A 230,686-nucleotide genomic window follows, 5' to 3' on the forward strand; every position below is an offset into this window, starting at 1 on the left:
AAAGATACCAGTTCATTGCCCATCAATTCATAAGTGATGTCTGCAATGTTGTTCTTAAAATCCAGCGATTTGCGGCTCTTATAATCGATGTTGAAGTGCTGGATAATGCGCTTTTTGATGTTGATGCTCTTGCCCACATAGATTACTTCACCTTTTTCGTTGTGGAAGTAGTACACGCCCGGCACCATAGGCAGGTTATCTACCTGTTCTTTTGTAATGTGAGGCGGCAGCAAAGAAGTTTTGATCTCCTGCTTAAGCACCTGCGACGTATGCTCGGCAGCCATGTTCATGTTGCCGTCTACTATGGGGCGGTTAATTTTGATAAGCTTGTCAAACAGCTTGGCCGTTGCCTCGGCATCGCCTATGGCACGGTGGCGCTGTTTCAGCGGAATGTCTATACTTTTGCAAAGCTTGCCCAAACTATAAGAGGGTAACCCCGGGATAAGGCTGCGGCTAAGGCGCACGGTGCACAGTGTTTTGCGCTGAAAAGTATAGCCCAGGTCGGCAAACTCTTTTTTGATAAAAGAATAGTCGAAGCGTACGTTATGTGCCACAAACACCTTCCCGTTTGTAAACTCTACAATCTCCTTGGCTACCTCATAAAACTTAGGGGCATCCTTTACCATTTCGTCGGTAATGCCCGTTAGCTGCGAAATAAAGTATGGAATTGGTCGCTGCGGATTGATGAGGGTGTTATACTTGTCAACAACCTGATGTCCGTCGTGGATGAATATGGCAATCTCTGTAATCTTGTCTTGAGAAGGCTGTCCGCCAGTGGTCTCAATGTCTATTATCGCGTACAAATGGTTAGGATTTAAGTCCGTCTCTTCCAGTGCACCAGTCTTTGCTAATGCCTCATCTCCTAAACCAATTTTTTTAGCAATCCGTTTCAAATCCTGCTGCTGTTTTTATATGCGATATAGACTCTTAATTACCTGTCTTCTTTCTTCTTGCCGTGCCAAATGCCGTTCCAGATCTCGCTAAACCAGTTGCCGACCCTGCCACGCTTTTTATGGTTCACTTCGTCTATGTCAGCCAATAAGAATCCAAACGGTGTTAAAGGCGGGTACACATCAAACACTACCTTTAGCATGGCAATAAACGGAATAGACAGGATCATGCCGGGTGCTCCCCAGATCTCGCCACCAATAAGCAAGCCCACTATGGCTGCGAAAGGATTTATACTTACCCTCGAACCCACTACATAAGGTGTGATAAAATTGCCCTCCAGGAACTGCACAAACATAAAGACTGCAACTACCAATACTGCATCAAAAAGGTGACCAGTAGTGGCAAGCGTGAGCAAGGCTGGTAACGTAGCCCCGATCAGGATTCCGATGTAAGGTATGATGGTAAGTATGGAGGCAAAGATCCCAAAGAAAATAGCATACTTAACACCCAGTAACAACAAACCCGCAGAGTTTAGCAGAGCCACTATAAAGATCACGATCATTAGGGCTGAGATGTAACTCTGCACCACCTGCTGTATATTCATAACTGTCTGTATCAGGCTGCTGCGTCTGTCTTTGGCAACAAACTTAAAGAGGAACTGCTCCAGGTGATCGCGGTAGTATAAAAAACAGAACACGAAAATGGGCATCAATACCAACATGGACAGGGCACCCGTTGTCATAGAGATTGTGCTACCCAGGAAGGTGGTAGTGATATCCTGCAGACCGCCAATGGCGTTCCGAACCAAATCTGTTCGGTTCGAAGGTTCTAGGCCTACTTTTTCGTACAGGAATAACTGTACCCTGTCTATCAAATCTCCAATATTCTCACCGATAGTATCTAACTCTGAGGTTAGGCTAATGAGCTGCATTGTCAGAAACCATACTATACCACCCAGCACAGTCACAATCAAAATGATGCAAATGAGTATAGCAATTGGCCTAGGTATGCGAAAACGCTCCAGGTCGTTTACCAACGGTAGCAGGAGCAGTGCAAAGAGCAGGGCAAAAGCAAGCGGTACCAACACCGATTTGAATGTTTGCAATATTCCCACCAGTAGGGCGATGCCAAGCAGGATAAGTATAAACTGAAGGTACTTAGGTAGTTTTAATTCCATATATCGCTAAGCCTAAAAAAGCAGGCATGCATTGTGCTCTAAAGTAACTAAATGTTGAGCGTAATCTATACATTTTTTCATATATTAATTTGCTAAAAACAATAGCTAAAGTAACTGGTAAATAACTTGATTTTGATGAACCAGCGCTTTAATTTTATGGTTCTATAGAAGTAGAAAGGTAGTAGCGCATAGAACCACACAATGATTTTGCTAAAAAATTTAGCTAATTATTTTAGTTATTTGCTAATTGTTTGACGGCTGGAACTAATTGTTGCAGCTGGTCGCTTTTATTTTTCTATATTTCCGATTGAATTTACCTAAACAACTACACTTACGCTTATAGAATGGCAGAGTTAGAACACAATTACAACGAAGACAGTATCCGCTCCCTCGAACCACGCGAGCACATTAGGCTGCGTCCTGGTATGTACATCGGTAAACTTGGCGACGGTTCGGCTGCTGACGACGGTATCTACATTTTGGTGAAAGAGGTAATCGACAACTCCATCGACGAGCACGTGATGGGTTTCGGTAAAACCATCGACATTAAAATATCTGACCACAAGGTGCAGGTGCGCGACTATGGTCGTGGTATTCCGCTGGGCAAGGTGATCGACTGTGTGAGCAAGATCAACACCGGTGGTAAGTACGACAGCAAAGCTTTCCAGAAGTCAGTAGGTCTGAACGGTGTGGGTACGAAGGCAGTGAACGCGCTTTCCAGCCATTTCCGCATTCAGTCTGTTCGTGACGGGCAGATGAAGGTGGCTGAGTTTGAGAAAGGCGTGCTTACAAACGACGTGGCGCTGGAGGCAACATCGCAGCGTAACGGTACGCTTACTGTTTTTACGCCAGACGATACGATCTTCAAAAACTTCCAGTTCAACCCAGAGTACCTGGAGAACCAGATCTGGAACTATGTGTACCTTAACGCCGGCCTTACCATCAACTTCAACGGTAAGAAATTCTATTCTGAGAATGGACTTCTGGACCTGCTCAGAAACAAAGCCGATGAGGAAGCTATGCGTTATCCGATCATCCACCTGAAAGGTGCGGATATTGAGTTGGCAGTTACCCACGGCAATGACTACGGCGAAGAATATTATTCGTTTGTGAACGGTCAGTACACAACAATGGGGGGTACACACCTGGCAGCTTTCCGTGAAGCCATCGTGAAGACAGTTCGCGAGCACTTCAAGAAAGATTACGATGCCGCTGATATCCGTGGCTCTATAGTTGGTGCCATCTCGCTGCGTGTGCAGGAACCAGTGTTCGAATCGCAGACGAAGACTAAGTTAGGCTCAATTGATATGGGACCAGATGGACCTGCTGTTCGAGCTTATATCAACGACTTTATCAAGGAGAACCTTGATAACTACCTGCATAAGAACCCGACAACAGCCGAGGCGCTGAAGAAGCGAATTGAGCAGAGTGAGCGTGAGCGCAAGGACATGGCCGGTGTGAAGAAACTGGCTAACCAGCGTGCCAAGAAAGCTAACCTGCACAACCGCAAACTGCGCGATTGCCGACTGCACTTCAACGAAGATAAGCACGAGAATTCAATGCTGTCTACGCTGTTCATTACCGAGGGTGACTCTGCAAGTGGTTCTATCACTAAGTCCAGAAACGTGGATACAGAAGCGGTGTTCAGCTTAAGAGGTAAGCCTTTGAACTGCTATGGCCTTAAGAAGAAGGTAGTATACGAGAACGAGGAGTTTAACCTGCTGCAGCACGCCCTTAACATTGAGGAGGGCTTGGAAAACCTGCGTTACAACCGCGTGGTAATCGCTACCGATGCCGACGTGGATGGTATGCACATTCGCTTGCTGCTATTAACGTTCTTCCTGCAGTTCTTCCCGGATCTTGTGCGTAACGGCCACGTGTTTATATTGGAGACGCCGCTGTTCCGTGTGCGCAACAAGAAAGAGACGATCTACTGCTACAACGAAACGGAGAAGCAGGAAGCGATACAGAAATTGGGCAAGCGCCCTGAGATTACCCGATTCAAAGGTTTGGGAGAGATCTCACCGGACGAGTTTGGCAAGTTTATCGGCGACAACATTAAGCTGAAGCCGGTGATCCTGCAAAAGGATACCACGATACAGAAGATTTTGAGCTACTACATGGGCAAGAACACGCCGGAGCGCCAGAACTTTATTATCGATAATTTGAAGATTGAAAAAGACATAGTTGAAGAAGTATATGCATAACGACGAGTTGAATAACGAGATAGAAAAAGAGGACGAATTAGAGGTTGCGTTTACAGATGGCGATGAAGAAGTTATCCATAACGTAACCCCTGTTGCCGGCCTCTACGAAGGCTGGTTCTTAGACTATGCTTCTTATGTAATTCTGGAGCGTGCAGTACCAGCTATTGAAGACGGTTTAAAGCCGGTGCAGCGCCGTATCCTGCACGCCATGAAAGAGATGGACGATGGTCGCTTTAACAAGGTGGCCAACGTTATCGGTCAGACCATGCAGTATCACCCGCATGGCGATGCTTCTATCGGCGATGCAATGGTAAACCTGGGCCAGAAAGACCTTCTGATCGAGACACAGGGTAACTGGGGTGATGTGCGTACCGGCGACAGTGCGGCTGCGCCACGTTACATTGAGGCTCGTTTGTCTAAGTTTGCCCTGGATGTGGTGTTCAATCCACAGACAACGCTGTGGCAGCTGAGCTACGATGGTCGTAAAAACGAGCCGGTTACACTGCCGGTAAAATTCCCGCTGTTACTTGCGCAGGGTGTGGAAGGTATTGCCGTAGGTCTGTCTACGAAGATCATGCCGCACAACTTTAAGGAGCTGATCAAAGGTTCTATTGATGTGCTGAAAGGCCGTAGCACCACCTTGCTGCCAGACTTCCCGAACGGCGGTCAGGTAGACGTTACCAACTATAACGGTGGAGCAAGAGGCGGTAAGATACGTGTGCGCGCTACCATTGAGAAGGTGGATAAGACCATGCTCATCATCCGTGATGTGCCATATGGTATAACCACTACCGGTCTGATGGAATCGATCGTAAAAGCGAGCGAGAACAACAAGATCAAAATCAAAAAGGTGATCGACAACACGGCAGCTGACGTGGAGATACAGGTACAGTTGCCTCCGGGTGTTTCACCTGACTTAACGATGGATGCACTGTATGCCTTCACGGACTGCGAAGTTTCTATCTCTCCGAACACCTGTGTGATCATTGATGATAAGCCACACTTCCTGAACGTGGATGAGTTGCTGCGCATTTCTACTTTTAAAACAGTAGACCTGCTGAAGCGTGAGCTGGAGATCCGCAAAGGAGAACTGGAAGACAAATGGCACTACTCCTCATTGGAGAAGATCTTCATCGAGAACCGCATTTACCGCGACATCGAAGAGTGTGAGACTTGGGAAGCTGTATTAGAAGCTATCGATAAAGGACTTGATCCGTTCAAGAAGCTGCTGCGCCGCGAGGTAACGCAGGATGATATTATCCGTCTGACAGAGATCAAGATCAAGCGTATCTCCAAGTATGACTCTTTCAAAGCAGATGAATACATCAACAAGCTGGAAGAAGAGATGGCTGAGGTGGATGATAATCTGGCTAATCTGATCCGTTATGCGATTGCATACTTTGAAGGCCTTCTGAAGAAGTATGGCCAGGGCCGTGACCGCAAAACGCAGGTGAAAACTTTCGACGTGATCACCGCGCAGAAAGTGGCCATTGCGAACCAAAAGCTATACATGAATGCCAAAGACGGCTTTATCGGTACCAGCTTGCGTAAAGACGAATTTGTGTGCGACTGCTCTGATATGGACGACATCATTGTGTTCCGTAAGGATGGTAAGTTTACTGTAACCAAAGTAGCTGACAAGACATTCGTTGGTAAGGACATCATCATGGCTGGCGTTTACAACAAGAACGATGAGCACATGGTGTACAACATGATCTATGTGGATGGTAAGACGGGTGTATCGTTTGCGAAACGCTTCGCTGTGAAATCCATCACCAGAGATAAGGAGTATGACCTGACCAAAGGCAGCAAAGGCTCTAAAGTGCATTACCTGACGGCCAACCCTAACTCAGAGTCTGAGGTGGTAAGTATAACTTTATCACCGCAATCTACAGCCCGCAACAAGCAGTTCGACTATGACTTTGCGGAGCTGATGATCAAAGGCAAAGGCTCCAATGGTAACATCGTAACCAAGTACCCGATCAAGAAAGTGCTTCAGAAGAGCTTAGGCGATTCTACTCTGGGAGGGCGTGAGATTTACTACGATGAAGTGATCGGTAGACTGAACACCGAAGGGCGTGGCCGTTACTTAGGTTCTTTCAATACCGACGATACCATACTTGTGATCTATGAGGATGGTACTTACGAGCAGACAACGTTTGACCTGAGCAACCACTACACAGTAGAGAAGATTAAGGTGCTGCAGAAGTTCGAACCTGAGTTGGTGATTTCGGCGATCTACTACGACGGAGATAACAAGACTTACTATGTGAAGCGCTTTAAAATAGAGACAAGTACAGTAGGCAAGAAGTTTACCTTCATCTCCGAAAGCAAGAACTCCAGACTGGAAGCTGTTTCTACGCATTCGCAGCCATTAGCAACTATCAAGTTCAAGCTGAGTCTGCGCGGTGAGAAAGCGACTGAGAAACTGTTACTGAGCGACTTTATCGACGTGAAAGGCTGGAAAGCGATGGGTAACAAACTCAACTACTTCAAGATATTTGACGTGGAAGTGCCGAAGATGGATACCGTAGAGCAGCCACAGGACGAGAAGGGGAAAGCAAAGAAAGCTGCTCCTAGAAAGGCGCCTGTAACACTGCCTTCTGAGCTGAAGGAATTAGCAGAAGAAGCAGCAAAAATTAGCGGTACCCAACTCTCTGATGCTGAAACCGTAGAAGAGGAGACACACGGTAACAAGGAAATCAAAGCCCTTAAAGAGAAAAAACAGCTGGATCTTTTCTGATCCGGCTGCTCTTTCCTTGCAAAAGTCTTTGATATTCCGTAGTTTGTATTGTGTAGTATAGTATATGAGAAGACTTTGTAAAGCATTTCCTGTAATTCTGTTGTTCCTTTGCACTGCGTTTGCCAGCCTGGCAGACGGTGGAGTGTCGGAGCATGAAAAGCTGTTGCAGCGTGCCGAGCAGTTGCTGGATAAGTATAAAGATAGCGAAGCACTTGCTGTTTACGAGCAGATACTTGGTGTAGCATCAGAGAACTATGTAGCCTTATGCAAAGCGAGTTACCTGCACTGCCGCATCAGCGAGAGATACACTGATGAAACAAAACGGCTGGAGCACATTGCCAAAGCAAGGGAATATGCTAACAAGGCATATGAGCTAAATCCACTTGATGCAGAGTCTAATTATGTCATGGCGCTTTCACTTGGCAGCCAGGCCTTGGTATCTGGTCCTAAAGAGCGACTTGTAAACATAAATGAGCTTAAATCTTTTGTAGATGCGGCTTTAGCTGCTGATGCAAAACACGCAGGTTCTTGGCATTTGCTTGGCAGGTGGTACTTTAAAATGGCAAACCTGAATTTTGCTGAAAAGGCCGCCTCTAAATTCTTATTCGGAGGAGTGTGCGGACTTGCTACAAACAAAGATGCAGCCGATGCCCTGGAAAAAGCCATTGCTTACAACCCGAAGAACATCAGATACTATTACGACCTTGCCTTGATCTATGACGAAATGAAAGATAAGGAAGCTTGCATTACCACGCTTACGAAAGCACTAACGCTAACCCTGGATACCAAGGAAGAGTTAGAGTTAAGCAGGCGCTGTAAGATTATGCTGCAAGAGAAAACGAACGTTTAAGCATATTCAAGATATCTTCAGAAAGCCTGCTTACCATTGGTGAGCAGGCTTTCTGCTTTGTATACCTGTTGTTAAGAGATAATGTGTTATTCTATTTAGGTAATTTGTCTTAATTTAGCGCACTTAAGGAGTCTTTAGGCTGCTGCTTGTAATATGCCGGTGAAAAGAATTTTATACTTGTGGGGATTGGTTGTGCTGCTGTTGGCAAGTGCCTGCGCTGGCGAAGAGGCGAACCGGGAGCGAATGGTAAACCTGTCGGAAGTAAAGGACGATGAGGAGGCCCAGCTAAAAAACCTGGACGCCGCTATTCTGCAGTCCAAGCGCGACGGGAGTTTATATGCCAGACGCGCCGTGGTGCTGCTTCGGAAGGGGGAGTTGGAGAAAGCCCTGGATGATGCAAACAATGCGGTACGGCTAACCAAGAATGAGCCTTATACTTTATTTGTAAAGGCTCAGGTGTTAAGGGCGCTAAACCGGCAGGAAGAAGCCTTGCCGCTTGCATTGCAGGCAGAGCGTAATTCGTACCAGAGTAGCTCACTGTATGTGTTGCTCGGCGAGTTATACTTGCAGCGCAATGACTATAAGCAAGCTAAATTATACCTGGACAAAGCTCAGGATCTGTCGCCGAAGGATGCCTACGCTTTTTATTACAGAGGCAGGGTGCAGGAGGCAACAGGAGACACGGCAAGAGCTGTAAGAAATTATAAGCTCGCCCTGGAGCAGCAGCCAAACTTTATGCAGCCACACCGCGAACTGGTAGGTATCCTTGTTAATAGGGGAGAGTATGCAGCAGCACTACCATACTTAAAAGCTGCCGAAAAACTGGATCCGGAAGAGGGCAGGCTGTGGTATTACAAAGGCTTGCTTTATCAGGGGGAGCAAAGGCAGGACAGTGCCCTGTATAGTTTTAACAAAGCTGTTGCTTTAAACGATACCCTTAGCGGTGCCCATTACAGGCTGGGCATGGCGGCTTATACTCAAGGCAACAATTCTCTGGCATTAGAACACCTGGAGAAAGTTTACAGGAAGTATAAAAGAGAGCCGAAGTACTTAAGCACCATAGCCGGAGCTTATGAGCGAAACGGACAATATATAAAGGCTTTGCAGACATACCAGGACTTGGTAGATGTAGAGCCACGCTATACGTATGGTTACCAGGCTATAAGCCGCTTAAAGTATAAATTAACAAGACCAGTACCCGATAGCATAGCTGTCTATCGGACTAACATAGAACAATAGATTTTAGATACATGATCAACATCACACTGCCAGACGGCTCCATGCGCCAGTACAACCAGGGCGTAACCAGCCACGAGATTGCACTAAGTATAAGCGAAGGCTTAGCTAGAAATGTGCTTGCTGCCAAAGTAAACGGTCTTATTTGGGACATCACGCGCCCTATAAACGAAGATGCAACGGTGCAGCTGCTCACCTGGAATGATGACGAAGGAAAGAACACTTTCTGGCACTCTTCTGCTCACCTGATGGCAGAGGCGCTGGAAGAGCTGTATCCCGGCATAAAGTTCGGTATCGGACCTCCGGTAGAGAACGGTTTCTACTACGATGTGGATCTAGGGGAGCAGTCTTTCTCTCAGGATGATTTTGCAAAAGTAGAGCAGAAGATGCTGGAGCTGGCTCGTAACAAAAACGACTTTGAGCGCCGCGAAGTATCTAAAGCTGAAGCAGTAGACTACTTCACTAAAAAGGGTGACGAGTATAAGCTGGATCTGATCAAAGACCTGGAGGACGGTAGCATTACGTTCTACACACAAGGTAACTTTGTTGACCTTTGCCGCGGACCGCACCTGCCAAATACAAGCCCTATAAAAGCTGTTAAGCTGATGAACGTGGCAGGAGCCTACTGGCGCGGCGATGAGAACAGCAAGCAGCTGACGCGTATCTATGGCGTTACTTTCCCGAAGCAGAAGGAGCTAACAGAATACCTGGAGCGCCTGGAGGAGGCTAAGAAACGCGACCACCGCAAGTTAGGTAAGGAGCTGGAGCTATTTGCTTTCTCTGAAAAAGTAGGGATGGGCTTACCGCTTTGGTTGCCAAAAGGCACGCTGCTGCGCGAGCGCTTGGAGATGTTCATGCGTAAAGCGCAGGTACGTGCAGGCTATCAGCCGGTAGTTACACCGCATATCGGTAGCAAAGAGCTGTATGTGACTTCAGGCCACTACGAGAAGTATGGCGCGGATTCTTTCCAGCCAATTAAAACGCCAAGCGAAGGGGAGGAGTTCTTCCTGAAGCCGATGAACTGCCCGCACCATTGCGAGATATATAAAACACGTCCGCGTTCTTACAAAGAGCTACCGGTGCGTTTGGCAGAGTTTGGTACCGTGTATCGCTACGAGCAAAGTGGAGAACTGCACGGCTTAACCCGTGTGCGCGGCTTTACGCAAGACGATGCGCACATCTTCTGCCGTCCTGATCAGGTGAAGGAAGAGTTTACGAAAGTAATTGACCTGGTGCTTTATGTTTTCAAGGCTCTAGGCTTCGAAGATTATACTGCCCAGATCTCTTTGCGCGACCCGAATAATAAGGCGAAATACATCGGAAGCGACGAAGCCTGGGAGAAAGCAGAGAATGCTATTATAGAGGCTGCCACAGAGAAAGGGCTGCGCACTGTAACCGAATTGGGTGAGGCTGCGTTCTACGGACCTAAGCTTGACTTTATGGTGAAGGATGCCCTTGGCCGTAAATGGCAGCTCGGAACTATTCAGGTTGATTATAACTTACCAGAAAGATTCCAGTTGGAGTACATCGGAGCAGACAATGCCAAGCACCGCCCTGTCATGATACACAGAGCACCGTTTGGTTCATTGGAGCGTTTCGTTGCCGTACTTATCGAGCACTGCGGAGGAAACTTCCCGCTTTGGTTAAGCCCGGAGCAGTTTGCCATACTTCCTATTTCTGAAAAGTATCATGACTTTGCACAGGAAATATTTGACAAGCTGCAGCAGGAGGATATCAGAGGCTTCGTGGATAACCGCGACGAGAAAATTGGCCGTAAGATACGCGATGCGGAAGTTCGCAAAGTGCCTTATATGCTGATTGTAGGAGAGAAGGAGCAGGAAAGCGGCGCAGTATCGGTACGTAAGCATGGCGAAGGCGATATTGGAACACTGACAGTTGATGAATACATCGAAATGTTCAGGAGCAAAATCGCTGAAATGCTTAACAATTAAGAAAATATTTTCATTTTGATAGAAAAATTGCGATATTCGCAGCCTAATTGTATAAACTAAACTAAGGAGGAACAACCATAGCTACTCAAAACAGGCGCTTTGTCCCACGCGGAAAAGTGGAAGAGCCATACAAAGTCAATGAACATATAACTGCCCGAGAAGTAAGGCTAGTTGGTGACAATGTAGAGCAAGGAATTTTCCAGACCAGAGATGCTCAGAAAATAGCAAATGAGCAGAATCTTGACCTGGTTGAGATTTCACCGACTGCTAATCCGCCAGTTTGCAGAATTATCGACTACTCGAAATTTAAGTACGAGCAGAAGAAAAAGACGCGCGAGATGAAGGCGAAGGCGCAGAAAGTGGTGATCAAAGAGATTCGTTTCGGTCCTAACACGGATGATCACGATTTTGAGTTTAAGCTGAAGCACGCCAAAGGATTCCTGGAAAGTGGTTTTAAAGTGAAGTCTTATGTTCACTTCGTTGGTAGAACCATTGTGTTTAAGGAGCGCGGCGAGATCTTATTGCTTAAATTTGCACAAGCCCTGGAAGATGTAGCTAAAGTTGAGCAGTTGCCTAAGTTGGAAGGAAAAAGAATGTTCCTTATCCTTTCGCCAAAGGTTGCTCCTGCAGTTAAAAAGTAATTTTATCAATCAATTTTATAAACATGCCAAAAGTAAAAACTAAATCTGGTGCAAAGAAGCGTTTTTCTTTGACAGGTACTGGCAAAATCAAGCGTAAGCACGCGTTCAAAAGCCATATCCTGACCAAGAAAACGACGAAGCAGAAGCGTAACCTTACTCATGCAGGCCTTGTTAGCTCAGCTGACATGGACAGAGTAAAAGCAATGCTTAACATTTAATTATTTCAGGTTAACTATTAGTACGAACCCGGCGCCTGGTCTTTTTGAAGATTATACTTAATCACCAGCCGCTAAAACTTTAAAAAAATGCCAAGATCAGTCAATGTCGTAGCAGCACGACACAGAAGAAAAAAAGTAATGAAGATGGCCAAAGGTTACTTTGGTCGTCGCAAGAACGTTTGGACAGTTGCGAAAAACGCAGTTGAAAAAGGTTTAGTTTACGCTTACCGCGATAGAAAAGCAAAGAAGAGAGACTTCAGAGCTTTATGGATTCAGCGTATCAACGCTGGCGCGCGTGAGCACGGCATGTCTTACTCTCAGTTGATGGGCGCTCTTAAGAAAGCCAGCATCGACTTAAACCGTAAAGTACTTGCTGACCTTGCTATGAACCACCCTGAGGCGTTCAAAAGCATCGTTGATAAAGTAAAGTAATTTACTAGCAATATATAACAGGAGGGGCTTAGCACATGCTAAGCCCTTTTTGTTTTAAGCAAGCATACCGAGCACTGCCCATAGGAGATTTTCTCGCGAGCTTAACTAAGTAGCCTGTAAAGTTTCAACTAACATACTATTTATCTAAACCGAAACGTATCTCTACTGTTAAGCATAATCAATTTAAAAACATCTGTCATAAACAGAAGGATAAGTATATAGAACCGAATTAACTATGAACAACTTCACATTTATTAACCCTGTAAAAATTATTTTTGGAAAAGGCCAGATTGCAGCCATAGCCGATGAAATACCAGCGGATGCCCGCGTGATGATTACCTATGGCGGTGGAAGTATAAAAGAAAACGGGGTTTATGATCAGGTAATAGCCGCACTTGGCAACAGAAGTATAGTTGAGTTTAAAGGCATAGAACCTAACCCGCATTACGAAACATTGATGCAGGCAGTAAACCTAGCCAAGCGCCATCGTATTGACTTTATACTTGCCGTAGGTGGCGGCTCCGTAATAGACGGAACAAAGTTTATTGTGGCTGCAATGGAGTATGAGGGAGAAGATGCCTGGGATATACTTGCTAAGAAAGTGCCTGTTACCAAAGCAGTTCCGTTTGGTACTGTGCTTACCTTGCCTGCCACAGGCTCAGAAATGAACTCCGGATCCGTTATCACCAGGGCAGAGACAAAAGAAAAGCTTGCCTTTGGTAGTCCGTTCACTTTTCCGAAATTCTCTGTGCTGGATCCGGAGACAACTTATACTTTGCCACTACGCCAGATCAGTAACGGAATTGTAGATGCCTTTACTCATGTGCTGGAGCAATATCTTACATATCCGGTAAACGCGCCACTGCAGGATAGAATGGCAGAATCCATACTACTGACGCTAAAGGAAGAGGGGCCAAAAGCGATCTTGAATCCACAGGATTATGATACAATGTCAAATTTTATGTGGTGCGCAACCATGGCTCTGAACGGTATCATTCGTGTTGGCGTGCCAACAGATTGGGCCACACACTATATTGCACATGAGTTAACTGCTTTACATGGCATCGACCATGCCCGCACCCTGGCCATAGTGTTGCCATCGCTGCTGCGCTATAAGCAGGAGACAAAAAAAGAAAAACTGCTACAGTATGGTGAGCGCGTGTGGGGAGTAAGCTCCGGTACAGAAGATGAACGTTTAGAAGCCACGATACAGGCCACTATCGCCTTCTTTGAGACACTTGACATCAAAACGAAACTTAAGGACTATGAAGTGGGAGAGGACACCATCAGAGAGATTGTTAGGCGCTTTGAAGAAAGAGGGGTTAAAAACTTAGGCGAACGAGCCGACATTCAGGTAAAGGATGTAGAAGAGATACTAACCATGAGTTTATAGAAAAAAGCAGAGGCTACTTGTATGGGTAGCCTCTGCTTTTTTTAATGTTCCTTCCCGTTTAGAATTCCTTCAAAAATGATAGTTACGATACCATCGAAAATGGCTTCTGGAGAATACGGCAAATCGTTAGTTAGCTGTGCCGGAATCTGGCGCATAAACGAGGGGTTAACGATGGTGTCCAGAGCACTGGCGTACAGCATAACGGCTAGAGGGCGGTTGATGTCGTCTCGGATATAGCCCAGCTTAGCACCTTCTTTTAACAAAGAGTTAAATCTTAAATATGCTGCATCAGCTTTATAATCCTGAACCAGTTTCCAGCTTTTAGGTGAATTTTGCTTGATGTCTTCTATAAACTGTGGGTTTATACCATTCAATCTGGTTGCCACATACTTAAAGATTTGGCTTGCTTTGTCTGGAAATGAGATGCTAGTATCTTTTATAAGTTGCTCTACTGTAGTTTGCATCTCGTTTTGAAATGCTCTGATTACTTCAAGTACCAGTTCTTCTTTCCCTGAAAAATGTTGGTAGAGAGTTTTCTTGCTCATTCCCATTTCTTTGGCAATGTCTGACATTAAAACACCAACATATCCTTTCTTAAAAAAGAGTTGACCGGCTTTCTTTATAATCTGCTCTTTTACGTGCATAGCTTGTTTTCGTGTAATCTGCTTACATATAGTAACAGCAGGTGGAGCTTAGTATCACATTTGTCTTATGAGCTGGTTAGTAGCCTAAAATATAATGTTGCATGAATATACAATACAGACAGTAGGTATACAACCTTAATTTAGGGTGAGCACAAACTTGACATTGATAATCAATATGTTGCCGGGATAACAAAGTTTAGCTTCATATTTTTATATCATTAGATTGAATTATTGCTGCCCCTTTTGAGTTACAGCTACACTCAAAGCCAAATTACCGTGCGTTGATAAATGGTATAATATTTAGCTGTAGCGTGAGGCTTCAGATAGTAAAGCATAATCTATACTTGATATTTGTGGCTGCTGTGTCTCGTAAATGCACAAAAGTGCATTTCTAGCAGTAGCTAAGCCTAGCATGGATAAGATAATCAGATAGTTATATAGAAAGAGTTTAATATAAATTGTTGATAAGTATTTGATAAAATTGTAGTCAGAAAATTTGATAATTTGTTAACTGTAATTTAAATTGCATTAAGCACTACCAAAAAAAGGACTTATCTAAGAGCTTTAAATACTGGTAAAGCATATTAAATTCGCTCTGGCATACTTGTTGGTATTGTAGACTTTAAAAACTTTTAGCCAATGATTGACATCATTAACTTTGTAGCACTTTCAGGGATTTTCAATGTTTTATTTTTCTGGTATGCCTCCACGAAAATGCGTTCTAAGCCTGATCCGATCAAAACTCTAATTGTCTCTTTTGTATTTTCTATTCCGCTAAGTTTTCTGCTGATCGGGGTGTATACAACGATGCTGGTCTATGCTGCTAAGACAGGCTCTAGTGAGGATGCTATGTGGGAGTATATGGAGCAGGAAGAGCTTCAGTAATGTTTAACCTCACGAGATTCAGAAAAAGCCACCTTTAAGGTGGCTTTCTGCTTTTTATTAATTAAGTATACCCACATCACTACGCTTTATTAGCGGTGTCGCGGCAAACCGGTTTTCTCTTGGGCCGTTCTCAAGCTTTAATACACCTCTTGGGCACACATGCGCACAAATTCCGCAGCCCACACAGGATGCTCTTATAATCGGTTCTCCCTGCTGCGCATAATGCCGCACATCAATGCCCATTTCGCAGTAAGTAGAACAGTTGCCACAGGATATGCATTGACCTCCGTTAGTAGTAATCCTAAACCTGGAGAAGTGTTTTTGTAACAGGCCTAAGTATGCCGCCATTGGACACCCAAACCTGCACCACACCCTGTTGCCCATAATCGGGTAAAAGCCTACTCCCACTACACCCGAAAACATGGCCCCGATAAAGAAGCCGTAGGTGCTGGAAAAGCCACTAGATAAATTACCTAAAAGCCTGCCTTCGCTCCAGGAGTTTATCCAAAGTACAAGCGTGGTAATGATGATGAACCCAAGTATAGGATAGATAATGGCAACTTCCCATTGCCATGCTTTTTTGCTTTTATCAGAAAGGTGACGGTAAGGATCTCCGGCTGTTTCGGCAAGTCCGCCGCAGCCGCACACCCAGGAGCAGTACCAGCGTTTGCCAAAGTAGTAGGTAAGAATGGGCGTAGCAATAAACGAAAGCACTGCTCCCCAAAACACCATAAACACTCCCAGCGCAGCACCATTGTCTATTAAGTAGCTAACTGTGCCCGGAAACAAATAGTCATACTTTAATGGCCAGAAATAGCTAAAGTAAAATTCGGGCTGGTTAAGCGCTAGCAGGAGTGCCGGTAGCAGGAACGCAAAACCCAACTGGAAGAACATGACCGAGATGGTTCGGATGATATGGTAATTGCTGTTCCTATACTTGAGCAAGGCATGTACGCCCATCACTAGTATAGCTAAAGTATAAAATGTGCCATACAAAAACCAATGGTCGGCGGGGCGGTTGCGTAGCCATTGGCTTAATGGTTCTACGGCCAGCACTAAGCCATGTAATGTAGTCGGAAACCAATAGAGCAGTATGTAAAAGCCTGTAAGTACCACACCCGTCACCCATGCGCTTGCACCGCGGGTGGTCATGTCGTTTTGCCATGCACCGTTGTTCTGCTCTGCAACCGACTTTTGCCTGCGTACCTGCCATATATACATAAGCCCACCTGCTGTAACAGCGGCAATGCCAGTGAGGCCTGTAGAGACCGGAGATGCTGCTTCGCCACCAAATGCAGCTACCATCATACCGAGTATGCCCAAAGCTATCAGCAGCAGGCCTATTAGCTTTATAAAGCCGCCTGCGGTAATAGAAGATAGAGGGGCACTATAGGTGGAGGAGGAGGTGCTCATGTCAGGTTTTATACTTAACAACTTTCTGAAGTGGAAAATAATGAAAATCTATTGCGCAGGTCCCACCAATTGCTTTTACGCGCCGGTGTAGCCTGCTCAGGAAACTTCTGTGCGTACTGCCTGTAAAGTTCCTGTTCGTAACGCTGAAAAAACTCAGGATCGAAATTCACTGCAGGCAATTCCTGCATCACATTGTGTATCGTGTAGTGCTGTTGCAGCCAGTGGTGGCACAGATCGTGGCGGTACCTAATACCAAGTAAATTAATGCCGGCTAATAAACCTGATTTCTGCTCATACAAAAAGCGAATTGCTTTATGACCGCTTGTATGTTCCCAATAAAGAGACTCATATTCTTCATTCCAGGAGGCAGGTACATAACCATATGTTTGGTACTCCACATCCAGAAACTTGGCAGAGTTGAACCAGGGGCCACGGTTATAGACAGTTCTTTCACTGGTTAAGGTCTGGGCTAAAGCTTCGCCGTGCTTTCGTGCCGTATACCATAACTGTTCAACTGCAGGTGCTAAAGGAGCTGGCTTTTGAAACTGGGAGCAGTCACCAATAGCGTACACGTTTGGCAGGTTTGTTTCAAAGTACTCATTTACAAGTATACCCTTGTCGGTTTCGAGGGCGGAGTTGCGTAAGAAATTTATACTTGGTTTAACGCCTGTCGCGATTCCAACAAACTGACATGGCAGTAGTTTACCGCTTTTGGTGGTTATACTTGCTACCCTGTCTTGTGCATCGGGATTTATACTTGCCAACTCCTCCTGAAAAAGCAGCTCTATTCCGTGCTCTTTTATATACTTGGATATCAATTTTGCTTCCTGCTGTGGCAGTGTGTTTTGCCAGTAGAGTTGGTCCCGCACTAGCATAGTAACACCAATACCACGGCTGCGCAGCATTTCGGCCATCTCTATGCCTATTAATCCGCCGCCTACTACAACTGCCTCTTTGATGCCCTTGGTGTTGCCTTCCATGCTTTGCAGGTCCTGAAGCGTAACCAGCCCTTGCACACCCTCCAAGTCCTGCCCAGGCCAATTATAGAAAGCAGGGCAGGAGCCGGTGGCCAATACCAGCACATCATAAGAAAGCGGGTCATGGTTTTGAAGTATAAGTTGTCGCTTTTCAAAGTTAACTTCTGTTACCAGATCGTGTAACTGCGTTAGGTTGTGTTTGGTCCAGTACCAGTCTGGGTAGGGCAGAATGTCTTTGTAGCGCATGTGGCCCATGTACACATACATAAGGGCAGGCCTTGAGAGGTGGGTAGCAGACTCTGACGAAACCAGCGTAATGCGACAGTCACTCTTTTCCCGGACATGCTGTGCCAGCGTAACCCCTGCTATGCCATTGCCTATAATTACTAAATGTAGGGATGCCTGCATATTATTGATCATTTAAATTCCAGTCATATTCCATGTAGTCAATATTTGCATCGGCCTTTACTTTTATGTCTGCATAGCGGTTTACGTAATTTCTCAAATTTCCTTGTTTCTCAAAGTCAGCGCCAAACCAGCTAAATATCTTAGATAGCTTTGGATTAGAGGGCAAAAGCTTATTTTTAGAAGGATCGTTTATAAAAGTTTCAGCTTGATCTTCAAGTTGTTGGTTCAATTTGGAGGCAATATATGCTTCATTACGTAGCTTCGGACAGGAAACGGAGGCGCAGTTTATGGCAAAATGTATGCGCGGCTCCTGAAATTTTTCACGAAGTATATTGTGTTCGATATTATTTAAGCTGTACTTCTTTCCACCCAAGTTTATAAACTTCTTATCCCAGATACTGTTCAGAAATGGCACCGAGATTGGGCTGTTAAGGTCTTTTATACTTTTTAGTGGGTAATTTTCAAGTATAAGTTTTACTGTAAAGGCGTTATAGGCATTTATCCAGTAAGCCAGCTGTTCTTCCCGCGTCCAGTTTTGAGAGTCGGGTATACCAGCACTTAATGCTTGCAGGTAGCTATCTAGTTCAACGTTGTCTTTTAAAAAGTTGCCATAATCTACAAAGCCGGCTGAGTTTACATGTTTCTGTAGCAGGTTGGTCCAGAGCTGATGGTCTGGTTTTGCAGAGGTTGTAGCTCCTGCTGGCAATTTAGAGCTGTTGCATTTAATTAGCAGGAGCAGCACACAACTAATAAGAAGAAAACTAATCCATTTAGATATGCCAGGGCGATGCAGATTCATTCAGTGCGTGATCAAGACAGATTGTTACATTTGCTCCAACCAAAGGTATCAAACAAACCTGTAACATTTATGAAATGTTTAGAGAGTTAAATGATAAAGGCCGGATAAAACCGGCCTTTACTAATGAAGTAATTTTTATTAATGGCTACCTGCACTGCTGCCAATGTCAGTGCCACCATCCTGCACGTCGGCGCTGCCTCTGCTGCCGCTTTTCTGCGACGGAGCACCTCCAACTTTGCCTTTCATTATTTTTTCGTTGTCAACCTGCTGCTCTTGGCCGGTAGGGTTAATATTGGGCACTTTGTTGCCCTTGTTCAGGGTTTTGTTTGTGTCCTCGTTTTTAAGTTTATCTTTATCTCTTTTGTCGTTATTCATGATATTTTGTTTAAAGTTTAAAATCCAAGCGCTTTGATAGGCGCTATTAGAACTGCTAACTAATAACGTTTCCTGTTATCATCACCAGATCTGTTTCTGTCGCCTCGTTCACCTCTATTACCTTTATATGACTCCTGATGGCGGCTAGTGTAGTGGCCATGGTAGCTCTGTCTGTCTCCGGTTAATGGATTATAAGATCTGTTCCAATCTGGGTCATAAGTGCTCATGCCATCGTATCCGTAACTTAACGAGCCAGCCATGTTGCCATAGTTATCGCCGCCTCCGTGCCCGTAGCTGTCGGGGCCATAGTCGCCGTCAAAGATGCTACGGTTCTGGTCTCTATCGTCAATCCGGCTTCTCACGCTGCGGTGGCTATGCTGGCCGCGGTCTCTGTTGCTGTAGGAGTCGTTGTCTCGCCTGTTCCAGTTGCTGGTGTTGCCTGTTCTGTATGAACGGTCCTGGCTTCTGTAGCGGCTGTCTGTATTGTAGTTGTCGTGGTCATAGCCACGGTCGTTGTGGTAAGATCCGCTCCAGTCACGCTCATAGTCACGTCTGTTAGCAAGTTCACCTGCGCGGCGGTTGCCTGTATTGTAGTTGCGGTTATAATCTTGGTTATAGTTCCTGTTGTAATCGCGGTTGTAGTCGTTTCTGTCGCGGCGTCCTTCCCGGTTCCGGTTCCAGTCCCAGGTACTTACGTTTCTGTGGTCGCTGTCTGTGTCAAAGCGATATGCGCCACGGTATACATCCTCATCTATCGGACGGTCATCGCCACGATAATGGTTTCTATAGTCAGTATAGCCTGTTCTGTTATACCAATCTGTTCCTTCCATAGTCTTGTTTGCTTTATAGTTATACCTTTTTTAACGCACGAACCGGACTTGGGTTTAGCCGTGGCTTTTATAGGTAATTAATCAAAGTGCTGCATCCTACCGTAATAAGGTATGTAAATTAGTTTAACACTTACAAAACCTAAGCTATGAGAGACAACAGAAGAGCCGATCGATATGAGGATCGTGAGAATAGAAACAGAGACACTGAGGCACGCTGGCTGCACGAGCAAGATCATGGGCAGAACTCAGACCGTGGCAACTATACGATAGATACACATTTTAACCGGGGCTATGGCAGAAATGAGTATAGCCAGTACGGAGACACCTCCAGCTTTAATGATAATGCCGACTACAGGCAAACGTCTTCAGAAGGCAGATTCGGACCAGGCGGGGCCCGTTACACCGGCGAGGACTACTCAAGAAACCAGAACTCAAATAATCCTTATGGCATGAGCTACATTCCAAGTGGCAGGTATAACTCAGGCCGCCACTACGATGCCCGCGCTGACTACAGCGATCAAGACTATGATGACTTAAGAAGAAACCGTGCGCCACAGTCCAGCTCCAGAATGCCTGATGAACGCTTTGGCCATGACGTACGCTCTGGTAGTGACAATGAAAACTGGTCAAGAGGCTCAGTAGGTGACTATGAATCTTATAGACGCTATGAAATGGGCAACCGCAGCTACGACAACGACTACAGCGGTGGCTTTGCAGGGCGTAACTACACACCGGGCGCTACGCATTACGGCGAAGGCAGCTACTACAGTGAGCTGGATCGTTGGCAGCACGAATCGCAGCCTAGAGGAAAAAGAAATAGACGATAGGTATAGAGTGCCCATTTTAAAGCACATCAAAATAAAAAGACAATGGATTTCAGAGACGAAAGCAAAATGAACTACGGCAGGTATAGCCGGCAATATGACCAGGGAAATTCTGAGCGCGGGCCTTTTGGTGGCAGGCGCCATGCATACCTTGGCGATACACAGCATGAGCTAGGACAACAATACCGCAGGCAGCATAGCCGGGAGTATGGCCGGCAAGGAGGTGAAGTAGGCATGCGCGATGAACGTTATGAGCAGATGTATGACATTAGCAACTATACGGCGCAGCCTCGCTCAGAAGAGTATGGCTTACATGGAGCTGCTGAAAACGATCTGGACACGATTGGTTACTATCCACGAGCCGGAGAAGGGCCTTATGCAGGGCAGCAGCGCCATTACCGCTATAACATGGGCTATAATCCGAATTACGATAACCCTGAAGAGGGCGATATGTACCGTAACTTCGACAGCAGGGGCAACCATGGCTACCGCCACGACGCCTCTTATGGCAACGAAGACGCGTTCCGTGACTTTGGAGATGACCGGTATGGTATAGCCGACAAGGTAGGAAACCGCGTGTATGGGCATTTTTGGAGGATGTAATATAAAGTGCACATTTTCTGAAACATGAACGTATAACACGCAGTACACTAGTATTAAATTTCCATCTGAGAAAAGGCCGTGGCGGAAGCTGCGGCTTTTTTTATTTGTGTTACAACGAATGTTGCATAAGCATCTAACAATTGCTATGTTTAACTGTTCAACCTAACACTAACCTCATGAAAGTATTGAAAAAGATTGGTCTCAGCCTGCTGGGCTTAACGGCCGTGCTCCTGATTGTCTCTTTTTTCCTGCCCTCTAAAGTAACAGTAGTACGTTCTGCTGTAGTTAAGGCACCAGTTTCAGTTGTATTTGAGCAGGTAAATATGCTGCAGAAGTGGGAGCTTTGGTCGCCGTGGCATAAGATAGACCCACAAATGCTGCTTTCTTACGAAGGCCCGGATGGAGGAAAGGATGCCAAGTATAACTGGTTCAGCAACCACCCGGATGTAGGCAATGGCTCCCTTACAATTTTAGAAAGTATACCAAACAAGCGCATAGACACCAGAATGCAGTTTGAAGGGCAGGGCGAAGGTTTGGCTTTCTACCAGTTTGAAGAGACGCCTGAGGGTACTAAAATTACCTGGACAATGGAAACTGACATGGGCAGTAACCCAATTGGTAAATACTTTGGTTTGATGTTAGACGGCATGGTTGGACCTGACTTTGAGCGAGGACTGGAAAACCTGAGAGCAGTGGTAGAGCAGCCAACTGCAGCTGTGAGATAGATTATACTTTATAAGACATAAACAAAGAAGCCTCCTTATACTTGGGAGGCTTCTTTGTTTATAGCTGTACCTTTTTCAACACGAACAATGTGCTCAGGTTACCATTCAGGCCGTTATAGGCTTCTTCAGGTTCAGTGTTTCCGGTTCAGCCTCTTCTCTTCCAAACTTCTGTGCCGCCCATTTCGGGAACACGATAGCACCTATTATCAGGTATACATAATAGGTAAGCACGCGGTACAGCAACACCACGATGGTTGTAAAGCCTCCCAGAAAGGCACCGAAAAAGGCAGGGAAGGATATCTCTGCGACACCAGCACCGCCCGGCGTTACAGACAGAAACAAAACTACTTTATAAACTAAGTTCCTCGAAAACACTACCAGGTGGTCTTGGAAAGATAACTGAGTAAATGCCGCGATCAAACAACCAATGATAACGTATCTGGCAGTCCAGACAAAAATTGTGGAGATGCTGGCATGAAGCCAGAATGCTGTATCCTTTGTGCGCAGGTGCTTGGAAGCTATTAACAGTTCGTTTGCATGCTGATAAAGGGAAGTACGCCAGCGCCTGAAAATCTTAACCTGTCCAATGCGAATTAGAAGCTTCTTTACACCTTTGGGGTTTACAAACAAGGCATAGAACATGGTGCTGGCATAAAGCGCGATCATCAGGTAACTCACAAAAAAAGCTATGCCGATGCTCTCCCGTAGCGTCTGGTTAAGCCCCACCATCTCCGGAAAAACCTGGCTGCCTGCAAACAGCAATATCAGGGGTAGCGTAATCACAAAGTATAAATTGTCGAGCATGGCTGTTACCATAACCTGAGCTATAGATTTACCCAGTGATATTTTCTCTTTAAACAGAATATAGGCCGCGATTGTAGAACCGCCGACAACAGAAGGCAAAGCGCAGGATGCAAACTCCCAGATCATGATCACATTAAAGCTTTGCTTCCAGTTAAGAGCTTTATCTGTAAGAAAGCGAATACGATACATGTAGCCGAAATCCCGAACAACTAGCACCAGAAGTGTCATGGATATCCAGAAGAGACTGGCATTTAGCAGTATGTCTAACTGCCCAGGCTCGTAATTTTTGTAAAGCATATACCCGACCACACCCAAACCTAAGAGTACAGGCAGAATGATGCGGGAAGCTGAAAAGTGCTTTTTGAGATATTGTTGCGTTATCGCCATACCGGGTGAGTAGTCAAAAGTCAGACCACAGCTTATGTTATAACCAATTATTTAGTGAAAAGGCTGCTGTAGCCTGTAAGCTGCTTTAGCTGCAGTAGAAATACAGGCAAAGTGCACCTTGCACAGAAGCAAAAAAGTATAAGTGCTGGTACTTACTAAATGCCGGAAGTACGGTTTTAGTGCAAAAAGTGACTGCTATTCCGTAAACGTCCCCACATTACGGATGAATGGGGTTAGCAGGTAAGTTTACCTTGTCAGGCTAAATGTATAAAGTAAGGTGTTATTGACTAGCAGCCAACTGTTTCAAACAAGGCTACTTTTTCATAAAGTTTACCCTTTTCGGCAAAAGAGGAGAGAAACAAAACAATAGAGGAAACATTGTAGTGGTTCGATACATCGATCAGCAGGTCTGGTGTCCCGTCACGGTCTATGTCGCCGGCCCACAGCAGAGTGTAAATTGAGTCGTCGAAGTATTCATCTTGGGCTAGAACCTGCTCAACATACTTTCCTTTCTTCGTGCCAGATACTTTCCAACCATAGTTCTGGTATGCATACTCATGCTCGCTTAGTTTGGTGCTGTCGCCAAAGGCTTTAATGCTGTAGGATTTGCCTTTAAAAGTATAACTAAGGCTTTTATTGGCCGGAAGTATGTTCCTGGATAATGCTACTGTGTCTATTGTGCCTGCTTTGTAGTTTTTTAGCCCGGTCAGGAAGAAAACCGCATTTGAATCCTGGCTTGTAACTTCTCTGCCCGATATAATTCTTTTTCCGTTTACCTCCATATCCGAGTCAGCTACGGGGTCATAAGCTGGTTTGATTTGAATAGTTGTCGGGCGCAGGTAATAGGTGCCATTCTCGTAGAAAACTGCCAGCCAGGACTTCTTTTCTGCATGCTGCCATACTTCTTCTTTATGAAAGCTGCCCTCCAGTAATAGTTTAAGCGGAGTAGAAGGTTCTGCAGAAAGACCAGTAGTATCGGCCTCGTATGTCACGTATACTTTATCCTCTATACTCTCCTTTGGCTCTTCTTCAACCAATGTAATGCTGTGGTCTGTTGGAGGACTTGATACAGCATTGTCGGCAGCTTGTTTGCAACCAAAAAACAGGGCGACCGGGAGAAGCAATAGTTTACGCATGAGGGTAAATTTATCGGAGCACAAATTAAATAAAATAAACGGAGAGTTTAACCTGCAGCTTATTTGCTATGCATGCTTTATTTAAGAAAGGAGATGTAAAGGTGTATGTTTATTGTAAGTATAAAGCTCAATAAATCAGAAAATAACGTAACTTGTGTTAAATGAAAACTGCTGAAAAGGGGCTTGTTATTATGTGCTAATTGCATGAAGAAATACGATAGTCTTATAAAGGGTTTATGGCCGCCTCTCGGTGTTGTACTGGTTATGCTGGTCTTCGTCAGCGCAGCTAACCTGCGTGGTTTGCCAAGTGTGGATGATGCTACGAAAGGAGTTACCGCCGAAAGCAAGTTCAGGGGTGTAAATTGGGTAGCCGGCGACTCTGTTTCACTGGAGCAGCTTGCCCAATTAAAGCAGTATAACGTCACCTGGATTGCGCAGACACCTTTTGGATGGCAAACTGCCTATAACCAGCCTGAGATCGCTCTTATCCGTGGTAACAAGGTTTACTGGGGAGAGCGCGACAAGGGGCTGGTGCAAACTACGCTGTTTGCCAAACAGCTTGGCCTGAAAACACTGCTAAAGCCACACATCTGGCTCATGGACCGCAACAGCGGCAAATGGCTCGGTGACATAGAGATGCAGACGGAGGAGGAGTGGAGGCAGTGGTTTGCCAACTACAGCAATTTTATACTTCATTATGCCCGCCTGGCCGAGGCGCAGAAAATAGAAGCCCTTTGCATCGGTACCGAGCTATACTTGCCTGCTGTTAAGCGTGAAAAGGACTGGCGCAAATTAATAAAGGAAATCAGGAAAGTATACAAGGGCCAGCTGACGTATGCTGCCAATTGGTACAAAGAGTATGAAGAGATCAGGTTTTGGGATGAACTGGATTTTATTGGAATACAGGCCTATTTCCCGCTGACAGATAAAAACGAGCCCAACGTAGACGAGCTTAGGGCAGGCTGGGCTGTACATCAGGCAGCAATCACTAAACTACAGGCAAAGTATAAAAAGCCGGTGGTGTTTACCGAAGTAGGGTATAAGAGCACACCCGATGCCGCTGTAGAGCCCTGGAAGTGGCCTGACCGGAACTGGCAGCAGATGCAGCTGTCGGAGCAAACGCAGGCCAATGCCTATGAAGCCATGTTTCAGCAGTTTTGGCAGCAGCCCTGGTTCGGAGGCACCTTTATCTGGAAATGGTACCCTCGGCTGCGCGAAAACCGCCGCGACCATCTTGATTTTACTCCTCAGAACAAACCAGCCGGGGAAGTAATGGCCAGATGGTATGGCAATGAAAAAGGCCAGCGGTAAGCTGGCCTTCAATTCAAGTATAAATAACTGCTGTTACAGCAGTTTGTACAGTCTGTCTTTTAAACCGGCCGATGCCTCAACTAACGGCAGCCTTACATAAGGGCTGCAAACTCCAAAACGCTCCAGCACCGCTTTCACGCCTACCGGGTTGCCCTCTTCGTACATCAGTGGGTTAATGTCCACGAAATCGTGCATCAATGCTGTAGCCTCTTTAAATTTATAATCCAGTGCCAGCGAAATCATGTTGGAGAACTTCTCCGGGAAAGCATTTGCAAGTACAGAGATCACACCTTCCGCTCCGAAGGCAGCCATAGGAACCGTAAGTAGGTCGTCTCCGCTGATCAGCATAAAGTCCTGTGGCTTGTGCTTGGCAATTACCATACACTGCTCCAGGTTTCCAGATGCTTCTTTTATCCCGATAATGTTATCATGCAGGGCCAGTTTCAGGGTTGTTTCTGCAGAAACGTTGCTGCCTGTGCGGCCAGGCACGTTATAAAGTATAACCGGAACAGGGGAGGCGTTGGCTATAAGCGTGTAATGCTGGAAAATACCCTGCTGCGAAGGCTTATTATAGTATGGGCTAACAGAAAGTATAGCCGAGATACCCTCCAGATCAGTGGTTTGCAGCAGATCGAGTACATGCTGTGTGTTATTTCCGCCAATGCCATATACCAACGGTACACGCCCGTTCACATGCTGCTTTATGGTGCGCAATATCTCTGCTTTCTCCTGTGTTGTCGTCGTAACCGATTCTGCAGTTGTGCCATTTACAACCAGGTAATTAACGCCACCATCCAGCACAAAGTCAAGTAGCTTCTTTAGTGCATCGTAATCAACTGATAAGTCTTCTTTGAAAGGAGTTACCAGCGCTACGCCTGTCCCTCTTAATTTCTCTCTAATCATCAATAAAAAATTATGAATTGCGAATTACGAATTATGAATTGGAATCTGCAAACGATGTTATGAGGATAATAGCAATTCTTTTAACCTCTGCCATAATCGGCAAAATTCATAATTACTAATTCAGAACTCCAGATAGCTATTGTATGTTGTTTTCGTCTACCCACTTCAGGAACTGCTCCTTGTATACTTCGCCAATCGGAATCTCTTTGTTGCCTATCTTGATGCGGCTCTTCTCTATGCTGTCTATCTTTTGCAGCGACACAATAAAGGACCGGTGCACCCGCAGAAACTTGGTCTCAGGCAGTTTCTCCATCATCTTGTTCATAGAGAGAAGGGTAATGATCTTCTGGTCCTTAGTCTGGATGATGATGTAATCTTTGAGGCCTTCTATCCAAAGGATGTCTCTGAAATCTACCCGGATGGTTTTATAGTCTGCCTTCACAAACATGAAATCCTGCTCCTGCTGGGGTGCAGGATGTGCCGCGGCTGCTGTTTCTGTGGGTTTTCCGTTGCGCTGCAGCCTTTCCTGTGCTTTAGTTACCGCTTTCAGAAACCTATCGAACGGGATCGGCTTGAGCAGGTAATCTACTGCATCCTGGTTAAAACCCTCCAAGGCATAATGCGGATAAGCCGTGGTAAAGATGATAAGCGGCTGGTGCTTGAGGATGTTCAGAAACTGAATACCCGTAAGCTCGGGCATTTCTATATCCAGAAACATTAGGTCTACCTGCTCTTCCTGCAACACCTGCATGGCCTCTGTGGCGCTGGAGCAGGTTTTTACCAACTCCAGAAAAGGCAGCTTACTGATATAGCTTTCTATAATATCAAGGGCCAGGGGTTCGTCATCAACGGCGATGCAGCGAATGGTCATAGTTTTAAGGTTTTTGTTGGAAGAATATTTTTAGAGTTGCGTAAAAGGTACCGTCTTTCTCCTCAAAAGTAAGTTTGTGCCGTTCCGGGTAAAGCAGGTTTAACCTGCGTTTCAGGTTTTCGAGGCCAATGCCTCCAAACTCACGCTTTTTGTGTGTGCTGGTGTTATTTACAGTGCTAAATACAAGCCTGTCGTGCTCTACAGTGAGGTTAAGTATAATTCCGATCTCGTTTTTGCTTACCAGGCCGTGCTTAAAGGCGTTTTCTACCAGGGTCATTAGCAGCATCGGCGCTATTTGTTTTCCTGCCAGGTCGCCTTCTATGTTAAACTTTATACTTGTCTGCTCACGCAGGCGCAGCTTCTGTAAGTCGATAAAGTTTTTGATGTGGTCCACTTCTTTGTCCAGGCTCACCAGTGTATCGTTGCTCTCGTACAGCATGTAGCGCATTAGCAGCGACAGTTTCATGATGGCGTCTGGTGTATCAGGCGACTGTTTGTAAGCCAGGGAATAGATGTTGTTTAGCGTGTTAAACAGGAAATGCGGATTTACCTGCGATTTTAAGTACGCCAGTTCTGCCGTAAGCTTCTGCGTTTCCAGTTCTTTATTCAGCCGTTCGTTGCGAATATAGTTGCCGGTAACCTTTAATGCTGAACTAATGAACACTACCACCAGCCCACTTACCATATACTGTATAATCCGGTCAGTGCTATAAAGCGCTTCCATACTTGGGTTATACTTCCTGAAGATGTAATAGTCGATAGGGGCCTGTATAAGCGCCAGGGCAAACAGCGTGGCAACTACAGCTGATATGTACAGGAATATCTTGTTGCGGGCAAGATACTTGGATATAAGCACATACCAGTTAAAGTAAAAGATGCCCACCGGGAACAGCAGCCCCACCAGTACATCCAGGGCTTTGCCAAGGGTAATGGTTTGCTTAGATGAGGCAAGGTAAAAGATCCAGATCCCAAAAATCAGCCAAACGGCCACATGTATGGCAACGGTATAGCGTTTCTTTAGCGATAAAACAGGAATCGGAATAGACATGCTGCTCACAGGCGCTTTAAATATAGTGATGAACCCTCTGTGTTATAAACAAGGCTGTTTTAGAACATAAAGTTAACCAAAGTAGCAAATTTTCTTCATACAGTATAACTGGCAGCACGCTAATTCTTTGCTCTTGCTCAACTTCAGCTCGAATCTAGTGCAAAAGTCAGGCGGATAGCCAGCTTCGTCTATACTTTGGCGGTGTTGGTATAGTATATTTTTTTAAGCAGATTATTTCAATTGCTTTGTATACAAGTCAGAATAAAACTATGAAAAATATAGTTTAGCTGTACCTGCACTCGCAGGGGGAGGAGACTACTACCTAACTTACCTCTTCTGAAGAGTGCAAAGCTGATTCTAATTCATGTTTGTTTGTTTAAGATGAGTGACGCCAGGCTGTTTTGCAGCCTGGCGTCTTCTTTTTAAGTATGCGGAAGTATAAATTTACCTGATCATCTGCAGGAATTCATCTTCTGACAGAATTCTGATGCCAAGCTTGTTTGCCTTCTCCAGTTTAGCAGGTCCCATTTTATCTCCGGCTACCAAGTAGTTCAGTTTTGCTGAGATAGAAGAGACTACTTTTCCGCCGTGGCTGGCTATCAGTTGCTGCAGCTCTTCACGGCTTATACTTTCAAATACACCAGAGATCACAAATGTTTGCCCGGACAACCTGTCGCTTTCCATTTCCAGTGGCGTTGTCTCTGATTTAAATTTCAAACCTGCTGCCTGCAGGCGATCCACAAGCTGCACATGCTCCGGGTCCTGGAAGTACTCCAGTATCGAGTTGGCAATGCGGTCGCCTATTTCGTTTATGGCTACCAGATCTTCGTAGCTGGCGCCTCGCAGGGCAACGATATCGGGCAGGTGCTCTGCCAGTTTTTTAGCCACGGTGCTGCCAACAAAACGAATGCCTAGGGCAAACAGCACACGATCATAAGCCACCTCTTTCGATTTTTCCAGGCTTTTAAGTATGTTGCTGGCAGATTTCTCGCCCATACGTTCCAGGCCAGCCAACTGATCCAGCGTCAGGTCGTATAGATCGGCTGCGTTTTGTACATAACCGGCTTTGTATAGCTGCTCAATGGTTTTAGGGCCCAGTTCATCAATGTTCATGGCCTTGCGGCTGATAAAGTGCTCGAGTTTTGCCTGAATCTGAGGTGCACAGCCTTTTTCGTTCGGACAGTAGAAATTTGCCTCACCTTCAGAGCGCACCAGCTCCGTCCCACAGGCAGGGCAATTAGTAGGGTAAAGTATAGGCTGGCTGTCGGCAGGGCGTTTGCTAAAGTCTACTTCTGTAATCTTAGGTATTATTTCACCGCCTTTCTCTACAAATACAGTGTCGCCCAGGCGCAGGTCCAGACGCTGGATCTCGTTTGCGTTGTGTACTGATGCTCTTTTTACTACAGTGCCAGCTAGCAGCACAGGCTCCAGCAGTGCCACAGGCGTAACGGCGCCGGTTCTGCCCACCTGGTATTGTATGCCCTGTAATTTGGTAGCGGCGCTCATGGCAGGGTATTTATAGGCAATGGCCCAGCGTGGACTTTTGGCCGTGAAGCCAAGCTCCTCCTGCAGGCCGTAGCTGTTTACTTTTACTACCACACCATCGGTGGCGATAGGTAACTCAAATCGGCGGGTTTCCCATTCATTTATGTAAGCCAGTACATCTTCAATAGAGTCGCACTTGCGCCAGGTATCCGATACTTTAAAACCCCACTTGCCAATAGCCTGCAAGCTTTCGGAGTGCGTCTGGAAAGGGCTCTTGTCGCAATGGAAGCTATAAGAAAAGCAGCCAAGCTTACGGCTTGCCACCACCGATGAATCCTGCAGCTTTAGTGTGCCGGATGCCGCGTTGCGCGGATTAGCCAATAATTGCTCTCCGGCTTCTTCACGTTCAGCGTTCAGCTCCTCAAACACCTGTAAGGGTAAAAACACTTCGCCGCGCACTTCAAAGAGGCCCGGATAATCCTTGCCATGTACTTGTAGCGGAATGTCGCGGATGGTTCTTACGTTGGCAGAGATATCGTCGCCGCGGGTGCCGTCGCCACGGGTGGCGCCCTGCACAAACTGGCCATTTTCGTAGGTAAGGCTGATGGCAACCCCATCAAACTTCTGCTCGCACACATACTCTACATTATCGCCAACAGCTTTGCGTACACGCTTGTCGAACTCGCGTAGGTCTTCTTCGGAGTAAGTATTGCTCAAAGAGAGCATCGGGTAGCGGTGATGTACTGTTTTAAAGCTTTTGGTGATAGTACCACCCACGCGCTGGGTAGGGGAGTTGGGCTCGCGCAGCTCTGGGTGCTGGTCCTCCAGGTCCTGAAGCCGCTTTAACATGCCATCGAACTCAAAGTCAGATATCTCAGAAACGCTGTTCTGGTAATATTGGTAATTAAGGTAATTTATGCGGTGTGTAAGCTCTTTTATCTCCTGAGCAGGTTCTTTCTCTAGGGCCATTATTAGTCAGTTTATTCTTTGGTAAAAATAGGAAAGAGATTTATAAAATCAGACTTGATTTTTACCTCAGTCAAGTATAATAGCAGCAAACAAAACAGGCTCCACAAGGGAGCCTGCCAGAGTATGGTTCACTTTATACTTTATTTTAGAATCACACCATCCGCAACAAACCGAAGCTCTTCTTTAGGCTGCGTAATGGCTGCGATCTCTTCTTTCGATTTACCTGCATCCTGGGCGTAGTGGCGCTGGTCATCCACTGAAATAACTTCGCGTTTGGCCGTGCCTTTAAAAATTACGGTGCGGCCTTTCAGGTCCTCAACAGGTAAGAAAAATCCATAGTCTCGGAAAGTAACTTTCATGGTGCTGTTATCAGCCAGTTTCACATCCATCCAGCATCCTTTTGACTGGCAGCTCTCCACAATCTCGGTGCTGACAACAGCCTCCACAGAGTCTTTGCCTTGTACCTGTGTCTGTAACTCTGCCGGGCTTACCACATTCTCTGCGGCAAAAGAGGCCCCATAGGTGTTGCCTGTTTCTGCCGATGCTGTAGAGGCAGTTGGCTCAGTGGTTTCGGTTGGTTTAGTTTGGTTGCAGGCTACAAGTGCTACTATAGCAAATGCGCCAAAGATGGTTTTTTTCATGGTTGCTTTTTCGGCTTTTTACAAGGATAAATATACATAAATAGATTGAAGTAACATGGTTAAGTATCTGAGAAGAGGATTACACATGTTTTATAGAGGCGTTTATTAGGACAGGAAGAGGTGAATTTATACTTAGGAGAAACTGATAGGAGATGATAAATGATTTAAGTATTCATTTAAGTTAAGAATATAAGTATATGTTCAATAGTTTGTTATAATAAAATTAAGGATGAGTTATAAGTTCTTTGCCTGAAGAAGCTATAGAGGGCAGCCTGTTGAGAACTATTTTGGGTAAGCTTAAACTTTGTTTGAGTGTAACAAGTGTGTAATAAATGTTGTGCTACAGCTTGTGTGTGAAGGTTTTTACAAATTGTATACGCGGTTCAGGCGTTCAAAAGGTGACCCTGTATGGTTAACGTTGCTTTTATGATTATGATATGTATAGTGTGCTTTATATCAAAGTATTATGTATATACTGTTAAAGTATAAATAATGCTGGGTTTTCTTACTTATACACCTAGTCTAAGGCTCTGTTCTGGAAGATGATGTAACCGATGTGGAAGAGCAGTCCCCATTCTTTAGCTGTTTTGCCATAGTAATTCAGACTGATAGCGGCCGGGCCGATAATGCTATGGTATACCATACTGGTGCTGCCAATAAAAGAAGTGCCCTGCAACAGATCTCCATAGTATGCTTGCTGCTCCTGGTTCTGAAGTATAGGCTTGTACGGTTGGAAGGCGTAACCTTCAAATCTGCCCTCTAATCGTTGGCTGAACAGGTAGATGTACTTAACTCCGCCTGCCAGGTATTGGTGGCTCCGGTACCTGTCCAGAAAAAGCGTTTTGCTGTCTGGGAGAGGCGTAAATGCTGCGGCCGATGTCAGTGTGGACCGGTAGTTTTGAAAGAAGGGTTGGTTAGAGGCGACTGCCTCAAGTAGATAACCGATCCGGTGCTTCTGCTCTCCAAAATATCTTTCGTAAGTAGCCTTCAACTTGTACCATTCCCGTTCGCTGCTCTGTTTGTTTTCGATGGTACTGGTAGAGCCTGGACGCAGTGTTTCGCGGCCGTTGTAGTAGTTGACAGTAGCGGTAAGCATACTTCCTGATGAGGCAAACTGCTTCCGGTTTAGATGCCCTTTTTTAAACGTGATGCCCGTCGTAAAGGCATTAAAGTTCGTTTTGTCCAGGGTGTCTGTACTGAGGATTTCCAGACGGTTGCTGTAGCGGTCAATGGTTTGGATGTAGCCGGCATGCAGCACCAGTTTTCCTTTATAAGTATTTGTAAAGCCAAGGCTCAGGTTATAGTTTCTGTCCGATTGTTCTATAAACGGAAGTTTATCCCGGTCTAACAGGAAGCCTTTTGTAGAGAGGTAGCTCCAGTTGTTGTACATGAAAGATGGCTCCAGGTAGTATGGGAAACGCGCAGGAACATCTACCCGGATGCGAGCCTTGGCGGCCTGGTAGAATCGTCCGGTGTTAAAGCTGCTAGAGAAAGTATAGAGCTTCTTGCGCAGCAGGCTATAGTCAAACCCGGCATAAATGTTATCGATCGGCCTGGAGGCCAAAACACCCCCAATTGATAGTTTCAAGGCTTCATCGTGTTCCATGTCCAGGTTAAACTCATAGTTCTTAGATTCCGGGTTGTATACTATAGAAGGATAGATGCTGCGGAAGCTCTCCACAGCTGCTAGTCTGAAGTAACCCTGCTTTATCTCTTGCATGGTAAACACATCACCCTCTTTCCTGAAAAACTTACGAACATACGCACTCTGTGCCTCTGTGATGCCTGAAACGTTGATGTCTTCAAAGGTTAAAACAGTGAAGTCTTTTCTGAAATCTTCCCGTTTAGCTGCAATCTGCTCTGGTGTTACACGCCGTCCAATCTTCCTTTTAATCTCATCCATTTTCTCTATGGCAGCATTGTAGCCGGCATCGAAGAGCGTTTTTACCTCACCAAAATCTAAAGCCGTCAGATTGCCGGTGTTTGGCTGCAGGTATATATCTTTCCGGCCAAGGGCAGTAGAGTCGCTGTTCGAGAGCATGGCATAGTATAATGTTTGGGGCAGGTCAAAATCGTCTTTGCCGTAGGGGTATTCATTGTAAGTTTTAGGCGAAACGTTTACTCCAATCACCACATCCGGTTTAAATTCGCTTCTAGCCACATCTACCGGAAAGTTGTTATACAAGCCACCATCATACAGCTTTCTCCGCTCAATCCTGATGGGCCTGAATACCAAGGGAACAGTCATAGTAGCGCGTACGGCATCTGCTAACTGGCCTTTGCTAAGCACTACCTGCTGTTGCGTGTATATATCGGATGCCATACTACGGAAGGGTACCATCAGTTTGTCGAAATAATACTTGGCTTTGGCAGAAGGCTGTGCCAGAAGTTGGGCAAAAGCAAAGTTCAGCGATGCACCGTTAGCTAAGCTGGAGTTGAGGTGCATCTGGAAAGTAGAATCCAGGGACAAGTTCAGGTGCAGGAACGAAGGGCTGATCTCTGGTGAGGCATAATTGTAAGTATAGGTATCCTCTGTGCGGCCACGGGCCCAGTCCTGAAATTCTTTGGTATTAAAGAGGTACTCAATTTCGGTGGGAGAGTAGCCGGCTGCATAAAGTCCGCTCACTACGCCTCCCATGGAGGTGCCTACTACATAGTCTACCGGGATATTATGTTCTTCCAGAGCCTTTAAGACACCGACATGGGCTATACCTTTGGCGCCTCCGCCGCTAAAAACAAGTGCTACCTTTTGTGCATAAACATGGGGTGTACCCAAATACAACGCTACAAGCAACGCTAGTAGTTGCAGGTAAGTAAAAGGTGAGTGGGTTTTAGGTGGCATGGTAGGCAAGTAAGGGTGTTCGGATATCAGCATCTTTATTTATCGTATATCAAAACCTACCCATTTAGCATTGTTTATGGTAATTAATACCCGCCCCGTAAGCAGGCTGAAATATTGCACAGGCACACTCGCTGAAAAATTGTCGAGCCACAAATCGAAGCTGGAATTAAATACGATGGCATTCCTGTCTGCTGCCAGTGCCAGTGGTATTCTGGTTTGGTTAGCTACTCCCTGCAGGTTAATTGTAGTTGTCTTATTTATGTTACCAGGGAATAAATTGCTGCCGTTTATCTTCTCTACAGGAGCATCAATGTACATGAGCAGGTCGGGATACTTAGCGCCAAAAAATACATCGTAGGCCATAGTAGGCGGTGTAGAGTCGTTGGCGGGAAGCAGGGTAGCTATATTTATAATGCACTCTAGTTTCTGGGTAGTGTTATTATAGCGCACCAACATCTCATCTGAGGTGAATGTATAAGGTTGGGTAACGCCATAGAGTGTAACAGTTACTCTGTTATCGCTGGTGTAGTTTGCTCTGGTCTGTGCTTGGCTTTTGGAAAATGAAAACGTGAACAAGAGGAGCAGTAGGATGTTATAAAGTATAGTTGTTGGCATATAATGATCGCTATCGTGTAATCTTATAACGAATTCTGTCACAGAAAGGTAATCGTGCCGACGACATTCAGTATGTAAAGGCTGCCACCAGCGCAGATTTTGCTCAATGAAAAAGGAGATGGAGAAGAAAGAGCTCTGATTATACGATAGGTATTAAATTAATTGATATAAATACAAAACTATACTTCATGAGGTGCGGTATAAAGTACTAACCATGATTACATAATTTTTCCCCTGGCATAGTAGCTTGCCAAAGCAGTAGTTGGAAGTATCAAATGGATCCTGATAAAAAAAATAAAGTAAACCCGAAGCAACTCTCCGCTTTCAGAAAAATGGAGAAAATGCACCCCATTCGGGTGTTGTTGTTCCTGAGTATGATCGGGATAGGGGTTTTGTTCTTTATTTTGGTAGTAGCGTTCGCTAGGACAGGAGGCTTCCAGAATCAGAACTTTGAATTACCGAGGTTTTTCAGCATCAGTACACTATTGCTCTTGTTTAGTAGCTACACGATCAGCAAAGTACCCAAAATTTACCGCAAGGATAAACTAAACCGCATGACGCGCTACTTGGGTATCACGCTAGGCTTAGGTGTACTTTTTATTGTGGCGCAACTTTTAGGCTGGAATGAGATGACGCGATCTGGCGTTTATTTTACAGGTAAAGCCTCCGGCACTTATTTATACTTAATTTCAGCCCTGCATATCCTTCATTTGCTTGGCGGCCTTATATTTCTTTCGTTTCTGTTCTTTAAGACGGCACATGTTGCAGCAGACGGTGTCCGTAGCCTAATTTTTATACGTGATCCTTACCGCAGCCTGCAGCTGTCCATGCTGCGCAGCTACTGGAACTTTATGGACTTTTTATGGATAGGACTTTACATCGTGTTTCTTTTCATGGCTTAATATAAATGTAGAATAAACTTTTACATAAGATATATAAAGAGAGCGGCCATACTTGATTTAAAGTATGGCCGCTCTCTTTATAGTTAGCATGTAATACCTTTAGCGTACCAACGTAACAGATCCTTTATAAGTGGTGGTTTTATAGTCGATCACATAGAAGTATACACCATCGTTAACGCCTTTGCCGTCCCACTTAAAAGTGTTGCTGGTGCTGACGTATACTTCCTTGCCCCAACGGTTAAATATTTTGATGCTGGCAAATTGTGCTGTACAAAAATCTGTTGGTAGGGCAGGTATCTCGAAGAAATCGTTTAAGCCGTCGCCGTTTGGTGTAAAAATGTTGGCTGGCACATAATCCGAAATAACCGGCACTTTTACGCGGAACTCCATGGTTATCTGCTGGTCCGGAGCCGGCTGGCAGGCCTGCTCGTTTAGGTTAAATGTTACCCGAACTACGCCTTTCTCCGCGCCAAGGCAATTTGCTGTCCAAGTGAAGGTGCCGTCAGCTGTTCCATTCCCGTTTGTAGCCTTAAAGGCCATGCCCAGTTCTTCTAAGGTAAAGCCTTCTCCACTGGCATTCATTGTCAGAGAGTTCAGGTCTATGTCGCGGCCAAAAAGCTTCGCTTCAAAGGGTTCGTTCAGCCCTAGGTCAAACACAAGAACATTTTTGTCTGTTGTGAAAGTAGGCGCATTGTTTGGTGCTGTTATCCTGAACTCAAAAACCATTTGTTGATCCGGAGAAGGAGCACAGGCTGTTTCTTTCAAGGTAAAAGTTACCCTTCTGATGCTTTCCGGCTCTTTTGTGCAGTTGGCTACCCATTTAAAGGTGCCTTCTGCTGTGCCCTGACCGCCTGTGCTGCTAAACGTCATTCCTAGGTCTGCCAAATTAAATCCCTGGCCTGCTGCCTGTAAGGCTAATCCATTCATGTCAATGTCATTGCCAAACAGCTTTGCTTCAAAAGGTTCTCCTGCCACCAGGTTAAACACCCTTACCTGCTTGTCGGTGGTAAGAGTAGGCACATTGTTAATGTTGTCAGGGCGTACCTCTATAGTTTCTGTGCGACTAACGGTTTTTCCGCAGACGGTGGTATTTACAGTAAAGTCAATTTTGTAAGACTCCTGCAACGCTTTACAATCTATAGCCCACCTGAATGGGGAACTTACCTGGCCTGCTGCTGTCTTCTGCTGAAAGGTTATGTTCTGGGTGTTCAGGTTAAAATTCTGGCCGGCAGCTGTAATGGTAATATTGTCGTTGTCTGCATCAAAACCAAGTGCGTCGAACGTAAGTATATCTCCGTTCTTTACATTGAATACCCGCTGTGTTGTTGAAAGCGAAACAGTAGGAGGTACGTTAGGTATTGGCTCAATCACAAAGCTTAGCCTTACTGTGTCCTGCCTTGGCAGGCTGCAACCATCATCGCGCACGATCAGGTCCATCTGGTATACTTTGCCTTCTGTATCAAAACACTCGTCAAAACAAAGAGTAGCCTTTAAAGTCTGGTTGGTTGTGGTGCCCTGGTTAATGGTACCGCTAGTTACACCCTGTAGGGTAAAGTTTTGGTTCGAGAAGTTTACCGGGCGTGCACGCAGCTCCACAAACTCCTGTATATCCGGATCAGTGAAAAGCACATCAATGCATCGGTTACCATTGGCTCCGATACGCAAAACCTCGCCTTGGTTATAATTTGTTGTTTTGCCCTGTTCGCGGGCCGTTACTACAGGTGTCTGGTTTTTAGGGCAGTCGAGTACAAGTACCTGGAAATCGCGGCGCACCTCACCAATTTTCTGTCCATTCCTAAACTCCTGCGCCCTGATGCCGAAAACGAAAAGCCCTTTCTGAGAAGGTCGCATGGTTAACTGCCCAGTCTGCCGATTGATGTTCATAGGCGGTGAGCCCTGCACCTGTACGGTTGTACTATAGCCGGGTAGCCAGTTTACAGGTGGGTAAGGCTCTGGTTTGGGTGTAGTAGTATACACAGGCATACCAGGTGTGGTGTAGCCGTTTAGTGGCGTTACCATGTCATAAACAATGGAGTCGCCATCAGGGTCGGTGCCGTTAAAATCGAAATAGAAAAGCTCGTTTACGCAGGCATAATCGCTTAGCGGCGGGAAAAGTATAGGAGAGGAGTTTCGGAAAGCTACTCCGTTCTTTACTACCGGCGGAAACTCCATGTAAAATGTCTGTGCAGCGTTTTCTGGTTGGAGTATATTGTTTATCGTGCGGTTTCGGCAGCAACGCTCCCAAGTTACGTAGTAGCCTGCAGGGCTGTTAAACCGGTTCGGATCAAGAAAGATATTTTCGAAGTATACAATTTTGCTGGTTTTAAGGCTGGCAACGGTACACTCAATATTGGTATAATTAACAGGGGTTCTGGAGCGGAAGGGCATTACCTGGGTGAGCATGAGACGATTGGTGCCCTTTTCGAAAAAGTTAACTGTAACCGTTTGGTCAAGAGCACCGGGGCTACCGTTCACATCATCAAAGTATAAGTTAAGGGTAAGCCTGTAGTTATAATTGATAATATGCTTTAACTCAAACTCACCTCCAACTATGTGGGTGGCATAGGTGTTGGCGCAGATTAAAAAAGCAAACGCAAGCAGCAGCAAACGTAGTTTCATGTGCACAACATTATAGGTAGATCATATATTATATTACTAAATGTATTTAAAAGAAATGACATTTAAAAAAGACTACCTGATATTAAACTGTGAATAAAAGGTGCCTGGTATATGGTTTAATTACTGGCTTTTCCGGTGTATTCTTCAGGTTGCAGCACTACTTTAATCAACTCCATGAATGGGAGGGGCTTGCTAAAGTATGTATCGGTATACGTGTTGGCAACAAATCGGATATAGCCCGGTAGCTTGTTTACGAATACGCTGTCGATGTGGATGATGCCGTAAAGCTGATTGCATAGATCAGTTCCGGGCACATCAGAGGCGGGTGGTATTAGAACATGGCGCTCAATTTGTTCTTTATAGCGTACGTGGCACACCTTTCTGATGTCTGAGCTATGTTGTTTATACCCAATTTGCTGTACCCGCTCATTAATCAGCTCAAAGAGGAAGGAGAAATCTTGAGGGCTGATGTTAGGGTCATAAAATAGAATGGCACCTTGTACGTTTGACTCTTCAATTAACTGTACTCGGAAAGGAGAAGGCTTAATATGAGACTTCTGGTAGTGATAAGCATCGAAAAAAAGTTTAGTTAGGGTATGGTATGCGTTAGATGCAGCCCACTTTTTGTAGGCTGACCAAAAGCTTTCGGAGCGATGTAAATTGCTGCACGAATGCGTTGCTTTTCCGAAACTAAACAAACGGTGAAAAAACTCGTTAAACGGCATTTGATAATTTACTCATAAACATAATTTCCATTAAATAGTTTTATGAGCGTTGATTCCTTTTTAAGATTTCTCCTTACCACAAAGTACAACTAAATAAAGTTTAAAACCGGCATGAAGCCGGCAGAGAAATAAAATTTTCCTATTAAGGCAGACTAGACTATGGAAATGCTTACACATGAACTAGAAACAAAGAAGCGCCTGCTCCACGAGAGTATTCAGATGCTGAACATGCAGATAAATGCTGCTAAAGAGGCCATGGACGATGCACAAAACAGTGCGAACGAACACGATGGAGCCATGGAAGACAAATTTGAGTCATTTAGAGAAAATTGCCAGATACAGCGGGACATGTATGCGCGGCAGCTGGACGAGTTAATTTCTACAATGGCTGTGCTGCGCCGCATAAATGCTACCAAGTCAAACCATGATGTGTCCTTGGGAGCTGTGGTGCATACGGAGCTACAAAATTACTTTATTGGGGTAAGTCTGGGCGAGATTAAGGTTGACGGAGAATCTTTCTTTGCTATCTCTGGAATGTCGCCTATTTTCAAGGCTATGTCTGGTAAAACAGCCGGCGAAACTTTCAGTTTTCGGGACAAAGAGTATAAAATACTACAGATAAGCTAACTTAAGTATAACCTTTATAATACCTTGTCAGTTATAGGTATGGTAAAGGGTTGAAAAAGACAAAGGGTAGCAGATCTGCTACCCTTTGTCTTTTCGTAAATGCTGTGATTTTATTTTGTAGAAGCCGATCCGTCTACTCTAGTCCAGGTCTGTGCTCTACCAATCAAAGAAATGCCGATATAGCCTTTCACCTCTAATTTATCTTTACCTACCATCTTCATATAGCAGGAATAAGTCTTGCCGCTTTCTGGGTCATAGATCGTGCCATCGTCCCACTTATTGTCTCCTTCATACTCAAACCCTTTTAAGAACTCTAGTCCTAGTAAAGGTCTGTTACGCAGTGATTTAGTAGGATTGTTGTCGTCCATTTTAGGTTTGCCATTGCGGTTTGGCTCACGGAGCGAAATAATTTTTCCGCAAAGCTTGTCGCCGCTGCATTTGTAAATCTCGAATTTGGCTTTGCCGTCCTCATTCGTCCAAACGCCCACAGGTGACATTTTTTGGGCCCACGCGCATGTTCCAAATAACATGAGCACTACAAGAGTGAGAAGATGCTTTTTCATTTCTGCTAATAAGGTTAAGGTGTATTATCCAACGAAATATAAGTAAAATAAAGCAAACAAGCGCAATGGTATGATAAATAATGCCGGCACAGCAGTTTAGCTTATACTTCAATTGGCAGACAAATTATTTTCAGAAATGGTTTAGAATACTGTTAAATAGTGTGAAAACGAGTACAATCTAAATTTTCTTTTAGCAGCCCATAAATGTAATTTATTGGTTAAAAGTGTATTAGCAGCTGTGAGGAGAATAGTGCAAAAAAATGGCTAAAACCTTGTGAACTTTTAAGCGTTCTTTTATCTTTAAAGTATAGTAGCGAGTGCTACAGTCCTGTAACAGGGGCCGGTATTAGCCGGCAAACGGCAGGATCTATGTTTGACTAAAGAGAAAGGAGGTGCTATGTCTAATCCATCGGTCGTCTTAGTAAGCCTAGGTAATATTGTTCACTCTAAAGGTGAGCAGGCTTAGTAAGCAGTATAGCTACTGCTTGCGCAGCTAGCGACGTTACCTCTGATTCTTTTTAGGATGGTGATACTGAAAAACAGTACATCGCTTACTCTGAAGTTGAGGGATTCTGAAACACCTGGTGCATCTTGACGGGCTGCACCAGGTGTTTCTATTTTATACCTTACAGGTCGTCTTTATAAATAGTATTGTTACGAAGACGTCTCTCCCGCACAAAAGTAGCTACATAGAAGGCTACGGCAACAAAGCAACTCAACCCCATCAGCATCAGCATCGTGTTGCGCAAGTTCCAATCAAACGATTCGGGGTCTATGCGTGCAAATACAACCACACTAACCAGAAGCGTAAGTGCCGTAACCGTATGGAAAACAAAACGGTTGTGCTTACGGAGGTGATAGGTACAGGCGAGTAAAAGAATACCCAGAAATGGCACAATGAGTGCGGCATTAGGCCTTATCGGATTTGCAAAGTATACAATCAAACCCAGAACAATAAGTATAACCGCATTCAGCGTATTAATGACGTAAGGATGTACCATAATATATATAAGACAAAACAGTTTTATCTTATGTACGGTAAAAGCGACAAGTGTTATACTTGTCGCTTTAAAAGAGCCACTTAAAGTACTCTTCTTACTTCAAGGAAACGGATGTCGTAGCGTGTGCCTTGTACTTTGCTTATCTTAACACCGCCATTAGAGGAAGAGTGAACGAATTCAATGGTATCGCCGGGTGCAGATAGCACGATTCCAACATGCCCAGGCTCACGCACTTCAGGGTTAGTGCCCGTAAAAATAACCAAGTCTCCGGTTTGGGCTTCATGCTTTGCAACCTGCACGCCCTCATCAGCCTGCATTTTAGAAGAGTGCGGCAGATTAACATTATACCTATCGAAAACATAAGTTATAAAACCTGAACAGTCGAAGCCGTCTGGGCTCATACCAGCATACACATAAGGGCTACCCAACAGAGAAAGTGCGAAATCAGTGATTTGCTTGCCTGTTCCAAGGGTTGATTTATTAGTTACAGAAGTAGTATTATAATCTGTGGCCGAAGCTTTTGCATTATTCACCGTCATTACCCCATCAACAACAGGTATTCTTTCTTCAGTGGTTTTATGCTCAGTCTCTGGTATCAAAGTATAAAAGGCGCTCGTCCAGAAAAGTACGACCAAAACAACCACAGGTATTAATATTGCTATTAAGTTCTTTTTCATAAGTATAGGTTTGTTTTCTCGTGTTGTAGTAAAAATATCGTGCCACAATTGTTTTATATTTAATTGTCTATAAGCCGATACTTTATTTCACCTAGTATAAACAACAGTTATGATGCTATAATTAGTTTACCTTATGTTAAAGCTAGTTTACCACCAGAATCTTGCTGCTTACACAAATAGTTATCTTAAATGGACTTATATAGTCATTAAAATTATAGTTAATATTATTTAAGTTATAATTTTGTGACGTTAATAGGTGAGAATATGTTTATTTATTTTTCAGACTCAATGCAGGTGAGCTGCGATCGTGGCAAAGGGCTTTTAGTTTTGACTTGCTTAAAGCGGCTTCGGGCAGATGAGTTTAAAGAGGGGATGGTAAGAGCGCTATGGTACGCCGAAAAGTATAACATCAAGCGTTGGCTTTTTGATATAAAACTAATCGGTGCTTTAAATGAGGAAGAGGAGGCGTGGCTACAGAATTGCCTGTATCCTAAGATGATGAGCAGCTTGGGTGCGGATAATTATATTGCCTTTTTGCTGTCTGAGAGTTGCTATAAGCAGCTTTTATTTGAGGCAGGAGAGACTGGATTGAAAACTTACAACTCTTTTATTATTTTGAGTATGTTTGATACTACCGCTAAAGCTTTAGAGTGGTTGGCAATGGACTCAGTTGCTACGGCTAATATATAGTGTTGTAACATCAAAATAGGTTAAGGATTTGGAGAAGCACGGTTTTTGTTGTAAAATGCCGTAGCTTTAACTAATCTATAATCCTACCCTATGCTCAAAAACAAGCAATTCAAATTTCTATTTTTATTACTATCTCTTTTTATACTTTGCAGCGGAAACGCTGTTTATGCAGCTGATATAAAGTATACGCTCTCAATGCCTGAGCCACATACGCACTACTTTAAAGTAGAAGCAGAGTTATCGGGAGTTCAAAAAAAATATGTAGACTTTACCATGCCGGTGTGGGCACCGGGCTCTTACCTGGTGCGGGAGTTCGCCAAAAACGTGGAGAATTTTAACGCAACGGATAAAAATGGCAAGGCGCTGCGCACTGAGAAAATCGACAAGAACACCTGGCGTGTTTACGCCGACAAAGCGAACCTGATCAAGGCGTCCTATGATGTGTATGCTTTTGAAATGAGTGTACGAACCAGCTTCCTGGATGCCTCTCATGGTTACGTAAACGGAACCAGTGTATTTATGTACCCCGAGGGCTATCAGAATTTAGCCGGCAGCCTGGTGGTTAAACCATACGCCAACTGGGACAAAGTATCTACCGGCCTGAAGAGTACAGATAAGTTTACCTATTCCTTTCCCAACTATGATATCCTAGCCGATTCGCCGCTAGAAATAGGAAATCACGAAGTATATACTTTTACAGCAGCTGGTGTGCCGCATGAGGTGGCCATGTATGGTGAAGGTAACTATAACCCAGAAACGCTGATGCAGGACATGAAGCGCGTTGTGGAAGAATCTATCTCTATTATGGGAGAGTTGCCTGTAGACCGCTACGTATTTATAGTGCATAACCTGCAGCGCGGCGGCGGCGGATTGGAACACCTGAACTCTACTACCCTGCAAACTTCCCGCTGGAACTACGGAACAGAAAGTGGCTATAATGGCTTTATGAGCTTGGTTGCACATGAATACTTTCACTTATGGAACGTAAAGCGCCTGCGTCCGCAGCCGCTTGGCCCATTTGATTACAACCAGGAAAATTACACCAGTCTCTTGTGGGTTTCAGAGGGTATCACAAGCTACTATGATGACCTAATTGTCCGCCGCGCTGGCTTTACCTCTCCGCAGCGTTACCTGGACATTGTAGCCGGAACTATCAACTCAGTAGAAAACACACCTGGCAATAAAGTACAGACAGTGGCAGAGTCTAGCTATGATGCTTGGATCAAATACTATCGCCGTAACGAAAACTCCAGTAACGCAGAAGTTTCTTACTATACAAAAGGCGGCGTGATGGGCCATTTATTAAACATGGAGATCATGAAGAAGACCGGCGGAAAGAAGAGCTTGGACGATGTAATGCGTTATATGTATGATCGTTACTACAAAAAGCTGAACAGGGGCTACACAGAGAATGAATTTAAAGAAGCTGTAGAAAAAATTGCAGGAACTAACATGGACGCTTTTTTCAGAGACTATATTAACGGCACTAAAAGTCCTGACTACAACGAATATTTTAAAGCGGCTGGTCTTGAACTGATTAATCTGAACAAAGGTTCGGAAAATGCTAGTTGGGGAGCCACCACGGCTATGTCAGACGGCAAAGTAATGGTTCGCTCTATAACGCGTGGCACCAGCGCTTATGAGGCTGGTTTAAATGTGAATGACGAGATAATTGCAGTAGATGGTTTCCGTGTGGGTGAAGACGTTAACCAGTACGTGAATGGCCGTGAGGTAGGAGATAAGCTGGAGCTGATGATCACAAGAGATGGCAAACTGATGATGCTGGAAATACCTATGTTGAAGGATAATAATGTGCGCTACCGTTTAGAGCAGATTGATAACCCAACTAAGGAGCAGCAACAGATTTACGCCAAGTGGTTAGAAATAGGCAGATCTTAACATACATTATACTTCTAAAATTTAAAGCAAAACAGCCAGCAATATTGCTGGCTGTTTTGCTTTAAATGCTTCATCAAACAAGTCAAGTCTATCTAATGCTTTTCAACAGAAACTTTACTATATATATTAAATCATATTTAGATTAAAATAAGAAATTAATAGGATCAATAGGATAGGTTTTGTTATAAAAATATCCAATTCCAATGTAGAATATAAGCTTTTAAGTGAAGTAATAATACTCCTTTTTAGGTATTTGTTTTATTTAACTATACTAAGTACCTTTCGTGTCAGAAACATTGAAAACCTGAAGCCACATGGTGATAAAGGATACACCTTACGTTTTCATCACGCATAACGTAACAACTGACATTCTGCTGATTAACTGGAGAAGGAGCCCATCAATAAAACAGCTTAAGGATGCATATTCAGCTGCTTTGCAGTACGTGCAGGATGTTTGCCTGGTAACCTCTTTTTGTACTGATCTTACTGCCATTGGGCCATTAAACAGAGAGCAGGAGGCATGGCTAATGCAGGAGTATTATCCAAATGTTTTTACTATCATCAACACAAGTATAATTGCAGCAGTTGTGTTTTCTGATGAACACTTTAAAGCAATCGTTACAAATTATCAGCAGCCAGAGTTTACCTTAGGACAAGACTTTATTCAATTTAATTACTTCACAAGCTTTCAGGAGGCAATGCACTGGCTGGTATATACTAAAAAAGGCCAGGAAATACTTCGTTCCTGACCTCTATTCTTTTCGGCTTTGCTCTATATCAAGGGAAGATACCTAACGACTCATAGCTTACGCCTATTTTCTCTATTGCTGTCAAAAACGCTGCAGTTCGCAGGTCTGGGATGTTCTGTTTCTTCATCACATCCCGTATTTCATGATACGCGTTGATCATCGTATCCTCCAAGCCAGATCTTACCAAGTTAATTTCATCAGAGCCTTGTATGAGCAGTGCCCGTTCAGTAGCCGTCATGGTTTTACCGGACGATGTCTCGATAGCGTTCACCAGTTTTCGATAGCTTGCCTCTTCTGCTCGTTTTCCCATGCGTCCAAAACGAACATTTGAGAGGTTTTTAAGCCACTCAAAATAAGAGACAGTTACCCCACCTGCGTTCAGGTACAGGTCCGGAAGTATAACGATCCTGTTCTTTAACAAGATTTCTTCTGCCTCGCGTGTAACTGGTCCGTTGGCACCTTCTGCAATAATCTTGGCTTTTATGTTAGCAGCATTGCCTTCGTGTATCTGGTTCTCCAAAGCGGCAGGCAACAGAACATCGCACTCACGCTCCAGCAGTTCAACAGAATTTTCTATGTTTTCGCAGTCCTTGAAATTTAATATAGAACCTGTTTCGCTTCTGTGCTTAAATGCCTCCTGTATGTCAATTCCCTTCGCGTTATATATGCCTCCTTCGCGCTCAGCGATACCCGTTATAATGGCACCGTCCTGCTGACAAAAGTATGCTGCATGGTAGCCCACGTTGCCAAGTCCCTGCACAATTATACTTTTCCCTTCCATGGTGGTGCCCTCCAAGCCTCTGCCTTCAAGCAATTCTATATCCTGCAAAGCCTCGCGCAGACCAAAGTATATGCCTAAACCGGTTGCCTCGGCTCGGCCTCTGATGCCGCCCTGCCCAACAGGCTTACCTGTAACACAACCCAAGGCGCTTATTTCACCATACTTAAATGCCTGATACGTGTCTGCTATCCATGCCATCTCACGGCTACCTGTACCATAATCCGGGGCTGGAACATCAATGCCAGGACCTATCAGGTTTTTCTTGATAAGCTCCGAAGCGTAACGTCGGGTTACTTTCTCCAGTGTTTTAACAGAGCTGGTGCGTGGGTTTATCTTTACGCCCCCCTTTGCACCGCCAAATGGCACGTCTACTACTGCACATTTGAAGGTCATCAGTGAAGCTAGTGCTTTTACCTCATCTTCATCCACCTGCATACTAAATCTGATTCCACCCTTAGAAGGGAGTTTGTGATGACTGTGCTGAACTCGGATTCCCTCAATAACCTCAATTTTACCATCTATCTCAACCGGGAATGAGACTTTATAAACACTGTTGCATGCTTTTATCTGCGCTAAAATACCGGGGTCAAGGCGGGAGTACTTTGCAGCATGATCAAAATATTGATGTACACTGTCTAAGAACTTCTTGCCTTCGTTGTGGTTTTCTGACATAGTTAACGTTGTTTAGTATGAGCTATAACAGGTTTAAGAACGATTCGTGCAATGTTTTGTTCAGATATTTAACTTATAAGATATTTTGTCATGATTTGGTCTAAAATAATATCTTAATATTCACGTTTTTAGGTTTCAAATCAATAGTGATTATTGCTAAAATTAAGGTATTATTTAAATTAATCTTGTTTAGAAGCAATTTATTGTCAATATTTGCAGCCCGCTAAGGAGGCGGTAAGCAATCTGATACTTTCGATTTTGCAGTAGTAGCATCTTAGTGAGTTACGTTTTACGTTACACTTGAATCTTTACATATGGTGAGACATGACAATTACGAGTTGAGTGCTTTAAAAGCATATACCTTGCTAGATAGAGGTACATTGCTTAACAGTAAGTTGTTTGTTACCTATAATGAGCAAACAGAAACTCTTGAAATTAAATGGGAGGGATCTGTTAGCTCAAATGAAGTGAGGCAGGGGTATTCTTTGATAATGGAATATGTGCAGCGATATAAGCCTGTAAAATGGCTATTGGATTTTCATAACCGTGATAAGATAAAGCGTACCGATCAGCGTTGGGTTTTTAAGAACTTCTTTCCGGAGGCGCTGCGTATTGTTTCAAATGATGTTTTTGTTGCTGTTATACTTCCAATTGGCTCTTCGCATGAGTTGGTGCAGGAACTTGATGGCGATGAACTGATACAGGAAGATAACTTTATGATCATAAATCACTTTTTGTACCGTGAGGCAGCACAACGTTGGCTGGAGCTTGATAAGAGTGTAAAGGCGGGTGCTTAAAAGTATAAATTGCTATAAACAAAAAGAGCAATGCTGTCCAGGCACTGCTCTTTTTGTTTATAGTTGGGTTTACTACTTTACTGAAAGCAGCTCCACGTCAAAAATCAAAGTTGAGTTTGGTCCTATAACATCGCCTGCACCCTGTGCACCATAAGCCAGACCAGACGGAATGAAAAGTCTCCACTTCGCGCCTTCTTTCATCATCTGCAATGCCTCTGTCCAGCCGGCGATCACACCGTTAACCGGGAAAGTGGCAGGCTGTCCACGCTCATAAGACGAGTCGAAGGTGGTACCGTCGATCAGTGTGCCATGGTAATGCGTGGTTACGGTGTCAGAAGCAGAAGGAGATTTGCCTGTACCTTCTTTCAGCACCATGTACTGCAGGCCGCTTGGTAGTGTTTTTACACCCTCTTTATCTTTGTTTTCAGCCAAAAACGCTTCTCCGGCCTTCTTGTTTTCGCCACCGGCTGCATTTTGCTTCTCAGCCATTTCCTGCTGAAGCGCCATCATTGCCTGCTGCACATCGTTCTGAGTTAAAGAAGATGGTTTTCCTTCCTGTGCTTCTTTAAAACCCATTAAAAATGACTCTGCTTCTACCTCGATGCCTTGCTTCTTAAGGTTAGCTGCCATGTCGCGGCCAATGATGTAGCTGATTTTTTCTTTTAAATCCATAGTTAAGTTTTGGCACATGGACTGTGCCGTCTTTATATAATAAGTATGACAATTAATGCTCAGCTCAAATTTAAGCATTTTGAGCTGAACCACCTGTATTTAATACGAATGTGTGGAAGCTAAGCTATACTTAGATCTGAGAAAGTTAAATAAAGGAAGTAATGCCATAGGAGATGACAGGCTTTAGATCGCATCAAAGCCACACTATATATTTGTGCATAGCCTAAAGTACCCGAACACAAACCTCAGGCATTGTAGCAATACAAATTCTTTACTCCACTGGCTTATAAAGTATGAGCCCTAAAGGTGTAAATCCGGCTTATAAGTATAACTGGTAACCTCTTTCAGCACTGTCTGGTGCAGTACGGTGATTTACTGACCATTTTTTTAATAAAAGGCTAACAGTTGTGCCTAATAGCAGCAGCGACGAAATAGTGGAAATATGCTTCATAACAGCTTGTTTTAAGGAGGTGAGGTTTTGCATTTAAACGGGTTTATTTGGCTAAGGTTATAGGATGCTATATAGTTATCTATATACTTTTTAATGTAGATATGTAATTACGAATTTTCAAAGCGATAGCCTGTTTTTCGGCTACTGATGATGCTGGTAGGTGGATGTGATGGGGCTGGGGTGCAATTGAGAATTATTATACAAAAGGAATGGCAAATGTGTACAAGTTTGTCCTACCTTTGCACAAACATTGACTATGAAGCCATTTAGTTATACTTGTTTGTCATTGTTAGCACCAGCAAGGTCAGGCCTGGTTGCTGCTTCTCATCATGTATCCTTGTGTGATAAGCTAAATGGCTATTGTCTGCACTTCTACACAACTCCGAAGGCCTTTAACGGCTAAACCGGAATTACCTAAAGTATAATCCACGGTAATTCCGGAAAAGCTGGGCAAAGGATCTTTATAATTTTTTCAAATAACTTTATTCATGGCAACAAAAATCAGCGTGAGGCAAACGTTTGTATACGTTTTTGCGACGCTTTATCTGCTGACTTTACTTTTCTCTATTTTTGAGAGACAAACACTGTGGCTATTGTTAGCAATTATACCGTTGCACCTGGTGTACCTGAGCAACATTCGCCAGAACCGCCACACTATTTTGCGCAACTACCCACTGCTGGGTTACCTGCGTTACTTCTTCGAAAGTATACGCCCCGAACTGCGCCAGTACTTCTTTGAGTCGGACCTGGATGGGAAGCCATTCAGCCGCAGACAGCGTTCCATTGTGTACCAGCGCGCCAAAAACGTGCGCCAGACGGTGCCATTCGGGATGCAGGCAAACAGCCAGGAGATCGGCTTTGAGTGGATTGCCCACACTATGTTTCCGGTGCATGTAAAGGAAGAGGACCTGCGTGTAATGGTGGGCAGCAGCAGCTGTAAGCAGCCATACAGTGCCAGTATTTACAACATCTCTGCTATGAGCTATGGCTCGCTCAGCAAAACGGCAGTTACTGCCCTTAGTGCCGGTGCAAAACTTGGCGACTTTGCCCATAATACAGGAGAGGGTGGTGTAAGTCCGTTTCATATTGCAGGGGGCGGAGATCTTATCTGGCAAATTGGCACGGGTTACTTTGGCTGCCGCGATAAAAGCGGTAATTTTTCCGAAAGGCTTTTCCAGGAACAGGTAGCACATCCGCATATAAAGATGGTGGAGATAAAACTGTCGCAGGGAGCTAAGCCGGGTCACGGTGGTATTCTTCCGGCCGCAAAAAACACTCCTGAGATTGCTGCTATACGCAAAGTAGAGCCTTATACTACAGTAGCCTCACCTCCGGCACACTCCGCTTTCAGCGATCAGTTCACATTGCTGCTGTTCATCCAAAAACTGCGTGTGCTGTCAGAAGGTAAGCCAATTGGTATAAAACTGTGTATCGGTAACAAAGAAGAGTTTGAGCAGCTCTGCCGCCAGATGAAGCACAATCAGATCTTCCCGGATTTTATTACAATTGATGGGGCCGAAGGCGGTACAGGAGCCGCGCCGCTGGAGTTCACTGATAGTCTGGGTATGCCGCTTTACGATGCTTTGGCTTATGTGCAGAACATGCTTATAAAGTATGGCCTACGTAACGAGATTAAACTGATAGCAGCCGGAAAGATCATTACGGGTGTCGATATACTTAAAGCGGTATCGCTGGGAGCCGATATCTGCTATAGCGCCAGGGGTATGATGTTCGCCTTAGGTTGTATTCAGGCATTGCAGTGTGATTCGGGTCGTTGCCCGGCAGGTATTGCCACACAGGATAAAAACCTGTATAGCGGTTTGGATGTAGCTGATAAGCGGGTGCGGGTAGCTAATTTCCACGGCATTACAATCAAGTCTACAGTAGAGGTAATGGAGGCCTGCGGCTTTATCTCGCTGCATGATGTGACTCCAGACAAGATATTCAGGAGGGTAGAGCAGGGGCACACGTTAAGCTTTAAGGATATTTATTTTGCTAAGAATAGTGCAGCTAGTGAGATTAGCAAGAATTATATTCTGAACTAGTTATAAGAAAGATTTATTCTCTACGATTCTGAGAAATAAGCGAAGCCCTCTGTTTTACTACGGAGGGCTTTGCTTATTCTTTGTTTCTGATTTTATACTTTAATCTAATAGTATATCTCAGAATCTTCGTCATACAAATCAAAATCTACGTCTTCCTCCTCCAAGTGAGTAGACATGTAGAGGTATGCAACGGCTCCTGCCAATAATAAGGTAGTCCCTATCAAGAATAGTGGAAGCGTATTTTTCTGTTTCTTTTTCATGGCTGTTGGTTCAGGTCTTCCTTATACGTTTTTGCCCCCCTTAGTTGTTATACAGGAACAGGCTAAAATAAAAAGGCCGAGTTGATTAACCCGGCCTTTTTTGTGAAACGCCTTCAAAAGGCATTTTGGTATATATATTACTTACATGTTTCTGCGGTACTGACCGCCTACTTCAAATAAGGCATTGGTGATCTGGCCCAGTGAGCAATACTTCACAGTCTCCATCATCTCCTCGAATATGTTGCCGTTATTAATTGCCACTTGCTGTATGCGCTTCAGCATTTCCGCTGACTTATCTTCATTGCGCTGGTGCAGCGACTGTAGCATAGAGATCTGGTACTGCTTTTCTTCTTCAGTGGCACGGATAACTTCTTGTGGAATTACCGTAGGAGAGCCCTGCGAAGAAAGGAAAGTGTTCACGCCAATGATCGGGTACTCGCCTGTATGCTTCAGGGTCTCGTAGTATAAACTCTCTTCCTGAATCTTACCGCGCTGGTACATAGTTTCCATGGCACCCAACACGCCGCCACGCTCTGTAATGCGGTCAAATTCTACCAGTACAGCTTCTTCCACCAGGTCGGTTAGTTCTTCGATGATGAACGAGCCTTGTAACGGGTTCTCATTTTTCGCCAGACCCAGCTCACGGTTAATAATCAGCTGGATTGCCATCGCACGACGCACAGAAGCTTCTGTAGGTGTGGTAATAGCCTCATCGTAAGCGTTGGTGTGTAGTGAATTACAGTTGTCGTAGATCGCGTAAAGTGCCTGCAACGTAGTACGGATGTCGTTGAAGTCGATCTCCTGCGCATGCAGCGACCGGCCCGATGTCTGGATGTGGTATTTCAACATCTGCGAACGGGCATCCGCGTTATACTTGTGCTTCATGGCCTTCGCCCAGATTCTGCGCGCCACACGACCGATCACGGCATACTCCGGATCGATACCGTTCGAGAAGAAGAAGCTCAGGTTTGGCGCAAACTTGTTAATGTCCATACCGCGGCTCACGTAATACTCTACAAACGTAAAGCCGTTTGCAAGTGTAAAGGCGAGCTGCGAAATCGGGTTGGCGCCGGCTTCAGCAATGTGGTAACCAGAAATAGATACTGAGTAGAAGTTACGTACGTTCTTGTCGATAAAGTATGCCTGCACGTCACCCATCAGACGAAGCGAGAACTCCGTGGAGAAGATACAAGTGTTCTGTGCCTGATCTTCTTTCAGGATGTCCGCCTGCACGGTACCACGAACTGCAGCTAACGTGCGGGTCTTGATAGGCTCGTATACTTCAGCAGGCAGTACCTGGTCGCCGGTTACGCCTAAAAGCATCAAGCCTAAGCCATCGTTGCCTTTTGGCAATTCGCCTTGATAGCGTGGACGCTCTGTGCCTTTCTCTTTATAGATAGCCTCGATCTTCTTATTAATCTCATCTTCCAGGCCATGCTCTTTAATATATAGTTCGCATTGCTGGTCAATGGCCGCATTCATGAAGAAGCCGGTAAGTATAGCCGCCGGTCCGTTGATGGTCATCGAAACCGAGGTCATCGGGTCGGCCAGGTTAAAGCCGGAGTATAATTTCTTGGCATCATCCAGGCAGCAAATGCTTACGCCGGAGTTACCGATCTTACCATAAATATCAGGTCTGAAATCAGGGTCTTCGCCGTAAAGTGTTACCGAGTCAAATGCTGTAGACAAACGCTTAGCTGGCATGCCTAAACTCACGTAGTGGAAACGACGGTTGGTACGCTCCGGTCCACCTTCGCCGGCAAACATACGGGTAGGGTCTTCGCCTTCGCGCTTGAAAGGGAAAACACCTGCTGTGTAAGGGAATTCACCCGGCACATTTTCCTGCAGGTTCCACTTCAATAAGTCACCCCATGCTTCGTAGCGTGGCGTAGAAACTTTGGGTATCTGCAGATGAGAAAGGGACTCCGTATGTGTTTTAATCTTTAGCTCTTTGTCGCGTACTTTAAATACGTAGAACTCATTCTTGTAAGCCTGTACTTTGTCTTTCCAGTTCTCGAGTATCTTCTTGTTTTGTCCATCCAGGTTCAGTTCTACTTCCGCGTAAGCTTCCTCCAATTGCTTCACCAAACGGTCCTTATCAGCAATCTCTATATTTTGAACTGCCTCTATAGACTTCTTAATACCATACAGCTTCTGCGCTACTTCAGCCTGGTCTTTGCTCCATTTGTCGTAGTTGCGGATAGTTTCAGATATCTCAGAAAGATAGCGGGTTCGGGCAGGAGGGATGATGAATACTTTCTCCGACATCTCTTTAGAGGTCTTCAGGTTAGAGTCAAACTCTACGCCTGTTTTTTCAGAGATCTTCGCCATGATAGCGCGGTAAAGGCGGTTCATGCCCGGATCGTTGAACTGCGATGCTATAGTTCCGAAAACCGGAATCTCGTCATCGTTCACGTCCCACAACTGGTGGTTGCGCTTGTATTGTTTCTTCACATCACGAATCGCATCCAGGGCGCCACGCTTGTCGAACTTGTTCAGAGCGATTACATCGGCAAAGTCCAGCATGTCGATCTTCTCGAGCTGCGTGGCGGCACCGTACTCCGGCGTCATCACGTACAGGCTCATATCAGAATGCTCGATGATCTCGGTGTCAGACTGTCCAATACCGGAAGTCTCTAGTATGATCAGGTCGAAATCGGCAGCTTTTACAATGTCTACGGCACCCTGTACATACTTGCTCAGGGCCAGGTTGCTTTGGCGGGTTGCCAGCGAGCGCATGTAAACTCTCTCGTTAGAGATGGAGTTCATACGGATACGGTCACCAAGCAAAGCACCACCGGTTTTGCGCTTCGATGGGTCTACGGAGATGATAGCTATTTTCTTTTCAGGAAAGTCCAGCAGGAAACGGCGCACCAGTTCATCCACTAAAGACGACTTACCGGCACCACCTGTACCTGTTATACCCAACACAGGCGTTTTTACTTCTTTGGCCTGCTCTTTTACTTCATTAAGTATGCTACGCGCCTCCTCCGGAAAATTCTCGGCAGCAGAAATAAGCCTGGCTATCGATTTAGGGTCTTTGTCGCGCAGGTGCTTTGCTTCACCGTTCAGGTCTTTGCCTGTCGGGAAGTCGCACTTCTGCAGCATGTCGTTTATCATACCCTGCAAGCCCATAGCACGTCCATCATCCGGAGAATAAATACGGGCAATACCGTATCCATGCAGTTCTTCGATCTCAGACGGAAGTATAACACCGCCACCGCCACCGAAGATGCAGATATGTCCGCAGCCGCGCTCGTTCAGCAAGTCGTACATATACTTGAAGTACTCCAGGTGCCCACCCTGGTAAGAAGTAATGGCAATAGCTTGCGCATCTTCCTGAATCGCGCAGTCCACTATCTCCTGCACAGAGCGGTTATGGCCCAAATGTATGACTTCTGCTCCGGAGGCCTGAATGATACGACGCATGATGTTTATCGAAGCATCGTGGCCATCGAAAAGAGAAGCGGCTGTCACGATACGGATATGGTTGACAGGCTTATATGGTTCTACTGTAGTAAGTTGCATAGTTTACTAACAAGATTTTTCAAAAATTGATGCGAATATAGGCATTTTTAGCGAGGATTGACAGGGCGTATGAAGCGACTAAAGCCTGAAAACAATCACATTGGTTTAAGTTATGCCCACTAGATTAATCATAAAGGCAACGGTATAACTAACAATTTAGCTGGAAGTTGCTAGTCCAGATGATATAATTAATGTGCTATACTTTGTTTTAGATAAAGTATAAATTTGTGCTGTATTAATGATTCTATTTATGCCAAGTCTTAAAACCTGTACACGGGTTATTTTAAAGTATAGTGCTTCACTGCTTCTAGCTCTATGTTTAGTTAAATCTTCTTTTGCTCAGGAATCTGATACTGTGAAGATAGCAACTGATACGCTGGAGTATAATGATCCCTGGGGGTTCAATTCCAGTATTTTTAACATTAAACCTGAAAGCAAGCCAGTGGAAGGAGACATCAGGAAAAAGAATAATGGTAACGGTACTATAACTTACACTGCTCACCTGCAAAGTGTAACAGAAGATTATCTTATCATAAGTAAGGTGAAGCTTAATAAAATTATGGGTAACGACATGCAAAATATGCAAATACCAGAAAGAAAGGTGAAGGTTAAGCGATATGTAAATAAGGTTGCTTCCATTGACCCTTTAATGGAAATGGATATTCTAAGTGTTACTGCTGATAGTTCGTTAGGTGATCTTGAAATTGATTTAACATATTCTTACAGTCTTATAACTAATGAAGAAAAGGAGGTTGATATACCCAAAAATGGGAGAGACTATGCCTTATACTCCGAAGTAGACACTGTTAAAAAGACAATTACTTATTACCTAAAAAACTTCTCCAGCAAAACGGTAATTTTAAAAAGTGTCACAGAATCACAGGACGTTAGTTACATATTTTTGAGAGATGGAGTTTATGGAACAGGTGAGAATAGCTTTTTCAAGTACAGGATCAAGAAAAGGGATCCCAGGAAGTCTGTTGCTCTCAAGCCTGGTGCGAATCTTATAATCCGTAAAGAAACCTATGCGTACCTAAATTTTTATGAATATGCGGATCTTTCTCTGGAGGTACTATTTAAAAAATAAATTCATAAGGCCAATCAAGATAGATTAATATTAATCGAACATATTGAATTATAGTTAGGGAAGACCAAAGTAAGTTTTAGAGAACCTGATCTGAATGTAACTCAAATTCATTCACTAAATACTTCGTAACATATGTTGTATTATCAGCATCTGTTAAATATCATTGTAAAAATTTCTGATTTCTATTAATGTGCAATCGTGTAAAAACCATTGCATTAGAAAAGAAGTACCGTTTGAATTTCCAACCTTTAAAAATTATACATATGAGATTGAGTGTTTACATTCTTGGAGCCTTCACCGCGATGGTCGTTATTCTGGGCTTTTTGTTTAAAACGATGCACTGGGCTGGTGCAGATATGATGATCGTGCTTGGATGTGCTATAGCAGCCACACTTTATGTGCCTCTGTTTTCAATTTACAAGTACAGAAAAGGCAGAACGGCTTAAATAAATCAACTGCAGCAAAAGCCATCATTTAGTATCTGATTAGATGCTTTATGATGGCTTTTTATTTATTACAGCTTTCATTCCTGTTACCCCTTAATAGGGTGTTTTACTCTGGTCCTATATTAGATTTTTACCACAAAAGGAGTATTGGTGGTAAGTAACCTGTCATTTACCTTTGCGCCTTCAATTTTTCGAAGACAACTTATACTTTTCCTAATAGCTTTTATTCACCCTAATTAATATTTATGAAGAGAATTTTTTACGCATTATTATTCTTTTTGCTGTACACGTATACTTCAGCTAATGCACAGGAATTGTGGTCGGCTAATAGTTCCGGCAGTGTTCTGCAGAAGGATATTAACATTGATGGCAACATACTCATCCTTAAGAGTGGTAGCCTGCATTGCTTGTCTAAGAGCACAGGTAATGAAGTGTGGAGTACTAAAATTGACAAGGCTAAATCTTTCGTCAGGATCAGCAAGTCTACATTGATACAAGTACTAAGCGAAACAGATACTTTCATTATCAATATCACAGACGGTAAAATATTATATAATTCCATCGAGGCAAAACATGCATCTCCTAGGATAAGGTACTCCTCTAATAGACTATTAGTGTGGGCAAGTGGCAGCAATTTGACCGAAGCAATTCTGCTGGATAAAGTTTCTGGCGAGGTGTTGTCGAAAACTAAGATTGCAGACGGTGTTGCAAAGGAATTAGATACTTTTTTACAGCCAAACGGTGATTTTATTGTTTTTTCAACTTTTGGTGTGTCATATATAACTGCTTCTGGTAAGCTAAACTACAACACGCCACTTAAAATAGCTGAAAGTGCAAAGCAGTTAGCAGCATATTATACTCCTACTCTCAAGATGTTCCCTACAGCTAACCCAGATCATAAAGCCGTTATTAAAGATGGGTATTTGCTAAACTTGAATATAAAAACAGGTCAGGTTAATGCCGAGACGGAATTAGCTTCAGCCTTGGTAACTTTTGATAACCTGGACGAACAGCAGGTAATTATTGGCGGTCAGATTAAAAAAGACCTTCAATTAGCAGTATATGATAAAAGCACCTGTAAAGAAATAAGAAAAGGAGCTATAAAAGTTGCAAATACAGGCAGTATACTACGCCATCAAAATGATCTTTTTGTAATAAGCACCAGTACAGTTGGAGGTTCTACCATTAAGTTGGTTGATTTTAATACCCTGGCCCTGAAAGCTGACAAAACATACAAAACAGGCGGTCAGTACTTGGGTACTTTATTTAACAGCGAAAAAGGAATTGGTGTAACAAGTGCTTATAGTATAAACTACTTTAACCCCACAAGCTTCGAGTCTACAGGCGGCACAAAACACTACATACATTCCGGTAAAACAAATCTCGAAGCTGGAGACGATGTATACTTCTTTTCTAATGGATACCTTGGTAAGGTAAACAAAACAAAAGGGGAGGAGACGCTACTTTATAAAGATAAGCTGTCTGTTAAGCTGATGGAGGAAGAGCAGCCGCAACTACAGTTAACAGAAGATGGTATTATTGTGGTTGCTTCGCAGTCTGTTGCCAAAGTTGATTTAAATGGCAATTTGGTTTACAATGAACACTTTGCGCCTCCGGGACCTTCTGCTGGAAGTGTGCTAGGTAATGCACTTTTACTGGCAGCCTCTTCTTACCTGGCTGTAGATGCGCAGGAGAAATCAAACGCTTCAACCAGTGTAAGCAGTAAACAGTATTGGACCAATGAGCAAAAAACTTTTGAGGCTATAGGAGGTGAGTTCGGAAGCAAAATCAGAGAAAGATTTTCCAAATCAGCTAATGCCATGCATTATCAGGTTATACTTACGAAAGGAGATGCAGGCAACTTCAAGCTAATAAAGTTTAATAAACAAACAGGTAAGGTAGACGGCGAACTGCTAGTAGATAGCAGAACACCTGATTACGTATTCGATCCTGTTGAAAGCACTATATACCTATTTACAGCTGATTCTATAAAAGCAAAAAAGATATAAGCTATTAATATTTTCTAACAAGAAGGGGCTGTAAATTCTACAGCCCCTTCTTGTTTTACAGAGAAAGCTCTGCCAGTATATCACTTCTTTATAGCCCCATACAGCACCGGTGTAAAAAAGCTCAGGTTCTCCAGCACGCAGGTCATACTATAAAACTTCTCCAGATCAACATCAGGACTATCGGCTAAAACCTGTAGAAGCTCGTCCAGCGCCTCTCTGAATTTATCGTTAAACTCTTCTTGTGTCATTTAAATAGCTTGTTTTAAGTAGCACAATATAAACCAACTTTCCTGGATTTTAATTTCCATGTAAACCACTGTTGTAGCTGATCCATAGTTATAAGCATGCTGTAAAGTGTAAAAAGTGGTGGAATACGGCATATTTATACTTTAGCAAGCTTAAAATCTTCTGACATGAATAGAAGATTTCTTAACTTTGTTTCTCGTATAGATATTTATGAAGAACATTCGCAATTTCTGCATCATTGCCCACATCGACCACGGTAAGAGCACCCTGGCCGACCGCTTGCTGGAATTTACCCAAACAGTGGCGGAGCGTGAGATGCAAAACCAGCTGCTGGATAATATGGATCTGGAGCGTGAGCGCGGCATTACTATTAAGAGCCATGCCATCCAGATGAACTATAATTACAAAGGAGAAGACTATGTACTAAACCTGATCGACACACCAGGCCACGTAGACTTTTCTTATGAAGTATCCCGCTCTATTGCTGCCTGCGAGGGCGCACTATTGATCGTGGACTCATCGCAGGGTATTGAAGCGCAGACGATTTCTAACTTATACTTAGCCATCGGCAACGACCTAGAGATCATCCCGGTCCTGAACAAGATAGACCTTCCGCATGCCATGCCTGAGGAGGTGTCTGACCAGATCATTGACCTGATTGGTTGCGACAGAGAAGACATCATACATGCCTCAGGTAAAGCAGGTATTGGTATAGAAGACATTCTGAATGCCATCTGCGAGCGTATTCCAGCACCTAAAGGCGATCCTGCTGCCCCATTACAGGCACTTATCTTCGACTCTGTATTTAACTCTTACAGAGGCATCGAAGTATACTTCCGAATCTTTAACGGAACCCTTAAAAAAGGAGAGAAGGTTAAGTTTATTAACACGAGCAAAACCTACGAGGCTGACGAAATTGGTGTGCTGAAGCTAAACCAGGAGCCTCGCCAGGAGATGGCTGCCGGAAACGTGGGCTACCTGATCTCAGGTATTAAAAATGCCAAAGAGGTGAAAGTAGGTGATACCATTACGCACGTAGAACGCCCAGCTGCTGGCATTCAAGGTTTTGAAGATGTGAAGCCGATGGTATTTGCCGGTATTTACCCGGTAGAGACCAGCGAATACGAAGAGTTGCGTGCCTCCATGGAGAAGTTGCAGCTTAACGATGCCTCGTTGGTGTGGGAGCCAGAAACATCTGCTGCCCTTGGGTTCGGTTTCCGTTGCGGTTTCTTAGGTATGCTGCACATGGAGATTGTGCAGGAACGTTTGGAGCGTGAATTCGACATGACCGTTATCACGACGGTGCCATCGGTTCAGTTCCATGTGCATACTACTAAAGGAGCTTTGTTAAAGGTAAGTGCACCATCTGAGATGCCGGAGCCGAATTATATTGACCATGTAGAGGAGCCGTTCATTAAAGCACAGATCATTTCCAAGTCTGAATTTGTCGGCCCGATCATTACGCTTTGTATGGATAAGCGCGGTATTCTGAAGAACCAGACTTATCTTACCAGCGATCGCGTAGAGCTAACTTTTGAAATGCCTCTTGCCGAGATCGTTTTCGACTTTTTCGATAAATTAAAGACTATTTCTCGCGGTTACGCTTCCCTGGATTACGAACTGATAGGTTTCAAGCAGTCGAACATGGTGAAGCTGGACGTGATGCTGAACGGAGAGCCTGTGGATGCCCTGAGCGCTATCGTGCACCGCGATAAGGCTTACGATTGGGGCAAGCGCCTGTGCGAAAAGCTGCGTGAGTTGCTGCCTCGCCAGATGTTCGAGATCGCGATTCAGGCGGCCATTGGCCAGAAGATCATCGCCCGCGAAACCGTTAAAGCCTTACGTAAGAACGTATTGGCCAAGTGCTACGGCGGTGACATCTCGCGTAAACGTAAACTACTCGAGAAGCAGAAAAAAGGAAAGAAACGCATGCGCCAGGTAGGTAACGTGGAAATTCCGCAAGAAGCTTTCTTAGCCGTGCTTAAACTCGACTAAAGTATAACAAGCCCCAACGCGCCGCTGCGCGTTGGGGCTTGTCGCTTATATACATTCTGACAATAGAGCTTTTGACAAAGGAGAAAAGATTTTACGCTTGTTTTGATTGCCTTTTGTCAAATAATCAAGAAAAGAAACATTGTACGCCGATATTACCATAAAAGCCCGTTGCGATAATCCTGCTGAAGTAGAAAGTATACTTCTTGGGTTGAATGCCACCTACCAGGGGCAGGACGTGCAGACAGATACCTACTATGAATCAGAGTATGGCAAGCTGAAGCACCGTCAGGGCAATATCGAGAACGTGCTGATACATTATAACAGAACCCGGCTGGAAGAGGCGCACCAAACAGAAGTGCTGTTGTACCTGAAAAATCCGAGTGCAGCAACTGTTGCAGCGGTGTGCCAGGGCAAGCGAATCCTGGGACAGGTAAAAAAGAGAAGGAAGATATTTTTTATCGATAACGTAAAATTTCACCTGGACCAAATACAAGACTTGGGCACTTTTGTTGAGATAGAAGCCATCGATCTGGAAGGGTCTGTGGGAACAGAAGTGCTGCAGCAGCAATGCGATTATTACAAAGAGATGCTTCAGATACAAGACGAAGATATCATTACCAGTGCCTATACCGATTTACTTCAAATTCAAAAACCCGTAATACCTAATGCTTAACGATACTAAAACTATGACCCTACTAGACGGCAAACAAACATCAGAAACCATTCAGGAGGAAATTGCCCGTGAGGTAGAAGCCATTAGAGCCAAAGGCGGTAAAGTGCCTCACCTTGCAGCAGTGCTGGTGGGCAATGATGGCGGCTCTGTAACTTATGTAAACAACAAGGTACTGGCCTGCGAGCGCATCGGTTTTGGCTCCACTTTGATCCGTTACGAAGACACCATTACCGAAGAGGAACTGCTGGCCAAAATTGATGAACTGAACAACGACGACATGGTTGACGGTTTTATTGTCCAGCTGCCTTTACCGAAACATATCAATACTGAGAGAGTGATCGAGTCAATTGATCCGAAAAAGGATGTGGATGGTTTCCACCCAACAAACGTGGGCCGTATGGTAGCTGGGTTAAATGCTTATCTACCAGCCACACCAGCCGGTATTCTGCAATTGCTGAAGCGCTACGAGATCGACACCGATGGAAAGCACTGTGTAGTAATAGGCCGTAGTAATATAGTTGGTTCTCCGATGAGTATCCTGATGGCAAAGGCTGCTTACCCTGGAAATTCCACCGTTACACTCTGCCACCGCAATACCGTTGATCTGCCATACTATACCCGCCAGGCCGATATCATCATTACCGCAGTAGGAAGGCCAGGTTTGATTACAGAAGATATGGTAAAAGAAGGCGCCGTAGTGATAGACGTTGGTACTACGCGTGTTCCGGACGCTAGCCGCAAATCCGGGTACCGCTTACGTGGCGACGTGGACTTTGACGCAGTAGCCCCCAAATGTAGCTACATTACACCCGTGCCAGGAGGGGTAGGTCCGCTTACAATTGCCATGCTGATGACCAATACCTTGAGAGCAGCTAAAAAGGAAGTATACGGTTAAGTTTTTAAAGCTCTTCACATAGTAAAGCCCTGCCAATCAAATGGCGGGGCTTTCGTTTTATAAGTATAAGTATAAGTATAAGTATAAGTATAAGTATAAGTATAAGTATAAGTATAAGTATAAGTATAGCAGGTTTCGGGTATAATAATTACAGGAACAGAACAGCCTCTAAAATATGTTTATAGAGTAGTATTACTAGCTTTATAGGTTTAGCAGTCTACTTTAGTTGATAGGCTTTGATGATATTGTATTTCAGGCTGTTATAGCCTGTATATACAGTGCCTGTTCAGGCAAACGCTGATGCCGGCAATTGTACTTTTGCAGATGAACTAAAAGTGATTATCTTTAGCTAGCGTGAAGTAGTACGTGTGGTATTTAGCCTGTAAAGTAGGATAGCAAGTAATATCCTGTAGTATAGGTTAATATGATGCGAACTAAATTACCTCACTTTTAGTAAAATGAGTCGAAGCTAACTCAAAATAACAGGTGCGTATACAGGCTCACCCATTGTAGGACATCCAACATACTGTATGTATAAATTACTAATAGTCGCTTTCCTCTTTTTGTCTTCAGCTGCAACTGTGTTAGCGCAGGGGCAAAATTTAAGTACTACCAACTCCAAAGCTGAGAAGCTATACTTTAAAGCAGATGAGTATGCTCGGGCACGTAATTTCAACCGCGCACTCGAAACCTTAGAAGAAGCAACAGAGAAGGATCCCAAGTTTATTGAGGCATACATCAAGGCCGCCAATTTGCATAAGATGATGGGCAACAAGGCAGCAAGTTTTAAGAACCTGCAAAAAGGACTTTCTATAGCTCCTTTCAACCCGGCTTATGCTAACTTCTACTTCGACCTGGCCGATCTGTATATGGAGCAGGGGATGTATGAGGAGGCAAAGCAGAACTTCGGAACGTTTTTGAAGGCAAGTCCTAAAAATCCGAAGCTGGTGGCATGGGCAAGAGAGCAGGTGAAGGTAGCCGACTATGCCATGGAGGCTATGAAAAACCCGGTACCGTTCGATCCTGTACAGATGTCAGGAAGCGTAAATAAATTCGGTCTGCAGTATTTTCCTTATACAACCGCGGATCAGCGCTTCTTCATTTATACTGCGCGTGCCAGTGCAAGGCCCGATCACGACGAGAACATCTTTATTACGGAGCGTGTAAACGGTGAGTGGCAGGTACCGGTATCTATCTCGGAGAATATCAATACAAATGCGAATGAAGGAGCAGCCACCATTTCAGGTGATGGCAAAACGCTTGTGTTTACCTCCTGCAGCCGCCCCGATGGCTTTGGCGACTGCGACCTATACATTTCCTTCCGGACGGGCAGTGAGTGGAGCAAGCCAAAAAACATGGGTATGACCGTAAACTCAAAAGCCTGGGATTCACAGCCTAGCCTTTCAGCAGATGGCCGTACGTTATACTTCACATCTACGCGTGGCGGTGGAGTAGGCAAAGAAGACATCTGGGTTACTTACCTGATCGATGACGGCTCCTGGGTTAAACCAAAGAACATGGGCAAATCGATCAATACAACCGGCCGCGACATGGCGCCTTCCGTGCACATGAGCGGCTCTACATTATACTTTGTAAGCGACGGGCATCTTGGAATGGGCGGCTTGGATGTGTTCAAAGCTAACCTGGATGCCCAGAAGCAATGGAGCGAACCTAAGAATTTAGGATATCCGCTTAACACGCATGCCGACGAAGGTTCACTGTTTATCACACCCGATAACAAAGTAGGCTATTACTCCAGACAGGTAACCACCGATGCAGGCGTGCCTGCTGTACAGCTGTTCCGGTTTGATGTGCCTACAGAGTGGCGCAGCAGTGAGAACAGTACTTATGCGCAGGGAAGAGTGTTTGATGCGACAACTAAAAAACCATTGGCTGCACAAGTGCAACTGTATGATGTAAAAGCTGACTCGCTACTGCAACAAGTTGGGTCTGATAAAGTGTCTGGCGAGTATACAGTAGTGTTAACCGAAGGCAAACAATACGCCCTGTATGTATCGGCACCAAATTACCTGATGAATAGCGTCAGCTTTGATTATACTTCACCTAAAAGCTTGTCGCCGGTAGCCCTTGATGTGTACCTGGAGCCGATAAAGGCAGGTGCAGCCGTGGTTCTGAATAACCTGTTCTTCGATACGGGCAAGTATGACCTGGAGAAAGAGTCAAAAACAGAGCTAAACAAGCTTATCAAATTCATGCAGCTGAACGGCACCGTTAAAATAGAGATTGAAGGCCACACTGACGATGTTGGGGCAGATAAAGACAACCAGGTGCTGTCGGAGAAAAGGGCAAAGTCGGTTGCGGAATACATTACCAGCAACGGCATCAGCAAAGATCGAATCCGCTTCAAAGGATATGGTGAAACGAAACCTGTTAGGCCAAACACATCCGAAGAAAACCGAAAACTGAACCGCCGCATTGAGATGCGGGTGCTGTAGTATAAAGACTCAATAGTAAAAGGGTTGGCAATTTTCTTTGTCAACCCTTTCTATTTATTAGCTTTTAGTTAGCTCGGCATTACCGGGTCCAACTACCCCTTTATCCCCTCCTTATCTAAGGCGGAGAATTTATACTCATATCTTCTCCTGCCATCATAATAGCTAAAGTTGTTCATTATTGTCATTTGGAATATCACATCACTGAAATATTTCACAAATATTGATAGATAAGGATAGTTAACCTTTAGCTACAGTGCATATACTTGAGTTAACAGTAAGGGGCAGGGGTAATTGGAACCGGTAATATAAAAACAACAAAGGCTGACCCGAAGATCAGCCTTTGTTGTTTTCTATAAGCTAATTAGAACTAACGCTGCTCGATTGGAACATAGTTACGTTCTGTTTCGCCAATGTATATCTGGCGTGGACGGCCGATAGGCTCTTTGTTCTCACGCATTTCTTTCCACTGTGCGATCCAGCCTGGCAGACGGCCAAGGGCAAACATCACTGTGAACATATCCGTTGGAATACCTAGCGCACGGTAAATGATACCAGAGTAGAAGTCCACGTTAGGGTACAGCTTACGCTCTACGAAGTATGGATCATTCAGTGCAGCTTCTTCCAGTTCTTTTGCGATCGTCAGGATAGGGTCGTTGATGCCAAGGGCAGACAACACGTCATCCGCAGTTTTCTTGATGATCTTTGCACGAGGGTCAAAGTTCTTGTATACTCTGTGTCCGAAGCCCATCAAACGGAAAGGATCGTCTTTATCTTTTGCTTTTGCAATGTATTTCTTAGAGTCGCCGCCGTCAGATTTAATTGCCTCCAGCATCTCGATTACAGCCTGGTTTGCACCACCATGCAGCGGGCCCCACAGCGCGCTTATACCAGCAGATACAGAAGAGTACAGGCTTGCATTAGCTGAACCTACGAGACGTACCGTAGAAGTAGAGCAGTTCTGCTCGTGATCGGCGTGCAGGATAAGCAGCTTGTTAAGCGCATCTACAACAACTGGGTTTGTCTCATAATCTTCCGTTGGGAAGGCAAACATCATCTGCAGGAAGTTAGAGCAATAGTCTAAGTTGTTCTTAGGGTAGTTAACCGGATGCCCAACTGAGTTTTTATAAGACCAGGCAGCGATAGTTGGCATCTTGGCCATCAGACGGATGATAGAAAGATCCATCTGCTCTTGAGACTGGTTCGGGTTAAGCGACTCAGGGTAAAATGCAGTAAGTGAGCTGATCAGGGCAGAAAGAATGCCCATCGGGTGCGCTGCAGATGGGAAACCATCCAGAATTTTGCGCATATCCTCGTTCACCAGCGTGTGCATTTTAATTTTATTGCTGAAATCTTCAAGCTCCTGTGCGGTAGGCAGAGAACCGTAGATAAGCAGGTAAGCAACCTCTATGAAGTTTGATTTCTCGGCAAGCTGCTCAATAGGATAGCCTCTGTAGCTAAGGATACCTTTCTCACCGTCCAGGAACGTGATAGCACTTGTAGTAGCGCCTGTGTTCTTGTAACCGGAGTCTAATGTGATGTAGCCTGACTGCGCACGAAGTGCGTTGATATCAATAGCCTTCTCATTTTCAGTACCTTCTACAACCGGCAGCTTGTAGGATTGTCCGTCTAAAATTATTTCAGCAATTTCTGACATGTGTATTTTTTGTTTATGTCCGTTGTTGTGTCTCTTAGGAAGCGAAATTATATAATTTTGTTCTAAAAAGAAATTCGTTGTAGGTACAATATTTCAATTTCCCGATGTATTGTAACCATGCGTTTGGCAAATCTCCTTAATAAACGTTAATCACCAAAAAAGTTTTTCCCTATAACGCGATTTTATTCAAATGCGCCTATAAATCAATTTATAACTGTTACTTATTCAATACTATGATCTTTTTGAAAGTATCTGGTAAAAAGTATAACTATTTTAAAAATAGCTTGTAAACTTATATTAGCAGCAGTTCCGCTGCTCGACCCTAACTGTTTAGCTGTTACAGCTAATCGGATGTTTTGAGAGCCCCTTTTTTAGTTGTATATGCACCCCTATCCTTAACTCTTTAACCTATAGCTATGAAAACTTTTACCAGATCTACCCTTTGCCTGTTATGTGCTACAGCTCCTGTCAATGTAGGTAGGCAGTCGTTGGCATTAACTTTTTTACTTTCCATTGTATTAACCTCGGTAGGTACAGACAGCTTTGCTCAATTGTCCCGGCACTGGATGACGAATGAGCTTAAAGCAGGAAGCAGTAACGTAGAAGCATACGTGGCACATGCCCTGGATCGTCAGAACAATCTTATTATACTTGGCATAAACGGAACAACTACCTACCCCGGTGGCGTGCCAGTTTCAGATACGCGCATAACATATTACGTGCTTGCTTCATCAGGCACCATACTTACAGCAAAAGTGATAAATCTTGGCAATAATAGTCTGTGGGACACACCTGTTGAGTTGCTCACTGATAAGATAGGTAATAGCTATATTCTTGGTAAAAGTACGTTTTCGGATAAGAGTTCAGAAAGTTTTATTGCAAAAATTACAGAGCGCGGAGAAGTTGGTTGGATAGTAAGCAAGACTGGAGAGCAAAGCATCAAAGACTTTACGTTAGGCCAAGACGGTAACCTCTATTATGTAGGAACAGCTACAGAAGGAGGTAAAACATATGTTCGGACAGTTAAGCTATCCTCTGACGGCAGCGAAGTATGGGATGCTGAGTACTTTGGTAGAGATAATAATGGTGCCACAGCCCAAACGCTTGAAGTAGATAATAATGGCGGTGTTTTTATTGCAACCTATTCTGAAAAATTTATACCGACAGTAGGGTATGAGACCGATGTTATACTTGCCAAATACAACGCTATGGATGGTCGCGAAATATTTGTGGAAAGTTACAAGTCGGGTAAGATTAGCAGCCTATATGATTTTGAGACGCCGGTTAAAATTCTGCCATGTCCGTCAAGCGATGTTTATCTTATAAGCCAGCAGTCGGACCACTACCTGAGCACGCAGATCCTCATCTACAGAATATCAAATAACGGTGAACTGACGTGGCTGAAAGGAGGCGGACAGTTTATAGATTTTAGCCTGAATTCACCAGTTGCTGTCTTTAAAGATATTCTTTTGTCTGAGGACGAAAGCCTGGTGTTGCATGGTATGAATGCGAGGTACAGAAATTTTCCTGAGCATTTCCTGACTAAGTTCAGCAGCTCGGGAGACAGGATGTGGTATCGCAGCTATAATGAATATGACCGATCACTACTCCGGCAGATGACGCCTCACAGCTTAGCTGTTGGTGAAAGCGGTGATATAGCTATAACAGGTAGTACAAGATTCATAAACGTGTTTAATCCATTTCCTCCTATTTATGATGATCTGGAGACAGATGTGATACAAACGATCCTGTATAATAAGGATGGAGAAATACTTTGGAAAGAAAAAGGAGAAAGCCTAACTGGAGGGTTTAGTTTTGGGTATGGTGTTTCGTTTTTAGCCGATGCCGATTTATACCTGGTTCAGTTAGAGAGTGATGCCTCTCAAGGTCCTCCTTCTTATTCTCACATGCTTGCTATGCGATACAGCGCAGGCTGTGTTTCTACTTTACCTGCTACTGCCGGAGAAGACAAGTACATTTGCAATGGAGAGGGAGTTGTGCTCGCAGCGGGTGGCGGTGTAAAGTATAGCTGGTCGCCAGCAGAAGGCCTGAGCAGACCTGACTTATCAAACACCACTGCAAACCCATCAAAGACTACAACATACACCGTAACAGTAACCGACGAGTGCGGCAACGTTGACACAGATGAGGTAACTGTTTTTGTTGGAGAGCAGCCTGTGAACGTGAAATTATACTTGCCGCCAATGGCCAAGCGTGTGGGCTGGCAGGTACGAACCACTGCAGACTTTGGCAGCTTCACGAACTTACAGGGAGCAAACGTACGCTGGACCTGGGGGGATGGCAGTAACAGCACAATTGCTTATACTTTGCCTGATCACAATCGGATTACAGGCGAGCATACGTATCAAAAAGCAGGTATATATACCATAGGACTTGATTTGAGTAAAAGTTGCCTGCGACCGACGTCAGACGATTATACGCAACAAATGATTATATATGACCCAGAGGCGGGATATGTAACAGGAGAGGGAAATATAAAAAACGCCAATGCAGCTCTGCGTTTTATGGACCGTAACAGGATATCAAGCTATACCTTTTCTATCGGTTACGCAGGAGCTTATAGTATACAGCCACAAGGTTACATGAAGGTAATGCTTAATAACAAGGTTGAGTTTAGCAGCACCTCAATAGACTGGCTGGTAATCGATGGTAACAGGGCAGCCTGGCAGGGCTGGGGAACCATTAATGGCATGAGCTACAAATTTGTCTCTACGATAGAAGATGGTGGCCGCCAAGGCAAAAATGACCCTTTTGACAAGCTTCGTTTTCAGATTTGGAGTGCCGGAGGTACCCTTGTATTCGACAACTACTCAGAAGGGGAAGAAGGGCTTAGCCTTACTCAACCTCTTCCAAAGATTATTGTTGGCCAGGTAATGATAAATGGTAATTCTCCGGCTATACTTGCCCAGGAGCAACAAAAGGCATCTGTCGCTTTATCCGAAGAGCCAGTTGCGTATCCAAATCCATTTAGTTCTGAAGTTAGGCTTACTTTTGCTCCTCAAGAAGAAGGAAAGTATGAGGTGGTGCTCTTTGATGCAAGAGGTAGCTTAATAGGTAAGATAGCAACAGGAGAAGCTAGAGTCGGTAAGGCAGTAACTATAGAGATAGACGGTACTCATTTAGCGGAGGGAATTTATTTTGCCCGTTTGTCAGTTGCTGGCTCTGCTAAAACAATCAAACTCCTGCTACAACGTTAGGCGTTGACCCTGAATTAATATAGAAAGGTACAGACTATTCAGCCTGTACCTTTTTTATTATCTGTATAGGTATCTGCAACACAAAATCTCGCTATCTAAAGCGTAATGAATCCTGGTTTCTACATAAAGAGTGTATACTATCGACTGCTCCAATTGTACGAATCCGTACGTAGTATTGTCCGATTTCATACAACAGGCTTTCATAGTATTTTATTTTCATATGTATAAGTTGCTGATTATAAGAATGTTGATTATTGGCATATAAGTTGGTAATGCGGTTTTAGCATAAATCTACTAAAGCAATAATTACCAATTACAATACAGCAACAAAATAAAACTATGAAAAACCTATTTCTACTTTTATCGCTTTTCGTGTTTACTACCGCACAGGCACAACAAAGCAGCATTTCAGGTAAAGTGATTGACGGAGAGAATAAAGCCGTTGGCTATGCAAACGTGCTGCTTCTGAAAGCCGCCGACTCTTCTCTTGTGAAAGGGGCCCTAAGTGAGGATGCCGGTACTTTCCTTTTCGAAGGCATTGCCGCTGGCAAGTATAAAGTGGTGGCCAGTATGGTAGGGCAGGGCAAAGCCAGCAGCGCTGTGTTTACCGTGAATGGTACTGCAGAGACTATCAAACTCGAGCCTATACTTCTGAAGCAAGCCGCTACTAACCTGAAAGAGGTGGTAGTGGAAGGGCAGCGTCCTTTAATTGAGCAGCAGTTTGATAAGACTGTGATGAATGTAGAAAACAGCATTGTGGCTGCCGGCAACACAGCTTTGGATGTACTGGAGAAAGCCCCAGGCATTGTAGTAGACCAGAACGACAACATCAGCATGCGCGGCCGCCAGGGTGTGATGGTGATGATAGACGGAAAGCAGGTACCCATGTCAGGCACTGAACTGGCTAATTACTTAAAAGGTCTTTCTGCCAACTCACTCGATAAGATCGAACTGATCACCAACCCATCCTCCAAGTATGACGCAGCCGGTAACGCCGGTATCATCAACATAAAACTAAAGCGCGACAAGAGCCTGGGCACCAACGGCACATTTTCTACCTCATTTGGACAGGGCCGCTACAGCAAAGGAGACGCAAGCCTGCAGCTGAACCACCGTGCTAAAAAACTAAACGTATTTGGCGGACTTAACTATGCTAACCGCAAAAACTTTAGCGAGCTGGACTTTGTGCGTAACTTCATCAACAGTGGTGAGAAAACCGGTGGTTACGAACAGCAAAACGTGTTTGATTTTACTGTCAAGAACTATAGTGGCCGCTTTGGAGTAGACTATTTCGCATCGCCTAAAACAGTAATGGGTGTAGTGGCAACTGGCTCCATCTTCAGCATAGACCGAAGCAATACCAACAAATCACTCTTCTTTGATGCACAGCGAAATCCATTGCGCAGAGCACTGACAGATGCAGACGTGCTGCACGAACGTGATAATCAGAGTATAAATTTTAACTTAAAGCACACGCTGGATAGCCTGGGCCGTGAAGTTACAGCAGACTTAGACTACATCACATTCCAGAACGGTGATCTACAAGACTTCACGATCCGTAGCCTAACCGTTAGCTCTGAGCCAGTTGGTAACCCCGTACTGTTGCACAGCAACCTGGATGGCAACCTAACCATTAAATCGGCCAAGGTAGATTACGTGCAGCCTTTGCCAGCATTAGATGCTAAGCTGGAGGCCGGTATCAAGAGTAGCCTGGTAAACTCTGACAATGACCAGAAGTTCTACGACCGCACAGATGGCAGAAACGACCTGCTAAATGATAGAAGCAATCGTTTCTTGTACGAAGAGAACATTAACGCCGCTTACCTGAACACAAATAAGAAGTGGGAGAAAGTAAGTCTGCAGTTAGGGCTGCGCCTGGAGAACACTATTGCCAAAGGCGAGCAGCTGGCTGAGGTGGTGAACGAGGATGACCGCGAATTCGACAGAAACTACACGCAATTTTTCCCGAGTGCCTTTGTAGGCTATAACCTGAGCAAGAAACATGAGCTTGGTGTATCGTTAAGCCGCCGTATAAACCGTCCGTCTTACAACCAGCTGAACCCTTTTAAAAATCTGATTGATGCCTTTACTGTGTCGGCAGGTAACCCATACTTAAAGCCGGAACTGTCTTACTCTTTTGAGGTGACGCATACATTCGATAAACGCTTTACAACCAAACTAAGCTATAGCCATACTTCCGATGTAATGGTGCAGGTGCTGTCGCGTGAGAGCGAGGACGACAATGTAGTGATCCAGACTTTCCGTAACCTGGCTAAACTAGATTACTTCGGTCTGACTGCAACAATGCCTTTCTCAGTGGGCAACTGGTTAAATAGTATGAACAATGCCACCGTGTATTACGGCAAGTATAGTGGCCAACTGGGCACCACAACGCTGAATGCCGGTATGCCAACCTTCAACTTCAATTCTAACAACACCGTTAGCCTGAGCAACACCTGGAAAGCGGAGGTGATAGGCACTTACAGAACAAGTGAAGTATATGGTTTCCTAGAGATCGACCCGGTTTGGTCTATGGCAGTGGGTGTGCAGAAGCAGCTGTGGGATAAAAAAGCAACCCTGAAACTAAACGTGTCTGATATATTCTATACAAACAAAATTCATGGTGTTACCCAAATGGCCGATTACACTGAAACATTTGACCAGCGCCGCGACTCACGTGTAGCTACTATCAGCTTCAACTACCGCTTTGGCGGCTCACAGGTAGCGCCGGCACGTCGCCGCACAAGCGGTGCCGAAGAAGAGAAGAATAGGGCGAACTAAGTATAGCCTATACTTTAAAGTGCAACCGCCAAGCAAATTAAAAGGTGGCTGCTTATGTAAATAGAACAAGAGATAGATTTCATACCTGTAAAAAGAGGCGCTCTGCTAGCGCCTCTTTTTATTTACCAGGTGGTGTCGTCGTCGGGGTTTACAAAGCCCTCACCGGGCTTAAAGCGGGTACCTTTGCCATGCAGGTGGTCCCACATATCTTTTTGCATCTTAAGCTGGTCCAGCTCCAGAAATTCCTGCCAGCGTTCCTGATCGTCCTCGCTAAAATAAGCAACTAAGTCGTGTAGGTGCAATTTGCTGCTTTGCTGTAGCTGCTCCTGCAGTTCCGTGTTAGTGCGCAGCATCTGCTCTATCTTTATCCGGAAGTAGGTGTTCAGCTCCTTATAGCGTTCTTCGTCCCAGTTTTCCAGGTTTTTCATGTCCATAGTATTTATACTATACCTAACCAGAAACTGTTCTTGCATGCACTTCAGCTTTCAATCAACCAGTCTTATACAATCGATAGGTAATTGTGTTCCCAAATTTTCAAAGCTGCCTCTTACCTCACCACAATAGTCTGTGAAGAAATTGCATACATATTAGTCCCCCTTTGAAGGGGACAGGGGGATGGCAACCATTACCGATCTACTATCTTTATTTAGCTCAGCCTTTTCTAAACCTGAAGCCAGCACCTAAACTAAAAGAAAAACTGTTGAAAGACGTTTCTCTAAAATCTATACTTTTACTTACCGTATTGCCCTCAACAGTCGTTCCTGAGAAGGTATACTTGCCCATGTCTTCTTTGCCTACATAAAAGTACTGCAGCTGCAGGTCCACGTAAAATCGTTTATTTGCTGGCGAGCTAAAACCGCTCTCCAGCACAAAGCCCGGTTTGCTAAAGCTTCTTTTTGTCTGCTCTGCCTCTGCATAGGCAACATTAGCCTTACCTAAATGAAAGGCAGGGCCTGCACCTGCTCTGAACTGTTTTAATTTTAAAGGAATGTACCCTAAGGCAGCAATCGTGTTAACAGATGTGTTCATGCTGAGCGGCTCAAAGGGATAGGCACTGCCTCGCACGTTGGTATCTCTGTAGTTATATAGGCCCTTAACAACATACTTGCTCATAACAGGTACTTTTATAGCTAACTGAGCTGAGGCTTCCTCTCTTCTAGGACTTTTTTTTAACCCCAGGCTAAAAAAAGAATCAGGACCTCCACTTTCTCCAAAACCACTGTTCTTAATCTCTTTGCGAACAGAGTGGCCTGAACCAAAGAATACGATCCCATTATGAAATGTTATTTCCGGGCTAAATGAGAGCGTATCCTGGCTTGCAAAAGCCGGTGCGCTTAGTACAAACAGCAAGAGGTAGAGTATACTTTTTTTCATAGAGGCCTTTATGAGATTTGCATGTATTGTATACGTTTATTAAAAAATTGTATAATACTTAAAGATAACTTCCCTGTTAACTGAAACACAAAGTATTGCTTACAAACACAAAAGCAGCAAAATCAATTTGCTGCTTTTGTGTTTTAGATATACGTAGCTGCCACATTGCAGCGGCATAGAAACGGTTATTTCTTAGTCGTAGCTGTTCTTTTTCTTTTCCAGTTTGGCTGCTTTCTTTTCCTTATCGGTTTTAGCAGGCTTTTTCTTTACGTCCTTTTTTGCGTCTTGTGACTTTGCCATGATTATAGGGTTAATGGTTTAGCTAAAGGTACATTATTTTTTGATCTTACCAGAAATGAATTCCGTATCTGATAAAACAATTTAAACATTAGTATAAGTCGCTGGTTCATACTTACAACCATCAAAAAAAAAGATTATGAAAAAATTAAGCATCTTCATCTGCGCATCATTCCTGTTATTCGGATGCAACAACACAGAACCAGCTTCGGAAAGCTCAGAGGTAGTAACCGAAGAAACTGAAACCATGGCCACAGAGGAAACCATGGAAACGACTAATCCGGATATTGTAGCGCTTGCTTCCAACAATCCATCTTTGTCAACATTAGTGCAGGCCATACAAGCAGCTGACCTGGCTGGTACCCTACAGGGTGGTGGCCCATACACCGTTTTTGCGCCAACCAATGAGGCCTTTGCAGCCCTGCCAGCCGGTACGCTAGATAACCTGCTGAAGCCAGAGAACAAGCAGCAGCTCGTTGACATCCTGACCTACCACGTAACGGAAGGAAGCGTGATGGCCTCTGACCTGTCGAATGGGATGATGGTGAAAACGCTGAATGGAAAAGACCTGAAAGTAATGCTGAACGGTGACCAGGTGATGATCAACAATGCAACAGTTACATCGCCAAATGTACAGGCATCGAACGGAGTAGTACATGTGGTGGATAAAGTAATTTTGCCTCCAGGCATGTAATTTTACAGCACTTTACATTTTAGACCAGCCGGACAGTTAATGTCTGGCTGGTTTTTTTGTGCCCGGTATACTTATACTTTACCGTTTGCATCATATTCACGCAGGTAGCGGCTCATTTCTTCCCCAATCTTAAGCAGCGCGTTGCTTTCTTCTTCTGTAAAATCGTAGGGCACGGGCTTGGCAATGCCAATTACACCATACAAGTTGCCCTGTAGCAGCATCGGAACAGCAATAGAGCCCTCTACTTTTGTTTCTTTGGCGGCTGGGCGCGCTACACCAGAGCTGTCTGTTTGCAGGTTGCACATTTCAACAGGCTGCCTGCGCTCAGCGGCAATGCCAGCCATGCCTTTGCCAATTGGTATCGCTGCCATCTTTGGAAGCAGAAACTCCGGGATGCCCTGCTGTGCCTGCAGTTTTAGCAGCTCGGTCTCGTTGTCGTAAAAATGGATGGTTCCGGTGGAGCAGTCAAAGGTGAAGATCACCTCTGAAAGAAACTGTTGCCAGTTAACAGGTTTGTCGTGGTTTTGAAGTATGGCAAGTATAGATGATATAGCCGGCATAAGGTAAGGGTAAAATAGTTTACCTACACACTACGGAGAAAGTGGTTAATTGTACTAAAATCTCTCAAACCTGTATCCTTAATTTCGCTTCGGCATACTTGGTTACATGAACTCGCAAGCACAGAAGTTCTGAAGATTAAAGGCAGGGGAGATAATATGTGTATCTAGCAGTTATTCCTGATCAGTTAATACCAGAACGCTGGTGCGCATTCACTTCTTCAAAGTATAAAGCTGGTGAATCAATTTGTCAGGAGTAATGCACCTCGAGTTCGTCAGCCTCCAGGCCGGTAGCAATGCCGTATAGCAAAATCCGGTAGCTGGGGTGTGTAGGGTCGCTTAGCTCTTTTTCCAGTTCGCTGATGGTGGTGCGCAGCGTGTCGCCCTCAAAAAAGCGGAACCACACGGTTTTACCCGCTTCCTCATCTTCATCATCCGACTGCACCTGCAGTTCTATGTACCGCAGCCGCTCAATTAACTCATCCAGATTTATCCGGTTATCCAGAAAATTATTGAAAGCCTCGCTGGCAATAGGAGTGTAGTGGGGTAGCTTCGACATAGGGTGCTGGTAAAGTATAAGCTGCAAGATAGGAAGTATAAACCAATGCTCTCTGTAACGCCCACTTTTAATGATGTTTTTCTTCGTTTACCACCTTAGCAACCATGTGTACTTCACTCCTCATGTAAGTTCATGTATTGTCCACCCCTTCGCTTCAAACATACATGGACGTTTGGTTAAGGTTTACCAAATAGGCTGCTTTTGATAGCTGATAATGAGTAGTATAATCGTATGCTATAAAGGATTGGCACATGCCGGAAGTTATGATCATTTAAAGTATAAAGCTCGAGTAAACTATGGAAAAGAAAGTATCAATAAAGGCTGACGAAGGTGATAAATTTGATTTCGGGGGATTTGGCGTACAGTGGAAGATAGACGGACCTGACACAGGTGAACGTTTTTCCGTTGTGCACCATCCGCTTGCACCGCACGCACTTGCTGCCCCGCTTCATTACCACCACAATGAGGACGAGTATTCTTATGTGATACAGGGAAAACTTGGAGCCATGCTCGGCGACGATGTGGTGATTGCAGAACCAGGCACCTGGGTATTGAAGCCGCGCGGCCAATGGCATACATTCTGGAACGCGGGAGACTCACCGTGCCAGATCATCGAAGTAATATCGCCGGCTGGCTTCGAGAACTTCTTCAGGGAGGTGGCAGCAGCATGGGGAGATATGGAGCGTTTTGTAGCGATCAATAAAAAATACTCCCTGGATATGGACTTTGATAGCGTGCCCCGCTTGTGCGAACGCTTCGGCCTTACCTTTCCGAAGCTGGAGCCAAAGAGCTAGAGAACTAACGCACCGCTCTGCAGTCAGTGTGCTGAAGTATGCAGACCACTGCCTTATGAGCTGGTAGATTGCATCCAGCGCACCTGTTTAAAGAATAAGATATCTTTCTTTCAGCCAGTCAAAAATGATCTGATCAACAGGGGAGGTGAGGTGCTTGTCTTTGTAGCTCAGCCACACCACTTCCTCAATCTCGTTGGCCGCAAGTATGGTACCGGTATAGGCGCTTTGGTAGCAGGTCATTTTTACCTGCACACCTTCCGGGTGGCTGTCGGCCTGTGCCTGGAAAATACCCGTAAACTTCACGCTTTCCTCGATCAGGTTTATACTTAGTTCTTCCTGTATCTCGCGTTGCAGCGTCTGAAAATCTGTTTCGCCGGCTTCGCGTTTGCCGCCTGGTAAGTAGTATTTGGTTCTGCCTTTGCTGCGGGTGCTGAGTATCTTACCGTTTTGGATCTCGATCCAGGCAAGTTTGTCGATAAGGGTCATAGGTAAGTTAACTTCTGTAGCCGCCATTGAACACCTCGTTTACATGCCAGGTGGTAAATTCGGGGTTAGGATAATAGGCTTTCTTTTGCGGTGGTTTGATAGATTGTCCATTGTGCCGGATAAGCCAATCCTGCGCACCGATGCCATTCACCTCATCTGACACCAACATTTTGAGTTCTTCCGTAATTGTAAAGGCTCCCATGTCAAACAGCTTGTGGTGTGTAGCACAAAGAGCCAAACCATTCACCTCTACATCCGGTCCTCCAGCCTGATGCCACTTAGTATGCGCTGCTTCCAATGCTAAAAGTTGATGCCGCAGCCTTACACTGAAACCACAAACTGCACATTGGTACTCATATGCCTTCAATATACTTTCCCGGAAGAGCGGGTCACGTTTGCGAACCTTTCTGATAATATAATTAGGTATTGGTTCAAGGGTTAAGTCTAAGCCAACAGCATCCATTATGTCCTGGTGTAGCGTATCAGGGAAGTTCTGCTCTAGTATAACTTCGGCTAATTGATTTTAGTAGATAAGGATTTTGTCTAAGTTGTTTTGTAATTTCATTTGTGAATTTACCTCTAACATTACTTTCCCTTAATTCTGTTAAGCGTGCATCACCGGATGCATTTATTTTTATTGACTTATCTAATACCCATATGCCATCATTAACTAATCTGGCAAATGGATAATGTGGAGTTGCCTTACTTTTTGGTCTTCCAAAATCTAAAAGTAACTCTTTAAGCTTAGGTTCTATAGTTTTATAAGGTATAAATTCGCATTTTCCACGCTGAATTTCCCCAACACAAGTAACATCAATAGGGGCTTGTGAGGCGCACGTTCGCCGTTACTTTTCCATGTATTTATATTCTGGAAAAGATCAACTAGTTGTTCTTGAGTCACAGTTTAAAATTAATTCAACTGTTGAGATTTTTTCCAGTTCTTAGTTAGAATAGGCTTTTTGAAGCTAGTTGCACCATTAGATGGCTCACCTGAATAGTGGCAGTAATTTTCTGCAAAGTTTTCATTTCTATACTTACTCCAGCTCTGGTAAGCCGGTTTGCTTAATGGACTTTTAGTATTAAAAGGGATTTTTTCGCCTGTTCGGATACAATAACCAGGTTCAAACTGCTTTTGAATAGTATGTTTGGTATTATTATAAATTGGTCCTGCGGAATTTTCTACTTCTTCACGTGTTGGCCTCCCGTTATTTAATTCCTTAAAGTCTATCTCATATGGGAATTCATCTAGCCTTTCTTTACTTTTTGTTAAAGCCTTACCACTGTATAGCTCCTCGGTTCTGTCAAAAAGTACTTTTGAACCTTTAAAGTTATCACTAGACAAAAAATTATACTCATAAATTGGTCTCTTAACATAGGCTACAGCATTTAAATCAGCTATTTCCATGCATTGATTCCATACTTCAGCATCTGGGCTTTTTGAGAATACACTTAATAATTTTGGCTCATATAATACTCCAAACTCTATATTATTTTTAAATGAATAGTCATAAAGGTTAATAGAGGTTAATACTCCCATATACTCATTTGCATAATATTTTGCATGCAGGTTTGAAACATATACGATGCTGATATTAGGGAATTGTTTGAAAAAATCTAAATCAGCTTTATTAAAACTCTTATCTACCCGCCCTTCATTCTTTCCAAATATGAGTGTAATTTGAATTTTAGGATTATCAAGATGCTTTTCGAATAGTTTTTTGAAGTAAGCATCTAGCTTTATATATGGAGAAACTATCATAATTTGACTTTCAGCTTCCCAAATAATGTTATAAACAGCTTCTTCTAGTTCTTTACCTGTAATGAATTTAGACATAATAATTTATTGATTTCTATAATGAAGACTTAAACTTACATATTTGAAAAACAGCAATGTTTTCAGTTAAATTTATAAGTGTCTTAATATCAGATTTTAATAGTAATATTGTTCAAACAACTATTTTAAAGATATAGAATTGCAATTAATATTTCATATTTTTAATACTTTAAATTAATATTACTCGATTACCCTTTCAAAAAAAGCTAAATGCTATTCAATATAAATTATCTAGAGGCGGAGATTATAGACCAATATTTACATGACGAAAATCCTGATCGTCCGTGGATAATTGGTTTTAGTGGTGGAAAAGATTCTACTATGTTATTGCAGGTAGTATGGAATGCAATAAAAAAAATTGAGGAAGTAAGCTGGACCAGAGATATCTACATAGTTTGTAATGATACACTTGTAGAAAATCCCAAAATTGTTCTTTTCATCGAGAAGACCCTTAAGAAAATTGAAGAGGCTTCTGTTAGAACAGGTATGCCATTCAAAGTGATAAGAACTATACCTAGACTTGAAGATACTTTTTGGGTTAATTTGATTGGTAAAGGCTACCCAGCACCAAGTAATACCTTCAGGTGGTGTACTGAACGCTTAAAAATTAATCCTACTACTCGTTTTATTCTTGATAAAGTAAGTGAAAAGGGGGAAGCTATTATTTTATTAGGTACGAGAATAGATGAAAGTTCTTCTAGAGCTAGGTCTATTAAAAAGCATGCAATAAAGGGTAACAGACTCAGAAAGCATATGCTACCTAATGCATTCGTGTATGCCCCAATAAAAGATATTACGACAAGTGAGTTGTGGCAATATCTAAATCAGGTGCCACCTCCATGGGGTGGCACTAATAAAGAGCTTGTTACTCTTTACCGTAATGCCAATAGCGGTGACTGTCCTCTAGTTATAGATGAAACTAGTCCAAGCTGTGGTAATAGTAGATTTGGTTGCTGGGTTTGTACTGTTGTTAAAAGAGACAAATCAATGGAGGGGCTAATCGACAATGGAGAAGATTGGATGGAGCCTCTCATGGATTTTAGAGACTACCTAGTAGAGACTCGAGAAAACGGCGAAAAGTATAGAGAAAAGTTTGGGCGTGACGGTAGAGAAAAACCAGAAGGGTATTACGGGCCATACAAAAGCTGGGTAAGAGCAGATTTCCTTGAGAAACTTCTAATTGCACAGAAAGAGATTCAGGAAACGGAAGGTGGCGTGGAGCTAATTTCTCATCAGGAGTTAATAGCTATACAAGTAACTTGGTATCGTGATGGAATCTTCAACCATAAAGTAGCAAACATTTACAACCGCATCTACAATAAAGACCTTGATATGAGCAAACAAGAAGAAAAGTTTAGAGTTGAAGAAGAACTTCTTAAAAAGTCTTGTAAACAAGACCTTGAAGAGCTACAGTTGATTCAAGACTTAGTTGGTATTCAAAAAAAGAAAGCCTTACTGCTTCGTAAAAGGGGTCTTCAAAATGATATTGAGGTAAGGTTGGAAGAGTATTTAGAAGTAAAGAAAGAGGTAGCAGGAAATGATAATTAAGGAGATAGAGCTCTACAATTTTAGGATTTATAACGGGCTTAATAAGATTGACTTCACTTCTGAAGACGATAAAAACATATTTATTGTAAGCGGCAGAAATGGTTTTGGAAAGACTACTTTTCTAATGTCATTAGTATGGTGCCTTTACGGTAAGCAGATGCAGGATGTAGATGATCTATATAATAAGGAAATATCTGATCAAGGAGGTTATAGTAAGTATATTGTTAACTCTTTGAACCGCCTTGCGAAAGCTGAAGGAGATACAAAGTTTTCAGTTTCTATCACATTTAATAATGTTAACATTGCTGATATTCCTTGTAAAGAAATTAAGGTTACCAGAAGCTTTGATACAATAACCAGCACAACTGATGAGGTAGAAATTTTAGTAGATGGATATGCAAATGAGCTATCAAAAGAAGTAGGACCTGAGATTTTCATTAGAGATTTTATACTGCCTAAAGAGATAGCTAAGTTCTTCTTTTTTGACGCAGAAAAGATCGTAACTCTTGCTGAAATAAATACAGCTGAACAAAGAAGGAAGCTTAGTCAAGCTTATTCGGAAGTGTTGGGTATAAAGAAGTATGAGGATCTAAAAAATGAACTGGAAACTTTACAGCTTAGATTAAGGCAAGAGTCGGCAAGCAGCAAAGAAAGGATTGATCTTATAAACCTGAAAAGAGATGTAGAATCCTTTGAGGTTAAGATCGAAGATAATCAAAATCGCATTTTAGAACTAAAAGAAAATCGCAGCGAAAAAAATAAAGAATCAAGGGATATTCAAGAGAAGTTAATCCGTGCTGGTAGCAAAATCACCATGGAAGAACTTGCTGAGTTACGTATCGACGAGGAAAAGTTGTCATTACGTCTTAAAGAGCTGCAAAATGAGCTCAAAGAAAGTTATGAGTTGATTCCGTTCGCAATTTCTGGTGGAAAGCTTCTTGAAGTTTCAAAGCAAATTAGCAATGAAGCAGACTTTAAAGCAGCGAAATATCAAGTCGATAATGTAAAAGAGGCTACTAATAAAATTCTTACTGAACTAGCTAATATTCAACGACCAGATGATTTAGTAATTGACCATCGTATTAGAACGTTCTATCAGAATACTTTTCACGAGTTAATTAAGAAACACTTTTACCCTAATACCCCAGAATTGCCGGATGACTTTCCGACGCTGCATGAGTTTTCAAGCACTCAAGTAAATGAGATAAACTCTCTAATTAATAATATCAAACTATCTTTTAAAGAATCATTCAAGAGAATTAATGGTGATTATTTAGAAGCTAAAAATGATCTTAATTCAATAAGAAGAAAAATAAAAGATGCTGAAGCTAATCAGGAAGATCCGGTAATAGCCATTTATAGGACTAAGAAAGATGCACTTGATAATGAAGTAATCCATATTGATCAGACTATTGATTCACTTAACCGTGAGATAGGTGAGTACTCCAATGAGAAAACTCAGAAGCTGAAGAACATTGAAGCAATTTCCAGAAAATTAGATGTAGCTGCAGCAAACAAAGATAAAGATGAGTTGGCTTCACGTCTGGTGAATAATCTCAAAGAATTTATAGCTGACTTTAAAGAACAGAAGAAAAAGTCACTTGAAGAGCAAATACTTAAAGGCCTGTCAACTCTAATGCATAAGAAAGGATTTATCAAAAAAGTAAGAGTTGATATTATAGGGGAGGACATTGACATTGTTTTACTCAACAATAGAGGAGATGAGATCAAAAAAGAATCTCTGTCTAAAGGTGAGCAGCAGATGTATGCTACTGCACTTCTTCGAGGACTAGTTGAAGAATCTGATATCCAGTTTCCTGTATTTATAGATTCACCAATGCAGAAGTTTGATGAGCACCATGCGGAGAACATAGTTAGATATTTCTACCCTAATGTATCTGATCAAGTTGTGTTGTTCCCTTTGATCAATAAGGAACTGACCTCAAAAGAGTTTGACATTCTATTCCCAAGTATAGCGGGTACCTTCTTGATTAATAATATACATGAAGATAAGTCCGAATTTAAGTCTATTGCCCCTAGTGAATTTTTAAATACATACAACAGTCTGTATAATGCAATTTAATATAAAGACTTCTGAGGCCAACAAGGTAGTTGTACAGGAGCTTACAAGGAGAATAAATTTACCTTCTGAAAACCATATATCAAGAATTGCTTTTAGCTATTCACTTGCAAAAGGTGAGAAGCTCAATCTTGAAACAGATTTAAAAGACAGTAAGGGGAAAGAGTACAAAGATGATATCCTGTTTGGTAGCTACCGTGATTATTATATCGCTCTGACCTGCCAGCACTATGGTTTGTACAAAACTGATGCAAGCATTGGTAAGTACATTAAAATGCATATTGATCATGGTCTTGAATTAATCAATAAGCTTTTCGAAAACAACAAAAGCTATTCTGGCCTTGACTTCCTCTTAGAAAATGTAGCTAAAGGTATTGAAGCGTTGGAAGATGCTGAAATTAGCTTAGATGCGGTTAAGAACTTTAACCAGACGATAAAGAAAAGCTATTATGCTGATGCTATTAGGATTTTGGTTGGGAAAGAGATTGATTCTGAGGAGGAGATCTTTTTTAATCTAAATGACACTTCTATCCATAATAATGCACACGTAGCTGTTGCAGGTAATTCAGGCACAGGTAAAACTTATTTTGCTAATAACTTCCTGAAACAAGTAGTAGAGTCTTCGAAAGGTGAAGTAAATTTCATATATCTTGACTTTAAAGGTTTAAAGAAGGAAGATGAGCAAAGCCTTAAACCATTCTTTGATCAAACCAAAGCAGTCTATATCGATGCCCCTCATACTCCATTTCCGCTTAATCCACTCTCATTTATTGACAATGTAAATGAGAAAAATAAAATCATGGGCATCAACAAGTTTGTTGATATAATCGAAGCCTACTCTGGAATCGGTAAAAATCAAGTACAAACATTAAGAGATGCTACCCGTGATGCATTTGCTGCGAAAAAGAATGGAGAGTACCCATCTTTTACTGACATATATAATTTTGTCTTAGATGCTGAAGGTGATAAAGCTAGCAAGCTAAGAGAAGTGCTGCAGAGTTTAAGTGAATTAGAGCTATTTGAATCTAAAGTTGATCTAAAAAATAGCTTCTTGAATAAGAACCACTATTTAAGTCTTTCAGGTGACTTACCTAAGGCTGTACGGTTTACAGCTGTTTTTTTAATAATTAACTATATCTATAACATATTCATGAACATGGAGAATGCCCCAATTGAGGGTAAGTACCAAGGTATGCGATATGTTCTTCTTATAGATGAAGCTCATGTTATTTTTAAAGAGAAGAAATCTCAAGACTTGCTTGAAAAGATTCTCAGAGAGATTCGCTCTAAAGGTGTCTCAGTTGTTCTACTTTCTCAGGGCATAGAGGAATTCAACCAGCCTTCTTTTGATTTCTCAAGCATGTGTGAAACAGCTTTCTTGTTTGATATCAAAGACAAAACAAATCTTAAGATGATGAGCAAGTTTTTAGGCATAGGAGAGAAGGAAGCAAATAAACTTAAGAGTAGTATGGAGAAGATTCAGAAATATCAGGTTGTTTCTAATCTTAAAGAGTTCAAGGCTGGAGAATTATTTAAGACAACTTAGTTAAGACATATGAGTGGCTTTAGCCTTTACACTAATAAAAGAATTAAAAAAGAAAAAAGCACAAGATGGTTGAAGTTCTTTATTGACTTTGACTTTAGTAAGAAGAACCATACTAAGCTCCGAAAATACATTTCGAGTTGGGCACCTCCATTGTTGTTCAATAAAGCTAATAGAAAGCTTGTTCCTAATCAGCCGGGGATCTATTTGTTCTTTGTTAAACCAGATAAACAACTCTTTAATGAACAATCATATATATTATACATTGGTTATTCAATGAACCTTTGGAAAAGATATGGTGACTACATTAATAAGTACAAACCTTCTGAGGAGCCTAATTATTTTCATAGAAGATTGATGTTAAATGCTTGGGAAGACAGCCTCTATTATACGTTTCTTGAACTTAAAAACCATACACAGGCGGAAGTAATGGAAATAGAAGATATGCTAATAGATTCCATGGTTCCTCCAATTAATAGAGATTTTACTCACGCATTTATAAAAGAACAAGTTAGAATTAATAGAATGCAATAATGCAGAATAGACTTATTTTACCATGCCTCACGGGTAAGTTTGGCACATGGAGGTACTTCAATGTCATCATGAAAGTCAAAGATGTTGTAAATGAAGACACTGGTGTGAAGTCTGTCCCTGAGTCGAAGAAGATTTATACTTCAAAAAATTTGAATGAAATTCTTCAGAGACTAGAGGATCCTAAAAGGATTGAGCCCCTTAAAAAATACCTCCTGATGCAGAAGGATCGATACTTTAATAGTCTTACTGTTGCTATTACTGATGGTGACCCTCAATGGCACCCAATTGCTATTCAACAAGATGAGAAGTTTTCAGAAGATAATATTGAATATCTTAATCTTAAATACGGAATATTAGAGTTAACAGGTAAAGAAGATCTTTTCATTTTAGACGGTCAGCACAGATTGCTAGGCTTAAGGGAAGCCATGAAAGATAGCCCTAAAATTGGTGAAGAAGAAGTGTCTGTAATGCTTGTAATACACGAAGATACAAATGAAGGTAAAAAGAAATTGAGACGCATTTTTGTGGCTCTTAATAGAAACTCTAAGCCGGTATCAGAAGGTGAAAATATAGTATTAGAAGAAGATGATGTATCTGCAATTATTGCAAGACAATTAGTTGAAAGTTACAAGCCCTTCCAAAAAAATAGCGTCATTGCCTTTAACAAGAATTTAAATTTGAAGCAAGGCGCGAAGGATCTGCATAAATTTACTTCACTACTAGCATTATATAATATTAATGAAGTTATTTTTGATAACGAGAGGTTTTACGATAAAAAGATCCAAGGCAAATTCGTTAGAATAAGACCAAGTGATGAACTTATTAAAGCAGCTTATAAGGATGCAGAGGATTTCTGGAATATGTACTTTGATACCTTTCCTAAGGCTAAAGCTTTCATAAACAAACCATTAGATTATGAAGGTTATAAACTAGATGATGGAGGGTTGTTCTACCTGCGACCTATTGGACAAGAACTAGTTGCCTTATATTATGAATATCTGAGGCTTGAAAATAACCTGAAATTTTTTAAACCTAGTTTAAAAAAAGTTGAAGAAAGATTAGACAGCGATTTTTGGAAATATATCTTGTTTAATCCTCATACTGGAAAAATTCTTATGAATAAAGGCATTGCTCTTTCATACTTACAGTATAATTTAGGGCTTGCTATTCCAGCCAACAAGCTTAGTGTACTCCGTTCGAATTACAAAAAGAATTCTGGAGAACTAGAACTTAATTTACCTAAGCCAAAATATATTTAATTGAGATTTTATAGCCCATTTAAAGCACGTAATTGGCAAATCAGATTTTTCAACTTAGATATAACAAATAATATTTCTTCAATTGTATTAGTCTTCCCAATGCTGAATCGAATACTTGAAAAAGCGTCTTCTTCACTATAGCCAAGTTCTATCAAAACATGACTAGGTTCTATTGAAGCTGATGTACAAGCACTTCCATTACTGACAGCGATTCCATCTAAGCCCATAATGATGGCGTCGCTGTCAACACCTTTAAACAGGATGTTTGATGTGCTAAAAATTCTTTGATTTTGGTTACCGTTAACTATAGTGTCATCTATCTTTAAGAGCTCCGCCTCAAGATAATCTCTAAGTTCCTTAATTTTGTCTTGATTTTCAGACATTTCATTTTTAGCTATTTCGCAGGCCTTTCCAAGAGCAATTATACCTGGAACATTAAGCGTTCCACTTCTCAGACTTCTCTCATGGCCACCACCATGTATAAGTGCCTCCAATTTTACTCGTCTTGGTCTGCGCTGACGAACAAATAGAGCGCCAATACCTTTGGGAGCATACATTTTGTGTCCTGAAAAGCACATTAAATCTATACCTAATTCGTCAACATCAACTTTGATTTTACCTACAGCTTGCGTAGCATCAGTCATAAATAAAGCACCTGTTTCATGAGCTATCTCAGCAATTTCTTTTATTGGCTGGATCACACCAATTTCATTGTTTACTAGCATAACGGAAACAAGGATTGTATCAGGCCTAATAGCTTGTTTAAGAACCTGTAAATCAAGCAGACCATCTGACTGAACAGGTAAGTAGGTAACTTCAAAGCCTTTAGTATCTAAAAATTCACAAGTATCAAGTATGGCTTTATGCTCTGTGCTAACAGTTATAATGTGCTTACCTTTTTTGCTATAGTTTTCTGCCACTCCTTTTATTGCAAGGTTTATAGCTTCTGTAGCACCTGAAGTGAAGATTATTTCATTTGTTTCACTTCCAATTAAATCTGCCACCTGTTGCCTCGCATTTTTAACTGCCTCATATGCACCCAAGCCAAATGGGTGTGTGCTAGCTGCATTTGCAAAGTTATCAGTTAGGTAAGGCATCATTGCCTCCAACACTCTTGGGTCTACTTTGGTTGTAGCGTTATTATCGAGGTAAATCATATCTATCTTAAAAGAATAAATATACTACTCATTTTGGAGTTTCTACTTATTTCACATACTCCCTCCACCAATCCGCCTTCGGCGCTTTCTCTCCTAAAATCACTGGCTGCCCAATACGAGGCGTAGCAATATTCACTTGCAGCTCTTTTGCTTTTGCAGTTACACGCTCTATTGGATCAGTCCAGGGGTGAAGGGCAAGGGCGAAGGTGCCCCAGTGGATGGGCAGCAGTAGTTTGCCCTTCAGGTCGAGGTGCGCCTGTACGGTTTGCTCGGGCATCATGTGTATGTTGGACCATAGCTCGTTATACTGGCCATTCTCCAGCAGCGTAATATCGAAGGGGCCATACTTGTTCCCGATCTCCTTAAAGCCGTCGAAATAGCCGCTGTCGCCGCTAAAGAAGATCTTGTCTGTTTTGCCCTGTATTACCCAGGAGGCCCAGAGGGTTTGCATCCTGTCGGAGAGGCTGCGGCCCGAAAAATGCCGCGAAGGGGTAGCCGCAAATGTAAGTCCCTGGAAACGCGCTTCCTGCCACCAGTCCAGCTCTGTTATCTTACCTGCCGGCACGCCCCAACGTTCTAGGTGCGCCCCCACGCCAAGCGGTACAAAAAAGTGCGTGGTTTTCTCATTCAGCTCTTTAATTGAGCCATAGTCCAGGTGGTCGTAATGGTCATGCGAAATCAGGACGGCGTCTATCTGGGGCAGCTGCTCCAGCGTTATAGGCAGCTCCGAAAAGCGCTTAGGTCCCATAAAGCTGAAAGGGGAGGCCCTGTCGCCCAACATGGGGTCCAGCAGCAGGCGTTTGCCATCCAGCTCCACCATAAAAGCCGAGTGCCCGAGCCAGGTTATCACAGTGGCCGTGTCCTTTGTATTCGCAATTTTACCGGAGTCCAGCTTTACAGCAGGCAACATATGGTCTGGCTCCAGGTTGTCGTCTTTACCAAACAGCCTGGAGGTAATTGCCTTTACAGTGCCCTTAAAGCCTAAGTCCATGTTGGTCTCCACCGGGTTCTGAAACTCCCCGTGCCTGTAGTTTGGCGACTGGCGAATTTTCTCCATGCGCTGCCCTTCTGCCTCGGCACCGAACTGCGGCGATAGACTTGTAAGCGAGCAGCCGGCTATTATCGCCAAAAGCACGGTTATACCCAGCACATAAAGTATAATTTTAAAAGATAGCTTCATAAGGATCTGGCGTGCATACGTGGTAGCAACATAAGAAGGCAGGCTGAGGTTTTAAAAGCCTGGGTAGTAATTAAAGTCATCGTGTGTGTAAAGGTTTGCAAGCGCTGCAATCCATCTTTTTGAAATATGTGTGACAGTACACAGCCACAACTGCCATCCTAAAAGTATGAGAGGATGTAAACATTCTGTAAATCAGGTAGTTTGCTTTAGTAAAAGCAAATAAGCTTGGTTTCTTTGTTTAACGACTTAATATATTCTGCCTATGACACCTAACATGGCTCTTGCCTTACTTTTAGTCGGTTCGCTGGCATACTTTGCCGTTGAGCTGGCCATAGATCAAAATTAGCCTTTCTGGTTATTGATCTTCTCAGGTCTTGTTAATGTACTTGCTTTGGTTCTTTTAACCAGAGAGCAATGAATATAAAGTATGTGTGCTCAGACGCGGCTGATCTTGCTACCCATCCTGGCATCGAAATCTGCCTCCGATGTAGTGCCTGTCAGTTCGATGGCCCTTAAGGAAAGCGCGGCACAGGCCTGTGCATCTGAGGCAGCGCGGTGGTGCTGGAAGTCGATGCGGTGCAGGTTGCAAAGCGTTTTCAGGTCATACTTGCTCATACCTTTCCAGATGATCTTGGAGAACTTCAGGCTGCAGGAGTAGCGTGCCTCCGGTAGTGGCAATTGATATGTTGCCAGAGTCTTTCGCAGCACGCTCATATCAAAGCTGGCATTGTGGGCTATGAGTAACTGCCCCTCCAGGTAGGGCTTCAGCACAGGCCACAGCTCCCTGAAATCAGGTTGATCTTTAACGTCTGAAGGCTGAATGCCATGCACTGCTACATTAAAATGATTGAAGTGCGGGTAGTACAAAGGCTTTATCAGCCAGGAGCGTGTCTCTACAATTTGCCTGTCCCGAACCACTGTTAAACCAATCTCACAGGGGCTGTCGCGTTGCGGCGTAGCTGTCTCGAAATCTATCGCTATAAAATCCATCACTCAAAGGTAAGGATTTAGGCAGACACACTTCCTTCAAAATTATAAGTATAGAAGCTTCTCCAGCTTAGCCAACTGTTATATTCAAAATCATTTATACTTGTAGCGATAAAATCGTAAATTGGGTAAGGTGTACCATGCTCATTCTCCTGGCTTATGCTCAATTATGTAGATGTTTTGTTGCTTCTGATGATAGTGGGTGGCGCTATAGCCGGTGCGAAACGCGGTTTTATACTTGGCATGTTCGACTTGCTCAGGTGGGTAGGTTGCCTGGTGGCGGGCCTGCGGTTTTACCCTGCCATGGCCAGTCTGCTGGGCACCTTTATCAGCCTGGAAGATACGTTTCTGCTGCCGATATCTTTTTTCATCGTGGTGCTGCTAACGGGTATACTGCTTTCGTTCCTGGAGTCGCTGCTGCTCGATAAACTACACCCCGATACACACGTCCGGACACTGAACCGGGTGATGGGGCTGTTGCCAGGGGCGCTAAACGGTACCATTACCGTAGCGATAGTAGCCGTGCTGCTCCTGGCTTTTCCGCTGCCTGATGGTTTGGAGATGCGGGTGCAGCAGAGTTCGGTTGCCAACCGCTTTGCAGCATATGCCTATAGGGCAGAGGTGGAGCTGAAACCTGTGTTTGAAGGTGCAGTACAGCGCAGCCTGAACAATTTAACTATCAGTCCGGAGTCGGGGGCTACGGTAGAGTTGCCTTATACTATCGAACGTGCAGAGCCACAGCCCAAACTGGAGGCAAGAATGCTGGAGCTGATTAACCAGGAACGCAAAACTCATGGCCTCAGACCGCTGCAACCTGACACCGCCCTTCGCACTGTAGCCCGCCAACACAGCGCCGACATGTTCAGGCGAGGTTACTTCTCCCATTACTCCCCCGAGGGTGACGATGCAGCCGAAAGAATACGTGAAGCAGGCATCCGTTTCTGGGTTTCCGGTGAGAATTTGGCACTGGCCCCCTCACTCTCGATCGCCCACCAGGGCCTTATGAACTCCCCCGGCCACCGCGCTAACATCCTGCAGGAACGCTACGGCAGGGTAGGGATTGGCGTGCTGAAAGGCGGCCCGGGCAAGCTGATGATTACACAGAATTTCAGGAATTGAGTAGGTTCTGGAGTTTGAGTTGTAGCTGCAGTGGCCTATCCTAAAAAGTCCTGTTTTTGTAATAGTAAAGGGAGCGTAGCTATACCGACAGAATATTTTCAGCTAATCATAATGGTGCTTATGCGCACAGTCCCCCTTTGAAGGGGGTAGGGGGATGACATTCGTTCTCTGATCAAGTTAGCCTATACTTTGTTTTCCGCAGTTCCGGGTCAAACCACCCCTTTATCCCCTCCTTATCCAAGGCGGGGAACTCTGGCATTACTCCTGCAAATGTAAAAAGTACTATAGCTGGTGCCTAACCATTAATCAATTAATGCCTATCGGTACAAGGATTGGCACTTCGAGTTATAGGACGATGAAGAATGAAAGCTTGAACTACTTAGGTGGCAGAAGAAGTGGTAAGTATAAATTCCCCGCCTTAGATAAGGAGGGGTTAGGGGTGGTTGGACCCGGTGCTACAGCTAAATCCTGCCCATATTTCTAATCCTGAAAATCCTGATTCAGACAATTTTGCCGCTTTCCCCGTATAGAAAGTATAATCTACTTTTTCGCTTAAATAGTACCATCAAACATGATCATTTTTTGGACGTTTGTAATAGGAGCCGTGCTGGGGTATGTGTTTGGGCACTACATAAAGCCAAATTACCGCCTGCAGAAGGTGTTAAAAGAACTCAGAGCTAAAAGTATAGCCGCCCTCGAAGAAGGCAACAAAGGCGTTTACAAGACCATTGTGACGGAGCATGAGCAGTCGTCGGAGCTGGTGGTGGAGGTGCAGGAGCTTGCCGTTACCCAGTCCGGGCTGGTGAAAGTACAGTACCTGAGCGCATACTATAAGAACCCGGGTTTCCGTACTAAAAAAGGCGAGGCGCTGCTGCGCGAAGTACGCGACCTGTTGGGCGAATACCTGCCCCTGGAGGAGATTGAGTGGTACGAGACCACCGAACGGCACGAGAACATTAAAAAGTACCTGCATACCTTAGATACCTATCCTAAAAAACAATTTGGAACCTGAAACTATGGCTGAAAAAGACCTGACGATTGCCGAGAACAAAGAGCTGATACAGCAAAAGGCACTGGCAATCTCCAAAACCATCGACCCTGGTAACCCTGAAACCCTTAGCAACTTTGGCGTAGAGACGCAACGCAAGCTCGGCCACTACTCAAACGAATTGCTCAGCAAAGTAAGAGCGAAAGACTCAGGAGAGGCCGGCACGGCCATTAACGAGCTGCTGTCCCAGATCAACATGATCAAGATTGACGACCCGGACGAGAAGCGGGGCTTTTTTTCGCGCCTGCCTTTCGGTAAAAAGCTTCAGGACCGGGCAAAGCGCATTGCCAGCCAGTACAACTCTATCTCTGACAACGTAGATGATGTGGTGGTAAAGCTGGAGAAAACCCGCCAAAGTATACTGAAGGATACTACCAGCCTGGAGGTAATGTTTAACCAGGCCGTGGAGTACATTCACGAGATACGTGCGGTGATTGCTGCCGGTAAAATGAAGATCGAGGAACTGGATAACGAAACCATTCCGCAACTGCAGGCAGAGGTAGAAAACAGCAACCAGGACGAGCTGGCGGTACAACGATTAAGCGATATGGTAGCCTTTAAAGAGCGGCTGGAGAAGAAAGTGCACGACTTCACGCTCTCCCATACCATTGCCACCCAGTCGATGCCGCAGATACGCATGATACAGACGGCTAACGATGTGCTGGCCCAGAAGATACAGAACTCCATAGTTACCGTGATACCGGTGTGGCGCCAGCAGGTGGCCATTGCCCTGGGGCTGGAGAAACAGCGCAAGGCCCTCGAGATCCAGAAGAAAATCACGGATACCACCAACGAAATGCTTCGCAAGAACTCAGAGCTGCTGAAGAAGAATGTGGTAATAACCGCCCAGGAAAACGAACGCGGCATTGTAGACGTGGACACGCTCAAAAAAGTAAACCGCGACATGGTGGAAACCCTGGACCAGGTGATAAAAATATCGGAAGAAGGAAGCAAAAAGCGCGAAGAGGCCGTGAAAGAATTGGCCGCCGTACAGGAAGAGCTGAACAGCAAGATCATTGGCACCTTCGGTAAATCAAAGCAGATAGAAGTGGAGTAAGCCATGGCAGTGTACAGAAGCGGAAATACGGGAAATGAGCCTGTTATCACAGAGCGTGTCCTGACAGCTGAGCAGGAGGAATTGTTGGACCTGTACATTCAGCAGCTGGACAACTATTTTGACGAATTGAAGCAGGCAGAGACAACAGAGATAGCCATCGAAACCATGCACCTCAGGCGTATTCTTTCTGGTAAGCGGAAGTGAAGTAGGGATGCCTTGGTTTTGTAGATGATCTGATCTACTGGGGCACTTTCTGGATATGGATTACTCATGCCTTACCTTAGATGCCATTAACTTAGTTTAAGCATCCTCAAGTTGTCATCTCGAACACCGTGAGAGATCTATTTAAAACTAGTACAAGAGTATTCTATAAAGATCTCTCATGATGTTCGAGATGCCAAGGGGGATATATACTTCCGAAAATTCAATGCATTGGTCAGGAGCACGCAAATCACTTTAATGGAAAGTATATAGTAAATGCTCTAAATTAATAGCATTCTATTTGCTTTATTCGACTTCCCGTGCATATTCAAAATAGAGCTTAACTTTTCTTTCTTATCCTGAGTTATAGGAGTATAAGACTATTAACTGCATACTTGTTTTCCCCATGATCAGCTTCTTTCGTAGACTTTTCGGTTACGGTGGCTCCTCAAGCTATAGAACAGTGGCAGGTGCACCTGCTGCACCCTTTGCGAATGAGGCGGAGTATCTTCGGAGTTCAAATAAAAGGCTGAGCACGCTGCACGAGTTATACCTGAAGTATAAAAACACTCCCCATGGCCCGAAACTGCAGACAGTGCTGGAGCAGACAAAAAAGATCCATAGCTACCTGGTCACTAAAAAACGGTTGCACGAACTGGAGCTTTTCCATTTGCAGCACACGGATCATTTTATAAATACTTTCTCGGTTATCATAGAAGTATACCTGCGGCATGCTGCGCCTGTTGTGGTAACCACGTCTCCCGTTCCACAAAAAGCAGCTGCTCCTTCGGCGCCTGCGCCCCAGCCGTCACCTTCGCAACCAAGGCCAAAGGTGCAGCGGCATGTGTCTCAGCGTCCGTTCGAGGAAAAAGTAGAAGACGTGCTCCGGAAGATAGAGTCGGAAACAATACGGGGCATCAACACTGCGCATAAGGTAACCGAGATGGTCAGGAGAGTGGCAGGCCAGGCTCCTACCTTTATGCCGCCTTCGCCGGCACCTGCTTTTGGCAAGGCTTCTTCTTTGTCTGTGCCGGTTATCGCCATCGACACTTTTTCAAGGATCTACTATGTAAGAGAACTGGAGGGTGAGGGAACAGTAAGGGGAGAGATCGGCTATACTTCTACTGATGAAGAAAAAGAGAATTTCCTGCTGCACATTTCTTCGCGGCTGGGCATCGATCGAAGTTTGCTAACCTACCGAGGCAATACCATACTTGCTATTCCCGGAGGACCTACAGCTTACATGCCGGTAGTACACTGGAATGATTGCGCCTATGTGATTACCATGCACGATTACCGCCTTTTTCCAGTCAAAACTCAACAGCGTGGCAAGTAGCTATACTTTAAATTTTATCATATTTATTAATTCCTGAAAACAGCCAAAGTATAAAATGCTAATGGTTGCGATTTATCTAATTTAACAGGCAACAGCAGAATCCAGTATACAGGTTAATACTTAAGATAACGTAGCCCATGATCGAACGCCAGGTGTACCGCATGCTCAAAGCAGGATCAATAAACGATTTGAGACTGCAAACAGAAGCACTTGAAGATCCCAATGCAGATGAAGTGTGTGTGAGGGTGAAAGCTATCGGCCTCAACTTTGCTGACATTTTTGCCCTGCAAGGGCTCTACAGCGCTACTCCCAAGGGGCCTTTTATACCTGGCTTAGAGTTCTCCGGTGAAGTATTAGCCATAGGAGAAAGTGTAACGGAATGGAAGTTAGGCGATAGGGTGATGGGAGTTACAAAGTTCGGAGGTTATACTTCACACATCAACATCGATCATCGCTACATTATTCCGCTGCCCGATAACTGGACTTACGAAGAGGGGGCAGGCTTTCTGGTGCAGGGGCTTACGGCGTATTATGCGCTAACCACACTAGGCAACCTGCAGCCCAACATGGCGGTGCTCATACACAGTGCGGCCGGCGGCGTGGGTATATTGGCTAACCGCATTTGCAAAAAGTTTGGTGCCTATACTATTGGTACAGTGGGCCGTGCCGGTAAAGTAGATTTTCTGCGTAAAGAGGAGGCTTATGATGCCATTATTTTACGGGACGGTGACTTTTATGAAAAACTGATAGACAAGCTGCATGGCCGTCCGTTGTGCCTGATCATGGAGTGTATTGGTGGCAAGATACTGAAGCAGGGCTGGAAAGCACTGGCCCCGATGGGGCGCATGGTGGTATACGGCAACGCCAGCTTTACCAGCCACGGCGCAAAGCCAAACTACCCAAAACTGATCTGGAAGTGGCTGAAACGCCCGAAAATAGACCCACTACGTTTACCGACAGAGAACAAGTCGCTGATGGGATTTAACCTCATCTACCTCTACGAGCAAACCGAGATGATGCACCGCCTCCTGGCTGGATTAATGCAGCTTCAGTTAAGGCCGCAGCACGTGGGGCATGTCTTTCCATTTGAACAAATGCACGAGGCCATCCGCCTGTTTCAGCAAGGTAAAACAGTGGGCAAGGTGGTAGTAACGGTAAGGGAGTAGTTAGAAAAAAAATCAGTGAATAAGTGTATCAATCAATTTAGCAGACAGTTTTTCTTCTAGGTATACTTAAATAATCTAAAAGAGGAGTAACTTGACTAGCAAAACCAGAAGCAGACAGGAATGGCTCAATTTAAAATATTTGTTGTAGAGGATGATCCTTGGAGCGGGGAGCTTATTAACTACCATCTTTCGCAAAACCCAGACTATGAGGTAACAGTTTTTACAACTGCTAAGGAATGTCTGGAAAACTTGTATAGTCAGCCGGATGTGATCTGCATCGATTATGGCCTCCCGGACATGACGGGCAATAAACTCCTGGAGAAGATCCAGGCATTTAATAAAGACATTCCGGTTGTTGTAATCAGTGGGCAGAGTGATATATCAGTAGCGGTAAACCTGCTTAAATCAGGAGCAAGTGATTACCTGATCAAAGACGATAACATGAGTGTGTTGTTGTGGAATGCAATTGCTAAGATCAGGGAGAAAGCATCGCTCAAACAGCAGGTGGATGGCCTAAAGGCACAGCTTGAGCAGAAGTATGATTTTGAGAAATCAATAATCGGCCAAAGTGCAGCAGTCCGGAAAACTTTTGCTTTAATTGAGAAAGCAATTAAATCGAACATAAACGTTTCTATTACAGGCGAAACCGGTACAGGAAAAGAGGTAGTGGCAAAGGCGATTCACTATAACAGTGAGCGTAAGAAAAAGCCTTTTGTAGCTGTAAATATGGCTGCCATACCCAACGAGCTGATGGAAAGCGAGCTTTTCGGCCATGAAAAGGGAGCGTTTACAGGGGCAGCCGGAAGAAAAATCGGCAAGTTTGAAGAGGCGCAGGGCGGCACTATTTTTCTGGATGAGATAGCTGAACTGGACCTGAACCTGCAAAGCAAGATTCTGCGTGTACTGCAGGAGCGTGAAGTAACCCGTGTGGGAGGTAATGAAAAGGTAAAACTGGACTTTCGTCTGATCACCGCAACGCATAAAGACCTGGCAAACGAAGTACAAAAAGGAAACTTCAGAGAAGACTTATACTTCCGTATTATCGGCCTGCCTATTGTGCTGCCGCCGCTTAGAGAAAGAGAGAACGATGTGCTTATACTTGCCAAACATTTTATCGGTGAGTATGCCAGGGAAAACAACACAAAGCCACTACCGCTATCAGCTGAGGCGAAAGATAAGCTGTTGCAATATAGTTTCCCGGGCAACATCAGGGAGCTAAAAGCCATTATCGACCTGGCTTGCGTGCTCAGCGATGGGGAGGAGATTTCGGCCGAAGACATTACTTATACTTCTGTAAAGTCAGAGGAACCATTTAAGGCAGTAGAAAAAACCTTGCATGAGTATAACTGCGAAATTATCCAGTATTATCTAAACAAGTATAATAAAAACGTTGTCTTGGTAGCGAATAAGCTTGGTATTGGTAAGAGCACCATCTATAACCTCATTAAAAATAAAGAGGTTGTTGTTTAGCCTGCTGTATGTCTCCTCTAAATATCTCTTCTATGCCACATAATGCCCCTGTTCCGGAAAATGAAAGCGAGCGCCTGGATGCTCTTCTCCATTACGATATTCTGGACACTACACCAGAGGAAGAGCTAGACGCCATAACTAAACTTGCTTCTCATATTTGCCAGACACCTATTGCGCTGATTAGTATACTAGATGGCAAAAGACAGTGGTTTAAGTCTAAAATAGGTTTGGACATTAGTGAAACCGGCAGAGAGATTTCTTTTTGCCGCTACGCTATCATGAATAAGGAGGGATTGGAAGTACCCAATGCGCTGAAAGACGAACGTTTCAAAGATAACCCTTTGGTTACCGGCAAACCTGATATTCGCTTTTATGCTGGCGTGCCGCTGGAGAACCCGGAGGGGCTAAACATGGGTACGCTCTGCGTGATCGACAGTGTGCCACGTACCTTAACACCAGAACAGAGAGAGGCGCTTAAGGTACTGTCGAAGCAGGTAATGATGCATTTTGAACTACGAAAACAAAACCAGCTCTTAAAAAGAGAGCAGGAATCGCTGAAGAAAAAACGCGAAATGCTCCAGGCCATTTCAGAAGCTACCGACGAACTTCTCTCTAACAGCGATTACCTGGAGGCAGTGCACAATTGCCTGCCCATGCTTGGCAGTGCAGCAGGAATAGACTGTGCTTACTTATTCCGGGTTAAAAGCACAGATAAAATTAAGGGGCAGGTAAGCGAGCAATTAGCTAGTTGGAGTGCTGTCAGCGAAAGCAAAGAGGTTGTTCTGTTTCAGAAAGAAGTTGCGCTTTCATTAAGCGAGAAACACCTTGACAAGCTTAAGAAGTATGAAAACATCGACCTTAATGAAAGCGACACAAGTGAAAAGGATGACTTAAGCAGTTATCTCAAAGCAAAGCACATTAATTCCTCTCTCATACTACCTGTTATAATTGGAGGCGAATTGTGGGGCTTTATAGGGTTTGGCACACTCGCAGAGGGGCATGTATGGAGTGAGTCAGAACTGTCTCTGTTTAAGAGCTTTGCCAACAGTGTGGCAAATGCCGTAGACCGCGCAGCAGTAGCAAAACAGGCAGAAGATATGGCCCTCTTCTCTCTGGAGAATCCCTTTCCGGTAGTTCGAGTTGACTTAAATGGTAAGGTGCTTCTCAGGAACGCACCTGCAGAGCATATTTCCAAAATTGAGTTGAATGGAAAAGTTTATTCTGATCTTGAGTTCTTTTCACTTATTGCGCAGCAGCTTACACCAGTTAAGCCAATTAAAACTTGGGAGGTAACGCATAAACAAAGGCATTATAATGTAATTGCCCGGTTATCTGAGCTAAAGAAGCATATTAACATTTACGCCACTGATGTTACGCACCAAAAAAGGGCAGAGGAGTTGCTGATTGCTTCAGAAGCCAGAATGGCAGCTATTATACAGAACCTGCAGGCCGGTATACTTTTGAAAGATGAAAACCGAAAGGTTATTCATGTAAATAAGAAGTTTCATCAGCTATTTAACTTGCCCGATTCAGCTATTTCGCCAGGTGAGGACTATGCTAATGTAACTGACAAGATCAAAACACTTTTTAAAGACCCCAAAGCATACAAAAACAGGATTGACCAAGTAGTGCAAGAGGATAAGCCTTGTTTAGGTGAAGAGCTTGAGCTGGCAGACGGCAGGTGCTTTGAACGAGACTTTATTCCTATCATCATTAACAACACCTACAAAGGACATCTGTGGAAATACATGGATGTAACCGAGAGGAAAAAATACGAAACTAACCTTAAGACACAGGAGGAGAAATACCGCAGCATTATCACCAACATGAACCTCGGCTTGCTAGAGGTGAATAATGATAATGTAATTCTGAGCGCTAACAATACGTTCAGTAATATCTCGGGGTATAGTTCGGAAGAATTGGTTGGGAACAATGCATTAAAACTGCTGGGTATAACAGAGGATCGGAAAAATACGATTGACCTGCAGGGGGTATTTGATATTGCCAGACTGCCCGTGCAGAATAAACGCGGTGAACTGCGCTGGTGGCTGCTGAGCGGCACTCCAAACTATAATGATATGGGCCAAAAGACTGGTGCTATCATCATTATTCTGGATATAACCAGGCACAGAAAGCTCGAAGAAGAGCTGCTGGTAATGCGCCAAAAGGCAGAAGAGTCGGCTAAGGCTAAGGAGCAGTTTTTTGCCAACATGAGCCATGAAATCCGGACCCCTCTAAATGCTATCATTGGTATGGTCTCTGAGTTATCTCGAGAGGACCTTACAAACCGTCAGAAACTGTTTGTGACCCACGCAACTTCTGCAAGCCAGCACCTGCTCTCATTGGTAAACGACATACTGGATATTTCTAAAATAGAAGCAGGAAAGCTGGAGTTGGATAGCAGCCCATTTAGTTTGCGTGAGGTGCTCCGGGAAGCAGAAATCATAATGAAACCCGCTGCCAATGAAAAGCTGCTGAATTTCAATGTATCTGTCTCAGAAAAGGTTTCTCCTGCTTTTTTAGGCGATCCGATTAGAATCCGACAGGTGCTGATCAACCTTATCGGCAACGCGATCAAGTTCACGGAAAAGGGAAGTGTTTCCGTTTTATGTGAACTGATGGAGAGGAACAGCTATTCGCAGAAAGTAAAGCTCACTATCGCAGACACGGGCATTGGTATGGATGAAGCGTATCTGAAGGATTTGTTCAAGAAGTTTACACAGGAAGACATCTCTACCTCCAGGAAGTATGGAGGGACAGGCCTTGGCATGAGTATCACGTATGAGCTGGTACAGCTGATGAATGGCAGCATTGACGTTAAAAGCGAAAAGGGTAGCGGAACCCGGATAGAACTGGTCCTTAACTTTACTGTCGCAAACGAAAATAATGTTCCGGCATCCGCTGTTGCCGGTAGTACCGAGAGCCTGGACGGTAAGCGGGTGCTACTGGTGGAGGATAACGAAATGAACCGTATGGTAGCGGCGAACACGTTGCAGAGGTATAAACTGATTGTAACGGAGGCTACCAATGGAGCAGAAGCTATAGAAAGAGTAAAGGAAACAGAATTCGATTTGATCTTGATGGACCTACAAATGCCGGTAATGGATGGTATTGAGGCAACAAAAATTATTCGAACCCAACTTCATTTAACTACTCCGATTATTGCTTTTACAGCCAATGCCTTCAAAAGCGAGATAGAGCAGCACCTGGCTACAGGTATGAATGGTTATGTTACCAAGCCCTTTGAAGAAAGGGTGCTTTTAAGTACCATACAACAGATGCTATATCAGACAGCAGGAGTTGTTAATGAGACGGAAGAGCTGCAGCATACTAAACTATACGACCTGAGTAAACTGATTGCAGTCAGCCATGGCGATATGGCTTTTGTCCGTAAAATGGTTGATTTATTTAAAGTGCATACCCTCTCCTCAGTGGAGGAAATCAAGGAAGCCTTTAATGAAAAGGATTACGACAAGATCAGGAAGGTGACTCATCGGATTAAACCAGGCATCGAAAAACTTGGAATTACCACCCTTAAAGCGGACATCCTTGCCCTTGAAGAGTTTGATACATCAGCTTTTACACCAACTGAGCTGCATGAGGCTATTACACGGCTAGAAAGTACATTAGCTAAAGTTATATCCGCCCTCGCCAATGAGGAGCTGTAAACCTCATCTACCATTAAACTAAAACTCCTGCGCAGTGCGCCGCTCTTAGAGCAGAAAGGCATAGTTAGTATTCATTATCTATGTCTCAAACGTCTTTTCATGCGTTATTGCACCTTTGTTTAGCTATGGAAAGTTATTCCATTTGTTGGAAATATAATCCTTAAGTATGAGGTTAACTTACTGATTGTTAGGTAAATAAATTTGTGGCACAGCCTTAGCTCATGGGATGTAAAATTTACCGCATGAGAGATGATTCAACCATGAAGATATTTATAGTGAACGATGATATCTTTAGTCTGGGGCTCTATGAGGAGCAGATCAAAAGTTTAGGGTACTATAATATCAGTACATTTAAAAGCTGTGCCGCTACCTTAGAAGAACTGTCGAATGCACCTACCATTGTCTTATTGGATTACAATACTGCCGACATGAACGGTTTTGAAGCCTTGAATCAAATTAAAAAGCAGAACCCCTTAATTTATGTGATTATGTTTATGATGGAGGACAGACTGGATTTGGCAGCAATGGCGCTACAAATGGGAGCCTTTGACTCTATATTTAAAGATGGGCAGGAACTCCAGAAGATTAAAGAAGTGCTTTTCCAAATAAGTGAAATCCAACAGGTTTTATACTTCAAGAAGCCTCAAAACCAAAGTATAACCTAACAGCTGGCTTTTTTACAGGGGATGCTATCCCTGTATGTCATTTGACGTTTTTAAATGGTATACATTAGGACCCACTCATATACTCTTTGCTGATCTCTTAAGACTCGGACATATTTCAAGCTGAGCAAGACAGAATGATGTAAAACTAATTGAAAAGAAGAGAACCGCTGCTTTATAGCTACAGCTTCTTTTAGGTTATCTCTTAAGTTTTACATAAACGCTACTTTCCGATGCAGAACTTTGTAAAAATATTATCCAGCAAATCATCTGTTGTGATCTCACCCGTGATCTCACCTAAACTATAAAGTGCCCTGCGAATATCGGCAGCAACAAGGTCGCCGCTTAAGCCCAGGCCAATGCCATTGAGCACATCGTCCAAGGCAGCGTTTGTTTTGTTCAGGCTGTCTACGTGGCGGAGGTTTGTTACAATTGTCTGGCTTTGTGTGTTGAGTTTCCCCAGATTTACTTTGTTAACCAAGGCCTGCTTTAAATCTTCTAAGTTGGCGCCTTCAGCGGCTGAGATTTGCACCAGGTTATCTATACTTTCAAAAGCTACCAATTTCTCAGGTGCTGCCTGGTCAATTTTGTTGGCTACGGCTACTATAGGAAGCTTTTTTGGATTCAGCCTGTCCAGTTCGACTTGTACTTCTTCGGCTGTTACCTCGGTAATATCGAACAGGTAAATAATCAGGGAAGACTGGCTTAGCTTCTGCATGGTACGCTCAACGCCGATGGCTTCTACCTTGTCGGTTGTTTCCCGAAGGCCGGCAGTATCAATAAAGCGGAAAGTGATACCATCGATGTTGATTTCATCTTCAATAAAATCACGGGTAGTACCCGGCACATCCGATACAATGGCTTTTTCTTCGTTCAGCAGCTTATTGAGCAGGGTAGACTTGCCGGCATTTGGTTTGCCCACAATTACCGTAGGCACGCCGTTCTTGATTACATTACCCAGCTCGAAAGATTTAAGTAGTTCGCGAATGATGAGCTGTATATTACCAATAAGCGTGCGCAACTGGTCCCGGTCGGCAAATTCTACATCCTCTTCACCAAAGTCCAGTTCCAGTTCTATCATAGAGGCAAAATGTACCAGTTCAGCACGCAATCTTTTGATCTCCTGAGAAAAGCCACCGCGCATTTGCTTCATAGCCACCTCATGGGAAAGCGCAGAGTCGGAGGTGATAAGGTCAGCCACCGCTTCGGCCTGGGCTAGGTCGAACTGTCCGTTCAGGAAAGCGCGTTTGGTAAACTCTCCGGCATTTGCCAGGCGTGCGCCATGCTTCAGCAACAGCTTTACAATTTGCTGCACAATATAATCGGAACCATGGCAGGAAATCTCCACCACATTTTCTTTCGTGTAGGAGTGAGGAGCCACAAACAGTGAAACCAGCACCTCATCCACAATCTTACCCTCATCTCTTAAGGTACCAAAGTGGATTGTGTGGCTGGCTTGTTTGGTCAGGTCTTTCCCTTTAAATATATCGTTGGTAATGCTGATAGCCTCAGGCCCTGAAAGCCTGATGACAGCAATTGCACCTGTGCCTGGAGCAGTAGCTACAGCTACGATGGTATCGGTGTTGTGCAGTGGATTGATCAAATCAAGTATAAATTATGCGCGGTGCAAATTTACACATTAATTGGCAGAAACAGGATTATCGGGATTGTTAAAGAGGCTAAGCAGGACTTTACCAACTGCAGTTACAGGGACTTCTCGTACTCTTTAAAGTTCATCTGCTTGTGATGATTCTCCCCGAAGTAGCGCAGAATCCTGGAAAAATTTTTTGCATCCAGGTAGCCGGGAACAGGAGCCAGCATATTCATTTTCTCGTCGAGGTACACTGTAGTTGGGTAACTCATTTGCCCTTGCAGCAACGCTACTGCCAGCTCATGCGATCTGTATTCCGGCTTGTAAGTATACGTATGGCCGTTGAGGGTAATAGGCTGTTTTCCTTCAGCATCTAACTTTACGGCATAGAAGTGCTCGTTTACCAATGCTGCTACCTCAGGATTTGTAAAAGTGTCCTTGTCCATTTTCTTGCACCAGCCGCACCAGTCGGTGTAAACATCAATAAACACCTTGCGCGGTTCCTGCTTCATGCGTTCAGCCGCCTGCTCTATGGTAAGCCACTTGATTTTTTCTGTGGGTTTGGCAGCTGTTTTTGTGGCTGTTGTAGTGCCCTCTGCTGTTTCAGCCGTTGCTGCAGTTGTTGCCGTGGTACTGTTTGCTGTGGTTGTTGGAGGCGTGCCTTTAGCGCATGATGCAAGTATAACCAAGGCAAGTATAGGCAGTACGGATAGTTTCTTTAGCATAGTGGATGTTTTATCTTTTGCTCTTAACAACGAACAGCGGGTGTAGGTTCTTTTATACTTGTTGCTGCACTGGCTCTACCAACTTTTTACTAATTAGTATACCACGCGACGGGGAGAATAGAAACGCAAGTATAAACTCGAAGCCAGTAACGGTGGCAATGGCCCCGGCAATAGACCCGTCTATCCAAACGGCCAGGTAGTAACCGGCAAATGCAGCCACTATTCCAAGTATAACCGACAGTACCAGCATGGTCTTGAAGTTGTCAGTAAGCAGGTAAGCAGTGGCAGGAGGTGCAACCAACAGCGCCACCACAAGTATGGCGCCCACTGATTCGAAGGAGGCAACAGTGGTAAGCGAAACAGCCGTCATGAGCAGGTAATACCACAGCGAAGTAGATACACCAATAGCTGCAGCATAACCAGGGTCAAAGGCTGTCAGGAACAGTTCTTTGTAGCCAATGATAATAAAAAGCAGAATAAGTATTGTTACTGCGCCAATTGTCCAGACGGTGCGTGGTCCCATACTTAAGCCACCTTCCGTGATCCAGAGATCCAATGGTACATAAGCTATTTCCCCGTATAGCACGCAGTCCTGGTCCAGGTCTACCTGCCCGGCAAATACAGAGATAAGTATAATGCCAATAGCAAAAAGCCAGGTAAAGGTTACGCCAATGGCCGCATCAGACTGTACACGGGCATACCGATGAAAAAACTCTATCAAAAAGGTGGTGAGTACTCCCAGTAAGCCTGCGCCAATAAGCATGGGTACTGAATCGCGCGAGCCGGTAAGCAGAAAGGCGATCACGATGCCCGGTAGTACTGCATGTGAGATCGCGTCGCCTACCATGGCCATGCGCCGCAGGATCAGGTAGCAGCCCAGTAAGCTACAGCAGGTGGCTACAAGCGATCCGGTAAGTATGATCCAAAATGCATTCACGGCTTAATTATTAAATCCTTGATTGTTAACTATTGTTCACTCATTCAAAACTCTTTATCTCTCTACCTCAGGGAATTTGCGCACTGTGCGGGTCCAGCGCAGGGTAGTTTAGCTCCTCCAGAAGGCGCTGCTCCAGTTCCGGTGTAATAATGTGTTCTATGGTTTCTGCGTCTTCGTGCACGTGGTCCGAAGCCAGGTGCAGGTACTGTGTTAGGTATAATTCCCAAAGCCGGTGAAGCCTTACCACACGTCTTCCCCTCGTAATTCCTTCGTGTGTTAAAGCCCATCCGTTTTTGGTCTTCTCCAGGTAACCCTGCGCCTTTAGTTTGCCCAGCCCATACTTTGCTTCCTTGGCTGGTATGGCACGTTTTTGAAGCAGCTCCTGCAACGGCCTGTTAGTCGAGAAATCCTGCTTTGCCTCGCCGAGCTGGTACAAAAGCTTAAGCAGGTTTTCTTCCAGTATAAGTTTTTTATTGCGCTGCCTGCGGATGATGCGCGCGATCCAGCCTTTTCCGGGTGCCAGGGCAAATGAAAGTATGGCGATCATAGAGATGATCAGCACGATCCAGGGGCCTGTTGGCATGGCCGGAGCTGTATATGAAACATAGGCGCCTGCCACTCCGGAGAAAGCTCCCATCAGGGCGGCCAGCACCAGCATAACACCTAGCCTGTCAGTCCAGAAACGTGCGGCGGCAGCCGGGGTAATCAGCATGGCAGCCATCAACACAACACCCACCGCCTGTATGCCTACTACTACAGCAAGCACGGTAAGGGTGGTAAGTAGCAACTCGAGCCCTCTTACCGGAAAGCCGATTGTTTTTGCATAGGTTTCGTCGAAACAAAGCAGCTTAAGTTCTTTGTAGAAAATCAATGTAGCTGCCAGCAACAGCACAGCAACTATACTGAAAGCGATCAGGTCTTCGCCAACCAGTGATGCTGCTTTACCAAACAGGAATTTGTCCAGGCCGCTTTGCGCAGCGTTGCCGGAATGCTGAATTGCTGTGAGTAAAAGTATACCAATGCCAAAGAATACCGACAGCACCAGGCCAATGGCTGTATCTTCTTTAATACGTGAGCGTGAGGTAATAAAATCTATGGCGACAAGTGAAATCCAGCCGGTGATAAATGCTCCAATCAGCAGTATAAATGGATTCTTTGTGCCCGAAAGTATAAATGCAAGACAAACACCCGGTAGCACAGCATGTGCCACAGCATCGCCTACCAGGGCTCTTTTGCGCAATAAGGTAAAACACCCTACCACAGCAGAGCTACCTGCCAACAGCATAGAGCCAAGCGTTACGTAGCGCACGTTGGCATCTGCAAAGGACAGGAATTCAAAAAACTCTTTCATGGTGTAACGGATGGTTGCTATTTGCTTAGATCAGGATTTGCAGATTTTAAGAAGATAAACAGGATTGAATTTTATACTTATTAGCTCTCCGCACCTGGCTCTCTTAACTTTTGACTCTTTTAACTTTTGTTTCTCTGGACGGAAACTCCTGTTTGCGAAGCAGGTCGCCGACTTTGCTCAGCACGGTTAGCTTACCGCCATAGGTTTGCTCCAGCAGTTCCTGTGTCAGTACTTTTTCGGTAGGGCCGGAGGCAACAAGGCGCATGTTCAGTAGTACCACCCAGTCAAAGTAATCGGCTGCTGACTGCAAGTCGTGATGCACGACTATAACTGTTTTACCCTGGTCGCGCATGGTGCGCAGCAGTTCTATAATGGCTGTTTCAGTGGCAATGTCTACACCGGCGAAGGGCTCATCCATAAAGTATAAATCAGCGTTCTGCGCCAGCGCTCTTGCCAGGAACACCCGCTGCTGCTGGCCCCCTGAAAGCTGCGATATCTGGCGGTCTGCGTAGGCTTGCATGCCCACTTTTGTTAATGCCTGCATGGCAGCGTCTTTGTCGGCCTGCCGTGGTCTTTTGAAAAGACCCATGTTGCCGTAGCGGCCCATCAGCACCACATCAAACACAGAGGCCGGGAAATCCCAGTCCACGGACTCGCGCTGTGGCACATAGCTGATGCGTTTGCGCACATCCTTAATCTGCTTATCGAATAGGCGCACATAGCCACTGCCGGATGGCAGCAAATCCATCATCGCTTTTATTAATGTGGACTTTCCCGCTCCGTTTGGCCCGATTACACCTACCAGTGCCCCGGCAGGTATGGTTAGGTCTACTCCCCACAGCACAGGCTTCCGGTCATAACTTACCGTCAGGTCGTGCACTTCTACTACCGGGTTTTCTACTTGCAGTATCATAAGCTACTTTAAAGAAGATACAATTGTGTTCACGTTGTGGCGCACCATGCCGGCATAGGTTCCTTCCGGTGTCCCATCCTCGCCTAAGGCGTCAGAATACAGGGTGCCGCCAATCTTCACGTTATGCCCTTTTTGTTCACTGCCAATTACTACTGCCTCAATGGCTTTTGGCGATACCGACGACTCTACAAACACCGCTTTGATCTTGTTCTGAGAGATAAAGTTTACCAGCGAAGACACGTCCTGTAACCCAAACTCCGACACTGTTGAAATACCTTGCAGGCCGCGCACCTGAATATTATAGGCATCTCCAAAATATCCGAATGCATCGTGTGCCGTGATCAAAATACGCTGTTCCGCTGGAATAGACTGGATTTCCTGTTCTACCCATTGGTGCAGTTCATCAAGTTTTTGCAGGTAAGCGGCTGTGTTCTGCTGATATACTTTAGCGTTGGCAGGGTCTTTCTGCTGTAGTTCCTGGCTCAGATGCTGTACTACTTCTTTCCAAAGCGTTACATCAAACCATACGTGCGGGTCGTGGCTGTCCTTGTATTGCGGAGACCGTTTTAACTTTTCTTCGGCTATACTTTCTGCGCCTGCAACCACTGTTTTCTGGCGGCTTAGCTTCTCCAGCACTTCACCCATTTTACCCTCCAGGTGCAAACCATTGTAGATCACCACATCGGCGTCCGTCAGCTTTTGCAGGTCGCCTTGGGTGGCCTTGTACAGGTGCGGGTCTACACCGCTTCCCATAATGGATTCTACATCAGCTGTGCTGCCTATAATATTCTTTACGGCATCTTTTAAAATGCTGGTAGTAGTTACTACTTTCATGCGCTCACCTGCCTCCAATGCACCCTTACTCTCGGTTTGTGTGCAGGAGGTAAAGGCCAGGAGAAGCAGGCTACCTATTAAGAGTATAAATCGGGTATATGGCATAGGTAAGAATGTGAGGCTAAGCTGATAAGAAGATATTTTTAGAAACCTCGCTGGATATAAGTAAGGCTTTATCCTCGTCCAATACAATCTCAAGGGAATTGTCGTAAGGCATTTTATCCATGATGCGAATTTTAGAGCCTAGCGAGATGCCCATTTTGTCAAGGTACTGCAGGAACAGCGGCTGCGAATCGTTTACGCCAACCACTACACCGGCATCATTCACATCCATCTCGGCAAGTAGGCGCTGTTTTTTCTGTTTCATTTCGCCGGTTTCTGATGGTATCGGGTCGCCATGCGGGTCGAACTGCGGGTGACCCAGGAATTCGTCGAGGCGTTTAGTGAGCAGGGTAGAGGAGATGTGCTCCAGTTCTTCCGCCACATCATGCACCTCATCCCAGTTAAACTTCAGTTTCTCTACCAGGAACACTTCCCAAAGCCGGTGCTTACGAATGATCTGTAAAGCGATTCGCTCACCTTCTTCAGTTAATGTCACGCCACGGTACTTCACATAGTTCACAATATTCTTTGTGCTCAGTTTGCGCAGCATGTCAGTAACGGAGGCAGCTTTGGTGTCCAGTACCTCGGCAATGGCATTCGTGTTTACCTCCTGGGTACCGTTCTCCGAAAGCTTATAAATTGCTTTTATGTAGTTCTCTTCTGTATAACTGTGCACGGGTGATTCATTTTGAATGTGTGAATGAGTGATTTTGTTAATGAAGATTTGCTATTCGCTCATTCACAAAATCACTCATTCGCAATTAAATTTACCAGCGTATAAGCGCCGAAGCCCAGGTAAAGCCACTGCCAAAGGCTGCAAGACATACCAAGTCGCCTTCTTTTATACGACCTTCTTCTATTGCCTCGCTAAGTGCAATCGGAACAGAAGCTGCCGTGGTATTGCCATACTTGTGTATGTTGCTCATCACTTTTTCAGATGGCAAGCCCATTTTCTGCTGTATGTAGGAGGTAATGCGAAGGTTGGCCTGGTGCGGGATCAGCATGTCGATGTCCTCTGGTTTGTAGCCATTCTTCTGCAGGGCTTCCATGATAACCTCCGGGAAACGGGTAACAGCATGCTTGAATACCATGTTGCCGTTCATGTAAGGGAAAATGGAGCCGCTGTCGATCATCTCGTGTGTCAGGCGTTCCTTTTTATTGCTGCCCGGATCAAGCACTGCCAGTTCCTCGGCAAACTCACCATCAGCGTGCAGGTGCGTGGATAGTATGCCTTTGTCGTTACTTTCTGATGCTGTTAATACAGCTGCACCGGCACCGTCTCCGAAAATGACAGAAACACCACGGCCGCGGGTTGTAAAGTCCAGCCCGCTGGAGTGAATCTCAGAGCCTACCACCAATATGTTGTTGTACATGCCGGTCTTAATAAACTGATCGGCTACAGAGAGCGCATAGATAAACCCGGAGCATTGGTTGCGTACATCCAGGGCCGGAATCTCTTTTATACCTAACTCCCGCTGTAACAACACACCAGAGCCAGGAAAAACATAATCAGGGCTTAGTGTTGCAAAAACGATCATGTTCAGGTCCGAAGGTTCCAGCCCAGCCATTGCAAGAGCTTTGCGAGAGGCCTGTGCGGCCATATTGGCTGTCGTGTCTACTCCTTCCTGAAAGTAACGGCGCTCTACAATACCTGTACGTTCACGGATCCACTCATCAGAGGTATCCATTAACTTTTCAAGGTCTTTGTTAGAAACCACATTCTGGGGTACGTAATGGCCTACGCCGGCTATTTTTGAGTTACGCATAATGCAAGTTTGTTTAACGTTACAAATATAATGTATTTTATAAATTTAGACAAGTCTAAAAATAAGTTTACTGTTGTGTATTATCTGATCATGTTGCTGATCATATCAAGAAGCTTTGGCTCTTCCTCATCCCAAAAAATATCTTTAGGTGTGTTTTTAGTATAAAACTGCTGCTGCCTTAACTGTTTAACCAACTCAGCGGCATTTATACTTTCAAAAGCTACGGACAGCCCTGCCTGATGCTGTTGTACTATACCTTGCCACAAGGGGTTTTGCGATATCAGAATTATGAGCCCGTGAGCCATGTATTCATAAAGTTTGGTAGGTATGCAGTTTGCTGTGCTTTGGTTCGGCCGGTAAGGGAGCAAGCCGATCGTACTTTGCTGCATTTCCCGGATAATGTCGGTGTGCGGTACTAAGGTAGTCCCCCCAATAATGCTGATATAACTTTTGCCTTTGGTAGCCTCCTGTACTTTTTGCCAGGTATGGCTATTGGAGCAATATCCTATAATAGTTAGTGTAGTATTCTTATCTAAAGTATAGAGCCTGTCTGCTAACGCAATTGCTTCCAGTATGCCATATTCCTCAGAAATGCTGCCCGAGTACAGAAGTCGAAGTTGTTTGTCTGGTAAGCTAACCGGGGTGTTAGGTAAAGTATAATCCGGCTGGCGCTTATACTTGTTCTCTAGTATGATGAAGCGGTCCTTCAAAAAGGTTAATTCGTTGGCGTAGCACCGCTCGGCAAGTATAAAGCTGGATACTGACGGGGTAGAAAACCGTTCTATACTTTCAACTCCGAAGGCGAGCAGCTGTTTTACGAGTGCCGCGTAGTTGAACTGGCTGCGCAGATTCAAAGCATAATTTTCCTGCACATCATACACAAGCTTTGCTTTATACTTACGGCAGTACAAAAGGCTTGTAAGCAACAACTCATGCGTGCACACAATAACAATAGCTGGCTTAACTGACAGCAGCAGGCGGTAATAATCGAATTGTGCTGTAAACCTGCCAACACTTAGCCGCTTGAATTTAAAGATTGGGTGAAAGGTGATGTTGGTAGGAGCAGACGCAGGCACTGGAGCTGAAAATCCACAGATATGTACCTGTGTATTTGGTATTTTGCTGATTGACAAACCCAGCTTTTCATACATGCGGGTATCATTAATGGGCTTTAGCAGCGAGGCGAGCAGAATTCTCTTTTCAGACATCGTCTAAATTTAATACTTTTACGCATTAATCTTACTTAACAAATTTTTAGATGGCGCTAAGAGATATTATAGAGCAGGCATGGGATAACCGCGAACTGTTGCAGGAGAGCAACACAGTAGAGGCAATCCGTGCTGTAATAGAAGAACTGGACAAAGGTACTTTGCGTGTAGCAGAACCAAACGGCGACGATTGGCAGGTAAACGAGTGGGTGAAGAAAGCGGTGTTGATGTACTTCCCAATTCAGTCCATGAAAACGATTGAGGTTGGTCCGTTTGAGTTTCACGATAAGATTGCCTTGAAGCGCAACTATGAGCAGCTTGGTGTGCGTGTAGTACCTCACGCGGTGGCGCGATACGGTGCTTACCTTGCCAAAGGTGTGATCATGATGCCTTCTTACGTGAACATCGGAGCCTATGTAGATTCTGGTACAATGGTAGATACCTGGGCTACTGTAGGCAGCTGTGCGCAGGTTGGTAAAAATGTGCACCTGAGCGGTGGTGTTGGTCTTGGTGGGGTGCTTGAGCCGGTTCAGGCTGCTCCGGTTATCATCGAGGACGGTGCCTTTATCGGATCCAGATCTATACTTGTAGAAGGTTGCCGCATTGGCAAAGAAGCTGTGATTGGTGCAGGAGTTACAATTACAGGTAGCTCCAAGATCATCGACGTTACCGGCAGTGAGCAGAAAATCTATAATGGCTACGTACCTCCGCGTTCAGTGGTAATTCCTGGCTCATATACTAAAAAATTCCCTGCTGGTGATTTTCAGGTGCCATGCGCTTTGATCATCGGTCAGCGTAAAGAGAGTACGGACCTGAAGACATCGCTAAACGACGCGCTTCGCGATAACGCTGTTGCTGTATAATTAATCTGCGGAAATTGCTGATTATTATACTTCAGCAGTTTTCAAGGTATAAAAGTGCCTCTGTCGGTAGTTTTGGCAGAGGCACTTTTATTTTACCTGACCTCGCAGTGTTTACAGAACCTGTGTGCGTCTTACAGTTTTTGAGATTAACCATTATTTGCACAAAACGACAACTAGTAGCTCACAGGAACTGTGCATGCTGTTAGGTATAAAGTATAAAGCCCCTGCCGTTGATACGGCAGGGGCTTTAGTTAAAGAGATATCTAAACTACTCCCGTGAGTGCAGTGCAATGCGGTTGCCTTCAGAATCCAGGAAGAGGGCCATGTAGCCTATGTCTTCAGCAATTAGTGTTTTATGCTGCAATACTTTGCCACCGGCAGGTTCTATGTTGGCTAATTCATTTGCCAGATTGCCGGAAGGAGAGGTAAAGTATACGAGCACACCATCTGTACTTGGTTTGTACCACTCTTTGTGGTGGATCAGCGTACCGGCTGCGCCCTTGCCTTCTTCATCCGACGGAAACCAGGCCATTTCCAGTTCACCCATCGGGTGGTGCTCCATCTTAAAGCCAAACACTTCTTCGTAGAATTTAATAGCACGCTGCAAGTCGTTGGCAGGAATCTCAAACCAACCTACTACATTGTTTTGCTGGTTCATACTATTGCACGAACTGCTGCTTCTTAAAACGATCGGCAACGATCAACTCTCTGGTGCCATGCGTCCAGGAGTAAAAGCCTTGTCCGGATTTGACCCCTTTGTGGCCAGCCTGCACCATATTAACCAATAAAGGGCATGGTGCATACTTAGGATTGCCAAAACCATCGTGCAATACATTCAGGATTGACAGACAAACATCCAGGCCAATGAAATCGGCAAGCTGAAGCGGACCCATCGGGTGAGCCATACCTAGCTTCATGATTGTGTCTATTTCCTCAACACCTGCCACGCTCTCATAAAGGCTATAAATAGCTTCGTTGATCATCGGCATCAGGATGCGGTTTGCAATAAAACCTGGGTAGTCGTTGCACTCTGTAGGCACTTTGCCTAGCTGCAAAGAGATATCCATGATCTCACGTGTTACAGCATCTGAAGTAGAGTAGCCACGGATAATCTCCACCAATTTCATTACTGGCACCGGGTTCATAAAGTGCATGCCTATCACCTTGTCTGGACGGTCAGTAACAGAGGCAATTTTTGTGATAGAGATAGAGGAGGTGTTAGAGGCAAGTATGGCTTCTGGTTTTGCGAAGGTGCTCAGGTCGCGGAAGATCTTCAGTTTAAGGTCTACGTTTTCTGTGGCGGCTTCTACTACCAGGTCAACGTCCTGCACGCCTTCCTGCATGCTGGTAAAAGTGGTGATGTTCTTTAGGGTATGCGCCTTCTGCTCTTCAGTCAGGTTGCCTTTTGCTACAATGCGATCCAGGTTCTTGGCGATAGTGCCTAAAGCTTTCTGAAGCGCCTCCTCCGAAATATCTACAAGAGACACCTGAAAACCATTCTGGGCAAAAACATGGGCTATGCCATTTCCCATTGTGCCGGAACCAATAACTGCTACTTTTTTCATATGTGGGTTAATGAGTTTTAAGATTTATATATACAAAAATACTATAAATAAAGATAAATCAGACTTCTGTACCTGCTGGTATTGGAAGACTTCAATTATTGTGCTATGCCTTGATGTTGATATGTAACATGATTTAGAAGGGAATAAGATTTTTGACTAATTAGAAAAGTATAAACTAGAGCAATTGTTTTTGCCTGTTGAATCTTTGCTAATGCAGTTTAAGCCATGATTAGGCTGTTTGTTTAACTATCTTTTATTTGAGCAAGAGGGGAGAATACAAAACAAAAATATCAAGCTATTCTAATCTTTTTATAGCAGGGTGCGTAAAAGCTAGAAGCAAAAAAATACAAATGTAGATTTTGTAACACATAGCGTACATTGTTAGTATGCAGGAAAGCAAAACAGACATTTGTAATCTGGAACAAGACAAAAAAACTATGGGAAATTTATTGTATATAATCGCTGTCGTGCTGATTATTTTCTGGCTGATCGGCTTCCTGGGATTCCCGGATGCTGTAGGCGGTATAATCCACGTGTTACTGGTTTTGGCCGTTATCGCCGTATTGTTACGTTTGATACGCGGAGCTTAACCTGTTCAATTAAAATTCGTTATAAAGAATATTATTGTTAATTAAAGAACTCACTAAACAAATAAAACTATGGGAAATTTATTGTATATAATTGCTGTAGTACTCGTAATCTTCTGGTTGATCGGTTTCTTAGGATTCCCTGATGCAGTAGGTGGTTTAATTCACATCTTACTTGTGATTGCCATTATCGTGGTACTGTTACGACTCATACGAGGCTAACGCTCAAAGCTTAGCTTGTAAATAGAGAAAAAAAAGGGGCTGCCATTTATGGCAGCCCCTTTTTTATACTTTACTTCCTGAACGGAATATTAAAACCTGCCCGAATGACGGGATTTGAGTACGGCGAATCTGTATCATTGAAGTTGTATAGCAGAAGCAGATCAAAGGAGGCTCTGCCGGCACTTTGCCTGTAGCCTACCCCAGCTAATGGCGTATACACAATCCTACGACTCAACTCAAATGAGCCATTGGTGGTTCGCCAGTAGTTCTCGTGGCTTAGCACCTCATACTCTGCATGCACCAGCAACGATCCGTCGTTTACGATACCACCTAAAACCTCATGCTGGGCAAATACCTTCCCCCCGAAGTTCTGGAAAGTCTGACCACCGGACCTGATGAAATGATATACAATGCCAGGACCAACGCTAAACTTAGGCGTTATTTTATACCCAAGTATAGGCAGCAGCGAAATATTGGTATAGTTGCCAAACTGTAGTCCAAAGCTGCCGCCAAAGTATAGACGGTCCAGAAATTCTAATTCTTCCTGCTGTACTGCTTCCTGCGGTATTTGCACAACCACAGGCTTTTCCTTCGTTTTAGGCTTATTCTCCTGCACAGGAGTAGGAGGGCCGGTCGGCAGTTCAGGCTTGCGGTAAACAGTATCAGGTATTTGTGAAAAGGCAGGTATGCTGGTTAAAAGCATAAGCAGTAAACTCAGCATACCTGCTACTGTGGTGTGTTTCTTCATCTTAAAGTATAAGCTTTAGCCAGGAAATTAAACCAGGGCTGCGGCATACATCTTTTTACGAAGTTCTTTGATGTTTTCGTCAGCCAGGTACTCCTCGTACGTCATTCGCTTGTCAATGATACCGCCTGGCGTTAATTCGATGATACGGTTTGCAATGGTATCCACAAACTGTAAGTCATGAGACGAGAACAGGATGGTGCCGTCGAAATCGCGCAAAGAGTTGTTAAGAGCTGTAATCGACTCCAGGTCCAAGTGGTTGGTAGGCTCGTCAAACACAAGCACGTTACCGGACTGAAGCATCATACGCGAGAACATACAACGTACTTTCTCACCACCTGACAACACGTTGGCTTTCTTCAGCGACTCCTCACCTGAGAAAAGCATACGGCCCAGGAAGCCACGGATAAAGCTTTCGTCTTTTTCAACAGAATACTGGCGCAACCAGTCTACCAGGTTAAGGTCAGTGTCAAAGAACTCCTGGTTATCTTTCGGGAAAAAAGAAGAAGTAATAGTAGTACCCCACTTAAAGTCTCCGCTATCTGCCTTATCTTCTTCGAACAGAATTTTAAAGAAAGTAGAGGCAGCAATGTCGTTACGGCCAATCACGGCGATCTTGTCGCCTTTATCTACCATAAAGCTGATGTCTGTAAAGATCGGCTGACCATCAACAGATTTGCTCAGGTTTTCTACGTGCAGGATTTGGTTACCTGCTTCGCGCTCTGGTTTAAAGGCAATGTAAGGGTACTTACGTGATGACGGCTGAATATCCTCTACAGTAAGTTTCTCCAGCAACTTGGCACGTGAAGTAGCCTGCTTCGATTTGGAGGCGTTTGCGCTGAAGCGACGGATAAACTCCTCCAGTTCCTTACGCTTGTCCTCGGTTTTCTTGTTCGCATCGGCACGCTGTTTCAATGCTAGTTGGCTTGACTGGTACCAGAAACCATAGTTACCGGCAAACATCTTAATCTTGCCAAAATCAATATCAGCCACATGCGTACAAACAGCATCCAGGAAGTGACGGTCGTGAGAGATCACGATAACGGTGTTGTTAAAGTTATCGAGGAAGTTCTCCAGCCACATGATCGACTCAGCGTCCAAGTGGTTGGTAGGCTCATCGAGTAACAGGATGTCCGGGTTACCGAACAGGGCCTGTGCCAACAGGATACGAACCTTCTCGCTACCGCTAAGGTCTTTCATTAAAGTATAGTGCAGGTCTTCTGTAATGCCCAGACCACTCAGGAGCTCTGCTGCCTCGTATTCTGCGTTCCAGCCTTCTAGGTCGGCAAACTCGCCTTCCAGTTCTGCTGCGCGCTCACCGTCTGCATCTGTAAAATCAGCTTTGGCGTAAATAGCGTCTTTTTCCTGCATAATGTCCCACAGGCGCTTGTGGCCCATAATCACTGTTTGCAGCGCAGGATATTCGTCATACTCAAAGTGGTTCTGCTTTAATACCGCCAAACGTGCATTTGCCGGAATCTCCACAGAGCCTGTGTTTGGCTCTATCTCGCCAGATAATATCTTCAGAAAAGTAGATTTGCCCGCACCATTGGCACCAATAAGGCCGTAACAGTTGCCGGGAACAAACTTAATAGTAACATCTTCAAATAATGTGCGCTTACCGTAAGACAAGCTTACATTGTTGGTACTGATCATATAATGTTATGTATGAGTAAGTATGGGATATAAACTTAAACTGGCCGTAAAACTACAAAATAAAAACGTGGATTGGCGAAACTTACTGTAACAACCATGAGGTTTGCAAAAGAAAAGCAGTCTTTAATCCTTTTTAAATCAACTGATTCTGGGCCATAAGCTAAAATTTTTACATCAAACCACAACGCCACACTACTTTCTTTAGTATATAGTTTTAGTAATATAAAAGTAACTGATACGGTTATTTTGCAGTTTTTTAGCTGCTCTCTTAACCAAATTAGCGGCTAAACTGTTCATTTTAATGACGTTAATTTAGAACCTGAAAAACCAATATAGCATGGCATATAAGAATGTAAGCTATCAGAGTGTAGCAATTAAGTATGGTATCATTGTAGGAATTGTTCATATTGTGTACTTCCTGCTCATGTGGGCATTAGGATTACAAGAAATTGTAGAGCTATCTTTCTTTAGTGCCGTATTTCTCATCGTAGGTATTATAGTTGCTATATCAAGATTTAAAAAGATTCGTGATGGCAAAATTCAATATTTTCAGGGCTTAGGTATAGGTGCTACTACTGGTGCCGTTTCTTCTATTATACTAGCCATTTTCCTGATGATTTTTGTTAGCACTGTGGGGCAGGAATATCTGTATTCTCTTCAGACTAGCTATCTGTTCCCGGAAAGTTTGTCGAAGCTGTCCCTCTTTTTGACTACTATAGTGTATGGTACAATACCTGGCTTGTTCATTGCCTTTATTGCGATGCAGTGGTTTAAACGCCCTGACCATACTATGCCTGAGAGAATATAAGTATAAGAGACATAGAGCACCCTTAAACTATTGCTATGGAAAAAATAGGCCTCAAGTACGGCTTGCTTACTGCCATTGGCTTGGCAGTGTACTTTGTATTAATGCGACTAGTGGGCCTTTCTCACATCATTGAGCTCCGCTTTCTGAATGGTATTATCATGGCTATAGGAGTAACGATGGCAATCAGGGCTTACAAGATAAAAGTAAGAGGTAACATCGGTTATTTTAGCGGATTCGGTGTGGGTGCTATCACAGCCATAGTTGGCACTACGCTGTTTGCGGCGCTTATGCTGCTTTACATTAAATTAGGAGGCGGTTCTCTTATAGAAACTCTTTCTGCAGAACGTTACTTTGGAGAACGGGTGCAATCGACGCCTGGTATTGTAGTTTTCTCGGTGTTGATGCTGGAGGGTGTTATATCCGGGGTTATGATCGCTTTTATTGCAATGCAGTATTTTAAGCAGAAAGATCACAAAGTACCAAACAGCCCATGATAAAGGTATGTTCTGACAAAATAAAAGAGGCCCAGCCAATTTTTTGGCTGGGCCTCTTTTATTTTGCTTCTTTGTTTTAACCCACAATGTGGTCGGGGCGCTGAATTATTTGTACAACTATCTCATGTAAATCACCTTCTTTATCTTCTAATTTATAAATCACCATTGGGTTATCTGCATCATGGATAGATTTTGTACTTACTACGCGCTCTCCTTCGTTAAGCTTATCTTCCAGTTGGGGGGTTAAGTCTTTAAATGCTTTCGCAAAGTCAACTTCCAATTTGCTGGGGTTATAGTATGTTGTTCTCATGAGACTCTATCGTTTGGCAAAACCAAGTATAATTTTAGGCTTTGCGGTTATACTTATAAAAATACTATTTAACATAGTCTAATATTTTATACCCCTGCATAGTCCAAGGGTTTCATATAAATTGTATTTGAGCCATATTCTTGATTGCGTTAAAGTATGTATGCTAAAAGTATAACAAATATCTATTGTACTATATTTTTGTAGTATTGGAAAAGTATAAAAATAATCTGTAAAATACCAAACCAACTTTTTGTTTTGTCGTTTTAACTACAGGATACCTTAGAGCAGATTGGCCGCAGGGGAGAATAAAAAAATAAGTAAATATGAAAAGGATTTTACTTTTAGCTTTTGCAATTGGTATGTGCACTACAGCAAGCGCACAGCTAATAAAGATTAACGAAGATGCCTATTTAGATAAGAAGGTGTTGGAGGTGAAAGTAGAGGGTGCCGACATGATCGCCATGGATCTGCAAAACGAACTTAACCTATCTAAAGAGCAATATGAGCAGGTAGTGCAGCTAAACCAAATGCGTTTTAAACAAATAGAGGAGGCGGAGAAGACGCACCAGCAGGATGAGCTTCTTCGATCTAAAACCATCTATGCCATCAACCTTGAAACAGACAAGGCATTGGGGGCTTTGCTAGACCCAAAGCAAATGAGACTGTACCTGGAGATGGAAAGTAAACAAACACGGTTTGTAAGCGACAATGCAAAAGACTAATTAACCGCTATAACAGAAAGGCCCGAGTATCATCTCGGGCCTTTCTGTTATAGCGGGTTTTTATAGGTTACTTCCGAAACTTTGCCAGTGGGGTTTATGCGCACCTCCACCCAGTTAGCTTCAGACATTTTGCGGCGCTCCTGACATTGTGTGCCGGATTCCAGGTAATAATAGTAGATACGTTGATTGCGCTCCAGCAAACTCTCGCTATCTGGCTTGCCCAGCAGGTTGCGTACCACATATTCTTTCTTGCCGTATAGTTCTCTCCGTATTTTTTCAAACTCTCCGGTCATGCTTTGGCGTTTTCCGTTACAAGCATAGCGGTCATTCTTCCAGGTCTCGCTGTCAAAGCCTTTTAAACTGTCAGGCACACCGCAGGCTGCTAGCTGCAGGCAAAACAATAAACATAGGGGTACTAATCGTTTTATCATAACAACACTAAGTTTAACTGCTAAATAACCGCGTGGCAAAGGTACATGTTTATCTCAAACAAACCGATTCTGTCTATCTTTAGCAGGTGATGCTACCAAACGCCTCTAAACAAGTTGCTTATGCCTTGATGTAAGTATAAAAATGTCCGGAATAAAAGAAAGAATTTACACGAATTACACCTTAACCGGAACAATTTGTACTCTTTTACCTGTTGGTTTTATGATTGCGTAAACCTAAAGCTTAATAAATATCTATGTTAAGAATTGCTCTTACTTCTTTAGCCCTCGGATTATTATCATTTACAGCACCTATTTCTCCAGCAGCAGAAAATTCACCTGAAATATCAACCTCACTAAATAAAGCCGCAAACCGTAATGGTTCTACCTTATCTTTTAGCGAAAAGGTAATGGCGTTTGACGCGCATGTGCAAGGTGTTTATCAGCAGGCTGGTTTAAAGGAGAAGGGTTTGTCTTATGAGGTGTTCCGAAATGCATATGTAGGTTTTCAGAACTTCAAGAACAAAAAATTAGCATCAGCCTCCAACTCTATACTTACAGTTGTCGATTTTACAAAGCCAAGCAGCAATAAGCGCATGTGGATTATCGACCTGAAGTCTAAAAAAGTTTTATTTAATACGTTGGTGGCGCACGGACGCAATACTGGAAACGTAACAGCAGATAAATTTTCTAACCAGCCTAACTCTTATATGAGCAGCGTAGGTTTCTATTTAACAGATGCTACTTATTATGGCAAGCATGGCCTATCATTAAGGCTATCGGGCATGGACAAGGAGTATAACTCAAACGCTATGACGCGTGCTATAGTAGTACATGGAGCTGATTATGCTACCGAAGCTTTTATAAAGCAGAATGGCCGCCTGGGCCGCAGCTTGGGATGCCCGGCTGTACCAAGGGAAATTTCAAAAGATGTGATTGAGACCATTAAGAATAAGACAGTAATGTACATCCATGGAAATGAAAAAAACTACTCTTCTAATTATTTAGATCAGGAAGCTGCTATAAATGCTTTTGCAGCGAATGACCTGGACGATCTGGTTACTGTATAGAATAAAATAGAATAAACTTATGTATATGAAAAGTCCCTTTGGCTAATACCAAAGGGACTTTTTTTATTTATTACCTGCTCAGGCTTCGTCTTTTATAGTCTTTATCAGACTGATACCTGAAAAGAAGAAAATCAGGCCTACAATAAACGGAACAGCAGCCGTGTATTGGCCAACCGCTACACCATCACCTCCCATCAGAAAGGCATAGGCTCCCCAAATAATCCCGATGATGCCCAAAATTAGCAGTACACCACCAAAGGTTCTTTTCATATTCATAGTTATGTAGTTTAAATTAAACTTCAGCTTACCCCTCAGGGCAATTTTAATCGTATTACGGAATTGCTATTGCTAAGTATAAATTATACACTATATCAGGCTAGGAAATAGTATTTACAGTATGATTCTCTGCTGCTGATACCTCCAGTATCTGAAGCTTGTTATACTTTTTGTAGTTCTTCTTTTAGTTCTACTGCACCAGAAATCGTACAGTATTATAAAACACTCTTTTAGCGAGATGGGGTGAAAATAAGCAAACAAGAAAACTATGAAATAGGACAATGAGAGGCATAATAAAATTTATAATAGCTCTATTAATTGCCGCAGTATCGTTAGTTACATATTGGTGCAACACCCAGGAAAATGAGTTTACCGGCGAAGAGCAGCACGTTGACATGACCGTAGAGCAGGAGATTGCCCTCGGTTTGCAGGCAGCTCCGCAGATGGCAGAGCAGTACGGTGGCTTACACCCCGACAGAGAAGCGGCGACACAGTTGAAAGCTATTGGCCAAAAGTTGGTACAAAGCACCCAGGTAAGCGATACGCCTTATGAGTTTGATTTTCATTTGCTGGCAGATGAACAAACGGTAAATGCCTTTGCGCTACCCGGCGGACAAATCTTTATCACAGCGGGGTTATTAAAACGCCTGGAGTCTGAAGCGCAGTTAGCCGGTGTGCTGGCCCATGAAATTGGCCACGTGGTTGCAAGGCACTCGGCAGAGCAGCTGGCAAAGGCAAAGCTTACCCAGGGCTTAACCGGCGCAGCGGCCATTGCCACCTATGACCCCGATAACCCTGCCAGCAGAACAGGTGCCATTGCAGCAGCCATGATCGGGAAGCTGCTGAACATGAGCTACGGACGCGAAGATGAGCTGGAGTCCGACAGGCTGGCTGTTAGGTTAACAGGCAAGACAGGCTACGACCCTCGCGCTATGATGCGGGTAATGGAAATACTGGAGCAGGCAAGCAGTGGAACCCGCGGACCAGAGTTCATGCAAACGCACCCGAACCCGGGTAACCGCATTTCTCAGATCCAGCAGGCAATAGAAGAGGAATACCCAAATGGATTGCCTTCTGATCTTGTACAATAAACCGGCTTAAAACACAACTTTAAATAAAAGGTGGTGTATAAGTAGAAGTACAACACGGCCTTGGCGCCTGTTGCCTCCTCGGTACATTACCCCGGTAATGTGATAACTGCAGCTAGTTTTTAACTAACTATGAAAACAATTTAAATTATGGCAACAAACCAAAACAAGAAGGGAGATACTAATAAATCAAGCTCTTCTTCATCATCATCGTCTTCTAAGTCCAGCACTTCGAAGTCACCTCAGGCTAAGAGCAGCAGCTCTATGGGCTCAACTTCTAAATCTTCTGGTACTTCCGGATCATCTGGATCTAACAAATCAGGATCTTCTGGTTCTTCCGGATCATCAGGATCTAAAAGATAAGGATTTACGAGCATTGCCAGTTAAGCTGGCAGAGGGAACTAACTTCATTAAAGGAGTTAGTTTTCTTTTTTTAGCCCACTTAGTTACGGCATTTACGTATTTCAGGCTGTAGTAATGACATCACCCGCAAACTATGGAAGAACAGAAAAAGCATCACAACATACTGGTAGTAATAAATCCGATCTCAGGTGACGTAGAAAAAGAGGCGCTGGAGGAGGAGATTATGGAGAAGTGCAAGGAACACCACATAAATTGTGATATATACCGAACCACAGGCGAAGACGATAAGCATAAGATAAAGACGATGCTGGCCAACAAAAAGTATGATGCTGCCTATGCGGCCGGCGGCGACGGCACTGTGAACATCTTAGGTAGCCTACTCATTAACACGAACACGCCTTTGGGCATTATTCCGCTCGGCTCCGGAAACGGCCTGTCAAAGGACCTGAACATACCCCAGGACACGGAAGATGCATTGGACCTCATCCATAACCATATCATCCGTAACATTGATACTATCACTATTAACGGTGTACCATCCATACATCTGAGCGACCTTGGTTTTAACGCCTTAGTAGTAAAGCGTTTTTGTGAGGGCGACAGCAGGGGGCCGAGTTCATATGCCTGGATTGCCCTACAGGAGTATATGGGTTACGTTCCGAAGCATTACCGTATTGAAACAGACGTAGATACTTTCGAGGGAGAAGCTTTTATGGTGACTATCGCCAACGCAAATGCCTTTGGAAGCAACGCCAACATAAACCCAAACGGTATTTTGAACGACGGTAAGTTTGAGATTTGTCTGATAGAACCTTTCCCTAAACCTGCAGGGTTGGGTATACTTTATAAACTTTACACCGATAGCATTGACACCTCTGTATATACCCGAAAAATAAGCTGCCGCAGGGCCACCATTTATAACCTTGACCATGAGGTGATGCACATAGACGGAGAGCCGGTTGAACTGGAGAATGAACTAAAAGTAGAGATGCATCCTAAAAGCCTGAAAGTTATACTTCCGCATCCGGAAACAGAGGAGTAAAAACAACCTGTGAAACCCGCTTATGCTAGCTGTGGCTGCAGTATACTTTCCAGTTTTTTCCTGAATACAACCAGTCCACCTTTTTCTTCTGCCGAGTTAATGCGGGCTTCTATCCATACTTCGCCGTTGTCGTAATAGTTAAGCGTAAAAAAACCCAGCTGCTCAAGCGTGAAAGTAGCCCTGCCGCCCTTTTTTACAAACGCTGTTTTACTGCCGGAGCCGCTCACGAGGTAGTGGTTCTGCTGTACCTCGAAGTGCTGCAGGTTATGGTCGTGGCCGGCTACGTAAATAATGTTGTTATACCTGTGGAAGATCCGGAGCAGGCGCCGGCGCATTTTTTTATACTTTCTGTGGGCCATGTCTTCGTGGGCGCCAAACAGTTGCCGGTAAAACGGGTAAATAGAGCCAAAGATGGGCAAAGGAATGTAAAAACGCTTGTGTGCAGCTGTAAGCGGGAAAATATGTTGCTTTACAGTAAATTTGCCTCCATGCAGGGCGTTGCTGTAGAGCGGATGATGTGCCGCAATCAGAATGCGTTGGTGCCTGTTTTGGCGAAGCAGTTGGTTTAAATGCGCGTAGAAATCGTTGAGGGATTCATGGGGGCAGCCATCTTTTTTTCCTAAAGGTTTTTCGCCGCGCTGCACCCACCACTGCGTGTTAAGCACCAGCAGCAGCAGTCCCTCCGCCAGTTGCACTGTTACAGGACCGAGGCAACCGTTTTCAGGCAGGTACAGCACGTTTTCGCTACCATGCTCTAGCACGTAGTTCTGCTGCAGCAGCATCTGCTGATAGCCGCCCTTTCGCCCTTTCATCCAATCGTGGTTGCCGCTTATAAAGATTCCCTGACCTCCAAATCCTTTAAAGTGATCGAGTAGAACGTTCAACCTATCTTCAGCTAGTTGGCGATGCCGGTTACCCTCTGGCGGTAAACCAATAGGATAAAGGTTGTCTCCTAAAAACAGGACAGTGCTATTGGTGGGGTTATCCTGCTGCCAGGTTTCCAGCATCTGCAGTACGGGGTCAGTGCCGTCGGTGGCAATGGCGCCAACGTCTCCAAGCATGGCCACAGCGTGTACTACCCGGGCATCAGCGTCAGGCTGCGAGTGTTGCCATCCTATATCAGATAATTTGTAATAGGGCTTTCGTTTATACTTAAGCTCCTGCACATAGCTAAACAGAATGTAAGCCAGGAACAGGGTTGGTAGTATGATGAGAAAGTATGTGAGCATAAAGTATAAAACGCTGGAACGCCTAAAAGTTTGGAGGCGTCAGGTTTTTAAAGTGACCGTTCTGTTTTACGCGTTCTTTAAGTTGCTCGGTTGCCTTTACAATAGGCACTACCTGCTGCAGGTGCTGTAGTATGGCTTCCTGGCGTTCAATTTCGGTGCGCAACTGCAGCAATGTATATTCCTGTTCTGTATTCAGCCCTAGGTGGTGCCCGATGTCATAGCTTTTGAAATCCTCCAAAAGATCAGTAAACAGCTTCTCAAGGCCCAGTGAATTGTAAAGCTTTTGCAGTAAGTCTTTAATCTTGAGCTTGGTCATGATATCCTCCTGAAAGTCATTCTCAAAAACTTCTACCTGCCCACCGGCATATAGTCGTCCGGGTGCCATCTTATCAAATTGCTCAATCTTAAATATATTTTTACCCTTTGTTCGGATGTCCATCTCGCCGTTAGCATGTGTTTTTTCTACTTCTAAAATCTCCATCTCGGTACCATAAACGCCCACGTTACTTTGTATATAGGTGGGTATGCCAAAGGTTTTTTCATTTTCAATACAGTCTAGCACCAACTGTTTGTAACGAGGCTCAAAAATGTGAAGGTTAAGTTTTTCGCCGGGAAACACCACTATGCTTAGCGGAAACAACGGAAGATATTTTGCCATACTTTATCTGGAGATGATAGCGCAGCAGCTGGGCTAAGAGTTTATAATTGTTAGTGCTTTTGACTTACGGTTTTGGCTGCGCTGTGTTAGACTTTAGTTTACTTCTTGCTCAAAGGCTCCTTGATAAATATTTTAAACTCTGTACCTTTGCCCCTCCAATACCAACCTTACTAATGAGCAAAAAACGTGTAGGCCTTAGGCAAATAAGACTGCTATTTGTGAAGCTGATGCTAAGCCTATTCCTGTTAAGTATAGCCTGGGTGCTTTTGTACAGATGGGTATCGCCGCCTGCCACCTTGCACATGATCAAGCGCAGGGCAGAGGCCGGTACTGCGGGTAAAGAGGACCCGCAAATTGCCTATAAGTTTGTAGAGCTGGAAGAGATGTCGGAGCAGTTGCCGTTGGCAGTTGTGGCATCGGAAGATCAGCTTTTCCTACAGCATAGTGGCTTTGACGTGGAAGCTATCCTAGATGCATTTAAGCGTAACCGGAAGGGGGGCAACATCAGAGGCGGCAGCACGATCAGTCAGCAGGTAGCTAAAAACGTGTTTCTGTGGCATGGGCGCAGCTATTTCCGGAAGGCAGTGGAGGCTTACTTTACTGTGCTGATAGAGCTACTGTGGGGGAAAGAGCGTATTATGGAAGTGTACCTGAATATAGCTGAGATGGGAGACGGGGTGTTTGGTGTAGAAGCCGCTTCGCAAAAGTACTTTAAAAAGCCAGCCAAAGACGTAGGCCGCCAGCAGGCTGCTTTGCTTGCCGCGGTACTTCCAAACCCGATCAAATTCTCAGCTAAAAATCCATCGGGATATACGTTGCGCCGCCGAACTAAAATAGCCCGCGCTATGGGCCGCCTGGGTGGTACTACATATATCAAGTCCATACTTCCAGCTGAAGATGAAAAGAAATAGAACAGCCATTTTTGCAAGCTTAGTACTTCTGTTCCTAGCAGCCTGTACTTCTGCAACAAAAACAGCTTCGCAAGATGTAGCAGCTGCCAGAGCCGAAGTACAAAAGGTACTGGATGAACAGGCAAACTGCTGGAGCCGCGGCGATTTAGAGTGCTACATGCAAGGCTACTGGAAATCGGACTCCTTGCTGTTTGTAGGCTCCAAAGGACTGACCTATGGCTGGCAGCAGACACTGGATAACTATAAGCGCAGCTACCCGGATGCCTCGGCCATGGGCAAACTTTCTTTCGATCTGAAGGAAATGCGTGAACTGTCTCCCGATGCTATACTTGTGGTTGGCAAGTGGCACCTAAAGCGCGAAGCAGCAAAAGGCGACCTGGAAGGTCATTTTTCTGTAATCTTTAAACGCTTTGCAGATGGCTGGAAAATAGTAGCTGACCACTCCAGCTAAGCCTTAGCTATTTTTTCAGAAACTTCCGGCTTGCCAGCGGGGCACCATTTTGTGATACAAGTTGCACCACGTACAACCCTGCCGATAAAGAAGAAACATTTACTTCCTTGGTAAAGGTGTTCTGGTACACCACTTTTCCCATCAGATTTGTGATGCGCACTTCCTTCACATCGGCAAACGTGTGCAGCCTGATGCTATTTTCGGCTGGATTAGGGCTTACTTCAAAATCAGTTTTAGAGTTAATGCCAGACAAATCTATGGTAATAACATTACTGTAGGTCATGGTATTAAGTCCTGTCACATAGCTTATGCGGTAAAAGTTATGGGATGGTTTAGGCGTTGTGTCCCAGGTGCTGTATACCTTGGCATTGCCAGTTGGCAGACCATCTTGCGCTGCAATTGTCTCAAAGAATTGCCCATCCTCAGAACGTTCTATTTTAAACACTGTAGCTTCGTCGGCAATAGCTTTCCATTCTAATTTTATACCTTCTTTTTGCGGCTGTGCTTTAAAGTACAGTAGATTTACTGACATAGGTGCACTGCAGGCATCCTGCTCTACAAAGTGAGATAAAAGCCTGGTATAGGCCGATTGATTATGAATAGAGCTCTCTGTAATAAACCACGAGTTTTCAGGCCACGAGGTATTCCAGTCTTTATAGCTTTTTTGGATGGGTTGGTAAAGTGGCGGTGAAAGTGTGGGGCCGCTATAAGAAGCATCTGCTTTAAAATCAGGGTTTGGGCCACCTGGTAAAAAGCACGGAGCAGGACCATATAGCGAGGTTTTCGCATTATCCCAATTAGTGCCGTCTCCAAACCAGCCATGGTAAAACTCATTAATAGAGTTTTCTGCTCCAAATGCACCCATGTTGCTGAGGTAGGCAAGGCCATTCGGATTAACGCCATGCAAATAGTTAACATACCCTAAAGCAGCATTGGAATAGTTTTCGGCATTGGCCGCGTCAAAACCGTAAACCAGCATATTTGTGTAGAGGAGCGCCTGATGTGCTTTGGTTCTGTTGCTGCCCCAACCATAGTCTCCGTCCTTCAGGTAGGCACGGTAAGCATCAACATTATTTATGTAAGACGGCAAGTTGTTCGCACTTTCGCCTTTAACAGAATTGGCATACTTAGAACGAATATTAGAAGCTACTGTACTGGTAGCGTTGCTTAAGTTTGCATAGTATAAAAGGGCGTCCTGGTACATAGGCTCAAAAGGGTAAGCCGATGGCCAAGCCACTAGGTGCACAGAAGTATAATTGCTGTCGAAGAAGGTTTGATAAGCAGTATTATTTGTGGCAGCAAAAAGGTAGCCGGCTGCCGATACTTTGGTTGCTAAGCGCTGGTAATCGTTTAACTCATTTGTAGCACTTTTATAGCCTGTGTTGCTGAAGACCACAGCAGGGTTTTCTGAGGCCCATACCCAGGCTTTCTCTGCGGCTGTTAGCAAGGTTGTATGGTAGGGTGTGCCGTCACTGTGTTTGATGTCAAATTTCTTGTAGATGATTGCTGCGTGCGCAAGTACTAAGGCAGTAGCCAGTGTGGCAGAAGTACTGGCTGCTCCGTAATAGCGCGCGGCTTTATCGTTGCTGGGCGGCGATGCTGTCTGAAAATTGTCAACGCTTAGTTTGTGCAGCACAGAGCCATCTGCCTGCTGCATTTTAAGGAACCAATCCAACTCCCACTTTACCTCATCCAGTATGTCCGGAACGCCGTTGTAAGACTCCGGTAGTTCGTAGTTGTCTCCCCAAACATTTGGCTTTTCTTCGTAAGCTGATAACAGATGGTGCAGGGTTTCAGAGGCAAAATTTATGTACTTGTTGTAGTCGCCTGCATCGTGCCAACCACCTGATAAATCTTTGGCAGTGGTTGCATCTGTAGGAGTGGCTATAGCACGGCAGTTCAGATCTTGGTTGGCAGAAAGGTGGCAGGTGGCAGCATCGGCCCATTTGGTGCCGGCATAAGGAGTAGCCTTAGCAACTCCGCAACGCTGGTAGTAAAACGTACGCATGCTTTGTTTAAGCAGATCATTGTACACGCAGTTTTCAATCACGAAAGTATAAGAGCGCTCAGCACTAACAGGATCGTAAATGTAATACGCGCCCGGTGCAATTAGCGCGCTAAAATCAAGCCACCACACCATATCTCCAGATTGTGTATGTTCAACTCCGCTGTTCCATGCTACAGGCTCTCCGCTGAACACCGTTACATTATCTGAACTACGCCTAACTTCTAAGGTAGAGGATGGAGTGTAAGAGTCGCCTGCATTATAACCTGTTACCGGACTGCTAATTACTGCAACTTTCTTGGCCAGTGAAGGATAGCCAAATTGGTCTATTTTGATAGGTTTTATGAGTTGTGCCTGCGCACAATGCATTGCCATGCTGTATGCCAAGCATAGCAGGGTGAAATAATACTTCATTTTTCATAGTTAGATAGTGGCTGCTGTAAATCTTCAAGTTTGTAAGCCTGAAGAATTACATTGCAAATTTGGTGGTAATTAATGATTTAACAAATAATTTCTTGGGTTAAAGATGGAAAATCATAAAGCGGCTGATAATCCCATATATACTTTGTTAAAGCTATTTCAGTCTTAGTCCTGCCCGTACATCCAAAAAATCGGCTACATGGCGGTGTGCTTTCAGGTTAATGCCCCAGTATACTTTTTTAGCCGTATGGTATTCCAGGCCGTAACGCTGGTACACCGGATCGCGTGCTTTGGCAGGGGAGTAAACGTATACCCCCAATTGCTGGCTAAACCTGAACCTGCCAATGTAAAGCTCATGGCCGGCAAGTAAAGCACCTCTCTGGAAGTCTTCATTTCTGCCCCTGTCTTCCAGGTCTTCTTTAAGCGTATAATCAGCTACCCACTCAACACCGGCAGTAAAGGCGCTTAGCCTGCCAAATTTCTGACTGGCGTAGGCTGTAGCTCCCACAAGTGGCAATTTGTCAGAGGGGATATCTTTCCGGTCTTTCATAGTGCCAAGTATGGCTAACAGGTAATAACGTTTTCGCTCTCCGTTTGTCATTTTAATTGGCTGGCGCTGCGGAAAGTGCGCCGGCCTTATGGCATAATCTATACCTAGCGAGGCCGACGGAAAGTTAATGCCCTTATTCGGTTGCCTTATACCACCATTGGATATGTGCTTGTATGTGGCGCCTGCGCGAAGCAGCAGGTAGTCGTTCAGCCTGTAGTTCGCCATCAGGTTTGCCATGAGCGGAAAACTGATTTTGGTACTGTAAAAAAGGTTATCGGGGTTAGAGATGGGATGGAATACCTTGTTCATGTAAGCCAAGCCGCCTCCCAACCTGAAAGACAGGCTGAACTTTTTATGGGCCGACAGGAAAGGCTCTACATAAAGTATAATGGCATAAGCATTTCCAAGCACATCCGGTTTATCGAAATTGTAGTAGGCAAACCTAGCCCCCAGCCTGGGGTAGGCCTGCAGGTACTGCCAAGCAGCGCTGTCAGAATAATGCAGACTTAAATCAGCGGATACTCCCCATGGGTTTGAATCGGCTATGTCCCTGATGTCTTGGGAGTGGGGGATGATAAAGCCGTAATGCCCGTATACACCTAGGTTTATGGCAGGCCGAGAAGTTGTATCGGTTGGTAGAGCAGCGGCCGTTGCAGAAGATAGGTGTGGAGCAGCTAAGAAAGCAATCAGCCAGTTTATTGCGATAAGTATAAATTTAAACCTCATCCTGTCTGCCATAGCAAATAACTAGTACCACATACGTACGAGAGCCGTAGGATTAAGTAAAAGGGCTTCAGAAGTATAAGTTCATATTATACTTCTGAAGCCCACTGCTAGCTAAAAACTCAGATTAGCTCAAACTCTTCTTTGTTATCGCCCTCCATCTTCACGTTCTTGGTGTTATTATCTAAGTTCAGGTCTATTAACAGAAAGTTCGGATCGATGCCAGCACGGGCTGGTTTTCCGGCAACATTTATGGTAATTGTCTGCTTGCCAGAACGGATGCGGTGTTTCCGCAGGTAAAGCGGCTTATCAGATTTTTTATCTTTCTGCCAGGGAGCGAAGATGCCAATTTCCACCCAGTCATTCATCGGTACTGGGTTTTCAGCACCTGTGCTGTCAACCACCACTTTCTGCGCGTGCACCTTAAGCGTTACCTGCCAGGTATTTTTATCGAGCTGCTTTGCATCCGCTTGCTCTGTTTTAAGCTGCCAGTAAACGTTCTTCTCAAAGTAGTCCTGCAACAGGTACTGCAGTGAGTCCGGTGTAGCAGCCTTCAGTTCGCGGTAAAGATCAAGTGAGGTTGCATAGGGAGGCTTTCCAGAACCATACTTTTCGATCAATTTGCGAAGGGCATCATTCACGGGGTCTTTGCCTATGTATTCTGTTAGAGCGTGTAAGGCAAGCGGGCCTTTCCGGTAGCCAATAAAAGCGTCGGCAGCTTGCAGCAAAGGAGCCGTTGCCCGAGACCGGGGTACCTCATACGATTTGCGCCACATGTCCAGGAGCTTCTTTGCATGTTCCTTTCCATAGGTTTCTTCCACTAGCTGCAGCGAGGAGTAATTGGCAAGCGTTTCGGAAACCACAATGCCACCCTCCACATGGGCCGGTAAAAGCTGAGCGGCTCCCCACCATTGGTGCGCTACTTCATGTGCTATTGGGAAGTAAATCAGGTCCAGGGCCCACGGGTTATCCTTCAGGCTTGAGAAGGTAAAGGATTCCCCGTAATCTACAGTAGTGGGTTCGGCATTTAATTCACTCGCATAGCCAGATCGCTCCACAATCGTGATGTGGCTGTAGGGGTAGGGGCCATACTTTTTCGTGTAGTAAGCGAAAGAGTCTTTTATACTTTTCACCATCCGGCCTATGTGCTCCCCGTGTTCTGGGTGATAGTATAGCCTTATAGCAATGGTTTGGCCCGATGCAGGGTTTTTCCAGGTTGCTTTATGGGTGGCATACTTCGCAGAGAAGAAGGAGTAGTTGTTGCGGATAGGAGCACTGGTTGTATAATGGAAGTAGCTGCGCCCTTTCTCTGTCCATTTTTTAAGCAGCGTTCCTGGCCCAATCGCTACCTGCCCTTTGGCTGTACTCACCACCGCTTCGAAGTTGATGAGTTCCTGCCCTGGCATAACCCGGTTAATGTTAGCAGAATTATAAAGAGATGGAATAGCCCACGGGCCCAGCCCATACTTCTTTCTCTCCCCGTTACCTCTGAGCTCGCGCATGGCCTGGTAACCGATGGCAGGCAACAGGTCATAGTTGATAAAGTAGGTGCCATTCTGGATTACGGACGCATCTATTCCCTTATGAGGAAAGCCCTTTACATGATACTGAACATCAAAGCTGAGACGGAGGGAGTCGCCGGGCTGAAGCGGTTGGTTTAAAGTATAGATGCTGTGCCCTAGCTCTTCATCTACCAGAATACGTTTGAACGGACGGTCGAATTTGATTGCACCCGTTTTAACTGCTTCTATTGTGGCAAGATGTACGGTGTCTATGGGTAAGGTGCTTTTATTCACGAGCGTATAGGTGCCCTGAATATCGGCTTTCCTTTCGGCAGGGTATATCTCGACCTGTAGCTTAGTACCTCTCAGCAGCGGTTGTGGGATATGCTTATACTTACCATATTTCAGTTCGTACTGGGCAACTAGTTCTGTTCTTTCAGAGGCAGTTGTATAGTTGTTCAGCACATTGGTATTATAGAAAATATAAGTACCAGAGAAAAGTATAACACCCACTGCCACTGCAGTAGTAAGGGCGGTAGTGCGGGTAAAGCGATGGCGTGTGAGTTGCATACGCATCCTGAGGTCATCTGACATGCTCCGTACCCATAACAACCTTGCTACAACTGCGAGTAGAATTGCCCAGCCAACCCAGTAAATTTTGAACCACAGCCATGGCCCTAAGTATGGGCCGAAGCCGCGCATATCGGTATATGACCAACCTGGGTCAGAAGCATAAATAAGCAGGTTGTGCTCTATTCCGATTTTTGCTGCAAACACCATGGACAAATAAAGCATAATAATGACCACATGCCCCACATACTTCTGGTTTACCAGTACGTGCACAGACAGTGCAAGCAGGGCGAAGAGCAGGTAGTTGGTAAACTGAATACCAAACAATGCCTTCACCAACACCACTGTATCTGCGTTAGTGTATCCCATTGTTACTGGAATCACTATTCCGGCCACCATTAGGAAGCCCAGCCATACCAAGATAATAAGCGCAAGCCCAAAGAACTTGCCCAGATATAGGCTCCATTCTGAGACGGGCATTGTATCTGAGATCCTGTTCAAGCCAGCCTCTCTTTCCCTCCAGACCAGCTCACCGGCATAAAAGGCAATCAGCATTGGGATGATGATCAGCGGTGTCTGAAAATCCCTCAGCGAAGCCGTTAACATTACTAGAAGGTTAATGGTAGTGGGATACTGCGGAACACCCCGGAACTCCAAATACTCAAATGCAAATACGATCATCTGCACCGCTAAAAGCCCAACGGCAATTAACCCAGCCTTACTTCTTACTATCGTACCGAAAGATGACCAGGCGATGGCTAATGTCTGGCGTACCTGTGCTGTGAAACCGAAGTTTCTGTTAACCTGCGGAACAGAAACTTTAAGGTGCTCTACGACTCTTGAAAGGGCAGGTGCAGGAGTATGCTTGCTGCGTTTTCGTCTCAAACGACTCCACCAGGTACTCGCTATAGGGTGAGCAAGTTGGAAGCGGTAATAAGTGAATGCAAGTAAAGCCAACGCTATTGAAAGCCACATAAAGCGGTTCCAAAGAAACATTCCCTCCAGTTCGATAACTCTATTGTTTTTTTCGAAGGGTGTCCAGGTATCCAGTGTGCCTGCGATACTGAATCCCACCGGATCGATAAGTTTTACGAGCTCCCAGTTGCCGGCCAGTTTTGCTGCTACTGTTCCGATAAGCGGGAAAGCGATCGGGAAGAGAAGTATACTTGCGATGTAGGCCACAATAGCGCTTCGTTCGAGTACCGCACCTGCAAACTGACATGCCGTAGCCACAAATGCAAGCGGCAGAGAGAGGTAAAAGTAAGTTGTCAGAAATGCTTCCGGCCGGAAAGGACCCAACTGCCCGGGATCCACCGTACGAATATGAAAGCTCAGGAAAAATGCGATAGGTATTGACAGGTGTATCAGGGCATTGAGCAGGAAAGCAGCCAAAAACCGTCCTCCCAGATACTTTGCTTTGCTTACAGGCAAAGTAAAAGTGAGCGGGTGCATCTTCGTCTGTATATCCCGCGTGCCTGCATGTCCGGCTATTGCTCCCGACGTGATAAGCCAGATCACACTTGCAAACACAGTTATAAATATGAGAAAGGAGGGGGCATTCAGGAAAACAGCCTCATCTGAAGACTGGCCGATCGCGGAAAAAAATAAAGGAAACAGAAAGGCTATCCCCAGGAAGATCCAGGTAGAAACGGTGCGTAGCTGATAGCTGAACTCAAAGCTGAAAATCTTCCAGAATTTCATAGTATTACCTCCTTTTGCTGTTTAGCATTCTTACTTATAATTTTTGCTGATTTGCCTGTCTGATTCACCTTAACTTCTATTGTATTGTTTTCTGGTTTCGAGTCGATGAGCAGGTTGGTTAAATCAAGACCAGCACGTGCGGGTTTGCGAGGCACAGTAACCTTGATTGTTTGTTCGCCGGAGCGGATGCGGTGCATTTTAAGGTAGAGCGGTTCATGTATACTTTTACCCTCCTCAAGCACGCCAACCATTACCCAATCCTCCATCGGGATTTCCGTTTCAACACCTGCGCTGTCAAATACTTCTTTTCGCGCTTTTACTTCAAGAGTTACCTGCCATTGGCCTGTTTCGGTCTGCTCTGCCGTAGCTTGTTTAGTTTCCAGATCCCAATAGGTGTTCACCTCAAATAGGTCGTGCAACAGGTACTGCAGCGAGTCAGGCGTAACTGTCCGTAGCTCCCGATACAAATCAAGTGTTGTTGCCGGAGGAGCTCCTGTGGTGCGGTGCTTCTCGAGCAGTTGGCGCAGTGCATGGTTTACTTTTTCGGCACCCACATACTCACTCATAGTATAAAGTGCGAAAGGTCCCTTGCGGTAAGACATATAAGGGTCCAGGCCCCGGAGCAACGGTTCTCCACGGCGGATTTCCGCTCGCACATGCGACTCCCTCATGAAATTTATTAACTGCCGAAGCTGCGCTGGGCCGAGAGCGTTCTCAACGGCTTTCATGGCGTAGTACCAGGCTATACTTTCAGACATTACCGGCGCTCCCTCCACGTTGGCATAAGGAACAGTCCACTGGTGGGCCATCTCGTGTGCTACCACCGCAAAAGGAAAATCGAAGCTCTCCGGATCTTCTGGTTTCAGGAAAGTGAATCCTTCTTCGTAAAAGAGCAGGCCCGGTTCAGCATGTATGCCCGCACCGTCTCCGTTGCCGGGATATTCTACAAAGCTGACGTGCTTGTGCCGGTATGGACCGAATTCTTTAGTATAATAGTCTAGGGAGGCTTTAATGCTCCGAACCATACCCTCCAGGTGCGTTGTGTGCTCCGGATGATGGTATACACGAATTGTTACAGGGTGCCCCTTTCCGTCAAGGTTTTTCCACTGTGCTTCGTGCACTTTATACTTAGCGGAGAAGAAGTAGAGTTCATTTCCAATGGGGGCATCAGTGGCGTAAAGGAAGTAGCGACGGTTACCTTTCTGCCATGTCCGGCGCAGTGCACCCGGAGCAACAGCAACCTGGTCTTTCGCAGTACCTACCACTGCTTCAAATGCTATTCCCCCGCTACTACCCTTTCTGGCTTTTTGGTCATATAGTGATGCGATCATCGGGCGCGGTTTGAGCCCTTGTTCTCTTCGGTCACTTGCACTTATAAGCTCACGAGATTTTTGGTAGCCAATAGCAGGCAGCCATTCGTTTGAGAAGTAGGTGCCGTTTGCCACTACCGGCGCGTCAGCTCCGCTCTCACGAAATCCCTGTTGCGCCACCTGCACCTGGAATTTTAATTGCACTGAATCTCCGGGTTGAAGTGGTTTCTCAAGTTTATAGATCCAATAGCCAAGCTCCTCGTCATTAAGCACACTAGTCGCAGCACGATCAAAGGTTACCGCTTTGGTCTTAACTCTGGGAACGGTAGCCACATGTATAGCATCTATTGCTTTGGTGCTGCGGTTTACGAGGCGATAGGTGCCGGTAATATCTGCGGCCTGCAAATTAGGGTAGATCTCCACATGCAGGGTGGTAGCTGCCAACTGAGGCTGCGCTATACTGCCATACTTTGCATAACGACGCTCATACTCTGCACGCTGTTTATTAATCTCAGCAGCAGTTCGATAGTTGTTCAGCACATTGGTATTGTAGAAGATGAAGCCACCTAATGTAAAGAGAAGTGCTCCTGCCACCGCGGCTGTCCAGGCGGTGGAGCGTGTGAAGCGTTGTTTTGCCCACTGCAAGCGCACTCTTATGTTACTTTCCTTGCCACGCACCCACAGTAGCCTTGCAACTATTGCCAATAGCAGCGCCCATGCCGCCCAGTAGGCCTTAAACCATAGCCACGGCGCTATAGATGAGCCAAAGCCACCCATATCGGTATAAGACCAGGCCGGTCCAGCTCCGTAAACCAGCATGTTGTGCTCAACTCCGAACATGGTGGAGAGCGCGATAAACACGTAGGTGATGATTGCTACCAGGTAACCAACATACTTCTGATCTACCAGCACATGCACCACTAAAGCTAGCATGGCAAATAAAAGGTATTCCGGAAGCTGAAGTCCGAAAAGTATTTTAATGTATAGCCAGATTTCAAAATGCTGATAGCCCATCAGCACCTGAGCCAGTATTCCGGCTCCCATTTGGAGTAATGTAAATACAACTAGTACGAAGCCTAGCCCCAAGAACTTGCCCAGGAGTGGGGGCCATTCAGAACCCGGCATAGTGTCTGTAATCTCGCCCAGTCTAGCCTCCCGTTCCCGCCAAACCAGTTCACCCGCGAAATAAATGAGTAAGAGCGGAATAATTACCCAGCGGCTCAGTTCAGCAGACAGCGGGGCAGTTAGCACACTAATGACACGAGCAGTTATAGGTACCAGTGGCATGCCGCCGGATACCATTTGATCAGCTACAATAAGAACCGTCAGGAGCGGAACAGCCAACAGCATGGCGAGCCCGGCCCAACTTGTTGCAATTGTCCGGAAGGAATCCCAGGTGAAGGCGAGTGTTTTGCGCACATGCATGGTAAATCCGAAGGTGCGGTTTATATGTGGAACAGATACCGGCGTGCTGTCTATAACACCCACTCTGGTAGGTGAAGGAGAATACATCTTCTTTCGCCGTAGAATACGGTTAAACCAGTTACTCTCGGTACGGTGGACGAAGCGAAATCCGAAGTAGGTAACAAAGAGTGCCACAAGCGCTATGCCGAGCCAAAGCAGACGGTTTATAAGTATGTTGCCTTCCAGCCCAATCAGGCGTGTGCTTTGCTCCACCGTTGTCCATAAATGCGCCAGGTCCTCTACAATAAATCGAATGCCAATTGGATCTAGTAACGTGCCTAAACTACGTTTCCAAAGCAGTGCGCCAGCCACAAAGAAACCCATGAAAACAAGGAGAAAGCTTCCGAGATAACTTGCCATGGCCTTGCCGCTACGCACAGCCAGTGAGAACTGAATGGCTGTAGCTATGATGGCGTTTGGTAACGCGATGATGGCATAGGCTGTGAGATAGGCTGCCGGACGAAAAGGACCAAGTATACCGGCGTCTACGCCTGGTGCATAGTAGCCCAACAGTATTCCCAACTGCACTGCAAATATGATGAAAGCATTAAGTACAAGCGCAGCACAGAAACGGCCTCCCAGGTACTCCAGTTTACTGATGGGGGCGGTATAGGTCAGGGGGTGCATCCGTGTCTGCACATCCCGTGCGGCCGCTTCGCCGGCTACTACAGCAGACATTCCCAACCAGATCAGGCATCCCATCACCGTAGCACCTGCGATGAAGAACGGTGTGTTTACAAAAGAGTCCGAGTAAAGTGCGTCTGCAATAAAGTTTACCCTTACAAACAGAAACCCAAATCCAATCAGTGCAAAGAAGATCAGCCAAGTCCAGAAGCGCTGTACCTGGTAGGAGAACTCATACTTAAAGATGCCCCAGAACCTCATAAGGCAGTCTCTGGTTTGAGGTTTCCAACATGGCCGGACATGGTGGTAAAGTATACATCTTCCAGGTCTGGGGCTACTGTCTCAAAACCATTGCCAGGATCTTCTTCGCTGTAGATATGCACCACGGTACGGCCGCTCAGTAGCTTGGTAGAGATAACGTTGTGCTCATATTCCACCAGTGAAAGCATGCTCTTATCAACTATTTTACGCCAGATTCGCCCCTGTAGCCCTTCCACAGCTTTTAGCGGTTCTGCCTCCAGCAATATCTCTCCCCGGTTAATAATGGCCATGCGGGTACATAGTTCACTTACATCCTCCACAATATGCGTGGAAAGTAATACCACGCTGTTCTCGCCTAACTCGCTTAACAGGTTCAGGAACCGCACACGCTCAGCAGGATCCAGGCCAGCAGTAGGCTCGTCCACGATCATCAGCTTCGGGTTACCCAACAGTGCCACCGCCACACCAAATCGCTGCTTCATACCACCCGAAAAGCCGCCAAGCTTTTGCTTGCGCACATCCCACAGATTTGTCTGCCGTAGCAGCGCCTCTACTACCTCTTTGCGTGCCCGCCGTTCGGTTATACCTTTAAGTATGGCAAAGTAATCGAGCAGGTCCTCGGCCTTTGCCTTCGGGTAAACGCCGAATTCCTGTGGCAGGTAGCCCAGCGTTTCGCGTACTTTGTCCTTCTCGTTCAGCACGTCTATATCGCCTAGTTGTATGCTTCCGTTGTCCGGGTCCTGCAATGTGGCTAGAATGCGCATCAGCGTAGATTTGCCCGCCCCATTAGGGCCAAGAAGACCATACATGCCATTTGGAATATCAAGCGATACATTCTTCAATGCTTGTACACCGTTTGAATAGGTCTTGGAGATGTTGGTGATTTTTAGTGTCATATCTTTTTCTGTTTGAAGAGAATGTTTGTGAAAGTTTAGGTGAACATGCCTTACCTAAGCCCATGTCCTGAGCCCAATCACGCCGTACCATAAAAAGTATAAAGCAACAAGTAAGTGCAGCACAGACAAGAAAGTAGCAGGAATATAGACAGCCTTTTTTATGCCTTTATTCCTGTAGCGGATTGCCATCACAACAGCGAAAACTGCAGCAGCAAAAAACGCTATAGTTGCCAACATGACTGAAACGGAAATGAAGCTGGGGTCCGCCAGGTATATTTTCCCTTCCATAGCTCCAAAAGCAAGAAACACAGCAGCTACCATGATAAACCCAACAGGTATCAAAGGCCAAATCCTGACCAGGACATTAGCACCACCGGGTATTTTACCTTTCCAAAAGCGATAGAGCCAGAAGGGCAGGGACAGAAAAGCCTGAAGTATAAATAGTGCCCAAAGTATAAACATGGCTATCCTGCCGAATACGATGGTTCCATTCACCGGGGCAAGCGTAACTGTTCCGCTTTCTACGCCGGCCAGTTCCAGAACCTCGCCCTCAAGCGGATCATGAACGACAATGAAATCTGGTCTGCCGGTTTCTAGGTTGTGGTACAAACCCTCGCCAACAGGCACAAATTTTACGATTTGCCCAAAATGCGCAGGAAACTGGTTGTAAATGGTGTCTCTCTCTGACCAGATTCTTTCCGGCAGTAAGGATGGTAACTTGAAAGGCAGTTGCTTGACAGGATTTACCTGCTCGTAATAACCAGTCACAGGTTTTATGATCACTCCAGATTTTGAAATGGTAGGAACTGCTGCAACTGGCCTTGGCAGCTGGCTTGTCTGGTACTCCCGGATAAGGGTTCCTATTTTTCGGATGGCTGCTGTATTGTCAGAGTTGGTTTGAACAGAGTACCCTATACCATATTCCGGCAGGTAAGAGAAATCAGATTTCCCGGCACCTACACTGCCGCCATGCTTGTAGTAAGTATAACCATTGTAGTCAGAAGTATAAAGGCCCAGCCCATATCCATACTTTAGGCCTGCCTTGGCACCTGAAGTAGTTGAAGGGCTTTTCATTCTTTCCAAAGAACTTTCAGAAACCAGCTGATTACCGTTAGCCTTGCCGCGATTAATGAAAAGCTGAAGCATTTTAGCCATATCCTTTGGAGATGCATTAATAGCTCCCGAAGGACGTGTGATCAGGTGCCAGTAATCGTTTGGTCTTCCTTCCTTGTATAATGTAGCTCCTTTCTGCTTATAATCCTCTGAAAGGAAATAGGTCATTGTTTCAGCACCCATAGGAGCGAAGAAGTTTTTCCGGATGTAGTCTTCATAGGTTTGGCCAGAAACCTTCTCTACAATGTAAGCGGCCACTGCAGGTCCAGAATTGGCATAGGCCATTCTGGTGCCTGGTACCCATTTTGAAGTCCGGGAATGGGGATGAAAATCAAGTCCTTCTTTAAGTGTAGTTCCAGGATCGTTATGAGTAATCTCTGGCAGATGAATGTCATCCCATCCGGTGGTATGCTCCAGCAGGTGCTCTACAAGTATAGGGTTGGTGGCTTCCCAAGGGTTTGTGAATTCTATCTCAGGTACCAGGTCTCTGACTTTATCCTTCAGGCTCAGCTTTCCCTGTTCCTGCAGCTTTAATATGGCAAGCGCAACAAAAATTTTGGATGAAGACCCGATTCGGAACATAGTTTCTTCGTTTGCGGGTATGGCTTTTTCCCGATCAGCCATACCAAGGCCTTCCACCCACACGGGCCCTCTTTTGTCTACCAAGGCTATTCCGGCTGCGGGAGCACCTGTTTCCTCTAGAACCTGGAGTATAGCTATCCTGAGTTCTTCAATCGTATTTGGTGTCTGCTTTTTAGTAACTTCCTGCCCGTGGGCTACCGAAGAGATCAAGACCGACAGCAGAGCCAGAAGATAGAGTTTGATGGTGAAGAGCTGTTTCATTATTAATGTGCTATTAGTGGCTGCAGTTCTGCAGATGCCCTTTGTTTGATAGTTTTTCTTCTCTCTGCGTGGAGTGGGAATTTATTGGCCGAAGAATCCTGGCTTAACACTGTCAGTGGCAGGAAAGTGGTATCGACTGTAGTAGCATTAGTTATACTTCCCAAACCTGGTTCAGTCAACGGTTCTGCAACTACTGTGCTAGCGTCTCCAGCTGGTTTTATCTTTGAGAGAATCGACTCCAGCACAGGCAGCATGTTATTCAGGTTCTTGGTCTTGATCAGGAAATTCCAGAGAGGCTCAAATTTCTTCCAGCCGCCTGCATACATGAAGTGCTTCAGCTTGTGTTTGTGCGAAGTATGATTCAAGCTGGCCTTAAATATGTTTGACCAACTGTAGAATTCCTTGTATGCCCAATCGTAGCCATTCTTTAGTTCTTCTGCCGTCAGGTTTTTGGTTTTGTATACTACCTGGCGTGTGTCGTACAGGTCCCAGTTGCGGGTAAGTATGCGGCCCTGGCTTTCCATGTCTTTAAAGAGCTGTGTGCCGGGGTATGGCGTAAGCACATGGTAGGTGGAGGTTGTGATGGCATGCTTCACACCCCATTCTACTGTTCTTTTGAACACGTCTTTATCATCATCGTCGAGTCCGAACACAAAGCTGCCGTTGATCATAATGCCCAAGTCGTGCAAGCGATTTACCGCTCGGATATAATCTTTTTCCAGGTTCTGCTTTTTATTGCTTTGCTTCAGGTTGGCAGGCGAAAAGGTCTCGAAGCCTACAAACAAACTACGCAGTCCTGCCTCCGCTGCCTTCTCAATCAGGTTGCCCCGCAGAATAGAATCGACCGTAGCAGCTCCCTGGAAAACGCGGTTCATGCCTTTCAACCCGTTAAACAGCTGACCTGAAAACTTTGCGTTTCCCAAAAGGTGATCGTCCAGGAAGTATAAATGTCTGCCCGGCAGCCTGTCAATTTCAGCAAGTGCATCGTCTACTGCCTGGGTATAAAAGGTTTTGCCTCCTTCAAAAAAAGCGTCTTTGTAGCAGAAGTTGCAATGGTGCGGACAACCTCTGGATACCACAATAGAGTTTGGCACCAGGTAGCGTTCCCGCTTGATAAGGTCACGGCGTATGGGCGGAATTACACTTAAGGTTCTGATGGAAGAACTGTACACTTTGCGCGGCGTCTTGTTCCGGAAATCCTTCAGAAACTGGGGAAACGTTTCTTCACCTGGTCCCAGAAAAATTGTGTCTGCATGACGAGCAGCCTCATCAGGGAGCGAGGTAACGTGAAGTCCGCCAAGTATAACATAAGCGCCCCGGCTCCTGTAGTGGTCTGCCAGCTGGTAAGCCCTGTAGGCATTGGTGATGTATACCTGTATGAGTACCAGGTCTGGGGTATCCTGCAGGTTAAGCTCCTCTACGTGCTGGTCCTGCAGGTCAATTTCATCATCAGGAGATAGATACGCAGCCAGGGTAGCCAGTCCAAGTGGAGGAAACAAGGAATACTTGATCGGTCTCCAAAAGGGGCTTTCGGCTTCTGCGAGTGCAGGCAATATCATTTTTACTTTCATAACTAACGCATATTGAAATAGAGAATGGCTTTCGCACCATTCTACCTGTTATGTTCACCCGCTTTTTATCTATCTGAAGCAGATGCTTTTGATGCTTTGCCAAATGATACTACAATCTTATGTAAAGTACTTTGCATTTCAAAGTAATGTTATATTTTTTTTGATCTTGTCGAAAAGTTAATGAGAATTAGAAGCTGTTATTGCCTTTAATGAGAGGGGATTACTACAATGCCGGACTACCTATAAACCCACTTAATGCATCAGTTAAAGGAAGTTATTGCCATCTGTAGACAGTGATCGGTTTTATACTTGCAGACCATGCAGCTGATCGAATCAGAGGTTAATAAATGGTGAACAGGAGAGTTAAACAGGCAGCCTTGCAAGTATAAAAAAAGAGCCCCTGAAGTATAAACTTATACTTCGGGGGCTCTTTGGAAATGATTTAGTAAATAAATATTACTCGTCGCCGGCTTCGTCTACCTCGGCTTCTTGCTCAACTTCTTTCACCTGTTCTGTAAAGATATATCCGCACTTCGCGGCATGTTCTGCAGCGGCTGCAGTGTCTTTTACCAGCAGCATTTCCACTTCGCCTGCGTCTTTCAACTCATCAAATATTGTCTCTACTTTTTTCGTGTGCTTTTTGATCGCTACATCCCGGATATAAATTGCCATAATGCGGCCCGGATGGTTTTTAACTACCTCCCTATAAATGGCGGCATCCTGTTGGCCGCTGTCGCCGATAAGTACGAAGTTGAGCTTAGGATAGGTAATCAGTATGTTTTCTATTTCTTTATACTTATGACTCATATGATCAGAGTGGCCTAATTTACTTTCGTCAATTCCGAAATCACGTAGCAGGAGAGGGCCCTGCGGAATTTCATTTAGCTCCAGGAAATGGTAGAGCAGGTCGTAGTTGTTCCAGGGGCTGCTGCTGACATAGAAAAACGGGTTGTTGCGCTTGCCGTTACGGCCAAGCTGCAGCGACTTGTAAAACTGCGATACCCCATGGAAGGGGATGCGTGTATGTGCATTGTTCAGCAAAACATTTCTACCAGTCTCCAGCAGGCTGGTAGCTCCGGTGCGCACTATGGTATCGTCTATGTCGGAGATGATGCCATACTCTGCGTCTGGCGGCGGTACTAACACATAAGCTGTTTGCTTTATACCTTGCTCGAAACCCTTCACCGGAGCCTCCACTAACTCCAACTCAATAGGGTGCCATATGTCTTCTAACTCTAGCGGCTCTTCAGGGCGAATGTTTAGTACAAAGTAGCCTTCCACATTGGTAGTGATCTCGTGCTGCTGTCCTTGCAGGGTTAACTGTACACGCGCGTTGGGTATTTCGTCGCTTTCGAAGCGGCGGTACATGTTCAACAGGTTCTCCCAGGTAGTATGGGTTTCTTCAGACTGCAGTATGCCTTTGTCTACCAGCACACGACCTTTTACATAGAGTCGCTCGGGCGTGCCATAGCTGCGGTAAGTTACAATGTGCAGCGGCCTGTTCTGCCAGAGTTTGTCTTTGAGTTTAAACGTAAGGAAGTCTATTTTCTCTTCGGCTTTAAGCACCGACTTAGTTAGTTTCTCTTTTATCTTTTTCATAGTTATACTTTGTAAAACAAAATGCCTGCTGGTAGGGCAGGCATTTCTTATTGGGTTAATTCAGTGCATTTTTCAGCTGCTGAAAATCTGTGTCTGCCGCTGAGGTTGTTTTACAGCCTTTTTGCTGTGCAAGTTGCTGAATGTTCTGAATCCTGTTTCCTGGATCAGGGTGTGTGCTCAGAAACTCCGGTGGACTGCTTTGCTGTGCATCCTGCTGCATCTTGATAAAAAAGCCGGCTGCGCCATCGCAGGCATAATGGTTGGTACCAGCCAGGTAGTCTACTGAAGTGTTATCTGCCTCGGTCTCAGCGTCGCGGCTAAAGCGTAAACCAGCCAGTGATCCGGCCAATTGTGCGGCAATGGTTTTCAGTGTACCGGGATCGTTGCCTAAGGCCACTGAAAGCAGTATGGCTATACCGTAATCGCGCTGCAACTGCTTTACGCTATGACGCTTGTCGGCATGGGCAATCTCGTGGGCAAGTACACCTGCAAAGTGGTCTTCGTCTTCGAGGTACTTTACCAAACCAGAGAAAACATAAATGTGGCCTCCTGGTGTCGCAAAGGCATTCAGGGTGTTGTCGTCTTTTATGATCTTCACCGTCCAGGGGAATTCCGTTCTATACTTTACCTGACCCGAATTTAAAACTCTGTTCACAATACGATCCAGGCTCTGGTAAGCCTGCTGTGTTTTAGCATTCGTACTGTTTCGCTCCAGCAGTTTGCCCTGGGCACGGTACGTAGAGTCTACCTGCTGCGACACCTGTTGTCCAAGTCTGATGTCATCCTGAATCGAAAAAATTACGCCGTCGTTGTCTTCGCAGCTGCTAAAAAGGAGCAGGCTACACAAGGTTATTGCCCATATCGGGAGGTATGCTAATCTATTCATAAAGTATATATCTAATTTTTAATGCAACGCAGCATCTGCTGCAAAAGTATGCTGTCGTATCTACCTGTTCAAAAATAGTGCAGATTTGCTGTTGCAGTCAACTTTACGAAGTTTGCAAGGCGAGTGGTTACAAGTATGGCTTTGGGTGCGGGCTGAAAATGAGTACAAAAAAAAGAGTCCCCGGATAATTCCGGAGACTCTTCTAAAGTGTAGTATGTACCTTATTTTACGGATGAGCTACCGATAGGGTTGCCATTCGTATCAAGTTCAACTACTTCATACTTAAGTGCTTGTAGCTTAGCTAGCACTGTTTTCTTATCACCTACAACTACAATGTGCATGTTGTTTACAGGCAGGTGTTTAGCTGCCAATGCATCAATGTCTTTCTTCGTGATGTTATTCAGGATATCTGTCTGCTTCTTCACATAATCTTTGCTAAGATCGTACTCGATGATGCGACCTAAGAAACCGGCTTTCTGACCTGGTGTTTCATACTTACGTGCATCTGCCTGACCGATAGAGCTCTTCATGAACTTTAACTCGTCTTCGGAGATACCATTTTTGTTGAAGCCTGTAAGCTCATTCATGAACTCCGTTACAGACTCAGCAGTAGCATCGGCACGAACACCGGCAGAAGCAGTAAACGTACCGCCGAATTTGCCGCCGCCGAAGCCAGAACGCGCACCATAAGTATAGCCTTTGTCTTCGCGCAGGTTCAGGTTGATGCGGCTGTTAAAGGCACCACCCAATGCGTAGTTCATCAGGCCAACTTTGTAGTACTCACCGGTTGCATCGTATGGCATAGCCACATAACCGATTCTGATCTCAGACTGTGCTGCATCTGGTTTGTCGATAAAGTAGATGCGGGTCTTGTCAATAGCCGGAGCTTTTGTCTCAGCTACCAGTTTCACATCTTTCTTCTTCCAGTTTTTCAGGAAGTCCAGTTTACCAAGAATCTCTTTCTCCGTGATATCGCCTACCACTACAAGGTTAGCAACAGAAGGAGAGTAGTTATCATTGTAGAACTTCTTCACATCGTCAAGAGTAACGTTTGTTACTGTTGCCACTGTACCAGAAGATGGCATGGCAGAGATATGGTCTGCACCATAAAGAAGCTTGCTGTACACATTGCTCGCAATGGCAGTTGGCTGTGTAGCCTGGTTAGCAATACCTTCAATCTGCTGCTTCTTCAAACGATCAAAGTCATCCTGGTTGAACTTAGGTCTGAACATGCGCTCTTCCATCAGGGCCAGCGTTTTGTCCAGGTTTTTCTTCAGCGACTGTACAGAAACAACTGTCTCATCAGATCCGGCGAATACTCTAACAGAGCTACCTAGCTTGTTCAGCTCATTAGTAAACTCCTCAGAAGTATAGTTCTCAGTGTCCTCGTTCAGCATAGCGGCAGTAAGTGAGCTAACACCTGCTTTGCTCATGTCTTTTGCCGATAGGCGGTGACCACCTGCAATAGAAAGCTGAATAGTTACAGTTGGTATTTCGTCAGACTTAGTACCGATAACTTTCAGGCCGTTCTTGAACTTGGTAGTATAATAGTTAGGTACAGCAACTAATGGAGCCGCGCCAATCTCAGGGCGCTTGCTGCGATCAAAAGTATCAACAGCCTTTGTATACTTCAGGCCACTATACTCATCAGCTGCAGGCATATAGCCATCTTTAGAAACAGTGTAGTTATCTGCTTTGGCAATCATGTCAGATTTGCCTTTAGGTACCACGCTAAGTATAACAGCGTTTTTGCCTTTGATGTACTGGTTGTACACGCGCATTACATCCTCTTTGGTAACAGCGTTAATACGCTTAATCTCCTCCTGGATGTAGTTCGGGTTGTTACGGAATGTCTCGTAAGCTGCCAACTGCGATACTTTGCCGCTAACGCTTGCCATTCTGTTGATCAGGCCGCTCTCTGCAGATGCTTTGAAGCGGATAAGGTCGTCTTCAGTAACGCCACGCTGCTCGAACTCAGCGATAGACTTACGAAGCAGGGCCTCCATATCAGCAAGCTTTGTGTTCTGGAAAGCAGTAACAGAGATACCAAATTCACCGGCAAGCTCAGAAGTTGAGTTAGATGCAGATGCAGAAAGCGCTTTTTGGTCTTTTACAAAGTTCTTGTAGAAGATAGAGTTTCTTCCCTGGCCCAGTACTTCAGCCAATACATCCAGTGCAGCTTCGTCTTTGTGGCCAGCCTCAGGAGTTGGGTACGTCATGCGCAGCATCGGGAAACGAACGTTATCTTCGTAAGAAATATAACGGTCTTTGTCCAGCTTCGCCATCATTGGCTTCATGTCCTGTACGGCAGGGCCAGCAGGAATAGAGCCGAAGTATTTCTCAACTAGTTTCACTACTTCCTCTGGCTTCACGTCGCCGCCTACAGTTACTGTAGCGTTGTTCGGGCCATACCAGCGTAGGAAGAAGTTTTTAAGGTCGTTTACGTTTACACGGTTCAGGTCTTCGATGTAACCGATGGTTGTCCAGGAATATGGGTGGCCATAAGGGTATAGGCTCTGAGATGTTTTCTCGTATACCAAACCATAAGGACGGTTGTCGTAGTTCTGGCCACGCTCGTTCTTTACAGTTTCGCGCTGTACTTCGAATTTCTTCTGTGTTACCGCGTCCAACAGGAAGCCCATACGGTCAGCCTCCAGCCAAAGGGCTGTAGCTAGCTGGTTGCTAGGCACTGTCTCAAAGTAGTTTGTTCTGTCGCGGTTTGTTGTACCGTTCAACGTACCACCCGACTCAGACACGATCTTAAAGTGCTCTTCGTCAGCCACGTTGTCAGATCCCTGGAACATCATGTGCTCAAAAAAGTGCGCAAATCCGGACTTACCTACCTCTTCGCGGGCAGATCCCACATGGTATGTAACATCAACGTGTACTACCGGATCAGAGTGATCTTCGTGTACAATCAGCGTAAGGCCATTGGCCAGCTTATACTTTGAGTAAGGAATAACCAGTTCGTCGCCTTTCTTGGTTACCTTCTCCACGAGCTTTGTCTGAGCTTCTGCTGCGCTTACAATACTAGCTGTAAGCACAATGCTCATCCCGATTTGTTTGATCATGTGAGTTTGATTAAAGTAGAGTTATATCAAACAACAATATAACACCAGGTATTTAAGTTCAAAAATAATATAGACGAATGCCTATTTTGTTTCTCTTAACACCTGTTTTCCGAACATAATCGAAACAGTGAGCGTGAGAAAAGCAATAACCAGCATGGCTGTAGTAAGCAAAAATGCCATGCCTGCCGTTTCAGTGTTTCCAGTTTCCTGCCCTTGCTGCATCATGCCCAACAGTTTAATAAAATATGCTGTTGCGCGCCAGCCCAGGAGCAGTGTTAACAAGCCTGCCTCTGCGGTGCCAAGTATAAACCCCCAGCGGTGGCCGCGGTTAAGAAAGTGTCCTGCAGTAAGTCCTATCAACCCGCCTGCAGCACCTGTTATCAGAGCCGTTTTTGCTTGTTCGCCGGCAAGGTCTACGGCCACTGCGCCACAGGCTAACAGAAAGAAACCGAAGAAGGCATACAGGTAAGAAAGGTTTTTATGCATGATTTCAGGACCGTTTTTAAACGTAGGTGATAGGTACAAATATAGTCAGTTTGCCAAAGCATCCACTACATAGTTAGCTAAAGTATAAAGGTGTTACAAAACTTTTAAAGGCAAGTGTAGTATGATTTGCTTGGGGCAAGATAAATGGCTGCCTCTGAAGATGGCTAGAAAGAACGAAGTACACGAACTATACGCCGACCCTTCCAAATCCGCTTTGGGGGCAGGCCTGAGATATACATCAGACAGTAAACCCGGTTATACCCGTAAAAAAGTAGGCAAAGGCTACCAATACTTAGATGCAAACGGAGATAAGGTCACGGACGAAAAAGTAATGAAGCGCATCAATGCCCTGGTAATTCCTCCGGCATGGACCGATGTCTGGATAGCAAAATCAGCAAAAGGGCATTTACAGGCAACCGGGCGCGATGCAAAAGGGCGAAAGCAATACATCTATCATCCGCAGTGGCAGCAGGCTCGAAGCCTTACCAAGTTCGGACGGATGATCTCTTTTGGAAAGTGTCTGCCAGCTTTGCGGGAGCAGATTGAGCAAGACATAAAATCCCGGCAACTGGACCGCCGGAAGGTAACTGCGCTTGTACTATCTATCATGGATAACGCACTGATACGAATAGGCAACCGGCATTATGCTAAGTCCAATCAATCGTATGGCCTTACAACCCTGCGCGACAGACACGTGAAGTTTAACGGCAGCAGCGTCAAGTTCTCTTTTAAAGGGAAAAAGGGAGTAGAACACGACATCGACCTGAAAGACCGCAGACTTGCCAGGCTTGTTAAGAAGTGCCGCGACATTCCGGGATACGACCTGTTCCAGTACTACGATGAAAACGGAGAGCGGCAAACGCTTGAGTCTGGGGATGTGAACGAGTACCTGCGCGAATCTACCAAGTATGATTTTACAGCAAAAGATTTCAGGACATGGGGCGGTACTGTTCGCATGGTGGAGTGCCTGGAAACAGTGATCGAGGAAAACCCGGAAATGGAAAAGGAGAAAAGTATAAAGGAAGCGGTAAAGCAAGTGGCCAAGGGACTTGGAAACACTCCAAGTGTCTGCACGAAATACTATATTCACCCGGAGGTGGTAAATCTTTTCCGGGAAGATAAACTGCTAAAGTACTTGGAAAAACATGATGTTACTTCCCCTAAGACAAAGAACCTAACAGGTACTGAAGAACTGGTGCTGAAGATGCTGGAGAAAGTAGCTAAAGGGACCGTAGGTTAAAGGAATTAAGGATGTTTTTCTGCAGTTCTGGGTCCAACCACCCCTAGCCCCTCCTTGTCTAAGGCGGGGAATCCGTTTTTATGACTTCTACTGCCTTTTCAATACTACTCTTTACCCTTTTTTGTCATCCTGAAAGGATCTAGTGAGAAGGCAGGTTAAGCAGAAACCATAGAGTATATACTTTTGAAGTATTAGTGGCAGATTCCCCGCCTTAAACAAGGAGGGGGTTATGGGCGGTTGGACCCGGTAAAGAGAGCAATCTTATTGAGTAAGCTTAATCACCGGTTTTTACTTAGGCATATTATCCAGAGACTGCCAGAGGTATTTACTGGCAATAGTGCGGTAAGGTCGCCATACTTCTGATATCTCCTTCATGCGTAATTTGAGTGCTTTACCAGTTTCTTCGAGGCTGTAGTGCCTTTTCATGGCGTTCTGAATGCCAAGGTCATCTAGAGGAAGCACGTCAGGCCTTTCCAGGGCAAACATCAGCAGCATTTCTACAGTCCAGCGTCCAACGCCTTTTATCTGTGTCAGGTGCTGTATCAAATCTTCGTCAGGCATAGCATCAATAGTGGTATGCTCCAAATTACCCTCATTGGCAAAGGCTGCCACGTTTCGAATGTAACCGATCTTCTGGAATGATAGTCCTGCACTGCGAAGTGTCTCGTCAGGCGTTTCCAAAACCAGGCGGGGGTGGGGGTAGCTTTCCGGGAACAGCTCGGTGAATCTCCTGAAAATAGTGGCCGCCACTTTTGTACTAAGCTGTTGCGACACAATAGAGCTGAGTAGTTTAAAGTATAGATCTTCTGATTTAGAAGACTTCAGAGGCTGTCCTTGCCGAATAATAGCTGCCATAATCGGATCTTGAGACAATACAGCCATTGCCTCAGCAGAGGGAAAAGAAGGAGAGGGAGTCATAGTTTTAGGAGTATTAGTAAGTGAACTAACAATGTCATTCGAGCACAGCGAGAAATCTTTACATGATTCTTTCTGCACTAACCTTGGATAGATTTCTCGCTGTGCTCGAAATGACAACTTATTTACTTAAAATGACATCGTCATCAGTTGATAAGTAAAGGTTTTATACTTCCACCTGTTGCTTACTCAGCGACTTAAGAACCTGCAGCGTATGCTGCATCATCTCCTCGGTCACATCCAGGTGGGTTACAAACCGAATCATCTGCGGGCCAAAGGCGGCTGCACGAATCCCTTCTTTCGCTAAAGCTGTTACAAAGTCAGCATCCGTATACTTTTCGTTCAGTTTAAAGATTACAATATTCGTTTCAACTGGCAGCACACTCTCCACATAATCGGTTTGCAGCAGTGTTTCTTCTATGAGTTTGGCTTTCAGGTGGTCCTCCTGCAGGCGATCGATGTTATTTTCCAGGGCATAGATACAGGCAGCTGCTATGTAACCTGCCTGGCGCATACCGCCGCCAAACACTTTGCGTATGCGGCGTGCTCTTTTGATAAATTCTTTGTTGCCTAACAACACAGAACCTACCGGTGCACCAAGGCTTTTAGAGATGCAGATCGAGATACTATCAAAGTATAAACCGTAATCTTTTGCTGCATCGCCGGAGGCAACCAGCGCATTAAAAACGCGTGCGCCATCCAGGTGAAGGGCCAGGTTATGGCGTTTGCACACTTCTGATATAGCTGCAATCTCTTCTAAAGTATAAAATGTACCGCCGCCTTTGTTGCAGGTATTCTCAAGGGCTACCAGTTTTGTTTCCGGGAAGTGTATATTGTCCAGCGGACGAATATTGGCTTCTATTTGTGCTGGCGTCATCTTGCCGCGGTTGCCGTGTACCAGCGCTGTTGACGCACCGGAGTTAAATGCAATGCCACCGCCTTCGTACTGGTGAATATGTGCTGTAATGTCGCAGATAACCTCTGTAAGCGGCTGTGTATGTACTTTAATGGCTATCTGGTTGGTCATGGTGCCGGAAGGGCAGAAGAGGCCGGCTTCCATGCCAAACATGGCTGCAGCTTTTTCTTCCAGCGCATTTACAGTTGGGTCTTCTCCGTACACATCGTCGCCAACCGGGGCAGCAAACATGGCCTGCAGCATTTCAGGAGTAGGTTTTGTAACGGTGTCGGAGCGTAGGTCTGTTATATTCATGTTAATTAGATTCAGAAAAATACTTTACTTTTCAAAAATAATATTTTACTTTTGCCCTTCAAATTAAAATTTTGCAACGATGGGAGTTACTAGACTTAAAAGAAAAGACCGTAAAAATAAGGCAAGAGCAAACAACAAGGTTGCCAGAATTAAGCAGCTATTGTTAACACCTGTTATCAAGAACGTTGACATGGACGAGCTAAGAGCTCAGTTCGGTGAAGCTCCAAAGAACAAAAAAGAAACAACTGAAGAAACTTCAGCTGAGTAGTCTTTTTACGGCAAAGTAAAACCATCTGCCTGCCAACGCTGTGAAAGCTTCGGTTGGCGGGTTTTCAAAAGACTTCAGAGTGTGTTTGCTAGTGCAGGCACACTTTTTTTATGCCCGCTTTCCAAGTTCAATCACCTGCAGGTTCTTTAACTGCCCGGCCTCGATATCAAACCGCACCATAGTTCTAATCTTGTGAAAGCCGTGCTTGCCGGCAGCCCCCGGGTTTATGTGCAGCAGGTTATTCAGGCTTTTGTCCGTCATTACCTTAAGTATATGCGAGTGCCCAGTAATGTATAGCTGCGGCGGGTTCTCTTTTATGCTTTGGCGCACATCAGGGTGGTATTTGCCCGGGTAACCGCCAATATGCGTCATCATTACATCCAGGCCATTTACTGTAAAGCGGTTTACTTTTGGATGCACCTTTCGGATAGCTGCGTCATCAATGTTACCATAAACACCTCTCAGCGGTGCCAACTCACTTAGCTTGTCTGAAACTTCTATACTTCCAAAGTCGCCGGCATGCCAGATTTCGTCTCTGTCTGATAGCAATCGGATAATCTGATCGTCGAGGTAGGAGTGGGTATCGGAGAGGAGGCCTATTTTCATGATCAGGATTTACGGGATTTTGGGATTAACAGGATTGACTCTAGTCCTTCAAACAAAGGTTTTACTCTAACGCAAGAAGACAGTTTTGTCTGTTGTTGATTATCTACTTCAAGATCCCGGGAGGAGAATAGTTGAACAAAATTTAAAACCCTTGCGCTACCTTCTCAAAAGAACTTTTACAATGCCTAATTCGACCAAGATTCTTTCAGGATGACAAAAGATATAAGGTGCTACACGAAGTATAAGAGGAGCAGCAAGTATAAACTCCCCTCCTTGGATAAGGAGGGGCAGGGGTGGTTGGACATAGGCTGCAAAAATCCCATCCATCCACTATTCCTGAAAATCCTGATTCAGACTACAAGCCCCAGGTCTCAGGTGATCTTCTCCAATCAGCTAAAGCATCCATGGCACTCTCCGGAATGTAACCATTTGCGAGCGCAGCCTCCGTTAAAGCATTGTAATTACTCAGGCAATGTAACGGAATACCTGCTTTTCTGAAATTCTCTTCTGCCACAGCAAAGCCATAGGTGAAAATGGCAGCCATACCTACAACTTCGGCACCAGCAGCCTTAACGGCTTCAGCGGCTTTAAGTGAACTGCCACCTGTCGAGATCAGGTCTTCTACCAACACAATTTTCTGTCCTTCTAAAATACGACCTTCTATCTGGTTGCCCATGCCGTGCTTCTTCGGCTCCGGACGAACATACAGGAATGGCATCTCCAGGCAATCGGCCACCAGCGCACCCTGTGCTATACCTGCGGTGGCAACACCGGCAATGGCCTCGGCATCCGGGTAATTTTGCCTGATAAGTTCAGCCAGCTGCTGCTTAATATAACTGCGGATGTACGGAAAGGAAAGTGTAACGCGGTTGTCGCAGTAAATAGGTGAGTTCCAGCCGCTGCTCCACTTAAACGGCTGCTCTGGTCTTAGTTTTACGGCCTCTGTCTCTAGCAAGTATGAGGCTACCTGATGTGCTGTGTTCGTAGATTCCATGGGTCGAATTTACGTAAATTATCTTCCTTTTTGAGTTGAGGAGCTTTGATTAACGTGATTTATTTATCTATTTGTGTAAATTTCGCATTCATCCCACGTATCAAACTGCATGAACGTTTTTATAAACGATATTCCGCTGATCCTGAAGAAAGCATCTGAAAAGGTGTACAAGCATGAGTATGACCTTATTCTGAAGTCATCCGATCATTTTACATCCAAAGACTTGGTGGGAGATGTGCTGATAAAAGATGCAGATGCTTTGTTGATTGACCGTTTGGTGCGCCTGATGGAGGTGAAAAAGCTAAAGAAACTCCGCTCACTTACGCTGATTACCGATAAAAAGAAGCGTTTGATCGAGCACCTCAAAGATCAGTTCAAAATTGTGAAAGCAGCCGGCGGTTTGGTGGTAAAAGACGGAAAGATTCTGATGATGTACCGCCTCGGCGTGTGGGACCTTCCAAAAGGTAAGCTCGACAAGAAAGAGAAGGTAAAAGAAGGCGCCGTACGTGAGGTGGAAGAGGAATGCAATATTAAGGTGGAAGTGATTGAGAAGCTGCCTAAAACCTGGCACTCCTATGCCTACAAAGGCAAAAAGATATTGAAGAAAACCAGCTGGTTCCTGATGAGCTGCTCCGACGATAGCCTAATGAAACCACAGGCAGAGGAGTTTATAGAAGAAGTGCGTTGGATGACACCGGAAGAAGTACTGGCTGTGTTACCGAACGCTTATACTTCCATTGCTTTTATTGTGCAACACTATCTGCAATCTCAGAAAACCGGAAAGGTATAAACTCATCCACATTACCGCCAAATCGGTGAATCTCACGGATAATAGAAGAGCTGATAGCTGCCAGTTGCGGTGAGGTGATCAGAAACACGCTTTCGAGGTCGTGGTTCACGTGCTTGTTTGCCTGGGCTATAGTATTTTCGTATTCAAAGTCGGTGGTGTTACGCAGGCCGCGCAGCAGAAACTGAGCACCTTTTTCGCGGGCATACTCTGCAGTAAGGCCTTTAAAGGTGTCTACTATAATGTTGGGCTGGTCAGCAAACAGCCGTGTCATCACCTCAAACATTTTCTCAACTGGAATATAGCGCTGTTTGCTGCTGTTGTTGCCAATTGCCACAATCACCTCATCAAACAGTTTAGATCCGCGCATCACCACATCGTAATGTCCGTTCGTGAATGGGTCAAATGATCCGGGGAAGAGGGCAATGCGTTTCATTTTAGTTGGGAAATGTTTTAAGTTCTAAACAAGAAATAGCTCTTTGACTTTCTACTCGCAAAGGTGCATGCTGTACAGCTCAAAATACCGGTGCTCAAACATGTCGTGGAATTTATAGCTGTATTCTACATCGGCAGGTTTTTTACCTAGTTTGATGTGGCGGATATACTTTTGCAGCGTGGTAAACAGGGTAGAGTCATGGGTGATATCGCCCCAGACAGTGATAGTTTCCTGTTCTGGGTTCAGTTTCTGCTCTTGCATCACAAAAATGATGTAGTAGATGAAATCCTCTGGACTCAGGTAATGAAAGATATTGCAGAACTCTAATCCATTCTGACTTACCACCAGCACCGTTACATAGTTGCGTTCCACAAAAGCATAGATTCTGCGCTCGGTACGACTAGCCTGCAAAAGTATACTTTTGATCAGGGCACTTGTCTGGTGTATAAACTGTACTTGTTTGTCAGGAAAAATGTACTGCAGAGCCTCATAGATGGCGGCATCCAGTGCAAAAATATTTACAGCCTCAAGGCCACTGTGCCTGTAAGACAGAATCACATCCTGCTCCGGATTTACCTGGCTGTGTAGGATCAGGTAATCGTTCTGGTGTTCCGGGTCGTAAAGAGTTTCAGGTACCAGGGTAAAATGCTGGTTACTTACCGACACCCGTACCGTTTGCCAGTTTTTCTCCTGCAACAGCGGATTCTCTGAAGCCACGAGGCGCAACTGTTCAGCCACCTGTATGGCATTAAAAACCGATACCAGTTCATAATCCTCCAGTACTACAAACTTATTACGGTTTGTATCTACCACAGCCAAACGTATCGCTTTATGGCTTACCGAGATGTACAGATTGCAAACCTGTGCCTGTGCCAGCGAAAAAGCTTCGTCGTGTATTTTGTGGGAGAGCCGGAAGTGTATGCTTGTTGTGTTCAAAGTATGGATGTTAAAGCAATGCCAAATGGCCGTTGTACTGCCTGTGCAAGTATATAAAAAATATGGCAAACGGCAGCACGCCTAGTTGCCGGAGATAAAATAATGATCCTGACCCAACAGGTCATCTAGTGAGATCAGATGCTGTAGTACGCGGTGTTTGTCAGGTATGGGTATGGATTGAACTTCTTTGATACTCAGCCACTGTACCTTTTCGATTAATTGCTGGTCCTGCTTCAGTTCCGGATCAGTGCCAGTCGCCAGTTCGCCGTCTGTTATACTTACTTCAAAAAAGAGCTCCACAGCATGCAGTGGCGGCTGCAGAAACTCATTTGTGAAAAGGAAGCGGTTTACCTTTACATGCAGCCCGGTCTCCTCCAGCATTTCGCGTTGCAGGCAGTCCTGTATAGTTTCGCCGTAGGAGAGGCCCCCACCCGGAGGTATCCAAAAAGCTTTGTTGCCAATAGTATGTTCATGTTTTACCAGCAGCAGTTTATCGTTTTCGATGCAGATGCCGCACACCCGTATGCGCACTTTATCGGCATAGCCAGCGGCTTTAGGATTTAGTTCTGCCATGTTTGTTAAGCAAAGGGTTTGGTCGTAAATTTACAGAATGATTCAAACGTTTAATCCTGATTTTGAACAGGACATACGCGAAAAGCTGGAGCGACAGGAGTTCATGAAGCTCATGGGCTTTAATGTAACAAAGATAGAAGTTGGACGGGTAGAAGGCGAGCTTATACTTGAACAAAAACACAAACAGCATAAAGGTTTTGCCCACGGAGGCGTTATAGCCACTCTTGCCGACATTGTAGCAGGTTTTGCCGCAGTCAGTCTTGTTCCAAAAGGCCATCATGTGGTTACCGCCGAAATCAAAGTATCCTACTTTCATCCAGGAGTAGGTGATAAGCTGATAGCGAAAGGCTACGTACTAAAGCAGGGCCGTAAACTAAACTTTTGTGAGGCAGAAGTATATGTAGTTTGTGGAAACGACGAACCGCTATTAATTGCCAAAGCAACTACAAGTATGGCTAACATTACGCCGGAAGAGTTAAAGAGGTAGAAAATAAAGAGTAGGGGCTGGCCTAAATTTACAGCGTGAGCTTGTTGATTTCAACGATGACTAAATCAGAAATGCTATACTTTGCATCCTGATATTCTAAACTGTTAATTATACCTCAGGCAAAGGATTTATAAAGCATCTTTTTCTGTTGTGTAGCAGGAGTAGATGGTGTGGTTGTTTCTAAGTTCGAATCCACCTCTAGCCCCTCCGAGTAGTGAATTATAGAAGTACCACTCATTCATAATTCGAAATTCATCATTCATAATTCTTATAAATGCGCCCAGTAGAAGCCTTACGTTCCAGTTTTCCTTTTGAGCCAACCGAGGACCAGGCGAAGCTTTTTACGAAGCTGGATGAATTTATACTTAATAAAGAACAGGAACGACAGGTGTTTCTGCTGAAAGGCTATGCCGGTACGGGTAAAACAACTGTGGTTACTTCACTGGTAAAAATCCTGAACAAGTTTGGCTATAAGTATGTGCTTTTGGCTCCAACAGGCCGTGCTGCCAAAGTAATGTCCAGCTATAGCGGAAAGCCTGCGCATACTATCCATAAAAAGATCTACCGCCAAACAGCAAATCCATTCTCAGAGGGTCTCACCTTTACCCGAATGCCTAATAAATCTGATAACACGGTTTATATCGTGGATGAGGCCTCTATGATTTCTGATGAGAGCGGATTTGGTGAAAATGGTTTGCTACTGGACCTGCTGCAGTACGTGTTCGAGAAAAAAAACAACAAACTGTTGCTGATAGGCGACACTGCTCAGCTGCCTCCGGTGGGGCAAACACTCAGCCCTTCTTTGGACAGCGAGTACATGAAAAGTAACTTCCGTTGCCATGTGCAGCAGATGGAGTTAAAACAGGTAATGCGCCAGGCAGAATCTTCGGGAATTCTGATGAACGCCACGCAGCTACGCGACCGCATGAAGCAGGAGAAGCTGGAGATAAAACTGTTTACCAAAGGCTGGCGTGATATTTACCAGATGACTGGCGAAAAACTGGAGGATGGCTTACGCTATGCCTATGATAAATTTGGCATTGAAGGCACGATTGTGATCTGCCGCTCCAATAAGATGGCTAACCTCTATAACCAGCACATCCGCAGGCGTATTTTCTTTGCAGAGGATGAGATAGGAGTGGGCGATTACCTGATGATTGTGCGTAATAACTACTTCTGGCTGCCAAAGGATTCTGATATCGGGTTTATGGCCAACGGGGACTTTGTAGAGGTTACCAAGATCATTCGCTACGAAGATATGTATGGCTTTAGGTTTGCCGATGTGCGCGTACGCTTTATAGACTACCCGGATGCACCGGAAGAAGAAGTAAAGATCATGCTAGACACTCTCTATACTGATGCTCCGGCGCTGCCTGCTGACCAGAACAAGAAGCTGTATGAAGAGGTGCTGCAGGATTATATGGATATCAAAAACAAGCGGGAACGATATAAAGAGCTGAAAAAGAATCCGTACTTAAACGCACTGCTAGTAAAGTTTGCCTATGCCTTAACCTGCCACAAAGCGCAGGGTGGCCAATGGAAGGCTGTGTTCGTGGATCAGGGCTTTTTGAAGGAGGACATGGTAAACGAAGAGTTTGCCAGATGGCTCTATACAGCTCTTACACGTTCGTCGGGGGAACTGTACCTGCTGAACTTTAACCAACAATTATTAGTTAGCTGACAAAAGAAAATATTTATCGCATCGTTTTTGCTGTAATACAAGTATAATAGCTATCGCATTAACCTTAATCCTTTACAAAATGAAAAAAATACTTCTTTCTTTCGCATTTGCTGCACTTGTTGCTGGCGGCGCTGTGGCGCAGGAAAAACCAAAAGCTAAGGCTTCGGCTCCACAAGAGCAGGCAGTAAATGGTCCGGTTCTTACGTTTGAAGAGTCAGAGTTTAACTTTGGCGATATCACCCAAGGCGATGTGGTAGAACATGTGTTCAAATTTAAAAACACTGGTACACAGCCGCTTGTTATTGAGCGTGTAGATGTTACCTGCGGTTGCACCACTCCAGCCTGGACAAAAGAGCCGGTAATGCCTGGTAAAACTGGTACCGTAACAGCTAAGTTTAATAGTGCAGGCAAACTAGGCCAGCAGAAGAAGCCAATTACGATACACTCTAACTCTGCCGATGGCGTGAAGTATGTGTACATCGTAACTAACATCAAAGAGAAATCAGGTGCGAGCGCAAAGCAGTAATTTGTAATCGCAATTATACTATAAAAGAGAAGGGCTGCCATAAATTGGCAGCCCTTCTCTTTTATACTTATTTATACTTATAGCGCTTTTAAAACGGCATAGAACAGAGCGCCCCAGCCAACAATAAACAATGTTCCGCCAATAGGAGTAATGGCTCCTAACCAGGTGATACCTGTAGCACAAAGCACATATAGCGAACCTGAAAAGATAAGTATACCCAGAAAGAAGCACCACGCTGCTACCTGCAAAGCCGGCTGCTCTACCCTGAATAATAGTAAGCCTACTGCCAGTAAGGCTAGGGTATGGTACATTTGGTACTTCACGGCAGTCTCAAAGGTGTCTACGCGGCCAGTACTCTCCAACATTTTAGCCAGGGCATGCGCACCAAATGCGCCAATGGCAACAGTTATTGCACCCAGCGCACTGGCGATAAGGAGTATCGTTTTTTGTGTCACTTTAAAATTTAATTTTTATTCTTCCAGGCTCAATTTTATCATTTAACACAGCTGTAAGTGCTCCCAGGATAAATCCGAAGAGAGTTGCAAAAAATATAATTCCAACTAATCCAAATAATGGGATAGATGTTCTGTCCACACTAGTTATAAAGAGTATGATGTACAAACAAAATGCGTAGTTTGAGATCATCCCTGCGGTAAGTGCCTTATCGTAAGTTAACCTATGTCTGCAAAGCAAAGAGCTGAATACAATAGCAGCCGGCGCTGTAAGCAGGTAAGGTATAAACAGCGATAAGCCTGAGGATATTGCTGTTATAGCAATTCCCGTGAATTCGTAAAGAATGTTGAAGATAACATTCTTAAACAAGAAAAGACTGGCCAAACATACACCTGGCACTATGGAAGCAATAAGAAGTTTCCGTTCGACCTCTTTTAGTCTACTCAGCATCTTAGCAAGTATGACAGTTACTACTCTTCGCCCTCCAGCGCCTCTATTACCTGCTCTTCAAACTCCTGCTGGCTGTCGTATTGCGTAAACTCCAGCGTTTTATCCTGCGCCTTCAGTTCCTGCACTACATCCAATGCAACTTCCAGCGGCTCCACTTCTTTTCCGCTCAGGTCAGATGTCCAGTTCGCACCAACTAACAAAGCGTCGCTATACATGCCCACGCACCAGTTCTCCAAGAACTCCACAACTGTGATAGATTCTGGTGTATAGTCTGCCCAGTCGTCTTCGGCACAGGCTTTTGCCCCAGCCTGATCAGACCAGAACAGGATTACCTCAGTGTCTTCGAACTCAGCAGAGCTGGACGTAGCCCAGGTGTCGTCTTTGGCAAGGCCCCATACTTTGTTCGTTTCTACAATTGTTTTGATAAACTTCTTGTAGCTTTTCTCTATGTCGGCTGTGCTTTGGGTCATAGTGTTACTTTTTTAATGTGTCAGATCAGATACAAAGGTGTATACTTTTGAGAATAGAAGAAAGATATGTTTTTTATAATTTAACCGTTATTATTGTTTTAAAACGTAAGCTCCCTCTATTACAGCTCTTTAAACAGGTTCGGGTAATCTGTGATCACACCATCCACACCTATTGCTTTCAGATCTTTTATCTCCTGCAGTGTGTTTATTGTCCAGGGAATGACTTTCATGTTTAAATTATGTGCTTTTTTAACAAGACCAGGTGTTACAAGTTTATAGTAAGGGCTGTAAATATCTGGAGTAAAGCCCAGTAGGTCTAGGTTTTTTTTCAGGCCATACCTGTTTTCGACCAGCAGTGAAGTTTTTATTTCAGGATATTTCTGCTTTACAACCTTCAGTGTGCGCACGTCAAAAGACTGAATAATAACATATCGCTCCACACCCTTTCCAAGTATAACAGCCATTAGCTTATCTACAAATTCTTCTGGGGCAGGATGGTAAATACCGTCGCCGGAAGGCTTCGATTTTGTTTCGATGTTGTAAAATACCTGTGCTAACTGCCTAGCCTTTATATTAGCCTGCACTGTATCAAAAATCTCCGCTAAAAGTGGCTTGTGCGCCTTCTGTAGTTGCTGCTCTGGGAATTTTTTGTAAAACTTAGAGCCTACGTCATACTTTTTGATATCGCTGTAATCTAACTGGTAAAGTATGTGCTGCTTAGCCTGAGTAGCCGGTATTTCCTTACCTGCAGGCAATAGTTCATGCTCTCGGTTAAAGTATGGATCGTGTGAGAGGAATACTTTACCATCTTTGCTGATGTGGGTATCCATTTCAAGGGTAGTTACGCCTAACTCCAGCGCCTTTAGCATGGCGGGTATGGTGTTTTCGGGAAACAAGCCACGCGCGCCTCTATGGCCTTCCATGTCGAAGGCTGGCAATTGTACAGTAGCAGTGGACGTGGGCTCCATGTTTTTCAATGTTTTACAGGCAGAACAAGAAATAAGCAAAAGGGCGGCACCAAGAATGATCTTGTGCACTGGCTTATACTTAGCGGTTGTAGTTCCTGTTGCCAAATATACCGCTGCCCACCCGAATCATGGTGCTGCCTTCCTCTAAGGCAATTTTCCAGTCAGATGTCATGCCCATAGATATCTCTTTAAAATCATCATTTGCAAAAAAGTATTTCTCTTTCAGATGTAAGAAGTTGTACCGTAATTGGCGGAACTCACCGCGCAATTTACCTTCATCGTCAGTGTTGGTGGCAATGCCCATTACGCCTGTTATCCGGATATACTTCATCTGGCGATACTCCTCCGACTGCAATATGGCTTCTGCTTCTTCCATCGTCATGCCATACTTTGTTTCCTCGTCAGCTATTGATATCTGCAGCATGCAGTTTACCGGGAGGGTGCGGTTAAACTGCTCGGCGCGCTTGTTAATCTCTACTAAAAGCTTCAGGCTATCAACGGACTGGATGGTATCTACAAACTGCGCGATATACTTTACTTTGTTTGTTTGCAGGTGACCGATCAGGTGCCAGGCAATATCGTGGGGAAGTAGGTCGCGTTTCTCAACTAGTTCCTGCACTTTGTTTTCGCCAAACAGCCTGTGTCCTGCATCATACGCTTCCTGAATCGTTTTTATTGGGTGTGTTTTAGTAACAGCTATCAGGCGGCAGGGGGTGTTTCTTAATTGCTCGTCAAAGTATAAAATGTTGTCTTTGATGCTCATAGTTTATAGTTGTATTTGCGAAATCTGATTTATGGCTCTTATACGGAGCAAGGATAATTATAAGCTGTTTTAGTGTGCATGTGCAGGTATGGCTGGTGTTGTTGCTTTATAACCGACGAGATGTTCACTGATCTTAAAGGCGCTATGATTTCACTGCAATAATTCTCTAACTCCATCTAGTCTTCCAACACATTGGTGATAAAAGTGTTTTTGAGCAGCATCCAAAACAGCAGCAGGAGCAATGCCCACTTTAGGTATACCTGGTAATAGTCGCGGGTGTCCCGGAAACGCTTTTCTGTTACCTCCGTTTTCTCCAGGCGGTTGATGTTCTGGAAAATCTGCTGCAGCGCATTTTTAGAATCTGCTCTAAAGAACTGGCCTTCGCCGGTTTGCGCTATCTGCCGAAGGCTTGTCTCATCCAGTTTAGTCTCTACGTAAAGTGTCTGGCCTGTTTCGTCTTTGTAGGCTACCTGCCCGTCTTTGCCAATGCCGATAGTATATAACTTAATTCCATAAGCATATGCCAACTGCGCAGCCAACTCTGGGTCCAGGCTTCCGGCAGTGTTCTCGCCGTCGCTTACAAGTATGATTACCTTGCTTTTGGCATCGGAGTCGCGCATGCGGTTAATGGCCACAGCCAGCGCACTTCCTATGGCTGTACCGTCGTTAGCTATCATCTTGAACCCGATAGATTTTATACTTTCGCGAAGTAATTCATAATCGGTGGTAAGCGGGGAAAGGGAGTAGGCATCTCCAGCAAATACAACCATTCCTATCCTGTCCTGTACGCGCCCGCTTATAAAATCAAGGGCGACTTCTTTGGCAGCAGCCAGGCGGTTGGGTTTGATGTCAGTCAGTTCCATCGACCCAGATACATCCAGAGCCAGCACAATATCGATACCTGCTGCCGTTTGCTCTATTTGCTCATTTACACGCTGTGGCCTGGCCAATGCCACCAGCACCAGCATAATAAACAGCATAAACAAAATAGTAGGGATATGGCGAAGCAGGCTGATCCACTGCCATTTAATTTTACCTGAGAATAGGGCTAGGTCCAGTTTGCTTTTGGCGCTGAGCGAGAACAGCCACCGTAGCACAAATAGCAGCAATACCACCGGCAGCGCATAAAGTACCAGCGGATACACCCAATCAAAAGAGCGAAGAGTGCTGTAGCTAAACCACTCCGGGTCAAGCCAATCCCAGAAGTCGTCAGGCAGTCTTTGCATTCCTTATCAGTTCTCGTTGTGTTTTGTAGCGGCCTTTGGCAAATCTGCGCAGCATTCCTAGGGCCTGCTTTGTTTCCGTGTCTGCTTCGGCTGCCACGTTACCGTAAATGGCTTTGTCACAGGTGCGCAGGGCTGTATTCACGATTTCGTCGTCGTTGTAGTATTCAACAATCTCCTTCGTGGTAAATGAGTTAATGGCGCTTCGCTCCAGCTTGGTCAGGTAGTTCTTCCATAACGAAACAGCCTTTTCCATACTTTGAGAGGAGCCTGACTTTACAAACCTGTCCAGGTGCGAGTTGTAGCGCGAAGCAAAGTATAAATGGTCTTTTCGGAGCCGGTAAAGTTTATACTTGCGGATGATTGCCTGTCCGAAAACAAACCATATTAAGCTAGCAAATACCAAACCTGCCACTATGTAGACCAACATCATTGGCCAGTTAAAGCGCTGCTCAACAACAGCCAGTTTCGTGTTGTCTTTTATAGATAGCGGCTCCTGCACTTTACTAACCAGTTGCTGCACCTGCACGGCATCAGCGGTGGCAAACACTTGTATGGTATCCGCTCCCTGTAAAATATATACCGGTAAAGCCAGTTGTTGCACCGGAATAGTTTCGAAGGTTCGCAAAGTATAAACTGCGCTGTCGGTACTGATGCCCGCTTTGGTGGTGGTAGGGAAATACGTTTTAGCTACAAACTCAAACGGGGTAAAGTTATAGTTGGAGTCGGGGAGGATAACCTCTTGTGTTGCAGGGTGCTGATGCACTAAAGAGTATTGCAGTAACTGGCCTAGTTTTGCTGTGTCCTGGGCAAAACCGCCTACAGGTTTGCGTAGTTGCTGCCCCTGTAATGGCCCCTGTAACAGAAACAGAAGTATAAATAAAAAGATGTTACGCACTTCGCTTTGTAGTTTTGTTTCTTAGCCTGAACAGGTTGATTAGCTGCGGCACATAATCCTCGTTTGTCTGGATGGCCAGGTAATTTGCCTGGTACTTTTGGCAGATGCGCACCACTTTGTCCTGGTTCTCTGTATAGCGTGCGATAAACTTTTTCTGAAACTCATCACCGGATGTGTTCAGCCACACTGTTTTGCCGGTTTCCTTGTCAAGAATCGGAACAATACCCATTGGCGGCACCTTCTGCTCCCGTATATCCTGCAAATGGATGACAATCAAATCGTGTCGCTTGGCCAGCATGGCAAGCTCCTTCTCATAATTCACATCAATAAAATCAGAGATGAGCAAGATAATGCTGCGGCGCTTAATAATGTCCAGGGTAAGTTTAATGCCTGCAGCTAGGTTAGTTTTAACAGACTGTGGCTTTAGCTCGTTTAGAGCTTTGATAATCGTATAAGCCTGCTGTATACCTTTTGCCGGTTTAATGTATTTCTCCTTTTGGTCGGAGATGCACACAATGCCTATCTGGCTCTGCTGTTGCGCTGCAGACAGGGCAAGAACACCGCAGATCTCTTTGCCTACATCAATTTTCTGCTGCTTTCCGGTGCCTATACTTTGCGAGGCACTTACATCCAGCATCAGGAATACGGACTGTTCTTTTTCTTCGCGGTATGTTTTAACAAAGGTACCGTGCCCCTTGGCAGATACATTCCAGTCTATAGAACGCACGTCGTCGCCGTACTGGTACGAGCGCACATCATCAAATTCCAGCCCTGTTCCTTTGAAAACAGAATGGAAGTCGCCCTGCATTTGCGTGGTAATGGCCTTGCGAATGCGTATCTCATACTTGCGTAGCTTCTGAACAAGCTCTTTCATGGTACGATTACTATAGCCTCAGATTTTAAAATTATGATATATTCTCGTAATTTTCAGCTGTGAAACGACTTTTCTACATACTTTTTTGCTTCAGTTTGTTTGCCTGCGGCGAAAAAAAGACCGATGGACCTGAAAACCTTATCTCCCAGGATAAGATGGTGCAGATTTTAGCGGACATTCATATTGCTGAGGCACAGATAGAAGGCAAGCTAATTTACCCGGACACTGCGCAGATGGTGTTTAAGTATAGAGAGAAACAAATCTTTGAGAAGCACGATGTAACGGAACAGGAGTTCCGGGAAACTTACCAGTACTACAAAGATAATCTAAAGGAGATGGACGCGCTCTATGAAATTATTGTAGACACACTAAGCCTGCGCGAAACCAAACTGAGAGCTGAAACCCCACAACTGCAAAAATTGGAGGCGCAGTAATTCTTAACTACCACCTTCAGTTCTGCTTACATCAACTTACTGCCGTTGGGTACCATACCCGCTGGTTGTGCAAGTATAATATCTCCGTTTTCATCGGCAAAACCAGTAACCAGCACCTCTGACATAAACTTGCCGATCTGCTTTTTGCCCAAGTTTGTCACACACAGTACCTGCTTGCCTATAAGTTCTTCTTTAGCGTAGTGCTTCGTGATCTGAGCACTCGATCTTCTGAGTCCCAGCGGGCCCAGGTCTACTGTTAGTTTGTATGCTGGCTTGCGTGCCTCCGGAAAGTCTTCTGCCTCGGTTATTGTTCCTACCCTGATATCTGTTTGCTCAAAGTGCTGCCAGGTAATGGTATCCATAGTTTCGGATGGTGCGTGCATGGAAGTATAATTTTAGGTGTTTGTGGCAGCGATTTATGAACATTCCAGTATCCTGCCAGTGCTCAAGTATAAAATTTCTGCTCCTAAAATCAAAGTTGCAGGTTATGCCGGAATCTAAACACAACTTGTAAGAACTGGTGAGAGAACTATGAGTGCTGCATTTTTCTAGGTTAGGTATCCTTTATAATGGGATGCTGATAGCCCCTCAGAAACTAATAGTTTTGGCACTCCGTACTCCTTAACATTCGGGCTGCTTTATACTTTAAATAGCCTATTTAGAGCAAAATTAAGAACTATGGAAAACTTATCCGGAGCTAGTGTGCCTTTTTGGGTAAAGGATGTGTCGTTTATGGACACGCATAAATTGAATGATAACCTTACCTGCGACGTGTGTGTGGTAGGCGGCGGCATAGCAGGGCTTACAACAGCTTACCTGCTGTCGAAGGAAGGGAAGCGGGTTGTGCTGCTTGAAGCCAAGAATATTGGCGGTGGGGAAACTGGACGAACAACCGCCCATTTGTCCAATGCACTCGATGATCGCTTCTCAAACCTAATCAACCTGTTCGGTAAAGACGGGGCACGTCTTGCCTGCCAGAGCCATGCCCGCGCCATTGACATGATAGAAAAGATAGCCCAGGAAGAAAGCATTGACTGTGACTTTCATCGGGTGAACGGGTACCTTTTCGCAAACAGCCGCAGCCAGGAAGAGGAATTGATGAAGGAGCTAGAGGCATTGCAGCAGATTGGATGGCGGGATGTGATCATGCGTAAAGAGTGTCCTGTGGTTAGTCTCACAGCTTTGCCATGCATTCAGTTTCCGGAGCAGGGGCGCTTTCATGTGATGAAGTATATGGGCGGGCTATTAAAAGCATTCATTGAAAAAGGCGGACAAGTTTACACTGATACAAAAGTAGTGGAGTTTAATTCGGGAACTGTAACTACTGTGATGACAGAAGACCGGCACACAGTTGCTGCCAACCACTTGGTGGTGGCCACGAACACTCCTGTAAATGATATGGTAACCATGCACACCAAGCAGGCTCCATACCGAACTTATGCTATAGGTATAGCAGTGCCTAAAGGAGCAGTGCCTGATGCGCTATACTGGGACATGGAAGACTCTTATCACTACATCAGATTACAAGGTGCTGAAGAAAGAGGTGCTGCGACTGATTTACTTATTGTTGGAGGTGAGGATCACAAAACAGGACACGATGATCATCCTGAAAAACATTTTTATGCGCTGGAAAGATGGGCAAGACTAAAATTCCCGATGGCCGAGGAGGTAGAGTTCCGATGGTCGGGGCAGGTATATGAGCCTGTAGACAAGCTTGCCTTCATTGGCAGAAATCCGGGGGACAGTAAGAATGTATACATTGCCACCGGCGACTCAGGACATGGCATGACACACGGAACTATTGCCGGTATGTTAATTACAGACCTGATTATGGGACGCAAAAATGAGTGGGAGAAGATCTACGACCCAAGCCGGATCAGCCTTAAATCGGCAGGTACTTTTATAAAGGAAAATGCGGATGTAGCTGCACAAATGGCTGATTATGTTACCCCAGGTGAAGTAAGCGACCCATCAGAGGTAATGCCGGGCACTGGCCGGTTAATGCGTAAGGGTGCCTCTAAAGTGGCAGTTTACTGCGATGCAGATGGTGTAAGGCATGAGTGCTCCGCAGTGTGTACACACCTAGGGTGCATTGTGCACTGGAATAACGTAGAAAAGTCATGGGATTGCCCTTGCCACGGTTCACGTTTTGACCCCTACGGTAAAGTGGTAACAGGACCAGCAATTAAGAATTTGGACAAGGCCTAAGCCATCCGGTAGAAGTATAAAAGCGAAGGCGCCTGTAAGCCATTGAACTTACAGGCGCCTTCGCTTTTATACTTTGTATATCTATTTATACTCTTTTAGCTCTAGCAGGCGCTTTTCAATGTAGCCTGCCCAGGCAGCTTCTTCAGTTTTATTCAGGCCATGGCTGCACGACTTATCAAACAGGTCTTGCTCGGCTTTCCACTCTTTAAAAGCGGCATTTACCGTAAGAGTTAAGTTTCCTTTCAGGTTATTGCAGCTGCTGCCCAGCGCTTTCAGTTTTTTACGAAGCTGTCGTGCGTGCACTTCTGTCAGGTCAAAATGCAATTGTTCGTGCTTTAGCAGCGATTCAGATTTTTTATTTTTAGACCAGGATTCTTCCGGCAAAAAAACACATTTTACCTCATAGGCAAAGCTGTTGCTGCTACACTTTGCATCCACGGCCAGGTTGGCCGCTGTTAGAGCGTGATGTGGATTACCTGATTCAGGGGTACCTTTAAAGTCTTCCCAGGTAAGCCTGCGCGACTCAGACCAGGTAACTTTAGTAGCAGTGTTGGCTGGCGCATTGTTTACCCCGGACGCGCCACTACCGGGTGTTGCTACGGCAGGCGAAAACAGACCTGTCCATAGTGACAAGATAAAGGAGGCAATAAGCATGTTAACTTCGGCTAAAAAGTTTAATCAGTTATAATTTCGCAACGCAGTGCCTATAGTTTTAGTGCCATGCTATAATGCAATTTTTTTGTATCGGTTGCTAAGTGCCTTAAAACGAAGGAATAAGAGAACAGCTGCTACAGATAATCCAACCAATAACCCCATCCAGACGCCGTTAACGCCAAAGCCCAACTTAAAGCACAGCAGGTAGCCTACTGGTAAGCCGATCACCCAATAAGCCAGCAACGAGATAAGGCTTGGAATACGAACATCCTCTAAACCGCGCAAGGCACCCAACCCTACCACCTGCACGCCATCCGATATCTGAAACAGTGCGGCAATAATGAGCAGGGTAGAGGCTATCTGAATTACCTCCACATCATCGATGTACAACATTGGTATGAGCCTGTTACCAGCGATCATCAGCAGGCCGCTGACCAGCATAAAGAGTGCGCCCATGGCAAAACTGCTTAAACCGGCCACGCGCATTCCTCTTATGTTGCCCATCCCTTTCTGGTTACCTACCCGAATGGTGGCTGCTGCTGCGATACCGCTAGCCATCATGTAGGTAACAGAGGCTACGTTAATGGCTATCTGGTGAGCTGCCAGCTGCTTGGCTCCCAGCCATCCGATCATGATCGCTGAAAAGCTGAAGGCGCCCATTTCAAAGATCATCTGACCGGAAATGGGTAAGCCTAACCTGAAAATGCGATAAATGTGCAGGAACGACAGGTGACGCAGTCGCAGAAACCTTCGAAAGATATCGAAGCGCTTTGCAAAGATCACATAGCCGCCCATCATCAAAGCCATCACCACCCTCGAGATTAAAGTTGCCCAACCGGCACCTACCAGGCCCATTGGCTCAAAGCCCAACTTACCGTAGATCAGGATGTAGTTAAGCACGATGTTCAGGGAGTTGGCCACTAGAGAGATGTACATGGCCTGCTTTGTTAAGGAAAGGCCCTCTGCAAACTGTCTGAATGCCTGAAATACCATCAGCGGCACCATAGACAGGAACAGGATATTGAGGTAAGGAACCGCCAACTTTACCACTGCGTCCGGTTGATCGAGGAACGTGATGTAGGGTGAAAGAAAATATCCTGCTATAAATAAAAGTATGCCCAAGAGTACGTTCGATACCAGTCCGTTTAACAGCAAAAGCGAAATGCGGGTGTAGTTGCGGCGGCCGTCAGCGGCTGCAATAAGGGGTGTAATGCTGTAGGATACGCCCAGGCCAAATACCAGGGTGATCATAAAGATACTGTTGCCCAGAGAGGCCGCTGCAAGTGGCAATGTACCAATCTGGCCAACCATCAAGCTGTCGAACACGCTCACCATGATATGTCCCAACTGGCTGAGCACCACCGGGAACGCAAGGGTAATGTTTTTAGCAAAATGTTCTTTGTATTCGGCAGTATTCATGGTAACAGGTTAAGAAGCCGCAAAATTAGCTCTTTTATTCCGGATAGGTACAGGAATTTTAGAAGCAGATGTTTATCTGCTTTGCATGTGTTGCTCTCGCCGTTAAAGTATAAGATTCCGTGTTGTCATCTCGACCTTTGGGAGAGATGACAGTTTTAATTTAAGTTGACAGTATTGTGAGGGACAGGTTACTTATACTAGCTCGGATAGCCCCTGAGTTAAACGCTCCATCGCCTCCTGCAGCTTTTCTGGTTCTATGGCAAAGGATAAGCGTGCGTGGCCGGGGGAGCCAAATTTATCGCCGGGGGCTATGGCAAGGTTATAGTGCTCCTGCAGGTATTCAGCTAATTTTATACTTGTACCAAGTTCTTCACCTTGAGGTGTTTTCTTGTGCAGGTAAGCGCTGAAGTCCGGGAAAAAGTAATAGGCTCCTTCCGGCAGGTAATACGTTACTCCGGGCATGGCATCTAGGGCAGCAGCCATTAATTGCCTGTTTTGTGCAAGTATGGGCAACATTTCTTCTAAAGCCTCGTCGCTCTGCTCCAGGGTAGACTGGGCTGCCTCCTGAACAAATTCTGGCAAACCAGATAGGGTATTGCCCTGGAAGTCGATACACTTTTTTATAACATCATCCGGGCCAAGTATAAACCCGATGCGCCAACCAGACATGGCAAAAGACTTTGAGAAGCCGTTTACGATGATGAGCTTTTCTTTTTTTGCCCCCACGCAGGAAAGGATAGGAGTAAAAGGCTGGCTGTAAGTAATATGGTCGTAAATCTCATCGGAAATAACGTATAGGTTCGGAAACTCATTTGTAACCTCAAGCAATGCCTCCAGCTCCGCTTTTGAATACAGGCGGCCGGTGGGGTTGCCCGGGTTTGTTAATAAAAGTATACGGCTGTTCCCGTTCAGCGATTGGCGCAGTTTCTCCGGGCATATCCTATAGTTATCATGTAGAGTAGTTGGCAGGGGCACCAGCGTTCCACAGCTATACTTCATGAGTTCATGAAACCCAAACCAGGCAGGAGTAGGTATCACCACTTCATCGCCCTGGCGAAGCAACACCGAAAAAAGGTTGAACAGCGCCTGTTTGCTGCCGGGCGTTATCAGTACCTGCTCCGGCTGCACTGATTGCCCTTGTCGGCTATACTTATCGCACACCGCCTGCCGCAATGCTGCTGTTCCTTCGGTGGGTCCGTAGAACGTTTTGTTTGCATTTAAAGCATCAATGGCGGCTGTAGTAGCCATGGCAGGGCTCTTAAAATAGCTGGCACCGGAGGCAAGTGTGATAGGCTCCATGAGGTAGAGTTTAGAAGCAAGGTGAATTATTCCTGCAAGTATACACCGATAAACGGTAGCATGTAAATTTTTTGCCTAAGATGCAGAGAACAGCACATCTGCAAAGTGTTTTTCAGTGTCGTAGTATACTTTCTCGATTGTGAAGCCGCAGTGGTTTCCTAGTTCTTCAATCTCATCAACAGAGTATTTATGGGAATTTTCGGTATGGATAGCCTCCCATGCATCAAAATGATAGGTTTTTCCAGTATCGCGGATATACACGTCCTGCTCCTGAAGGCTGATGAGGAAGCTGCGCATTACCCCTTCAAGTGGGTTATAGATGGCATAATGTCGGAACTGTTCTAGTATAAATTCGCCACCAAGCTCGCGGTTTATGCGGCGCAGCAGGTTCAGGTTAAACTCGGCTGTTATGCCGGCGGCATCGTCGTAAGCCTTAAGTATAACATCGGGGTTTTTGCGTAGGTCAACGCCCATCAGCAGTTTATCGCCGGGACTTAGGTAGCTGCGCACGCTTTGCAGGAATTCTATGCTATCTTTTTTCTCGAAATTACCGATGTTAGATCCCAGGAACAGCACCACCTTGCGCTCTGATTTGTTTTCCTGCAGCCACTCCAGCGCCTTAAAATATTCGCCTACCACCGCTTGCACCGTCATGTCAGGAAGCTCAGTTCTCAGGCTATCGCTAAGCTGCTGCATGGCATCGCCTGAAATATCTACAGGTACATAATCGAAATCGGCTTTTTGCTGTGAAAGCTGTTGCAGCAGAATCTTTGTTTTCAAGGCATCGCCTGCGCCCAAGTCTATCAGGTGGAAGAAACCCTCTTCAGCAAACTTGCTGCAAATTGCTGCTTTATTCGAGGTAAACACTTCATGCTCTGCCCTGGTAAGGTAGTACTCCGGCAGGTTCATAATCTCCTGGAACAGTTGACTGCCTCTGCCGTCGTAGAAGTACCGCGAAGGCAGGTCTTTTCGATTTAAGCTCAAACCATGTGCTACATCTTTGGCAAAAGCCGCTGTATCGCTGGTGCCGTCTTGTTTGCGGCTCAGGTCTATAATAGGTGCTAGTGTAGAGTTCAATTCCATATAGTTATTTTGAAGCCAGGCGTATACCGTTATACTGCCAGCGCTTGTCCGGGTGAAAGAAGTTACGATAGGTTGTGCGAATATGGTTTTCGGGAGTGGCGCAGGAGCCGCCGCGCAGCACCATCTGGTTTATCATAAATTTGCCATTGTACTCGCCGATGGCCCCCGGTGCTTTGGTAAAGCCGGGGTACGGATGGTAGGCGCTGTAGGTCCACTCCCAGGTGTCGCCGTAAAGTTGCTGCATACCCTCTTTGCCAGGATCTGCGGCAGTGGGCTCGAGTAAGTCACTCTCTACAAAATTGCCTGATGCAGGCGGATATACCTGTGAGGCGGCTTCCCATTCAAATTCTGTTAGCAGGCGCTTGCCCGCCCAGTTGGCATAGGCATCGGCTTCGTAAAAGCTGATATGCGTTACCGGTTCGTTTAGGTCTACCTTCTGTAGGCCGTGCATCGTAAAGCGATGCCACTCGCCGTCCTGCTGCAGCCAATACAGCGGTGCCTCTAAGTTGTCTTTGCGTACCATGGCCAGTCCTTCGTCTAGCCAATGCCGGAAATCCTGGTAAGCGCCATCCTGCATAAACTCCAGGTACTCGCCGTTTGTCACCAGCCGGTTCATGATCTGAAAGTCCTCTAGCTGCACATCGTGTACCCCAAGCTCATTATCAAAGCAGAAATCATCTCCGCGGTAACCAATGGTATAAGTGCCGCCGGGTACTTCAAGGAAATTAGCTTTGGTAGCCTGTGTTGTTTTTTTGACAAGTTGTGGTGTATAGGTTGGCAAGAGCGGGTTGGTGCTCAGGATATACTTGATATCGGTAATAAGCAGCTCCTGGTGCTGTTGCTCGTGTTGCAGCCCCAGTTGCAGTACCGGTAAGATTTCCTGTAGCTTCTCCTCGCTTATACTTTGCAGCAGTTGCTGCATGTGCTCGTCTACATGCTCCCTGAAAGTATAAATATCACGCAACGGTGGCCTGGTAAGGGTGCTTCGCTGGTCGCGCTGTACCCTGTTGCCCACATTGTTGTAGTAGGAGTTAAACAGGTAGCTATACTTCGGATGAAACTCTTTGTAACCCTGCAGGTGCTGCTTTAACAGAAATGTTTCGAAGAACCAACTGGTATGCGCCATGTGCCACTTGGGCGGACTAACATCTACAATGGGCTGCACTACGGTATCTTCCGGCTCCAGGGGCTTACAGATTTTTTCTGTCTGGGCTCGGGTCTGCTTGTATAGCTGCAGAATATCTTGTGTGGCAGTGGCTGTGGCTACAGGCATAAATATGGTTTTAGTTGTGCCGTTACGTGTATCAGAAGTATAACAAATTGGTGAGCAGAGGGTTATTTATTTGTTGAATTAAGGCTGAAAAGCAGTGTAAAAATGTAGGCAGCTGCCTTGCTCATAATCCGCTAACTTATGCTCATCAGACTAACATATGATCCTACATTGTACTCCCTTTACGTCATTTTTTGCGTTAATGGTTTATCTTGCCATCAAATAAAGCCATTGAAACTATGCCTCTGAAACTTAGCTACACGTCCCATACTTTACAGTTTAAGTTCGATGCCCGTACTTCCCGTGGTGCCATACGCGAGCATAAAGTATACTATATCAGTGTTTTTGACGAGCAGCAACCAGAGGTCGTTGGAGTAGGAGAGTGTGCTCCGTTGGCTGGCTTAAGTATAGATCACCGGCCTGATCTGGAGGAAAAAATAAAAGAAGCAGTGGCGCAGGTGAATGCACAGAAGGTTAGCCTGGATGCAGCTGCACCATTGCCTAAAGAGCTGAATTTAGCAGAATGGCCAGCTTTATACTTTGCCCTTGAAACTGCTTTGCTTGACCTTCGCAACGGTGGCAGTCGCATACTTTACAAGACACCCTTTAGCAGGGGCGAGGCCGGCATCCCAATCAATGGACTTATCTGGATGGGGGATGCCGCGTTTATGCAGGAGTTAATAAGCAAGAAGCTAAAAGAAGGCTATACTTGCCTGAAACTGAAAATCGGCGGGTTGGACTTTGGCCAGGAACTGGAAATACTCGAAAGTATAAGAGAACGCACTCCTGCTGACTGCCTGACCATACGCGTGGATGCCAACGGAGCTTTCTCTCCGCAGGATGCTTATAAGAAACTGGAGCGCCTGGCTAAGTATGAGATACATTCTATAGAACAACCCATAAAGCAGGGGCAGCACGAAGAAATGGCGCAGCTGTGTGCCTATTCGCCAGTGCCTATTGCCCTAGACGAAGAGCTGATCGGGGTGCAGGGAAAGGATGCTAAAGAGCAGTTGCTGGATAAAATCAAACCGCCATACATTATACTTAAACCAACCTTAGTAGGAGGACTGGCCGCGAGCGCTGAATGGATAAACTTGGCAGAACAGCGAAGTATTGACTGGTGGATGACCTCGGCCCTGGAGTCAAATATCGGGCTTAACGCCATCAGCCAGTTTACAGCCCAGCACGACATTACCATACCTCAAGGCCTTGGCACAGGGCAGCTCTACCACAACAACATCGCTTCGCCGTTGCAGATAAAAAATGGAGAACTATGGTATGAGCAGGAGAGTGGTTGGGGTGATATTACCAGCATAAAAAACTAACGAAACTAACAGAATGGCGTTTGAAGGACTAACCTATAAAACCTCTAGCAGATGCCAACAGAACAATACCACGAACCGCCGCAGGAGTTGTCGCAGGAAACACGCACGTTTGCCCGCATGATCACCTCCGTAATTGAAGAAGCCGAAGCCATCAACTGGTACGAACAACGCATATCAGTAGAAAAGGACCCTGAGGCAAAAGCCATTATGCAGAACGCTCAGGAAGAGGAGTTCAAGCATTTCGGCATGAACCTGGAGTTCCTGCTCCGTAAGAAGCCGAAGTGGCGCGAGATGCTGCAAATCATACTTTTCTCGGAAGGGGATATTGTGGAGAAAGGCGAGAAGGCAGAAGACTAGTAGCCTGTGCAGGTGTGCTTTAGAAAGTAGTGCGCTGGCCGGAGTACATCGATCTGTCTACACTTAGCATACCTGCGCCGCCAACTACCAAGGCCCAGGCCATACCGATAACCAGCAGGTGGAACTCATAACCTTGGCCGGCCTGGTCACCACTCCAGTTCATGAAGAAGCCGTAGGGGAGGTGCACCGTCATTATAATGCCAACAAAGAGGCAAAGTACACAAAATGCCCAAATGCGGGTCCAGAAGCCGATGATAAGGCAGATGCCGCCAACAAACTCGATAATGATTATAAGCCAGGCCATAAATCCCGGCAACCCGGTCATCTGCTCAAAGGCACCCATAAATCCGGCGGGTCCGTGGCCTCCAAACCAACCCAACAGTTTCTGAGCGCCATGTGCCCAAATCACAAGGCCCAGCATCACTCGCACAATAGTAAGGCTCCAGGTTTCGGGTGTAGTAAGTAATCTGTGCTTAAAGATCATAGTTTGTTTATGTTTGACAGATATAAGCTATTACGCAAAAGCTATATGTTTGATATTTAGAAGCGTACGCTCATGAATGGCTGAAAACAAAACAGGGAGCCGGATAATATCCTGACTCCCTGTTTTCAACTCGGCTAAAAGTTGAAGCTATCTTTAAATTAAATATTGTCTACTTAGATTCTTGCACCAGGTTTCGGTTTTCAAAACACAACAAAGCTTGAAATGGAATATGCTTTGTTTACCATGGATCTATACAAGATTTGGTAAATATAAGAAACGATGTGATAAGTTGTATGCTATACATACCATTAATCTTCTGAATATTAAGTATATCTACTTAAACTTGATGTTAATAAACTGATTAAATATAGATAGCATAACTATAGGGAATCTATTGTTATGTTGACTAAGTCAAAGGAGCATCATAAAATCTACATTAACCCGAACTTTAGGCCAACATAGAAGGTTCTGGGCCGGGCGGGTCCGTACACATAGTTGCTGTCGCGATTTTTGCCGATATCGAAGTCCTTCTGGTACTGGTTGAACATATTTTGCACCCCCATACTTAGCTGCAGGTCCTGCTTTATACTTTTAAGCGTGAAACGGTAAGCTAGCTTCAGGTTAGTTTCTACAAAGGTTGGTGAAGTATTAAGTACATCTTCCACTACGCCGGGAGCACCTCCAAAATGCGGCACCAGCATCGGCCCTGTAATTACGCCGGACAGGGCTGTCGTAAAACGACTTTGCGGCAGCAGGGTAAACACATAATAGCCGTAGGTGTCGGGTGTGCGCAGGTAGGTTCTGGTTGGCCCAATTTCAGTAGACCATGCCACCGGGCTATCGTAGCGTGAGCGCTGCACAGTAAATCCGGACTCTAGCTGGAAAACCTGGTCATAGTTAAGGCGGCCTTCCAGTGTAATACCCTTTACAGTTGAGTTACCACCGTTTTTACGCAGCAGCTGTTGGTTTCCGTTAGCATCTGTTCCTATCTCTTCCAACACAAAGGCATCGTAGAGGCGTGTGTAAAAGGCATCCAGCGTAAACCCATATATCATGTGCTCGCTAGGCTTATTAAAATCCACAGAGGCGTTCATGCTGCTAGAGGTCTCTTCTTTCAGGGTTGGATCTATCTGGATCAGTGAAATACCCCCTCCTGCAAAGGCAATGTGCAGGTCTGTCTCAAAAGCTTGTGGCGCTTTAAATCCTCTTGCGTAAGATGCCCTAAACTGCGTGGTACTGCCGAGCTTATACACTGCACTTATGCGTGGAGTGTAAACCAACCTGTCAACGTTTGTGTGTTTATTGGCTCTTACGCCGGACAGTATGGTTATGGCTGGCGATACATCCCAATCACTCTGCAGGAAAAAACCGGTCAGGTTTGTCCGCTGGTCGATCAGGTAGTTATAGGCTTCTATTTGGTCATAAGTATAATCATAGAGATGCTCTGCACCGGCAGTAAAGGTGTTGGTGCCACCAAAGAAGCTATGCGATGTATAGTTATACTGAAAGCCGCCTTGCAAAGTATGGTTTTTGGAGTTGCCCCAACCGTCTGCCTGGTCAATGCCGGTGTAATGAACACGCTTTGTGTTTTGGGCAGCAGCATACAAGCTATAAGAGGTTTTGCCGCTTTTGGCACGGTGCTCGTAATTTACTCCTCCAACCAGAATGTCATGAATACGGTACTCCGACTGGTCTGCCTGATCGGCGGGTTCATCTAGTTTGTTGCCGCCGTGCCGTACTTCGTGTATGCTCCAACCGTTTATTTCCAGCTTGTCCAGCTCGCTGGGCTTAACATATGAGTTAAACCCAAAGGAGTTGTTCTTTAGTTTAGACAGTTCCGAAAATCCGTCGCCGTTTGCATCATAAGCTTCTCTATCGCGGTGTGAGCCGAAAAAAGAAATGCCTGCGTTCTGCTCCTCGTTTACCACATTTACATTTGCGTTAAAGAAATTCTCCCATGCTTTGTTACCCACTAAGGATGTATTTGAAGCTAAAGTATAAGAACTTTCCTGTGGCTCTTTGGTGATGATGTTGACGGTGCCGGCAATGGCGCTGGAGCCATATAAAACTGAGCCTCCGCCACGTACAACCTCCACGCGCTCAATCATGTTGGTTGGTATCTGCTCCAGTCCATACAAACTCATCAGCGAAGTAAAAATTGGCCTACTGTTTACCAGTAGCTGCGAATAGGAGCCGCCCAAGCCATTCATGCGGAGTTGGGTGTAGTTGCAGGTCTGGCAGTCGGTTTCCATGCGCAGGCCCGGCTGAAAGCATAAGCCTTCTGAAAGCGTATTGGACTGGGTAAGGTTAAAGGTTCTGCTATCGAATACATTTACCGCTACCGGGCTTTCGAGTCGGCGACGTGCGGTGCGCGTGCCTGTTACCACAACCTCGTTTAAAGTAGCATCGGCCTGGGTTACTTTTATACTTAGTTTCTCAGTTTTACCGGCCTCTAAAAGTATACTTTGTTCGTGTGGTTTATAGCCGATCGCCATAACTACCAACTGGTAACTACCCGGCTCAATGTCTTTTATTTCGAAGCGGCCAATCTCATTTGTAGATGCTCCCCACTTTGTACCCTTAAGCATAACCGTAGCATAGGTTATCGCACCAGCGTTTGAGCTAACATTGCCAATTACAGTAGACGATTGAGCTATTGATAGGAGAGGAATAAATGAGAGAAGTAGTATTAAAATATATTTCATATAATAATTTATACTTATGGTTATTGATTAATTAGTAACGCAAAAGTATTATTTTAGATTTATCTAAAATATAAATTAGTAATATCTTTTATCTATCACCTGTAATAAAAACAAAAGGGACTGCCAATTTAGTAGCAGTCCCTTTTGAAATAGTTGGTCTAATTTACAGGTATTTCTCCCGAAGTATGGCTGCAACCTTTTCCATGCCGGTTGTTGCCTTTTCTTCATACAGATGCAGATTAAGCCTTTTTCTTATATCAGGCAACTTAGGATCTACTACAAATATTGGTGCATCATCATCTACAAAGTCAACTAAGCTGGCAGCCGGATAAACAACCAAAGAGGTGCCTACTACCAGAAAAATATCAGCTTGTACAGTTTCTTCCATAGCTTTCTCCATCATGGGCACAGCTTCTCCAAACCATACTATATTGGGTCTCAGTTGTGATCCACGTTCACATTTATCACCTAAGTTAAGCTCCCAACCCTCTATTGGGTAGATCAGGTTTGGGTCGAGGGTGCTGCGGCTTTCGAACAGTTTGCCATGCAGGTGAATGATGTTGGTTGATCCGGCTCTTTCGTGCAGGTCGTCTACGTTTTGGGTAATGATGCGCACATCAAAATCTTTCTCCAGATCGGCCAGTGTCTTGTGTCCGGTGTTAGGATGTACGGTGTGCGCATTTTTGCGACGCTGGTTGTAGAAGTCGAGCACCAGTTCAGGGTTTTTGCGCCAGCCTTGTGGCGACGCTACATCCATCACATCGTGTCCTTCCCAAAGGCCGTTTGCATCTCTGAAAGTGGCAATTCCACTCTCTGCACTAATACCGGCTCCTGTTAATACTACCAGTCTCTTTTTCATAGGATATGCTTTTTGCTTTACTAGCTAACTTACGAAAAGGCTTACAAAGTATAAAAGAGCATACTGATAAACATGAGGCACAAGTTACACATAACCTTTAACAGCAGCACAGTTTATACTTGTAGTAAAGCATTTAACATATGCAGGCAATTATCTTCTGTGGCATACAAGGCAGTGGCAAAAGCACCTTTTACAAAGAGCGTTTCTTCGATACGCACCTGCGCATTAGCCTGGACCAGTTACGCACCCGGAACAGAGAAGCAGTCTTTCTGGAGGCATGCCTGCGCACGCAATTACGCTTTGTAGTAGACAATACAAATCCTACCATAGTTGAGCGGAGTAAGTATATACAGTTGGCTAAAGAAGCTAAGTATGAGGTAATCTGTTACTTTTTTGAAAGCAATACTTCTGTGGCTCTTGCCCGAAACAACCAACGCAGCGGCCGTTTTAAAGTACCGGAGAAAGGACTTTACGGAACATTAAAACGTTTGCAGGTGCCTACACTTAGCGAGGGGTTTGACCAGCTGTACCGTGTGCACTTGCTGCCAACCGGCACTTATGAGGTACACCCAATGGATGACTCACCGTTGGATTAATGCTTTAGGTTTTCAATGTAAATGTTTATCCATTACTGAACCCCTTAGTTAACGCGAATTTACTTACTCCTCTATACTCTACCATTTTCTTAATGAACTACTAGCTAACGGAATAAATTTTTCAGCAACAGTAGTGAAGGTGTTGTGATAGTCCAAGGTGCACAGATAAGTTAGCAGCTATTGCTTGCAGCAAAAAGTATTCTAAAAAAGTGCTTAGGCATTATACTTGCCAGTGTAGTATATTCGCTAAATTTTTGGAAGATGATTAAAAGAAGTGAGCGCCTGAACAATGTGTCGTATGACCTGTGCGGACCTCTATATGAGAGAGCAAAAGAACTGGAAGTGCTAGGGCACAAAATAATCAAGTTAAATATTGGAAACCCAGCGCCGTTTGGTTTTGATGCGCCGACGGCAGTTACAGAACAGATAATTAGAAGCCTCAGCCAAGCACAAGGATATTCTGATCACAAAGGATTGCTTAGTGCACGCGAGGCCATCAAACGTTATTATACTGCCAAAGACATTAAAAACATTCATACCGAAGATATTTGCCTTGGAAATGGTGTGAGCGAACTGATTATGCAGGCGGTGCAGGCGCTGCTGAACGACGGGGACGAGGTACTAGTGCCATCCCCAGACTACCCACTCTGGACAGCTGCTGTGCGTTTCGCTGGAGGCAAGGCTGTGCATTACCGCTGCGACGAAGAAGCAGACTGGTATCCAGATCTGAACGACATCAAAAGCAAGATCAATAGCAGGACAAGAGCTATCGTGATCATTAATCCAAATAACCCTACGGGTGCTGTATACTCTCAAGAACTGTTGCAGGAGTTGGTAAAGTTGGCAGAGGAGCATAACCTGGTGCTGTTTTCCGACGAGATTTATGACAAGATCCTGTACGACAATACAATTTATACTTCAACAGCTACTTTATCCGAGGAGGTGCTTTGTGTTACCTTTGGCGGCCTATCTAAGAATTACTTAGCAGCGGGTTTCAGGGCAGGTTGGATGCTGGTTAGCGGCGCCAAGCATAAAGCAAAGGCTTACCTAGATGGCCTAAACACGATGGCTAGCCTGCGCGTGTGCAGCAATGTGCCTGCTCAGTTTGCTATTGAAACAGCCCTGGAAGGCGAACAGACTATACTTGATCTTACCTTGCCAACCGGACGTTTAGGCCAGCAGCGCGCCATTACCTACGAAAAGCTAACAGCAATACCTGGCATCACCTGCGTAAAGCCAATGGGTGCTTTTTATATGTTCCCGAAGCTGGACGTGAAGAAGTTCAACATCGAAAGCGACCAGCATTTTGCCCTTGACCTGCTTATAGAGCAGCATGTGCTGTTAGTGCCGGGCACCGGCTTCAACTTCCAGCAGTACGACCACTTCCGGGTAGTATACCTGCCAGAGCCAACTGAGCTGAGTAATACACTGGACAGGCTTACAAATTTCCTAAAGACGTATCAGCAACAGTTTTAAAAACCTTGGCCATTGCGGCTATTGATTAACGTGCATGCCAGTTTAGGTTAATATAAGCTTAAACTGGCATGTTTTATTCTACAAAGGTTACAATGCCGGTTTCCATATCATAAAAGGCACCAACAATTTTTATCTCGTTCTTGTCGGCCATTTCTCTAAGTATAGGGCTCCGCTGTTTTATGTTTTGAACAGTGTTTGCAACATTGGCCTTAGATACATGGTTGACATACCCTTTATTCTTACTTGTTCTTTCTCCTTGGTAGTCCTGCGTCAGCAGTACAACCGGGCGTATATTTTCCAGCATCGCTGTGATGTTTCCCATCTTCACGTCGTCTATGGCCGCCTGTACAGCACCGCAGCTTTCGTGGCCCATCACCACAATTAGTTTAGAACCAGCCACCTTGCATCCAAACTCCATGCTGCCCAAGATGTCCTCGTTTACAAAATTGCCGGCCACCCGGGCTACAAACACATCGCCTATTCCTTTATCGAACACATCTTCTACGGGTATCCTACTGTCCAGGCAAGATAACACAACAGCCTTTGGATACTGACCTATGGCACTGGCCCTGACTTGTGCAGAGTGGTTGCGCCTGGTTAGGTCGTTGTTACGGAATCGTTGGTTTCCTTCTTTGAAACTTTGTAGCACAGCGTCAGGAGTAAGGGCAGCCTGCTCTTCAGCTGTGAGCACCCTTTCTATTAGGCCTTGGTCTTGATTAACCTCTGTAGCACGCTGAGCAGTTGGGGCATTTTCCGTCTCGTTGGTAGTTTTACAAGATGGAAGTGCCAAGCAATAGCTGCAAACTGCTATGCAATAGATTAATGACTTTTTCATGGTTTTAGTCTTTAGAAAATGGGATGTTGTTAAATAGGACAATCTGCACCTGTTCCCGGTGCCGGTTTTCAAGTATCTGCGACATAAAACCAAGTTCAGCTCTTAAATATTTATTGATTGTGTAGCCTAAGGCGCTGTACAGGCGGTTTCTGTCGTAGAGGGGAGAGGTATCGTTAATGAATATTTCGTTGTAAGCAGACAGGTAGATAGTTTTAGGCACCATTTCTCTATTCGTGAGCGGCACGTTAACAGACAGAAAATACCTGTAGCGCATCTTGAAGTCTGTATCTTCTATAAACCGTTGTTCGATGCGGTACCTGTGCTGCAGGTAAAAGCGGCTAAACTGTTGTCGGGTAATAAACTGCTGGAAAATACGGTGCTCCGAAACACTTCTTTTGCTATCTGTACCAAGTATATAAGGTTCAGAAAGGATGTAGGCATATCCTAGAAGCAGGTTATTATTTGCCGGTGTAAGGTTATACCCTATACCTGTTCTAAGCAGGAGTTGCTCAAGATCTCCTGCTGCATTGTAATTGCGGTATTGAACTTCGTTGTGCCAGTTCCATTTTGTATTAAACTGTTGGCTACCGATATAGATATACCAACTGCCCACGCTACTACTTTGTGCCCATGTGCATAAACTTACACACATAAATAAAGCAAAAGTATAAAGCCGTTTCATCTCACATATAGCTTAATAGCGAAGGTTAATCTATCTCAAATCATGTCAGCACTAGTATGGGTGGTTTATCTTATAACCACTATCAATATCATAAGTTTTTATTTAATTTTATTATGAGATGTATAAACAACAGTTTATATAATTTAATATAATAAATTATTGTAGTGCATCTTTAAAGAGTTTGAATCTCAATAGTGGAAGCATTTAGCATAGCAAATTCCTATGTTCATTTTATGGAACATGAATGGCTAAAGCATAACATATAAGATGTAAAAAATCTAGAGCGCTTTTTGCTAATTTATTTTAACAATTGTGCTGTAGCAAAATTCGAGGTTAGTACTAACAACTAAACTGATATCCCAGAAGATAGAACTACAAAAAAGCCGCAGCTGATAACCTGCTGCGGCTTCTCCTTTTTGGGGTTAATCCCTCTAGTACTAAAATGACTGCAACCTACAAAGTATACTTCCTACCCTTGTTCTGCTCCTTAAGGTAGTCCATCAGCGGCTGGAAATAGGCTACCATGGCACGGGCACTTAGTTCTTCGCCGGTATTCTCTTTCAGCATCTGGCGCCAATCGGCAGAGGCACCTGGGTACATGATATCGCGGAGGAAGTTGCCTACCTCTTTGCTGCCGTAATAATTGGTAGCGTGCGGGTCCTGCTTCAAAATGTTTTTGGCAATATGATCGTGCAGTTGGAACAGGATCACAAAGCTCATGGCATAATCATAGTACTGTGCCGCATCGTCGTTGATGTGCGTTTTGGTAGCTGGGTCCAAATAGTTTTCGCCTCGGTTAGCAGGCGGCACTATGCCCTGGTATTTCTTGGCGAGTTCCCACCAGCGTTTATTTAACTGGTCGGCAGGCAGGTTTTTCGCATAAAAATCGTGTTCCCATTCACTCATTACTCCTGAAGAGAAAGGAATAAACACTACATAGTTTAGAGCCTCTTTCAACAGTGTCTGCACTTCATTTGTTTGGGTGTTTTTATCGATTAGGTTCAGCTCTGCCAGAAACGGTTTCTGCATGGCTGCCAGGCCCATTAAACTGCCAATTGCCTCATGGTAGGCACGGTTAGCTCCGCCACGCAACAGCACCGGCACGTCCGGGTTGGTATAGGTCATGTAGTAGTAGATGTGGCCCAGTTCGTGATGCGATGTCTCATACCACTCCGAATTGGGTTCCACGCTCATCAGGCTGCGTACGTCCTTATCAAGGTCCATGTGCCAAGCAGAGGCGTGGTTGTTCTTTTTATAATTTGCGTCTGCCGGCAGCGGGTACAGGCTAGATTTAGTATAGAAGGTCTGCGGAAGCGGGTCAAAACCGAGGCTGGTATAGAAACGCTCTCCCTGTTTTACAATCCATTCGGAACCTTTCGGCTTCAGGGCTCCATCCAGATCTATACCTTCCACGTTTACCATGCTGCTCCAGTCCTGGCCCCAGCGGTTAGGCAGCCAATGAGCAGGCAGGTAATCCGGCACCTCTTTCACGCCATACTTTTTGGCCAATTCATACCGGGCATAGGTATGAAGTTCCCTGTAAAGCGGACGCAGCTCCTGGTTAATCTGCTTCATCAGGTCCATCATTTCTTCACGGGTCATGCCATAGTCGGAGGCCTGGTAGCTAAAGTAATCGTCGTAGCCAAGGCTCTGCACTGTTTTGTTGCGCAGGTTTCGCAGGTTAAGCAGTCCTTCTTTAAGTCCCGGGCCTACTTCTTTGCTGGCGTTCCAAGCATTTAGGCGCTTTTTCAGGTCTTTCTCGTTTCGGAGAATCTCATCTATTTCATTCGTGCTCACAGACTTTTCAAAGATGCGGTAGTCGAAGCCGTATAGCTTCTCGGTTTGTTCTGTCTCAGCCTTTATGCGTGCCTTTACCACATCCGGAATGATCTGAGGGTTGTTAGCGCCTGCATAGAGTATAGCCTCAAACTGCTTTACCTGCAGCGGCGTCAGCTGCTCTTTCTTCTCCAGCATGGCCTTTGCAGTGTTGATGTTCTCGACACTGCCTGTAAATGCTGCAAACGCCTCGTTGGCTTTTCGGGTAGCTACGGCATTGGTAGAGTCACCTTCCACAATGCGAGTATTAGAAGCCCATTCAGCCTCTGCCGATTTGGTGTACAAGTCCTGGTATGTTTGGGAGTACTGGTCCAGAAATGCCTGCGCTTCCTGCTGTACCTGCGTCATCTCTGCAGTTGCCGACGTTTCAGCTGTTTCTGTTTTTTGGCTGGAGCAAGCGCTTAGAAGTATAGCGGCAGTTAAGCCGGTAAAGATCAGTTTCTTCATAAGGTTAGTTTGTGGTTAGCTATCTAAGATACAAGTTTATGGAGGTAGAATCAACAACCGTGCTATACGGGTGTGCTGTACTTAGGTAGAAGCACTGTTAAGATTTCTGTTCCAGGTACACCGCAGGATTATGCTTCTCCATGTATAACTCCGGTTTGGCCACAGTATTGAAACCTATTTTCTTATAGAGACCATAAGCATCCGATGTAAGCAAAATCCAGCGGCGGAGGTTTTGTAAATCCGGATGCGCCATCATCACCTGCAGCAGCCATTCAGACAATCCTTTCCCTCTGTATGCTTCAAGTATGAACACATCGCCTAAGTAAGCAATGGTAGCGAAATCGGTTATAACACGGGCAAAGCCGATTTGCCGGTCCTGCTCAAACAGTCCAAAATTCAGTGAGTTAGCTATAGACTTCTGCACCGTCTCAATTGGAATACCTTTGCTCCAGTAAGCTTCTTTAGATAGAAACTCATGTATAAAAGCAACATCAAGTTCGGCAGGGTCGGTTGTGATGCGGTAATTGCCAAGAGTGTAAGCAGGATTTTGCATGTGCTTGTCGTTAAATAAAAAAGCGCAACCATTTAACGTTTGCGCCTTCCTTTTATTCTTATTGCAGATTAAAAATCTACACCCCGAAAGGAGGTGTTATTCCACCTGCCAGCACTTTAGAAACCGTAATATCTATACTTCAGAATTTGGCCCTTCTATACTTTCTGGCAGCTGCGCTTCCTGCAATATGCTGTCATCAATGGTCTTGCTGGTTTTGGCACCTAACTCCCTCAGAATTTCTACCCTTCGCACAAGATTTCCTTTACCCTCGGTTAGCTTGTTCATGGCAGCGTTGTAGGAGCTTTGGCTGTGTTCCAGGTGCTTCCCGATCGTTTTCAGGTCTTCCACAAAACCTACAAACTTATCGTACAGCTTACCGCTTTCTTCGGCTATCTTAATCACGTTTCGCTTCTGGTCTTCCTGGCGCCACACGCCGGCAACGGTTCGCAGTGTAGCCAGCAGGGTAGAGGTGCTTACCAGTACGATGTTGCGTTCAAAGGCATCGGTAAATAAGTCGTGGTCGTGCTGCAAGGCAAGGCTAAAGGCTGGCTCTAGCGGAATGTACATCATCACGAAATCCGGCGAGTTAATGCCATTCAAACGATGGTAGTCTTTGCGGCCCAGATCTGTGAAGTGTGTGCGGATGGACGTGATGTGGCTACGTAGGTATACTTCCTGCTGATCATCGTCTTCGCAGCTGCAATATGCCTCATAAGCGACTAGGGATAGCTTGGAGTCGATGATCAGGTGTTTACCTTCCGGCAGGTGCACGATCACGTCGGGACGGTATACTTTCTTTTCATCGTTCTGGCGCACTTCCTCACGCTCGTAATGCAGGCCTCTGCGCAAACCGGACTTCTCCAGCAGGTTCTCCAGCAGGTATTCTCCCCAGTTACCCTGTGTCTTATTTTCACCTTTCAGGGCACGGGTCAGGTTTAGTGCGTCCTGGCTCATTTGCTGGTTGAGTGATGCCAATTGTGTGATCTGCTCTTTCAGTGAAACGCTGTCTTTCAAGGTTTTCTCATACGTCTGATCAACCTTTGCTTCAAATTCTTTGATGCGGTCTTTAAGCGGAGACAGGATGCGTTCAAGGTTCTCAGAAGAGGCTTTGTTGAAGTGCTCGGCATTGGTCATCAGCACCTGATTAGAGATGCTCTGGAACTGCTGCAAAAATTTTTCGCGGAGCTGCTCGAGTTCTTTGTTCTGCTCCTGCAGGCGCTTGTTCAGATGCTCGTAGTCAGTTTCGGTTTTGGTGAGGGCGTTGGTTAGTTCCAGCGTTTCCGTCTGAGCTTCGCGCAGCAGTGCTTTCAGTTGTTCTGCTTCCTCAGCTTTCTGTTTCGCTTGCGCCTCCAGCACCCCCTGCGATACGGCCGCTTTGTTAGCCGCATCCTGCAACGTACTCATCTTACTCCTCAGCGCCAGAAAGGCTACTACCAGTCCTCCTAAAAATGCAGCTATACCTACGATCATCTCCATAAGGTAAAGGTAAAGGAATTTAGCAATCGCAGCAATGATTTTGCTAATGAAATTAGTTAAAGGTGCTTTAAATAGACTTTATAGTAAGTATGGAGATGACCTATCGAGTAAAATCTAAGTGCGGTTTGCCTAAAAGCAAAAGTACCGGACTTTTGATCCGGTACAGTAAGAAAACAGCTAAGTAAAATGAAGTCGGTTTGTATTGTTGTTATACCAGCCCTCCCAAAGGTTTGATATTGCTGGTAAGTATAGCATTTGCATCTGTTTGCAGCCACTGCTGTAATAAAGCCGCGTAAATCGTTCTAAAGTCTATGCTATACTTCAGGTCTCCGGCATCGAGGTCCAGCAAATCAGGACCCTCGTTAAAGATGCCCGGCGTGCGTAGCTTATTGCCAATCAGGTACACGTTATTGGCGGTGCCGTGGTCGGTGCCGTTGCTGGCGTTTTGCTGCACCCTGCGCCCAAACTCCGAAAATATCATGATCAGCGTGTCGTCGAACATTTGCTGCTGCTGCAGGTCCTGTACAAAGCTACAAACGCCCTCGGATAACTCCTCCAGTAGCCTGGCCTGCTGGTTTGCCTGCTGCACATGGGTATCGAAGCCGGAAAGCGAAGCATAGTACACCCGTGCCTCTACATCTGATGTGATCAGTTCTGCAATTGTTTTCAGGTTGCGGGCAAACGCACCATTCGGGTACTCCTGCTTTGAGCGGTATTTTTTTACCTTCTCCTGCAGGTAAGCAGCAGATTGCTGTGTTTCTGCGAGGGTTTTGTAAAGGTAGCTCACGCTGTGGTGCTCATGTTCTTCCTGGTGCGAATGGGTAACACTTTTTAGGAATGGGTCTTGTGTCGCCTGGTAAAATCGCTGGATATTCTCTACGGCAATGCCTTTATACTTTTCGCCTTTTAGCGCCAGGCTAAGCATATCATCTACCTCTATGGCAGCTTTGTTTGATTGGCATACATCCATGTAGCGGCCAAGCCAGCCGGTGCTCAGGTACTCATTGGAGGCGCTGCCCGTGTGCCAGATATCCATGGAGCGAAAGTGGGAGCGGTCCGGATCTGGGTAGCCTACATTGTTTAAGATAGTGAGTTTACCCTGATCGTATAGTTGCCGGAATTTATCTAAAGCCGGGTTAAAGCCAAGCCCTTTGTCAAGGGGTAGTACTTTTTGCGCAGGTATTGCCAGCGAAGGACGTGATTTAAAGTATAAGTCGTTCTGGTAGGGGATAAGCGTGTTCAATCCGTCGTTTCCGCCGCTTAGCTGTATTACCACCAGTCGTTTTCCGCTGGACTTGCTAAGCAACTCCAGGCCCTGCCTGTCTAGGCCGTGCAGGAAATTCGGGACCAGCAGCATACCCGATGCCAGTGTAGAAAGTTTTAAAAAATCTCTTCTTGATGCCATGTGTCTGAAAGTATAAAGCCTAGCAAAGTTGATATTCAGGCAAAGAAAGCAGGCGTTGCGCCAAGTAATGTATCTGCTCTGATTTAGAGGACGAGGAAGCCATACCTTGTTTCAGGATTTGCAACGTGTGCGGCTGGAGCGGCACCTGTAGCAAAAAGCTGCTCAGTTGCTCAGGTAGCTCGCTTGTATCAACCTTCGCCATTTGCTGCTCAATGAGGCTAATATTTGCCTTTGCACGAGCTATGCGCAATCCGTCTGCTCTGCGGGCAATGGGTTTTGCCGGCTCCTGGTCATCGTTTGGTTTCAGGGCTACCTCTATGCCTGCATCCTGCAGTACTGCCGGGCCGATGCGCAACCTGAAGGCAAGCGTAGAGCTGTCTATCCAGCTTTGGCCACCTGCCCAGCCACTCACATTTGGTGGCTGAAACAACTCCTGTCCCAAAGCACGCTGCAACACCAGTACACTCCTGTCATCGGAATAGCTAACATCGAACATGCGTTGTAAACCTGCCAGCAGCTCAACCGGTGATTTAATGCGTGCTCCCATCACTTCCGGAGTATAAAACCAATTGGCTGTAAAGATCTGCTCCAGTAGTCCGGCTATGTTATAGTTTAATTTATAGAAGTAACTGCTCAGTTCCTTGATGCGCTGAGGGTGAGGGGTGTCGCTTACAAAAAACAAGTATAACTTAGTGGTAAGGTAGTTGGCAGTTCTGGGATCCTGAAGTATAATACGCAGAATATCTTCCCCATTAAAGTTTCCGGTCTGGCCCATAAATGTTTTGGGTCCGAAATCGTGCTGACGCTCACGGAACACATACTCCCCCTCGGCATTGTAGCCCCAACCTGTAAACGCACGTGCAGCCTCTTTGATGTCCTGCTCTGTATAATTGCCGCGGCCTATCGTAAACAACTCCAAGACTTCGCGGGCAAAGTTCTCGTTGGGGCGCTGTTTGCGGTTCTGCTGGTTGTTTAGGAACTGCAGCATGGCTGGGTCCTTGGCCACTGCCGTCAGCAGGTCAGAAAAACTACCCAAGGCATGTTTGCGCAGCGTGTTGTTCTGTAACTGAAGCAACTGCGGAGCCTGTAACCGACAGGCAAAATGGCCGTGCCAGAATAAGGTCATCTTCTCTCGTAGCTGCGCCTCTGAGGTTACCATCTGGTTTAGCCACGACCTGTTCAGTTGCATAAGCGCCTGCCTTCTTTCCTGTAGTTGTTTTCTGCGCTGCTCCGGGCCTAGATCTTTTGCACGCATGCCATCAACAGGAGCAGGCATGGGTACTTGCAGAAATTCCGTTTTTTCGGATGCTTTAAACAACTGCTTTACTGCCTGCTTTATGTTTCTGGCACTTTCTGCTGTGGCAGGTGTAGGGCCGAAGCCTGCGCGCCAGCTCAAATGCCTTAGCTGTTGCGGGAAGGGGATAGCTTTCATGTAGATGAGCTTAAGTTTGTCGAGACTTTGTTACTGCCTGCCAGTACTATCAAATTATAGTATGGTCAGGAGAAAATTTAGCCGGAACAGGCTATTATATATGCAACAGTTTGTTCCGGCTAAAGGTAATAGTATAGCTTGGAATTAAATGGCACCTTCAAGTATAAATGCTAGGTACACTACAAGTGCTTTTTCCAGTGCGTCCATTTTGCGAGCTGCTCTGGCCCTAGTATCGATTCAATTTTGGCAAATAGGCTCGCACGGCATTTGTGCATGATCTGTAGGTGCACCTGTCTGTCGTGGTGCTTTTTGATCTCTTCTTGTAGTCTTTCGCGTAGAACGCTCAATCTGCGTTCTAGTTCCTGCTTGCTTATACTTCCTGCTTTATAGGCACTAATGTGCTCTTCCCGGATCGCATTGGCTTTCTTTAATAGCTCCTCGTGGTACTGCTGTACTCTGCTGCGGTGCGCTGCCACACACTCTTCGTGCTGGGCAACAAATTTCTGCACAGCAGCACGTTGCCTTTCCGTCAGGTTTAACCTTTTCAGGATGTAAGTGAGCTTGTGCGTTTCTGGTTGTTTGTCGGTGTGGGATGCGCTGAAGGCAGTGCTTTCAGAGGCGTCCGTAATAATAGGGTTCTCCATCCCGTTCACATCCGTAATCTGGAACTTCTGGTCGTCAAAGGCCAACACAGCCTCTTCCATTTCAGGGCCCACGTCGTCTTTCTGGCAACCCGACAAGGTAATCAGTGCAGCGCATGCCATGGCCGCAAAGGATAGTTTAATTTTTCTCATGGGTTTTGTTTTAAAGTTAGAACAGTGTATTTGCCCTTATGAGAAAAGAAATGGAGAAAAGTTAAATCAAAAAGGATAAAATATTTTATTTTTATATATAACAGCTTCTTTCTTACCTGTTTGACACCTGAAGCAAAAGTTTTTTAACGCCTGTTTTTAACCTTTGCAGCTTTGCTGTTTCTAAAGTATATGATCTGGAATTAAATGCACCCTTATTGAATGATAGCGACGACAGACGAAGAGATTTTGTCGATGTTTCGTGAGCAGAGCACTAAAAGCAAAGGATTCACCTTGTTGATGAACAAATACAATGAACGGATCTATTGGCATATACGGCGCCTGGTCGTGTCTCACGACGATGCGCAGGACGTTTTGCAGGAAACCTTTATTAATGTTTACAACGGGCTTGATGGCTTTGCCGGGGATAGTAAACTCTACACCTGGCTCTACAAAATAGCCACTAACGAGTGTCTCAGGCTGTTCAGGACGAAGAAGAAGTTTCTTACGTCTTACGACGAGATAAATGATAAACTGATAAACCAGCTTCACGACAGCAGCAACACAGATGCCGATGCGATCCTGGTAAAGTTTCAGGAGGCTATACTAAGGCTGCCGGAAAAGCAACAGCTGGTATTTAACATGCGCTACTACGATGACCTGAGTTACGAAGAGATAAGCCAGGTACTAAACAGCTCGGTGGCTACGCTTAAAACAAACTATCACTACGCCAGTGGTAAGATCAAAGAATTTATGCTGAACAACTCATGAAAGAAGATTTCAATTTTGATAAAGTAGGAAAACGCATGCCTTACAAGGTGCCATCCGACTATTTTGATAAGGTAACGGAGCAAACTTTGGCAGAGGCAGAGCGCAGAAAAAGTGCTTCGAAGAAGCCGTCGTTTACTTTTTGGAGCACTATGGCCGTTGCGGCAAGTTTAGCTATACTTCTAACGGTTGGTTATTTTGTATACACAGGTAAAACAGCCAATGACCAGATTGTAGCGGTCACGGAACAAAAGAGCCAGCAGCCGCATCCTGAAACAACAGAAAAATCGGCAAGCGTAGCAGCAGCAGCAGAACCAGAAGCTGCACCTGTTAGAGCACCTTCTGAAGATCAGGCAATGGCAGCTACTACACAGGCACCGGCCAACGCATCGAAAACAAAGCCGCAGCAGTTGGCTAAAGTAGAAAAGCCAGAGACACTAGACGATGTGCTGGCCAATATCTCCGACGAGGAGTTGATGTTGCTGGCCGCCGTAGCCGAAACAGATTTAAATGTATACGAACAGACTTTTGAATAATGAACAAGCTTATATTAAGTATTTTAGTTAGTGCGCTTACCATACTTTGCTTTGCAGGACAGGCCCAGGATTTAAGCAGAAACCCAAAGCTGCAGGAACGGATAACACAAGCAAAGCTGGTGGAGATAAAGAATGCCATGGCGCTAAGTGATGCCAAATTGAAAGAGTTAGCCCCGATTTATAGACGCTACGAAGGGGAGAAGAACGAAATTCATTTCCCTAGGCAGGGCAGGCTGCTGCGCACAAACCCGGACAGCCTTAGTACAGAAGAAGCGGACAAACTGATTACAGCCCATTTGGATAATGCTGTCAAGATCAGCAACATCAGGAGGAAGTATTACAATGAATTTAAAACAGTGCTGACACCGCAGCAGGTTATACAGTTATACAGGTCGGAGGCGCAGCTGAACAAGAAGGTAATGCAGGAGCTGAGAAGGCGCATGCGGGAGAGAGCAAACCAGTAACAGTAGTCTACTAACGAAAACGGGTATACTTGCAAAAGCAGGTATACCCGTTTTTTATTTGTGCCATTTAGAACAGCGTGAGAGATCTCTATAGAATTCTTTTGGACTAGTTCCTCTCACGCTGTTCGAGATGACAGCCTATTTAGTTTGTTATTAACAGATTAAAAGAAGAAGGGCTATACTTACAAAAGCGAGTATAGCCCTTCTTTTTTGATTAGCTTAAGCTTAGCTGTTGGCTTTCTTTTGCAGGGCCAGCACGCGTTTCTCCTGGAAAAGTGTGTTTTTCTTCCACGACTTCTTCTCCTGCTTCAATGCCTTCTTCTGGTCTTTCGAAAGCTTGGAGGCCATCAGTTTATCCAGGTCAGGTTTACCGCCATCTACCCAGCAAGTATACCAGAAGTTAGATACCACCTCTGCTGAGGACTGCATGCGTTGCGCCACCGTTGGGCCCAGCAACTCGGCATACTTCTTCGCAAAATCATCAGAGTAATACTGTCTTTTTCTGCCGTTGCGTTCTACTGTTACATACTTTGTTTCCGGAGTAAATGATTTGGTGGCTTCACGCTCCAACTCCAACACACCAGGGAAAAGCTTGTGCGAGGCACGAACAACTTCCCAGATAGCAGTTTCAGTGTCTTTTAAGTAAACAGCTCTCTTGTTCTGCAGCTTGTACATCTCCGCGTGCATCTCCGGTACTTTAGACTCCCAAAGGCTGTGAAGACCATGCTGGTTTGTCAGTTGGCCATCGTAGTTAAGGGTGGTGTGCAGTGGTACGTGAGCATCAGCAATATAATGGCCAAGGTCAGCGGCATAGAAAAGTATACTGTCAGCGTTTTGCTGCCTGAATGCGTTTGTAAGACGTTCTTTCATCACCATAACATGCCACGGCACAATGCCATACTTTTTAAGTGTATCTACTGGGTATTTTTCAGCAGCTGCTTTCCAAGATTGTGGCATCGTGTAAACAGCATCTACGCCATACACATCTACATCAATAAAATGACGCGGTGCTTCCTCAGGGTCGTTATTGCGGCGTTCGTCGGGGCGAACAGACTTCTGCACCAGGTAGTCCTGGTTCTGATAGAAGAATCCCTGCATTTGTTTTGGCAATCCGTAGATGGACAACTGGTGTACCACCTTGTGGCCGAAAAATCCCCAGCCGTAGGAGAGTAAGCTGCATGCTACAAAAGCAACTACAAGCAATGATATCTTTTTGCGCATTTTGTTAAGATAAATCCGGGGCAAAGGTATGAATAGTGTTCAATTATCTCTCAGAATTTGTTCTGATAGAGTGAAATTTAACACACATTTATTATTGCCCGGCATTAAGTGCAATGTGTTCTTTATCGTCTTTTTTGTTCTCGTCCAGCTTTACAAGGATAGTGGTGCCAAAATAGCCATTGCCACCGTCGCGCACTACGCGCCATCCCATTTTTTCAAGATCTTCTTTTATGTAGCGGTTAAGAAAACCATGTGCCACCAGCACAGCTTTGGAATTTTCTTCTGTGGCATCTGCCAGACGCTTTGCTGCATTATGAGCACGTGCTTTTGCTTCTGAAAAACTTTCTATACCATCACGGTCAATACCTAAAATCCATTTCACACGGGCAGCTGCAGTCCATACTTTTATAGGCATGCGCATCTTAGGAGAGAACTTACCCAGTGTAGTTTCGAACTCTCTAAACTCAGGGGAAACCGTAATGACACTATCGTTCCCGAACAAATAATTGGCGGTAGCCTTTGCCCGGTTGATGGAGCTGCAGAAGATAGAAACTTCTTCTGGTTTCTGAACAGTCAGGAACGGCTTATCTGGCCTGATGATTCCAACGCTATCGTAGTTGATCAAAAACTTGCGGGCTTCGTCGTAAGAAAATTTACCGTTCTTTTCCAGGTCTGGCTCTCCATGACGGATCAGGGCGATCTGGCGAAGGTTACTATAATCTTCTACCACAGCATCTTCTGGTTGTATAAAACGGGTATGCTGTGCAACAGGCGTTCCGTTTACTTTTACAAACTCAGCATTGGTGCTTAGCTCTCTGTACTTAGCAGCAATTTTATCAATTACCAACTCAGTACCTTTTTTATGCTGTGCAACAGATGGGGTAGCGAAAATTAAAAGATAAACCCCAAGAACAGAAAAAAGCTTCTTCATAAATAAACAAATTAAAGAGGAGACACAGCCCCGGTTTATTAAGTTTGATTAACTATGAAAAGCAAATAATTTGCCACACTTTAGTCTGGCTACTAATTAGTTAAATAAATTTTAATGCACTAAATTCACCTTATACTTTCTGCCTTTAATCTTGCCTTCGCTTAGTTTGGCGGCTATACTTTTGCTTTGATTTTCCGGTACTGCCACGTAGCTCATGCGATCCTGTATTTCTATTTTACCTATCTGATCCGCTTTTAAACCGGCTTCTGCTATTAAAGCGCCAACAATGTCGCGCGGACTGATCCTGTCTTTGCGGCCTCCGCCAATATGGAGCGTAGCAAAGGCTTGTTGGGAAGAGGGGGCAGTTTCAATTGTTTTGGCCGTTAAAGTTTCTGCTGTTAACCACTCATCCATACGCACCTGTTCCCAGTCGCGCAGCTGTTTCTCGTCGCGGGGTGTAGCCAGGGTATAAACGGTGCCGCTTTTGCCGGCACGGCCGGTGCGGCCGCTGCGGTGCAGGTAAGCAGCAGCATCTATAGGCAATTCATAATGGATGATGTTCTGCAGTTTATCTATGTCCAGGCCACGGGCAGCTACGTCTGTGGCTACCAATACCTGCGTGGTGCCGTTGCGGAATAGGGTCATGGCCTTATCCCTGTCTTTTTGCTCCATGCCGCCGTGCAGGGCTCTTGCCACAATTCCTTCTGCCTGCAGCTGCGCCGAAAGCTCGTCGGCTGCGATGCGGGTGTTCGTGAACACCACCGTTCCTACCGGGTTTATACTTTGCAGCAGTTGCCTTACCGTTTCTTTGCGCTTATCATGCTCTACTTTAATACCCACCAATTTCACCTTATCCGGGATGGCGTTGGCAGAGGCCTTTACAAACTGTGGGCTTTTAAGTGAGTTGGCTATCAGCTCTTTCACATCATCAGGCATGGTGGCCGAGAAAAGAATGGTCTGGCGCTTGCGCGGCAGGTTGTTCAAGATCTGGTCCAGCTCTTCTTCAAAGCCCATTTCCAGCAGCTTATCAGCCTCATCTAAAACAACTTGCTTTACCTGGCTTACATCCAGGGTTCTGCGGTTTAAATGGTCGGTAAGACGGCCGGGGGTGCCTACCAGCAGCTGTGGCGGATGCGCCAGCGAAGCACGTTCCTGCGAGAACGAGTGGCCCCCGTAAAAGGCACTGATCTTTAGTTGGCCAATCTGTTTTCCGTATTGCTTCAGCTCCTGCCTTACCTGCACAGCTAGCTCGCGGGTTGGCACGATAACCAGGGCCTGTACCTGCTGCAGCTCAGGGTTTATACTTTGCAGCAGGGGCAAACCAAACGCAGCTGTTTTACCGCTTCCGGTTTCTGCCTGGCCAGCCACATCCTGCCCCTGCAACAGCAGCGGGATAGCGCTTTCCTGTATAGGAGTAGGGGTAGTATAATTCAGTTCCTGCAGGCTTTGCAGCAATGTAGGGTGCAGGTTCAGGTCTTTAAAAGTGGGCATGGCAAATGTATAATTTTAGCAAAGGTACGTTTTCCTGGGGCAATGCTTTTAATTATTACTAAAACGGCTGCCACTGCTATTTCAGGTCATGTATAAAACTATATATACCTGAACTGCAGTATGCAGTAGTATGGAGAACAAGTATAGTACCCATAAGGAAATAACCATCTGGCTTCTGTTCGGCATTTTGCTGGTATACGTACTGGTGGCCGCGCGGGAGTTTCTGTACCCGATCTTTATCGCGATCCTGTTTGCTTACCTTCTGTACCCTGTCGAGAGCAGGCTGGAGAAGTGGGGACTGCCCCGGCTGCTGGCTAATTTTATTACTGTTATCCTGGCTATGGCATTCTTTGTTGGGATCATTGTTTTGTTGTACCATCAGCTTTCGGTGTTCATCGGCGACTTCCCGACGATGCAGGAAAACGTGTTAAGCAACCTTGACCGGCTGCAGCATGCGCTGGATAAGAAGTTGGGAGATAAGAGCCCCCGGAATGAGCATTGGCTGCGTCAACAGGTAGTGAGCGGCCTGGAGCTGAGCGGAAGCTTCCTGAAAGAGTTGCTTTCGGCTACCACCAACACCCTTGTCAAGTTCGGTCTGATGCCTGTGTATGTTTTTCTGGCCCTGTACTACCGCAATAAGATCGAAAGCTTCATTTATCGCCTTACACCTTCATCCGGCCACTCAAAAGCCAGGCGAATAATAGAGGATGTTTCTACTGTTACCAAGCATTACATGGCCGGTGTGGTTAGCGTTATTCTGATACTTTGCGTCATCAACTCCACAGGGCTGCTTTTGATTGGTGTACAGTATGCTATTCTGCTGGGCATCCTATCCGCCTTCATGAACTTTATTCCATACTTCGGAACGCTGATCGGCGGTGCTATTCCGTTGCTGTATACGTTTGTTGTGCAGGGAGACCTCAACAAAACGCTAGCTGTGCTGGGCTTTTTCCTGGTCGTGCAGTTCACAGAAAACAATATACTCACCCCAAACATAACCGGGAATAAAGTGAACATCAATCCTATGTTTACCATACTTAGCATTATAGTAGGAGGGATGATCTGGGGGTTGCCGGGGATGTTTGTGGCTGTGCCTTATTTAGGGATGTTTAAAATTTACTGCGACCACACTCCTGAGCTAAAGCCCTGGTCTTTTATGCTGGGCACAGAAGGAACGGAAGAACATGCCCTGACTATTGGAAAAATAAAAACGGCACTTGGTTTGGGGAAGAAGTAAGGAAATTAAGATAGCCAGTACACCCTTATGATGATTTAAGTATACTGGCTATCCCAATGCCATGACTATACTGCTAGCGAAGGATTTACTGTCGCAGCAGGCGCTGTGCTTCCCATCAACAGCTTACGAAGTGAGAAGAAATGCAGACCATATGCCAGCGGCACTAGTACCAGTGGCAGGAATGAAATTGGGAAAACCGTTACCAGTGTATTTGCTGGTTCATTCATAAAAGTACGGAACGGAACCGGAGCAGAAAGAAGCGCAATTGCAACGATGTTGATCAGTAGTGCCATACCGAACAGGTTCCAGGCAATTGCCAATCCGCGTAAATTGCGGCCTTGCCCAAAGCAGATGTAAGCAAAAATTGGTGCCGTTATACCTGTCAGCACATCCCAGTTCAGCCCTTCAAACGTCATCTGCACTGGTGTAAGGCCATCCAGAAACTGCAGCCACAGAAAAACCTCCACCGGAATACGGAATACCTGCAGGTACATGAGCCATGATGCTGGGATAGCCTGTATAAACTTCCTCGTTTGTGAGCTGAATGTAAGCCAAAGTATAGCGATCAGGGGCAATGGCAAAAAAAGCATAAGTTTGGGTGGCATTGTAGAGAAATCAGCTAGAAAACCGGTAAGCGAAAGTATACTTACCAGCACCAGCCAGCCTACAATTATTAGTGTGATGGTGGTTATTCGCTTGCTAGTCACGTCCGCAGGCAGGCCCATGCGCAAAAAGGTTTTACGCACTCCAATCAGCACCAACGCCAGACAGATAGCAGTAAGGGCTATGTAACCGGCTTGAACAAAAGGTAAATAGGTAGTTTCCATAGGTTTATCTTATACTTTGTACAAAGATAGTGAGCCAGTTAAGAAGCTGTTTAACAAAAATTGCTATTTTGATTTCTGTCGAAAAACAGCAGGGGAACATCCTGTATATTTTGTAAAGGCACGGCTGAAAGACACGATCTCCGGAAACCCGCAAATGGTGCCAACCTCGCCAACGCTTAAATTAGTTTTACGCAAGAGCCGCTGGCTGCGCTGTAGCCGCTGGCCAAGTATAAACTGGTGCGGAGTGGAGCGGTAAATGCTGGTAAAGGTGCGAAGGAAATGAAATTTAGACATACAAGCCATACTTGCCAACTCATCTAAGGTGCATTGTTCCGAAGGGTTAGAAAGTATAAAATCGGTAGCCAGAGATATACGCTTGTGCAACTCCGCCCTCGTACTCTGCTTTGCCTGTGGTATGCGGCTAGCAGCCTGCAGCAGCTCCCGTTTTTGCCCTGCCAGCGCCTGAAACAGCAGTACCAGGTGCTCGTCCAGCTGCAGTTTGGTGTAGTTGGGGTTCTGTGAAAGAGAGTAAAGTTTTGCCAGGGCAGCATTTATACTTTGATTCCTGGTCTGCAGCAGGTTCGGAAACTCTGCCAGTGTTGTATATTGGCTATATTCCGGGCTATCCAGTTGTTGCAGGTCGGTGCTGGCACAGGAGTAAGTATATTCTTCCCACACGTCCTGGCCCAGGTGCAGGTTAAATGTTTCTATTGGCGTGCTGCTATCAATATCTAGGGTATAATACTGGGCTTTGTTCGTGATGATAAAGCTGTCTTCAGAAACAGTTACACGTCTGGAGCCAACCTGCACCGAAGAGCTGCCACTGATGTTTGTGAAGATGGAGAAAGGGCCTTTCAGATCGGGGCGGTGACAAAAGGTGGAAGTGGCATTCATGATCACAACAGGCCACCCTTCTCTCACAAACTTGTTTGCCTGCCCGTTAATCGGTTCCCGGAAAGCTTTCTCGGTCTGCTGCTTTAGCCAGGTGTAATCCGGAAACTCCTTATGGAACATAGTTTTATTTATTTAGATGGTAGAGGCAGAGCATACTTCTACTACACTAAATTACGAAATAGTCGTGTTATTATACATAGTACCAATCGCCTTTCTGTTTAATTTAGTGCCCGTTATACTTAAGCCGATAAAATTACTGAAGCCGGACATGCTTCCAACCAAAGACCTACTCTTTGAACGCAACATAGCTGTTATGCCGCTGTAAGAGTTCGTAAGCGAGCTGTCGGAAGTGCGCCACCGCCATGATGCGTATATGCTCCTGTTCGTGCAGGAAACCAAAGGCGGGGATAACCTGATCGATTTCCGGCGGTATGAAACCGTATCCGGAAGGATGTTTTTAATTGGGCCCGGGCAGGCGCATCAGCGGCAATCGCTGCAGGAGCAAGGGGTACTGTCTTTCTCGGAAAAGTTTCTGCAAACTACAGGTATCACGGCACTCGAAGCGCTCATTCTATTTGGGGCTGTTTACCAGCATCCGTACCTTGACCTGAAGAAAGACCTGCAACAGTTCTAGCTGCAACTTACACAGTTGATATCCTATGAGCTGCAGCAGCCAGTTCCGAGCCAGGCTATACTTGCTCGCTACCTGTTTGTACTTTTAAACTACCTGCTGCGCGAGTGCCATGTGCTCCTGAAAGTGGGCGGACTTATACTTTACAGTATACCAGCCAAAAGGAAGGCATTAATTGCTGCCTAAACTTATACTTAGTGCTTCTCCCGAATCATGTTCAGGAAACCGTCGCGGTAAGTTTCTCCAACCGGGATCTCTTTCTCGCCTATGTAAACTGTATTACCGTCTACCATACTCACTTTATCAATGGAGATAATGTATGATCGGTGCACTCGGTAAAAAGGTGGCTGGGGTAGTTGTTCAGCCAGGTCGGTAAGCGATTGATAGGTTACCAGCCGCTGGCCCGGCAGGTATAGCGAAACGTAGTTCTTCAGGCCTTCTACATACAAAATGTCACTGTAAGCCACCTTCAGGAATTTGTTTTTGCTTTCACCCTTAACAAACATGTAATCTGGTGCTGCCGATGCCATTCCCTGCTCGGCAGGCTGTGGGGGTACAGCTGGTGCTGCTTTAACAGTTTCCTGTTGCTGCAGCATACTTTGCGCCTTGTGCACCGCCTTAAAAAACCTGTCGAAAGGGATAGGCTTGAGAAGGTAGTCCACTACATCGTGCTCGTAACCTTCCAGGGCATACTCCGGATAGGCAGTAGTAAGTATAACTTTGCACTTGCTGCCGCATATTTTCAGGAACTGCATACCTGTCAGTTCTGGCATTTGAATGTCCAGGAACACGAGGTCTACTTTGCCCTCCTGCACCCAATTAATAGCTTCTATCGGGCTGGTGGTTTTGCCTACCAACTCCAGGAAAGGCACTTTGCTGATGTAATCGGCAATAATATTGGCAGCGTAGGCTTCGTCGTCAACAGCAATGCAGCGGATCATATTAAGTTTGGGAGTTAGAGTATTAGAGAGTTAAGGAGTTTGGTCTGAATCAGGATTTACAGGATATTTTAGGATCACAGGATTAAAATAGCACATTTGTAACTCATTTTTAAAATTATTCATACTTTATATCCTGACCATCCTAACATCCTGTACATCCTGATTCAGACAGTCTGCAGCTTCAGTTTGGTTTTATACGTTAAGCCATCCTGCTGTATATCCAGTTTATACTTGCCAGGATAGATCAGGTCGAGGCGGCGGCGGATGTTGGCCAGACCAATGCCGGTAGTCTGATCTTTCTGGTTTTTGCTGATGCGGTTGCTTACGTCAAAGTATAAGCTATCCTTTTCCAGCTGCAGGTTTATTTCTATCGGAGCGGAAGCGTCGTCCACCACACCATGCTTCAGGGCATTCTCTACAAATGGGATCAGCACCAGCGCGGGCACCCGTTGCCCGTTCACATGGCCTTGCACGTAGAAGTTTACAAAAAACTTGTCTTCGAAGCGCAGGCGGTAAATCTCGAGGTAGTTGTGCAGATAATCCACTTCTTTCTGCAGCTCCACTTTGCCGTCTTTGCTCTCGTGCAGCATATAGCGCATTAGATCAGATAGCCTGATAATAGCAACGGCCAGTTTATCAGACACCGGGTAAGCCAGGGAGTATAAATAGTTGAGCGTATTGTAGAGAAAGTGCGGGTTGATCTGTGTTTTCAGAAAGGCCAGTTCCGCCTGTGCTTTCTCCTGCTTCAGGCTGCGATTCTCGCGTTCTTTTTGCAGGGTTGTCTCCAGTCCCCATACTACGCCTCCCAGAAAAATGCCTGGCATGGCCCAGTAAAGGTTATCGAAGATAAAATAGGAAAGGGTGGTTCCCGCGCCGTAGTTCCTGAACCCGAACAGGTGAGGGTACAGGGTTTCTTCTATGAGGTAGCGGAGGGCGATGTAGGTGAGCATGACGCCTGCAACACCCAAAGCCAGCAGCATCCAGTTTTTATACTTCAGCCAAAGCGGGAACACTAGGAAATAGCAGAGGTAGAATTCCGCTATGCGCAACACATCCTGTGAAAAGGCCAGCATGAGCGTGTTAAACTTCCAGTTATAGATATAATAACCTAACAGCGTGTAGCCTAAATAGAGCATCCAGCCCAGCAGGTGCAGCCCGATCTTTTTTTGTTGCGCATTCATATATTAAAAGTATGCATAAGTTAGCTTAACCGCACTTTTATTATCTCAGCCCGACATTTTATTATGCCAACCCGCACTTTCCTGATCTTAACCCAAATACTTCTGCTTTTCAGGCTTAGGATAAAAGTATAGGTGGTTCGGATAATATACTTTAGATAGTATAACAGGCAATGCATCTTTGGCTCAATATCTAAGAAACAACAACACAGAGCCATGAAAAAAACAGTTACCACCACAGCAAAGCACAAAGGGAAAAAGAGCTTCAGAACCCCATTAATCGTGTGTAGCCTCTTGCTATACTTCACCGCATTTACTGCCTGGGCACAGACCACATTAACGGTAAAAGGAAGTGTTATAAATGCTTCTTCGCAGAAGTCACTGGATTATGTGTCGGTGGTGTTGCTGCAACTGCCCGATTCGGCAGTAGTGGCCTCGGAGATGACAAATGAGGCAGGCAATTATACATTTGCACAGGTGAAGCCGGGCAAGTATACGGTGAAAGCCCTGATGGTAGGTTTTTCACCGGCCACAAGTATAACCTTTGAGGTAAAGCAACAGGCGGTGCAGGTGCCAGCTATAGCCATGCAGGAAAAAGCCAATGCACTGCAGGAAGTAGTGGTGAAAGGACAGAAGCCATTGCTGGAGCAGGAGGCTGACCGCGTAGTAATGAACGTGGAGCAGCTAAACACAGCCGGCGACAATGCCCTGGAGGTACTAAAGTATGCGCCGGGCGTTCGGCTTGACAAGGACGATAACATTATCTTTAGAGGAAGCGGCAGTGTGCAGGTGTTGATCAACGGCAAAATGACCTACATGAGCGGTGCCGAGCTGCAGAGCTACCTGAAGTCGCTGCCAGCCGCTGCCGTCAGCAAGGTGGAGCTGATCGCCAATCCGCCGGCATCTTTTGATGCAGCCGGTACTGCCGGTATCATTAATATCAAGCTTAAAAGAGATGAGACGATGGGCATGAATGGCTCCGTGAACCTGGGGGCAGGCTATGGCAAGTATGAGAAAGTATGGGGAGGCCTTAACCTGAACTATAACACCGGTAAAGTGAGCCTGTACACCCGCCTGAACGCCGGCCACTACAACTCTTTCAACCGCCTTACCTTAAAGCGCAACATCAACGATAGCCTCTACAACCAGGTAAACTACTGGCACCCGATCACCAGGAGCTATAATGCAACGGCTGGCGCCGATTACTTCATCAGCAAAAAACATACGGTGGGTATTATGGTGAAAGGCTACGCATCGCCGGAGAACGCCCTTACCACCAGCAACTCCACCAATTACGAAGCCACCGGCAAAACTTTTGGAAGTATGAGCATGCGCAATCCAAAAGTTTCCTGTACCGATAACTATAGCCTGAACCTGAACTATAAGTTCGATATCGACAGTACAGGCCGCAGTTTGACTATGGATGCAGACTATGTAAACTATAGCACCGATGCCGATGAACTGTTCACAAATAACTTTTACGCCGCAACAGGAGAGGCAACACAGGCTCCATTGCAGCTCCGTAGTCTTAGTGATGCCGAGGCAAGTATAAGATCTTTTAAAGTGGATTACGTGCACCCATTCGGTAAAGGCTACAAAGCAGAGACAGGCCTGAAAACGAGCAGGGTGAGCAATACCAGCGATATCAGGTTTGAAGAACTGCAGGAGCAGGGTTGGGTAAACGATGCAAACCGCACAAACAGCTTTGTATACAACGAAACTATAAATGCAGCTTACCTGAGCCTGAGCGGAAAATTCAGCGATAAACTGAGCCTGAAAGCCGGCCTCCGGGCAGAGCAAACCGTTGCTGATGGCTATTCTGTTAACACGGGAGAAGTAGTGGACCTGGATTATCTCAAGTTTTTTCCGAGTGTGTTCGTAAGCTACACGCCCAGCGAAAGCAATCAGTTTTCGGTATCCTACAGCCGCCGCATCAGCCGCCCTTCTTACCGCAGTCTAAATCCGTTCACCTTTTACTCCGATCCTTACACCGCTTTGCAAGGCAATCCGCTTTTAGGAGCTTCTTTCTCTAATTCGCTGCAGTTTAACTATACTTATAAGAGTTTTCAGATACTGAGCCTGAGCTATGTTGAGTCTAATGATTTTGTATCAAACGTAATCCGGCAGAACGACGAGACAAAAGTAAGTATCAGCAGACCTGAAAACCTGAGCAAAGCCACCTACCTGAGCGCCAGCAGCGGCGGCAGCCTGCCCCTGAAGGATTGGTGGACAGCCACACTGCAACTGGAGGGTTCCTATAATACGGTTATATCGCCACTGCAGGGGGCCGTGTATAACCGCTCCCGCTTTAGCTGGTCAGTTAGCACAGAGGAGAGTTTTAACTTGGCCAAGGATTTTAAGCTGCAGCTTTCTGCCTTCTATTCATCGCCTTCTGTGCAAGGGCTGTACCAGACAAAAGCCGGCTATCAGATAGACCTGGGTGCACAGAAAGTATTTCTTGACGGTAAAGCCACGCTTAGCCTGAAACTGCGTGACGTGTTTAACACCAGCCGCTTCAGAGCCACCCTGGCTTATAACAACGTGAACATGTATTGGCAGAACCAATGGGAAAGCCGCCGCCTGAATCTCACGTTTAACTATAAATTTGGTAGCAACAAAGTAAAAACCGCCCGCAACCGCAAAACCGGCACCGGCGAAGAGGAGGGAAGGCTGTAGTAGAGCTTTACAATTCACATTAATGCTGGCCCTGCACTAGATAAAAGAGCAGGGCCAGCAATAGTTATCTTGAGTTAGTTGACTTGCTGCACCACAGCTTGCACTTGTTCTAAAGGTACAGGTTTCTTAAATGGCTTTAATCCGAAAGGCACCCGCAGCCAGTTTACCTGCATGATCACGTACTTTACCAGTACAAAACAAAGTATAAACGTACCCAGCGACATTAGCGTAAATTTGGCGCCAATAGATAAGGGGGCATCGCGCAGGTAAAAGCCGAGTGCAACGGTTATGGTCTGGTGCAGAATGTAGAATGGGTACACCATTTCGTTAGCCTGCGCCAGGTACCTGCTTCTGATGTTGAGGTGTTGTATTGCAAAGCCAAGGATGGCCATCAGCCAAAACCAGCGGTTACTTTGCTTAAACAGGAAGTATAAAGCTACTTCGGCACCATTTATTTCCTGCCAGTCTAGCCAATAGAAAGTGTAAAGTATGGTTATAGTAACAGTGGCGACGGCCAGGCTGTACCAGCGCATTTTACGGATCTTATCCTGCAAATCCGGTACCTTCATAAGTATAAACCCAATCAGAAACACACTGATATATAAAAAGTGGTTTGCCCAGTCGTGCAGCAGGTCGTTTGTACCGGGGAAGCGTTCGTTCAAAAAGATGCCTCCCAGGCTTAACCACAGGGCAGGTGCCAGCAAAAGTATAAAGCCGTTTATGTTGCTCAGGTTGAATTTTGACTTGCGCAGGTAAAGCAGCAGCGGAAGTAGGAGCAAACTGTAGTGCAGGATGTAAGCCAGGTACCACAGGTGATGCCAGCTAAAATTACCTTCTGGATAGGGTTCGAATTCAAAAATAGAAGACAGAAAGCTAAAGTAGCTGCCAGTATATCCCTGTACTACCCGCTCAAAGTATACTTGGGGCGGCACCACCAGCAGCATACCCACTAGCAACGGGATAAAAATCCGTTTTAGCCTGTCTTTTATAAATGTGCCGGTACTTCTGTAACCTAACGCATAGTATACGCCCACACCCGATACCAGAAAGATAAGCGACATGCGCCACTGGCTCATAAAAGCCATCGGTATCTGCATAGTTTCGCTCAGCTGGTTATTCTTTACGTGCCATTCCCAGCTAACGAAGAACATGCCGGTGTGGTAGAAGATAAGTAGCGTGAAGGCTAATACCCGTAGCCAATCGAACTCGTAGCGCCTGATTTTATTTTGGTTGTCCATAGCAGTTTGATTTGAAGCAAAACTAAGTATGGAAGTACAAAGTGGCAGAATCTGCCGGTAAGTTGGGAGTGCTAGTTTATCGGGAAGTACTTAAAACTAGCTTAAAATGGCCTTTTTGCGATACTCGCCCGGTGTTTGCCCCGTTTGCTTTTTAAAAGCAGCGCTAAAGGCAGACTTGGAAATATAGCCGGTTTGTTCGGCCACTTCTTCAATTTTAAGGTGCTGATAAGAGGAGTCGGCAAGTATAGACTTAGCTTCATAAATACGCAGCTCTGCCAAGTATTCAAAAAAGGTTTTGCCCAGGCACTCGTTAAGCGCTTGTGACAGGTAGTGCGGCGAAGTGTGCAATTGCTTTGCAAGAGCAGGTAGTGAGGCAGAAGCTTTAGTGTAAAATTTTTCCTGCTCGGCAGCTCTCAGCTTTTGGAGCAAGTCTTGTTTCATCTTCTCACTTAAAGCCGATTTCTCATACTTTACCTTTACCACCGGTTGAAAGAAACCGGAGCTTGTGAGTAGTTTATAACATATGTAAAATAGCTGCATTACCAGGAACAGTGCCAGCAAGTGGTCACCGAGATCGCGTTCATAGGATAACTTAACTACAACGAGCAAAAGAAGAGTGGCGGCAAAAAAGAGCAGCAGCAGCCTGGCCCACGAATAAAAGTATGGATTGGATGCCTCAGCGGTAAGCTGCCGGCGCAACAGCAGAAAGCTCAGTGCCAGATAAACAAACACATGCAGCACAGTTAATACGTTTGTATATGCTGACAGAAAGAGCGGATCAGGATCAAGCGAGTAGGTAACGTTCAGTTGGGTGAGTTCCGGGAAATAGGCACTGATGTAGGCGTTATACTTTACTGCTTCAGGTTGTAAGTTAAAGAGCAGGTGGTATACAATGTATAAACCGAAAGGCAGCAGGTGTAGCCATTGCCTTGCCTTAAAGTTCTTTCCGATTAGGCTTCTGAAGAGCAGATAGGTAAGGGGGCCAACGGCAAAATTGAGCGGTTCCGAAAAATCAACCAAAGACAGTGTGCGGAACATTAGGCCGGAATAGCACAGAAATATTTCCAGCAATAAACAGGCAAAACAAAATACCAGTGCAGCCAACAACAGGTGGTGGTACGGCTGCCTGTGCGGACGCTTGGCCATGAACAGCAGCGCCAGGAAGAACCCCTGTACCACACCTACCAGCAGTATGGCGGTAAACCAATCAAACCGAAAAAAATCTGTTGCCATTGCTGCATAAGTATAAAGCAAGATACTAAAATTTTTTACCTGCCATTACGCTAGCATACTTTTGCATAAACAAAAAAGGCCCGCATTGCTGCAGGCCTTTTTGCTTTATTTTTCAAGGATTAGTGGCCCATACGTCCGCCTCCCCAGTTTCCTCTATTTCTATTCTGCTCAGGGTCTGGCTGGTTGCCGCCGCTCTTGAACTTGCGCAGGTTATAGCTGAACGTAGCCATAAAGTAACGCTGTAGTACTGTAGACTGTACGTCCTCAATGTAGTCGGCTGCGATGTTACGCTGGATGCTTACGTTCTGCTTCAGCAGGTCATTTACGCTTAAGCTAATTTCGCCCTGCTTGTTCTTGAAGATCTTCTTGCCAAGGCTCATGTTCCAAAGCAGGAAGCTGTTATCCACGCCAGCAGATAAACCAGAGTTGTACTGGTGGTTCAGTTCAGTACGGTAAACCATGTCTTTCCATAGAATCCAGTTGTAGCGCAGGCTTGTGTTTTGCGTGTAGTAGTTGTTGTTACGTGCATTCTGCAGCGTGTTATCTACAATGTTGTAGTTACCGAACGTAGAAACGTTGAAGTCTACTTTCTCGCTTATGTTGCTGCTGATGTTTAAACCAAAACCAGCTGTTTTTGTATTGGCATAGTTTACAGCTCCGTCAATCATACCTGGTATTCTTGAGTAACCGATTGAGCCATTCAGGTTCAGGTTAGATCTGATAAAGCTAATAGGTTGGCCATAGTTAAAGAACGAACGCACATTTACGAAACCGTCCAGGTTTACAGGGCGGGTTAAACGCGCACCTACAGGTATAGTATAGGCTTCTGTTGTTTCGAATGGCAGCTCTTCTCTGTAGTTCTCGTTACGGATGGTGTACACGCTGTTGGCAACATAATTCTGCGTTACAGTACCAAACATACCGATGAAGAATACTTTATTAGTCTCCGGGTTAAAGTTACGGTAACGTACGTTAATACGGCTCTGGAAGTCCTGGTCCAGCTCCGGGTTACCAATGCGCGGTTGCAGCGTGTTCGAAATGTCCAGCACATCCTGCAACTGCTCGACAGAAGGTGTATTGGTGTTCGTACGCAGGCTGATGTTCAGGTTACGGGAATTGGTGAACTTATACTCGTATTCTGCAGAAGGAAGAATATTGTTGAAATTACGCTTCAGGTTAAACACCTCAGGAAATTCGTTTTCGCCCTTCAGAGTAGCGTACTGGTACTTCACATCTGCCTGGAATCTTACCTTTTCCAGTCTGTACTGGTAGCTAGGTCCAAAGCTTTGCGAAATGTAATCGCTCTGGAACGTGTTGCTCAGCTGTCGATTAAAGTCAGAGTGGGTGTTGTTTGTTTCTACAAAGTCGAAAGCTCTTCTATCGGAGTCGCTAAGTTGGTTTGTGATGGTGTACTCTAACTGCAGGCGTGAGTTTTCGGCAAGGCGCTGCGAATAGTTTAAGTTACCATTCCAGCTCATGTTTTCCTTATCTGTAGAAATAAACTGGTTTCTGTAACTGCTACGGTTAGTGTTTCTGTAGTCTGTGATGTTTGCCAGTTCAAACAGATCACCGTTAGAGCTGCTGTAGTTGTTGCTGAAGTTAGCTGTCAGAATTCTTCCTGAATCACCGAAGCGGTGCGAGTACAGGATGTTGTTGCTGAAGTTAAAGCTGCTGGTTTCATTGTTGTTTCTCTCTACAGACTCTGTCTCTGTACCGGCATTCGTAGTAAGCTGGGCTATACTGTTGCGCAGTGAGTTGATATTTTGGAAAGAGATATTCGGTGTGATCAACAACCTGTTATTTTGGTTGATGTTATACTGTAGACGGAAGTTGAAACGGTGACTCTCGTTCGTATTGTTGTTGATGCTGTTCTCCCTGTATTCCCGGTCCAGGTCTGTGGCAAAGTAATCCTGGAAGCGGAACAGGTTGTTCACTGTTTCGCGGTTAGAGTAAGAGTAGTTTCCGCTAACCTCCATCTTCTTACCCCACATGTCGTTGTAGCTGATGCTGAAGTTATTTGTGTTGATGATACCGTTAGGTGAACCACCGCCAAACATTCTGCGGCCTCTCATACCACCACCTGGCGTCTCGCCGATAGAGTAATCGAACATGTTAATGTTATTGGTAAGACCGGTAAGTGAAATTCTTCTATTGTTGTTGAAGAAGTTAACTGTAGCACCCACCATGTAGCGATCGTCGGTGCCGTAGCCAGCCGATGCTTTACCTGTATAGCCTATGCGGGCCTCTCTTTTGGTTCTGAAGTTCAGGGTTTTTAATCTGTTACCATCGTCAAAACCGCTAAAAGCTGCTCTGTCGCTTTGGGCGTCAAATACTTCTACGCTCTCAATCATGTCGGCAGAGATGTTACGGATAGCAGAGTTTACATCATCTCCGGTAAAGCGCTTACCATCAATCATTACCTGCTTTACATCTTCGCCCTGTGCCTGCACACGGCCTTCCTGAATAGTGATACCCGGCATTTTAGTTACAAGGTCTTCGGCGCTGGCATCAGGTGCGGTTTTAAAGGCCTTGGCATTAAACTGGGTTGTGTCGCCTTTCTGCTCGCCAAGTGGCGCGCGGCCCACTACCTGCACTTCTTTCAAAGCTGTAGAACCATCCTGCAGCGACAGTTGACCCAGATTAAGCGGTGCCCCCTGCACCTGAATAGTTCTGGAGAACTTGTCGAAGCCAATGTAGTTGATCTCTACAGTGTACTGGCCACTGGCAACACGCTCAAAGCGGAATTTGCCTTCGGCATCTGTTACAGTGGCTGTAACAGTGGCATCAGTTGTTTTCTTGAGCACTACATTGGCGCCAGGCAAAGCAGTTTTGTCGCTTCCGCTTGCTACTGTTCCAAATACGGCAACACTCTGAGCATAGGCGTTTATAGTGCCTATCAATAAGAGTAGAATTGGTAGTAATCTTTTCATTTAGATGTAAGATGTATAGGATCTTGTTTTGTGCCCGATTTGACTTGAAGATTTCAGCTTGGTTTAATCAGTGAATGAAAAGATTTTAATAAGGAAATGTTTAATGTGGTGGCGGTGGGGAAGGGGCAGGTAAACAGCAGCTTATAGGATGTGAATGATAGAAGGAGATTTTCCAATTTGTAAAGCAGCCAATCCATATAAAATCCGGGAGGTTACTTTTTACTTCGATGGGTATTAAAAACAATTGTAAGCAGCAGCAGTTTATTTTTCGGAAAGTATATTAACCTGCAACTATTTTCGTTAGGCTTGAGTCTTACTAGTAAAGTTTGGCAGCTGCACATCTTCTACATTCACTATGTCTTTATTCGGTATTACGGTAAGTTTTCTCAAGCGCAGGATTATACAGCCTGTGGCTAACCTGCTGAAGCAGGGTATGACGCCACATAAGCTTGCCGTTACCGTAGCCATGGGCACAGTAGTGGGAGTGGTGCCTGCGATTGGCATTACAACTGTAATGGGAACAGCGCTGGCTGCACGCTTCCGCTTAAATATTGCAGCCACCGTGCTTATCAGTTACCTCATGCAGCCGCTACAGATTATTCTGATCATTCCTTTTGCCCGGTTAGGGATATTTATTTTCGGGTTGCAGGAGTTGCGTTTTTCCCTTAACGAGATTACAGCTATGTTTAAGGAGGATTGGTTAAACGCGCTTAACTTGATCTGGAAAGCTAATCTTGCGGCTGTAGCCTCGTGGGCCTTGCTGGCTGTACCTGTCGGATTTGTTTTATACTTATTGGTTCTGCCTCTACTGATCAGGTTTATGCCAAAGCAGGTGCAGGCATAAAGCTACTTTACTGCTGACGGCGCGTAGCCAAACTGCTTCTTAAATGCGGTACTGAAATGATTTGGGTGACTATATCCAACTTTTTCTGCTACCTCGGCTATTGTTTCCTTTCCCTCCCGAAGTAATTCACGGGCATGCTGCAGTCGCAGCTGTTGCGCATAGGAAAAGATGCCTTGCCCTACATATTCCCGAAATACCTTTTTAAGCCTGAATTCATTCGTGCCAAATAATTTGGCTAGTTCCTTTAAACCAGGTGCGGCTAAGAAGTGCTGGTACAGGTACAATTGCAGCTCATGGGCCAATGTCTTGTCTGCATTACCGCAAATAATTTTTTTCTCCTGCTGCAACTCAAATTGGTTTAGCTGTAGCGCAAGCAATTCCAGCACTTTTGCCTCCATGTAAAGCTTCTGCATGGGGCCTTTAAATTCACAGCATGCTATACTATGGATAGCATGCTGCATGTGAGATGTAATATAACCATGTTTATCCGAGACCAAGGCGGGTTGACTCTTGAGTATATGCGTGTGCAGGCGTTCGGAAGTTTTACTTGTAGGAGGGCATAGTTCTTTAAAATAGTCCTCGCTCAGACTGATGTGCAGGTTTTGCAACGGCTGGCCTTTCTGAAAGATGTGGTAGCCGTTGGTGTTGTTCATGTACAGCAGGTTGTGTTCTGCCTTCTTAAGATGTATGTCGTGCGGGAGCTGTGAAAAGCGAGAGAACAGGTTGCCGCTTAGTATAAAGTTCATGTTTATACCACCCATTACAGATTCTGTAGTCAGTTCGACATCATTTTCCAGTTTCATCTCTACTACAGCCACCGAGAAATGTTCATGCTGCTGGTACAACTGGAACATTTTGCCCAGATATGGTTCCGAAATGCATTGGGTGATAATTATAGGTTGTGTAGCCATAGGCTGCGCCTGAACAGCTTCTTCAGCTTTTTTTACCTGCATCAGTTCCTGCAGTAAATCTTCAGTAAGCTTAAGCCTCATATGGTGCTACTATTGAAAATCTTTTTCTCCCTTTTGCGTAGCTACCACTCCTGTTCTCATAGCAGCCTTGGTAGTTGCGTTTTATACTTTTGCAAATATAAGTATACGTGTAACATCTATAAATAAAACTATGAATTCTTTACCAAAATCAATTTACAACCCGCTTAACAAGGACAGGGTAACATTTCTTAAAACTTCTGCCGAAACAAACGGAGAGTATATTCTGGTACAGGTTGAATTAGCCCCCAAGGGCGGCAACGGACTGCACTACCATACCACTTATACTGAGGAATTTGAGGTGCTGGAGGGTACTCTGAGCATTGAATTGGATAAGGAGGTAATTACCCTTGTGCCAGGGGAGAGGGCTGTAGCACCGCTTCACAAGCAGCACCGCTTTTTTAATCAAGATGTAAGCCGACCCTGCACTTTCCTTGTTACCATTAAGCCGGCGCGCCAATTCGAACAAATGCTTCGGATAGCTTACGGCTTAGTAAACGATGGCTTGACTAACAGCAAGGGCATTCCTAAAAACTTATGGCATACTGCATTTCTGTTCTACATGGGTGAGTCTTATCTGCCGGGGATTCCCTTTCGCCTTCAGAGCTGGCTTGCTGCCCTGCTGGCAAAGGAAGCCCGCCGGCGCGCTAAACACAAGGAGCTGGAAAAGTACTACCTGCCTCAGAGGCATCAAGAAATTATAGCGGCATAATTGAAACTGGAAACCATGATAAAGAGAATAGCAAAGATTACTCTAAAGGTGCTGGTATTGATTGTAACGCTTTCTGTATTCGCATACCTCTACTTGTTCTACTCCTTAAATGCCCGTATTGAGAAAGCATACGCTATAGAGCCGAGAGCTATAGCGTTTAATACGGATGTTGCTCTGTTAGTTCAAGGCGAGCACCTGTATACGATCAAAGGCTGTGCTGATTGCCATGGACCAGATTTAGGCGGCAAAGTGATGTTTGATGATCTGGCTGTCGGTGTGTTTGGTGGGTCTAACATTACGTATGGTGAAGGCGGCCTGCCGAAAGATTACACCTCAAAAGACTGGTTGCGCGCATTGCGCCACGGTATTAATAAGGAAAGCAAACCATTGCTGATCATGCCATCACAGGAGATTTATAAGCTGTCCGATAAAGATATCAGCGCCTTGATTGCTTATTGCATGAATCAGCCGCCTGTTAACAATAAGGTTCCTCCGGTAAAGCTCAGGCCGTTAGGCACCATTCTTTCCGCTTTAGGACAGATTCCGCTTATTTCTGCTGAACACATAGATCATGCATATACTGCACCTGTTGCTGTTGAGGCATTGCCAAATGCTGTATATGGTGAATACCTGGCAGTATCTTGTTCTGGCTGCCATAAGCAAAATTTTAAGGGAGGTAAGTCTGAGGTGCCCGGTATGAAACCGTATCCTGATATAACTGCATCGGGCAGCGTTGACCGCTGGTCTGAACAGCAGTTCATTCAGACGCTACGCACCGGCACTACGCCAGAAGGCAAACAAATGAAGAACGAAGAAATGCCGTGGCAAATGACAAAGGCATATACAGACACAGAGCTAAAGGCGCTCTATGTGTTTCTGAAGCAGCAGTAGTCGCAAGTAAAACTATGAAAATAAAAAAATGCCAGCCGCTGAGTAGGGGCTGGCATTTTGTGTAAGTATAAAAGTATAAATTAGGTTGTCTCCAGGATCTGGAAAAGCTCATCCAGTTTAGGAGTCAGGATAATTTCGGTACGGCGGTTTTTCTGGCGTGCCTCTTTTGTCTTGGCTTCATCCAGTGGTACATACAACGAACGGCCGGATGGGGTTACGCGGGTAGGATCTACGCCTGCGTTGGTCAGGATGCGGGTGATCTCTGTGGCGCGCAATACGCTCAGGTCCCAGTTGTCCTGCATACCTACAGTTCCTCTCGCAATCGGAACATCATCCGTGTGGCCTTCTATCAGCACATTCACGTCTTTCTGCTCTTTAAGTACGGCCGCCAGTTTACGAAGTGCTTCTTCTCCTTTAGGATCTACTTTGGTAGAGCCGGAGTTGAACAGTAGCTGCTCGGCAAGGCTTACGTATACTTTGCCGTTGCGCACGTTTATGGTCAGGTCTTTGTCGTTGAAGCCAAGCAGGGCGTTGGTTACCTTGTTACGCAGGTTTGTTACGGCTCTTTCCTTTTCATCCAGGATGCGCTGTAACTCTGCAAGGCGCTGCTCACGGGCTTTCAGGTCGGCGTTAAGGCGCTCAATCTGCGTTTTGCTCATGTTTAGGTTCTCACCTAACGTTTTCCCTTCCTTCAGGGCCTGCGCCAGGCTCTGTTGATACTCGAGTTTCTGCTGCTCCAGTTCGGCTTTTGCTTGTTCTAAGCTTGCTTTTTCCTCTTCCAGGGCTGCTTTTTGCTGCTCCAGTGTCAGTTTCTGCTTCTCCAGGTCGGCTTTCTCTACTTCAAGAGTGTTTTTACGGCTTAGCAGATCGTCATACTTCTTTTTAGATACTACGCAAGACGACATGGCCATGCTTCCTGCCAATAGAAAGACTGACGCTTTGAGTAAATTCTTTTTCATATGGTATTATACTTTGGCTATTTATGTGCATTTGGCTGATGAACAAATATAGCAAAATATGCATGCCATCCCGGAAAAAATAGAATTATTTATACTGTTACTCAGAACATTGAAAGTTGCTCCGGCTGCTGTTCAATCTGTACTTGGTTTCGTGCAGCTTCCCAACCGATCATGGCCATTTTGCGCTCGCTGCCCCAGCGGTACTCGCCTATGCCGCCCACACTTTTAATTACCCGGTGGCAAGGGATGAGGAATGCGATTGGGTTGCTGCCAATAGCTGTGCCCACGGCTCTGCTGGCTGTTGGCTGACCGATATGCTTTGCGAGGTTGGCATACGAAGTAAGGTGACCCTCCGGTATGCGCAGCAGTGCCTCCCATACTTTCAGTTGAAACGGCGTGCCCTGCAGGTGCAGCCTGATCTTTGAGTTTAGTGGTGCTGTGTTTTGAAAGAACTCCTGTACCTGCTCATGCTGTACATCAGATGCACAAATTACGTCCGCCTTTGGCCAGGCCTGCAGTAGCTCCTGCAAAGCAGCGTCTCTGTCCTGGAAGAAGTGAAGGTGGCAAACACCCACGTCTGTTGACGCTACTATATATTGACCGAACTGGCAGGTGTTTATACTATACTTGATTTGTAATTGTGCTCCTTGGCTTTTAAAGGTGCCCGGTGTAATACCTTCTATACTTAAGAACAGGTCGTGCAGACGGCTGGTACCGGACAAACCGCAACGATCAGCAGCCTCAGCCAGGTTTTCTGTTTGTGCCATAACTGCCTTGGCATGCTGCAGGGTAAGGTACTGCAGAAACTTTTTAGGGCTGATACCGGCCCACTCGGTAAAAACCCGCTGGAAATGAAAGGAACTCATGCAGGCCTGCTCGGCCAGTTCGTCCAGGCTTGGCTGACTTAAGGCTTTTGACCTGATGTAGGCCAAAGCGCCAGCAATAGTCTCGTAGTGGTTCATACTTCAAAAAACAAAAAAGCAGGGCAAAATACCAACCCGAATCTTGCGAAAGATGCAAAAGAAAAGCCCCGGCTTTGTACCGGGGCCTGTTAGCTATTGCTGTTCTTTTACAGCTTCTGCTCCGTCAGATGATCTGAAGAAGCCCTGAGGGTCCGGCATTTTTTCAACCAGCTCAGATATATAAGTATAATCGATCACGGCCATGTTCAGCATGCGGCTCTTGTGCAGGTAATCCCAGGCATCGGTATACTTCTTCTCATAAAACTTTACCAGCGAGACGTTATACAGCGCATAGGCATTCTGTGGCTCTGCTGTAACGGCTTCGTTTAGCAGTTCGTTTGCCTTTTTCAGGTTCTTTTTCTTTTTGCCTTCTCTGTACACAGCTAGGTAAGAGGTAGCCAGATCAGAAAGCAGCATAGAGTTCTTTGGGTCTAAACCCTTTGCCTTTTCATAGTAGGTAATCGCCTCTTCATTTTTATCCTTAGATGCTGAGATCAGTCCGAAGGCCCAGTAAGTGTCTTTGTTATTCGGGTCTAGGAGCCAGGCCAGGTTGAAGCGGTACATCGCCGTGTCTATCTGACCTTCATTGTAGTACTCCCAGCCGCGCTCCATAAAGAACTGGCTTGCCTCCTGGCGGTTCAAAAAGCTTTTGTCGCAGCTTGTCAGGAAACGTTCGTCTTTCTTTTGCTGTGACTCCGTTTTTGGCTTATTACCGAACATTGGCTGCACCAGGTAGCTTTGCTCGGTCTGCTGCTCCTGCGCAAAACCAGTGTTCGCTGCAAAAAGAACTACTGCAAGGGCAAATAATAATCTTCTCATCTTAAAAAGGTAGGTTAGTGTTACGTACATGCAACGCTATAAATTTAAAGCAATGGTACTTTAATAGCAAACTTATTGCATCCTTGCACGGGTATAAACTCCTTTCGGGTCTTTTTGCTTCTCCAGCAGGGCCGTCACAAACGTTTTGTCTGCCTTTGCTTTTTTGTCGGCAGTGCTCAGGTGCAGGTACTTCCAGGCCATGTCGTACTCCTTCAGGTAGTAGCTGTTTACAGCCAGTTTATAGTAGGCCGTCTTTTGTTTCGGGTTTAGCTTAACCGCCTCCTGCAGCAGCTTTTTGCTTTGCAGCAGGTCTTCGGGTGTGCTGGTAACATAAAATCGGTTTAAATGACTAGTGGCCACATCGGCTAACAATTGTGGGTTCTTGGGGTCTTTTTCGAGTGCGCGGTAAAGTATAAACAGGGCTTTGTCGTGCTCTTTTTTCTCGCCGTATACTTTGCCGTAGCCCCACAATATGTCGTTGTTGGTGCTATCGAGGAGCCAGGCGCGGCCAAAAAGGTAACTAGCCGAATCGAGTTTAGCCTGGTTAAAGTTGCGTTGCGCCTGCAATACATAATACTTTGCGGCTGCTCCTTTGCTTTTAAAGCGTTTGGTGCTGTTTTTCAGGAATTTTTGCTGACTAGCCTTCTGGGCATTTGTTTTTGGCTTCTTCACCGGAATAACATCAGCCGTCGTAAGGGCCGGCTGCTGCGTTACCTGCTGTACCTGATTTTGTTTTGTAAGGGCGTTTGGGAGGTTACAGGAGCTTACTCCTGCGGTTAGTAAACCAAGCGCCACTATCCAATATCGCATGTTCTTTTGCTTTGGTTTTGGGTACTAACGCACGTCGTTCAAAAATAGTGCTATTGGAGTGTTATTTACCCCTAAAAACTAGGCAGAGCGCCTTATAGCCTGTACCGGAAATATTTTCTTAACTTATCTGTAATAAAATTGAAACAGCCACAACTAATAAGGCTGAACAAAGCATGATCTGAAAATGAAAGACGCATTTCTGGAGTTGATTTCACAGCATCAGGGTATCATACATAAAATCTGTAGGCTCTACAGAGATACTCCCGAAGACAGGCAAGACCTGTTCCAGGAAGTGGTGTACCAACTCTGGAAGTCTTACCCAAAGTTCAGGCAGGAGGCAAGCATAAGCACCTGGATGTACAGGATAGCATTGAACACGGCACTGGCATCGCTCCGCAAACCAACGCTGAAAATTAACTACACCGACACCCTGCCCGACATACTTAGTGAAAGCTCAACTTACGCAGACGACCAGCAGGAGCAACTGTTTAAAGCACTTAAGCAGCTAAATGACGGTGAAAAGGCACTGGTTACATTGTTCCTGGAAGAAATGTCTTATAAAGAGATGGCCGATGTGCTGGGTATAAGTGAGGGCAACGTAGGAGTGAGGCTAAACCGGATCAAAAACAAATTAATGAACCTTATTATAACACACAGCCATGGATCTTAACCAACTAAAGCAAAGCTGGCAACAGGCCGGCACACAAGAGCAGCTGCACCTGAAACAGCTGGAGCACATGACTAAAATAAGCCAGCACCCGGTTTTAGGCCGCATCAGGACAAAGCTGCTGATAGAAGCTATAGCCATGACCGTACTCTTATTTGTATTCTATGATATGTTCGATGGGCATACCAAACCTACCTATGCATCGGTGGCCTTGGTGATGGGTGTTGCTTTTTACCTGGGCAGTAACCTGTACAGCTTCTTTACACTAAAGCAGGCTGTTAGCGCTGACAATATTTTAGGGTCGCTGCAGCATTTCCTGGCGCAGTTGCAGCGCGCAAAAGTCTTCTCACTAACCTCCCTGGTACTGTTCAGCGTGGCCCTTTGGGTATACTTTACCTCCTCTGTGAGTATGGATGTGCGCCTTTGGGCTATACTTGCTTGCATGGCCGGCTTAACACTGGTGTTTTTATACTTTTCTGCCCGCACCTGGTCACATTGGATCGGCCGCATCAGGCAGTCTATTAATGAACTGGCAGGCTAATTTATACTTGCCTCGGACTCCAAAAAAACTTATTTACGACAAATGGCGTTTTATTTATGACAAGTTTCGTATATTTGAGTATAAAATTAAAACAACCATGGGACAGGCCTTAGAAATCGGAGCAGGACTTAGCTATAAGTTAATTGATGATCGCGATGTGTTTATGCTGATAAGCACCGTGCGGGAGGGGATAAAGTATGCGCTGTTCCAAAGTATAGCTGATAAGAGCCCTTTTAGTACCGCCGAATGGTCTGGTTATCTGCACCTTTCAGAGCGAACCTTTCAGCGCTACAAAAAGGAGAAGCGCACGTTTGATCCGCTCCACTCTGAAAAGATACTGGAGATAACGCTGGTGTACAACAAAGGCGTGGAGGTGTTTGGCGACAAAGCGAATTTTGATGCCTGGCTGGAGGCGAAGAACGTAGCTCTTGGCGGTATCAAACCTAAAGAACTCCTCGACAACACCTTTGGCATCGGCTTATTAAAAGATGAACTCACGCGCATAGAACACGGCGTATTGGCATGATCGTTTATCGCCTTAGCAGAAGCAAATTCCGAAACGACTTATCAGGTAAAGGGGCAGAGCTGGCCGGCGGACGCTGGAACAGCAAAGGCATTCCGATGCTCTACACCAGCGAGTCGATTGCGCTTTGCACCGTAGAGATTGCCGTGCACATGCCGCTTGGCATTGTACCACTGGATTATTGTCTGGTGCGTATAGAGTTGCCCGATTTTAAAGAATTGCCCGAAATAAAGTTGGAGGAACTGCCTGAAGTGTGGAAGACGTTTCCGCACGCCAATGTTACGCAGGAGTTAGGCGATAATTTTATACTTGAAGAAAAGCACCTCATCCTGAAAGTACCCTCAGCCACTGTACAAGGCAACCATAATTACCTCATCAATCCCCGCCACCCGGACTTTAGCAAAGTAAAATTACTCGACTCAGCACCCTTCGAATTTGACAAGCGGCTTTTTGTAAAGGACTGATTTGAAAAGGTTTGTGCTACAGATCGTAGTTTGCTCCCATTTTGGCAATAGTTACGTTCCAGCCAAACGTGTCGCTGATTTTTAACCGCAGCGTTCCGCTGGCCTGTGTCTCACCGTGGTTCAGGAAAATACGTTTAGGCGCTTTCGTCAAGTTGCTTAACCACCACAGCAGGTCAGCCTGGTCGGCGTGGGCGGAGAGGGAACCGATCTGCTTTACTTCGGCATATACGGTGTAGTAACGGCCATGTATTTTAATGTCGTTGGAGCCGCTGCCTAAAAGGTTGCCGCGGGTACCCGGCGCCTGAAAACCAGCCAATAGCACCGTGTTCTTTTTATCCCCTAATAGCTGCTCGAGGTAGTACAGCACACGGCCGCCAGTTACCATGCCGCTTCCTGCAATCACAATTTTAGGCCCATGGGTATCGAGCACATGCAGCGAGTGTTCAAAATCACGTATCACGTGCACATCGTGCATTATGGTGCGGCATTCGGCGGCACTCAGGCTGTGCCAGTCGCTGTAGTTCAGGTATAGCTCCGTTACATTAATGCCCATCGGGGAGTCAAGGTAAATCGGGATAGCCGGTATACTTTTGTCGTAGCGCAGGGTGTTAAGTATAAGCAGCAATTCCTGGGCACGCTCCACGGCAAAGCTCGGGATGACAAGTGTGCCACCCTTGCTGTAAGTATGGTTAACAATGTCGGCTATCTCTGTGTAGGGTGAGGTGCTGCTGTGCAGTTTGTCGCCGTACGTAGATTCCAGCACCAGGTAGTCGGTTTGCTGTAGCAGGGCAGGTGGGTGCATCAGCAGCGGCTGGCGCCGGCCAAGGTCCCCGGAGAAAACAAAGCGCTGCCCATGGCATTCCAACTCTACGAAAGAGGAGCCAAGTATGTGCCCGCTGTTCCTGAACCGGAACTTTATCTTTTCATTTAGCTCTATCCATTTTTCCTGCGGCCGGACTTTGAACAGGGGCAAAGTGCGCTCAACATCATGCATGTTGTAAAGCGGTTTGGCAGGGTGGTGGCGGCTGTAGCCATACCTGTTGGCCTCCTGTGCATCTTTCTCCTGAATTTTGGCACTGTCCCGAAGTATGATCTCAGTCACATCTCGGGTTGGTTCTGTGGCGTAGATTGGGCCGTCATAGCCATACTTTACCAGCACCGGCAGGTAACCGCAGTGGTCGAGGTGGCCGTGGGTAAGTATAACTGCATCCAACTCAGGCACAGGTAGCGGCGGTTTTTTCCAGTTTAGCTGGCGCAACTCCTTTAATCCCTGAAAAAGACCGCAGTCTATCAGCACCTGGTGCTTTTGCGTTTTAAGGAGAATCTTAGAGCCAGTTACCGTACCGGCGCCTCCTAAAAATTTTAGCTGTAGTTGATGGTGCTGTTCTTCCATAGCGTCCGGCTAAAAGTTATACTTATATTAGTAGTAAGTATGGGCAAAGGCTAGTTATAATCTTGATCTAATCAACCTTCTTCCGCCAGTAAAAAAACTTTTCTGTTTCACGGCTAAGTATAAACCCGTTTTTCTGCAGCACTTTAATCGAAGAGATGTTCTCTTTAGCTGTTTCGGCCATAACGGTTGTTATGCGCGGCTGGTCCTGTGCCCATTGCAAAAAGCCAGCTACCACTTTGGTCATCCAGCCCTTGCGCTCATACTTTGGATAAACGCCATAGCCTATTTCAATCTCTCCTTCTTCGTCAGGTCCTTTTTTGATGAGAAAGTCGGCAACAACACGGTTAAGGTCTTTTGAGATGGCCAACCAACGCGTATTATAAGCTTGATCTGTGGAAGAGGCTTTGCGCAGCCTTGGAAGAATAAAATTGGAATTTAGGTTATAGAGCGGTTGCGGATTGAAAAGAGTATGGTCTTTGACGCCAAGTGAGGCGGTTATTTTTTCAGGATTCTCATTAAAGTTTTCCATTTGCTCCAATGTTAACGGAACAAGCAGAAGTTCTTCTGTTTCGAGGGCAGTCTGAACAGCTTCCATAGTACTAAGTTAATGTGGTGTATACTTTTAAATTGAAAGGTATATAGAAAAAGTATGATTCTGAAAGCTTTGTTTATGTTTTCTTCTGCAGCAGCGAATAGAATATATGTCACCCGATTTAAGTGGCTATGCAGCACAAAAAAGCCGCTGCACAGATATGTGCAGCGGCTTTTTAAGGAACTAGTTTCTTTACCTTGTTCGGGCAGGCAAGTATACCTGAAGTCCTAATGCTAAGTTAAGCCCCGATGAGCCGCTTCCTACAGATATATCTGCACTGGTCCGGGTATAACCAAGTATACCTTCCAGGGCTACATTCTGTGCCACAAAATGTGCGTAGCCAGCTCTTAAACCTAATACACCTGAGAAAACCGAATCACCATCGCTGTCTTCCTCAGAGCTACCGGCAATACCGGCTATGGCTTCGCCAAACCAGCGGTGGGTTGGTGCAGCTCCCTCCGGAAAATAGTATCTAATAAAAGGAGTAATGCCATAACGAAAAGTCTCTCCTCCGTCATAAATATCCAGCCCTAATTGTACCTCTGTACCGATGGCTGCGTTGTCGCTTAAAAAGTAGCCAGCTCTAGGGTTGATATTAAGTGTAAAGAAGTCAGATTTAAAGTTCATGCCAATATCGGCAATGTTGGCTCCAACAATCCAGTTACCTTCTCTTACAGCATCTGAAGAAACAGGAGCTGTAGTTTGTGGTCTACGCTCTCTTATTTCATCGGTAACCTGTGCGTTAGCAGTAAAGCATACTGCCACCAAAAAAAACAATGTAGTTAAGTTCTTCTTCATAGTTGTAGTAGTTTTAGCAATTATAAAATTGTATTTCATTTAAATGAATAAATGTTCATTTATATAAAACGGAAGCAATTGCTAAATGTTTATGTATTGCAGGTCAATGAATTAAGTTAAAACTGCAGCAGCTTGAATAGAGACAGGATTGTACAGATAATCTATATAAACTTATATAATTATTTTGCTTCCAGTTAGAACAGTGCCGATTAAGCTGTATAGGCGCAGACAATCTACAATCAGGAATATAGAAGGTTTACTTGTTCCGGTAGTCAGAAATTATGCCATCGCAGATCCAGTTAGCCAAGGCCTGCCTGTTGTTGGGGATTACAAAACGGCGCTGATCCAGGTCGTTACGGATGTTGCCAAGTTCTATGAAAACGGTTGGTGGGTGGCTATACTTTACCACGTATAAACTGCTGCGATGTGATACAGTGCCGGAATAGTCGCGCTCCGGTTGGTGGCGGTTATACTTGTTCGTGAAAGTGGAGTGTATGTTTTCTGCCAGCTTTTTGCCGTCTTCGCTGTTTTCATGGTGGTAAAAGAACACATCGATGTTTTTGCGTTCGCTGCGGCTGTCAATGTGCAGGGAGAGCATGCGCTGGTAAGCACCTTTATGTTTGGCATAAAGCGAGTTGATGGAGTTTACCCGCTGCCGTAGCCGCTGCACCTGGCTAAGGGAGATGGCGTTGCCGCTGTAGTTTACCTCGTCCCGGTCCATTTTCAGAATGTTATCATCCCGTATGCCGTCTTTTTTATCCTGAATGATCATGTAAACTGTTGCCCCATGCTCCATCAGCCGGCGTGCCAGTCGGATAGTCACATCGTAGGCATACTCATCTTCGGCAAGTTCATAAGGGCCATATTTGCCCACCGCCCCAGGATCCGGACCGCCGTGACCGCTTACTAGGTAGTAAACTGCACCCTGCAACTTATTGTCGAGTACTTCCACGCGCTCATACTTTTTACCAAACAAAGGCACTTTTTTGACTCTAGCGGTAGCCTCAATTGGTTTAGCAGTGGCAACTGCTGTAGTAGAAGCAACGATGTCCGATTTGCCTGGTAAAATGTAGGTTCTGCCTACATAAAGGCTGTTGTTTTCGCCTAAGTTATCTTTGTTTAATTGGATAAACTCTGAAAGTTGTGACGTAGAAATGCCGTGCCTGCGCAGTAAAGTATAAATGCCGTCGCCCTGCATGGCCTCTACGCGCAGCATTGTGCTTTGCCCGAATGCCTGTAGGGTTAAAAGAAGGAGTAATAAAGGTAAAAAGACTTTCTGCAAAACTGTGATTTTGTTAAGAAACGAACTTGGGCAAAGCGATATTACTAAAAATGACTGAATCAAAAAAGTTAGTCGTATACTTCGCACTTAAAATCCTGCTATTTACATAGAAAACACAAAGGTACATAAGTATAGCCGGAAAAGCTTTTAGAGAAAATATCGAATAAGGAAGTTATGCCCGATTAATGTATGACTTACCTTGCACAAATTCCCCTATAGGCGCACCACTGGCAAACGTCAAGGTCTTTAGTTTTCTGAATTGGCTCTGTCGGGTCTAATAAGCGTTCTACAAAGTCAGTCAGGAGCTTTTCGGAGGCAGCTACAAAATCATTGCCCAGGCTTTCAAAATTAAATTCTGAGGAGAGTACACCACCGTCCAGGTTACGGAATGAGATAATGCCTGACTTCGGGTCTATGCTCTGCGGGGAAACGTGTGGTGCATTGCGCAGAATCTTACCTGGGTCGCGTTGCAGTGTGCGGTGCAATATATACTCGTAGAGCCACAACTGACGTGCTTTGCCATACTTTGCATCGGTTAAAAAGTGCAGTTCCAGTTCCTCCGGCTTCACATTCAGCTGGCTCTTTTCTACTTTACCCGTTTTGTAGTCTATCACACGAAGTTCGTGACCTGTAAGATCGATGCGGTCTGCTTTGCCAGCTATGCGCACCTGCAGTATTTCGCTGTTTACCTGCACCGGAAGTATAGCATCCAGAGTGTCTTCGAGGCGCAGCACGTACAGCGGCAGTTCGTCAGATTCTTTGAGCTTTTGCAGGTATTTTTCCAGCACCTCCACGGCCACTTTATACAGCAGGTAGTTCATGCCGCGTTCCGGTTTGGCGCCCTGCGTTACTTTACTAAACTCGGCTTTAGTTTTGGCTGGTAGCGCCTGTAGCATCTGCTCCACATGCCCGGCAAGTATAGGTTCTCCGCTTTGCTCGTGGGGTTTAAAGAAATCCTCCAATACCTGGTGCACAATGGTACCAAATTGATCGGCTCCCAACTGTTCGTCCACTTCGTCGATCTCCTGCATTTTGGCGATGCGGGTAAAGTAGTACTGCAGCGAACAGTTGATGTACATGTTCATGTGCGAAGGGTAGAGGCCGCGCTCCAGCTCCTTCTTCAGCTGTGCAATGGTGTTGGCGTCTTTTTCGATGAGTATGTCCTCTTCATACTTGCGCGTTTGCTCCTGTTGCACAGCGGCTGTCATGTCGCGGAAGGTGATGCGGGAGTTGCGCAGGGCCAGGTCGTTTTGCAACTGAAGTATAAAGCGGCTTCTCTCCCCGGACCCGTATGTATCGGATGGGAGAACATACAGCAGGTTTACACGCTTGGCACGCTGCAGCAGGCGGTAAAAGTTATAAGCCATCGCACCTTCGGTTTCGGCGTAAGTTGGCAGTCCAAATTGTTTTAGCACATCGTAAGGCATCAGCGATTCGTGGCGCTTAGGTGCAGGCAGTGTGTTTTCGTTTACCGAAAGTATGATCAGGTTCTCAAAGTCCAGGGCACGGGTTTCGAGCATACCCATGATCTGTACTTCAGAGATCGGTTCACCGCTAAAAGGCAGCCTTGTCTGACCGATCAGCTCGTACAGAAACTTCTTAAAACTCCGCACCGAGATCTTCTGCTCACGGCAATCGAAAATAGTATCGAGGCGCTTTACTAAAGTATAGAAAATGTAGAGGTACTCCGTTTCGATGGTGTTATGGCCGTGACTGTATACTTCGCGCAGCTTATCAATCAGCTGGTACATCGACTCGATGATGTCGTCGCAGTCGCGCCAGCTTTTAAACAGTATCTCGAATAGTGGGTGGTGTTGGCTTAGCTCGAGCAGTTCTTCTGCCCGAATGAGTACCTTATTTTCCTGTACCATCTTCTCCAGCACCAGCTGTATCATGCCATGGTATTTTGCCTGCTCGGGATCATCGTTCAGGTGCAGTTCGTACCTCCGGATAAAGGGGTGCGTGAGCAGTTTAGTAATCGACAGGTGGTGGTACTGGTGTACTCTGTAGCCAGAGTCGCTGAGCTGCGTTACGCCCGTCAAGTGCACTTCAAACAACAGGTCTACCAAGTTAAAGAGGGGAGTGCCTTTAAAGCTCAGACCCATGGTAACGTTATAGGTAGGGATGCTTTCAGGTATAGAGTGCAGCACCGGCAGCAATAGCGTTTCGTCGGGCAGCACAATAGCTACCTGCGCGTGTTTGTCTTTTTCGCGTATCTCCTGCAGCAATTGGCCAGCCAGTTTGCCCTGCATGCTGGCATTGGCCACACCGATCACGTTTATCTCTTTTTCATCCGTCAGCAGCAGGTTTTGCTGCCAGCGCCATTCCGGTAATTTCCAGGTGCTTTTATACTTGCGCAGAAAGCTGCCAGCCCGGTTAGGCGTGTTTTTTTCCATGTAAAAGTCATCGCTGTCGAACAGTACCTCAGCCTTTTCGTGCTTCAATAAGGTTTTGATGATCTTTTCTTCGGAAGCAGTTAAGCTGTTAAGTCCGATAAAAATAAACTGCAGGCACTCATCCGACTTAGCTATACTTTCGATATCCTTGGCCACTTTGCGGAAAGCCATACCTGTGTATGCCTGTTTGTTCTCGAGTAAGCGTTTCTGCAGGTTGTGGTAGGTCTTTTCAATGTTATCCCAAAGGCTGAAGTATTTGCGCAGGGTAGGAGAGATCTCTTTGCCTAAGAACTTTGGATCCCAGCGCTCCAGGGCTTTGGCTTCGGTCAGGTATTCAAATAGCTTTTTTGTGTCTACCAGATTCTGGTCGATGCGGCTGAAATCGTCGAGCAAAGTACCGGCCCACGTTACAAACTGGTCGAAATCCATGTTTGGGTCCTGCTCGCGCATCAGGTCGTACAGTTCCAGCTGCAAGTTTATCGGCTCTACCACATCCGTCTTCGCCAGCTTCCGGATAAAGTCTTCCATGGAGTGCACTTCCGGCGACCAGATTGGTTCAGGCGAGGCTTGTGCCAAGGCTGTTTTAAAGAAGAAACTTGCCCGCCTAGAAGGCAATACAATGCACAGGTCGCTGATGTTCTCTTTATACTTTTCGTAAATGTATTTCGCCGTTAGCTCCAGGAAGGTTTGCACGTGGGTAATTTAATTTTGAATGAGTGGGTAAGTGAATTACTAAGCTACATATTTTATCATCATAGTGATCTTCATGGCTGCTACAATGATAAGTGTAAATGGTAATATAAAGTTAAATTTGGATGAATAACGCAGGTTTTGATAAGGTACAATGGAAGCTAGTAAAGCAATTACAATAGCTACTGATGTCAGCATAAATAACTGAACTACTCCGTCTATGAGTAGGAGGACGCTAACTGAAGATTTAGTGTAATAAGTATAGTCAATCAAAAGTCCTATAGCCAGTAATAATATAGCAGTAACCCATGCTACAATTTTGAACTTGAACATAAATAAATTTGATTAATGGATCGACTGCATCTTCGTATTCCCATGATCATCCATAGGCAGGAAAGGATTGTAGGCAATTTCCCATAGGTTATCATCCGGATCTGCGATGTAGCTGCTGTAGCCACCCCAAAACACTTTTTCTGGTCTTTTTACCACGCGGGCGCCTTTCTCCTCCAGTTGGGCCACCAACTCGTTTACTTCCTGCTCCGAACGCACGTTGTGTGCCAGCGAATACCTTCTAAAACCGGTGCCGTAAGGATCAACGCCGGCATCGTCGGCCAACGACTCCTGCGGGAACAGGGCCAGCTGAATGCCGTTCAACTGAAAGAATACCACGCCTTCCGTGCTGCTTTCTGTGGGCGTCCAGCCAAACACGTTCAGGTAAAAGTCGCGTGAGCGCTGCAGGTTTTTTACGCCTAAGGTGATAAGTGTCAGTCGTTGTTCCATAATAAGTTCTGCCCAGGCTTCACCTGATAACAGGAGGGCCAGGAGTTTTATAAGTTATACTTTAGTAATAATGTTAGTTTATCTGCGCATATGCCTTCCGAAGCCGGTTAACCAGCTCTGGAGTATTATCGGCAAGGGTTTTGGTTCTTATGCTATGAGACACACATTAAAGTTGCCAGATCTTTAGGATCGCCAAATGGCTATACTTTGTAAGGCCAAGATAAGAAGAAAAGGTAAGCCTGCGGCGTATTACTGAAAGTATAAATGCGCAATGGCGGTCAAATCTCTCCTGAGTTGCTCTTCTATACTAAACGGCAACAGCATCCGGGAAGCAGAGGGTGAAAGTTGTACCTTTGTTTACTTCGCTTTCCACCTCAATTTTACCTCCGATCAACTCAACCTGTGTTTTGGTTAAGTATAGGCCAATACCTTTAGAGTCTTTATTGCGATGAAAGGTGTTGTAAAGGCCAAACATCTTGGTTTTTACTTTATCCAGGTCTATACCCAGGCCATTATCAGCAACAGACAGGTATACTTGCTCATCAGCAGCCCATGACCTTACATATATCTCTGCCTTTCGGGTATCTGAGCTATACTTTAATGCGTTGGAGAGCAGGTTGTGGAGAATGCTTTCGAAGTATACTTTAGGCACATGCAGGGCAGATACTTGTAAATCGGTTCTGATTACAGCATTGGTCTTAAGTATAGAGGTTTGCAGGTTCTGCTTTTCCTTTTCGATCAGCTCAGATATCTGCACGTTTTCCCGCACAAGTTCCTGCTTTATGGCTGAGCGCAGCACCAGGTTCAGCTCATCGATGGTAGAGGACATATTGTCTATCATCTTGCTCATGCGCTCCATTACTTCTGCACTTGTTTCATGAGTAGGCTCAGCTTTGTACAGCTCATACAAGCCTTTGATGTTGCTCATAGGAGAGCGTAGGTTATGCGCTATGATCTGGGCAAAGTCTTCAAGCTTTTTGTTTTTTATCTGCAGTTCTTCTGCCGAGGCATTCAGCTCTTCATTTAGGTCAATCAATCTCTTGGCTTGATCCTGCATAAGCAAAGCCACAATATCTTTTTGCAACAATTGGGCAATGGTAATATCGTTTAATGACCAGGCCAACGATTTGCCACGAACAGTTTCTTCCCAATCGTTAAAGGATTTTCGCGGATGTATGTGCTCACTTGTGCCCAGTTCAGGTTTATCCGGATTGCCAGCCCAAATCCTTTTTTCCTTGATTTCAGGTTTAAAGAAAAGAATATACTCTTTGTTATATCTGGATATCTCAATAGCTAGTAAACCGCTGGCTACATTTCTGTAAGCAGTTGCACCGGCAATATGTCTTGATAACTCACGAGTAGCTATTACTTGGTCTGCCTCTCGTTGAGAGAGCCAGTCTAAAATTTCAACTATCTGATCTTGTGAAGGGGTATTGCCAATTGTGCAGATCTGGCTATGAAGGTGCATGGCTGCCCCATGGCCTTGGGTAATGCTCAGGAGATTGGTGTCTAGTGTGAAAAGACCCTCTTTAAGACTTTCAGTTGCCATCACCTGATCAATCAGCTTCTTTTCTACAGCCTTATAACGGTCCATTATCTGATGGTCTGTTTTCTCCTGGTTTGCCAGTATGGTATTGGCAAACGTTAATGCTGTTACCAGGCAAGTTTGCCGCTTCCAGAAGTTTATGAACTTAGCAGACTCGTGCTGGCAGGCAATAATACCCCAGAGTTTGCCTTGTACAATAATGGAAACTGAAAGTGTTGCCCTTACCTGCATGTTGCGGAGGTACTCCAGGTGTATTTCAGAAGGGTTGCGCAACTCTGACAGGATAATGTCAGTGGGAGCGTTGGTTTTTGGGTCGAAGTATGGTACTATGTCAATGGCTTCGGCACCTACATCTGGTATCTGCCTTACACATTTCTTCAGAAGCAACTCTCGTGCCTGCGCCGGAATATCAGTAGAAGGAAAGTGGTGGTGCAGATAAGAGCGTACCCCCGGCTTTACTTTTTCAGCTATTACTTCGCCATGCCAATCCTGGTCAAATACGTACAGCGTTACACGGTCGTAGTCGAGCAGGTGCTGCACATAGTTTACCAAGGCTTTTGTTTGTTCCTGAAAAGTTGGCAGCCCATTTAATTCTGAATGGAATTGTGAAAAGCTAAGCGTATTTTCAAGTCTGTTTTCGTTCAGAGCGGTATCCATTGGCTCGCACTCCAGCACCAATTTGTTGTCGCTTTTGTGTATAAAACCGAAAAACCCCTTTTGTTGGAGCGTAATTGCCTGCGGACTTACAGAAGTGCCTTTGACAAGTTGTCCTTCAAGTATGGCATATTCTTCAAGAGAGGCGACTGAGGCTAGTGTTTTACCCAGCAAGTTTTCGACTGAAGCATCTAAGTAAGTGCCAACGTTCTGGCTTGCCTGCACTACTTCTAATGAGTCTTTATCCAGCACCAGCATAAAACCATGAGGCTGTATCCTTCCTATAATGTGTATAGGCTCTTTGTCGCAGTTGGATAAATCAACCTTTAGGTTTTTGTAGTTTTGCATGGTTTATACTTGGCTGTTACACCGATATTACTTCACTCTTATACGCTGCACTTTTTCTCGATCAGCCACTCATAAACACGTTAGCACATAATAAAGATGCTAACTAGGATAGATGCTCCTTTATGCTAAGCTCTAAAGTATAAATTTAGAACGAAAGCCCCAATTGTTCGGCAGGTTTACCTCCATAAGCCCAAGTTAACACCTGTTGTGTATCGAAGTAAAACAGCACGCACTTTACTTTTTTATAGCCCAGCTGTCTGAACCGCACCGCGTAGTGATCCAGTCTGTTACGGTGTTCCGGCTCTGGCGGTGGTGTTTTAAATTCTATCAGCACCACACCTTCACCGTCGAATACAATGCGGTCAGGTTTGTACAGGTAAGCCCTTGCATCCAGCACTTCTTTTTCGTGCTCTACAGCTACTTTATCAGAGAAGTACCTGGCAAGATCTGGGTGCTTTAGCACTTTAGTCAGTTTATTACGCAGGTCCGGCTTTTCGCGTTCGCTTATGATGCCTTCGTACACCATCTGGCGGAGCACCTTTTCCAGCTCATTGGCAAAGGCAATACGTGCAAGTGCGTAGTGTAGTTTGCGGTTTTGCTGGCGCTGTTGTGCCTGTGTTGCGAAGTCGAACACGTTGTTGGCGTGCTGTTTTATTTTCAGGCGCTGCTCCCAGTCACTGGCCACCAAATGTTCCAGTGAATACGTGTGGCTAAGGTCCAGGCGGTTATGATTTAGACTTGGTTTGCCCTGAGCCAGCTGGTAACAATGCTCCCCGAATTCCCACATTACCTTGTGCACCAGGTAGCGGTACAACAAGTGGCTCACATTCTTTGCTTGTCCGTCCAGCTTCGGGGCTTTTCGTTCATCCAGCAGGTCTTTAGCGTTACCTATCAAGTATAGCCTGTCGATGGGGCGGGTAAGGGCCACGTACAGCATGTTCAGGTTCTCGATAAAGGTTTTTTCTATCTCGGTGCTGTACTGCTGTGTAAGTATGGTGTTCTCCAGTTTAGAACTTATGTTAACAGCCACGCTTCGCAGTTTCCCAGTTACACTTATCTCTTCCGGCAAATGGCTCCACATCAACGAACCGCGTTTAGGTTCGGTGCTCCAATCGGCAAACGGTATGATCACGATAGGGTAAGCCAGTCCTTTGGATTTATGTATGCTGGTGATGGTGATGGCGTTGCGATCTTTGGGCGTGTTTATACTTAGCTTGTCTTTCTGCACATCCCAATAAGCCAGGAAGTTGTTCAGGTTATTGCTGTGCTTCAGGCTGTACTCCAACACCAGGTCCAGGAAACGGAACAGGTACTCGCTTTCGTTGTTCTTGCCCAGCAGGTTAAAGATGCGAATAAGTTTCTCGGTTAATTCATAGATAGACAGGTTGCCGGTTTCGCGCTCCTGCACATCGAAGCCGAACACGCGCAGCTGATCAAAAAACGACTGGTTCTCTTTCTCGTTCGCAATATCGGCAATGGTCTGTGTCATGCCCACATCCGGAACAGTCTCCAGCGCCACTTTACAAACCAGGTATAAAGCCTCTGATTTTGCCAAAGAATCGTTGGGTCGGTTAAACACCCGGAACATGGCAATAATCAGGTTAATTACCTCGGCAAACTGAAGTGAAAGTGAGTCCTGTGAAATGATGTCGAACTTACGCTCTTTCAGAAAATTGGCAATCAGCTTACTCTTGATGTTGGTGCGGCAAAGTATGGCCATGTCTTTTAGCTCATAGCCTTCGGCCATTGCCTCCGTTACCAGCTGCAGCACCATGTTAAGTGTACTCTCGTCGTACGTCAGCACTTTAGGTTGCGAATACCCGTCGTACAGTTCTTCGGTGCGGTGGCAGTTATTCAGATCATACTTGTAGTTTTCGTCATCATCGTGCGTGAACATCACCTGAATATGGCCGCCGTTGTTCTGGCTGCCGGCTGGTACCTGCTGTTTAAAATCTTCGTCGTAGATGGAGGTG

General features: G+C 45.2%; 207 protein-coding genes and 1 pseudogene (2 of these 208 cut by a window edge). 85 read left to right on the top strand and 123 right to left on the bottom strand.

The genetic code is table 11. The features are described 5' to 3' along the window. Both H8S84_RS00700 and H8S84_RS00705 read right to left on the bottom strand, forming a co-directional pair. Positions 1-893, bottom strand: partial view of an exonuclease domain-containing protein gene (locus H8S84_RS00700; RefSeq protein ID WP_230407004.1) — the 5' portion only. Its footprint begins 613 nt before the window's first position; only the first 893 of its 1,506 coding nucleotides appear in the window; it begins with the start codon at positions 891-893; its stop codon lies beyond the left edge, outside the window. Positions 894-931: 38 nt separating this feature from the next. Continuing rightward, positions 932-2,068, bottom strand: a complete 1,137-nt coding sequence (locus H8S84_RS00705) for an AI-2E family transporter (protein WP_187065355.1) — start codon at positions 2,066-2,068, stop codon at positions 932-934. A gap of 344 nt (positions 2,069-2,412) precedes the next feature. Here H8S84_RS00705 and H8S84_RS00710 point away from each other — a divergent pair, with 344 nt between their 5' ends. The 9 genes from H8S84_RS00710 (at position 2,413) to H8S84_RS00750 (ending at position 13,740) form a co-directional block, all read left to right on the top strand. Beyond that, a complete protein-coding gene (locus H8S84_RS00710; RefSeq protein WP_187065356.1) occupies positions 2,413-4,275 on the top strand; it encodes a DNA topoisomerase IV subunit B in 1,863 nt (620 codons plus the stop codon). Continuing rightward, entirely contained in the window at positions 4,268-7,018 is a 2,751-nt protein-coding gene (locus H8S84_RS00715) for a DNA gyrase/topoisomerase IV subunit A (RefSeq protein WP_187065357.1), read from the top strand. Before H8S84_RS00710 ends, H8S84_RS00715 begins: the two co-directional genes overlap by 8 nt. A 64-nt stretch (positions 7,019-7,082) precedes the next feature. Then, a complete protein-coding gene (locus tag H8S84_RS00720) occupies positions 7,083-7,868 on the top strand; it encodes a tetratricopeptide repeat protein (RefSeq protein ID WP_187065358.1) in 786 nt (261 codons plus the stop codon). A gap of 159 nt (positions 7,869-8,027) precedes the next feature. Further along, positions 8,028-9,107: a tetratricopeptide repeat protein gene (locus H8S84_RS00725; RefSeq protein WP_222621547.1), complete on the top strand. Its 1,080-nt coding sequence runs from the start codon at positions 8,028-8,030 to the stop codon at positions 9,105-9,107. 11 nt (positions 9,108-9,118) lie between these two features. Beyond that, positions 9,119-11,056, top strand: a complete 1,938-nt coding sequence (thrS, locus tag H8S84_RS00730; protein ID WP_187065360.1) for a threonine--tRNA ligase — start codon at positions 9,119-9,121, stop codon at positions 11,054-11,056. Between the two features lie 116 nt (positions 11,057-11,172). Further along, positions 11,173-11,697: a translation initiation factor IF-3 gene (infC, locus tag H8S84_RS00735; RefSeq protein WP_187065361.1), complete on the top strand. Its 525-nt coding sequence runs from the start codon at positions 11,173-11,175 to the stop codon at positions 11,695-11,697. A gap of 23 nt (positions 11,698-11,720) precedes the next feature. Next, positions 11,721-11,915, top strand: a complete 195-nt coding sequence (rpmI, locus tag H8S84_RS00740; RefSeq protein ID WP_187065362.1) for a 50S ribosomal protein L35 — start codon at positions 11,721-11,723, stop codon at positions 11,913-11,915. Positions 11,916-12,002: 87 nt separating this feature from the next. Next, positions 12,003-12,347 (top strand): 50S ribosomal protein L20, encoded by a 345-nt coding sequence (rplT, locus tag H8S84_RS00745; RefSeq protein WP_187065363.1) that lies wholly within the window; start codon positions 12,003-12,005, stop codon positions 12,345-12,347. Between the two features lie 235 nt (positions 12,348-12,582). Beyond that, positions 12,583-13,740: an iron-containing alcohol dehydrogenase gene (locus tag H8S84_RS00750; protein ID WP_187065364.1), complete on the top strand. Its 1,158-nt coding sequence runs from the start codon at positions 12,583-12,585 to the stop codon at positions 13,738-13,740. A gap of 41 nt (positions 13,741-13,781) precedes the next feature. Here the strand turns inward: H8S84_RS00750 and H8S84_RS00755 are convergent, their stop codons facing one another. Next, positions 13,782-14,384, bottom strand: coding sequence for a TetR/AcrR family transcriptional regulator (locus H8S84_RS00755; RefSeq protein ID WP_187065365.1), 603 nt, complete (start codon positions 14,382-14,384; stop codon positions 13,782-13,784). 639 nt (positions 14,385-15,023) lie between these two features. On the opposite strand from H8S84_RS00755, the gene H8S84_RS00760 reads away from it, so the two are divergent. Continuing rightward, positions 15,024-15,269 carry a hypothetical protein gene (locus H8S84_RS00760; protein ID WP_187065366.1) on the top strand — a complete coding sequence of 82 codons (246 nt, stop codon included), beginning with the start codon at positions 15,024-15,026 and terminating at the stop codon, positions 15,267-15,269. A gap of 57 nt (positions 15,270-15,326) precedes the next feature. Here the strand turns inward: H8S84_RS00760 and H8S84_RS00765 are convergent, their stop codons facing one another. From H8S84_RS00765 to H8S84_RS00785, 5 genes are all read right to left on the bottom strand, one after another. Next, the gene (locus tag H8S84_RS00765; RefSeq protein ID WP_187065367.1) at positions 15,327-16,682 is read right to left on the bottom strand and encodes a 4Fe-4S binding protein; all 1,356 of its coding nucleotides are present in this window, start codon (positions 16,680-16,682) and stop codon (positions 15,327-15,329) included. 14 nt (positions 16,683-16,696) lie between these two features. Continuing rightward, positions 16,697-18,067 carry an NAD(P)/FAD-dependent oxidoreductase gene (locus H8S84_RS00770; RefSeq protein WP_187065368.1) on the bottom strand — a complete coding sequence of 457 codons (1,371 nt, stop codon included), beginning with the start codon at positions 18,065-18,067 and terminating at the stop codon, positions 16,697-16,699. Position 18,068: 1 nt separating this feature from the next. After that, on the bottom strand, positions 18,069-18,773 hold the full coding sequence (locus tag H8S84_RS00775) for a DUF547 domain-containing protein (RefSeq protein ID WP_230407005.1): 705 nt from the start codon (positions 18,771-18,773) through the stop codon (positions 18,069-18,071). A gap of 231 nt (positions 18,774-19,004) precedes the next feature. After that, complete coding sequence (locus H8S84_RS00780) at positions 19,005-19,241, bottom strand: hypothetical protein (RefSeq protein WP_187065370.1); 237 nt, start codon at positions 19,239-19,241, stop codon at positions 19,005-19,007. Positions 19,242-19,300: 59 nt separating this feature from the next. Then, complete coding sequence (locus tag H8S84_RS00785) at positions 19,301-20,071, bottom strand: hypothetical protein (protein WP_187065371.1); 771 nt, start codon at positions 20,069-20,071, stop codon at positions 19,301-19,303. 146 nt (positions 20,072-20,217) lie between these two features. Here H8S84_RS00785 and H8S84_RS00790 point away from each other — a divergent pair, with 146 nt between their 5' ends. The 3 genes from H8S84_RS00790 to H8S84_RS00800 all read left to right on the top strand — a co-directional run bounded on the left by H8S84_RS00790 (position 20,218) and on the right by H8S84_RS00800 (position 22,223). Then, positions 20,218-20,898 (top strand): hypothetical protein, encoded by a 681-nt coding sequence (locus H8S84_RS00790; RefSeq protein ID WP_187065372.1) that lies wholly within the window; start codon positions 20,218-20,220, stop codon positions 20,896-20,898. Positions 20,899-20,940: 42 nt separating this feature from the next. Then, a complete protein-coding gene (locus tag H8S84_RS00795) occupies positions 20,941-21,498 on the top strand; it encodes a hypothetical protein (protein ID WP_187065373.1) in 558 nt (185 codons plus the stop codon). 176 nt (positions 21,499-21,674) lie between these two features. Then, positions 21,675-22,223, top strand: a complete 549-nt coding sequence (locus H8S84_RS00800; RefSeq protein WP_187065374.1) for an SRPBCC family protein — start codon at positions 21,675-21,677, stop codon at positions 22,221-22,223. Positions 22,224-22,328: 105 nt separating this feature from the next. Here the strand turns inward: H8S84_RS00800 and H8S84_RS00805 are convergent, their stop codons facing one another. Both H8S84_RS00805 and H8S84_RS00810 read right to left on the bottom strand, forming a co-directional pair. After that, positions 22,329-23,414 carry a lysylphosphatidylglycerol synthase transmembrane domain-containing protein gene (locus H8S84_RS00805; protein WP_187065375.1) on the bottom strand — a complete coding sequence of 362 codons (1,086 nt, stop codon included), beginning with the start codon at positions 23,412-23,414 and terminating at the stop codon, positions 22,329-22,331. Between the two features lie 287 nt (positions 23,415-23,701). After that, positions 23,702-24,550 carry a hypothetical protein gene (locus H8S84_RS00810; RefSeq protein WP_187065376.1) on the bottom strand — a complete coding sequence of 283 codons (849 nt, stop codon included), beginning with the start codon at positions 24,548-24,550 and terminating at the stop codon, positions 23,702-23,704. A gap of 204 nt (positions 24,551-24,754) precedes the next feature. Between H8S84_RS00810 and H8S84_RS00815 the strand changes: the two genes are divergently transcribed. After that, positions 24,755-25,861 carry a glycoside hydrolase family 113 gene (locus H8S84_RS00815; protein WP_187065377.1) on the top strand — a complete coding sequence of 369 codons (1,107 nt, stop codon included), beginning with the start codon at positions 24,755-24,757 and terminating at the stop codon, positions 25,859-25,861. Positions 25,862-25,894: 33 nt separating this feature from the next. Here the strand turns inward: H8S84_RS00815 and dapA are convergent, their stop codons facing one another. From dapA to H8S84_RS00850, 7 genes are all read right to left on the bottom strand, one after another. Next, positions 25,895-26,764, bottom strand: a complete 870-nt coding sequence (gene dapA / locus H8S84_RS00820; RefSeq protein ID WP_187065378.1) for a 4-hydroxy-tetrahydrodipicolinate synthase — start codon at positions 26,762-26,764, stop codon at positions 25,895-25,897. A 136-nt stretch (positions 26,765-26,900) separates the two neighbouring features. After that, positions 26,901-27,635: a LytR/AlgR family response regulator transcription factor gene (locus H8S84_RS00825; RefSeq protein ID WP_187065379.1), complete on the bottom strand. Its 735-nt coding sequence runs from the start codon at positions 27,633-27,635 to the stop codon at positions 26,901-26,903. Between the two features lie 4 nt (positions 27,636-27,639). Further along, the gene (locus tag H8S84_RS00830; protein WP_187065380.1) at positions 27,640-28,683 is read right to left on the bottom strand and encodes a sensor histidine kinase; all 1,044 of its coding nucleotides are present in this window, start codon (positions 28,681-28,683) and stop codon (positions 27,640-27,642) included. A gap of 444 nt (positions 28,684-29,127) precedes the next feature. Next, positions 29,128-31,137: an NAD-dependent DNA ligase LigA gene (gene ligA, locus H8S84_RS00835; RefSeq protein WP_187065381.1), complete on the bottom strand. Its 2,010-nt coding sequence runs from the start codon at positions 31,135-31,137 to the stop codon at positions 29,128-29,130. A 140-nt stretch (positions 31,138-31,277) separates the two neighbouring features. Beyond that, entirely contained in the window at positions 31,278-31,778 is a 501-nt protein-coding gene (locus H8S84_RS00840) for a DUF4920 domain-containing protein (protein WP_187065382.1), read from the bottom strand. Between the two features lie 517 nt (positions 31,779-32,295). Then, positions 32,296-34,620 (bottom strand): patatin-like phospholipase family protein, encoded by a 2,325-nt coding sequence (locus H8S84_RS00845; protein WP_187065383.1) that lies wholly within the window; start codon positions 34,618-34,620, stop codon positions 32,296-32,298. Positions 34,621-34,659: 39 nt separating this feature from the next. Beyond that, a complete protein-coding gene (locus tag H8S84_RS00850; RefSeq protein WP_187065384.1) occupies positions 34,660-35,235 on the bottom strand; it encodes a hypothetical protein in 576 nt (191 codons plus the stop codon). Positions 35,236-35,510: 275 nt separating this feature from the next. On the opposite strand from H8S84_RS00850, the gene H8S84_RS00855 reads away from it, so the two are divergent. Then, positions 35,511-36,137 (top strand): cytochrome c oxidase subunit 3, encoded by a 627-nt coding sequence (locus H8S84_RS00855; RefSeq protein ID WP_230407006.1) that lies wholly within the window; start codon positions 35,511-35,513, stop codon positions 36,135-36,137. Between the two features lie 99 nt (positions 36,138-36,236). On the opposite strand, the gene H8S84_RS00860 is transcribed toward H8S84_RS00855, so the two are convergent. Continuing rightward, the gene (locus tag H8S84_RS00860) at positions 36,237-38,756 is read right to left on the bottom strand and encodes a gliding motility-associated C-terminal domain-containing protein (protein ID WP_187065385.1); all 2,520 of its coding nucleotides are present in this window, start codon (positions 38,754-38,756) and stop codon (positions 36,237-36,239) included. 116 nt (positions 38,757-38,872) lie between these two features. Further along, on the bottom strand, positions 38,873-39,481 hold the full coding sequence (locus tag H8S84_RS00865) for a hypothetical protein (protein ID WP_187065386.1): 609 nt from the start codon (positions 39,479-39,481) through the stop codon (positions 38,873-38,875). Between the two features lie 159 nt (positions 39,482-39,640). Here H8S84_RS00865 and H8S84_RS00870 point away from each other — a divergent pair, with 159 nt between their 5' ends. Then, positions 39,641-40,108, top strand: coding sequence for a hypothetical protein (locus tag H8S84_RS00870; RefSeq protein WP_187065387.1), 468 nt, complete (start codon positions 39,641-39,643; stop codon positions 40,106-40,108). Positions 40,109-40,218: 110 nt separating this feature from the next. Here the strand turns inward: H8S84_RS00870 and H8S84_RS00875 are convergent, their stop codons facing one another. The 3 genes from H8S84_RS00875 to H8S84_RS00885 form a co-directional block, all read right to left on the bottom strand. Beyond that, complete coding sequence (locus tag H8S84_RS00875; protein WP_187065388.1) at positions 40,219-40,671, bottom strand: DUF2147 domain-containing protein; 453 nt, start codon at positions 40,669-40,671, stop codon at positions 40,219-40,221. Positions 40,672-41,297: 626 nt separating this feature from the next. Beyond that, a complete protein-coding gene (locus H8S84_RS00880; protein ID WP_187065389.1) occupies positions 41,298-41,672 on the bottom strand; it encodes a hypothetical protein in 375 nt (124 codons plus the stop codon). Positions 41,673-41,752: 80 nt separating this feature from the next. After that, on the bottom strand, positions 41,753-42,349 hold the full coding sequence (locus H8S84_RS00885; protein WP_187065390.1) for a C40 family peptidase: 597 nt from the start codon (positions 42,347-42,349) through the stop codon (positions 41,753-41,755). A gap of 243 nt (positions 42,350-42,592) precedes the next feature. Between H8S84_RS00885 and H8S84_RS00890 the strand changes: the two genes are divergently transcribed. The 3 genes from H8S84_RS00890 to H8S84_RS00900 all read left to right on the top strand — a co-directional run bounded on the left by H8S84_RS00890 (position 42,593) and on the right by H8S84_RS00900 (position 45,687). Continuing rightward, positions 42,593-43,039, top strand: a complete 447-nt coding sequence (locus tag H8S84_RS00890) for a hypothetical protein (protein WP_187065391.1) — start codon at positions 42,593-42,595, stop codon at positions 43,037-43,039. A 90-nt stretch (positions 43,040-43,129) separates the two neighbouring features. Beyond that, entirely contained in the window at positions 43,130-44,938 is a 1,809-nt protein-coding gene (locus H8S84_RS00895; protein ID WP_187065392.1) for a M61 family metallopeptidase, read from the top strand. Positions 44,939-45,252: 314 nt separating this feature from the next. Continuing rightward, on the top strand, positions 45,253-45,687 hold the full coding sequence (locus tag H8S84_RS00900; protein ID WP_187065393.1) for a hypothetical protein: 435 nt from the start codon (positions 45,253-45,255) through the stop codon (positions 45,685-45,687). A 28-nt stretch (positions 45,688-45,715) separates the two neighbouring features. Here H8S84_RS00900 and H8S84_RS00905 read toward each other — a convergent pair whose 3' ends face one another. Further along, positions 45,716-47,140: a Glu/Leu/Phe/Val family dehydrogenase gene (locus H8S84_RS00905; RefSeq protein WP_187065394.1), complete on the bottom strand. Its 1,425-nt coding sequence runs from the start codon at positions 47,138-47,140 to the stop codon at positions 45,716-45,718. A 362-nt stretch (positions 47,141-47,502) separates the two neighbouring features. On the opposite strand from H8S84_RS00905, the gene H8S84_RS00910 reads away from it, so the two are divergent. Continuing rightward, entirely contained in the window at positions 47,503-47,937 is a 435-nt protein-coding gene (locus tag H8S84_RS00910; RefSeq protein ID WP_230407008.1) for a hypothetical protein, read from the top strand. Positions 47,938-48,009: 72 nt separating this feature from the next. On the opposite strand, the gene H8S84_RS00915 is transcribed toward H8S84_RS00910, so the two are convergent. Further along, positions 48,010-48,609, bottom strand: coding sequence for an FKBP-type peptidyl-prolyl cis-trans isomerase (locus tag H8S84_RS00915; protein WP_187065396.1), 600 nt, complete (start codon positions 48,607-48,609; stop codon positions 48,010-48,012). Positions 48,610-49,548: 939 nt separating this feature from the next. Here H8S84_RS00915 and H8S84_RS00920 point away from each other — a divergent pair. Continuing rightward, complete coding sequence (locus H8S84_RS00920; RefSeq protein WP_187065397.1) at positions 49,549-51,105, top strand: FMN-binding glutamate synthase family protein; 1,557 nt, start codon at positions 49,549-49,551, stop codon at positions 51,103-51,105. A gap of 104 nt (positions 51,106-51,209) precedes the next feature. On the opposite strand, the gene H8S84_RS00925 is transcribed toward H8S84_RS00920, so the two are convergent. Together H8S84_RS00925 and H8S84_RS00930 are read right to left on the bottom strand one after the other, a co-directional pair. Then, positions 51,210-51,365 (bottom strand): hypothetical protein, encoded by a 156-nt coding sequence (locus H8S84_RS00925; RefSeq protein ID WP_187065398.1) that lies wholly within the window; start codon positions 51,363-51,365, stop codon positions 51,210-51,212. A 141-nt stretch (positions 51,366-51,506) separates the two neighbouring features. Continuing rightward, positions 51,507-54,893 carry a methylmalonyl-CoA mutase family protein gene (locus tag H8S84_RS00930; protein WP_187065399.1) on the bottom strand — a complete coding sequence of 1,129 codons (3,387 nt, stop codon included), beginning with the start codon at positions 54,891-54,893 and terminating at the stop codon, positions 51,507-51,509. A gap of 355 nt (positions 54,894-55,248) precedes the next feature. On the opposite strand from H8S84_RS00930, the gene H8S84_RS00935 reads away from it, so the two are divergent. The 3 genes from H8S84_RS00935 (at position 55,249) to H8S84_RS00945 (ending at position 58,435) form a co-directional block, all read left to right on the top strand. Beyond that, on the top strand, positions 55,249-55,980 hold the full coding sequence (locus H8S84_RS00935; protein ID WP_187065400.1) for a hypothetical protein: 732 nt from the start codon (positions 55,249-55,251) through the stop codon (positions 55,978-55,980). 263 nt (positions 55,981-56,243) lie between these two features. After that, positions 56,244-56,426: a GldL-related protein gene (locus tag H8S84_RS00940; protein ID WP_187065401.1), complete on the top strand. Its 183-nt coding sequence runs from the start codon at positions 56,244-56,246 to the stop codon at positions 56,424-56,426. Positions 56,427-56,671: 245 nt separating this feature from the next. Next, positions 56,672-58,435, top strand: coding sequence for a PQQ-binding-like beta-propeller repeat protein (locus H8S84_RS00945; RefSeq protein ID WP_187065402.1), 1,764 nt, complete (start codon positions 56,672-56,674; stop codon positions 58,433-58,435). An 80-nt stretch (positions 58,436-58,515) separates the two neighbouring features. Here H8S84_RS00945 and H8S84_RS00950 read toward each other — a convergent pair whose 3' ends face one another. Continuing rightward, on the bottom strand, positions 58,516-58,683 hold the full coding sequence (locus H8S84_RS00950) for a hypothetical protein (RefSeq protein WP_187065403.1): 168 nt from the start codon (positions 58,681-58,683) through the stop codon (positions 58,516-58,518). Positions 58,684-58,891: 208 nt separating this feature from the next. Here H8S84_RS00950 and lepA point away from each other — a divergent pair, with 208 nt between their 5' ends. From lepA to H8S84_RS00970, 4 genes are all read left to right on the top strand, one after another. Further along, positions 58,892-60,676 carry a translation elongation factor 4 gene (lepA, locus tag H8S84_RS00955; RefSeq protein ID WP_187065404.1) on the top strand — a complete coding sequence of 595 codons (1,785 nt, stop codon included), beginning with the start codon at positions 58,892-58,894 and terminating at the stop codon, positions 60,674-60,676. A gap of 139 nt (positions 60,677-60,815) precedes the next feature. After that, positions 60,816-61,349 carry a class IV adenylate cyclase gene (locus H8S84_RS00960; RefSeq protein WP_187065405.1) on the top strand — a complete coding sequence of 178 codons (534 nt, stop codon included), beginning with the start codon at positions 60,816-60,818 and terminating at the stop codon, positions 61,347-61,349. Positions 61,350-61,362: 13 nt separating this feature from the next. Then, positions 61,363-62,244, top strand: coding sequence for a bifunctional 5,10-methylenetetrahydrofolate dehydrogenase/5,10-methenyltetrahydrofolate cyclohydrolase (locus H8S84_RS00965; RefSeq protein WP_187065406.1), 882 nt, complete (start codon positions 61,363-61,365; stop codon positions 62,242-62,244). 530 nt (positions 62,245-62,774) lie between these two features. Further along, the gene (locus H8S84_RS00970) at positions 62,775-64,700 is read left to right on the top strand and encodes an OmpA family protein (protein ID WP_187065407.1); all 1,926 of its coding nucleotides are present in this window, start codon (positions 62,775-62,777) and stop codon (positions 64,698-64,700) included. A 367-nt stretch (positions 64,701-65,067) separates the two neighbouring features. Here the strand turns inward: H8S84_RS00970 and H8S84_RS00975 are convergent, their stop codons facing one another. Continuing rightward, complete coding sequence (locus H8S84_RS00975) at positions 65,068-66,354, bottom strand: citrate synthase (RefSeq protein WP_187065408.1); 1,287 nt, start codon at positions 66,352-66,354, stop codon at positions 65,068-65,070. Positions 66,355-66,770: 416 nt separating this feature from the next. On the opposite strand from H8S84_RS00975, the gene H8S84_RS00980 reads away from it, so the two are divergent. Together H8S84_RS00980 and H8S84_RS00985 are read left to right on the top strand one after the other, a co-directional pair. Next, positions 66,771-69,572, top strand: coding sequence for a T9SS type A sorting domain-containing protein (locus H8S84_RS00980; RefSeq protein ID WP_187065409.1), 2,802 nt, complete (start codon positions 66,771-66,773; stop codon positions 69,570-69,572). 339 nt (positions 69,573-69,911) lie between these two features. Next, a complete protein-coding gene (locus H8S84_RS00985) occupies positions 69,912-72,353 on the top strand; it encodes an outer membrane beta-barrel family protein (RefSeq protein WP_187065410.1) in 2,442 nt (813 codons plus the stop codon). A gap of 122 nt (positions 72,354-72,475) precedes the next feature. On the opposite strand, the gene H8S84_RS00990 is transcribed toward H8S84_RS00985, so the two are convergent. Both H8S84_RS00990 and H8S84_RS00995 read right to left on the bottom strand, forming a co-directional pair. Further along, entirely contained in the window at positions 72,476-72,787 is a 312-nt protein-coding gene (locus tag H8S84_RS00990; protein WP_222621548.1) for a hypothetical protein, read from the bottom strand. 217 nt (positions 72,788-73,004) lie between these two features. Further along, positions 73,005-73,727 carry a hypothetical protein gene (locus tag H8S84_RS00995; RefSeq protein WP_187065412.1) on the bottom strand — a complete coding sequence of 241 codons (723 nt, stop codon included), beginning with the start codon at positions 73,725-73,727 and terminating at the stop codon, positions 73,005-73,007. A gap of 436 nt (positions 73,728-74,163) precedes the next feature. On the opposite strand from H8S84_RS00995, the gene H8S84_RS01000 reads away from it, so the two are divergent. Further along, a complete protein-coding gene (locus tag H8S84_RS01000; protein ID WP_187065413.1) occupies positions 74,164-74,718 on the top strand; it encodes a fasciclin domain-containing protein in 555 nt (184 codons plus the stop codon). Positions 74,719-74,789: 71 nt separating this feature from the next. Here the strand turns inward: H8S84_RS01000 and H8S84_RS01005 are convergent, their stop codons facing one another. Beyond that, a complete protein-coding gene (locus H8S84_RS01005) occupies positions 74,790-75,278 on the bottom strand; it encodes a GAF domain-containing protein (RefSeq protein WP_187065414.1) in 489 nt (162 codons plus the stop codon). Between the two features lie 247 nt (positions 75,279-75,525). Continuing rightward, on the bottom strand, positions 75,526-75,834 hold the full coding sequence (locus H8S84_RS01010; protein ID WP_187065415.1) for a hypothetical protein: 309 nt from the start codon (positions 75,832-75,834) through the stop codon (positions 75,526-75,528). 296 nt (positions 75,835-76,130) lie between these two features. Here H8S84_RS01010 and H8S84_RS01015 point away from each other — a divergent pair, with 296 nt between their 5' ends. Continuing rightward, on the top strand, positions 76,131-76,628 hold the full coding sequence (locus H8S84_RS01015; RefSeq protein ID WP_187065416.1) for a cupin domain-containing protein: 498 nt from the start codon (positions 76,131-76,133) through the stop codon (positions 76,626-76,628). Between the two features lie 87 nt (positions 76,629-76,715). On the opposite strand, the gene H8S84_RS01020 is transcribed toward H8S84_RS01015, so the two are convergent. The 3 genes and pseudogenes from H8S84_RS01020 to H8S84_RS01030 form a co-directional block, all read right to left on the bottom strand. Then, positions 76,716-77,114 (bottom strand): NUDIX hydrolase, encoded by a 399-nt coding sequence (locus H8S84_RS01020; RefSeq protein ID WP_187065417.1) that lies wholly within the window; start codon positions 77,112-77,114, stop codon positions 76,716-76,718. Positions 77,115-77,121: 7 nt separating this feature from the next. After that, positions 77,122-78,015, bottom strand: a pseudogene (locus H8S84_RS20335) (phosphorothioated DNA-binding restriction endonuclease). A 9-nt stretch (positions 78,016-78,024) separates the two neighbouring features. Continuing rightward, positions 78,025-78,948: a phospholipase D family protein gene (locus H8S84_RS01030; protein WP_187065419.1), complete on the bottom strand. Its 924-nt coding sequence runs from the start codon at positions 78,946-78,948 to the stop codon at positions 78,025-78,027. Between the two features lie 210 nt (positions 78,949-79,158). Between H8S84_RS01030 and dndC the strand changes: the two genes are divergently transcribed. The 5 genes from dndC (at position 79,159) to H8S84_RS01055 (ending at position 85,912) form a co-directional block, all read left to right on the top strand. Continuing rightward, positions 79,159-80,496: a DNA phosphorothioation system sulfurtransferase DndC gene (dndC, locus tag H8S84_RS01035; RefSeq protein WP_187065420.1), complete on the top strand. Its 1,338-nt coding sequence runs from the start codon at positions 79,159-79,161 to the stop codon at positions 80,494-80,496. Next, positions 80,486-82,579 (top strand): DNA sulfur modification protein DndD, encoded by a 2,094-nt coding sequence (gene dndD / locus H8S84_RS01040; protein WP_187065421.1) that lies wholly within the window; start codon positions 80,486-80,488, stop codon positions 82,577-82,579. The genes dndC and dndD overlap by 11 nt, the downstream gene beginning before the upstream one ends. Beyond that, positions 82,569-84,122, top strand: coding sequence for a DndE family protein (locus H8S84_RS01045; protein ID WP_187065422.1), 1,554 nt, complete (start codon positions 82,569-82,571; stop codon positions 84,120-84,122). Before dndD ends, H8S84_RS01045 begins: the two co-directional genes overlap by 11 nt. A gap of 9 nt (positions 84,123-84,131) precedes the next feature. Then, the gene (locus H8S84_RS01050; protein ID WP_187065423.1) at positions 84,132-84,653 is read left to right on the top strand and encodes a hypothetical protein; all 522 of its coding nucleotides are present in this window, start codon (positions 84,132-84,134) and stop codon (positions 84,651-84,653) included. A gap of 68 nt (positions 84,654-84,721) precedes the next feature. Then, positions 84,722-85,912: a DGQHR domain-containing protein gene (locus H8S84_RS01055; protein WP_230407009.1), complete on the top strand. Its 1,191-nt coding sequence runs from the start codon at positions 84,722-84,724 to the stop codon at positions 85,910-85,912. Between the two features lie 8 nt (positions 85,913-85,920). Here the strand turns inward: H8S84_RS01055 and H8S84_RS01060 are convergent, their stop codons facing one another. The 4 genes from H8S84_RS01060 to H8S84_RS01075 all read right to left on the bottom strand — a co-directional run bounded on the left by H8S84_RS01060 (position 85,921) and on the right by H8S84_RS01075 (position 89,403). Beyond that, positions 85,921-87,069 (bottom strand): cysteine desulfurase family protein, encoded by a 1,149-nt coding sequence (locus H8S84_RS01060; protein WP_187065425.1) that lies wholly within the window; start codon positions 87,067-87,069, stop codon positions 85,921-85,923. A 46-nt stretch (positions 87,070-87,115) separates the two neighbouring features. Continuing rightward, entirely contained in the window at positions 87,116-88,249 is a 1,134-nt protein-coding gene (locus H8S84_RS01065; RefSeq protein ID WP_187065426.1) for an MBL fold metallo-hydrolase, read from the bottom strand. Positions 88,250-88,684: 435 nt separating this feature from the next. Continuing rightward, positions 88,685-89,239, bottom strand: a complete 555-nt coding sequence (locus tag H8S84_RS01070; RefSeq protein WP_187065427.1) for a 3'-5' exonuclease — start codon at positions 89,237-89,239, stop codon at positions 88,685-88,687. A 17-nt stretch (positions 89,240-89,256) separates the two neighbouring features. Beyond that, the gene (locus tag H8S84_RS01075; RefSeq protein ID WP_187065428.1) at positions 89,257-89,403 is read right to left on the bottom strand and encodes a hypothetical protein; all 147 of its coding nucleotides are present in this window, start codon (positions 89,401-89,403) and stop codon (positions 89,257-89,259) included. Here H8S84_RS01075 and H8S84_RS01080 point away from each other — a divergent pair. The 9 genes from H8S84_RS01080 to H8S84_RS01120 all read left to right on the top strand — a co-directional run bounded on the left by H8S84_RS01080 (position 89,396) and on the right by H8S84_RS01120 (position 100,966). Next, positions 89,396-90,355 (top strand): CvpA family protein, encoded by a 960-nt coding sequence (locus tag H8S84_RS01080; RefSeq protein WP_187065429.1) that lies wholly within the window; start codon positions 89,396-89,398, stop codon positions 90,353-90,355. The two genes, H8S84_RS01075 and H8S84_RS01080, sit on opposite strands and share 8 nt — an antisense overlap. Before the next feature lie 571 nt (positions 90,356-90,926). Next, on the top strand, positions 90,927-91,367 hold the full coding sequence (locus H8S84_RS01085) for a hypothetical protein (protein ID WP_187065430.1): 441 nt from the start codon (positions 90,927-90,929) through the stop codon (positions 91,365-91,367). A 4-nt stretch (positions 91,368-91,371) separates the two neighbouring features. Continuing rightward, positions 91,372-92,460 carry a toxic anion resistance protein gene (locus H8S84_RS01090; RefSeq protein ID WP_187065431.1) on the top strand — a complete coding sequence of 363 codons (1,089 nt, stop codon included), beginning with the start codon at positions 91,372-91,374 and terminating at the stop codon, positions 92,458-92,460. Between the two features lie 3 nt (positions 92,461-92,463). Beyond that, complete coding sequence (locus H8S84_RS01095; RefSeq protein ID WP_187065432.1) at positions 92,464-92,664, top strand: hypothetical protein; 201 nt, start codon at positions 92,464-92,466, stop codon at positions 92,662-92,664. A 403-nt stretch (positions 92,665-93,067) separates the two neighbouring features. After that, on the top strand, positions 93,068-93,997 hold the full coding sequence (locus H8S84_RS01100; RefSeq protein WP_187065433.1) for a hypothetical protein: 930 nt from the start codon (positions 93,068-93,070) through the stop codon (positions 93,995-93,997). A gap of 137 nt (positions 93,998-94,134) precedes the next feature. After that, on the top strand, positions 94,135-95,163 hold the full coding sequence (locus H8S84_RS01105) for a synaptic vesicle VAT-1 family membrane protein (protein WP_187065434.1): 1,029 nt from the start codon (positions 94,135-94,137) through the stop codon (positions 95,161-95,163). 120 nt (positions 95,164-95,283) lie between these two features. Beyond that, positions 95,284-96,633 (top strand): sigma-54-dependent transcriptional regulator, encoded by a 1,350-nt coding sequence (locus tag H8S84_RS01110; RefSeq protein WP_187065435.1) that lies wholly within the window; start codon positions 95,284-95,286, stop codon positions 96,631-96,633. Between the two features lie 8 nt (positions 96,634-96,641). Continuing rightward, on the top strand, positions 96,642-100,301 hold the full coding sequence (locus H8S84_RS01115) for a response regulator (RefSeq protein WP_187065436.1): 3,660 nt from the start codon (positions 96,642-96,644) through the stop codon (positions 100,299-100,301). Positions 100,302-100,561: 260 nt separating this feature from the next. After that, positions 100,562-100,966: a response regulator gene (locus tag H8S84_RS01120; protein ID WP_187065437.1), complete on the top strand. Its 405-nt coding sequence runs from the start codon at positions 100,562-100,564 to the stop codon at positions 100,964-100,966. Between the two features lie 220 nt (positions 100,967-101,186). On the opposite strand, the gene mnmE is transcribed toward H8S84_RS01120, so the two are convergent. From mnmE to H8S84_RS01165, 9 genes are all read right to left on the bottom strand, one after another. Then, positions 101,187-102,566, bottom strand: a complete 1,380-nt coding sequence (gene mnmE / locus H8S84_RS01125) for a tRNA uridine-5-carboxymethylaminomethyl(34) synthesis GTPase MnmE (protein WP_187065438.1) — start codon at positions 102,564-102,566, stop codon at positions 101,187-101,189. Positions 102,567-102,667: 101 nt separating this feature from the next. Then, positions 102,668-103,279 carry a thioredoxin family protein gene (locus H8S84_RS01130; RefSeq protein WP_187065439.1) on the bottom strand — a complete coding sequence of 204 codons (612 nt, stop codon included), beginning with the start codon at positions 103,277-103,279 and terminating at the stop codon, positions 102,668-102,670. Between the two features lie 52 nt (positions 103,280-103,331). Continuing rightward, entirely contained in the window at positions 103,332-104,216 is an 885-nt protein-coding gene (locus H8S84_RS01135; protein ID WP_187065440.1) for a metal ABC transporter permease, read from the bottom strand. Positions 104,217-104,283: 67 nt separating this feature from the next. Beyond that, positions 104,284-105,567: a metal ABC transporter permease gene (locus tag H8S84_RS01140; protein ID WP_187065441.1), complete on the bottom strand. Its 1,284-nt coding sequence runs from the start codon at positions 105,565-105,567 to the stop codon at positions 104,284-104,286. Between the two features lie 103 nt (positions 105,568-105,670). Further along, the gene (locus H8S84_RS01145) at positions 105,671-106,480 is read right to left on the bottom strand and encodes a metal ABC transporter ATP-binding protein (protein ID WP_187065442.1); all 810 of its coding nucleotides are present in this window, start codon (positions 106,478-106,480) and stop codon (positions 105,671-105,673) included. A 3-nt stretch (positions 106,481-106,483) separates the two neighbouring features. Further along, entirely contained in the window at positions 106,484-107,419 is a 936-nt protein-coding gene (locus H8S84_RS01150) for a metal ABC transporter solute-binding protein, Zn/Mn family (protein ID WP_187065443.1), read from the bottom strand. A 16-nt stretch (positions 107,420-107,435) separates the two neighbouring features. Beyond that, on the bottom strand, positions 107,436-108,092 hold the full coding sequence (locus H8S84_RS01155) for a metal-dependent transcriptional regulator (RefSeq protein WP_187065444.1): 657 nt from the start codon (positions 108,090-108,092) through the stop codon (positions 107,436-107,438). Positions 108,093-108,183: 91 nt separating this feature from the next. Further along, positions 108,184-109,182, bottom strand: coding sequence for a 3-oxoacyl-ACP synthase III family protein (locus H8S84_RS01160; protein WP_187065445.1), 999 nt, complete (start codon positions 109,180-109,182; stop codon positions 108,184-108,186). Between the two features lie 80 nt (positions 109,183-109,262). Next, positions 109,263-110,390 carry a glycosyltransferase gene (locus tag H8S84_RS01165; protein ID WP_187065446.1) on the bottom strand — a complete coding sequence of 376 codons (1,128 nt, stop codon included), beginning with the start codon at positions 110,388-110,390 and terminating at the stop codon, positions 109,263-109,265. A 50-nt stretch (positions 110,391-110,440) separates the two neighbouring features. On the opposite strand from H8S84_RS01165, the gene H8S84_RS01170 reads away from it, so the two are divergent. After that, positions 110,441-111,253 carry a 2,3,4,5-tetrahydropyridine-2,6-dicarboxylate N-succinyltransferase gene (locus tag H8S84_RS01170; RefSeq protein WP_187065447.1) on the top strand — a complete coding sequence of 271 codons (813 nt, stop codon included), beginning with the start codon at positions 110,441-110,443 and terminating at the stop codon, positions 111,251-111,253. A 268-nt stretch (positions 111,254-111,521) separates the two neighbouring features. Here H8S84_RS01170 and H8S84_RS01175 read toward each other — a convergent pair whose 3' ends face one another. Beyond that, positions 111,522-111,911: a VOC family protein gene (locus tag H8S84_RS01175; protein WP_187065448.1), complete on the bottom strand. Its 390-nt coding sequence runs from the start codon at positions 111,909-111,911 to the stop codon at positions 111,522-111,524. A 1-nt stretch (position 111,912) separates the two neighbouring features. Beyond that, positions 111,913-112,818, bottom strand: a complete 906-nt coding sequence (locus H8S84_RS01180) for a 3-hydroxybutyryl-CoA dehydrogenase (protein WP_187065449.1) — start codon at positions 112,816-112,818, stop codon at positions 111,913-111,915. Between the two features lie 437 nt (positions 112,819-113,255). Here H8S84_RS01180 and H8S84_RS01185 point away from each other — a divergent pair, with 437 nt between their 5' ends. Next, on the top strand, positions 113,256-113,408 hold the full coding sequence (locus H8S84_RS01185; protein ID WP_187065450.1) for a lmo0937 family membrane protein: 153 nt from the start codon (positions 113,256-113,258) through the stop codon (positions 113,406-113,408). Positions 113,409-113,477: 69 nt separating this feature from the next. Continuing rightward, entirely contained in the window at positions 113,478-113,627 is a 150-nt protein-coding gene (locus H8S84_RS01190; RefSeq protein WP_187065451.1) for a lmo0937 family membrane protein, read from the top strand. Positions 113,628-113,697: 70 nt separating this feature from the next. On the opposite strand, the gene H8S84_RS01195 is transcribed toward H8S84_RS01190, so the two are convergent. Beyond that, the gene (locus H8S84_RS01195) at positions 113,698-114,375 is read right to left on the bottom strand and encodes a hypothetical protein (protein ID WP_230407010.1); all 678 of its coding nucleotides are present in this window, start codon (positions 114,373-114,375) and stop codon (positions 113,698-113,700) included. 27 nt (positions 114,376-114,402) lie between these two features. Continuing rightward, entirely contained in the window at positions 114,403-116,028 is a 1,626-nt protein-coding gene (locus H8S84_RS01200; RefSeq protein ID WP_187065452.1) for an ABC-F family ATP-binding cassette domain-containing protein, read from the bottom strand. Positions 116,029-116,365: 337 nt separating this feature from the next. Between H8S84_RS01200 and H8S84_RS01205 the strand changes: the two genes are divergently transcribed. Next, positions 116,366-116,836, top strand: coding sequence for a DUF4199 domain-containing protein (locus H8S84_RS01205; protein WP_187065453.1), 471 nt, complete (start codon positions 116,366-116,368; stop codon positions 116,834-116,836). A gap of 35 nt (positions 116,837-116,871) precedes the next feature. Further along, the gene (locus tag H8S84_RS01210) at positions 116,872-117,330 is read left to right on the top strand and encodes a DUF4199 domain-containing protein (protein WP_187065454.1); all 459 of its coding nucleotides are present in this window, start codon (positions 116,872-116,874) and stop codon (positions 117,328-117,330) included. A 76-nt stretch (positions 117,331-117,406) separates the two neighbouring features. On the opposite strand, the gene H8S84_RS01215 is transcribed toward H8S84_RS01210, so the two are convergent. Continuing rightward, positions 117,407-117,640 (bottom strand): hypothetical protein, encoded by a 234-nt coding sequence (locus H8S84_RS01215; protein WP_187065455.1) that lies wholly within the window; start codon positions 117,638-117,640, stop codon positions 117,407-117,409. Between the two features lie 323 nt (positions 117,641-117,963). Between H8S84_RS01215 and H8S84_RS01220 the strand changes: the two genes are divergently transcribed. Continuing rightward, positions 117,964-118,362, top strand: coding sequence for a hypothetical protein (locus H8S84_RS01220; protein ID WP_187065456.1), 399 nt, complete (start codon positions 117,964-117,966; stop codon positions 118,360-118,362). Between the two features lie 47 nt (positions 118,363-118,409). Here H8S84_RS01220 and H8S84_RS01225 read toward each other — a convergent pair whose 3' ends face one another. Beyond that, complete coding sequence (locus tag H8S84_RS01225; RefSeq protein WP_222621549.1) at positions 118,410-118,793, bottom strand: hypothetical protein; 384 nt, start codon at positions 118,791-118,793, stop codon at positions 118,410-118,412. Between the two features lie 254 nt (positions 118,794-119,047). On the opposite strand from H8S84_RS01225, the gene H8S84_RS01230 reads away from it, so the two are divergent. After that, positions 119,048-119,860, top strand: a complete 813-nt coding sequence (locus H8S84_RS01230; protein ID WP_187065457.1) for a murein L,D-transpeptidase catalytic domain family protein — start codon at positions 119,048-119,050, stop codon at positions 119,858-119,860. Positions 119,861-119,938: 78 nt separating this feature from the next. On the opposite strand, the gene H8S84_RS01235 is transcribed toward H8S84_RS01230, so the two are convergent. Continuing rightward, positions 119,939-120,136, bottom strand: a complete 198-nt coding sequence (locus H8S84_RS01235) for a hypothetical protein (protein WP_187065458.1) — start codon at positions 120,134-120,136, stop codon at positions 119,939-119,941. A gap of 281 nt (positions 120,137-120,417) precedes the next feature. Here H8S84_RS01235 and H8S84_RS01240 point away from each other — a divergent pair, with 281 nt between their 5' ends. The 3 genes from H8S84_RS01240 (at position 120,418) to H8S84_RS01250 (ending at position 122,629) form a co-directional block, all read left to right on the top strand. Then, a complete protein-coding gene (locus H8S84_RS01240; protein ID WP_187065459.1) occupies positions 120,418-121,227 on the top strand; it encodes a M48 family metalloprotease in 810 nt (269 codons plus the stop codon). Between the two features lie 147 nt (positions 121,228-121,374). Further along, positions 121,375-121,587 carry a hypothetical protein gene (locus H8S84_RS01245; RefSeq protein WP_187065460.1) on the top strand — a complete coding sequence of 71 codons (213 nt, stop codon included), beginning with the start codon at positions 121,375-121,377 and terminating at the stop codon, positions 121,585-121,587. 133 nt (positions 121,588-121,720) lie between these two features. Then, the gene (locus H8S84_RS01250; RefSeq protein WP_187065461.1) at positions 121,721-122,629 is read left to right on the top strand and encodes a diacylglycerol/lipid kinase family protein; all 909 of its coding nucleotides are present in this window, start codon (positions 121,721-121,723) and stop codon (positions 122,627-122,629) included. Positions 122,630-122,649: 20 nt separating this feature from the next. On the opposite strand, the gene H8S84_RS01255 is transcribed toward H8S84_RS01250, so the two are convergent. After that, entirely contained in the window at positions 122,650-123,858 is a 1,209-nt protein-coding gene (locus H8S84_RS01255) for a metallophosphoesterase (RefSeq protein ID WP_187065462.1), read from the bottom strand. A 22-nt stretch (positions 123,859-123,880) separates the two neighbouring features. Beyond that, entirely contained in the window at positions 123,881-124,516 is a 636-nt protein-coding gene (locus H8S84_RS01260; protein WP_187065463.1) for an LON peptidase substrate-binding domain-containing protein, read from the bottom strand. A 173-nt stretch (positions 124,517-124,689) separates the two neighbouring features. Between H8S84_RS01260 and mtgA the strand changes: the two genes are divergently transcribed. Then, on the top strand, positions 124,690-125,427 hold the full coding sequence (gene mtgA / locus H8S84_RS01265; RefSeq protein ID WP_187065464.1) for a monofunctional biosynthetic peptidoglycan transglycosylase: 738 nt from the start codon (positions 124,690-124,692) through the stop codon (positions 125,425-125,427). Continuing rightward, positions 125,414-125,878 carry a DUF4440 domain-containing protein gene (locus tag H8S84_RS01270; RefSeq protein WP_187065465.1) on the top strand — a complete coding sequence of 155 codons (465 nt, stop codon included), beginning with the start codon at positions 125,414-125,416 and terminating at the stop codon, positions 125,876-125,878. Before mtgA ends, H8S84_RS01270 begins: the two co-directional genes overlap by 14 nt. A 7-nt stretch (positions 125,879-125,885) precedes the next feature. Here the strand turns inward: H8S84_RS01270 and H8S84_RS01275 are convergent, their stop codons facing one another. From H8S84_RS01275 to H8S84_RS01325, 11 genes are all read right to left on the bottom strand, one after another. Next, entirely contained in the window at positions 125,886-128,258 is a 2,373-nt protein-coding gene (locus H8S84_RS01275) for a glycoside hydrolase family 9 protein (protein ID WP_187065466.1), read from the bottom strand. 199 nt (positions 128,259-128,457) lie between these two features. Next, positions 128,458-129,591 (bottom strand): acyloxyacyl hydrolase, encoded by a 1,134-nt coding sequence (locus H8S84_RS01280; protein WP_230407011.1) that lies wholly within the window; start codon positions 129,589-129,591, stop codon positions 128,458-128,460. A 107-nt stretch (positions 129,592-129,698) separates the two neighbouring features. After that, positions 129,699-133,349, bottom strand: coding sequence for an ABC transporter permease/M1 family aminopeptidase (locus H8S84_RS01285; protein ID WP_187065467.1), 3,651 nt, complete (start codon positions 133,347-133,349; stop codon positions 129,699-129,701). Beyond that, positions 133,346-137,008: an ABC transporter permease/M1 family aminopeptidase gene (locus tag H8S84_RS01290; RefSeq protein WP_187065468.1), complete on the bottom strand. Its 3,663-nt coding sequence runs from the start codon at positions 137,006-137,008 to the stop codon at positions 133,346-133,348. The genes H8S84_RS01285 and H8S84_RS01290 overlap by 4 nt, the downstream gene beginning before the upstream one ends. After that, positions 137,005-137,904: an ABC transporter ATP-binding protein gene (locus H8S84_RS01295; RefSeq protein ID WP_187065469.1), complete on the bottom strand. Its 900-nt coding sequence runs from the start codon at positions 137,902-137,904 to the stop codon at positions 137,005-137,007. The genes H8S84_RS01290 and H8S84_RS01295 overlap by 4 nt, the downstream gene beginning before the upstream one ends. A 54-nt stretch (positions 137,905-137,958) precedes the next feature. Then, complete coding sequence (locus tag H8S84_RS01300; RefSeq protein WP_187065470.1) at positions 137,959-139,860, bottom strand: serine hydrolase domain-containing protein; 1,902 nt, start codon at positions 139,858-139,860, stop codon at positions 137,959-137,961. Between the two features lie 2 nt (positions 139,861-139,862). After that, complete coding sequence (locus H8S84_RS01305) at positions 139,863-141,431, bottom strand: B12-binding domain-containing radical SAM protein (RefSeq protein ID WP_230407012.1); 1,569 nt, start codon at positions 141,429-141,431, stop codon at positions 139,863-139,865. Positions 141,432-141,887: 456 nt separating this feature from the next. Beyond that, entirely contained in the window at positions 141,888-143,030 is a 1,143-nt protein-coding gene (locus H8S84_RS01310; protein ID WP_187065471.1) for an App1 family protein, read from the bottom strand. Between the two features lie 55 nt (positions 143,031-143,085). Further along, on the bottom strand, positions 143,086-143,916 hold the full coding sequence (locus H8S84_RS01315; protein ID WP_187065472.1) for a M48 family metalloprotease: 831 nt from the start codon (positions 143,914-143,916) through the stop codon (positions 143,086-143,088). Between the two features lie 221 nt (positions 143,917-144,137). Continuing rightward, a complete protein-coding gene (locus H8S84_RS01320; protein WP_187065473.1) occupies positions 144,138-146,987 on the bottom strand; it encodes a M16 family metallopeptidase in 2,850 nt (949 codons plus the stop codon). An 81-nt stretch (positions 146,988-147,068) separates the two neighbouring features. Then, positions 147,069-147,473 carry a hypothetical protein gene (locus tag H8S84_RS01325; RefSeq protein ID WP_187065474.1) on the bottom strand — a complete coding sequence of 135 codons (405 nt, stop codon included), beginning with the start codon at positions 147,471-147,473 and terminating at the stop codon, positions 147,069-147,071. 160 nt (positions 147,474-147,633) lie between these two features. Here H8S84_RS01325 and H8S84_RS01330 point away from each other — a divergent pair, with 160 nt between their 5' ends. Continuing rightward, the gene (locus tag H8S84_RS01330) at positions 147,634-148,713 is read left to right on the top strand and encodes a DNA topoisomerase IB (RefSeq protein WP_187065475.1); all 1,080 of its coding nucleotides are present in this window, start codon (positions 147,634-147,636) and stop codon (positions 148,711-148,713) included. A 288-nt stretch (positions 148,714-149,001) separates the two neighbouring features. Here the strand turns inward: H8S84_RS01330 and H8S84_RS01335 are convergent, their stop codons facing one another. Then, the gene (locus H8S84_RS01335) at positions 149,002-149,631 is read right to left on the bottom strand and encodes a DNA-3-methyladenine glycosylase family protein (RefSeq protein ID WP_187065476.1); all 630 of its coding nucleotides are present in this window, start codon (positions 149,629-149,631) and stop codon (positions 149,002-149,004) included. Between the two features lie 163 nt (positions 149,632-149,794). Then, a complete protein-coding gene (locus H8S84_RS01340; protein ID WP_187065477.1) occupies positions 149,795-150,838 on the bottom strand; it encodes a threonine aldolase family protein in 1,044 nt (347 codons plus the stop codon). Between the two features lie 79 nt (positions 150,839-150,917). Here H8S84_RS01340 and H8S84_RS01345 point away from each other — a divergent pair, with 79 nt between their 5' ends. Continuing rightward, the gene (locus tag H8S84_RS01345) at positions 150,918-151,106 is read left to right on the top strand and encodes a hypothetical protein (protein ID WP_187065478.1); all 189 of its coding nucleotides are present in this window, start codon (positions 150,918-150,920) and stop codon (positions 151,104-151,106) included. Positions 151,107-151,214: 108 nt separating this feature from the next. Here the strand turns inward: H8S84_RS01345 and H8S84_RS01350 are convergent, their stop codons facing one another. Together H8S84_RS01350 and pyrE are read right to left on the bottom strand one after the other, a co-directional pair. Next, a complete protein-coding gene (locus H8S84_RS01350; RefSeq protein ID WP_187065479.1) occupies positions 151,215-151,712 on the bottom strand; it encodes a metallophosphoesterase family protein in 498 nt (165 codons plus the stop codon). A 355-nt stretch (positions 151,713-152,067) separates the two neighbouring features. Continuing rightward, positions 152,068-152,706: an orotate phosphoribosyltransferase gene (gene pyrE / locus H8S84_RS01355; protein ID WP_187065480.1), complete on the bottom strand. Its 639-nt coding sequence runs from the start codon at positions 152,704-152,706 to the stop codon at positions 152,068-152,070. 109 nt (positions 152,707-152,815) lie between these two features. Between pyrE and H8S84_RS01360 the strand changes: the two genes are divergently transcribed. Beyond that, positions 152,816-153,496, top strand: a complete 681-nt coding sequence (locus H8S84_RS01360; RefSeq protein WP_187065481.1) for an NUDIX hydrolase — start codon at positions 152,816-152,818, stop codon at positions 153,494-153,496. On the opposite strand, the gene coaD is transcribed toward H8S84_RS01360, so the two are convergent. From coaD to H8S84_RS01375, 3 genes are all read right to left on the bottom strand, one after another. Then, complete coding sequence (coaD, locus tag H8S84_RS01365) at positions 153,450-153,929, bottom strand: pantetheine-phosphate adenylyltransferase (RefSeq protein ID WP_187065482.1); 480 nt, start codon at positions 153,927-153,929, stop codon at positions 153,450-153,452. The genes H8S84_RS01360 and coaD overlap by 47 nt on opposite strands. 51 nt (positions 153,930-153,980) lie before the next feature. Further along, positions 153,981-154,865 (bottom strand): DUF3822 family protein, encoded by an 885-nt coding sequence (locus tag H8S84_RS01370; protein WP_187065483.1) that lies wholly within the window; start codon positions 154,863-154,865, stop codon positions 153,981-153,983. Positions 154,866-154,946: 81 nt separating this feature from the next. Then, complete coding sequence (locus H8S84_RS01375) at positions 154,947-155,438, bottom strand: NUDIX domain-containing protein (RefSeq protein WP_187065484.1); 492 nt, start codon at positions 155,436-155,438, stop codon at positions 154,947-154,949. A 37-nt stretch (positions 155,439-155,475) separates the two neighbouring features. Here H8S84_RS01375 and H8S84_RS01380 point away from each other — a divergent pair, with 37 nt between their 5' ends. From H8S84_RS01380 to H8S84_RS01390, 3 genes are all read left to right on the top strand, one after another. After that, complete coding sequence (locus H8S84_RS01380; protein ID WP_187065485.1) at positions 155,476-155,925, top strand: PaaI family thioesterase; 450 nt, start codon at positions 155,476-155,478, stop codon at positions 155,923-155,925. A gap of 274 nt (positions 155,926-156,199) precedes the next feature. Further along, entirely contained in the window at positions 156,200-157,606 is a 1,407-nt protein-coding gene (locus H8S84_RS01385) for an ATP-dependent DNA helicase (protein WP_187065486.1), read from the top strand. A 79-nt stretch (positions 157,607-157,685) separates the two neighbouring features. Then, positions 157,686-158,132 carry a DUF1573 domain-containing protein gene (locus H8S84_RS01390; protein WP_187065487.1) on the top strand — a complete coding sequence of 149 codons (447 nt, stop codon included), beginning with the start codon at positions 157,686-157,688 and terminating at the stop codon, positions 158,130-158,132. Positions 158,133-158,209: 77 nt separating this feature from the next. Here H8S84_RS01390 and H8S84_RS01395 read toward each other — a convergent pair whose 3' ends face one another. From H8S84_RS01395 to H8S84_RS01430, 8 genes are all read right to left on the bottom strand, one after another. Next, on the bottom strand, positions 158,210-158,587 hold the full coding sequence (locus H8S84_RS01395; protein ID WP_187065488.1) for a DUF423 domain-containing protein: 378 nt from the start codon (positions 158,585-158,587) through the stop codon (positions 158,210-158,212). A gap of 1 nt (position 158,588) precedes the next feature. Further along, a complete protein-coding gene (locus H8S84_RS01400; RefSeq protein ID WP_187065489.1) occupies positions 158,589-159,035 on the bottom strand; it encodes a hypothetical protein in 447 nt (148 codons plus the stop codon). A 20-nt stretch (positions 159,036-159,055) separates the two neighbouring features. Continuing rightward, complete coding sequence (locus tag H8S84_RS01405) at positions 159,056-159,505, bottom strand: DUF2750 domain-containing protein (RefSeq protein WP_187065490.1); 450 nt, start codon at positions 159,503-159,505, stop codon at positions 159,056-159,058. 119 nt (positions 159,506-159,624) lie between these two features. Beyond that, entirely contained in the window at positions 159,625-160,473 is an 849-nt protein-coding gene (locus H8S84_RS01410; RefSeq protein WP_187065491.1) for a glycerophosphodiester phosphodiesterase family protein, read from the bottom strand. Positions 160,474-160,552: 79 nt separating this feature from the next. After that, entirely contained in the window at positions 160,553-161,236 is a 684-nt protein-coding gene (locus H8S84_RS01415; RefSeq protein ID WP_187065492.1) for a YggS family pyridoxal phosphate-dependent enzyme, read from the bottom strand. A gap of 176 nt (positions 161,237-161,412) precedes the next feature. Beyond that, positions 161,413-162,462, bottom strand: coding sequence for a vWA domain-containing protein (locus H8S84_RS01420; RefSeq protein ID WP_187065493.1), 1,050 nt, complete (start codon positions 162,460-162,462; stop codon positions 161,413-161,415). After that, the gene (locus H8S84_RS01425; RefSeq protein ID WP_187065494.1) at positions 162,446-163,357 is read right to left on the bottom strand and encodes a hypothetical protein; all 912 of its coding nucleotides are present in this window, start codon (positions 163,355-163,357) and stop codon (positions 162,446-162,448) included. The genes H8S84_RS01420 and H8S84_RS01425 overlap by 17 nt, the downstream gene beginning before the upstream one ends. After that, positions 163,350-164,231 (bottom strand): DUF58 domain-containing protein, encoded by an 882-nt coding sequence (locus H8S84_RS01430; RefSeq protein ID WP_187065495.1) that lies wholly within the window; start codon positions 164,229-164,231, stop codon positions 163,350-163,352. Before H8S84_RS01430 ends, H8S84_RS01425 begins: the two co-directional genes overlap by 8 nt. A gap of 59 nt (positions 164,232-164,290) precedes the next feature. On the opposite strand from H8S84_RS01430, the gene H8S84_RS01435 reads away from it, so the two are divergent. Then, entirely contained in the window at positions 164,291-164,665 is a 375-nt protein-coding gene (locus H8S84_RS01435; RefSeq protein ID WP_317175412.1) for a DUF4296 domain-containing protein, read from the top strand. Positions 164,666-164,691: 26 nt separating this feature from the next. Here the strand turns inward: H8S84_RS01435 and H8S84_RS01440 are convergent, their stop codons facing one another. Beyond that, positions 164,692-165,027: a tRNA-binding protein gene (locus tag H8S84_RS01440; protein ID WP_187065496.1), complete on the bottom strand. Its 336-nt coding sequence runs from the start codon at positions 165,025-165,027 to the stop codon at positions 164,692-164,694. A 316-nt stretch (positions 165,028-165,343) separates the two neighbouring features. Here H8S84_RS01440 and H8S84_RS01445 point away from each other — a divergent pair, with 316 nt between their 5' ends. Then, on the top strand, positions 165,344-166,873 hold the full coding sequence (locus H8S84_RS01445) for an FAD-dependent oxidoreductase (protein WP_187065497.1): 1,530 nt from the start codon (positions 165,344-165,346) through the stop codon (positions 166,871-166,873). Positions 166,874-166,954: 81 nt separating this feature from the next. On the opposite strand, the gene H8S84_RS01450 is transcribed toward H8S84_RS01445, so the two are convergent. The 5 genes from H8S84_RS01450 to egtB form a co-directional block, all read right to left on the bottom strand. Continuing rightward, positions 166,955-167,527: a DUF922 domain-containing protein gene (locus H8S84_RS01450; protein WP_187065498.1), complete on the bottom strand. Its 573-nt coding sequence runs from the start codon at positions 167,525-167,527 to the stop codon at positions 166,955-166,957. 69 nt (positions 167,528-167,596) lie between these two features. Then, a complete protein-coding gene (locus H8S84_RS01455) occupies positions 167,597-168,946 on the bottom strand; it encodes an MATE family efflux transporter (protein ID WP_187065499.1) in 1,350 nt (449 codons plus the stop codon). Positions 168,947-169,138: 192 nt separating this feature from the next. After that, positions 169,139-170,245 carry an aminotransferase class I/II-fold pyridoxal phosphate-dependent enzyme gene (locus H8S84_RS01460; protein ID WP_187065500.1) on the bottom strand — a complete coding sequence of 369 codons (1,107 nt, stop codon included), beginning with the start codon at positions 170,243-170,245 and terminating at the stop codon, positions 169,139-169,141. A gap of 75 nt (positions 170,246-170,320) precedes the next feature. After that, a complete protein-coding gene (gene egtD, locus H8S84_RS01465) occupies positions 170,321-171,328 on the bottom strand; it encodes an L-histidine N(alpha)-methyltransferase (protein WP_187065501.1) in 1,008 nt (335 codons plus the stop codon). 4 nt (positions 171,329-171,332) lie between these two features. Beyond that, positions 171,333-172,601, bottom strand: coding sequence for an ergothioneine biosynthesis protein EgtB (egtB, locus tag H8S84_RS01470; protein WP_187065502.1), 1,269 nt, complete (start codon positions 172,599-172,601; stop codon positions 171,333-171,335). 236 nt (positions 172,602-172,837) lie between these two features. On the opposite strand from egtB, the gene H8S84_RS01475 reads away from it, so the two are divergent. Together H8S84_RS01475 and H8S84_RS01480 are read left to right on the top strand one after the other, a co-directional pair. Then, on the top strand, positions 172,838-173,923 hold the full coding sequence (locus H8S84_RS01475; protein WP_187065503.1) for an o-succinylbenzoate synthase: 1,086 nt from the start codon (positions 172,838-172,840) through the stop codon (positions 173,921-173,923). Positions 173,924-173,974: 51 nt separating this feature from the next. Beyond that, the gene (locus tag H8S84_RS01480; RefSeq protein ID WP_187065504.1) at positions 173,975-174,280 is read left to right on the top strand and encodes a ferritin family protein; all 306 of its coding nucleotides are present in this window, start codon (positions 173,975-173,977) and stop codon (positions 174,278-174,280) included. A 19-nt stretch (positions 174,281-174,299) separates the two neighbouring features. Here the strand turns inward: H8S84_RS01480 and H8S84_RS01485 are convergent, their stop codons facing one another. The 3 genes from H8S84_RS01485 to H8S84_RS01495 all read right to left on the bottom strand — a co-directional run bounded on the left by H8S84_RS01485 (position 174,300) and on the right by H8S84_RS01495 (position 178,328). Beyond that, on the bottom strand, positions 174,300-174,764 hold the full coding sequence (locus H8S84_RS01485) for a DoxX family protein (protein ID WP_187065505.1): 465 nt from the start codon (positions 174,762-174,764) through the stop codon (positions 174,300-174,302). A gap of 431 nt (positions 174,765-175,195) precedes the next feature. Next, positions 175,196-177,469: a TonB-dependent receptor gene (locus H8S84_RS01490; RefSeq protein ID WP_187065506.1), complete on the bottom strand. Its 2,274-nt coding sequence runs from the start codon at positions 177,467-177,469 to the stop codon at positions 175,196-175,198. A gap of 163 nt (positions 177,470-177,632) precedes the next feature. After that, positions 177,633-178,328, bottom strand: a complete 696-nt coding sequence (locus tag H8S84_RS01495; protein ID WP_187065507.1) for an SIR2 family NAD-dependent protein deacylase — start codon at positions 178,326-178,328, stop codon at positions 177,633-177,635. Between the two features lie 140 nt (positions 178,329-178,468). Between H8S84_RS01495 and H8S84_RS01500 the strand changes: the two genes are divergently transcribed. Beyond that, a complete protein-coding gene (locus H8S84_RS01500; protein ID WP_187065508.1) occupies positions 178,469-178,924 on the top strand; it encodes an AAA family ATPase in 456 nt (151 codons plus the stop codon). A 261-nt stretch (positions 178,925-179,185) separates the two neighbouring features. After that, positions 179,186-180,400 carry a pyridoxal phosphate-dependent aminotransferase gene (locus tag H8S84_RS01505; RefSeq protein ID WP_187065509.1) on the top strand — a complete coding sequence of 405 codons (1,215 nt, stop codon included), beginning with the start codon at positions 179,186-179,188 and terminating at the stop codon, positions 180,398-180,400. Positions 180,401-180,473: 73 nt separating this feature from the next. Here H8S84_RS01505 and H8S84_RS01510 read toward each other — a convergent pair whose 3' ends face one another. The 8 genes from H8S84_RS01510 to H8S84_RS01545 all read right to left on the bottom strand — a co-directional run bounded on the left by H8S84_RS01510 (position 180,474) and on the right by H8S84_RS01545 (position 189,860). Next, positions 180,474-181,235 carry a carbonic anhydrase family protein gene (locus tag H8S84_RS01510; RefSeq protein ID WP_187065510.1) on the bottom strand — a complete coding sequence of 254 codons (762 nt, stop codon included), beginning with the start codon at positions 181,233-181,235 and terminating at the stop codon, positions 180,474-180,476. 4 nt (positions 181,236-181,239) lie between these two features. Further along, the gene (locus tag H8S84_RS01515) at positions 181,240-181,848 is read right to left on the bottom strand and encodes a DUF2490 domain-containing protein (RefSeq protein ID WP_317175413.1); all 609 of its coding nucleotides are present in this window, start codon (positions 181,846-181,848) and stop codon (positions 181,240-181,242) included. A gap of 522 nt (positions 181,849-182,370) precedes the next feature. Then, complete coding sequence (locus H8S84_RS01520) at positions 182,371-184,200, bottom strand: M2 family metallopeptidase (RefSeq protein ID WP_187065512.1); 1,830 nt, start codon at positions 184,198-184,200, stop codon at positions 182,371-182,373. A 97-nt stretch (positions 184,201-184,297) separates the two neighbouring features. Beyond that, positions 184,298-184,753 (bottom strand): GNAT family N-acetyltransferase, encoded by a 456-nt coding sequence (locus tag H8S84_RS01525; protein WP_187065513.1) that lies wholly within the window; start codon positions 184,751-184,753, stop codon positions 184,298-184,300. A gap of 132 nt (positions 184,754-184,885) precedes the next feature. Further along, on the bottom strand, positions 184,886-186,229 hold the full coding sequence (rmuC, locus tag H8S84_RS01530; RefSeq protein ID WP_187065514.1) for a DNA recombination protein RmuC: 1,344 nt from the start codon (positions 186,227-186,229) through the stop codon (positions 184,886-184,888). Between the two features lie 208 nt (positions 186,230-186,437). Continuing rightward, a complete protein-coding gene (locus H8S84_RS01535) occupies positions 186,438-187,634 on the bottom strand; it encodes a DUF1501 domain-containing protein (protein ID WP_187065515.1) in 1,197 nt (398 codons plus the stop codon). Positions 187,635-187,653: 19 nt separating this feature from the next. Further along, positions 187,654-189,066 (bottom strand): DUF1800 domain-containing protein, encoded by a 1,413-nt coding sequence (locus tag H8S84_RS01540; protein ID WP_187065516.1) that lies wholly within the window; start codon positions 189,064-189,066, stop codon positions 187,654-187,656. A gap of 179 nt (positions 189,067-189,245) precedes the next feature. After that, positions 189,246-189,860: a hypothetical protein gene (locus H8S84_RS01545; protein WP_187065517.1), complete on the bottom strand. Its 615-nt coding sequence runs from the start codon at positions 189,858-189,860 to the stop codon at positions 189,246-189,248. A 219-nt stretch (positions 189,861-190,079) separates the two neighbouring features. Between H8S84_RS01545 and H8S84_RS01550 the strand changes: the two genes are divergently transcribed. From H8S84_RS01550 to H8S84_RS01560, 3 genes are read left to right on the top strand one after another with little or no spacing between them, the layout of a single operon-like run. Further along, complete coding sequence (locus tag H8S84_RS01550; protein ID WP_187065518.1) at positions 190,080-190,628, top strand: RNA polymerase sigma factor; 549 nt, start codon at positions 190,080-190,082, stop codon at positions 190,626-190,628. Next, entirely contained in the window at positions 190,625-191,161 is a 537-nt protein-coding gene (locus tag H8S84_RS01555) for a hypothetical protein (RefSeq protein ID WP_187065519.1), read from the top strand. Before H8S84_RS01550 ends, H8S84_RS01555 begins: the two co-directional genes overlap by 4 nt. Further along, a complete protein-coding gene (locus H8S84_RS01560; RefSeq protein WP_187065520.1) occupies positions 191,161-191,625 on the top strand; it encodes a hypothetical protein in 465 nt (154 codons plus the stop codon). The genes H8S84_RS01555 and H8S84_RS01560 overlap by 1 nt, the downstream gene beginning before the upstream one ends. Positions 191,626-191,850: 225 nt before the next feature. Here H8S84_RS01560 and H8S84_RS01565 read toward each other — a convergent pair whose 3' ends face one another. From H8S84_RS01565 to H8S84_RS01575, 3 genes are all read right to left on the bottom strand, one after another. Further along, positions 191,851-192,846, bottom strand: coding sequence for a zinc dependent phospholipase C family protein (locus H8S84_RS01565; protein ID WP_187065521.1), 996 nt, complete (start codon positions 192,844-192,846; stop codon positions 191,851-191,853). A 91-nt stretch (positions 192,847-192,937) separates the two neighbouring features. After that, on the bottom strand, positions 192,938-193,777 hold the full coding sequence (locus H8S84_RS01570; protein WP_187065522.1) for a histidine phosphatase family protein: 840 nt from the start codon (positions 193,775-193,777) through the stop codon (positions 192,938-192,940). A gap of 111 nt (positions 193,778-193,888) precedes the next feature. Further along, positions 193,889-195,268, bottom strand: coding sequence for a DEAD/DEAH box helicase (locus tag H8S84_RS01575; protein ID WP_187065523.1), 1,380 nt, complete (start codon positions 195,266-195,268; stop codon positions 193,889-193,891). A 130-nt stretch (positions 195,269-195,398) separates the two neighbouring features. Between H8S84_RS01575 and H8S84_RS01580 the strand changes: the two genes are divergently transcribed. Beyond that, entirely contained in the window at positions 195,399-196,505 is a 1,107-nt protein-coding gene (locus H8S84_RS01580; protein WP_187065524.1) for an AI-2E family transporter, read from the top strand. A 65-nt stretch (positions 196,506-196,570) separates the two neighbouring features. Here H8S84_RS01580 and H8S84_RS01585 read toward each other — a convergent pair whose 3' ends face one another. Both H8S84_RS01585 and H8S84_RS01590 read right to left on the bottom strand, forming a co-directional pair. Beyond that, positions 196,571-197,332 (bottom strand): hypothetical protein, encoded by a 762-nt coding sequence (locus H8S84_RS01585; protein ID WP_187065525.1) that lies wholly within the window; start codon positions 197,330-197,332, stop codon positions 196,571-196,573. Between the two features lie 63 nt (positions 197,333-197,395). Next, positions 197,396-198,346, bottom strand: coding sequence for a helix-turn-helix domain-containing protein (locus H8S84_RS01590; RefSeq protein WP_187065526.1), 951 nt, complete (start codon positions 198,344-198,346; stop codon positions 197,396-197,398). Positions 198,347-198,362: 16 nt separating this feature from the next. On the opposite strand from H8S84_RS01590, the gene H8S84_RS01595 reads away from it, so the two are divergent. Genes H8S84_RS01595 through H8S84_RS01605 form a run of 3 tightly spaced genes read left to right on the top strand, consistent with a single transcriptional unit; the run spans position 198,363 to position 199,043 of the window. Continuing rightward, a complete protein-coding gene (locus tag H8S84_RS01595) occupies positions 198,363-198,551 on the top strand; it encodes a hypothetical protein (protein ID WP_187065527.1) in 189 nt (62 codons plus the stop codon). Between the two features lie 24 nt (positions 198,552-198,575). Further along, positions 198,576-198,860, top strand: a complete 285-nt coding sequence (locus H8S84_RS01600; RefSeq protein ID WP_187065528.1) for a hypothetical protein — start codon at positions 198,576-198,578, stop codon at positions 198,858-198,860. A gap of 15 nt (positions 198,861-198,875) precedes the next feature. Continuing rightward, positions 198,876-199,043 (top strand): hypothetical protein, encoded by a 168-nt coding sequence (locus tag H8S84_RS01605; protein ID WP_187065529.1) that lies wholly within the window; start codon positions 198,876-198,878, stop codon positions 199,041-199,043. Between the two features lie 8 nt (positions 199,044-199,051). Here the strand turns inward: H8S84_RS01605 and H8S84_RS01610 are convergent, their stop codons facing one another. Beyond that, positions 199,052-199,798, bottom strand: a complete 747-nt coding sequence (locus H8S84_RS01610) for a LytR/AlgR family response regulator transcription factor (protein ID WP_187065530.1) — start codon at positions 199,796-199,798, stop codon at positions 199,052-199,054. A 164-nt stretch (positions 199,799-199,962) separates the two neighbouring features. Beyond that, a complete protein-coding gene (locus H8S84_RS01615) occupies positions 199,963-200,979 on the bottom strand; it encodes a sensor histidine kinase (protein ID WP_187065531.1) in 1,017 nt (338 codons plus the stop codon). A gap of 213 nt (positions 200,980-201,192) precedes the next feature. Here H8S84_RS01615 and H8S84_RS01620 point away from each other — a divergent pair, with 213 nt between their 5' ends. Next, complete coding sequence (locus tag H8S84_RS01620; protein ID WP_187065532.1) at positions 201,193-203,652, top strand: outer membrane beta-barrel family protein; 2,460 nt, start codon at positions 201,193-201,195, stop codon at positions 203,650-203,652. Between the two features lie 74 nt (positions 203,653-203,726). On the opposite strand, the gene H8S84_RS01625 is transcribed toward H8S84_RS01620, so the two are convergent. The 3 genes from H8S84_RS01625 to H8S84_RS01635 form a co-directional block, all read right to left on the bottom strand. Continuing rightward, complete coding sequence (locus tag H8S84_RS01625; RefSeq protein WP_187065533.1) at positions 203,727-204,890, bottom strand: acyltransferase family protein; 1,164 nt, start codon at positions 204,888-204,890, stop codon at positions 203,727-203,729. Positions 204,891-204,986: 96 nt separating this feature from the next. Beyond that, entirely contained in the window at positions 204,987-206,123 is a 1,137-nt protein-coding gene (locus H8S84_RS01630; RefSeq protein WP_187065534.1) for a helix-turn-helix domain-containing protein, read from the bottom strand. 119 nt (positions 206,124-206,242) lie between these two features. Beyond that, positions 206,243-209,053 (bottom strand): outer membrane beta-barrel protein, encoded by a 2,811-nt coding sequence (locus H8S84_RS01635; protein ID WP_187065535.1) that lies wholly within the window; start codon positions 209,051-209,053, stop codon positions 206,243-206,245. A gap of 355 nt (positions 209,054-209,408) precedes the next feature. Here H8S84_RS01635 and H8S84_RS01640 point away from each other — a divergent pair, with 355 nt between their 5' ends. Then, entirely contained in the window at positions 209,409-209,897 is a 489-nt protein-coding gene (locus H8S84_RS01640) for a DUF2062 domain-containing protein (protein WP_187065536.1), read from the top strand. Between the two features lie 2 nt (positions 209,898-209,899). Here H8S84_RS01640 and H8S84_RS01645 read toward each other — a convergent pair whose 3' ends face one another. Beyond that, positions 209,900-210,889 carry a helix-turn-helix transcriptional regulator gene (locus tag H8S84_RS01645; protein ID WP_187065537.1) on the bottom strand — a complete coding sequence of 330 codons (990 nt, stop codon included), beginning with the start codon at positions 210,887-210,889 and terminating at the stop codon, positions 209,900-209,902. Positions 210,890-211,019: 130 nt separating this feature from the next. Between H8S84_RS01645 and H8S84_RS01650 the strand changes: the two genes are divergently transcribed. Beyond that, positions 211,020-211,598, top strand: coding sequence for a cupin domain-containing protein (locus H8S84_RS01650; protein ID WP_187065538.1), 579 nt, complete (start codon positions 211,020-211,022; stop codon positions 211,596-211,598). A 15-nt stretch (positions 211,599-211,613) separates the two neighbouring features. Further along, a complete protein-coding gene (locus H8S84_RS01655) occupies positions 211,614-212,489 on the top strand; it encodes a c-type cytochrome (protein WP_187065539.1) in 876 nt (291 codons plus the stop codon). Between the two features lie 80 nt (positions 212,490-212,569). Here the strand turns inward: H8S84_RS01655 and H8S84_RS01660 are convergent, their stop codons facing one another. The 4 genes from H8S84_RS01660 to H8S84_RS01675 all read right to left on the bottom strand — a co-directional run bounded on the left by H8S84_RS01660 (position 212,570) and on the right by H8S84_RS01675 (position 216,039). Continuing rightward, positions 212,570-213,448, bottom strand: a complete 879-nt coding sequence (locus H8S84_RS01660) for an OmpA/MotB family protein (RefSeq protein WP_187065540.1) — start codon at positions 213,446-213,448, stop codon at positions 212,570-212,572. A 101-nt stretch (positions 213,449-213,549) separates the two neighbouring features. Then, the gene (locus tag H8S84_RS01665; protein ID WP_187065541.1) at positions 213,550-214,410 is read right to left on the bottom strand and encodes a methylated-DNA--[protein]-cysteine S-methyltransferase; all 861 of its coding nucleotides are present in this window, start codon (positions 214,408-214,410) and stop codon (positions 213,550-213,552) included. Between the two features lie 93 nt (positions 214,411-214,503). Beyond that, entirely contained in the window at positions 214,504-215,229 is a 726-nt protein-coding gene (locus H8S84_RS01670) for a tetratricopeptide repeat protein (protein WP_187065542.1), read from the bottom strand. Between the two features lie 72 nt (positions 215,230-215,301). Next, positions 215,302-216,039: a tetratricopeptide repeat protein gene (locus H8S84_RS01675; protein WP_187065543.1), complete on the bottom strand. Its 738-nt coding sequence runs from the start codon at positions 216,037-216,039 to the stop codon at positions 215,302-215,304. A 184-nt stretch (positions 216,040-216,223) separates the two neighbouring features. Between H8S84_RS01675 and H8S84_RS01680 the strand changes: the two genes are divergently transcribed. The 4 genes from H8S84_RS01680 to H8S84_RS01695 all read left to right on the top strand — a co-directional run bounded on the left by H8S84_RS01680 (position 216,224) and on the right by H8S84_RS01695 (position 218,234). Further along, complete coding sequence (locus H8S84_RS01680; RefSeq protein WP_187065544.1) at positions 216,224-216,709, top strand: RNA polymerase sigma factor; 486 nt, start codon at positions 216,224-216,226, stop codon at positions 216,707-216,709. Continuing rightward, on the top strand, positions 216,699-217,247 hold the full coding sequence (locus H8S84_RS01685; RefSeq protein WP_187065545.1) for a hypothetical protein: 549 nt from the start codon (positions 216,699-216,701) through the stop codon (positions 217,245-217,247). The genes H8S84_RS01680 and H8S84_RS01685 overlap by 11 nt, the downstream gene beginning before the upstream one ends. A 97-nt stretch (positions 217,248-217,344) precedes the next feature. Further along, a complete protein-coding gene (gene parS / locus H8S84_RS01690; protein WP_187065546.1) occupies positions 217,345-217,773 on the top strand; it encodes a type II RES/Xre toxin-antitoxin system antitoxin in 429 nt (142 codons plus the stop codon). Then, complete coding sequence (locus H8S84_RS01695; protein WP_187065547.1) at positions 217,770-218,234, top strand: RES family NAD+ phosphorylase; 465 nt, start codon at positions 217,770-217,772, stop codon at positions 218,232-218,234. The genes parS and H8S84_RS01695 overlap by 4 nt, the downstream gene beginning before the upstream one ends. Before the next feature lie 16 nt (positions 218,235-218,250). Here the strand turns inward: H8S84_RS01695 and H8S84_RS01700 are convergent, their stop codons facing one another. The 8 genes from H8S84_RS01700 to H8S84_RS01735 form a co-directional block, all read right to left on the bottom strand. Then, positions 218,251-219,627 carry an MBL fold metallo-hydrolase RNA specificity domain-containing protein gene (locus tag H8S84_RS01700; protein WP_187065548.1) on the bottom strand — a complete coding sequence of 459 codons (1,377 nt, stop codon included), beginning with the start codon at positions 219,625-219,627 and terminating at the stop codon, positions 218,251-218,253. A gap of 67 nt (positions 219,628-219,694) precedes the next feature. Further along, positions 219,695-220,222 carry a GNAT family N-acetyltransferase gene (locus H8S84_RS01705; protein ID WP_187065549.1) on the bottom strand — a complete coding sequence of 176 codons (528 nt, stop codon included), beginning with the start codon at positions 220,220-220,222 and terminating at the stop codon, positions 219,695-219,697. A gap of 189 nt (positions 220,223-220,411) precedes the next feature. Beyond that, positions 220,412-221,017: a hypothetical protein gene (locus tag H8S84_RS01710; protein WP_187065550.1), complete on the bottom strand. Its 606-nt coding sequence runs from the start codon at positions 221,015-221,017 to the stop codon at positions 220,412-220,414. Between the two features lie 256 nt (positions 221,018-221,273). Further along, positions 221,274-222,299: an N-acetylmuramoyl-L-alanine amidase family protein gene (locus H8S84_RS01715; RefSeq protein ID WP_230407013.1), complete on the bottom strand. Its 1,026-nt coding sequence runs from the start codon at positions 222,297-222,299 to the stop codon at positions 221,274-221,276. A 194-nt stretch (positions 222,300-222,493) separates the two neighbouring features. Next, positions 222,494-225,388, bottom strand: a complete 2,895-nt coding sequence (locus H8S84_RS01720; RefSeq protein WP_187065551.1) for a PD-(D/E)XK nuclease family protein — start codon at positions 225,386-225,388, stop codon at positions 222,494-222,496. Between the two features lie 342 nt (positions 225,389-225,730). Then, positions 225,731-226,165: a VOC family protein gene (locus tag H8S84_RS01725; protein ID WP_187065552.1), complete on the bottom strand. Its 435-nt coding sequence runs from the start codon at positions 226,163-226,165 to the stop codon at positions 225,731-225,733. A gap of 307 nt (positions 226,166-226,472) precedes the next feature. Then, positions 226,473-228,713, bottom strand: a complete 2,241-nt coding sequence (locus tag H8S84_RS01730) for an ATP-binding protein (protein WP_187065553.1) — start codon at positions 228,711-228,713, stop codon at positions 226,473-226,475. 145 nt (positions 228,714-228,858) lie between these two features. Next, positions 228,859-230,686, bottom strand: the 3' portion of a protein-coding gene (locus tag H8S84_RS01735) for a UvrD-helicase domain-containing protein (RefSeq protein WP_187065554.1). The gene runs 1,574 nt beyond the window's last position; 1,828 of the gene's 3,402 nt are visible here — the last part of the coding sequence; the start codon falls outside the window, past its right edge; its stop codon occupies positions 228,859-228,861.

Source organism: Pontibacter cellulosilyticus, from assembly GCF_014306105.1.
GTDB classification, from domain to species: Bacteria; Bacteroidota; Bacteroidia; order Cytophagales; family Hymenobacteraceae; genus Pontibacter; species Pontibacter cellulosilyticus.

Coding starts and splice junctions, on each gene's coding strand:
- H8S84_RS01640 (WP_187065536.1), top strand. CDS start 209,409: ATGTCTTTATTCGGTATTACGGTAAGTTTTCTCAAGCGCAGGATTATA.
- H8S84_RS01580 (WP_187065524.1), top strand. CDS start 195,399: ATGGAGAACAAGTATAGTACCCATAAGGAAATAACCATCTGGCTTCTG.
- H8S84_RS01450 (WP_187065498.1), bottom strand. CDS start 167,527: ATGCTTATTGCCTCCTTTATCTTGTCACTATGGACAGGTCTGTTTTCG.
- H8S84_RS01290 (WP_187065468.1), bottom strand. CDS start 137,008: ATGAGGTTCTGGGGCATCTTTAAGTATGAGTTCTCCTACCAGGTACAG.
- H8S84_RS00755 (WP_187065365.1), bottom strand. CDS start 14,384: ATGCACGTAAAAGAGCAGATTATAAAGAAAGCCGGTCAACTCTTTTTT.
- H8S84_RS01230 (WP_187065457.1), top strand. CDS start 119,048: ATGTTAAGAATTGCTCTTACTTCTTTAGCCCTCGGATTATTATCATTT.
- H8S84_RS01650 (WP_187065538.1), top strand. CDS start 211,020: ATGAATTCTTTACCAAAATCAATTTACAACCCGCTTAACAAGGACAGG.
- H8S84_RS01225 (WP_222621549.1), bottom strand. CDS start 118,793: ATGATAAAACGATTAGTACCCCTATGTTTATTGTTTTGCCTGCAGCTA.
- H8S84_RS00800 (WP_187065374.1), top strand. CDS start 21,675: ATGAAAGTATTGAAAAAGATTGGTCTCAGCCTGCTGGGCTTAACGGCC.
- H8S84_RS01615 (WP_187065531.1), bottom strand. CDS start 200,979: ATGAATGCGCAACAAAAAAAGATCGGGCTGCACCTGCTGGGCTGGATG.
- H8S84_RS01485 (WP_187065505.1), bottom strand. CDS start 174,764: ATGATCTTTAAGCACAGATTACTTACTACACCCGAAACCTGGAGCCTT.
- H8S84_RS01540 (WP_187065516.1), bottom strand. CDS start 189,066: ATGAAAGCTATCCCCTTCCCGCAACAGCTAAGGCATTTGAGCTGGCGC.
- H8S84_RS01460 (WP_187065500.1), bottom strand. CDS start 170,245: ATGGAGCCTATCACACTTGCCTCCGGTGCCAGCTATTTTAAGAGCCCT.
- H8S84_RS01685 (WP_187065545.1), top strand. CDS start 216,699: ATGGATCTTAACCAACTAAAGCAAAGCTGGCAACAGGCCGGCACACAA.
- H8S84_RS01570 (WP_187065522.1), bottom strand. CDS start 193,777: ATGAAGAAGCTTTTTTCTGTTCTTGGGGTTTATCTTTTAATTTTCGCT.
- H8S84_RS01090 (WP_187065431.1), top strand. CDS start 91,372: ATGGCTGAAAAAGACCTGACGATTGCCGAGAACAAAGAGCTGATACAG.
- H8S84_RS01560 (WP_187065520.1), top strand. CDS start 191,161: ATGAACAAGCTTATATTAAGTATTTTAGTTAGTGCGCTTACCATACTT.
- H8S84_RS01725 (WP_187065552.1), bottom strand. CDS start 226,165: ATGGAACAACGACTGACACTTATCACCTTAGGCGTAAAAAACCTGCAG.
- H8S84_RS01305 (WP_230407012.1), bottom strand. CDS start 141,431: ATGAAAGTAAAAATGATATTGCCTGCACTCGCAGAAGCCGAAAGCCCC.
- H8S84_RS01300 (WP_187065470.1), bottom strand. CDS start 139,860: ATGAAACAGCTCTTCACCATCAAACTCTATCTTCTGGCTCTGCTGTCG.
- H8S84_RS01150 (WP_187065443.1), bottom strand. CDS start 107,419: ATGCCATATACCCGATTTATACTCTTAATAGGTAGCCTGCTTCTCCTG.
- H8S84_RS01535 (WP_187065515.1), bottom strand. CDS start 187,634: ATGGCATCAAGAAGAGATTTTTTAAAACTTTCTACACTGGCATCGGGT.
- H8S84_RS01510 (WP_187065510.1), bottom strand. CDS start 181,235: ATGAAAAAGTCATTAATCTATTGCATAGCAGTTTGCAGCTATTGCTTG.
- H8S84_RS00865 (WP_187065386.1), bottom strand. CDS start 39,481: ATGCCGTTTAACGAGTTTTTTCACCGTTTGTTTAGTTTCGGAAAAGCA.
- mtgA (WP_187065464.1), top strand. CDS start 124,690: ATGAGCAAAAAACGTGTAGGCCTTAGGCAAATAAGACTGCTATTTGTG.
- H8S84_RS01440 (WP_187065496.1), bottom strand. CDS start 165,027: ATGGATACCATTACCTGGCAGCACTTTGAGCAAACAGATATCAGGGTA.
- H8S84_RS00975 (WP_187065408.1), bottom strand. CDS start 66,354: ATGTCAGAAATTGCTGAAATAATTTTAGACGGACAATCCTACAAGCTG.
- H8S84_RS01590 (WP_187065526.1), bottom strand. CDS start 198,346: ATGTTCCATAAGGAGTTTCCGGATTACACCTGGCTAAAGCAGCAGACC.
- H8S84_RS00785 (WP_187065371.1), bottom strand. CDS start 20,071: ATGGAAGGAACAGATTGGTATAACAGAACAGGCTATACTGACTATAGA.
- H8S84_RS01575 (WP_187065523.1), bottom strand. CDS start 195,268: ATGCCCACTTTTAAAGACCTGAACCTGCACCCTACATTGCTGCAAAGC.
- H8S84_RS01170 (WP_187065447.1), top strand. CDS start 110,441: ATGGCGCTAAGAGATATTATAGAGCAGGCATGGGATAACCGCGAACTG.
- H8S84_RS01180 (WP_187065449.1), bottom strand. CDS start 112,818: ATGAAAAAAGTAGCAGTTATTGGTTCCGGCACAATGGGAAATGGCATA.
- rpmI (WP_187065362.1), top strand. CDS start 11,721: ATGCCAAAAGTAAAAACTAAATCTGGTGCAAAGAAGCGTTTTTCTTTG.
- H8S84_RS01190 (WP_187065451.1), top strand. CDS start 113,478: ATGGGAAATTTATTGTATATAATTGCTGTAGTACTCGTAATCTTCTGG.
- H8S84_RS00780 (WP_187065370.1), bottom strand. CDS start 19,241: ATGAATAACGACAAAAGAGATAAAGATAAACTTAAAAACGAGGACACA.
- H8S84_RS01545 (WP_187065517.1), bottom strand. CDS start 189,860: ATGAGAAAAATTAAACTATCCTTTGCGGCCATGGCATGCGCTGCACTG.
- H8S84_RS01245 (WP_187065460.1), top strand. CDS start 121,375: ATGGCAACAAACCAAAACAAGAAGGGAGATACTAATAAATCAAGCTCT.
- egtD (WP_187065501.1), bottom strand. CDS start 171,328: ATGGAATTGAACTCTACACTAGCACCTATTATAGACCTGAGCCGCAAA.
- H8S84_RS01675 (WP_187065543.1), bottom strand. CDS start 216,039: ATGCGATATTGGATAGTGGCGCTTGGTTTACTAACCGCAGGAGTAAGC.
- H8S84_RS00750 (WP_187065364.1), top strand. CDS start 12,583: ATGAACAACTTCACATTTATTAACCCTGTAAAAATTATTTTTGGAAAA.
- H8S84_RS00790 (WP_187065372.1), top strand. CDS start 20,218: ATGAGAGACAACAGAAGAGCCGATCGATATGAGGATCGTGAGAATAGA.
- H8S84_RS00760 (WP_187065366.1), top strand. CDS start 15,024: ATGATTGACATCATTAACTTTGTAGCACTTTCAGGGATTTTCAATGTT.
- H8S84_RS01475 (WP_187065503.1), top strand. CDS start 172,838: ATGCCTCTGAAACTTAGCTACACGTCCCATACTTTACAGTTTAAGTTC.
- H8S84_RS01115 (WP_187065436.1), top strand. CDS start 96,642: ATGTCTCCTCTAAATATCTCTTCTATGCCACATAATGCCCCTGTTCCG.
- parS (WP_187065546.1), top strand. CDS start 217,345: ATGGGACAGGCCTTAGAAATCGGAGCAGGACTTAGCTATAAGTTAATT.
- H8S84_RS01455 (WP_187065499.1), bottom strand. CDS start 168,946: ATGAATACTGCCGAATACAAAGAACATTTTGCTAAAAACATTACCCTT.
- H8S84_RS01430 (WP_187065495.1), bottom strand. CDS start 164,231: ATGAAAGAGCTTGTTCAGAAGCTACGCAAGTATGAGATACGCATTCGC.
- dndC (WP_187065420.1), top strand. CDS start 79,159: ATGCTATTCAATATAAATTATCTAGAGGCGGAGATTATAGACCAATAT.
- H8S84_RS01320 (WP_187065473.1), bottom strand. CDS start 146,987: ATGATCAAACAAATCGGGATGAGCATTGTGCTTACAGCTAGTATTGTA.
- H8S84_RS01705 (WP_187065549.1), bottom strand. CDS start 220,222: ATGGAAGCTGTTCAGACTGCCCTCGAAACAGAAGAACTTCTGCTTGTT.
- H8S84_RS01730 (WP_187065553.1), bottom strand. CDS start 228,713: ATGCAAAACTACAAAAACCTAAAGGTTGATTTATCCAACTGCGACAAA.
- H8S84_RS00715 (WP_187065357.1), top strand. CDS start 4,268: ATGCATAACGACGAGTTGAATAACGAGATAGAAAAAGAGGACGAATTA.
- H8S84_RS00805 (WP_187065375.1), bottom strand. CDS start 23,414: ATGGCGATAACGCAACAATATCTCAAAAAGCACTTTTCAGCTTCCCGC.
- H8S84_RS00830 (WP_187065380.1), bottom strand. CDS start 28,683: ATGTCTATTCCGATTCCTGTTTTATCGCTAAAGAAACGCTATACCGTT.
- H8S84_RS01275 (WP_187065466.1), bottom strand. CDS start 128,258: ATGGCAATGCATTGTGCGCAGGCACAACTCATAAAACCTATCAAAATA.
- H8S84_RS00945 (WP_187065402.1), top strand. CDS start 56,672: ATGAAGAGAATTTTTTACGCATTATTATTCTTTTTGCTGTACACGTAT.
- H8S84_RS00870 (WP_187065387.1), top strand. CDS start 39,641: ATGGAAATGCTTACACATGAACTAGAAACAAAGAAGCGCCTGCTCCAC.
- H8S84_RS01380 (WP_187065485.1), top strand. CDS start 155,476: ATGATTCAAACGTTTAATCCTGATTTTGAACAGGACATACGCGAAAAG.
- H8S84_RS00840 (WP_187065382.1), bottom strand. CDS start 31,778: ATGAAAAAAACCATCTTTGGCGCATTTGCTATAGTAGCACTTGTAGCC.
- lepA (WP_187065404.1), top strand. CDS start 58,892: ATGAAGAACATTCGCAATTTCTGCATCATTGCCCACATCGACCACGGT.
- H8S84_RS01610 (WP_187065530.1), bottom strand. CDS start 199,798: ATGATCCGCTGCATTGCTGTTGACGACGAAGCCTACGCTGCCAATATT.
- rplT (WP_187065363.1), top strand. CDS start 12,003: ATGCCAAGATCAGTCAATGTCGTAGCAGCACGACACAGAAGAAAAAAA.
- H8S84_RS01280 (WP_230407011.1), bottom strand. CDS start 129,591: ATGGCAGACAGGATGAGGTTTAAATTTATACTTATCGCAATAAACTGG.
- H8S84_RS01015 (WP_187065416.1), top strand. CDS start 76,131: ATGGAAAAGAAAGTATCAATAAAGGCTGACGAAGGTGATAAATTTGAT.
- H8S84_RS01495 (WP_187065507.1), bottom strand. CDS start 178,328: ATGAAAAAGAGACTGGTAGTATTAACAGGAGCCGGTATTAGTGCAGAG.
- H8S84_RS01315 (WP_187065472.1), bottom strand. CDS start 143,916: ATGAATAGATTAGCATACCTCCCGATATGGGCAATAACCTTGTGTAGC.
- H8S84_RS00860 (WP_187065385.1), bottom strand. CDS start 38,756: ATGAAACTACGTTTGCTGCTGCTTGCGTTTGCTTTTTTAATCTGCGCC.
- H8S84_RS01240 (WP_187065459.1), top strand. CDS start 120,418: ATGAGAGGCATAATAAAATTTATAATAGCTCTATTAATTGCCGCAGTA.
- H8S84_RS00950 (WP_187065403.1), bottom strand. CDS start 58,683: ATGACACAAGAAGAGTTTAACGATAAATTCAGAGAGGCGCTGGACGAG.
- H8S84_RS00815 (WP_187065377.1), top strand. CDS start 24,755: ATGAAGAAATACGATAGTCTTATAAAGGGTTTATGGCCGCCTCTCGGT.
- H8S84_RS01295 (WP_187065469.1), bottom strand. CDS start 137,904: ATGACACTAAAAATCACCAACATCTCCAAGACCTATTCAAACGGTGTA.
- H8S84_RS01325 (WP_187065474.1), bottom strand. CDS start 147,473: ATGCATAAAAACCTTTCTTACCTGTATGCCTTCTTCGGTTTCTTTCTG.
- H8S84_RS01045 (WP_187065422.1), top strand. CDS start 82,569: ATGCAATTTAATATAAAGACTTCTGAGGCCAACAAGGTAGTTGTACAG.
- H8S84_RS00985 (WP_187065410.1), top strand. CDS start 69,912: ATGAAAAACCTATTTCTACTTTTATCGCTTTTCGTGTTTACTACCGCA.
- H8S84_RS00720 (WP_187065358.1), top strand. CDS start 7,083: ATGAGAAGACTTTGTAAAGCATTTCCTGTAATTCTGTTGTTCCTTTGC.
- H8S84_RS01595 (WP_187065527.1), top strand. CDS start 198,363: ATGGTAGAGGCAGAGCATACTTCTACTACACTAAATTACGAAATAGTC.
- H8S84_RS01695 (WP_187065547.1), top strand. CDS start 217,770: ATGATCGTTTATCGCCTTAGCAGAAGCAAATTCCGAAACGACTTATCA.
- H8S84_RS01360 (WP_187065481.1), top strand. CDS start 152,816: ATGAACGTTTTTATAAACGATATTCCGCTGATCCTGAAGAAAGCATCT.
- H8S84_RS01080 (WP_187065429.1), top strand. CDS start 89,396: ATGCTCAATTATGTAGATGTTTTGTTGCTTCTGATGATAGTGGGTGGC.
- H8S84_RS01345 (WP_187065478.1), top strand. CDS start 150,918: ATGGGAGTTACTAGACTTAAAAGAAAAGACCGTAAAAATAAGGCAAGA.
- H8S84_RS01400 (WP_187065489.1), bottom strand. CDS start 159,035: ATGCTGAGTAGACTAAAAGAGGTCGAACGGAAACTTCTTATTGCTTCC.
- H8S84_RS01335 (WP_187065476.1), bottom strand. CDS start 149,631: ATGACTCCCTCTCCTTCTTTTCCCTCTGCTGAGGCAATGGCTGTATTG.
- H8S84_RS01415 (WP_187065492.1), bottom strand. CDS start 161,236: ATGAGCATCAAAGACAACATTTTATACTTTGACGAGCAATTAAGAAAC.
- H8S84_RS01410 (WP_187065491.1), bottom strand. CDS start 160,473: ATGGAGCCCACGTCCACTGCTACTGTACAATTGCCAGCCTTCGACATG.
- coaD (WP_187065482.1), bottom strand. CDS start 153,929: ATGAAACGCATTGCCCTCTTCCCCGGATCATTTGACCCATTCACGAAC.
- ligA (WP_187065381.1), bottom strand. CDS start 31,137: ATGGCCCTAGAGAAAGAACCTGCTCAGGAGATAAAAGAGCTTACACAC.
- H8S84_RS01005 (WP_187065414.1), bottom strand. CDS start 75,278: ATGCCGGCTATATCATCTATACTTGCCATACTTCAAAACCACGACAAA.
- H8S84_RS01550 (WP_187065518.1), top strand. CDS start 190,080: ATGATAGCGACGACAGACGAAGAGATTTTGTCGATGTTTCGTGAGCAG.
- dndD (WP_187065421.1), top strand. CDS start 80,486: ATGATAATTAAGGAGATAGAGCTCTACAATTTTAGGATTTATAACGGG.
- H8S84_RS01130 (WP_187065439.1), bottom strand. CDS start 103,279: ATGCTAAAGAAACTATCCGTACTGCCTATACTTGCCTTGGTTATACTT.
- H8S84_RS00980 (WP_187065409.1), top strand. CDS start 66,771: ATGAAAACTTTTACCAGATCTACCCTTTGCCTGTTATGTGCTACAGCT.
- H8S84_RS01525 (WP_187065513.1), bottom strand. CDS start 184,753: ATGCAAAATCCTGCTTACACTCTTGGCAATTACCGCATCACAACCGAC.
- H8S84_RS01085 (WP_187065430.1), top strand. CDS start 90,927: ATGATCATTTTTTGGACGTTTGTAATAGGAGCCGTGCTGGGGTATGTG.
- H8S84_RS00995 (WP_187065412.1), bottom strand. CDS start 73,727: ATGAAAAAAAGTATACTCTACCTCTTGCTGTTTGTACTAAGCGCACCG.
- H8S84_RS01010 (WP_187065415.1), bottom strand. CDS start 75,834: ATGTCGAAGCTACCCCACTACACTCCTATTGCCAGCGAGGCTTTCAAT.
- H8S84_RS01680 (WP_187065544.1), top strand. CDS start 216,224: ATGAAAGACGCATTTCTGGAGTTGATTTCACAGCATCAGGGTATCATA.
- thrS (WP_187065360.1), top strand. CDS start 9,119: ATGATCAACATCACACTGCCAGACGGCTCCATGCGCCAGTACAACCAG.
- H8S84_RS01585 (WP_187065525.1), bottom strand. CDS start 197,332: ATGGAAACTACCTATTTACCTTTTGTTCAAGCCGGTTACATAGCCCTT.
- H8S84_RS00925 (WP_187065398.1), bottom strand. CDS start 51,365: ATGAAAAAGAAACAGAAAAATACGCTTCCACTATTCTTGATAGGGACT.
- rmuC (WP_187065514.1), bottom strand. CDS start 186,229: ATGGAGATGATCGTAGGTATAGCTGCATTTTTAGGAGGACTGGTAGTA.
- H8S84_RS01020 (WP_187065417.1), bottom strand. CDS start 77,114: ATGACCCTTATCGACAAACTTGCCTGGATCGAGATCCAAAACGGTAAG.
- H8S84_RS01185 (WP_187065450.1), top strand. CDS start 113,256: ATGGGAAATTTATTGTATATAATCGCTGTCGTGCTGATTATTTTCTGG.
- H8S84_RS01490 (WP_187065506.1), bottom strand. CDS start 177,469: ATGAAATATATTTTAATACTACTTCTCTCATTTATTCCTCTCCTATCA.
- H8S84_RS01660 (WP_187065540.1), bottom strand. CDS start 213,448: ATGAAAAAGAATTTACTCAAAGCGTCAGTCTTTCTATTGGCAGGAAGC.
- H8S84_RS01260 (WP_187065463.1), bottom strand. CDS start 124,516: ATGGCAAAATATCTTCCGTTGTTTCCGCTAAGCATAGTGGTGTTTCCC.
- H8S84_RS01255 (WP_187065462.1), bottom strand. CDS start 123,858: ATGCTCACATACTTTCTCATCATACTACCAACCCTGTTCCTGGCTTAC.
- H8S84_RS01050 (WP_187065423.1), top strand. CDS start 84,132: ATGAGTGGCTTTAGCCTTTACACTAATAAAAGAATTAAAAAAGAAAAA.
- H8S84_RS01505 (WP_187065509.1), top strand. CDS start 179,186: ATGATTAAAAGAAGTGAGCGCCTGAACAATGTGTCGTATGACCTGTGC.
- H8S84_RS01655 (WP_187065539.1), top strand. CDS start 211,614: ATGATAAAGAGAATAGCAAAGATTACTCTAAAGGTGCTGGTATTGATT.
- H8S84_RS01700 (WP_187065548.1), bottom strand. CDS start 219,627: ATGGAAGAACAGCACCATCAACTACAGCTAAAATTTTTAGGAGGCGCC.
- H8S84_RS01210 (WP_187065454.1), top strand. CDS start 116,872: ATGGAAAAAATAGGCCTCAAGTACGGCTTGCTTACTGCCATTGGCTTG.
- H8S84_RS00930 (WP_187065399.1), bottom strand. CDS start 54,893: ATGCAACTTACTACAGTAGAACCATATAAGCCTGTCAACCATATCCGT.
- H8S84_RS00940 (WP_187065401.1), top strand. CDS start 56,244: ATGAGATTGAGTGTTTACATTCTTGGAGCCTTCACCGCGATGGTCGTT.
- H8S84_RS00875 (WP_187065388.1), bottom strand. CDS start 40,671: ATGAAAAAGCATCTTCTCACTCTTGTAGTGCTCATGTTATTTGGAACA.
- H8S84_RS00770 (WP_187065368.1), bottom strand. CDS start 18,067: ATGCAGGCATCCCTACATTTAGTAATTATAGGCAATGGCATAGCAGGG.
- H8S84_RS01555 (WP_187065519.1), top strand. CDS start 190,625: ATGAAAGAAGATTTCAATTTTGATAAAGTAGGAAAACGCATGCCTTAC.
- H8S84_RS00850 (WP_187065384.1), bottom strand. CDS start 35,235: ATGCCAACAACTATACTTTATAACATCCTACTGCTCCTCTTGTTCACG.
- H8S84_RS01375 (WP_187065484.1), bottom strand. CDS start 155,438: ATGGCAGAACTAAATCCTAAAGCCGCTGGCTATGCCGATAAAGTGCGC.
- H8S84_RS01270 (WP_187065465.1), top strand. CDS start 125,414: ATGAAAAGAAATAGAACAGCCATTTTTGCAAGCTTAGTACTTCTGTTC.
- H8S84_RS01160 (WP_187065445.1), bottom strand. CDS start 109,182: ATGCGTAACTCAAAAATAGCCGGCGTAGGCCATTACGTACCCCAGAAT.
- H8S84_RS01340 (WP_187065477.1), bottom strand. CDS start 150,838: ATGAATATAACAGACCTACGCTCCGACACCGTTACAAAACCTACTCCT.
- H8S84_RS01350 (WP_187065479.1), bottom strand. CDS start 151,712: ATGAAAATAGGCCTCCTCTCCGATACCCACTCCTACCTCGACGATCAG.
- H8S84_RS00920 (WP_187065397.1), top strand. CDS start 49,549: ATGGCAACAAAAATCAGCGTGAGGCAAACGTTTGTATACGTTTTTGCG.
- H8S84_RS01620 (WP_187065532.1), top strand. CDS start 201,193: ATGAAAAAAACAGTTACCACCACAGCAAAGCACAAAGGGAAAAAGAGC.
- H8S84_RS01670 (WP_187065542.1), bottom strand. CDS start 215,229: ATGAGAAGATTATTATTTGCCCTTGCAGTAGTTCTTTTTGCAGCGAAC.
- H8S84_RS00915 (WP_187065396.1), bottom strand. CDS start 48,609: ATGGATTTAAAAGAAAAAATCAGCTACATCATTGGCCGCGACATGGCA.
- H8S84_RS01165 (WP_187065446.1), bottom strand. CDS start 110,390: ATGTCTGAAAAGAGAATTCTGCTCGCCTCGCTGCTAAAGCCCATTAAT.
- H8S84_RS01390 (WP_187065487.1), top strand. CDS start 157,686: ATGAAAAAAATACTTCTTTCTTTCGCATTTGCTGCACTTGTTGCTGGC.
- H8S84_RS00970 (WP_187065407.1), top strand. CDS start 62,775: ATGTATAAATTACTAATAGTCGCTTTCCTCTTTTTGTCTTCAGCTGCA.
- H8S84_RS00990 (WP_222621548.1), bottom strand. CDS start 72,787: ATGGACATGAAAAACCTGGAAAACTGGGACGAAGAACGCTATAAGGAG.
- H8S84_RS01630 (WP_187065534.1), bottom strand. CDS start 206,123: ATGGCAACAGATTTTTTTCGGTTTGATTGGTTTACCGCCATACTGCTG.
- H8S84_RS01140 (WP_187065441.1), bottom strand. CDS start 105,567: ATGAAAGAGTTTTTTGAATTCCTGTCCTTTGCAGATGCCAACGTGCGC.
- H8S84_RS01405 (WP_187065490.1), bottom strand. CDS start 159,505: ATGACCCAAAGCACAGCCGACATAGAGAAAAGCTACAAGAAGTTTATC.
- H8S84_RS00905 (WP_187065394.1), bottom strand. CDS start 47,140: ATGTCAGAAAACCACAACGAAGGCAAGAAGTTCTTAGACAGTGTACAT.
- H8S84_RS01480 (WP_187065504.1), top strand. CDS start 173,975: ATGCCAACAGAACAATACCACGAACCGCCGCAGGAGTTGTCGCAGGAA.
- H8S84_RS01520 (WP_187065512.1), bottom strand. CDS start 184,200: ATGAAGAAACTGATCTTTACCGGCTTAACTGCCGCTATACTTCTAAGC.
- H8S84_RS01120 (WP_187065437.1), top strand. CDS start 100,562: ATGAAGATATTTATAGTGAACGATGATATCTTTAGTCTGGGGCTCTAT.
- H8S84_RS01175 (WP_187065448.1), bottom strand. CDS start 111,911: ATGAACCAGCAAAACAATGTAGTAGGTTGGTTTGAGATTCCTGCCAAC.
- H8S84_RS01220 (WP_187065456.1), top strand. CDS start 117,964: ATGAAAAGGATTTTACTTTTAGCTTTTGCAATTGGTATGTGCACTACA.
- H8S84_RS01030 (WP_187065419.1), bottom strand. CDS start 78,948: ATGTCTAAATTCATTACAGGTAAAGAACTAGAAGAAGCTGTTTATAAC.
- H8S84_RS01070 (WP_187065427.1), bottom strand. CDS start 89,239: ATGGATTTTATAGCGATAGATTTCGAGACAGCTACGCCGCAACGCGAC.
- H8S84_RS01710 (WP_187065550.1), bottom strand. CDS start 221,017: ATGAAGAAGAACTTAACTACATTGTTTTTTTTGGTGGCAGTATGCTTT.
- H8S84_RS01310 (WP_187065471.1), bottom strand. CDS start 143,030: ATGAAAAAGATAAAAGAGAAACTAACTAAGTCGGTGCTTAAAGCCGAA.
- H8S84_RS00885 (WP_187065390.1), bottom strand. CDS start 42,349: ATGAAAAAGAACTTAATAGCAATATTAATACCTGTGGTTGTTTTGGTC.
- H8S84_RS01060 (WP_187065425.1), bottom strand. CDS start 87,069: ATGATTTACCTCGATAATAACGCTACAACCAAAGTAGACCCAAGAGTG.
- H8S84_RS01215 (WP_187065455.1), bottom strand. CDS start 117,640: ATGAGAACAACATACTATAACCCCAGCAAATTGGAAGTTGACTTTGCG.
- pyrE (WP_187065480.1), bottom strand. CDS start 152,706: ATGGAATCTACGAACACAGCACATCAGGTAGCCTCATACTTGCTAGAG.
- H8S84_RS00825 (WP_187065379.1), bottom strand. CDS start 27,635: ATGACCATTCGCTGCATCGCCGTTGATGACGAACCCCTGGCCCTTGAT.
- H8S84_RS01000 (WP_187065413.1), top strand. CDS start 74,164: ATGAAAAAATTAAGCATCTTCATCTGCGCATCATTCCTGTTATTCGGA.
- H8S84_RS01235 (WP_187065458.1), bottom strand. CDS start 120,136: ATGAATATGAAAAGAACCTTTGGTGGTGTACTGCTAATTTTGGGCATC.
- H8S84_RS00710 (WP_187065356.1), top strand. CDS start 2,413: ATGGCAGAGTTAGAACACAATTACAACGAAGACAGTATCCGCTCCCTC.
- H8S84_RS00845 (WP_187065383.1), bottom strand. CDS start 34,620: ATGCCACCTAAAACCCACTCACCTTTTACTTACCTGCAACTACTAGCG.
- H8S84_RS01385 (WP_187065486.1), top strand. CDS start 156,200: ATGCGCCCAGTAGAAGCCTTACGTTCCAGTTTTCCTTTTGAGCCAACC.
- H8S84_RS01665 (WP_187065541.1), bottom strand. CDS start 214,410: ATGAACCACTACGAGACTATTGCTGGCGCTTTGGCCTACATCAGGTCA.
- H8S84_RS01445 (WP_187065497.1), top strand. CDS start 165,344: ATGGAAAACTTATCCGGAGCTAGTGTGCCTTTTTGGGTAAAGGATGTG.
- H8S84_RS00795 (WP_187065373.1), top strand. CDS start 20,941: ATGGATTTCAGAGACGAAAGCAAAATGAACTACGGCAGGTATAGCCGG.
- H8S84_RS01095 (WP_187065432.1), top strand. CDS start 92,464: ATGGCAGTGTACAGAAGCGGAAATACGGGAAATGAGCCTGTTATCACA.
- H8S84_RS01330 (WP_187065475.1), top strand. CDS start 147,634: ATGGCTAGAAAGAACGAAGTACACGAACTATACGCCGACCCTTCCAAA.
- H8S84_RS01055 (WP_230407009.1), top strand. CDS start 84,722: ATGAAAGTCAAAGATGTTGTAAATGAAGACACTGGTGTGAAGTCTGTC.
- H8S84_RS00965 (WP_187065406.1), top strand. CDS start 61,363: ATGACCCTACTAGACGGCAAACAAACATCAGAAACCATTCAGGAGGAA.
- H8S84_RS01145 (WP_187065442.1), bottom strand. CDS start 106,480: ATGATACTGCAAGTAGAAAACCCGGTAGTAGAAGTGCACGACCTGACG.
- H8S84_RS01195 (WP_230407010.1), bottom strand. CDS start 114,375: ATGAAGAAACACACCACAGTAGCAGGTATGCTGAGTTTACTGCTTATG.
- H8S84_RS01105 (WP_187065434.1), top strand. CDS start 94,135: ATGATCGAACGCCAGGTGTACCGCATGCTCAAAGCAGGATCAATAAAC.
- H8S84_RS01625 (WP_187065533.1), bottom strand. CDS start 204,890: ATGGACAACCAAAATAAAATCAGGCGCTACGAGTTCGATTGGCTACGG.
- H8S84_RS01065 (WP_187065426.1), bottom strand. CDS start 88,249: ATGAAGCTATCTTTTAAAATTATACTTTATGTGCTGGGTATAACCGTG.
- H8S84_RS01205 (WP_187065453.1), top strand. CDS start 116,366: ATGGCATATAAGAATGTAAGCTATCAGAGTGTAGCAATTAAGTATGGT.
- H8S84_RS00880 (WP_187065389.1), bottom strand. CDS start 41,672: ATGGTACATCCTTACGTCATTAATACGCTGAATGCGGTTATACTTATT.
- H8S84_RS01500 (WP_187065508.1), top strand. CDS start 178,469: ATGCAGGCAATTATCTTCTGTGGCATACAAGGCAGTGGCAAAAGCACC.
- H8S84_RS00705 (WP_187065355.1), bottom strand. CDS start 2,068: ATGGAATTAAAACTACCTAAGTACCTTCAGTTTATACTTATCCTGCTT.
- H8S84_RS01110 (WP_187065435.1), top strand. CDS start 95,284: ATGGCTCAATTTAAAATATTTGTTGTAGAGGATGATCCTTGGAGCGGG.
- H8S84_RS00765 (WP_187065367.1), bottom strand. CDS start 16,682: ATGAGCACCTCCTCCTCCACCTATAGTGCCCCTCTATCTTCTATTACC.
- H8S84_RS01635 (WP_187065535.1), bottom strand. CDS start 209,053: ATGAAAAGATTACTACCAATTCTACTCTTATTGATAGGCACTATAAAC.
- H8S84_RS00810 (WP_187065376.1), bottom strand. CDS start 24,550: ATGCGTAAACTATTGCTTCTCCCGGTCGCCCTGTTTTTTGGTTGCAAA.
- H8S84_RS01645 (WP_187065537.1), bottom strand. CDS start 210,889: ATGAGGCTTAAGCTTACTGAAGATTTACTGCAGGAACTGATGCAGGTA.
- H8S84_RS00895 (WP_187065392.1), top strand. CDS start 43,130: ATGCTCAAAAACAAGCAATTCAAATTTCTATTTTTATTACTATCTCTT.
- H8S84_RS01200 (WP_187065452.1), bottom strand. CDS start 116,028: ATGATCAGTACCAACAATGTAAGCTTGTCTTACGGTAAGCGCACATTA.
- egtB (WP_187065502.1), bottom strand. CDS start 172,601: ATGCCTGTAGCCACAGCCACTGCCACACAAGATATTCTGCAGCTATAC.
- H8S84_RS01100 (WP_187065433.1), top strand. CDS start 93,068: ATGATCAGCTTCTTTCGTAGACTTTTCGGTTACGGTGGCTCCTCAAGC.
- H8S84_RS01420 (WP_187065493.1), bottom strand. CDS start 162,462: ATGCAAAGACTGCCTGACGACTTCTGGGATTGGCTTGACCCGGAGTGG.
- H8S84_RS01565 (WP_187065521.1), bottom strand. CDS start 192,846: ATGCGCAAAAAGATATCATTGCTTGTAGTTGCTTTTGTAGCATGCAGC.
- dapA (WP_187065378.1), bottom strand. CDS start 26,764: ATGATTAGAGAGAAATTAAGAGGGACAGGCGTAGCGCTGGTAACTCCT.
- H8S84_RS00855 (WP_230407006.1), top strand. CDS start 35,511: ATGGATCCTGATAAAAAAAATAAAGTAAACCCGAAGCAACTCTCCGCT.
- H8S84_RS01285 (WP_187065467.1), bottom strand. CDS start 133,349: ATGAAATTCTGGAAGATTTTCAGCTTTGAGTTCAGCTATCAGCTACGC.
- H8S84_RS00900 (WP_187065393.1), top strand. CDS start 45,253: ATGGTGATAAAGGATACACCTTACGTTTTCATCACGCATAACGTAACA.
- H8S84_RS01250 (WP_187065461.1), top strand. CDS start 121,721: ATGGAAGAACAGAAAAAGCATCACAACATACTGGTAGTAATAAATCCG.